Raw genomic sequence first — 230686 nt, 5'->3', positions numbered from 1 at the left:
ATCAAAGATCACAGCAGCTGTGATCCCTTCAATGGCTGCGAGCATTTTGATCTGGTCACCTTTCAACAAACAAGCAAGGATGATTATACCGCAACGCTTTATTTCAGTAATGATGGAAACAACATCACCGTCCAGTCGTTTTCCTTCATTTGTGCTGCAAACGAATTTCATTTTAAAAATCAGGAAGATAAAACGGTCCATTTGAAATGTGATGAGTATAACAATTGCTATATGGTCGTAGATACACCATTATTTACAGTTGAACTGGTTAAACAATAACTAGATTGATTACTGCACTGGAGAACATGAATGAAGAAAGCATTAGCTTCCCTCTCTCTCTGCTTTTTTATAAACCCGGCTCTGTGGGCTCAGGAAATTACTACCACCGTGTATACCACGGATCAAAATAAACCATTAGGTCAGGTTAGCTTTAAAGATACTGAATATGGTTTATTAATTATTCCCCAGTTAAACAATCTTCCCGCTGGAGCACACGGTTTTCATTTGCATCAAAACGCTGACTGCAGTGAGGCGGGCATGGCAGCAGGCGGTCATTTTGATCCGCAGAAGACCAATCAGCATAAAGGGCCTTATGCCAATGGCCATTTAGGTGATTTGCCAGTCCTGTTTGTAATGGACGATGGAAAGGCAAATACGCCTTTATTAGCCCCCCGTTTAAAAACCAGCGATCTTAAAAATCTCGCTTTGATGATTCATGCCGGCAGTGATAACTACAGCGATAATCCGCCTCTGGGTGGAGGCGGCTCACGCCTGGGATGCGGCGTTATTAAATAGCCGCTGACAACTATAGTCTAAGACTTACATGAGCAGCATGAGTGACTGCGGCAATGCGCCCTATTCTTGCCAGAGCCGTTGCCGGCACTCCGTGCTGTACTAACTGACGGCTATGCGCACTCATGCAAGCACCACAGCCATTTAATATTGAAACGGCAAGACACATCATTTCAAAACTTAGCTTGTCCACTCCAGGATTGGCCATCCCCTGCATCCGCAAACCGGCAGGAATCTGAGTTAACTCTGGCTGTTCGCTTAAATGAGTAAAACGATAATAAATATTACTTATCGCCATCAGGCTGGCAGCGAGCTTTGCTGCATTGACCAATGCGGGATCATTGTTTAATGTTTCAAACTCTTCAATCAGTAACTGATCGCCTAAATGATAGGCAACAGCCAATGCACAACCAGCCACCTGCGGCGCGGTTAAGCCATCGGTTTGATCCAAATCCAATACTTTACCCAAATTGAGTCTGACATCTTTTGCAACTTCCGGTAAACGTTCAGTTATAGCTGTCAGCATGATATCACTCCTGAATATGGATAGTTTCTTCGCCTTTCTTCCAGTTACAAGGACAAAGTTCATCTGTCTGCAAAGCATCAAGAACACGTAGTACTTCCTGAGGATTACGTCCAACATTTAAATCAGTAACCATTACAAAGCGGGTTATCCCCTGCGGATCTACAATGAAAGTAGCTCGCTGCGCAACACCTTCCTGCTCGTCAAGTATGCCGAGGCTGCCGCTTAATTCGCGCTTGATATCTGCAAGCATTGGAAAAGGCAGGTCATGTAAATCCGGGTGCTGTTTTCTCCAGGCCAGATGAACAAATTCACTGTCAATACTTACACCCAGAACTTGCGCATCGCGATCTGCAAATTCAGCTTGCAGTTTTCCAAATGCAGAAATTTCCGTGGGGCATACAAAGGTAAAATCTTTAGGCCAAAAGAAAACTACCAGCCATTTACCGCCAAAACTTTCATTATTAATGGTGGTAAACGCCTCTTTAATTTCATTGCTGACAGTCGCTTTTAACTGGAATGGGGGAAATCGGTTGCCTACAGTAATCATTTTTCTCTCCTTCTGTTGTCTATCCTAAATGTAGTTGAGTTCAATCGATTAGTAAAATAAAACGTTTTTATCGCTTCGATAGATAAAATCAATCGATAAGACTGGTTGATTTATGGCTAATTTGATGTTCAAATTACCTAAGACGAGTTTTATCTTAAAGCCACCTCATTAAGAGATAGGAGATAAATGATGACAAAACAAGAAAAAATCTGCCGGATTGTCACCGCAATCACTAACAATAAGGATTGGCGAAAAAGCTGCTGTCGTTTTCGATGAGTTCCCTTTTACCGTTACGCATAGTGCTTGGCGCTTACAATGAGCGCATTCTCAGGCATTATGCTTCAAACAATCCCAGCTTATCATTTCAGCAATGTCAGCAATTATGGAAGGATTTACTCGGCTGGATGTGGCTTACCCAGTATCGCAAAAGCCTGGATAAAGCGACTTATCTTTTTGGCCCATTGTTGCAATTGGACGATCTCTGGCATTTTTTCATCCTGAATACGCGAGATTATTGCGAATTTTGTGAACGCTATTGGGGGGAATATTTTCATCATGACATGGAGACTCCTCATGAAGCGCATCAGCTTACAGCAGACGAGCTGGCTGATTTTCTTGAAGATGCTATTGAATTTCTCGGTGAAGACTGGATTGACAGATATTTTCATCATCTGTTTACCGAAGAAAATTAATCTTTTATGTATTATCGACAAGGTACCCGAGATCACGTATTATCGATACACTTTCTGTATTAAGCAGATAGCTCAGGTGTATCACGCTGCTTGATTAATTTTATCCTCATTAACTTGAGAAGTAAGTTGGAGTCAGAATATGACAGCTGAGTCAATTTCGGCCTCACTTGTCAGCAATTTATCGATGATGGGCAAACCTTTACCTGCTCATGGCTATTATCGCTCCAAATTATTTATTGCCCCCTTCACTACTAACCCTTTAGTGGCTGCAGCAGGACCAGTATTGTCTTTATTAGAGCGATTATGTATAAGCCCATCACTTCCTCCTATTGCTGATCTTCGTGAAAATGTTGAGCATGAACTGCTTGCTTTTGATAGCCGTCTGCATGGGAAAGCCTACTCTGATGAATTAAATGCCATTGCTCATTATTTACTTTGTGCAACCATCGATGAAATCCTGGGAAAAAGTTATCTCAGATTATATGGAGTTCCTGCTGAATTTCAGGCGTTCACCCCGCTGTCTCATAACGGAATTGGGCCAGAGGAGCGCTTTTTCGACATTGTTAGTCATATTAAGGAAAGGCCCAATCAATACCTCGATCTGATTGAACTGGCCTATTACTGTCTGATAACCGGATTTGAAGGAAAACAACACTGCCGTACCGATGGCCGGCAAGTCCTGGATAATCTGATTGAGGAATTATTCCAACTCATTAAACAATACCGGGTCAATAAGCCTTACCGTTTGTTTAAAGAACATAAAAAGCCGGAACGCAGCGTAAATAATAATAAACCATTTATAGTCGTTGCCATTATCTCCTTATGTATTTTAGTAGCTGGTTATGGACTCAGTTATCTGCTAGTCGAAAATAAAGCCAGATTGGTTCAATTTGGTCATACCGCTACAGCGAAACTGGAAAACTAATGGACAGATCTTTGCAAGCGTTATGTGACGCACTTAAAAAAATTATTAACCTCTTAAAACCTCAATCCACTCCTTTATCCTTTTTACTGGTTATTGGAAAAAGCCATCAGGGTAAAACCACCCTGCTCAAGCAGGCTCAACTAAATCATCACCCAGTGGATGAGTTAAACGGTGCCAATTTTTTCTACAATAATAACGGCATTATTTTAGAATTGGGTGAAACCTGGCTTCATGAGACCGACAATCTTCTTCACCACAACTTAAAACAACTCAACCGCTGCCATCGCGGCCTCCGTATCAGCGGCATTCTATTGTGTGTAGATAGTCGTGATCTGCTGATGGCTGAACCGGTTCAAATTGCCAATCAATGTAAATCGCATGCCCATCTTCTTGAACGCTTTAGCAAAGCATTAGGCTATCAGACTGAACTGGCTGTTATTTTTACCAAATTAGATACACTAGCCGGTTTTTGTGAGTTCTTCCAATCAGAACACGTTCAGGATTTAAATAAACCCTTAGGCTTTTCTCTCGATCACAGCATGCAGTCGAAAAAGCTTATTGAACAATACCGTCTTCAGTTCGATCGCATGATTGAGGTTTTAAGTCAGGAAACCATTAACAAACTGCATCCTGCCCGCTCAAGTGTCAAACGAACTTTAATCCGCGAATTTCCCTTGCAGTTAGCCAGTTTGCGTATTCCAGTGCAAACCTTAATTCAGCAATTGATAGCAAAAGAATTTCGAGTCCAGGCCGTTTATTTTACCAGTGCTGAACAAGGAGGCCTGTCTGTCGATCGCTTAAACCAGCGAATTCAGCATGAATATGCCCTGACCATTCCTGATAAATATCCGCAATCTACCAATTATCGAGCTTACTTTATTGAAGGTCCAATCAGGGCATTCCAGGATCAAACGAAAAAGCTGAACCCAAGCTTAACCAGAAGTCATAAAATTGCAGCCCTTGGGACCACTGCGCTAGTCACCGTATTCCTGACAGGTCTATGGTATCAATATAGCCAGACATCCCAGCTGCTTGATGATGCCAGTAAAGAGCTTCTGGCCTATGAAACACTAAGCAGTCAAAATAAAGATCTTGCTACAGCCTTATATCATTTATCGCAAGCGGAAACCAAGCTGAACCTGATTCCTTCAAGCTTTGTTTCTCACCCTGTTCTCGAGCAGCTTAAAGTTCAATTGCATAGCAGTACACTCAACAAGCTGCATAACAACTTTTTACCCGATGTGCTAGCCGCTCTGGAAGATGTGATATCCAATCCATCTCAAACGCAACTGGCTCGCTATCAGGCCTTGAAAATTTATTTAATGCTGGGTGAGCCGGAGCATTTCTCCGAAGCCGAAGTAACAGACTGGTTTAGTAATTATTGGAAAGCTACCAATGCCGCTTTTTATAATGATAAGCAGCTTCTCTTGCTGCATAATGCTTTAAAACAGCCCAGACAGGCTCTTGCAATCAATCAGCAGATTGTCAGCGATGCGCGCAATTATCTCAACGCCCTGCCCGCAGCCTATCTTTATTACTCATTAGCCAAAGCCCAGTTTCCACAAGGAAAAACATCAATTAACGTGGAAGGCTTTGATTTGGCGGCCAAAGAAGTACCCGATTACTTCACCAAAACCGGGTTTGGCGAAGTAAGCAATTTGCTGCCGCAGATTACTGCGACCCTGCAAAAAGAAAACTGGGTACTTGCACGTCAGGATCTGGATAACCTGCAAGCTCAGCTTGAACAGGCTTATTGCTTTGACTACAGCAATTGGTGGCTAAACTTTACAAGGCGTACACGTCCACAGCACTATCAAGGTTATCAGCAAGCCAGACAATTGACGCAGACATTGCAACAGTCTGATTCCATTCGACGTTTGGTTCAATTAATTCAGCAACAAACCAGTCCGGAAGCTGCGGAAAATTCCAGTCTCTTCAATCAGAAGATTGCGAGCCAGTTTACTGGCTTAAACCTGATGACCAGCTCTGCAGCGCAAGAATTAACCGTGAATGTCAGCGAACTGGAAAAATTTCTGACCACGCTGTCATTAGTCAATGATCAGGGACAAACCGTTTTCGATCTCACCCAGGCTCGTTTTCGCGGAGATACACTGACTGATCCGCTCAGTTCGCTGTATAACCGTTCGCGTCAGCTGCCAGAACCGATTGCCAGCTGGGCTAAACAAATTGCAGACGATACCTGGTTCATTTTTATTAACGAAAGTCGAGACTTCCTGAATAAACAATGGAACAAGCGAGTTTATAACGTCTATAAAAACTCTATTGCCAAACGCTATCCACTGGATCCAGCTGAGAAGGAAGAAATTGGACTGGAAGATTTTGACCACTTCTTCTCACCGCATGGCACTTTAAATAGTTTCGTCACCCATTATTTGAAGCCATTTCTTGATACCAGCCATGCCCAATGGCAACCCAAGGAATTAAATGGTTATATGATGCCTGTTTCAACGGATCTGATTAATGAATTAATCAGGGCAAACGTTATTAGCAACATGTTCTTTCCGGACGATTCAGAAACCAGTCGAATTGATTTTTCCCTGCAAAAAATAAATCTTGATCCTGTAGTATCCAATTTCCAGCTAACCATTGGTGAAACCTCCTTATCTGACAATCAGAACAGTGAATCAGATACCGAGTTTACCTGGCCTCAACGCGGCGCCAAGCTTAGCTTGAACTCTATTGAAGGGAATCATTACGAATTGGAAGAATCTGGCACCTGGGCCTTTTTTAAAATGTTGCAGAAAGTGAATGTTCTCGTTGACAGCAATGACAGCAGCAGCCTGCAGATTCTTTTTGAAGTCAATGGCAATTCAGGACGTTACCTGTTAAAAACTCAAAATCAGATTAACCCCTTCAGTCCAGGCATTTTAACTGGATTCAGTCTGAAAAAGGATATTGCAAAGGGATGATTCCAAATACTGCGAGGAGCGCCTTTAAGGCGCAGCATTGTCGCATATTGTAGGTTGGGCCCTTGGCCCAACAAGCACTACGAGCCACCTCAGACTCAATGTCGGCCAAGGGCCCATAGCCGTCAGGCTAAGAAGTAATGTTATCCCCTCTCCACCGCGCGCAGCGTGGGGGAGAGGGTAGGGTGAGGGGGTTAAAAAATTTATCACCTTAGTGATTCCATTTTGTTGTGGACAATAAACCATAACCACAGAAATATGATTGAATCGCTACGCGACCTTGTTTACAGCCCCCTCTCCCTAACCCTTGTATGTTAAGCCTCTTGCAAAAAACTACCTAATCGGTAGTTTTAGCAAGGGGGAAGTTGTCTGCTTATGGCAATAAGTAGACAAGCGTACAGTAGACCGAAAACCCTTAGATTAAAAAATCGTGGGAGAGCATGGCTCACTGTACGTATTCCCATTATCTCGAACAGTTGCCTGGAGCCTAGACTCCGAATCTACAAGGCAGAGACATGAGGAATGATAATTATGCCGCAAAGAGACTATAAATTCTATATAGGTATTGACGTATCGAAAGCCCACTTGGACATTGCTTTAGATGCCAAAGGAAAGGTAATTCGCTGTTCAAATAATGAGTTAGCGATAGAAGCGCTTAGTCACTTGCCCCCTGCATCAGATAGTTTAATTGTATTAGAAGCCAGTGGTGGTTATGAACGTGTTGCAGCGCGAGTATTTAAAAAGCTAGGATATGATGTCGCCGTAGTGAATGCAAAACGGGTAAGAGACTTTGCTAAGGCACAAGGAACGCTTGCCAAAACAGATACGATTGATGCTCGCGTCATTTGGCTATTTGCAAAAACATTTAATCCAATAGCACAGCCATTAGAATCAAATGCGACGCTAAAGCGAGAGGCCTATCTCAACCGAAGAGCCCAAATAATCCGTATACTTACTTTGGAAAAACAACATCTGGAACATGCTTCGAGTGAGATGCGAAATATGATTCATGAGCATATCAATGCACTCAATCAAACATTAAAAGAATTAGAGGCTCATTTAGAAGAGCTCATTGATGAAGATAAGGTATTAAAGCAGCATGTAGAACAACTCAATGACATTAAAGGTGTTGGGTTTATCACTGCAATTAATGTATTAATTCACTTACCAGAACTAGGCCGCTTATCTAATAAAGAAATTACCGCGCTCGCAGGCCTTGCTCCATTTAACCAGGATAGTGGCAAAACTCAAGGTCAACGTAAGATTAAGGGAGGAAGAGCACAAGTACGAGCAGCACTTTATATGGCAGTCCTTTCCGCAAAAAGACATAATCCCAAAATCAAACAATTCTATGAGCGGCTTCTCGCTAAAGGAAAACTTAAAAAAGTCGCTCTTACCGCATGCATGCGCAAACTGCTGGTTATCATGAATGCCATGATGAGAGATAAATCCAAATGGGATGCTTTTTGTTAACCAAAAAATCTTAAATTGAGGGAATTCTAATTCCATCAACTTAAGATTGGACAAGCTCATGCAATGAGCGCGTCAGCAAAAAACATTGACATTTAACACAGTTGCTCTCCCCCGCTGCGCGGTGGAGAGGGGATCAAATATTCTTAGCCTGACGGCTATGGCCAAGGGCCCAACCTACAGTAATTCTCATAACTTACTGAGCTGATTTATGCGACTTTCCCTGGAAGGCTCTTCATATTCGGATCTTTAGCATAGGCATTCAGCAAATCATTAACCAACTGCTCAATGACACTCTCTTTCGCATCTTCCTCAATGAGACCTACCTCAGATTTCATCATGATCAGGCGATTTTCTACTTCTTTTGCAACCGAACCATTGGGGAACAAGGCAGCAAGAAAACGCCTGGCCTCCGAAGGGCCTATATGGCGATACAATTGATTACGGACTGCCGCATCTTCGGCAGTAGTACTAAATGCCCAAAGCTCTATCGGACCAAGAGTCAGTGTTAACAATTGAACGTTAACCCCGGTTTTAGTCGCATATTGCACCAGAAAAGTAGCTCCACCCTGTCTGGGTCCATGAACTCGGGTACGCAAGGCAATTTTGGCCGTATTAGTTAAACCGAAAATCTGGCTGGTTTTTTCAACAGCTTGCGAAGGTCCTGCATCCATAATATAAATTGCAGTAGCGAAATCAATCATCACTGGGTCAAAGTCATCAACGGATTGAGAAAGTAATGAAATCTGAACCTTCCACTTTCTTCCTTCCCGCATATCGACAATCACCTGATCACGCACGGCAGAAGATTTCGCGGTACGATGGAACTCGTCATAGACAATTCGCTTGGGATCTTCGCGAATTTCCAATACACGCTCTTTATGATATTCCTTGTATTGATCAGGCACTGTTCCCATGCTTTCTTCTGTCAGATAATAGTGCCGGGCCAACACATAACGAGCGAGCATATACATAACCGATGTTTGTCGATCGGCAGCATCTCCCCCGCTTTTCGCCACTTCATCGAGGTCGAGGGAAACCACGCGGGCATCACCGATATCGAAACTGGTAACTCGCGACAGAATAGAATATTCACGTACAGCGGCCGAGATCATACGGGAAAATGCACTAATTAATGATTCCCCGGTAGGTGCGACAACCCGCTCATACAAATCTTCAATAGACGGAGTTCGACAAATTGAAGCTGCATCAGCAAGGAGAGGCATCGCGTACCGCTGCGCCAGCATCGCTTCATGTACGAAGCCTGCCGAATACAGGGCATCCGTGACCTCCCACCAGGTTGATTTGGAATCCCGGACAAAGCCGATTTCCTCTAAAATGGAGTCAATAAATTCTTCAACTCCAGGCGCATAAGGAGTTGGATTAAACTCATCTGCAAAGCTTTTATAAAGCTCATCAACAACCATACCCGCCAAATCTGGCATGGCATCATAAGGTTTGGTTGCTCCCAAAGGAGTAGTCAATAAGGTTAAAAAGTTAACCAGGAACGAGCGCTCCAGAGCTGTGGGATAACGACAGCCTAATTGAGTATCAAAGGGATTAATCGAATACTCAGGAGTCATACGAAGGCGATGATAAGCTACCAAATGTCTCTGCGAGGCAGGTAATGCCTCTCTCAAAAGAGAAATCAGACCGCTGCTGGATGGCCCAATATCAATAATCGCAATTCGTGGCAGACGGGTTAATCCACCTGAAAGACAAAGGGCAAGGTTTAGCGCATTCGATAAAACTGACTTACCTGAACCAGGACGTGCATAGACAAGGTCAATCCAGGTCGTTTGCTGGGTTGAACCCGGTTGAAATGGCCAGGGCTTGCCATCAGGTGAACGAAACAATAATGCCCCGGTGCTCCAGGGTGATGCAGGCCGGGTTATCGGCAGCATACTAATGACATCAGTCAATGGCGCAACTGAAGGAACGGCAGTGCTTCGCGTGGTCGCTGCCAGCATACTGGAAACAAAACCAGCAAAGGCATCACCGCATACCTCAGAAACCTCTGTAGAACCCCAACCCTGAATCGCTTTGACCAATTCAGAACTTCGGCGTCTAAGAAGAGCCATCTCGTTTTCTTTTGCCCAGGTCGTTGCAACTACCCTTAATCTGACGATGGCATCATCGGTGTTCAACTGCAAATATTTCAACAGGTTTACCGAGTCACTGATCAATCGGTTCTGTGCAGATGAAAAGCTTAGGATCGATGCCAGCAAACCCTTTAATTTTATAGTATCCAGGCCCTCACTTTCGATCAGAAAAGAGATTCGCCAGGGAATATGAGCAGGTAATATGCGGGCAAATAAAGTAATAAATGGCCGAATTTCCTTGGGGAACAAATCAATGAACACGGAAGAATAAATCTTATCGCCAACTTGTACAGTACGTAAATCCAGAATTTCCGCATCTCGGGGTAGAACCTGCTTAGACAATGGCGGCCATAGCAAATCCGAAGCGTCGCCCTCGAAGTCATTGATTTCCTTAGGAAAAATCTTATCGCCTGGCAGGGTTGCACGCCAGTCATCGCTGGTAAAATCAGGATCACCTGTCATGCGGATAGCATGCACCGCATCATGCGCTTTAAGCAATGTGGCAAAAACGTGTAAGCTGTCCAGATCATTCATGACCGAACGCACGTAAGCGTCATGTGTATCACGTAACTCCGGAATAGCGGCATAAACTGTTTGAGAATTCTTAAAAGGCGGCGCTTTGGAATCCCGAAGCATTTTCAGTTTGGTTTTATTTGCTGTTTTCAACTGATCTGAAGGCAGATTGAATGGCCGGGTGAGCAACACGAAATAGACGCGTTCCTCTGCGCAATAAAGCGACAGGTAGTCAATTCTTTCTTTAAATAAGTCATCAAGGTTTAATTTTAAGCGTTGTGCTGTTCCCTCTGCAGGACCATAAATATCTTTGATAACCTTACGAATATTTTGCTTATCATGGCTAAACAAAACCTGAAGGGCATGTCCTGGGCGTCCCATAGCACCCTGAAACGCATTACTCAAACCTTCTACCAAGTGCTCAAACTCTTCTGCGCCAGCCAGAGCGGTAACGCCCTCGATCTTTAAAATCGATAACAGTGTACCGTCATGATTAACCAAAACCGTAGGACTATCTGCGGTTTCTAATTCCAGATACGATTCGGTAGTCTGTTTCAGGGAAGTGCTTAGCCAAGCAAAAAAAGTATCAACCCCTTCAAAAAATGAATCTGCCCAATTCGCCATAGCTTTTCCTAGTAACCTGCCTGTTAAATAATGCTTATGCTGATGTGATAAATCAAGACTGGCTAAGTATTTTCAGCCATTTCCTCCAAGGCGCTGGCTGCCCATTGTTCTATTTGCCTTCTAAATTTAGCCCTTGATGGAAGTAATCGTATGTTATTAAATAACTTGTCTGAGATTTCTGGAGAGGTGGCACCAGAATCAATAATTAGTTGCCCCAAAATGGAGGGGTCACTGGTTCCCTCGCCAAATTTTTCCTCAACGGCCTGGGATCTGAATTTGAAACTTCTATATATGTTCTGTGCGCTGCCTTTATAGCCAGTATCGTTGGTAATCGCGCAAAAAAGGACATGACACAAACTATTTAACTCGGATTGCTGAAGTTCTGGAAGATAAATAAGCGTACCACCACCATAGCCGCCGACACCCACTGACTCAATGAAAAAGCACTGAGCACAAAAACAGCAGGCAGTGACCATGTTGGAAATTTTGTTGTTCGTATAATTGCCATCAATATTGATGACTTCTTGAAAAAGTTTGGCCTGAAATCCGCAGAACTGGCAGGTATAGCGATCGCGTAGAAGCACTTTTTGTTCATACGCTTTAAAGCGTTCATCCGCCTTTCTGGCAGAATATAAACGCCATGCACCAGGGCTCGCTACAAGCCTTAATTTATTGCGTTCCTGATTGGCAGCCATAAAGTTTTTATTACCTTCAATTTCTATGAACAGCGGGTATTACTTTCAGTGATTAACCGCTGAAAATAATACCCTTCGTCTTCTTATGAGCCTGAACCACTGGTGAACACAGATCCACCTGGGCCTGCAGTCTGTCCACCGCTGCCGCCAAACATGGTAGCTCCGGCAATTCCCAATATTGTTGGGAGGAATAGCAGAGCTGCCGCAATCAGAACTAGCGCAATCGGTGTACCAATAGGGATTTGGGTTGGATTATCTTTGTGCTGCTTGAACTTCATGATAGCGCCAATAGAAAATCCCAAACCCGCAAGATACGATCCTGCAGTTATTAAACGTGTCAGGCTGGCAAAGGAGCCTGTGATACTTGAAGCCATTCCCCCTAAAGTAAGAGAGGATGATGCAAAGGCTTCCCCCGCCATAACCATTAACCCTAAACAAGCAAACCAAACGAATAGCCGCTTATTTAGAGTATTTTTTTCAGCCAGCGTTTTCACAGTGATTCTCCTTTAATTTCAATTAAGTTTAACTCGTACCATATAATGTATTATTAATCATTTCCAGCGTTGCTACAATGTTCATGGCTAAGATTCCACCAAAAACATGCATTAATCCCTTTCCCGTTCCTCCTGGAGGTTGCCCCTGCGAGGCGGATCGGGCAATCAACACCCAGCCTCTGACAAATGCAATAACCCCAATCACCTGAATCAGCAGGGAAAGTGATTGTCCTACGGCACTACCTGTACCAAATAATGAATCCAACGCCTGGTTCTGACTATCCATAGGGGCATATTGCAAAATATTGGAAGAACCAAATGTCGTATTGAGCATTATGTCCAAACCAGTTGGAAAATAGATCAAAATGGCAGCAACCATTATATAAACAGCTGGTTCCTTGATACTCGTATTGCTAGACATCATCGTTCTTGCTTCGCCATAAACCTTTAAACTGTAAATTGCTTTAAACGCAAAGGCGATGCCTATAAGATAGGCCGCCCCAGTCACCAACCGCTCAACCGGGAGCAGATTTGCTGCGAGATTATTTAAAATACTTGCGTTACTTGTTATCCAAGAGACTAAACCACCACTGCCATCATCACCCATATCTGCCTCAACTGTCTTGGGGACTAAACCTTATAACCTGACCTGAACTTGTAACGATGCGTCCCTGATGCGGGTCGATTAACCTGACAACCCCATATCCTGCGATATTTGTCCCTTCTCTAACGGTAAGTGTAGACCCATTTGTACCAATTAACCAAGCTCGTCCAGGAATTACAGCCTGTATATAATAAATATTTCTTGGAACGGCTTGCCTTACAACCTGCTTAACAACCTTCTTTGGCTGAGTACGCACGGTTAATACTGTAATTTGATTCGATTGATCTTCGACTTTCTGAGCCATTGAGGTGATCATCTGATTTAAGGAGTTAATTTTATTCGTTAATTCAGTAATACTGGTATTAACACCACCTAACTGCTCACTTAAAGAATTCACTTCGCTTCGAAGATTCTGCTGGCTTAATTCAAGAGCAGAAAGCTTCTGATTGACCTGCGGATCAGTCGCAGAAGAGCTGTCACTGGAGGCGGGGGTCACCTCTGTCGTGCTGGTCGTAGTGGTTGTCGTCGTATCCGGTGTTGTCGTCGTAGTTGTTGGAATTGATGGCTCCTGATCAACCACCACTGGCTGCTGTTGCACGGGCGTAGTATTCGTATTTACGGCTGGTGCCGTGCTTACCTGAGGTTCGCCACTGTCTACAGCTTTGGGCTTACTGGTAAAAAAAGAACCCAAAAATTTATAGCCCAGCATAGCAACGACAATCACGGCAATAGCAATCAGCGCATTTCGCTTCACATTGGCCTGCCCGATATCAGAAGGTTTCTTCTTCGTTGCAGTTGACGATTGCTGTGATTCATCACTGTCAATAGTCTCTGGCTCCAGAGCATCCAGATCAGTGAATTCATACTCATCATTACCTTGATAATTATCGGCCATTTCCTACCCTGCTTAGCTTGTTAAAGTGACATCTTGAGTAAAGAGTATACCCACTGCAGTGCCTGAACATACCTCAACGGTTGTCGGACGATTAAACTGCTGCTGGGCAACCTGCCCCCAGGATTTTCCTACTGTTGCCAGACCAATCACCGCATTCTCCAGTGCTGATCGTCCAATACCATTCTGTACAGTAATATTATCGCCGCCACCGGTACCGCCCACTGTTACAGTTGTATTTGCTGACTGAAACGCATTACCAAAACCTTCAAGGAAAGATGAAGCAAACAGAGAACCATATCGTTGCAGATAATGATGGTTAGTTCTGCTTGAAAGAGCCGTACGTGCAGTATTCGGATCAATCGCAAAGGCATTGATTGAAATAGTATGTGACACCCCTGGCATTGATAAGGTATTGAAGCTAATTACCATTTTATCGGAATTGCTGGGCAGGGTAAAACTTCCAATCAGCTTGGATCCTTTTAATTTTCCAGACACCACAGTCGCCAGAATAGGTCCGGGCTCATCACTGTTAACCGCAGTATCCAATACAGCAAATATAATATCTCCTGTTTTGATTACAGGTCTTTGTGCTGTCTGGACTACTGTAGTTGTTGTCTCGGAACTGCTTACGGCAATTGTCTGAGTGCCAGGGATAAGTGCCGTACCTGGTTTAGGCTCATCTTCAGGAATGCTGCTGGCTGTATAAGCCTGTACCGACACTCTGGACCAGCTCTGAATTGAGGTTGTTGCCGCACTCATCATATCAGACGTTCTTTGCTGTATGCGTTGCTGATAACGTTGATCTGCCATTTGCTGATTTTGTCGATTCAATATTTCCTGTAACTGTTTGGAGTTTGCTGCTTCTGCTGTGGCAGCATTGGTACTACCGGTCAATCCAGGCACTCCAGGCACGCCCGAAGTAGCCCCAGGAATTTGATTATCGCCAAGACCTGCAACCGCTGACCCAGGTTGTATTCCTGCTGCCTGAAGTTCTGCGTCGCTAAATCCTGCTTTTCTTAAATCATCCGCCGAGAAACCGGCATCTTTAAGTGCAGCAGCGGAATAACCAGCATTTCTAAGTTCTTCGGCAGTGAAACCAGCGTCTTTCAGATCTTTGGCAGAGAAGCCTGCTGCTCGTAATGCACTGGCACTAAACCCTGCATCTTTTAACTCTTTGGCACTAAATCCAGCGGCCTTCAATTCGGAAGCGCTGAAACCAGCATCTTTCAATTGTTTGGCACTATATCCAGCGTCTTTCAATTGTTTCGCTGTAAAGCCAGCGGCCTTTAGCTCGGCAGCTGAGTAGCCAGCCTCTTTCAGTTGACCCGCAGTAAATCCGGCAGCCTTTAATTCCTCAGCTGAGAAACCTGCATCTCGAAGTTCTTTTGCGGTAAAACCGGCGGCTTTCAACTCTGCAGCACTAAACCCTGCATTTTTGAGCTCAGCAGCAGTAAAACCTGCTGCTCGAAGGTCAGCCGCGCTGTAGCCGGCAGCCTTTAAAGCGGATGCACTGCATCCAAGCGTCTGTTTAATTACAGTCGCCGAAACACCTGAGGCATGGGCTGCCTGGAGGGATGCAAGGCTGCAATCGGCCACTCGTCCTGCAGCAATAATATCGGCTGCACTCACGCCCGCTTGTCTCAATTGATCCGGTGTAAAGCCTGCTTGTAATAACTGCTGTGGTGTCAGACCTGCATCCAGTAGTTGTTTTGCTGTGAATCCGGCATTTTTCAAATCCTGAGGTGTAAATCCAGCATCTAAAAGTGATCGGGCATCAAATCCTGCATCTTTTAAAACCGCCGCACTACAGCCATTCAGATCGTGAATACGTTTCGCTGTAACACCTGCCTGGCGAAGCTCACTCAACTTATTAATGTCACAGCCTGCCGCTCTGATTGCAGCATCAGTTGCTAATTGGGCCTGCCTTATTTCTTCCGGAGTGAATCCAGCGGCGAGCAAGTCCTGTGGAGTGAATCCTGCTTCGAGAAGTGATTTGGCATCATAACCTGCCGCTTTGAGCGCTGCCGCAGAGCATCCATTCAAGTCATGAATACGTTTGGCTGAAACGCCTGCTGCATAAAGTGCTTTCAATTTTTCAGGATCACATCCTGCAGCTTTAATTGCTGCATCAGATGCTTGTTGTGCAGCCCGGATTTCATCGGGTGAAAATCCGGCGGCAGTGAGCTCTTGTGGAGTATAGCCTGCGTCCAATAAGGCCTGTGCGCCATAACCAGCCGCTTTCAGAGCGGAGGCCGAACAGCCGTTGAGTTCTTTTATTTTACGAGCTGAAACTCCCGCAGCATAGAGAGACTTTAACTTATCAGGATCACATCCTGCCGCTTTGATTGCATCATCTGATAAAGCACCAGCTGCCCGAATCTGATCCGGTGTAAATCCTGCATTCGCCAAATCATCATTGGTAAAGCCTGCAGCTTTCAGAGCCTGCGCACTGCAGTTGGCATATTGCCTGATTAATTTGGCACTCACACCAGCCAAACGCTCTTTAGTCAAGGCAGAACTATTACAGCCTGCAGTCTTGATATCTTCTGGAGTAATTCCTGGAGGAAGTTCTGATTCAGCCGCTACGATTTCAGCCGGGGTATATCCTGCTTTAAGCAATTGATCAGGAGTATATCCTGCATTTAAGAGATCGCGGGCGCTGTAGCCTGCCTGTCTTAACTGCTGGGGAGTAAAGCCGGCATTTTTCAAATCAGCGGCCGAAAAACCTGCATTTCTCAAATCCTGGGCGGTGAATCCAGCCGCCTTTAATTGTGAGGCACTACAACCATTAGTTCGACGAATAGCCGATGCCGAGACTCCTGCTGCCCTCAGACGCTCCAGAGCATTCACATCACAACCCGCTTTGCGTATATCCGACTCCGTCACACCGTCTGGCAAACCGCTGGCTTTATTAATGTCGGCATCAGAAAAACCAGCGCCTTTTAGCTCGCCATCTGTAAATCCGCCATCTTTCATTTGCTGGGCAGTAAAACCTGCATTGCGCAATTCGCAGGCATCAAAGCCACAAATGCGCAGTTGGCCTGCAGTATAGCCGTTATCTTTTAACTGGCGGGCATTAAAGCCTGCCGCTTTCAATTCCTTACAGGAGCAAGATTGTTGTAAATCAGCTAACTGGTACCCATCCGCCTTTAACTGAATACAGGAGCATGCCTGCTTGAGAACAGAGATATTGGCCCCTTCACTGACAACTTTCTGTACTACGGACTTATTACAGTTTCCTTTTTTTAGCTCATCAAGCCATAAGTCGCGCTGGGCTCCGGCCTCATCTTCCATCGCCAGAGTTGAAAATCCAACGCCGCCTTGCCCATTACCAGCCAGACCCACTCCCCCTACACCACTGCCAATTTGCTGTGAGCGTATTAAGGTTGGAATAGCACTTCCACCAGTCTTTAAAGCATTCTGGGCCTGAGTGACATTCTGAGATTCCTGCAGCTTTGCATATTGGGCGGTAGGATTTAAAGCCCCGGGTATGGATTGTATGGCCGGTGTTCCTGGAACATCTGCAGAAGCTCCCGGACCACCGGAACCCGCACCCATGAACTTGATAACACCAATCACTACGGCAATACCCAGCAGTATCGTTGTGAAAACAATAATGACCCGCGAGCGAGTATTTGTAAAAAGTGCCTTAAGGTTTTCTTTTCTGCCTGCCATTTGCTTATAACCCTTCTACCTTGAGCTGCATGACTTTACCATGCCAGGAAACCAATAAAACAGGCGATCTCTGCATTTCATATGCATGCATACCATCCGCGCTGGTCATACTGCCAATCCATCCAGGCGACAGGATGGTCAGATTGGTCCGAACGTACATTTTATCGTTCAGTAACCATGCTCTTGCATCGCCGCCACTTACTACCAATCTCGTGCTGCCATCCGGCGGAACCCCATCCAGAACATGCAATAAAATATCACTGACTGCCGGAGGAATACCTTCTTCCATTGGCATACTTTTAGCGTTTGGACCATAACCTTGAATTCTTAAATCGACTCGATAGTCGACTGCTTTTTGTCCGGGAATCAACGTCAGCATCACCGGCGTATTCAAGCCTCTTAATCTCACAGCCAGGTTGCCGTAATTATACAGTCTTAAGGCCTGGATCATTAGTGTATTACTGGTTTTATCCCACTGTATGTTGAACGAGGCAGGATCACCCAAATCGTAGGCGCTTATAGGCCAGGGCGCTCCGGTTGAATCCAGAAACACAAGTGAAGAAACAAAGCCTTGTGATAAACGGATAACAGGCGGCGTAGATCCAGGCGACAAATTTACAAACTGAGAGGTCGCTGTCGGTTTGGGCGGTGTTCCCGCTGTGGAGGTTTCAGCAAAGTCGTTAGCCTGGTAAGCATGCCTCAGGCGTATGATTTGTTCAGGAGTTAAAGGAAACTTTTGCTTTAAGACGCCATCAAATGCCTGTTTGTCGATGACATCATTATCATTTGCAGTCAAGACCTGTTGATCAGGAGCGCCGGGAGTTTTAGGCGGACCTGAAATTTGCTGCCCGGTTGTTGCATTCACTACCGTAGTCGTTTGCTGTGTTTGTGTAGTGCTCTGAGCCGTAGTTCCTGCAGCATTTCCCAGCGGAAGATTCAACTGCGGGCTGGGGCTGGAATTCCCCCCCTGCTGTGCAGACAATTTTTGCTGCAGCATACGTAACTGCTGTAAAGCCTGCTGCGCCGAGTCGGATTGCTCGGCTGCATAGGAAGCAGTAATGACCGAGTTAAATGCGAAGACAGCAGTCAAACCATATTTTAATAATTTATGCGATCCGGTTTTTTGCATCAGGTTACTCCACCACTAGCTGGTCCCACGACAAATTGGGAAATTCCTATTCCTCGAGGCGAATTCAAAGTAGACACCCGAGTAATCAACATTGTAACAATGTTATTTTGCTGTGAAAACTCACTGGCACTCTGATAAGTAACCAGAATCGGCATTTGGATTCGCCAGGAATATCGGCCGTTCAGTAATCCTTTCTGCAAAATAATCGGAGCGCGTGTGGCCACAGCGGAAACAATTAACTTCTTGGCCTTCACAGCATCCAGGTTATTGGATTGTTGTAAAGCCGTGAGAAACTGCTGCCAGCCTTCGGCAGTAAAGAATCCGGATGAAGCCTGCAACTCATCTCGATAGTTTACGAAGTTATAGGTAAACGCAGCAATTGCAGCCTGATTCGCCCATTGCAACACCGATGAGTCGGATTGGTTAGGCTCGTTTAAAGGAAACAATGGCGTTATTCGCCCGCTAATACTGGTTGCGAAATATTTAGGTGCCGGTGGATGGGTCAGTACATATACGAGCAAACCTGCCATCATAAAATTAACAATGAATGACAAGATCAGGGCAACCATTAATTTTCTTTGTCCATCGCGGTAAAACTCATTACGGAGTGTTACCACTGCTAAAGCATCATCAACCATTTTTTCCTCTTTTATTCTGGAATGGGTTTCTCATTGTCATCATTTACCGGATCCGGTGGCAATAAAGCTTCGTTTGAATAGTTAGGTGTATCCATTGGTGTTAATACAACTGGCGGCGTAATTCCATTGGTTGCATAAAAATCCGGCTGTGGCTGATGGAACCGGCTATATGCAATTGCAATAAACAGCAATACATTGATGCCCAGCATGATTAATATCCAAGTCCCAATCCTGCGATAGGTTGAAACATAAAATGATTTGGATTCTTTAATTAAATTCCAAGCCACCCGGCTCATTTTAACCTCTGCTATACAATAGCGTCTCTAAACGTTATTTCAATTCTGGAATTAGGTGACTGATCACCACCCTGCATTATTCCTACAATAGGCTTATCACTTCCTGCGCCCTCTACAAATATAAAACGGCTATCTATACACTGAGACCATAAATAATCCGCAACGGAGCGCGCACGAGTTAATGTTAGAGCCTGCTCGCGCTTGCAAGACAAATATTTGTTGCTATAAGCAGTAACTGTTACCGACACTTTTCTAAACATTTTCATAAATTGCGCTACATCATTTAATATCGCGTAGGATTGCCAGGTCAGTCGAGGGGACTGATCAGCAAATAGTGCAGCAGATGGAATACTTATCAGATAATCTGACCCGATGGTGATTACTTTGACACCCATATTTTTGAATTTGCTCTGCATGGACATCACTGCTGAATCAGAGCTGTTTTGGACCTTTCCAGGTAATTTAACACCCTCATCAATAGGATAGGAACCGCCCTTGCTGCTACACCCTGGCAAAACAGAGGTTGCCAGCAAGCTGACAGGCAGAACTATTGATTTAAGCAGGTCAAAAAACGTTCGTCTCACTTATACCCTCTTGTCAAAATTATTCACAGCTTATCGCGATGATAAACGCTGGCGTGACCTTCGGTAATTTCATTATCAAATAAAAACATACAAATCATTACGTTACAAGCAGTTCATGAAAATTCAATTCATAAAAGACAGTGAATGACCAAGTATTAAGCAAAATAGATTTTAAATCATCAGCACTGGAAACAAGTTGTGCTGAGAAAATATTTTCCAAAATTTTACAATGGGAGAATGAGCAGCCTTCGAGACCGTTGTGTTTTCCGTAAAATAGCTGCTTTTTGAAGATTTTGAATGACGTTGGCCTACACACTGCAACACATCGCCCCTATGGCTTGTGAGCAGAGTCCAGTGTTTCTCTATGAGTCTTCCTGATTCCTCGGCGAGCCGAGGGACATAGGTTTACACAAGGCGAGTCAGGTAAGAGGATAAAACCATCAGGTTTCTTCTGAAGCTTTCTCATTAGCCTTATGCCGCTCTTCGACAATCCTTCCAGTCAGGGTTCTTACAATTTCCGTTAACTCATAAGATTCAATGACGTCCCTCTCCTGTGGCGGATAGGTGGTCGCCATCTGGAAGTCTTTTATCAATTCATTAGCAACAGAACCTGAATATTTATCCTTGGCCCCACTATTCCTTTCAATCGAAGCCAGATAATTTCTGGTTTCGTTAATTGCGAGAATAGGCATGGAGAACTGTTCAGTATCCTTAACCAGTAAGGGAATTGTATAATGAGATGCTCGCAGTTTGCTGAAGATAGTAAGAACGCCCTCTTCTTCCTCTTCGATAATTTCTTCAACCGGTTCTGGCTCGTTATGGCCGTGGTAAGCCAGCAAAGCAGCCACGCCGCGTTCGATGGGTTCAACCACTGTCGATTCACGCAACACCTTGGTAATGAGGCTTATCTCTTCGCTCTCAGTAACTTTATCGATACTAAGATCACCGCTTTCGAGAACCTTCTGGAAACCCGACAGTTGTTTTTGCAGTTTTGCCAGATACTCATCCGATGGAGCTTCAACCTTCAGGAACTGATTGAGCTTTAATTGTTTAACCGGTTTGGGGTTGGCGTAAAACATACGCGCACGGACAATTTTTGACTTGAAGAAAATGTGCGCCTCGCCTTCTGTTTGTTCCTTTAAATCCAGCAGGTCAATCCGGGCTCTTTTTTCAAAGGAAGAACTTTTAGTATCAAGATAGCTGTTAGTCATACTGCTGTCTTTCGTCTGGAAAGAATCAACCTTGGTTACATAGGCCTCACCTGCGGTTTTGGTAAAGAAATCCCAGGTTTCGATGGGGTCTTCCAGCTTCATACAGATTTTTATGTTGGTATTCGCACCGATTGACGCAGCTTCCTCCTTGGATGCTTTCTGGAACGCTGGTAAATCCTGACCAGCAAAAATAGCAGAGAATCCTAAAGATCTGGCCTGTGCAGGCACTACCGCAAAACCTTGAACGGCATAATAACCATACTCGTCCAGAATACACATATAGGGTGTAGGTGAATTTGTAGGCTTTCGCTCGATCACATCCCGATAATCACCCTCAACCTCTTCACCCAAGCCCGCTGCCATCATTGCTTTTAGTGAAGATACAATAACTTTTCCTAGATTGGATAACTCATCCGGAGATTTCTCAAGGGCAGGTAATAAGACAACCAGAATGCGGCGGTTAAGCACTACGTCTTTGAAATCCACCTCGGCCAGGTTGGTTCTGATAATGTGCCCATAGGTATCAGCCAGGGATGAAAATACCCGCACCAACTGCATAGTAATAAACCCGTGCTGTTCCAGGACCTGGGAAACCTGTTTGCCCTTCTTCTCTTTATTATATCCTGGAAGGTTAAACACATAGTTTCTTAAAGGGTCAGTCACAAGCTTGGGAACTGATTCTATATTTATACTTTCCTGCTCATCCCGCGGAAATACTTTATCAATAACAATTGCTTCCAGACGGGTTAAGTCGAAATAGTTACGAATGGAGTTCGCATCCAGCAAAATAGCACCATCATCGCGCATATACACAAGCAGCTTCATTAATGCTTCCACGAAGCTGATAGCCCTTCCCTTCCACATATCACCGTCCGAGGATTGTCCTGAGGATCCCATCAGACTAACTACCAACTGGGTCAGCATACTGGAAGAACCCTGGCAAAAAGGGTTTAGTGTATTGGAGAGACGTTTTTCCTGGGGACCCACAATATCGCGGGCGCCGGTCATGAAGTTAATGAGCAGTAAGTCATCTTCTCGCCCCATGCTTCTGACCATTGAGAAAACTTTTGCATAGAGGGAGTTATCCCCTTTCCCATCAACATAGATGAAGCCGCTTCCCTGTACCAGGGCATTAAATGCCAGCGAGACCAGCGCTTCGGTTTTACCACTACCGGTAGAGCCGAAAATTAAGGCATGGGTTCTTAAATCTTCATTGGCGAACCATAATTCTTCATTGCTTTTGCGGTCGTTTCCAAAAAACGCGATACCGCGAGCGGTGTAGGGTGTTTTAATACCGGGTTTCAAATCATTATAATCTTTTACACGGGCAATTTTAGGTAAACGAAAGGGTAAGACCTGTTTGCGGGTATAAGTATATATAAAAAAGAAAAATCCCAGAATTAATAGCAAAGTCGCTATTTCAGAAACGTAATAAGCAATACCGGCCAGTGAAACCAGAATAATCGATACATTGGTAGGGTCGGAAAAGAAATCCGCCAAACGCTGACCAACCGTTCGAGTATCTCTAAGTAACTGGCTTGGATCTATTTCATGACGTGAATCAATACCGCGCATCATGGCTGCAACTCCTGAAGTTCGCGTGGGGATAATTTCACTTCTTTAATAGCCATTTCCAGGGCTTTAATAGCTTCATCGATCATCGGCACCAGCGAACGTCTTTTCATGGCTCTTTCTGCTTTCCAGTGAGCAAACGGTCCTGCAACTTCCGCATAGGGTGTTTGCCTACCTACACAATTAAGCATATACCATAATCGTCTGTCTGTGGGTTTTAACCAGAGAAATTCTGAGCTGGCCACCACACCATCATCTCTCGACGCCTGCAATAAGGAAGCCATTACTGTCAGCAAATAGGCATGCTGTACCAGAATTTCCTGAACATTCTCTGCATTCTGGTATTTCTTGATAATCGGTAAGGCCACCGAATAATCCGGTTTGCCTTCACTGAACGTTTTGTCGATTGTTTCCATGATCAGATTAGCAGAGCCTCTGTCTCTGTTCATCCGCGCCATGAATATTGCCGCCAAAGCCCTGGCATGAGGCGGACATCGCTCGAAGCTATCCCAGTAAGGTCCCAGTTGCAAAGTAAACACACGCTTGGCATCTCCCCGCCGAATACCGGCAGTCATTTCCATACCAGGCAGCGGATTGTCCAAAATTGCATCATCTTTTCGCAGCAGATGATATTTGCGAGCAAATTCAAGCGGCGTCATAGCCATTGCCCAGGGGCCCTTATTAATATCCTGACTCACCAGATCTTCCTTGACGACAGGCATGATAGCGGGCCAATTGTATTGCTCCTGTGCTCTTAAGCTTTTCATATCATGCGCACGCTTAAATTTTAAGACGACATTAGACTGATAAAGATAAAAGGCTAATCCTACCAGGATCACTATGACAGGATAACGAACGTAATCACCTACTGTACGAGTCAGATCAAGAAACTGGGTCCAACTGATCGTAGCAGGATCAATGGTCTGCATTAGATAAACATCGTTCTCTAACTTGGAACTGCTTATAAAAAGACTTACCAGCTTTGCCTGCATTACATTGATTTTAAAAACAAAAGCAACGATATACTGATGCCCGGCATACCAGATAATCCAGCCGATCAGAAACACCAGTACCATAATCCATACTGGGGCCATTGAATTATCGCCGCCGCCCTGCTGTTGTGGTTGTTGAGCCATCCCATCAAATCAAAGAGATTTACATAACAGCAAGTATATACCTGCCCCTAAGGATTTTGCGAGATTAGTTCGTTTATTTTTTAAATAAAGCCAGGAAAAACAAAAAGGGCGGGAAAATTATTGACTATCATTGGGTTGGTTTTTTATCAAGCGGCCTTTTACATACTTATAAGTGCCTGAATAATGAACAAAGCGATTAATATTTTCAAGGTTAATTGAACGGTCCTTTAAAGTTAATAAAGGCTTGCCAAACTTATCTTGCGGAATTTTGTCGGAAGATAGCGGCAAAATATCACTTTGATTGATGAAAATGCTGATGTAAGACTCATTCATTTTATTTTCTTTCGATTTAATTATAAATTTTACATTCTCTTCATCGGCATAAATGGGACGCGAAATAACCTGACGAGGCAAATTGGCGAGAATCCTCTCCCAGCTCTGCATGTTATTTCCCTCTGAAGAATAAAGGGCTATGAAAACTTCCTGCTGTCCACTGCGCAAGGCCACCCGATTAAGTAAGGTAGCATTGGAATTATTTTTAGGTTTTCCATTTTCCAGTGAGCGATTATAACTGTCTCTAATCTCACGCAGATTTTTTCCGATAACACGCAAGAAATTAGACTCTTCCCAGGGGCCTGTTTCAATAGCCTCATCAAGAGCCTTTAAAATATCTGCAGATTGTTGATCGTCTACACTGTCTTTCATGCGTGAGAAAATTCTTGAAAATTAAAATGAAAGAGCTTGATAGCTCTATCATTCAGGGATAAGTGGAGTATAACAGTATTATGTAATCTATGCAGAGTATCAAGATAAATTATTAGGGCTTGTTTTTAAAGTTTTTCAGGACAATAACTTTTAAAAGCACTACCCTTAAACTAGAACAATCCGTAATCTCGTCGAGTTTCAACTTCTTCCTTAACAACCTCTGTCTCAATGGACTTAACTGGTTTATGAGAAGAAAGTGCAGCCTTGAAATCATTGTCACACTTGCCCAATACTTCCACACCTCTTGCATTGGCTGGATCAGGTTTAAAGCTATTCAATCGCTTCAGGGTGGAAAAATTTTTCTGAAACTCTTTGTATGCTTCTTCAGCGGTTAATACCTTACTGGCCTGACTAACTTGTGCTTGCGCCAATGGGGACGAATAATTTGCTACATCAGAGACAGGCTTTTCACTTCTTGGAGACGAGCCAGGCCTTAATGAGCTTTGCATTATCTGAGTACTATCGGATTTTAATTCTTCTGCCATTCCTTACACCCCAACTCGGTCAATTACAACTATAAGTTTAGCAGTTTATCCTTAAGCTAAACTTAAGGCTTACTATTATTTTTATAACAGGAAGTAAACAAATAGCACATCCTGAAATTTAGCCAAACAACATGCTTTCTTATTCATTTAAACCTGAAGTGCCCAACTAATCAAGAGTTTATATTAAATAAATGTGATTAATCATACATCAGTTCGTCCAAAGGAGTATAATCACGACTGGGCCCTCCCTGAATGAGCTCGTTAATGACATCAGTCATACATAATAAACGCAGAGCGTTGGGAGTCACTTCATCAAAAACCACGCGAATTCCTAACAAAGACCCTTCTGCTTCATCAAAAGTTGCCCCCAAGCCGTAACCCAGACAGAGAGAACATAGCTGATCTGCTCTTCTGGCAATAGCTGGAAGAAGACCGGTATCGGAAAACACTTCGTCAAAACTTACAAAACGATCATTCAAATAAAACTTGGCATTCATGCTCGCCGCAATTAAGGCCATACTTTTTTTTATATCTACTTCCATTAGCGCCACCAGGGTTGAGAGGATCGGACTCGCCCAGCCAGAAAACTCCTGAGCCAGCGTAAAAAAACGGGCACGGTGAACCCATAGTGTTCAATGATGCCGAAAAAGAAAGCAGAGACGAGGACCAGTACGCCTGTCCATATTCGTATGTGCATAAGAAAGAGAAATATGGGAAACGCAGCTCGCGCATCCACCATAAAAAAGCGAGCACTCCTGGCCGAATCCCTCCAGTGGGTACTCTCGGAAAATGTACCAGCCATCACAAACCCCGGAATCGTTAATTATGATCAATTATATATAACATATTTAATTGCGCGAGATTTATTGTCAACTATTGAAGTGAGAATTTTGAGAATGAAACTGTGGATGTGCAAAAACAGTCTGGTTTTAACAGTGAGTTTAAAAAAGAAACCGAATATCAGCTCCAACCAGGAGTATTCTGAGGTCCTTCTTTTCTTGTCAGAATATCTTTTAGTATATCAGCTTCAGATTGTGCAAGACCTTGTGCCTTGGTCGAAACAGGCTGAATTGATGCTGAAAGAGTGTTATTGCCTACTCCCAGCTTTTTCAATATTGCTGCTGTACTATTTGATTTTTCGTCAATGGCCATAAAAGACTCCCGCACTAAACCTATACCAATAATATCAATTGAAGATTAAGGTTTTCTTAAGAAACATTAATATTCAATTTTTTTAATTTTTTTCAGCTCCGTAATCTCCTTATCTTCATTTAAACTCGCTCTGTACCGCAGCTTGTTCGCGGTATCCAGATCAAGTACATATTATTTATATAGCCTTAAATTTAAGTTAACACAATGATGCAAAGCCTTACAATAACTTAACAGTACAATTTTTTAAATCAAGTTATGATAATTGAATAATATTTAATCTTAAGAAGATTATCATGCGTCAGTACAGCCTCGATGAAAAAAAATTGTTCCTTTGGAAAGAAAAACTGCATCAGAACAAAACGAAAAAATATCAGGGAGTAAAACGTAAATTATTAGAGATACTCGATTCAGAGGAGACATTATCGATTAGAAAAAATCGATTTGAAGAATATCGAAAACAGCTTATAAGCGACAATCACGGACAAGGCTGGACCTGGACTCCTCATTTTACCTGGTTTTGGAGATTCCTCTCTTTTTTCTACCCGATTAACTATCCTCAAGGCTCTTCTCTGAGAAAAGCGCTTCTGGAGGACATTGAAATTTCTGAAACAACAAAGCTGACACTAAAAGACTATCATCAAGCCCTCTGTTCGGCAGATCTTAAGGACCATGAATTTGAGCAGGCCCTTTTTATCGACCCCAAGTCAGCTCTGGATGATCTGAAAAATCGTATCGAACAATTATCAGCAGATACATGCCCAACCGATATTGAAGTCATATTAAACCGACTGGATGCTATAAAAAACGAACTGGAAAGCAATCTCTATCATTTGATGCTGCAAAAAATTTGTAAGGCCTCCCCCCGAATAGCCTGCTCCAGGCTTTATAAATTAAGCCAGGAAGCGTTTGAATATCCCAGCAGCAATGAATATATTGAAATCAATTGGCTGGCAAACACCTTGCTTTCCCATTTTGTAACAGGATTCAGGCAAGCTGCCAGCCATCTCAATTTAGGATTTGAGCTGCTGATTTTGCTTTGTCTTTCAGATGACAAATATCGCCGAAAGCTTAACATCACTGGAATTTCTCGCTATGGTCTTGCTTTAAAAACAGAAAATCCGCAGCTAAATCCTCATACCATTTATCTTGAATTGCTCAGCAATGGGCAGCTTCATTATGGCTCTGGAGATGGCCTTCTCACAGGAACTCTAAGCAGAGAGTTTTTAGCCGCCACACTTTCCCCTCGAGCAATAAATACTTTATTTGAATCGCTGGAAACTCAAGAACCGATTCATCTCGGCATATATCAGCGCAAAATTCTGGAGGCGATTACTCAACACAACAGAGCTAAATTATCTGACCCACTGGCAGAGTTAATTGCTGATATGGGCAAAACGGACTCTCAGATTTTTCCTGAAAACAGTCTGCGTCGCGTAATGAGAGATGAAATGGCAGACAAACTTTATGAAGCACTTGACTCTCAGGGAAAGGCAAGTCGACAGGCTCGAGCAATGTTGTCAGGCCAGGCTCTCAATCATTGTAATCATCTGCAAATGCTTCAGGATATTTTCACTTTGCATCATAAAACGCATACACCGCCTCAAAATCCTCTGCTCTATTTAGTAGCTAAATCCTTATGCGAACAGCTTTTTATTGATTACCGCAAAAATAACGCAGACGGACTATGGAAAGAACATGAAATAGGTTCTGAAATGATAAAACTGCTGCAAATTGCATTTATCAATACTGTACAGCCTGTCAGTACATTTTATAAGCCTGCTGAGCAAGAGGCTATATTGAGTCCTTATAATTACCCCTCGATTATTCCTGATGCCTTCAGGGAAGCAGAGGCCGATGCTATAAGGTTTGTATTAAATAGCGGCTATTCGGAAACCCGCTTGCTGGACAGCATTAATGAGACTCGAAGTGAGCGCAGAAAGACTGTCCCGCAAATTTCATGCGAATGGATTATTTCACGTATTCAGCAGATTTCCCCTGCCCTTACTCAAGCGGTCGAACACCGTCTGGTTCATACCCGATTTTATGATGTCGATGATTGGCTGATTATGAAAAAACAAATGAAAGGAACACAGCAGCCAGCGGAACTTCTAATGGAGTCGCTCAAAGAACAACTCGCGCTTTCCAGGCTCGCAAGAGAGAACATTCATTATGAAAACGAGAATAATGCGGTGAGTAAAGCACTGAGTCTGCTCTTACAATTACTGGGAAGTGATTCTGTCACCTCACAGCAACTGGAGGAAATATACAATTATCAGCTGGATAAACTGCATTTTTACATCACTCACACATTAACGACGGTCCTGAAAAACGAATTAAAAGAGAGACAAGCCAGGCTGCTTCGATGCGATGAACAATCACTTAAAGATTTTCAGCTAATTGAAGAAGCGTCTGTAAGTATGCCATTGCATCGCAGTCTTGAGCATTTGGATAATGCAAATAGCTGTATCCAGTCTGAAGTTCGCAAAGATTTTGCCAGGCAATATACTGAATCACGAATGGCCGTTTATCATTTTTCTATCTATATGAAGCAATCCGAATACCAGGATAGGGAGGCTGCCAAAGAAGTATTGACTGGCTTAAAACCTTATCTTTGTGAGGAGCAATATAAGTTGTGGATGATGAAATTGAGCAAACAATTAAGTAAACCACTCATTCAGGAAGTGACAGTATTTAAAGAGGCAACCCTGTGTAAACAGGAGGACCAGCCTCCTGTCCCTGCACAGAAAATGTTTGCCTGAAACTCAGGTTGCTGGTGTCATTTATAATGAAAAAGCAAATTCATCCATTTCTTTTGCCAGCAATGCGGATAATCGGATAAACAGGGGATGGGCGCTATTCTTGTCAAGATGGTCTATCCGGGAAACCGCTTTTATTCCCTGCAGCACATTGCTGGTAAATAATGCCTCGGCATCCTGAATCATTGCTCTGGTAACAGGACTTTCCCGGCAATCTATCTGGTTATTCTGACAAATAGACAATATACGCTCACGCAATATGCCGGATATTAAGCCCTCAGCAGGAGGAGAGGTTCCTATCCTGTTTTGATGGATTATAAAAAAGTTGGCTATGCTGGTTTCGGTCGCCCTGTTTTCTGTATTAAAAAACAAAACATCGTCTGCATTCTGATTAGCGGCCCAGCGGCGTGCCAGAATCTCTTCAAAATAGCTGACAGATTTATACTGGTAAACAGGATTCATGCAATCCCTTTGCCAGGGGCAGCTGATTAATTTAAGGGGAGACTCAAGGGGCTGATAATTAAAGCACTCCAGAACAAGATGCGGGCTATTGCCGCTTTGCGTCAAACCACGAGCGGCTGTGCCAGGTGTTAATATGATTTTCAATCCACCCTCAGTGAAATTCTGCTCTGCCAGATATTGCCCGATCACTCGTTGCCATTCTTCTAAAGCCAAAGTAAAAGAAATACCCAATAATGCGGCGGTATTACCTAAACGCTTCCAGTGAAGGCTACTATATAATGCTTTGCCCCTTCTAACTTTGAGCGTTTCAAATACTGCTTCACCAAGAAATAGCCTATCAGCCGAGGAAAGGCACAAGTTAGCGCCAGGCGGATGGAAGTGAATGCGAATCACCTGCTAATAATCCATAAAATCATCAAGCTCCTCACGCAAGCGCTTTTCCTCCAGCATATTCTCCAAACGACGACGTGCATCTAAAACGGCAGATTCGCCGGCATCCATATCCACATCATCATCCTCAGGATTGACAAATCCATCTTCGTCCAGTATTTCATCCTCATCAAACAGATCAGTCATATACTCACCTCTTGCAAATTTTATTGAATACGACAATAAAAAAATTGCTATATACCTTATTTTTTAAATTATGCCTAGGATCTTTTGACAAAATTTTCTGACAGAATCACTTTAATATTCGAAAGGATTTCCTGTCTTTAAACACTGGATTCGATTTAACATGGATTTTCAGTGATTTTTGTTCCAAAATAACTGATAAATGTTTCTTTTTTTGTGGAATTATCATGGCCGATCGTCTAAAACGAAGCATGAGAGAAGTTTACAGGGGCATAAGAGAACGGCTTCCCCTGGAATATCGCCGGACAAACTCCAGGCGAATCTGCAATCGGATTAAACAGCTGGCCGTGTTTCGCAACGCCAGACATATTGCGCTTTATCATGCAGCAAACGGCGAAGTGGATTTACACGATATATGGCGCTCTGTTCCCTTACAAGGAAAATATTGTTATTTTCCTGTTATTCGACCCGACAGAAACATGCATTTTATGCCGGCGACGCCTGCCACTTTATTTGAAAGAAATAAACATAACATCCACGAGCCGCAGGTTGAATCCGGCAAAGAGATTAGTATCCACCAATTGGATCTTATCCTTTTGCCTCTGGTTGCCTTTGATGATTATGGTACTCGTTTAGGCATGGGGGGAGGCTATTATGACAAATGCCTGGACACAATTGATCGCCCCCTCACAATTGGCGTCGCCTATGAATTACAACACACCAGTTTTATCAAACCTGATGACTGGGATGTGAAAATGTCTATGGTAGTGACCGAAGAGAAAACTTACTGGATTAAATAAAAAAATGAACTATTGGTTAATGAAGTCAGAACCTTCCTGTTTCAGTATTGATGATTTACAAAAAGCACCGAATCAGACAACCCATTGGGACGGTGTCAGAAATTATCAGGCCAGGAATTTTATAAAAGAAATGTCAACGGGTGATCAGATATTGTTTTACCATTCCAATTGCACCCCGCCTGGTATTATTGGCATTGCCGAAATAACCAGTAAAGCCTATCCCGATTTCACCGCATTTGATCCAGACAGCGAACATCCTGATCCTAAAAGCACACCTGAAAACCCACGCTGGTTTATGGTCGATGTGCGGTTTAAAGAGAAATTCAAACGTTTGATTTCGCTTGAGGAACTAAAAAACTATCCTGAGCTAGGCAGCATGCCCTTGTTAAGAAAAGGAAATCGCTTGTCAGTGATGCCTGTAAGCGCCGGCGAATGGCATTTTATTCAGGAATTAAAGTGAGCTCTTTAAATTGCGTCCTCACCCATTTCCCCGGTGCGGATGCGAATTACCTGCTGCAAATCATAGACGAAAATTTTACCGTCACCTATTTTACCAGTGTAGGCTGATTTGCAGATTGCATCGATAGCAGGTTCAACCATATTATCAGGAAGCAGCAGTTCAATTTTAATTTTCGGCAGGAAATCCACTACATATTCCGCACCGCGATATAATTCGGTATGCCCTTTCTGACGGCCAAAACCCCGCATTTCAGAGATAGTTATGCCAGGAACATTAATCTCCATTAATGCTTCATGCACATCATCCAGTTTAAAAGGTTTAATAATTGCCGTGACCATTTTCATTTTTTATTCCTGGAGAAGCTTTCATTTAAAAATAATATTCTAGCTGATCATTTCTATAATCAGGAAAAAGTTTTTTCCAGAAAACCTGTTTTTAATAGCTAATAATATAAATCAGTTATCAGACTTTCCGCATTGAGTTATACTGAGGCCGTTAAATAGTTTCAGATTTAATACTCTACCTGATAAGGAGTTTCATAATGTTTGACCCCAAATATTTCGATGACCTGGCCAAAAAATTATTTGCCAGCCTCCCCTCCAGCATCCAGAACATTGAAAAAGATGTTGAAGACAAATTTAAGGAAATTTTGCAGATTGCATTCAATCGTATGGATCTAATCACCCGTGAAGAATTCGATGTACAAGCCAAAGTTTTAGGCCGCACCAGGGAAAAACTGGAAGCGCTGGAAGCTCAGGTTAATTTAATGATTAAACTTCAATCAACAGAAAAAAAAGACCAGGATAACGTCTAAACTGTTTTTTGATTTGCTACAAGTCTACCTAAAGGAATAAAAATGAATCTCGCACTTAGCAAAACACGCAGTGCTATTGGTATTTATGCCAAGCCTGTTTCTGTCGAAGTCCATCTGGCCTATGGCCTGCCCAATTTTACTATAGTAGGCCTGCCAGAAACTGCAGTGAAGGAGAGTAAAGATCGGGTAAGAAGCGCCATCGTAAATAGCCAATTTGAATTCCCATGTCGTAAAATCACAGTGAATCTGGCCCCTGCGGAACTTCCGAAATCAGGCAGTGGTTTTGACTTACCCATTGCCATAGGTATTCTGGCGGCTTCAGGGCAAATTCCACCCGCCAAACTGGCCAATCATGAGTTTATCGGTGAACTGGCACTGGATGGAGGTTTACGTGGCATTAATGCTATTATTCCCGTTATTTTATCCAGCCGTCGTGATAATCGGTTGATTATTATACCGGCGGATAATGCAGAAGAGGCGTCACTAATTAGTTATGAGGGCGTATTGGCATCTAACAGCCTGAGAGAAATCTGCAGTTATTTAAGCCTGGATACCCCGCTTCAAAATCTGCCGCCACCCCGCCCTACGGCTATCAGCCCTACCATGGACTGGTCGGATATCAAGGGACAGGAACATGCCAAACAAGCCATGCTCATCGCTGCAGCAGGAGGTCATAGTGTATTATTATGCGGCTCTCCAGGCAGCGGCAAAACCATGTTGGCAAAACGATTCCATACCCTGGTTCCAGAACTCGGTGATGAACAGGCATTTGAATGCATTGCTATACATTCCATCAGCAAAAAAGCGATCGATTATCAGAGCTGGCGCTCTCCCCCTTTTCGCTCCCCTCACCATACCGCATCGACGGTGGCACTGGTCGGCGGCAGCAATCCCCCCAAGCCGGGTGAAATTTCACTGGCGCATAATGGTGTATTATTTTTAGACGAGCTGCCCGAATTTAGCAGGCACGTGCTGGAAACTCTGCGTGAACCTCTTGAATCAGGCGTTATTCATATTTCCAGAGCCGCTGTTCAAACGGAATATCCTGCCAGATTTCAATTGATCGCAGCAATGAACCCATGCCCCTGCGGGCAATGGGGTAATCCCACAGCCAATTGCCTGTGCAGCCCGGAACGAATTCATCGCTATCTTGGCAAATTATCCGCCCCCTTTCTGGACCGCATTGACATGCAAATTACTGTACAACCACTGTCCAAAGAGGAATTGCTTAGTCCTGTCAATAACGAATCAAAACAAAGTGAATATCTGAGAAATGAGGTGCAAAGCTGTCGAGAACTGCAATTGGCAAGACAGGGTTGTCTCAATGCGCACTTGAGCGCCAAAGAATGCGAAGTATTCTGCGAGCTGCAGCAGGAAGAACAGCAATTTTTATCTGAAGTATTATCACGACTTAATTTATCGGCACGTGCCTATCATCGCCTACTGAAAGTAGCGCGCACCATTGCTGATATGAAGAATAAAAGCCGGGTGGATAACAGTTCATTGAAACAGGCATTGTCGTTCAGACAAATGCTGCAGGCTCCAAAATAATGTCCATCCAGAACAAACTGCAGGCTGGCGAAAAGCCAGGCCTGCCATTCAGTTATTTGGAGTTCATTACCGCGTCCAGCACCGCCATGCGCATAAACACGCCATTTCGTACTTGCTGCAAAATGACTGATTGCGGTCCATCAACGATGTCGCTGTCAATCTCAACACCACGATTCACCGGCCCGGGATGCATCACAATGGCGTCAGGTTTTGCCCATTTAACATGCTCAGAGGTCAGGGCAAAATAACGGCGAAATGTGCTCAGATCGAGGTTTTCATTATCCAGCAATCGTTCACGCTGTACGCGAAGACATATCACCACATCCGCATTGCTTAATCCCTCCCGCAGCGATTCTGTAGCTTGACCAAAATGCAGCGTTTGCGGTTGCCATAGTTCTGGCGCTATTAAATGAAGTTCTTTAACTCCAACGAGAGCAAATAACTTCTGCAGGGAATTCGCTACCCGAGAATGCCGCAGATTTCCGATTAAAGCGATTTTCAGCGATTGCAGATCAGGTTTATGTTCAAGGATCGTCATTAAATCCAGCATTGCCTGAGTAGGATGCTCATTCGTGCCATCGCCGGCATTAATTAAATGAACGCCTTTGTCTAATATCTGAGATAACTCCTGAGGCAAAAAATTCTGGCTGTGACGAATGGTAAATAAATTAATCCCCATTGCCGCAAGATTTCTTATAGTGTCCTCAATCACTTCCCCTTTGCTTTCTGAGGAGCGATCCAAATCAAGGTTGATTACCTGCATGGATAAATTAGCAGCAGCCACTTCAAAACTGACTCTGGTTCGAGTGCTGTTTTCATAAAATAAATTGGCCAGGCGCTGTTCAGAATGCACAGGGTAAGGGATTTTATTCTCTTTGAATGCCTTGGCACGCTCCAGCAAACGATGGATTTCAGCCGAGTTTAACTGATCGATATTGAGAAAATGATTCATATTAGTTATCCGGATATTGCAACCATTGTTCAAGAATCACACAGGCAGCAAAACTGTCAATAGGGCTGCTCTTTAGTTTACGGTATCCGCCCTGCGCAAACAACTCTGCTCTGGCTTCTACAGTTGATAGTCGTTCATCTACCAGGTGAACCGGCAGGGCAAAACGATTGGACAATTGATCCGCAAATTCGCGGGCTAAGGCGGTGGTGTACTGTTCACTGTTATCGATACAGGTGGGCAAACCGACAATCAGGGCTTCTGGTTTCCATTCTTTAATCGATTTCTCGACCAGACGCCAGTCAGGGATCCCTGCTTCTGCACTGAAGGTTGTCAGGGGGCGGGCTGTCAGAGTTATTTTCTGTCCTACCGCTAATCCAATGCGTTTTAAACCAAAATCAAATCCCAAATAAATACCGCTGGGCATAAAAAAAATCCAAGTAGTGCTGTCTTATTAATTATACCCGGGATTCATCAGGCATGACCAGCGTCAGAAGTGAGTTGGCTCATATTGATGCCAAGGATCTTCCCGGCATATTCCCATCGTTGAGAAAAAGGAACTTCATACATAATTTCGGCCTTATAAGGACATACCAGCCATACATTAGTTATCACTTCCTTCTCAAGCTGCTGCTCACCCCATCCCGTATATCCGAGGGTAATTAAAACATCTTTGGGACCCGTATCATCAGCGATTGCGCGGATAATATCATTGGAGGTGGTCACGGTAACATCATCGCGCAGGGATAAACTGGAGCGCCAGCCGCCGGTTGGCCGATGGATTACAAAACCTCTTTCCGGCTGTACAGGGCCTCCATATAACAAAGGCTGATAGTTTTGCTCATTGCGAAGGGGGTGGATATTCATTTGTTCAAAAACGAGCCCAAGCGGGTATTGCATGGGACGGTTAATAATTAATCCGACTGTACCGTGTTCATTATGCTCGCATACATAAATCACGGCGTGCTGAAAGTTAGGATCCGTTAACGAAGGCATGGCAATTAATAGTTGATTGGCGAATGAATTATCAATTGCCATAAACCCTCCTAAAAAAATATAGTTCTTAATCTCAGTATATACCATTGAGTAAAACTTGTTTTTATTTAGGAAATGAGGGTAGACAGGCGGGCCTGGAAAGACTGGTCATCTGTTCTTTTAATCGCTCGATAAAAATTTCCAGGGTTTGCGGCTCATAGGAGCAGCTATCCAGTAGAGGCTGCCACACGCTATGAGGCCAGGCAATATCGGTTTTAAATCGCGCAACGATATGAATATGGAGCTGGCTAACCATATTCCCGAGAGCACCGATGTTTAATTTATCCGGTTCACGAGACGCCTGTAAAACGCGGGAAAACAAATCGATCTCCTCCATAAGGAGGAGTTGTTGTTTTGGAGATAACTGGGTGATTTCCTGTACGCCCTCCACTCTGGGCACTAAAAGAAGCCAGGGGAAACGGCTGTCATTTTTTACCAGTACGGTAGATAAACGGCTCTCACAAACAAATACACTGGAATTTAGTATGCGCTCGTCGATTGAAAACATAGTCTCAGGCTATTTTGGTTAGTTTATGCATTCTAAAGGATGGTGTATTAAAAGTTAATCCAAGCTTGCTGAATATGAACATTTTTTAAAAACAGTAATTTTTTTTAGAGCAGACTCCTTATAATATCAGGAAAATAATAAATTTTTTCATAAAAAATATTTGACAAGCATGAATTTTGAGTTATGTTGAAAAGTACCTATATTATTTATGGGTTTTCACAATTGTCATTTAAGGACGAAGGCAATTACGCTATTGGTTATGTTGTATAAATCGATATGCAGCTGCCAGTTTAAGGAGGATTTATGGCTACAGGCGAAGTTAAATGGTTTAATAATGCCAAAGGATGGGGATTTATTATGCCTGAAGGTGGTGGCGAAGATATTTTTGTACATTTTTCTGCCATTCATGGTTCAGGGTACAAAACCCTGGCTCCCGGGCAACAGGTTTCTTACGATTTGGAAAAAGGCGAGCGTGGTCTGCATGCGTCTAATGTCATTGCATTAAGTGAACCAGTTGAAGAAATGGCTTAGGCTGATATAGCTTACCGCCCTTCATTACCATGTACCGCTTTAAATATCTGGATTAACGCGAATACATCATTTAAAAAGCGTTGCTCCTGAACCGATTCGAGTTGAGGGATATCCTCAGCCCGAACGGCTCAAATGTCCAATCATCACTAGCGGCTGCGCACTCAGTTAAAGCGGTTCTACCAGTAAAACCGTATTATCCTGAACAGCAATGATTTTAACACGAGCTCCTGCGGCTAACTCAGGCCCGGTTACAAACCAGTAGGCGTCATTTAAATAGATTTTACCTCGACCATTTTCAATAGCCTGACTCAGAATAGCAGTTCGTCCTATTAGTGCGTCCAGAGGGCGATTAATCAGTGGCGGTGGTGAAACCTGTGAGCGGTATTTAAGCACTCTCCACCATCCTATGGTGAATAAAATGCAGAACAGGGAGAACCAAGTCAGTTGCCATTGCCAGTACAAGCCCGCTACTAAAGTGAGGATCCCCGTTAGCGCAGCAGCCATTCCAAGTGCAACCAGTAATCCTGCAGCCCCCAGGGTTTCAGCAATCATTAAGATCAGGGCCAATGCGAACCAATGCCAATAAACTAACCAACTCATTATCATTATCTCACTAATTCGATTTAGTCTTAACGGTATTCATCAATTCGCTGATTCCGCCAAGCGCTCCTATTATTCCAGTTGCTTCAACGGGTAATAATACCATCTTACTGTTTTGAGCATTTCCTATCGATTTAAGCGCATCGACATATTTCTCTGCGATAAAATAATTAATCGCATTGATATCACCTTGAGCTATCGCTTCAGACACCATACGCGTGGCATTGGCATCAGCCTGCGCGGTGCGTTCACGCGCCTCAGCTTCCAGGAATGCTTCCTGACGAGCCGCTTCTGCCCGCAAAATCTGCCCCTGCTTATCCCCTTCAGCGCGCAGTATTTCTGCTTGTCTATCCCCTTCCGCAGCAAGAATTGAAGCCCTTTTTTCACGCTCGGCTTTCATTTGATTCGCCATTGCATCCACCAGATCCTGTGGCGGGCGAATATCACGAATTTCAATTCGGGTCACCTTTACACCCCAGGGAGTAGTTGCCTGATCAACCACATGCATTAGCCGGCTATTGATTTCATCCCGATGGCTAAGCATCCCGTCCAATTCCAGAGATCCCAGAACGGTACGTATATTGGTCATCGTTAAATTGCGGATGGCATGTTCCAGATTATCGACCTGATAAGCTGACTTTGCCGTATCCACCACCTGAAAAAAACAGACTGCGTCGATAGTCACCATCGCATTATCAGAAGAAATGATTTCCTGCGGAGGAATCTCAAGGACTCGTTCCCTCATATTTACTTTATAGGTAACCCGATCAATAAATGGAACAATTAATCCCAACCCTGGTGACAGCGTGTGGGTGTAGCGTCCAAACCGCTCCACAGTCCACTCTTCTGATTGAGGAACCACTTTCACACCAGAAAGAACAAAAGCAACTGCAAAAATAACCAGCAAACCCAATGTAATTAAGGATTCCACGATATGCTCCAAATAATGAGAACTAAGGGTCTTATTCCATTCACATTTTAATGATACACCAGAATATTGCAAAAGTGGTTTTTTATGCTATAGAAGAATCTATACAATACTGTTTAGGAGCAGGGAATGAGCAATAAACGATTTGCTGAACGCCTGAATAAAGAACTGGATGGTATCGGAGTTCCTCCTCGAGACGATGAGCGAATTGAAGTATTCTCCAGGCTCTTGAAAATTCCCAGATATCAGGCAGAAGCCTTTTTAAACGGAATAGTGATTCCTACATCTCGAATACTGGATCGATTAGCCGATGAACTTGAGGTTAACCCGGATTGGCTCATCGGTAAAAGTGATAACCGAAAGAGAGAAACCCGGGCCTCTTAACCTGTGTGCAGAGATTAGAGACTCGCCTGTCTCTGCAAACCAGCAGATTGCTCTTTCACCACATCACACATGGCGGAACATTGTGCCAGGCGTACAGCGAGGCTAACGCTATGCGCTGAAGCAGTCAATAATTGATTATCGAAAGCTTTACCTGCAAGTGCCTTTATTTCCTCAACCGACTCTGCATTATGAATATTATGCATGAGCAGTTTGGTATACTCAGCTTTTGTCGCCGTCAGCTCGGAATTTCTAAAGAAACGAGTAATCAGAGACGCCGAAAATTCACCCTCTTTCAAAGAGCCTCTCGAAAGCAGATAACGGGTTAACTCTCTAATACAGCTTTCTTTAAGATTATCGAGACTTAATTCTCTTTCGACTAATAAAATATTTTTCGCTTTATTAACTGCTTCGGATAATCTGTCTTTGGTTTTTACAGAAATTGCTGGTAAGCGCCCGGAGGGATGAGTCGAGATGCTGGCTCGATAATCGATTATCTCCGCCGCCAATTCAACCCGTGAGTTAACGCCCACATTGCGTTGAGCATCATAACCAGCAGCCAATGCCTTTATCAAATTGGGTTTGTTTTTTAAAAATCTGGCGTCAAAAATGTCCGGTCGATTGTTCTTGATAAATAATAAAGCTTTGACTGTTTCTACCGTTCGCGGGAAGACAAAACTTGCTCTCCGAAACCAATTGTCATGGCCAGCCTCAGCTTCATACCAATAGTTCTGACTTGCTATACTGTTTCGTCTTGTTTTCTTCCCGATGCTTACTTCATTCCTTTTTTCAAGCTCCAGGCTAAGACCGACATCCACACAAACGACGTGCCCACTTTTAGTTGTCAAAAAATTTTTAATTCCAGCCGCATCGATGACAATTCGACCTGTGCGCGTAAAAATATCGATTAAAGCACCCACCATTTCTTCATCAGTGGACTGTCTGCCTTGAATATAGGGGCAAATCCATCCAAGACCATGTTTTTTTGAGCGAACAGCATAGGCCGCGGGCTTGATATGAGCATTTATCTCATTCCATACCCTGACTGCACGTTGCGGCATGTCTGTCTCATAGGATTCTTTTGGAATTTTTAAGATCTGTGTTCTGTCGGCATTCACATAAGTAGTATTAAAACTACCACTACCTAGTTTCTTCCAAGGCATTTGACACCTGTTAGCGAAAACGATTTGTTCTATTTTACGTCATTTTACATTTTAAATAAACACTTCATTGCTTTTTCTCAAGAGCTGGGTAGTCCATTCGGTGTATTCCAGTTCAAAACAAATTTCGCTACTACTTGAACCTGAGAGACTTAGACTTGTTTACGTACCGCGCTTTATGCGCGGAATCCAGTAACTACCCCTGAAATCGCTGATTCAAGCCTTTTGGTCTGGCATTTTTTTCTATGTACTGAATGATCTTCCCCGCAATATTAATATGGGTCGCCTTTTCAACCCCCTCCAATCCGGGGGACGAGTTGATTTCAAGTACCAGCGGGCCATGATTGGAACGGATTAAATCGACACCGGCGACTTTGAGTCCCATTGCTTTGGCCGCTCCAATCGCAATGGCACGCTCCTGTGGAGATAAAGCAACTTTTTGCGCTTTACCGCCCTGGTGAACATTGGCACGAAACTCACCCTCTTTCGCCTGTCGTTTAACCGCAGCAACTACTTTATCTCCAATGACAAAGCAACGGATGTCTGTTCCTTTGGACTCCTGAATAAACTCTTGCACAAGAATATTGGCCGACATTTCCTTAAATGCATTAATAATGCTAACCGCTGATTGATGGCTATCTGCGAGAATAACGCCTTTGCCCTGTGTTCCCTCCAGCAATTTAATTACCAACGGGGCTCCTCCGACCATACGAATTAAATCTTCAGTATCATCCGGTGACTGTGCAAAACTGGTCAATGGCATCGGGATCCCTTTTCGAGCCAATATCTGCAGAGAACGGAATTTATCGCGGGATCGCGAAATCGCAATCGACTCGTTTAAGGTATACATCCCCATAGTTTCCATATGCCGCAGGACTGCAGTGCCGTAGTAAGTAATTGACGCACCAATACGTGGTATCACCGCATCATACTTGGGCAAGGGTTCACCGCCGCGATAATGCACTTTAGGGCTGGAAGCCGCAACATTCATATAGCAGTACAGTGGATTGATAATATTGACTTCATGTCCAGCAGCTTCACCGGCTTCCTTTAATCGTTGGTGAGAATATAAATGGGGATTGGTCGCCAAGATCGCAATTTTCATGAAGATAATTATTCCCAATTGTTTTTATTGTATCCAAAAATCTATCTCTTCTCTGAGCCAATCACAGGACCTGAGTCTGCTTTGTCTCATGAGAAAAGTATAGACGACAAGTAAGGGCTTGTTGGCTCGTTATTCATACGAAATTACTGTGATTCGGTACACCATCTCTCAAAGACAATGTCATAGAGAGCTGGATGCCTGATATGCATACAGGCTCAGGCTTCACAGAGTATACAATCTATTTCAGATATGACAGGAAAACGAGTAGTTAAGCAACACCCTAAAATTTTTAACCAACCAGAAGCTGATAATCTTTTGCCAGTAAATCAGCTCGATGAGGAGTGGTGAAAAATGCACTCAATTCCCCCCGGGGATTGAATAGCATGACAGCACCGCTGTGCTGTACATCATAGTTCTCTGAATTTGTTGAGATTTTTTTCTCATAGGCAATACCCATTTCCATTGCCATTTTTTTAACAGTCGCCTGCTCCCCTCTTGCGCCATAAAAATGAGGATTGAAAGCGATCACATAATTTTTCAGTTTTTCAAGATCATCTCTTTCCGGATCGACAGAAATCATAACAACATGCGGTAAAGGTTTCACCCGCTGTTCTTCAAGGATACTGTACATTTTAGCCAACTCAGCCATCGTAGTAGGACAAACGTATCCGCAGTTAGTAAAACCGAAAAATATCATTGTCCATTGTCCCTGCAGACTCTTATTGTCAAAGGATTTCTCATCAACCCCTGTCAGACTGAACTGCTCGATATCACGAGGTTTCTGTAATAAGGTGCCATGAAATTGCGAAGGGTCAATTTCTTTATTCCAATGCATATGTTGCGCGACGAACAAACCGGTAAACATGGCTGCTATAGCTAAAAGCAACGTGACCGTCAGGGTAATTTTTTTATTTTGATTTGCCATTTTTTCCTCTTACACGTAATGGTCAATTAACAAAAAGACAAACAGTAACATTAAATACACAATAGAGAATCGAAAGGTACGCAAGGCAATAACCGGCTCATCACTTCGATACAAGCGCCAGGTCCAGTGTAAAAACCGCAGTCCCAAAATAACCGCACCAGCCAGATAAATCAAACCGCTCATCCCTACAAGGACTGGAAGCATGGTGACCACCAGCAGCAGAATAGTATACAGAACAATATTGAGCTTGGTAAAAGCAATACCATGGGTTACCGGCAGCATTGGAATTTCTGCATGACGATAATCTTCAAATCGATAAATAGCCAGCGCCCAGAAATGAGGCGGGGTCCAGGTAAAAATAATTAATACCAGCAAAAGAGCATTGGGATCAAGGTGATTGGTAATTGCCGTCCATCCCAATAAAGGCGGTGATGCACCCGCAAGGCCGCCTATCACAATATTTTGCGGGGTAGCCCGTTTCAGATAACCAGTGTAAATCCCGGCATAACCAATAAGCGTCACAAAGGTTAGCACGGCAGTAAGCGTATTGATCCATAGAGAAAGCAAGGTCAGACCTGTAACACCCAAAAACAAGGCAAAGCTAATCGCCTGTTTAATCGAAATGCGGCCCCGAGCCACCGGACGTTTTTTGGTTCTTGCCATTAAGGCGTCAATACGTTTATCAACCAGATGGTTGATTGCGGCGGCACTACTGGCGGCACAGCCGACTCCTATGAGTGTAATGCACAAGGTAGATAAGGGTATCCAACCCGGCGCTGCCAGATACATGCCCACCATAACGGTTAACAGCATTAACAACACCACGCGCGGCTTGCAAAGCTCCAGATAATCTCGCCAGGATGCTGACGTCAGGCAGGCCTCATTTTGCATCACAGCGCTCCTCCCGAGAGAAATAAAACATTGTAAACAGGCTGGCCAATAGCATGGCAGCCATGCCATTGTGGGCAACTGCAGACCATAATGGAAGCAGATACAATACATTGATAATACCAAGGCATAGCTGGACGCCAAGCAGGATAAGCACAAAAACCGCCATTCCACGCAAGGATTTGCTGGCAGATCTCAGCAATATAAGTCCAGAAAGGCCCAATAAATAAAGAGTGGTAATTAAAGCGCCCAGGCGATGAATCCCTTGAATAGATGCTCTGACTTCGCTTTCGAGAAGGCCGCCCTGGTAATTTTCGCCAACGGGTGAAAACAGATTAAACCCCTGGGAAAGCTTTATTGCCGGTAACCATTCGCCATTACACTGGGGAAAACCAATACAGGCAATCCCTGCATAGTTGGCACTTACCCAGCCGCCCAGAGCAATCTGGAAAAATACGATGAATGCCCCCAGGGCAATCCAGAAACTCCATGAAGGTTTTGAAGCCTCTCTTCTCGCTGTCATCTGCAAGCGAAGACGAACAAGACAGGAAAAAATTAATATACCTCCCAGTAAATGGGCCATCACCACCACAGGAAGTAACTTAAGCGTCACTGTCCACATACCTAGCGCGGCCTGAAACAAGACCAGCAGCATGAGTAGAAGAGGCAAACGGGCAAAAGGTCTCCGTTCTTTCAATGTCCGAAATACCGAAACTCCTCCTACAGCAAAGATTAGCAAGGCCAGCGTACCCGCTGCATAGCGGTGCGCCATCTCCGTCCAGGCTTTACGGGATTCGATAGGATTATCCGGGTAGGTCTTTTGTGCTTTGCCCAAAGCCTTGGTATCTGACGGCAGAACCATATGTCCATAACATCCAGGCCAGTCGGGGCAGCCAAGACCTGCATTAGTCAGACGGGTATAAGCGCCCAGCATCACGACCAGCAAGGACAATATGACAGCAATACTCACAGCCCAACGCATCCAGTTTGTATAAATAGTATCAAGCACTCTGTTTACCCGCATTTAATAAATGTTTTAAATCTTTATAAATATCTGCCGGCTTGGCGGCTGGTGAATAGGATAAAATCAGGAATTTGTCAGGATTGGCAATATACACCTGTGCTGACGACGGAAGCTTGCTGGCTGACAAGTTTTGATAATGCATATCCTGCTCCTGCAATAGCTGAGCAACCTCTGGAGATAATTTAACACCAGGAGGAAGGATAAGCACCTCTTCCACTTCATATAAATGCCTTCCAAGCGCTAAACGAATACGTCCTAATTTATCAAGCTGTGACAAACAGGCTTGTTCACAAACACCGGGATTCCAGAATACCAGCTGCCATTTGCTTTTTGGATTAGCAAGCTCCACAGAAACAGCAGGCACCAGCAAATTGCCCTTATTGGTCGCCTGCGCGCGAAGCCATTGCGGATGAGTAAAGAAAAGATAGGCCGCAACGCCAGGAGCGATGAATAGAAGCGCTAAAAGATACAGAACCAGATTTTTCGATTTAACAGTATTAGTCATTGATTTTTTTCAAATTCGAGCCAATAAAAACCACCAGGGCAATAAAAGCCAGGGCAAACCATTGCAAGGCATAGGCATGGTGACGTTGCGGCGACATTGTAACAGTAGGCCACTCTCGGGTAAAACCATTGGCTTCTTCTTTATTGAGGCGAATAATAAACGGATAGACGGATTTATGCAAAAGATTACTGATTAATTTCATGTCAATGCGTTCAACTATGGTAATACTATCGCTTTTTATTTCAGCTTCCTGTCCTAAAACCCATGATTTAGCGGAAGGAAAATAGGCTCGACCGCTTAAACGAGGTGATGACTGCAGAGGAGGCAATACCGGAATATGGCTGCGATCACCTGCGATCCAGCCTCTGTCAATTAATAGCAAATGACCGTCAGCAAGCAAATAGGGGGAAAGCACATTATATCCCGGCTGGTGCTCGAAAAACTGATTATCCAGAAGAAAAACGGATGACAAATACCGGCCTTTTACCTGAATCGATTGATACTGCTTGGGATAGGGCATTCCGGCAACCCATTCAACGGGAGGTAATTGAGTCTCCCTGGCTTCGGCAGTAAGGATCAACTGTTTTTCTTCTGCGCGATGCAGCTGCCAGAACCCCAAAGCGATAAGCAGGATAATAGCCAATACAGCCAGCACAAGGATACGTCCTCCGGACGTGAAACGATGATTAAAACAAGTTACACTCAGCATTTTTTGGAATCATGAAAAAGCACTGAGGAGATTATACCAAATGTTCACCAAAGCAATCATCCTAATTGTGATGCTAATTATTCTATTCGCACTGGGAAGCGGTTTGATTTTTCTGATTAAGGATAAAGGTTCAACTAATCGCACAGTCAAAGCCTTAAGCTGGCGAATAGGCTTGTCACTCGCGCTGTTTCTCTTTCTTTTGCTCGCCTTTAGTATGGGCTGGATTCAGCCGCATGCAGTGTGATACATTCTAGTGGAATAGCCGGCAAGGAGACGCCCGTGTTTTGGAATCAGGATGAAGAAAGACTCATCAGGGATTATCAGGAAGAAGGGGTAGTCTGTATCCGGCAATTATTAAATCCAAAGCAGATAGCTCTCCTGACTGAAGGTATTGAACATAATTTGCAGCAATTGAGCCATCGCGCCAAAGTAGCCAGCCGCCCGGATGATCCAGGCTGCTTTGTTGAGGATTTCTGCACCTGGCAAACCAATCCCTTTTATCAGGAACTTATTTTTGATTCCTGTTTGGGGGAGATAGCTGCTAAATTAACTGATAGCCGCCACATACGCTTGTACCATGATCACTTACTGGTCAAAGAAGCGGACACTCTCCAATCAACACCCTGGCATCAGGATCAGCCTTATTACAATATTGAAGGCTTACAGAACTGCAGCATGTGGATACCGGTTGACCCTGTCAGCCAGCATGCAGCCTTGCGTTTTGTATCGCATTCACACCGCGGGCCCTGGCTAATGCCCCGTTCATTTATGGATAAGCAGGCCAAATGGTTTCCTGAGGGATCGCTTGGTGAGCTGCCTGATATCGAGCAGAATCCACAGCATTACGAGATTAAATCCTGGTCTATGCAGCCTGGCGATGTAATTTGCTTTCATATGCTAAGTCTGCACTCCTCACGAGGTGCTGACACTGGGCAAAGACGCAGAGCATTCTCTCTTCGCTTTTTAGGCGATGACATTATCCATGCCCCACGCCCCTGGATTACTTCACCTGATTTCCCTGGGCTGACAGAAGAACTGGCAGCCGGAGCGCCTATGTGCCATCCTTTATTTCCAGTGATCTGGAAAGCTGATTGACCAGCAGATATTTAGTCCTATTATTCAAAAGGAAAGGAATTTAACATGTATACTTTATATTCAGCCCGTACGCCAAATGGCATAAAACCAACCATTATGCTTGAAGAGCTGGAAGTGCCCTACTCTGTTAAAATGATTGATATTATGAGCGGTGAACAGTTCAAACCGGAATTTTTAATCATTTCGCCGAATAATAAAATTCCCGTCATATATGATAGTGAACAGGATTTTTTTCTTTTTGAAAGCGTTGCTATTCTTCAATATCTGGCTGAAAAAAATGAACGATTTTTACCAACTCATCTCAAAGCCAAATTTCAGGTCATGCAGTGGTGCTATTTTCAGGCAGCCCACATTGGTCCCATGTTTGGACAATACGGTCATTTCCACCGCTATGCTCCAGAGCAAGTCCTTTATGCGCAAGAGCGCTATGCCAATGAAGTATTACGATTGATGGGCGTTATGGAAAAGCAGCTGGCCAGCAATCCCTTTATTAGCGGAAACGAGTATACCATCGCTGATATGGCAATATGGCCCTGGCTTTATTGTTATGAAGAATTTTATCAGGCACATATTGATGAAACACAATTTCCAGCACTAATTCGCTGGTATCGTCAGATTGCTGAGCGTCCTGCGGTGATGAGAGCACTTGACTCATATGAGTAATCAAAAAAATTGACAGGCAAAGCAGAGAATAGAAGCCAGAGAATTTTATCTGGCAGAATATACTATAATTAAGTGTCTCAACCTCAAGGATAAGCAACGTGCTTTGGATATATATTATTGTTGCTTTTGTCGCTGCCCTTTTAATGGTATTCCTTTGCATTTTTGCCATTAAAAGGCCTTCAAACAGTGTCGCTTTGTGGGTAGCCATTCTCACTATTTCCCTTCTGATAGCCGCCCTTTTTGTTTATGGAATTCCTTATTACCGAGCCTCTGAATTTGAAAATTACATGAGACAGACTTATCCGGTAATGAGCCTGATTGAACAGCAATCGCCTACGGAATTTCGTGCCTATATGGATGAGGCTCAGCATGCCATCCGGCATTCAAGAGGACAAAAAGTAGTTGCAGTGTATACGGGTGAATTCATCAATTCCCAGTTATCGAAATACATCGGAAGAGCAAGTAATCTGTCTATCTATGAGTATACGGTAACGACATTGAATTGTTACCATAGTCTATATAAAACAAATCCGCCGCTGGTTATCGATATGGAATTTGCCAGTTTTTTTCCCAATCGTATCAATTTTGATAACCTGGAAAAAGGCACTGAAGTTTGCGGTGATACGATTACAATCGCCAAACTCAATATCATAGAATCTGCGATAAGAAATCCCTCCCCTCCAATCACACAGGAGGAAATTGTTGCTGCGCAATTGAATCTGAGAGAAATTTTTGCGCAGTTAGCAGCTAAATATGGTGAAGCAGCAATAGAACAGACATTTACCAAACCCTACGACGCTCTGGATAAACCTCAAATTGCTAACATTATTATTGAATTTTATGAGAAAGTCATTTTGAAAGGACAGGACAATACCGGCATCCTTTTAAAATATTTGCTGACTCAAAAAATTACTAATGAATAGTAAGATTTTTCGCTGATGAGCACAATTCTATATGCCCTTCTGCGCTTTAATTGCCGATCTTAGCCTTTTAGCATCCTGAGGAGCACATGCTTTTTCATCATTATCAAAATAACAATAGACAGGCTTATTTTCCTTTCCCCATTCCAGTATTTTCCGAGCACATCCCTGGATTGCGTCTTCTGAGTAAGCACCAGTATAAGGGGTTATCTCCGGTCCGTGCATACGAATATAAATAAAATCACCGGTGACGATACTCGGAGTTTGATATTGTTTATGATCATAAAAACAAAGGCTCATACGCTGAGACGCCAAAAGCTCATAAAGGGAGTCACAAAACCAGCTTTTTGAGCGGAATTCAAAGGTATAGCGTAAATCTTTTGGCAAATAATCAATAAATTTCTTAAGCCGAGGCATATCAATATGCCAATAAGGGGGAAATTGAAATAGAATGGGCCCCAGTTTATGTTCAAAATAACGAAATGCAGTTAATAAGCGATCAACACTATCTTCGGCATCTTCCAGCTTTTTCATATGGGTAATATAACGATTCGCCTTGCAGGAAAAGACGAACTCCTCTGGCGTTTGCTCCACCCATTTTTTTACATTATTCTCTTTGGGAAGCTGATAAAAACTATTATTTAGTTCCACTGAATCGAAGATTTTGGTGTAGTAAGGCAAGACATCTGGTGATTTGATTTTGTCAGGATAAAAATTGCCAATCCAGCCTTCATAACTCCAGCCGGAGGTACCAATATAACAGCCATTTTGCTTATCCATAGCAGCCTTTAATTAAAGGAATCCTTATAAATTATGGCAAAATTATGCTGGCTCTGCATAAACTTCTTCCAGGCCCAGGATGTCTTGGCTTCAGCAGTATCACTTGAACCCTTTGATCAATTTTTAACAAGCTTCTTAAAAGTCCAAAAATTAACTGACTCACTGATTCCCAGTATGCCCAAATTAATTACTGTTAATTGATAGAGGGCTTGTAAGTAAACTTCACAGTTCTCTAATTCATCGGTAGAAAATGCCTCCCCCTGCTCAACTAATTTATGCATGAGTAATTTTAATTGAGTCTGTGTTTCTGAGACTTTAGATGAATTAACTTCCTCATAAAGACCACCTACTGTCTCTGCAAGTTGCTTCAGATCAAAGCTTAGTTGACTTGCAGTAGAGATAGCTTGCTGTTGGTTCACTGTTTCCTGAATATGACTCAAAGTGGCCTGCATCATCACTAATTTATCGTATTCATCATGAATCGCCTGCAACTGAGGCAGCTTTTTCTCGTTGGTCTGACCTTCAACCTCCAGGGTTTCAAGTACACCTCTTGTTAACCAAAATTGATTAACCAGATCATAGGGGCGTTTCATCTTATATTCAGACATCAGTATCTGCTTGCAATTATGAATCAAGTGGCGCTTCAATTTGGCAATTTGTCTGAGCAGGATATGCCAGAGATCGGTTCGCCACAGCACATTTGCGACTAAAAAGCTGGCAGCAATACCTATAAAAATTCCACCAAGGCGCTCTAGTGGCGGTGTTAAACTGGTCGGCGGCCCGCCTTCCTGGGCGATGGTAATTACCAAAGCCAGATTGGCCTGTAAACCGATATAAGCATCAGCAGGCCATTTGAATGAAAAATAACTGAATGCCCACACCCCCGCAAGAATCAAAATAATAAAATTATAAAGATTAAACGAAAAACAGGCTAAACTGCCTAAAGCAAGTCCGCCGCCTAACAGGCAACCTAATACCCGATGCAGACTGACACTTTTCATTTCAAACAGGCTTTTACGCACTGATATAACAATACTGCTGATAATTCCATTTAAACCGCCTGGCCAATTGCTGATTAACCAGAAGATCAAAGCCAGAGTTGCAGATAATCCTGCTTTAATTGAATGCAAAATAACATCCGGATCGTTTTTTAACTGCTCCTGATGAGAAATAAAATTCGGCTTTGTTTTCCCCTTTTTTTCTTTCCCAAGCAAAACAGACTGGATATTATCCAGCATGGTATTTAGCTGTCTGAAATAATGGGCAATTGCAAGATAATTTTGATACTGATCGGGGTGCTGGGAAGTTAAGCGGCTTATTGTCTTTCTGAAATTATTGACAAGGGCCGTGGTCTCAAGGTCGGATTTGGCCTCTGGATCTTTTTTATCACCAAGGATAGTCTTTATCTTTTTTAAATCGTTTCGTATAGCATCAAAAATTCCTTCCAAAGCCAGTTGATCAGCAAAAACGCTATTTTCACTGGTAATAAAAAAATGGTTTCTCACATAATAACTGTTCATCCGAATAAACGATTGGAACGACTCCAGCAATAAACGGTATTGATCCAGCTTTACTCGCTCAAAACCAATCTCGCGGCGCATAAAACCCAGCATCTCCATGCCTTGCCGCAATTTCTTTTTGACAAGAAGATTATTTTTCTGGATTTCCGAAACCATATCCATATTCTGATCCTGCAGTGCTGAAGCAATTTCTGCAATGAGGCTATCCATACTGGTGAAAATAGTATTCACACTTTTATTCATTGCATCCTGGATAGTGTTTGGGAAAAGAAAAAAAGCAGCGATCGCGGATACCAGTACGCCCAACCCAATTTCGGCCGGACGCCAGATGGCCACCTGAAACGCTTCTCCCGGAGAAAAGGCCAGTTCGGAAATAACTATAAAAGCACTGATCGCCAGCAACAGAAAGGCATAGGCATAGCGGCTCAGGTTATAATAATAAACGGCAATGGCGATGAGAAAAAATCCAGCCAGCAAATAGAGAAAAAAACTGTTCGCAATAAAGCCTGACATGAAATAACCAAGCCATGCACCAATTATAGTCCCAGCGATCCGCATAATCGCTTTATCAATAATATTTCCAGTGTACACATTGGCCAGAATTACAACAGTCATGCCTGCCCAGTAAGGCTTATCCAGATGCAGGGCAAAAGCAATTAAAATAGCAATCAGAGTCGATATTGCAGTCCTTATTGCCGCACGATTTTCAAGGGTTTTCGGAAGGAAGGGAGAGATCACTTCTTCTCCGGATAGGTGATCGTTGTCGCACTGGCGCCAATACGTAAAGGATACTCTTTACTCACGTCATCGATAACGATACGTACTGGAAAACGTTGGGCAATTTTAATCCAGTCTTCGGTCGCTTCCAGATATGCGAGTGTGGATGGAGCCACTTGTCCTGACTGTACGCGATTAATTCCCCAGCCGATACTCTCCACATGGCCGTGAAAGGTCTTTCCAGGATACATATCAAGATAAATTTTTGCCTTGTCACCTGGTTTAATCAGGCGGATTGCTGTTTCGCGGTAACGGGTTACAATCCACCAGTAACTGGTGTCAACCAGTGCAAATAAGCCCTCACCGGTATGAATGTATTGCCCTCGGCGCAAATTGAAATTGGTAATATAACCATCAGTAGGCGCAACGATCGTGGTGTGATCATAAAGGTATTGCGCTTTGTGCACTTCAGCCAGTGCGGCTTTGATTTCACTATTATCAAAATTTTGCTGGGCAATTCTGAGTTTCTGCATGGCAGCCAGCACAATAGCCTGCTGCTCGCTTATCTTGGCCTCCGTATTAATCAGCTGTATTTCAGCCAAATCGCCCTGCTTTTGCAGTTTTTGATAACGACTTAAATGATCCTGACTGAGAGCAAGCATGGATTTGCTTTGCCGTAATTCTTCTTCTGCAACCTGAATGCCCAGTTTTTCATTCGCGTATCTGATTTTGGCCATATTATATTGGGCTTTGGCTTTATTTAATGCATACAGATAGGGCCTGGGGTCGATAGTAATCAGCTTGTCTCCTTTTTTTACCTGCTGATTTTCCACGACATAGATTTCGCTGATTGGACCTGAAACCAAAGCAGCCATATTAATAACATTAGCTGAGACATAAGCATCATTTGAGCGTGTGTCATAATAGGCAAAGTAACGATAGCCGGTAACAGCCAGAACGATTAGGCTGATGGTGATCACATGAGGCCAGTATTGAAATGCCGACAATCGCTCGCGGAAGGTCAAAGCTATTTTCCCTAATAACAAAACATATAATATACTGAAATTCCGAGACTTTGTTAACAAGCTCAGGGCTTGCGAACCACAATATCGGGTGCATCTTCCGCTTTTTGAGGAACCGATTTAGTCAGCGGAGAATCCGAATAAACCTGCGGGAATAAATTATAAATACTTTCCATTGAGGATCGATCAAGACTCGCTGTGTTATTGGGATTCAGACAGGAATAGCAAAGCCAGTTCTTTTCAATTTTAAAGTAAGTACTGGGATCATGAAACATCCCCCAATCAGCTTTATGATCCCTGGAAATCAGGATGGGTAAGTCACTGGCCAGATAGCAGGCATCGAGAGCTGGATCGCAGATCACCTCATTATTAATTTTTACGATAAAATGCTTGAGTAATGAAAGTAATTCCAGAGGCATAGTCTTGTTAATATCGGCTACGCGGCTACTGATTAATCGGTTTAGAATATACTGAAAAGCGCAAAGCGCCTGATGCTTGCTGTTGCAAGCACCTGTTTGTTTCATTGCAATATAAGAGGCCTTAATTTTATCCAGCGTCGATCCGTTGCCATTGAGAATAGTCTCTATCTGCTCCTCACTCATTTTTGCTTCATCACTCTCTGGAGCATGGGTTGGCAGTGATTTAACGTATTGAAGTGCTTCCATTGCTAATGTTTTAGGAAAAGAACTGGGAACAGGATTTATTTCTGGGGATTTTATGAACTCAGAGATCGGCGATAAAGGAGGCATGGCATCTCAATACAGTCCTTGATAATTTTAATATAGCTCAGATTCGGGAATAAAATTCTGAAGAAAAAAAATTTTTATATCGCTGCTTAATAACTGGACTAATGAGCTGGATAGACTAAAATGACAAATTCGCTGCCATTAAATTGAAAATCACCGATCACTTCCATTCCCAGTTTTTTATGTGCATTCACCGAGCGAGGATTACTTTTAGAAACCAGAACAGTCAGCATGTCTATCTCGGGATGCGCTTGTTTTAAATACTGGCTCATGTGTTCAAATAATCCGGACATCACATTTTTGCCTCGATGCGTTTTGGCAATACAAACAGGTCCGTACACACAAGTCTGGTAATCTGCAAGCGATTTTCCCTGATATTTCAAGCGATTGAATTGATCGATCATTGCCTGCACCAAAGGAACATTTTTATTATAATTCAGAGTGCTGGCACACTGATAAGCACAAACCGCTTTATCCTCAACTCCCACAATAATGCCTAAATCAGCATCCATTTCCTTAAACTGTTCAGCTGTAAATCCTGCTGACAGGAATCCATCCTGCAAATCAGAAGCCAGATTAACAGCCAGATTCTCATTTTGCAGTTCGACCATTTTTTCGAAATCAGCAGTTTCAGGATTGCGATATTCCATAAGCATTATCCGCTGGATATTTTTTTTAGCTTAGCAGAAAAATATCCAGGCGTTGCCAGATAAAGGTTAAAATTCTATTGTTTATGCAAATTGGCTTGCAGAAGATCTCTAATCTCGACTAATAACTTTTCTTCGTTACTGATTTTCTCAGGTTCTGCCTCTTTTTTTTCCTGCAGTAAATTGATGAATTTAACCGCCACAAAAATGGCAAAAGCAATGATTGTAAAATCGATAATGGTTTGTAAAAAAGCGCCCCATTTAACTACAGCAGCACCGATTTTAAAAGATTTGGCAGTAATGTTAACACCCCCCAGAAGCAAGCCGATTAAGGGCATCACAATGCCATCCACCAGGGAGGAAACAATCTTGCCAAACGCAGCCCCAATGATCACTGCCACTGCCAGGTCCACCACATTACCGCGCATGGCAAACTGTTTGAATTCACTTAAAAAGCTCATCATCAAATCCTTATGATTATTTCCAGCCGCTATAAATCTTTATGGCAAATTGCATCCCGAAGCTTAATCTGATGCAATTTGCTACTCATTTATATTTTATGTATTTGGATCACTTACTCTGGATTTTCCCCAATCCTCCAGCAAAACGGCTATCTCTGCGAGGCGGCTATCCAAATCGTCAGGAGCAGGGCCTCCGCCCTGTGCCATATCCTCGCGGCCACCGCCTTTACCACAGAGCATTTTCACCAGAACGGCTGCAGAAGGCGCCTGACCGACTAATGATTTTGTAATCCCGGCAATGACATTTATTTTCGCATTATCAACGGTGTACAATACAATAATCGCTCGTTCATTTGATGATTTCAATTGATCGAGTGTTGTCCGCATTGATTGATTATCTGCTCCATTCAATTGCTTAATCAGCACCGCAGTGTCCGCGATAGTCTGCATTTCTTTCTGCAAATCGCCTCCGGACTTGGCTGCCAGTTTAGTCTGCATTCGACTCAGCTCTTTTTCCTGCAGTTTAAAATCGTTCAGGAACTGAGTTAATTTTTCAGCCGCAGTGCCGGCACTGGTCTTTAATTTCGCAGCCATTTCATCCAGCAGAGCAAGCTGTTGATTTATCCAAGCCAGTGCGTAAGCGCCAGTTACCATTTCAATGCGTCGAACCCCACTGGCAATGCCATATTCAGCCACTATTTTAAATACACCAATATCACCTGTGCGCTCTGCGTGCGTGCCACCGCAAAGCTCCATAGAGAAATCCCCTACAGATAATACTCTTACTTCATCGCTGTATTTTTCACCAAACAAGGCGACAGCCCCGCTTTTTTTAGCCTCGTCCAGATTCATTATGCGAGTCAGTACTTCTTCATTCGCACGGATACGATCATTTACCAGTTCTTCCAGTGAACGCAGTTGCTGCGAACTTAATGCCTCAAAATGAGAGAAGTCAAAGCGCGCGCGCTCTGCATCAACCAGGGAGCCTTTCTGTTGTACATGAGGCCCGATTAATTGTTTTAATGCGGCATGCAACAAGTGAGTCGCTGTATGATTAAGCCGAATGGCTGCGCGGCGGCTGGCATCAATCTGGGCGGCAGCTGTCTGTCCCAGCTTAATTTCACCTTCCAGCACTTCACCATAGTGGACTATGGCCTGGCCAGTGCGCTGGGTATCCTCAACCTGAAAAACTCCATGGCTGGTAACTAACTGCCCTTTATCACCAACCTGTCCGCCGCTTTCAGCATAAAACGGGGTATGCTCAAGAATAATGGCTCCCTTCTCGCCCTGTGCCAGCTCATTGACTCGTTTATTATCCATTAATAAAACGGTAATGGCACTCGACATGCTATCCATCTCATAACCATGAAAATGGCTTGTTTCCTCAACCTGGCAGGATGAAGAATAATCAGCGGAAAATTGACTGGCTGATTGCGATAATTCACGCTGTTGCTGCATGCACTGGTTAAACCCATCAAGATCAACCGTTAAATTTTGCTCGCGAGCGATATCCTGAGTTAAATCGAGGGGAAACCCATAGGTATCATAGAGTTTAAACACGATTTCGCCTGGAATTATTGCAGAATCCAAAGTCTGAATTTGTTCCTGTAAAAGTTTTAAACCTTGTTCCAGAGTACGAATAAACTGATTTTCTTCCTGTGTCAGAATCCGCTCAATCTGCAGCCTTGCCTCCAACAGTTCCGGATAGGCATCGCCCATTACGTGACCTAAGGGCTCAACCAGACGGCTGAAGAAAGGCGATGGCAAACCTAATTTATTGCCATGCCGAATAGCTCGCCGGATAATGCGCCTTAGCACATAGCCTCGTCCTTCATTACTGGGAGAGACGCCATCGGCTATTAAAAAAGCACAGGCGCGGATATGATCTGCAATTACCCGCAAAGACGGATGCTTCGGATCGATTCCGGGAGACATTTCCAATATAGAGCGAATCAGGAGTTGAAAACTGTCAATATCATAATTGTTATGAACGCCTTGCACCACAGCGGCAATCCGCTCCAATCCCATTCCCGTATCCACTGAAGGCTGAGGTAAGGGATGCAACTTGCCTTCCTTATCCCGATTGTACTGCATGAATACCAGGTTCCAGATCTCAATATAGCGATCGCCATCCGCATCAGGACTTCCTGGAGGCCCCCCGGCTATCTCCGGGCCATGATCATAAAAAATTTCGGTGCAGGGACCACAGGGTCCTGTATCGCCCATCGACCAGAAGTTATCTTTGTCGCCGCAGCGAGAAAAGCGCTCGGCAGAAACCTTCATTTCCTTTAGCCAGATATCAGCCGCTTCATCATCCTGTTCGTAGACAGTGACCCATAATTTTTCGGGCGGTAAACGCAGGACGTCTGTTAAAAATCCCCAGGCAAAGCGAATCGCCTCACGCTTGAAATAATCGCCGAAACTAAAATTACCCAGCATTTCAAAAAAAGTATGATGTCTGGCAGTATATCCTACATTTTCCAAATCATTATGCTTCCCGCCGGCGCGCACACAACGTTGGGCGCTTACTGCACGGCTGTAGGCTCGCGGCTCAATTCCCAAAAAAGTTTCTTTAAACTGAACCATCCCGGCATTGGTAAATAATAAGGTAGGGTCATTTCCGGGAATCAGCGGGCTTGATTCCACAAATTGATGGCCATTGTCGATAAAATAATCAAAAAATGCTTGTCTAATTTCTGAACTTTTCATAATTCACAACTTCTTGTTAAGATTATCAGAATAGATTGAGTCTCACAGCGAAACGAAGTAACCCAATCTCGTAGTCTCCGATCTATTGTTTAAATAGTTTATTAATTATCTCAAAAGAAAAACCACGATTTTGCAAAAAACGCTGTTGTTTCTGCCGAGCAACAAAATCCTGCTCCTCTATTTGCCTGAATTTCTTTTGTATCACTTCCCTGGCGAGAGTTTCCCAGGACAGATTCTGCTCATTGATTATTTCCAGTATAAGATCTTTCGCCAGACCTTTAAGCTGCAGTTCCTGTATAATTCGCTGCGGACCATACCCTTGCCCGATGCGCTGACGACAGAATGAAGCAATGAACCGTTCATCACTTTGATAATTAAGCTGCTGGCATTTGTCCACAGCATTTTCAATATCAAGCCTTTCAAATCCCTTGTGAGCCAATTTTTGAGCCAATTCATTTGCCCCGTGCTCTCGCCTGGCCAGCAAGCGAAGAGCACTGTCAAAGGCTTTACTCATCCATCATCTCAATATCTTCTTCCTTCACCGCCGCTGGCATTTTTTTCTCAAGCAGCTCGGCGCGAATTAACCGCTCCAGCTCCGCTGCCACTTCAGGATGCTCTTTGAGATAAACGCGGACATTATCTTTACCCTGTCCAATTTTTTCCTGCTTGTAGCTATACCAGGCTCCTGCTTTTTCAATCAGTCCGAGCTGTGTTCCCAGATTAATGACTTCGCTCTCGCGAGAAATTCCTTCATTATAAAGAATATCAAAATCAGTGGTTCTAAATGGCGGCGCGACCTTGTTTTTAACCACTTTAACACGGGTTTCGCTACCCATTACTTCTTCGCCTTTTTTAATGGAGCCGGTACGGCGAATATCCAAACGAACTGAAGCATAAAACTTGAGTGCATTACCGCCTGTGGTCGTTTCAGGATTACCAAACATCACCCCAATTTTCATACGGATCTGATTAATGAAGATCACCAGTGTATTGGATCGCTTGATATTGGCCGTTAATTTACGTAATGCCTGCGACATGAGTCGAGCCTGCAAACCTACATGAGTATCACCCATTTCCCCTTCAATTTCCGCTTTGGGAGTCAAAGCAGCGACAGAATCCACCACAATAACATCAACTGCAGCAGAACGAACCAGCATATCCGTAATTTCAAGTGCCTGCTCACCAGTATCCGGTTGCGAAACCAGCAGGTCATCTACATTGACGCCGAGCTTAGCCGCATAACCAGGATCCAGCGCATGTTCCGCGTCCACAAATGCTGCAGTTCCCCCCGCTTTCTGGCATTCAGCGATAACCTGCAGAGTTAATGTGGTTTTACCAGAGGATTCAGGTCCGTAGATTTCTACAATTCGCCCCTTGGGCAAACCGCCAATGCCTAAGGCGATGTCCAATCCCAGAGAGCCGGTTGAGATCGCCTCGATATCACGCTCGGCAGGGTTATCTCCCATGCGCATGACTGAACCTTTCCCAAATTGTCTTTCTATTTGTGCCAGAGCAGCACTTAGTGCTTTTTGCTTGTTGTTATCCATCGTATTATCCAAAGTATGCAAAGCGCAAATTATCACATAGATATGGATAGGCAGCAAAATTTTTATGAGCTTGAGCGTAATTATCGGGCTGATAAAGACACTTTATTGAGTAGAAAGCAATGTCAGTATTCCTGCCAGGGCTTTTCTGCAGGCGCGCGTTCTTATCTGATGTCGGGAACAGTTACTGAAATGACAATGTTCGGTACGCACAATATTCCGGGTTCGGGATGCATATCCAAACCAGACTGTACCAACAGGTTTTTCAATACTTCCTCCCTCGGGTCCGGCAATACCGGTAATTGAAAGCGAAATGCTTGCCTTGCTATGTTGCAAAGCGCCCAGCGCCATGGCTTCGGCAACCTGTTGACTAACAGCCCCATATTGCTCAATAAGCAGGGCATCAACACCCAGCATCTCTTGCTTGGAAAGATTACTGTAGCAAACAAAACCGCGCTCAAACCACTGCGAACTGCCTGGAATTTCCGTGAGCTCGCTGGCGACCAGGCCTCCAGTGCAGGATTCTGCAGTGGCAATACAATGGCCTTTTGCTAAAAATAATTCTTTTAATTGATAGAGTAGTGCTTCCATAGGTCACAAATAAAAAAAGCCCCTTTTCAGGGGCTTTGAAATTATTAATTGTCGTTAGTTTTAGTTGTTTCAGTAGTCGTTGTAGTTGTTGCAGAACCTTGATCTGCTTTACCATCATTGTTTTGATCAGTGCCTTGTTGCTCAACAGTAGTAGTAGACTCTACCTTTTTCTCAGCGTTGTCACCGCAAGCAGATAACACTAACGCAGTACAAGCTGCTAAAACTAACAGAACCATTCTTCTCATTTTATTCTCCCTGGTTTAAATTCAAAGTCAATCCCACCTCTAGTTTAACAAAAATTTATCTTAAGTGAAGGAGTTAACTCAATTCCCTGTTAACTTTAGACCAAAAACCTGAAATCATCAATCTATTGATTAATTGGAATTATTAACTGGATATTTTCTATCCACCCCCTGGAGATCAATTTCAAGAAAATGGGTGATGCGAATGGTTGTCGGACTTGCTGCAGGAGTAAATTTAACTTCAATATTCCGCTCGCTTCCACTCACCAGCTCGGATGTACGAGTCACTGTCATTACTTCCGTCAACTCAAGAGGATTTTTTTCTGCATCCGTCTTTTCCGAGGTTAGAAAATAAATCATGGCCTGTAAGCTTCGTTGAGCATTCAAGCTTTCAAACATTCTTAAATAAAGATAAATTCCCTGCAAAAATCCATCCGCATGATGTCCAATATGCCCGTGGGAAAAAATCGCCGGATTTGTCAGGTTGATTGGAAAATTCATGGTAATTTTTTTTATTGTTTTTCCGGCGACAACAGAAGTTGTAGTGGCCTCGGAAAACATGCGCTGATAAAAATAAAACAGCTTGCCATTCGCGGCATGAATAGATTTCCATATCCCCAAATCTTCAGGCAAAGCGTCTTTAATCAGGCTGTTATCACTCAGTAAAATAATTAAATGCCGCAGATTTTCAAATTTAACAGGCTTGCAATATTTAACTGACGCCATACCATCATTAACAGTAAGAATGTTTCGTCCATTAATCTGATGCGTTTGCAAAGCGCTTTTATTAATTAAACTGGTCTCAGGAATTTTTAACTCGAAAAATTCACTGGCCGTTGAATCTGAAAACTCAAGCGGAATGAATTGCACATTCTTACTAATCACCGGATCACGAATAGGGATTTTATTACTCTCAACGTAGATGCCTTTTACACTGTCCTTCAGACCAAAATTGGAACGCGTTCTTGGCAACTCGTCTCTTGCCTGTCCGGTAACGGGGTCTTTCACTTGCTTCCAGATATCAAACGGCGCATTCACAAACTCAATTCCAATGGCTCGGCTATTGGTGATTTCCCCATGCGGTACATTGGCGGCAATATCCGCCATCTGATAAATCGTTCCTTTATTGTCCTTGACATTGGCCACGCAAAAATGAGCGGGCACATTGAAGACCGCAGTACTGTCCATTTCCATGCCGGCTGTTTCATGAAGAAGAATCTGCGAGGGCCTGCCCACACTTCGGGAAGAAATGGATTGCAAACTCGCTGCCTTCCAGTTTTTGAAAAGAATGTCATTATTGGAAATTGCATATTCTTCTGTAAAAGCGACCAACCGATTTTCGTTTCCAGGAATATGGGATGCGTATTTTCTCTGAGTTACACCATTGGTACGACTGTCCCAAACCAGAGCGGACTCACTTTGAATTGAGATAACAGAGTCGGCATCGGTTTTCATGCGCCGGTCATTATCAATGGGAAAATTACTGATATTGGGAAGATTTCGGTGCCACTCAATATAACTGCGGGCAATCGTTCCATGACACTCAAACACTTCTGCTTTTCCGGTTGCCTCATAATTTTTCTTGTTAAAAAAGAACACCACATAATGAATATCCACAGGCGTATATTCATAAATATCCACTTTAAAGTACCCGGTATTGGAAATCAGATTAATCACCTCATCCTTCCGGTAAGGCTTTCCAGAAGCAAAAAACTGATCTTCAGCTTTTTTGAATGCGTCCTGTACATCAGAGCCATAATTATCCATTTGCCGGGTTGCCGGCCTGGTAACTCCATTCATTGCTTTATCCTTAAACCGGCGGCTCCTGTCTTCCCGTTAAAGGATTATAGGTTACCTTTACTGGAACGACCTGATCCGTGGGTAAAATTTCCACCCATTGATCGAAAACCTGGAAATTTTTGTCCGGATTATTGGGATCAGGATCAGCTGGATCATAGCGAAAACTACCCTGCAGGGGATAAAACCCATACTCATACACCTTGTCAATTGGAGTAGCGGATACCTTGTCATCATCATGAATTTCAGCGCCTTTAGGATAATGATCAGTCTTATTGGATTCAGCATGCTTTTGCGAAACCTGAGTACATAGAAAACGAATGGCGTCATTGATAGTTACCTGGGCGTGACCAGCGACCTCATCTGCAGGATCGAGGGCTAAAAGTTTCGTTTTTATCTCATCCAGTTCCGACTGTGGAGCCATATAGGCGGCATCCAGCCCCTCCGATCCCTCAACATTTACATTTTTTAACCAATTAATTGCTGCCCTCTCCTTTCCAGGCCGAATTGGGATAACAGCCTTAACCCAGGGGGCATTCAGAAAAGCGTTGCGCATATTGTCGCCATCGAGCTGCAAAAGCCAGCCCAATGAACTGCCCATAGGTGCCGGCTGGCTTTTATCGGTTATTAAATAATTATCCTCCCGAGGTACATTATCTGACCAGTTCACCGCATCGGCATTAATGCTCTGAAAATCCCCTACGCCTAAAAACTGGCTGGATTTCTTCCGTGGTTTCCACCATTCCGGTGCTACAAAATACAGCATTTTATTGACATCAAAAATGGAGTTAATCAACTCCGACAACACATGCAAGGTGCGCGGCTCAGTATCCACTTTATAATGCATATTCGTCATGAGCGAACGAATTAGTCGGCGGTACACAATAATGCGTTCCTCTTCTCTTAATTCCTCATATTTTCGCTTTTGGATATTGCTGGCCATCTCAATACGTTCTTTGGCGGCATTCAAAAACGCCTGGCGGGTCGCCTCAGCATTTTGTTGTTCGATTTGGGTAACTGCTGCCTTCTTTGCATCGTTTCCTGCCTTAATTTCAGCAAGCTTTGCAGCAGCGACTGTATAATGCAAGGTACCGCCTACAACGAAATCAATGCGCTCATCCCACTCTAATCCACCCGGAGCGGTAATCACACCAATTTCGATTTGTGAAAAATCAGGCGTAAATTTCCCATGAAAAGCATAAATTTGATTTTCCGAATCCTCACCGCTATGGGAAATATATTTGATGCTAATATAACCATCTGGGTAGTTTGCTTTTAACAACTCAAAGCCATCTGGAGGTGGAGGCACCTGAAAAGTGGTTAAGGGAACAAACCCCAATCCCGGCACATTCCACTTCCGGTTGTCGCCAAAATCCCAGACCGCCGGTACCGTAAAATTAACCGAGCTATCCGGTGGCGGCATGGTTTCTGAAATCACTGGTTTTGGAATTAAATCGGCAGGCTTGGCAATATGAACCAGATTAGCTAATCCCAAGGCTTCTCCTGGCTCATCCACGAAGGTTTCCCAGCACAGAAAACTGCCAATATCCTGCACCTGCACACCCACTTGTCGCATTTTACGGCGCAATTCATAATTAATTAAATCCGGAGTGTTATTGGCTAATACATAGCGCTTACTGGATGTGCTGGATTCTTCAGTAATAGTTTTGAACGTTGACTTAAAGTTTTCGCGGATCTCTGACGAAAGTTTCTGCGTTTGTTCACGCATTTTTTTATGAGTATTTTCTCGTGCAGTCTGCTGTGTTCTGTCCATATTTAAACTGGCAGTAGCCGATGCATTTCCTGTGCCCCAGGATTGATTAACTGTGGTGGTGAATCCTAATTTCAAGTCGCTCTTATTATCTTCTTTTACAGCGGTGCTGATTTCATCTTGTTCAGTTGTTGATTTTTCTGTCTTGGTAATGGATTCATAACCAGTTTCATAGTATTTTTCGGTGATGGTTTTTCGCGTACTGATTTCAATCAGTTCAACAGTTGATCCTGGTGCAAGCCAGACGTGACCTGTTGGACTTCCGAGAAAGGTATCAAATTCAAAAAAATATTGTCTGAATAAGTGAACAATCCCCAGTGGCGAAAGGCTAACATTATCGACATCTTTTTTTGGATCGAATGTCAAATAAGGGTCCTTATAATCATCCGTAAAATTTTTAACCAAGTTCCAGAAAGCAGTCTTACTGTTATAATGAATGTCTGTGTAAAAGATCTGGTTAAGCGGCTTAATGACCCGATTGCTTGCCAGCTCAGTAATTACACGGGCAATTGCCGATTCATTTTGCATGGTATTGAGTAAATTATTGTATAAATCCTGTTTGAGCAAGTTAACCCGTTCGAACATTGATTCAGTATTCTCACCGCGAAGCGATCTGCTTTCGCTATATTGCTGACATTGCTGTCTGAATACTTCTTTATAGGCAGGATAAACTGTGTCATGCAGGATTTTTTTCAAATCATAATTATTAATAAAATCCCGCCACTCATCTTCGGTTTTCGCCGGTTTTTTTTGAAGTATTTTTTTAATTTCCTGCAGAATTCCAGATGATTGCACACCGAGTTGACCGGACGTTGAAAAATCGCCTAAATCAATAATTATGTCACTGAGCTCACAACTTCTCAAGCTGTAATCTCTAATCATTGTCTGATTAGAAAAATGCTTAATTAACTGCTGAACAAGAAAAGAATTTTGCTTTTGAATATCCTGTTCAATTCGTTTTAACTGTCGTTTGGATTTCCATCCCAGCAACGGCTGATATACGCCAAACATTTCACTGGAATAAGGAAGAATATTTTTAAATTGATCATAGTCCTTAATGGTTTTCATGCTATTTTTTCCTCCGTGAATAGCATTCTTAATAGTATATCAGTTTATTTAATTTTTGGATAATTTGACTAATTTTTGCAATATTTCCAATGCTGCTCGCAGCAGAGGTGATGCATATTTCTAACCTGCGTACTAAAGCTTTGTGAAAGATGGCGGCTTAACTTTTGTTTATGCACTTAAATACTGACTTGGCCCTCCCAGTTTGCTAAAATCGGGAGTTTTATTTATGTTGAATTTTGCTCATGTCTGTAACACACACTCCAATGATGCAGCAGTATTTACGCATTAAAGCTGATTATCCTGACATGCTGTTGTTCTACCGCATGGGTGATTTTTACGAATTATTTTTTGACGATGCCAGACGAGCGGCCCAGTTGCTCGATCTTACTCTGACCCATCGCGGGCAATCGGCGGATAAGCCAATTCCAATGGCCGGCGTGCCCTATCATGCTGTAGAAAATTATCTGGCACGTCTGGTGAAGAAAGGCGAATCGGTTGCCATTTGCGAACAGACTGGCGATCCGGCAACAAGCAAAGGTCCAGTTGAACGTCAGGTAACGCGGATCATTACGCCAGGCACTCTAACCGATGAAGCACTGCTGGATGCCAAATCCGACAATCTGCTTCTGGCTATCTATGAAAAGGCAAAACGCTATGGACTTGCCTGGGTTGACTTAAGCGGCGGGCGCTTTCACTTGCTGGAAGCAGAGGATGACGAGCAGCTGTATGCTGCGGTTAGCCGCCTGCAAGCCGCAGAACATTTGCTACAGGAATCTACTTCGCTTTCATTCCCGGGAAATTACTGTGTTAAACCACGACCGCACTGGGACTTTGATTTAAATAAAGCTAAAGAGCTCTTTGCTGAACAGTTTGAAGTCGCCAGTCTTCATGCTTTTGGCGAAAAAAATTACCAATTGGCTTTGGTTGCAGCCGGTTGCCTCTTGAGTTATCTCAAAACAACTCAACGTCAGGCACTGCCTCATTTAAAACAAATCACTCTGGAAAATAATGAAGATTATTTACATGTGGATGCTGCGACCCAAAAACATCTGGAGCTTTTTGAAAATTATCAGGGAGGCCGGGAGAACAGTTTATTGGCCGTTTTGGATCACACAGTTAATCCAATGGGAAGCCGTCTTCTCAAAAGATGGCTGGGGCGGCCCTTAAGAAATCTCTCTACAATTACCCAAAGACAGGACTGTATCCGTGAATTAAGCGAAAAACAGCAGATTACCTCGCTTCAGTCACTACTTAAGCAAATTTGCGATGTAGAGCGTATCGTATCTCGAATAGCCCTAGGCTCGGCCAGACCTCGCGATTTAGTCCACCTGAGACAAAGCCTGAGCCATCTACCTGAATTTGGCCGCAATTTACAAAATAATACCTCTACCCTGCTTCAGCGGATTGCCCAGGGATTGACGCCGCAAGCTGAGCTGTTAAACCTGTTAATGCAGGCCATTATTGATAATCCCCCCATGCTGATTCGAGACGGCGGGGTAATTGCCCCTGGATTTGATGATGAGCTTGATGAATTAAGGGCTCTGAGTGAGAACGCAAATGGAAAGTTAAACGAGTTTGAGCTGGCTGAAAAACAACGAACCGGCTTATCCACTCTGAAATTCGGCTATAATCGCGTCCAGGGCTATTATATTGAATTGTCCAGAAATCAATCGGATAAAGCTCCTGATTACTATCAAAGAAAGCAAACTCTGAAAGGAGTGGAGCGCTATATAACCCCGGAGTTGAAAATCTTTGAAGAAAAAGTACTCAGCGCACAGGTTAAAGCCTTAGCCCGGGAAAAATGGCTTTATGAGAATCTTCTGGCACTCCTGCTCGATCATATTAAACCCTTAAGTCAGTTCGCTGACGCGATTAGTCAGTTGGATGTTCTGGTCAATCTCGCGGATCGAGCCAGCCTCTATAACTGGACTTGCCCTGGGTTTATCGATCAACAAGGCATTCACATTGTTGCGGGACGCCATCCAGTGATTGAACTCATCCGCCAGGAGCAATTTATCGCCAATGATCTGACCCTTGAGCCGCAAAAGAATATGCTGCTGATTACCGGTCCGAACATGGGAGGTAAATCCACTTATATGCGGCAAACCGCCTTAATTGTGCTACTCGCCCATATAGGGAGCTATGTACCGGCAGCTCGAGTTCATTTAAGCCTGATTGATAAAATTTTTACTCGAATTGGCGCCAGTGATGACTTGGCTTCAGGACGCTCAACTTTCATGGTCGAGATGACGGAGACTGCTCATATTCTGAGACAGGCAACAGCGAACAGCCTGGTGCTGATTGATGAAATTGGCCGCGGCACCAGTACTTATGACGGAATGGCGCTTGCTTATGCCGTGTGTGTTCATTTGGCCCATACTATTAAGGCTTTTACCCTTTTCTCGACCCACTACTTTGAATTAACCAGCCTGCCTGATCAATATCCCTGTATTATTAATAAGCATTTGCAGGTAAAACTAATCGAAGGAAAAATTGTGTTCCTCTATCACATTGAGGATGGTTGTACTGATCGAAGTTATGGATTGGAGGTTGCTCAGTTGGCGGGACTACCTGTTGAAGTGCTGGCACTCGCTAAAATGCATTTGCATGAAATTCAGCAGGCAACACCTCCATCAGTGTTCACAGAAATCAGTAAACCAGCGCCAATGCCTGAATATGTGCATTCCATTTTAAACAGGCTATCGCGAATTGAACCGGATAATCTGACCGCGAAACAGGCTTTGGAGCTGATTTATCAATTAAAAGATGATTATGCCCTCTCCTCAGAAGAAAGGGTTAATCCATGATACAGTTCCATTATGAATAAAAGGCTTCTATTACTTTTCCTGTCGCTGCCGCTTTTGATGGCAGCAGAAAATGCCGAGCACTTTGTGATTTCAGGTGTTAAAGGTAAAGTATTGGCCAATATTCAATCACGACTGCAGGAAATTTCGGAAAATAAGTCACTTGAATTTCAAACTGATGAGGAATTAACTACTCAAATTGCTCAGGCGGTTTCTCCTTACGGCTATTTCAGTCCTCAGATTTCGATTACGCGTAGAAAAAATAATTTGCAAATCAAAGTAAACCCTGGGCCGCGCTTGTTAATTTCCAGGGTTTCCATTAGTGTCATCGGTGAAGGAAATAATAATTACCTGATTAATCGCAGTCTGAAAAAACTGGGGCTTGAAACGGGCAAACCATTTATTAGTGAAAACTATGAAAAAGCCAAACAAGCTCTGATGAACGCCGCCGAGAATCAGGGTTATCTGCATGCCTCCTTTGATAAAGCAGAGGTGCTGGTAGACAATGAACAGAATACTGCGGATATTCAATTGATTTTTAATACCGGGCCGCAATACTATTTTGGCCAGGTCCAATTCAGTCCAAGCTATATTTCTCCAGAAGTATTGCGTCGATATATTCCTTTCAGCCAAGGGCAATCTTATTCCACAGAGCAAATACTCGCTTTAAATAACGCACTGTCCGGAAGCGGCTACTTTAGCAATGTGATCGTCAAACCCGTTTTAAATGAAAATGGACAAGTGATTCCTGTCAATGTTCATCTTCAGCCAGCTCCGCGAGTCAATTATTCAGTGGGGCTTGGCTTTGGTACCGATACGGGTGTCCGCGGACGCCTGGGCTATCATGTCACTCCGGTCAATTCATCCGGCCACAAATTCAATGCGATTGCAATGGGTTCAGTCAATGAGAACCGCCTGCAGGCGCAGTACATTATTCCCGGTCAGAAACCACTCATTGATGAATACGACATTTTCGGCAGTGTCGCCAATCTCAATTACAGTGCAGGCTATAGTAATTCCGCTCAGGTATCTTTAGCCCAAAGGCATACACTTAGCCATTTCCAGAGAGTTTTGTCTCTTAATGGTCTTTATGAGCGCTACAGCTATGATGACACCCCCAAGTTTGAAAAATTGATTCTCTACCCTAAGGCAAGCCTGAGCTGGATGAATAAAAAAGATCAGCTGTTTTCGCCAACAGGTTATAATGTGACAGTTAATGTTCTGGGAGCCAGTCAACTGGCTTTGTCAGAAATTAGTTTTGCACAGACCTCTCTGGATGCCAAAGCCGCTGTAACCATTGAAAAAATGCGTACGCGCTTTTACTTCCATACTATTCAGGGAGTCACTTTGATTGATGATATCAACGAATTACCCTTGTCTCTCTCCATGCTGCTCGGGGGGGCGGATAATTTAAAAGCCTATACCTATAATTCCATCGGTCCCGGTAAAATTATGTCTTACGGCGGCCTGGAAATTCAGAAAGAAACGTTTGAACATTGGTATTTGACCGGATTTTTTGATACGGGCGATGTGTATAAACCCAGCTCTAAAGACTGGCAAAACGATGTGGGGATTGGTTTGATGTGGGTTTCCCCTGTTGGCCCGATTAAGATTGGAGTTGCTCAGGCTATTGACGGACATTTTAATCGCAAGAATAAAAAGCCTCGTCTGGTAATCAATATGGGGCCGGATTTATGATGTTCAGACTAATTTTTAGAAAACTGTTTTATAGCACTCTCTGGATCCTGGTGATATTGAGCAGCCTTCTGCTTTTCCTGCTTACCACAACTCCTGGATTATATCTTCTTGTAAAAACGGCAAGCCATTTTGCTCCTGGAACCTTAGAGTTTGAAGGTTTAAAAGGCGAAGCCGCAGGTCGTATTCATATTGACAAGCTTCATTATACCGATAAGAGCCAGGAGATTAATCTGACGGGATTTCAATTACACTGGCGGCTTAAGGATGTGCTGCATCGGCGTATTAATGTTCGCTCTTTGCAAGTTGAAGGGCTGGATTATAAGCAAGTATCTTGCAGCCAGCCAGTGAACTGTCAAAATCCGCCGTCTGAACACGCGGGCTTTAGCTTACCCTCGCTTCCTGTGGAGCTGCTCATCAATAAACTCACAGTTCAACGCTTAATGGTTTCACTAAACAATGAAATCCATCAAGTTGATGGATTGAAACTGCGTGTGCAGCTTAAAAAAGACTTGTGGCTACTCGATGAGCTGCATTTAGGTTTTCAACAGCAGCAGCTTGGATTGCAAGCCTGGATGCAAACCAAACCTCCCTATCAGGCAGCGGCTAGTTTGAGTCTGAATTCTATTTCACCAGAAGGTGCAAAGGGTGAGCTTCTGTTTGCAGGTGATCAATCTCTGTATAGCTGGAGAGGAAAGCTTAATCAGCCAGGTTCATTGAGGGGACATGGAACCATAGAGCATTTTTCAGAGGTCAATGCCCAGTTTCAATGGGCTGATTTAAAATGGCCTCTTGAAAAACCTGAACTGGAAATTTCTAAAGGCCAGTTACATATAACAGGCAAGCTTTCCAATCTGCTCCTGCAAATGCAGGCGCAATTTACGCAGCCTCTTAAGGGGCAATTGACGCTTAATGCTATTGCAAATCAGGACAAAATTAGCAGTACAACGGACTTTAACTCTCGAGAGGGCAAATTACATTTGCAAACCCTATATTCTCTGAATGGAAAACCAGGATTACAGGGATCACTGAATGCCAGTTTTTCCGAGCATTTTTTACCTGATTCCCCTCTGAAAGAATTACAGACTAATCTGAAATTTTCTGGCGAAAATTTAGAGAATTTATTATTAAACGGCCAAATCAATGCTCTCTACTATCAGCAGGCGTTAAAAGCAGTCATTAAATCACAGGAACAAACCCAATCAGCACAAATTAATCTGGGAAATAATCAGATTCTCATAAAACATCTTCCCAATAAACCCTGGCAACTGAATGCGTCGTTAAGTGAACCGGTGCTATTACATCCCTCACTGGCTGGCTTAAAAACCCGGATCACTGCCAAGGGAAACTTTGAAACAGAACATAAAGGCAAACTGCTAGTCGAGATTGCCCAGGGCAGTTACCAAATCCCCGAGAAGGAGTTGCTTGTCTTTAAAGGCGGGAAATTTGAAGCTAATCTGGCGAAAAGCGGGCTAAGAACAAGCGGAAACTTTAATATTGATTCGGACAAATCGATTCGCCTTGCTATCGATTTGCCAAAATTTAATTTCCTCCAAACGGATATCAACCAGCAAGCGATCAAAGGTTCCGTTCGTCTGGTGATTAACTCTCTGGATTTCCTTGCCAATATGAGCCCTGAAATTTCCAGAACCAGCGGCCAGCTTTTGGCTAATCTGGATATCAAAGGAAGCATTGGCAAACCGGACTTAAGTGGGATCATTGATCTTAAAAATGGAAGCCTGGTTGCTAAACGAAATGGTTTAACGCTAAGCCCTGTTGATATCAAACTAAAGAGCCAGGATAACCACTGGCTGGTAACCGGCAACCTCTATGCCGGTGAAAAGCCGCTTAAGATCGCAGGTAACGGCGATTTCTTCCCCGAGGTTAAAGGTCAGTTGTCTTTAGATGGCGAGAATCTGCTGGTGATGAACACAGCGGAATATGTCATTTATTTATCCCCCCATTTAAAATTTGTATTTACCCCCTCCTCACTGGCCTTAAATGGGCGGCTCGTCATTCCCAAAGCCTCACTGAAGCCGCAGTCGTTTAATAACACCGTCACCTTAAGCAGCGATGTGGTTTTTAAAGACAAAAAACCGGCTGATAATCCCCTGCATATTGATGCGAATGTCAATGTCGAAATGGGGGACGAAGTCGAGTTAGCCGTCAAAGGCTTAAATGGATTTTTACGGGGTTCAATCAATCTCAGGCAATTGCCGGATGGACCTTTGAATGCCGGTGGAGAATTAACTATTACTAATGGTAAATATCAGGCTTATGGACAGGATTTAACTATTGAACAGGGCGAACTTCTATTTACCGGTGGCTTAATAGATAACCCGGGCTTAAATATCAGAGCGGTTAGAAAATTTTCCAACACTACCGCAACGTTTGCAGGTTCTGATCAATTATTTGATTTTAATCCCAGCAATATACAAACCCTCGATTTTGGCAATAAGCTTACGGTGGGCATTGAAGTGAGCGGGCGGCTGCTCTCGCCGCAGGTCAAATTATTTTCAAATCCTGCAACACTTTCGCAAGCGGACATTTTGTCGATGCTATTGCTTGGCCGCCCTGCCAATCAGGCTAATAAATCGGGCGGGCAATTGCTTTTGACTGCAATCACCTCTATGAATCTGGATTCAGGAAGCAATGGCCTGCAACTGGTGAATCAGTTAAAACAGAAACTGGGTGTCGATTTTAATTTAGCCAATAACAGTACTTATAATAAACAAACCAATCAGGTCAATGACACAACCTCGCTCGTGGTAGGTAAAGCGATTTCCAAGCGGCTGTATCTTAGTTATAACGTTGGTCTTTCCCAGGCAGACAGCAATGTGCTGACCCTGAAATATCTGCTGAACAAATTTTTTAGTATACAGGTTGATGCAAGCACTACAGGAAGCGGTATCGATCTTTTATACACTCATCAAAAGGAGTAAATGACTATGGCTTATAATCTGCCGTTGCGATTGAGACGTATGCGACAAACCCCGGCAAGCCGAGCACTTTTAAGGGAAACTCGACTAAACATTGAACAGTTTATTTATCCCTTATTTATCAGTGAAACACTAAATGCAGCGCGTGAAATTCCCAGCATGCCCGGCCAATACCAACTGCCGCTTAATGCGCTGGCCAAAGAAATTGAAGAGATCTCATCTCTGGGTATTCCGGCAGTATTACTATTTGGCTTGCCTGCCCATAAGGATGAGCGAGGCAGTTCATCATGGCAGCCGGAGGGAATTATTCAAAAAGCTATACAGATTATCCGCCAGACTAATCCCGAAATGCTCATTATTACTGACCTGTGTTTCTGCGAATACACTGATCATGGCCATTGCGGTGTGCTGAGAGATAGCATTGTCGATAATGACCGAACGCTTGCGCTTTTGGCGCAACAGGCCGTTAGTCATGCGCAGGCGGGAGCTGACTGGATAGCACCGAGCGGGATGATGGATGGTATGGTGATGGCAATTAGAAGCGCACTCGACGCCGCCGGGTTTCAGGATAAAGCGATATTGAGCTATGCGGTAAAATATTGCTCCAGCTTTTATGGCCCATTTCGGGAAGCCGCTCAAGGTGCTCCGCAATTCGGCGATCGTAAATCCTATCAAATGGATCCAGCCAACAGCAAAGAGTCGCTGCGAGAAGCTGAGCTTGATTTGGCGGAAGGTGCAGACATGCTGATGGTTAAACCGGCAATGAATTATCTGGATATTATCTATAAGTTAAAACAGGCCATTCCCGCGGTTCCCCTGTGTGCCTATCAGGTAAGCGGAGAATATTCCATGCTTAAATGCGCAGCAAGCCAGGGATTGATCAATGAAGAACAGGCCATGCTGGAAAGCCTGATTGCAATTAAAAGAGCTGGCGCCGATATGATTATTTCTTATTTTGCCAAAGATTTGGCTAAAATGATGAGATAAGAGAACCTATCGTCTTTGCAAACGCAGTGAAGCAATTCCTGGAAAGCCAGGGCTGAAATTGCTTCGCAACGGGCGAGGGGGCTTAATCTGGAGTAAAGGAATACTTAATGCTAATTGGAAGACAAGGCCTGCGCGGAAATGACAGAGGCTTTTTTCTGCCCCCTACCTCCCCTGCTTATGGATATTCCTGCAACAAAAAAGCCACCTGTGAGGTGGCTTTTTTTAGAGCTTAACTCAATTATTTTGTAGGTACAGGAGCTACTTGGTCCATTGTCCAGGTTGCTTGCACCCCAACCAGATCCGCTCTTACTTTCGCAGTGGCATTCACATTGGTAGTAAAGCTTGAAGTGGTCTGATTCTTGTTAAGCGTTGGATCGCCAGCAGCAAACAAGTGAGTCCAGCCTGCATCAAATCCAATGTCAGAACGCCATTGGTAGTGACCGCCCACTGAAAGTGCCCAGCGATCAGCATCAGGCAGACGAACAGTACGATTTTCATCAGTGGTTGGAGTTTGATCATATCCACCGCCCACACGCAGCATCCATTGGTCAGTGAACTTGTAGTTCGCGCCGATAGCAGCACGCCATGCATTGTCATAGTATTCGTTGGATATTGAATTCGCTTTTACCTGACCGATGCCCTGAGAAAACGCAGCAACGTTTCTTAGTTCAATCGTTCTGATTGAATGCCAACCGGTATAAACAACCGAGCCTAATAATGCCAGCTTGTCATTGACATCATGGTATCCACTCAGGGTTACAATTTCAGGGAAGTCCAGGTTGTTACTTGACAGGTTATGGCTTGTAAACGTGCACGTGTTGCAAGCGAAGATAACACTGCGAGGGTTTGTCAAATTAAGTCCTGGAGTAGCCAGTGGTCCGCTTAAACGGCTGTAGCCATGAAATGTATGATTCATTTTGGACTGATAGTTCAAACCAAGTCGCGAATGATTGTCATTAAACATATACATCGCACCAGCATGGAATCCAACACCGGTCGAATTTCCTTTATTATAGGAAGGAGAGTCCAGTCCGTACGAATTTCGAGTGATCGCGAATGCTACTGTAGGAACCCCCAGAACGCTGTTAAATTTAACTCGTGCGTATTGCAGGTCGATACCGGCACCCAGAGAGAGGTTATCAGTAATCATACCGCCAATTTCAGGAGAAATAGTGGTGGTAATCAATTCACTGAATGTTCCCTGATAACGCATTGGCTCATTTCGGGCCCATTCGGTAGAGAGACCAAAAGGAGATACAATGCTCAAACCAAAGGTAGCGCGATCAGTCAATGGCAGCGCGTAATGGAAAGAAGGTACGAATGCACTTTTCGCACCCTGTAAATCATTGAACGTCTGAATATTGAGATTGGAGGGGAATGGAAGGCCTGAAAACGATCTGAAAGTAGACGTACCAGATAATTTACTGCTTGGGAAAACGCCCACACCGCCCGTTACAATTTGTTGATTATGTAACAGAGCCAGTCCGGCAGGGTTATACCAGCCTGTTGAGGCATCTGCAGCTTCAGCAGCAGCTCCTGCAGCATAGTTACCAATTACATATCCCGCACTTTCAGTATACAGAGAAAACGCCCCTGCATTAGCAGCACTTACAGCCATCATTGACACAACAGCAGCACTGACCATCGTTCTTATGGGTTTTTGCATGCTCTTCACTCCACGCTCCTTAACTATTAATGCGTCCCAAAAATTTAAACAACATTGTCAAACAATATTATCAATCGTTCAGCCAAAGCAAAGATAATAAATGAATTACAATAGTTTTCAATTAAATCAATTAAAATAATCATAAAAAAACCATTGATAAGTAAATAAAAAATCAAAGTGGAATATATAAAATCACATTGGCTTTTTATTTCCAAAGCAACTGCTTCCCACTTGTCTTCTCTCACAACTCCGTGGTAATGTGGTCTTTTTTTGTGCGAGTATATTATGCAGCAAATAGTAACCAAATTTGGAGGCACCAGCGTCTCCTCTTTACAAACCTGGGAAAATATTGGCTTTATCACTCAGAAGCACATAAAAAATGGCTTGCAGCCTGTCATAGTCTGCTCGGCAATGACCCAGATTTCCAATAAGCTTGAGCAAGCGATTGAAGCCGCTCTAGTTGATCAGCACAATAGTATTTATGATGATATCGAGCAGAGCCATTACCAGTTGATAGAAGAACTGGGCTTATCCCCTTCGCTGATTCAGAAAGAACTGGAACAGCTTGAAAAATGGCTGACAGGGATTGCTCTTTTGCGAGAAGCCCCCGCAAAAACACGCGCGCAGGTCCTGTCTCTCGGTGAAATTATGATGACCCGGCTTGGCCACGCCTTTCTCGAAGCCAGGGGTATTCATTGTCTCTGGTATGATGTTCGAAAAGCATTGGTCTCCACCCCGATTCCAGGAGGCGACTCCGTTAATTATCTGTCCGCACGTTGTCACAGTGACCCGCAACCCGAACTTGCCAGCGAACTGCTAAGCTCCGGCTATCAGGCAATTATTACCCAGGGCTTTTTTGCAGCAAATCCGCAAGGTGACACTGTATTGCTTGGACGTGGCGGCTCTGACACCTCAGCGGCTCTGCTGGCTGCCAAGTTACAGGCGAGTCTCTGTGAAATCTGGACGGATGTACCAGGAATTTATACTGCCAATCCGCATCAAATGCCGCATGCCAGACTTTTAAAACAGCTCAACTACGACGAAGCCCAGGAAATTGCATCGATGGGTGCCAAGGTATTGCATCCCAATTGTTTGCCGCCTGTGCGCAATGCCGGTATTCCGATGGTCGTCAAATTCACACGCATGCCTGAGCATTCTGGAACCATGATTTCCAAGGATAGTGATGAACTGGCGCCACCTATTAAATCCATTCAGGTAAAACACAGTATTATCCTTATCTCAATTGACACCTTAAATATGTGGCAGCAGGTTGGCTTTCTCGCGGATGTTTTCACCGCCTTTAAGCACCACGGTTTTTCAGTTGATCTGCTTTCATCCTCTGAATTTAACGTGACCCTGTCATTAGACAGCAGCGTCAAGCTAAGAGATCGTGAAGTATTAAACGCACTGATAACTGACCTCAACCGTTTCGGCCGTGCCAAAGTAATTGAACCCTGCAGCGCTGTGAGTCTGGTGGGCCATCACATTCGCACCGTATTGCCGCAATTGGGCCCGACACTTGAAGTATTTGAAGCCAAGCAAATCTATCTGATGTCGCTCGCATCAAACGATCTTAATATGACCTTTGTTGTGGATGAATCGCATGCAGAAAAACTTTGCCAGAAACTTCATCAATTATTGATCGAAAATAATCCGCAAAGTTTCTATTATTCAAAAAGCTGGCATGAGGAATTCGGCAAGCCCGAAATCCAAAAAGCCCCCTGGTGGGAAAACAAGCGTGAACAACTCCTGGATCTGGCCCAGCAATATTCGCCCTGCTATGCGTATGATCGCGAAACTCAGCAGCAAAAGGCCGATGAGCTAATCAATCTCGAATCCATTGATGAATTATTTTATTCGGTTAAAGCCAATCCCCACCCTGAAATTCTCAAGACTTTACATGAGAAGGGCATCGGATTTGAGTGCGTTTCCATCAATGAACTAAAACATGTTCTAGCTCTCTTTCCTGCTATTTCTCGCGAAAGGATATTATTCACTCCCAATTTTGCACCACGGGTCGAATATGAATTTGCACTGGATCTGGAGTGTCATCTGACTATTGATAATCTCTATCCTTTACAGACATGGCCAGAAATTTTTAAAAACCGAAAACTCTTTTTAAGAGTAGATCCCGGCACTGGCGCAGGCCATCACAAGTTTGTAAGCACAGCAGGCAACGAGTCGAAATTCGGAATTCCGCAAAATGACTTAAGCCTTGCAGCAGAGTTGATTTCCGAGTTGAAAATTCAGGTTGTCGGCTTACACTCTCACTCAGGCAGCGGCATTCTGACTCCTGAATTATGGCAGGACACTGCCAGAATGCTGGCCAATTTTACCAAACTGTTTCCGGAAATCAGCATCATTAATCTGGGAGGCGGCTTGGGAATTGCAGAGAAACCGGGTCAACGCGCCCTGGACCTGGCTGCATTCGACAGCTCGCTGATGGCGATTAAATCCCAGTTTCCGCAATTGTCTTTCTGGTTGGAGCCAGGCCGATATTTTGTAGCCAACAGTGGTGTGATCCTTGCCAGAGTAACGCAATGCAAGGATAAAGGCAGAGTGCGCTTTATTGGTATAGAAACGGGCATGAACTCTCTGGTTCGCCCCTCGCTCTACGGCGCTTATCATGAGATAGTTAATCTTAGCCGGCTGCACGAGGAAAAAGTTGGATTTGCCCATATTGTAGGGCCAATATGTGAATCCGGAGACACTCTGGGTTACAACCGTCTGATGCCAGACACCAGTGAAAATGACATTATGCTGATTGCCAATACCGGTGCTTATGGTCATTGCATGGGCTCCAACTACAATTTACGCCCCCCTGCGCAGGAAATCGTTGTTGACTAATATGCTTAAGGACGCATTCGAGCGCAGAGAGGCCACTGATCCTCGGCGCTCCTTCATTGTGCAGGCACCTGCCGGTTCAGGAAAAACGGAATTACTTACTCAGCGTTTTTTGCGGCTGCTGAGCCAGGTCAGTGCGCCAGAACAAATCATCGCGTTAACCTTTACCCGTAAGGCTGCGAGTGAAATGAAGGAGCGGATTTTGCTGGCCTTGGAAAAGGCAGAACAAAATCAGACTCCTGTCAACGCTCACCAGCAACTTACCTTTAGTTATGCGCAGTCTGCACTGGAGCATAGCAAGCGAATGGGCTGGCAACTATTGCAGCAGCCCGGCCGTTTAAAAGTAATGACCATTGACTCCTTATGCCAATATCTGGCGCAGTCAATCCCTTTGCTGGAACAGGAAAGCAATTTTGCTGCAATCACGGAAAATCAGGCTGAGCTGTATCGACTCGCAGCTCGTCAATGCCTGCATAACTGCCTTGAGACCCAGGAACTACAGCCTCCAATTCAGGCTCTGCTTGAACACCTTGATAATCGCCAGGATAAATTACTGGACCTGTTTTCCAGTTTACTGGCAACCAGGGAACAATGGTTAGGGCTTATCTACTCCGTGCGTGCCCAAACAAAGAGTTCATTTGAACAGGCTTTACGCTGGATAGAGAACCATGAAATCAAGCGCTTTCAGGAAAGTGTTCCGGTATCCCTGCGTGAAACCCTGCGCAAGTTATGCCAGCATGTGGCTTCAATCGAAAATGACCCAGGCTCTTTACGCTATACGCTGAAATCCTGGAATAAGTTTGAGGAACTAACTAAGGAATTGGGTCTTGGTCTGGCTTCACTGCTACTAACGAAAGCGGACAAACTGCGCAACGGCTTTGATCATCATGTCGGTCTGAAGGCTAATAGTTGTCCGAAAGCGGAATACCAGGCTTTAAAAAACGACAGTAAAGAATTGCTGGCAGCACTTGAATTATTCCCTGACTTTACCAACAGGCTAATTAAAATTAAACAATTGCCTGAACCGGTCTACGATGGATATCAATGGCATGTTCTGCAATCCTTACTGGCCCTGCTGCCTATGCTGGCAGCCCATTTACAGATGGTATTTACCGAGAAAAATCAGGTGGATTTTGCAGCCGTTTCCCAACAGGCACTGCATGCTTTAGGCGAGGAAGACAATCCCACCGACTTAAGTCTTTATCTTGATTACAGTATCCATCACCTGCTTATCGATGAATTTCAGGATACCTCGATTCAGCAATATCAGTTGCTGGAAAAACTGGTTCAGGGGTGGTTGCCCTCTGAAAATAAAACCTTGTTTGTTGTCGGGGATCCGATGCAATCCATTTATCGCTTCCGACAGGCGGAAGTGGGATTGTTTTTAAAAGCGAAAGAGGAAGGCATTGGCCCTGTTCTTCTGCACTCTCTGGAATTATGCAGTAATTTTCGTTCAACAGCGCCAGTGATTGAATGGATTAATCAGGAGTTTAAAAGCATTTTTCCTGCGCGAGATGATATCGAATCGGGAGCCATATCTTTTTCTCCCTCAGTTAATGTAATACAAACTCGGGAGAATAGTCACATCGTTGCCCGACAATTCTGCAGCAAGGAATCAGAAGCGCAGGCAGTTGCAAGCCTTATTAAAACCCAGCAAGCTCAATATCCTGACGATAGTGTGGCCATTCTTGTGCGCTCAAGATCGCAATTGCAGGCCATTACAGCCGTTTTACGCAGTGAAGGCATTGCGTTTCAGGGAGTCGATATTGAGCGATTAGCTAACCTGCCCCATCTGCAGGACATCTGGTCTTTAACAAAGGCGCTGTTAATGCCGGCTGACCGTAGCTCCTGGATGGCATTTCTCAGAAGTCCTTCAGTGGGCTTATCCTTAACTGACTTATACCACCTCGCCGATGCAGATAAAAAAGCGACGTTGCTTGAGTTGATGAGCACAGAATATCTTGTTCAATCACTAAGCCCGGACAGCCAGATTCGCGTGCAATTTGCCAGCTCCCTTTTCAGGCAGGCTTTTAAAGAGCGGAATCGGCAATCACTGGCCAGTTGGGTAAAAATCACTGCGGAACGCTTTCACTTCAACTCTATTTTAGAAGCTGCGCAAGAGCAGGATATTGAGCAATTCCTAAGTCTTCTGGAAAAATACGATGACAATGGCTTATTAAATAATTTGCCGCAGTTTGAGCGCCAGTTTAACGAGCTCTATGCCCGGGAAGCAGCCTCTTCCCGTTTACAGATTATGACTATCCATAAATCAAAGGGCCTGGAATTTGACACAGTGATCCTTCCCGGCCTGGGCAGCAAATCAGCACAATCAGACAAGCCGCTTTTCCGATGGTTAAAAATGCCCCGTCAGGCACAAAACGCGCTTTTTCTCATGTCGCCAGTAAGAGCAGCACATGAGCAGAACTGTCAGTTATACGATTACATCGGCGAAATACATTCTGAAAAAGAAAGCTACGAACAACAGCGTTTATTATATGTTGCTATTACCCGGGCTAAAAAACGCCTCTATCTTTTTGACCATCAGGAAAAAGCCCGTGAGGGGAGCTTTAGAAGCTTAATCCGGGAAGAGTTTATCGCTGAGAATGAAGCTGTCCGGGAATCTGAGCAGGCTTTTCCTGTTCTTTACCGTTTGCCGATTGAATTTTATTCCAGAGTGAATGCCTATGAGTCCGCTAATCCCTTTTCCCTTCCTATTCAATGGATAGACGATAATATCGCACGTCATCTGGGTAGTGCCATCCATCTTTTATTGCAATGGATTGGCGAGCATCATCCGCTTTCTGTATCAGAAATTCCCTGGCATCTAGCCTCTGACTATTTAAAAAGTCAGGGTTGTTCTTTGCAAGAGCAAATTAATGGTATGGCGACTATAAAAGACTATCTTTGCAATTTTTGCTCTAATCCGGTCGGGCAATGGATTTGTCAGCAGCATGAAGAGGAGTTCTCTGAGTACCCTATCCTGGTAGAGGAAAATAATCAGATCGTCACACGGATCATCGACAGGATGTTTGTTGAGAATGGTATTCTCTGGATCATTGATTTTAAAACAGGCGATGAAAATAGCCAGGCCAGAGAGGAACATCGTCTGCAGGTTGAGAGTTATGCCCGCTATATCTCACAAAGAGATCAGCGGCCTGTGCATTGCGGTGTATATTATCTGGCCACTGGTCTTTGGATTCATTGGGCCTATGCCGAAACTTCACATGTGGTGGACGCATCTCAAATAGTGTAAGCTACCCTGTTTCCTGTCAGCCTGTGACCACATTATGAATCAAGTCGATCAACTTCTTTACCAGATTGCCTCAATGCAGGTTCCTTTTCTTAATAAAACCATTGAAGAGTTAGGACTGAAATATAGCATCGAAACTGATGAGATACTAAAGATTCGGTTTACGGCCGGCTTTCCTGTCCTCGGGATAAAAGAAGCTTTGCTCGATTTATTAAATAAAAAGGCCCGCGCTGCAAGCCCGGGAATGGCAGTTGAAATTGATTTACAAAGCAAAATTCAGACTCATCGCACACAAATGAGCGGTAAGGGCTTACGCGGTGTTAAAAACATTATTGCAGTTGCCTCCGGCAAAGGAGGTGTCGGCAAATCAACTGTGACCATCAATTTAGCGACAGCCCTTGCCCGAGCAGGTGCACGGGTTGGGATTCTGGATGCCGACATTTATGGTCCAAGTATTCCCCTTATGCTGGGAAGCTCTTCTCCGGTAAAAGTTGAAAATGATCATTATTTACCCGTTGAAGTGCATGGGATTCAGGCGATGTCAATTGCCTATCTGACGGAGGATAGCGATCAGGCCTTGGTCTGGAGAGGCCCGATGCTGGCAAAAGCCCTGCTTCAAATGCTTGATATAACCCTCTGGCAGGAACTGGATTATTTGTTTATTGATTTGCCCCCGGGAACCGGCGATATTCAATTAAGTCTGGTACAAAAAATTCCTCTGACTGGAGCCGTTATCGTCACCACACCGCAGCCAGTTGCGACTCTCGACGCTCAAAAAGCCATTATGATGTTTGAAAAGACGCACATCGATGTGCTGGGTATTATCGAAAATATGGCCTGGCACAACTGCAGTGCCTGCGGTCACCAGGATGCAATTTTTGGTACAGGCGGGGCTAAAAATTTAAGCGAAAAATATAATGTTCCTCTCCTGGGGCAATGGCCATTAGAAACTGCTATCCGTAATCATTGCGATGAGGGCCAGCCTGCCGCTCTTGCAAAAGATGCGGCATTAGCAGATATTTTTCATAAAACCGCTTTGGAATTCGCGATTCAATTAGCGCAAAAGCCTTTGAATTATGCGGATCGCTTCCCGGATATTGTGGTGGAGTAAAACTCCCACGTCATCCCGAGCGATCCCCTGCTGTGCTCGGGATGACGTGGGGAGTTACAACAAGGAAGATGTCAATTTATTACCATATTGTGCTAATATTTACTCAATAATAAATTATTGGATTAACCTGTATGCCCAATGATGACAGAAAGTTTAATGGTAAAGGCTTTCCCTTTGATTATACCCCTTCCAATCGCGCCTATATTCCAATGAATGTTACCAACGCGCCCAATGGCGCTTCCGTGTATCAGAATCGGGCAATGGCGGAAAACAGTGCCCATCACTATTATAAATTTATCGACAAGAACCTGCCTGAATTAGAAGATCGCTTTATTTTCCTGAAAGCCATTCTTTCCAGTGATGCGTATAGAAGACATGATGAGGACTTCCCCATTCTATTTTTAGATACACTTCCGCCCCAGCCATTTCCAGGTTACGGGTTTAAGATCAGCTCAAATCAAAGGGTTACTCTGCCGGAAACGATGTCGATTAATCCTGTGGCCCTGGCACGGGATTTTCTTCGCCAATTTCCGGAACTAAATCAGAAATACGGTGATGCTTTAAGGGCCAGCACATCGGATCCGACAATAAAAAAATTTTTTTCAGACGACTATGTGAAAGACATGCTTCTCTCCAGGGATGCCAGGGAATTAATTACTGCGTTCAACAGCCTGCCTCAGCCAAACGACTTGTTTTATGATATGCGGTTAAAAGAGGTTGCTGCGAAAATTATCTATATGGTGCAGAGTCAAGACATCAACTCATTCTGGCTGCTAGAAAAGTATTTAAAGGAAAAACCAGAAATATTGGATGGATTTTTCAAGGATCATCCCTATTCGATAGAAGGGCCTTTAAACACCCTATCCCTCTTAGGTCAGCAGGGGCAGCCACTGTTCGATTTATTTTATGAAGATATATGGCGAGTATTATCAGCAATCGACTTCACTGATTACGACCGCCTGAAGGAAGACAAAGACCTGATTCTATCCAAAATTAGTCCTGCCGGTCTATCAGAGGCCCTCAGACAGGGGCGCGTGAACGGCAACACCTTGGTAGCACTTAAGCAATTAGGTATTGCACCGGATGAGGCATTCGTTAGACAGTGGATGCAAGAGACAGAGTATTCAAAAAATTGGGTGGCAGTGGGAATGGCCCTGCAAGAGCACTTTCCTCAACTATTGCAGAATATCAGTTCTCAGGGATTAACGGGTGAGAAAATGATTTTTGTGGAGAAAGTTTTAACCTCTCCTCCCTCTAAGGAAAGAAGTGCGGAACATATTTATGCAAACTTGCCGAGACAAGAACAGCTAACTCAGTCACTTGAATCCATTCGACAGGAACTGGAACAAACGGGAGTGGGTTATGATAGCTTTGCACTTTACCGGGAAAATATAGATAAATTCACTGGCGACGGTCTGTTGGATCCTGACATAATAGAAGAGCTGCAAGCGCTGAAAAATACCTTGCCCCAATTGAATACTCTGGTCCTGGAAGTTGACAGCTTACTTCGGCAAAATGGCCCAAGAGAGCGCCAGGCCGCGCTAAACGAATTAAAAACAGAGCTGCTTAATGAAAAATCGCTGGATACGTTCTCTTTTTCCCTGGCATCCAGGGCAACTCAAATAATTGAAGACATTAGAACAGTTGATAATTTAATTCAACGCCTTAATGACTTGAAAACCGGTCTGAGTCCACAAAACCAAAAGATTACTGAACAGGTTATTCAGGATATAACTGGCGAATACTATGCGCCTGCACAGGTCAGCGCCTATTGTCAACGGCTGGAAGAAGCGGAGCTGTTCACAAGGCTTCAGGAATTTTACCGTACCTCTGACTTAATCCTATCGGAAGAATTTAAACAAAACATAAAAAATACAGCGGAGTACGATGTACTGCAGAAATTGGCACTTGATCCATTTGAAAGTCTTGCCGCATTTGACACCGAAGAATTATTAAATAAGCTTCCAAAGTTAACGAAATTCATTGGCATTCATCAGTTAGCGGCCAACGAGTGCAATCAAGCGATTTTAGACTCGATTAAAGACAGTGCATTGGACTTACTGGATAAGGATTCTCCTGATAGCCTTGCTGCAATGGAAAAGCTATTAACGCAGGCAGAGCAGATTACCCGGGACTTTAGATTAACTGAACCTTCGCATTTGACCGAGGGGCAGAAAAAAATCCATGCAGAAATAGTTTCAGGCCTGGCGTCTGCCTTTTCAGATGCCGACAGCTGTCTGGATTTTATCACCCGAAATAACAACGGTTTTCAGCAGTTTCAGGCAGAGCTAACGGAGCGGATCACTAATATTCAATCTATTGATGCAGAGCTTGATAAGCCCGATGTGAAAAATGAATGGGAAAAGGGTTATCTCGAGCTGAGAAACAAATTGCTGGCCTCGACGCATTCTACTAGTGAAACATTCAAGCAGGACTTTGACAATTTAAAGAATATGCGGGAATTAAAAAAGGAAATGACCACATTTTCAGGCCGCAATAATGTTTTAAAACAAGAGGTTGATACTTTGTTTTCGACAGACCTTGTATCTTCTGATAAATCACGTGTCACTGAGGCCTCTATAAAAATTCTTGATGACTTCCTGAATGCCGAGCTGCATACTTACAACGAAGCAAAGCATAGTGGTGTTTTCTTTAAGCAAAGCCAGAAGCGTGTAAACACCATTGAAAAGTTACATGAGCAAATTAAAACTATCATTAATACTCCAAGCGATGAATCCTATGCCTATCGTATAGCAAAGGCATTGCGTCAGGCTGAGCGAGAAACCGTTCAGGATCATTACAAAAATACAATTAAAATTTTTGGTATAGCCCTTACCAAAAGCCGTCTGGCGGATACCTTGCATAAGGCAATTGACCACATGGCTTCCAGTGGGCAGATTAATAAAGAAGAACTGAAATCGCTAGAGCAGGAGGACAGTTCCAGAAAAATGACATCACCCTAAATGAAGAGTTTACTGGTAGACCGATTGCAGGCAACTGGGCCGAATGAAACCTGTCAGCTCCAACAGTTTTCTTAATTAATGGCAATATCCATCGGTGTCCCCCGGTGTTATTTGTGGTAGACTAAATTCAATTAAATAATGAAGTGATATAAGCAATGTCTGATAACTATACCGCCGAAGCTATTGAGGTACTCAATGGCCTTGAACCGGTACAACGCCGGCCGGGAATGTATACCGATACCACCCGCCCTAACCATCTGGCCCAGGAAGTCATTGACAATAGCGTCGATGAAGTTATTGCCGGCCATGCCAGCAAAATCATCGTAACCCTGCATGAAGACGGCTCTATTGAAGTCGAAGATAATGGCCGGGGGATGCCAGTCGATTTACACCCGCAGCTCGGCCTCAGCGGCGTGGAAGTCATTATGACCCGCCTGCATGCCGGGGGGAAATTTTCAGACAAAAATTACAGTTTCTCCGGCGGCTTACATGGCGTTGGCGTTTCCGTAGTTAATGCCTTATCTGAACGGGTGGATGTGCAGATAAAACGAAACGGCATCATTTATCAAATGGCCTTTGCCAATGGCGATAAAGTACAGGAATTAAATGAAGTGGGCGTGACTCGTAAACGCGATACCGGAACCTGTATTCGTTTTTGGCCTAATGAAAAATATTTTGACTCCATTCGCTTTTCCATCAAGCCGCTCATCCATGTATTACGAGCCAAAGCGGTGCTTTGTCCTGGCTTATCAATGACGTTTATTAACAAGGTCAGTGGAGAGCAGACACACTGGTGTTATGAGAGAGGCCTGACCGATTATCTGCGTCAATCGCTCCCTGAAGACTTTTTACCGGAAGAACCTTTTAGCGGCGAATACAGCAGTGAGGAAGGAACGGTTGATTGGGCTCTCGCCTGGTCGTTAGGCACTCAGGCCAGTGGTTCAAGCGAAAGTTATGTCAATTTAATCCCGACTCCGCAAGGAGGAACACATGTCAATGGGTTGAGAGCAGGTTTGTATGATGCACTCTCTACCTTTTGCGAATTACGCAATCTTTTGCCGCGTGCGGTTAAACTGACCGCAGATGACCTGTGGGAACCATGCCAGTATATTTTGTCTGTAAAAATGAAAGAGCCGCAGTTTGCAGGGCAGACCAAGGAACGGTTAAGTTCAAGACAGACCGCAGCCTTTGTCAGCAATGTGATAAAAGATGCATTCGCATTGTGGTTAAATCAGCATCGCAGCCAGGGAGAGATTATCGCAGCCCTCGCTATCGAACGTGCGCAAAAGCGCTTGCGTCAGGCGAAACAGGTTGCCCGTAAACGCATTCATCAGGGTCCAGCACTTCCCGGCAAGCTGGCTGACTGCCTACAGCAGGATTTATCGATGGCTGAACTTTTCCTGGTGGAAGGAGACTCTGCAGGCGGTTCAGCCAAGCAGGCACGTAACAAAGACTTCCAGGCAATCTTACCTTTACGCGGCAAGATTCTGAATTCATGGGAAGTCGAATCAAGCCAGGTTCTGGCCTCGCAGGAAATTCATGATATTTCAGTGGCAATAGGAGTTGATCCGGGTTCGGATGATCTCTCAGGCCTTCGCTATGGCAAATTATGTATACTTGCGGATGCTGACTCAGATGGTGCCCATATCGCCACCCTCATCTGTGCGCTGTTTCTAAGACATTTTCGTCCTTTGGTATCTGCCGGTCATGTATTTGTGGCGATGCCTCCCTTATATCGTATTGATATGGGAAAAACAGTGCAATATGCCCTGGATGATGCTGAAAAGATTAAAATTGTGGAACAATTCCTCAAAGCCAATAAAGGAAAAGTCAATGTGCAGCGGTTCAAAGGACTGGGTGAGATGAATCCTATTCAACTGCGCGAAACGACAATGGATCCCAATACCCGACGCCTGGTTCAGTTAACGCTGGACAATGAACAGGAAACAATGGCACTGATGGACATGTTACTGGCGAAAAAACGAGCAGCTGATCGTAAAACCTGGCTGGAGACCAAAGGAAATCTGGCAGAAGTTTAATTTTTACGTTTTGGAAAAAACTGGTTTCCAAATCTATCTATATTCATTTCTGTCCAACATTGTTACAATTGCTTCATAAATTATCCGGGCTGGAGTTAAAATGAAGCAGAGTATTGAAGTAAGCAGGCTCATACAGAAACAAAAAGACAATGATAAAGTACGATTAGCTCAGAAGTTATGGGAAAAAGGCGAACCTATTGAAGGCACAGCAGCCGAATTGTATTTAACCGTTACCAGAAAAATTCCGGCTGAAACTGTAAAGCACTTAGAATTCAGATACTTGAAAGGCCCTCTCAATATTGCGAGTTTTGATAATAATCAACATGATGACTACCTGATTGCTCCTGTTTATAATCTGGACGATCAGTTGGTCGGACTGCAGATTATTCAACTTGACCCTCACGGCAATAAAGCCCAGGCCATTCATGTTGATGAAAAAGACTATTATTGCAAGAGGTATCTCGGAGCGGGCCATCCTTCGCGTCCTGGAAAAGCCGCCCTGGTCAATAAGGGAAGAAATCCTGATTTTGTTTTTATCGCGGAAGGAGTAGAAACGGCTGCCAGTATCGCTGCAATTCCTGCAATTAGAGATAATTTTAGCATCTTGGCTTCAATGGGCGTCAACGAACTGCCTGCAACCCTGGGCTATGTCAAAACGCATTTCCCGCCAAATACCCAAGTGGTTCTCTTAAAAGATCATGATAAACCCGAAGGAGATGCAGATATAGCCTTCCGGAAGGCGCATGAATTATTTGAATCAGCTGGCTACCAGGTGATTATCAAAGAGGCTGTACCAAAGAGTCCTGACACAGACGGTTATGACTGGAATGACCTCTTAATCGATGGCGGCGTGGACGCTTTGGAATCGCAGTTCGACTGGGCAGTAAACACTTATGATGAAAAAGAAGAGCGCAGCGTCAACGATTCCTTTAGAAAACTATATACACAATTGCTGGTCAGTGAGAATATCAGCGAAGAACAGCAGTTAGTACAATTGCTGGCTGTGGTGATTAATCAACAGATAAGTATTATTAAAGGCCGGCCATTCGGCGAGTACTTTTCCTCTGATCCCGCTTTAAACAGAAACCTGCTCTCAGAAATGGACAAAAAAATTGATGAGATCATGCTGGCTTTGAAATATGTACAAAAGCTTTCTTCACCCAACACTTTACCGAGACTTCCTGACGTCGTGACTCGTTTCGTAAACGCATTAATACAATTAAAACACGAACGAGCCCAACTCCAGTCTGAAGCAAAAGAAGATAATCCGAAAGCTGAGCGTTCACGACAGCAAACGCTGGATGACGCTTATAACTTTGTCCTCGTCCAATACAATCATTATCTGACAGATAAATCAGATTTTCCCGCCGCAATAGTTCCAGAGGAAAGCGAAGATTTTAACTATTATTATGCAAATTTTCTTCGCATTCTCCCGCCCTCCAGTGAGAAAAAACCTTCGTTTGAAGCGAGCAGACAATTGCTGAGGCTGGAGTGCGCCCGATTGGAAAAAGAAATTAAATCGCGCTGCCTTGAACAGACTCAGCGCCATTTGGAAGTCTGCTTTCAATTGAAAAACGATGCAGTCATCGGTTTGATTATCTATTTAAAATCCATCGGATCCATGCTAAATCTGAAAAAGCATGAACTGGATGGCGAGATGGATTCAGAAACCTATCGTGCCTATCAGAAAGAATATCTTGCCCTATACGAAAAAGCAGAATCCATTAATGATCTGGAAGTCATACAACAGTGGTTGAATAATCTGGAACATTTCAACACCCTCCCCCCTTTGAAATACCAACCGCCTCATGCAGAGGACGCTCACGAAGTTGAGTTTCTATATGAAGAAGAGAATCAGAAAGAGAGTCTGGAAGCTCTGATTCAGGAATTATTCGATAATATTCCCCTGGAGGAGGTGGAGGATAAGGAAAAAGGTAAAGAAATAGAAAAAGAAGCTGATCCCTTTGAGCAGGCAGTGAATGATTATGTGATGGAGTTAGCCGCTAATCTCTATAAATCCTTTGAAGTATACTCTCCTTGCAAACAGTTTCAGCAAGAATTCGATGGTCTGGCACTCAGAGATGGCCGCTTGACAATCATTGAACGAAAAACCAATGATGGTACAGGACCTGGCGTGTTACAGCGAAACTTTTGCCAGCAAAAAATCCTTTCCAAAGAGCAATTTGTTGGAAAAAACTGGCTTCCTGAAATTTTTAGCAACGCACAACCAGAGTCCTTCATTGATATCGAAATCCCCGCCAGGAAAGACTGGTATTGTCCTGAATTTACCAAAGAAATTCAGGATATGCTGATACTGTCGGCCAAATTAACTGTCATTAAAGCATTAAAGGATATGCGCCTGGAGTTTAATTTAAATCGACCCCAGCATTACACAGAGAAAGGATATCAGGGAGTATTCTTCAACAGCAGACTTTTAGGCGATGTCAAAGTCCGCTTCTCGGAACATGGCCTTGGCAATGAAGAAAGAGCTCATCGCCAGCTGGATGAGCTGAAAAGCTCAATGTCTCAACACATCGGCCGTAGTCAATAAGCTGCAATATCCCTATTGGGCTGGTTATCTAGCCCAATAACCCTTTCCCTTTTCTCAAATATTTGCAATTGGCGTACACTATTTAAATAAGCCTCATTTAAAAGAGACGATATGAATCTCATAGAATGCCTGAAAAGTTTTACTACCGTTGTTGAAAATAACAGCTTTTCGGCAGCTTCAAGATTGTTGAATGTTTCCCCCTCCAAAGTCAGTAAGCAAATTAACTGGCTTGAGGACGAATTAAAAATGAAGCTTTTTATTCGCTCAACCAAACAATTGATTTTAACTGACGCTGGGAAAACTTTATATGAAAAAGCGGGAAATCTATTTGAGGAAATAGGCGATATTCAATCTATTTCTCAGAACAAAAAAAGTCATTTACAGGGGAAAATCAGCCTTTACCTCACCGTTTCACCCGCCATTACTTTTTTTACGTCTTTAGGCATAGAATTTATAAAACTCAACCCGGGTGTCTCATTGGAAATAATAGCCGGTTCAGATCATGCCAGTTTTTTTCAGCATTCATTCGATTTAAGCATAAGTTTCGAGCCCATTCGCTACCCCAATCTTGTGTGTAAGAAATTGTTTTCCGTGCAGCGTAATGTCTACGGTTCAGAGGCTTACCTCAACCGCAATGGCAACCCGGAAACCGCTGAAGATCTTAATCAGCATAATTGTCTGATTAACACCTTGTATGGACTACAGAATAAATGGATTTTGAATAATAAAATTATCCATGTACAAGGTAATTTTCAGAGTAATAATGCCTGTATTCTAAAACAGGCTGCCGCAGCGGGTATTGGCTTAATCTGGGCCCCTCATTTCACTGTAATGGAAGAGGTTGAGAAGGGATTGCTAGTGCCAGTTCTTGGCAATGAAACCTCACCAGAAATAATGCTTTATGCAATTTATAAAAACCATAAACATAAACTGAATTTAATTAACGAGCTGCTCGCTTTCTTCTGTAATAAAGTCAGCGAGCTTGGCATCATTGACTTGTAAGTTTGCTTAACAGGACCAATACTTAATAAGTAGGGTACAAATCCAAGTTACCTGAGTACCCCTGATGAACTCAACGTTAACGAGGAGAATAGAATGAAAAGGAATTTACCAATTATTATTAGCGGATTATTGTTATCCTTCGCATCTGTTTCAATGGCAGATAACACGACCCCCACTTCGCTGGATAAAAACTGGACTTGCTCAACGAATGCCAGCAGTAGTGATGTGGCAGCCGATCAGGATGCGGATAAACAAATGGACAATACTCCAAAATCAGCTGCTGATGCTTTTGCATTCGCTGCTAAAAATTGCAGAGATTGTACAAAAATCACCTGCGAATCTGATAACGACTAAGGCAACAGAAAGTCCGTGGCTGCTGCCACGGACTCTCTATTGAACAGGAGTCCATATTATGAATGCCATTGATTTTCTCATCAGAGAACATGAAAGGGTAAAACAACGCTTCATTGATATTAGTGATGAAAGTCACCGCGAAGAAACTCGTAAAAAGATGTTTAACGAATTGTGTATGGAATTAATACGCCATGAAAAAATGGAACATAAAGTCTGGTATCCACACTTTAAAAATGATGATCGACTTGATGATACAGTCAGACATTTATTAACTGAAGAAAAGCATGCAGAACAAGCTATTCGTCAATTCGATGACATTAAAACTGAGGCCGCCTGGGAAAGAAAATTTAACAAACTTATGGATGATGTCATCCACCATGCTGAAGAAGAGGAACAAAAACTTTTTCCCAAAGTGCGAAAACTTCTAAGCGAAGAGGAATTAGAGCAGATTGGTAAAGACATGAGTCAATTCAAAAGACAGTACTCTAAAGATCTTCATTAAAAGCCCTGACAGAAATTTGCCCTGCTAACTCCCGCCTGCGCGGGAGTTAGGGGAAACTGCTTTATAAGCCACCACGCGTCAGCAGCAATATTATCAATATAATCAAGATTAATCCTACCGCACCACTGGGATAATAACCCCATCCACTACTATACGGCCAGGTGGGCAAAACTGCCAATAAAATAATAATTAGTAAAATTAGTCCAAGTAAGCTCATGATTCAATTCCTTTTAACATGACCCCATAAACGCAATAAGCTGAACAACAGCTCATTGCCCCGATTACTATCTCAACACTTATGCCTACTCAGGCATTTACAATAACACCTCCATTGGGATGAAGCACCTGCCCCGTCATATAGGAAGAATCCGAAGAGGCAAGGTACACATAGGCAGGAGCCATTTCGGCTGGCTGCCCTACTCTTTTCATCGGAACCTGCTGACCAAATTCAGCAACTTGCTCAGCGGAAAAACTTGCAGGAATCAATGGGGTCCATATCGGGCCCGGTGCTACGGCGTTAACGCGGATTCCTTTTTTCACAAGATTTTGCGACAGGGAACGCGTTAAGCCGACAATAGCTCCTTTTGTAGAGGAATAATCAATCAAGTGATCGTTGCCTTTATAAGCAGTGACGGAGGTAGTGTTAATAATCACTGCGTTTTCTTTCAAATAAGGCAACAGCGCTTTAATCATATAAAAATAGGAAAAAAAATTGGTTTTGAACGTAGCTTCAAGTTGTTCACAACTAATATCTTCGATGCTTTCCTGGGGATGTTGCTCAGCGATATTGTTAACCAGGATATCTATCTGTGAAACTTCCTGTATCGCCTTCTGCACCAGCTCTTCACAAGCATTGTATGATTGTAGATTTTTCGCAAACAACCAGCACTTTCTTCCACAGTTTTTTATAAAGTCGGCTGTTTCCCGGGCATCCGATTCTTCATCCAGATAATGCACAATGACGTCAGCCCCTTCCAGAGCAAATGCACAGGCCACTGCTCGACCTATACCACTATCTCCACCGGTAATCAAAGCAACCTTACCTGTCAGTTTCTGACCTGGTTTATAATCAGGAGAAACATAGACAGGCGCAGGTTGCATGACACTTTCTATCCCAGGTTGCCTTGATTGCTTTTGGGGAGGTAACTGATTTGGATAATCCATCACTTATCTCCTTATATATCCATTATACCTCTGAATGCAGGCAATGCTTTCTGTGGCAATGAATACCCCCACAGGCTCCAAGACAACTGGATAAAGCACCTATTGCAAACAAAACAAATACTATCCATCCACTCCATGCCAATGTCTCAGGTGAGGCCGCTTTAGTCGCTTCAGTAGCCGGACTTTGAACGGTGACCTGATTTCCCTGGGCAGTGGTATTTCCTGTGTCTACCTTTACTGTGGGGGCCAGGGCAGCCGTATAGGTGCTGACATAACTACTAAGGGGCATCGCCAGAATAGCAGTTAATAATAACGCCAGACTCCAGGTGGCAAAGCCATATAATATCCCAACACCAGGACTAACCACATGCGCCAGAAAACCGGCAGTAAATCCGGCCAGTCCCATTGCCACAATAGTACCGATTAATAAGCCAATCAACCCGCCTATGGTAACGGTCGTGGCTTCGTTATCAGACACAAAAGCGGTTAATCCAATAGCAATGCTATAAAGATGTAATAAAAAACCCAAACCAAGCCCTACCAAAGCCCCAATAATAATAGCCGACCAGCAAAACCAATTATGGTGTGGAGCGCATAGTTTCTGATCAACTACAACGGTTTCGTGATTCATGATGACTCCTTATTGTATATTTATTATTATTTTTATAAGTGTGAAACAAGCCAAATCAGCAGCAAAATGCTGATAGGAATTCCTAACAACCAGCCAATAACATACATCATGATCGCTTCCTCCATCCTTAGTGGTTTACAAAACGTCTCTCCCGCTATGGGGAGAGAATTTAATTATAAAGACTGATGCGGATTTTCTTTATTATCCATATCGAGTCCTTCATCTTGATCGGACATGTTCCGCATGCCTTTTTTCTCTTTCAGCGGGTCAAAATTTTGCTTTTCCTGCTTTTGATTCTGCGGCATGTTCTGCTTGCCTAAATTTTGATTTTGACCCTGATTGGGTATATTTCTATCCATGATAAAATCCTCCAATGATAATAATTCTACGCGACATGAAATCTACGCTACTTACTTTTGTGACTACTACTGGAAGCATTCTTTTTTGTTTGTGAGGATCTTTGATTTCGTTTTCGAGTTTCGGCAGCTTTTTTACCGCCAATTGAGGTACCAGTCATGATTTTTCTCCTTAAAAAATAATCTCCTTATTAAGAACAAGCGTTTATTGTTAACATCAATTTTTACATGTCCTATTTTAAACTTAGACCCATACAGTCATATGTCAAATAGACGACTTCCCACGTGATTGGGTTATACTGTAAGTATCAACTTATCAGCATACTTCAAAATATGAAATCAGGGCAGATGGCTATTGACTTTTTAAAAGAAAGGGATTTAGTTCTGGTCACAGCGGAATCATGTACGGCTGGACAAATTTTAGCTATTCTTGGAAAAATTGAAGGCTGCGGTGAATGCCTTGAGTTGGGGTATGTCGTATATTCTGAAGATGCAAAGAAAAATGTACTTCATGTACGCGATGAAACCATTAAAACTTATACGTTAACAAGTGAACAGGTTGCTCGTGAAATGGCCCTGGGAGCTTTGCAAAAAAGCAAAGCCAATGTTGTAATTGCCACCACCGGATTAACTGGCTCGGAACCGATGGACGGTGTGGAACCAGGCACTATTTGTTTTGCCTGGGGATTAAAGAACAATCAGGGTTGGCGGCTCTATTCGGAAACAAAAAAATTTAAGGGAACACGATCTGAAGTTCAAGTGGATGCAGCAAATTATGCACTGGAATCTCTTCCAAAGATTTATCATCATTTAAATTCCTGTCCCTAGCCCATCTATCACCAGAAAAACGACTATAATAGAGAGAATGCTCTTGCTGAGGGTTACATCTTCTAAACTTTCCTATCGCCAATTTCTCTATGGATCAATAGAATGGATTCTATTCCTTAACCAACCGCCTTTGGGAGCATTGGTTTAGCCTACTTTTTTGACATACTGAATATTGTTTACTATATTTAAAGTGTAGGATGATTCAACTGCGAAGTTGCAGAGGAACCATTCACTGCAAAAGCCACCGCGTGTGGCTTTTGTCATTAATGAAGTTTATGAATTGATTTACTTAACTGCCATTTAATCTTGCCATAAACATAATTTAGGAGAAGTCATCATGGAACGACCTCATGAAGTGGTTAAAGCCAGTGAAGTGACTGGAGTCAAAGTTAAAAATCTAAATAATGATAATCTCGGTGAAATCAATGAAATAGTTTTGGATAAAATTTCAGGTGCTGTCAATTACCTGGTATTGGATTCCGGTGGAATGCTTGGGTTTGGAAATAAATTCTTTGCCATGCCCTGGAAACTATTTTCATATGATGAAGAGGATGATTGTTTCGTACTTAATCTCGATAAAGAAATCCTCGAAAATGCGCCCGGTTTTGACAAAGATCACTGGCCAAATTTCGCAACTCCAGAATTTTCTTCAACTGTAGAAAATTATTATAAACCGCATGTTTCAAAGGCAGCATCAGCTCCTATGACCACAGAGCTCTTTCATGATAGGGATTCCGCGGAAAAAGCTTATTTGCGTGCAATTGATCAAGGATACAAACCCGAAGAAATCAGTGTGTTAATGTCAGATGACACCCGTGAAAAATATTATGATTCATTTCTCACGACTGAAGAAACCGGTTCCAAAGCAGTTGAAGGAATGGGAGTCGGAGGACTTATCGGAGGCACAGTAGGTGCTACCCTGGGTGCAATTGCAGCAATCGGAACCAATCTGATTTTCCCAGGTCTTGGACTCATTGTTGCAGGTCCAATAGCAGCAGGATTAGCCGGTGCTGGTGCAGGCAGTATCTCCGGTGGATTAATTGGTGCCTTAATTGGATGGGGCATCCCCGAAGAACGAGCCAAGGTGTATGAAAAAGGATTGGAATCCGGAGGCATCGTATTGGGAGTGGAAAATCGTAAAGATACAACTTTGGAAGATGATTGGCGCAATTATTCAAGTAACAAAATTCACTAGAATAATTCCCAGCCCTGTCTGAAATGCCGCTTTAAAAGCGGCATTTTTTTATCCTTATTCTTTGGAAGCATTCAACATCCAGTGCGCTTTTTCATGCGCTGCGATTCGATCGCTCAGAAGATTGGCCGTTCCTTCATCATGACTTTCCTGAGCGAGTGTGAGCGCCTGATTCAGATCTTTTACCAGGGTCGCATTATCCTCTGCTAACTCAATCACCATCTGATTGGCGGAAAGACCTGAATTGCCGTCCTTGATGCGCTTCAAACGCTCAAACTCCTTAAACGTAGCAGGCGCTTTATGCCCGGTGATTAAGATGCGTTCTGCCACCTGATCTACTGCTTCAGCCAGTTCCTGATATTGCATTTCAAAAAGCTCGTGCAAGGTTTTGAACTGTGGCCCCTTGACATGCCAGTGGTAGTTTTGTGTTTTAAGGTATAAGGCATAGGTATCTGCCAGAATGACTGATAATTTCTCTACTACTTGTGACATTTCCCTCTCCTTTTTAATTGGTTTTGAAATAAATATCCGTAAAATTTGGGGAATCAGGATAAGTATTGATAGAATTGCTCCATTAAATCGATTGTTTTGAGGCGATAATGGACGAACCACTCTATATATTAAACTCTAATAGTTTAGACAAGATTAATGAAGTACAAAAGGATTTAGCGCTGAATTTACTTGAATCAGGGCAAGTTCTTTATTTCCCGGAATATTTTTACGCCCACAATGCCCAACAAGAACATTATTTGCTCACGGACAAGATTCTGGATGGTCAGCACAAAAACATCAGTTATGACTATTTAAAAGATCGTCTGGGCGGCTATAACACCCATAACCAGGCCCTTCCCTCCATTTTGAAATCTTTTATGCGTCAATATGCCGAATTTGCAAAACATTTGCTGGATACCGTATGTCCTCTATACGCTGAGCATTTGATCTGGGGCCGTACCAGCTACCGCCCTGCAGAAATCCGCGGCAGGGCAAGTTCAAAGCGAAAGGATGATACCCGTGTTCATGTCGACTCATTTCCTGCATCGCCTGTCAATGGTCGTCGTATCCTGCGGGTTTTTTGTAACATTAATCCCTATGGTGAACCACGAGTGTGGCAACTGGGCGAAGCGTTTAATCAGGTACTGGAACGCTTTTCTCCATCCATCCCCAAATACAACCCCTCTGTTGCCAAACTGTTAAAATGGTTAAAGGTGACTAAAACCATGCGTTCCGCTTATGATCATTATCAGCTGCAACTGCACGATCGCATGAAGCTTGATGACCATTATCAACAGACAGTTTCCAAAAACACCATTAATTTTCAGGCGCAAAGTACCTGGATTGTCTTTACAGATCATGTTTCTCACGCGGCTTTAAGCGGGCAGTTTCTGCTCGAACAAACATTCTATCTGCCAGTTGCTGCGATGAGAAACCCCGAGCACTCTCCTTTACGCTGTTGGGAGAAGAATAAAATGAAAGGATTAGTTCAGGCTTAAAAACTAAATGCCAATACGAAACAGATGAGCTTTGCCATTAATATTAAAAACTAAGGACTGAAAATGCAAGGAAGAACACGGTATCAACAATTGCTGAAATGGCTCTGCTGTCTACTGACAGCACCCAGCTTGTATGCGGCTACTCCTTTATGGGTATTTGTTCCTCAAACTCCAGTGACATTAACCGTCGCGCCCGGAGAGACAGCTCAGGTGCAATATGCTGTGTATAATCAGTCCGCACGTGCAAAAGTGCTGATAATGCAGCCAATTCAAGGAATCACACAAACCAGTCTTTGCCAGTTGCCCGCTAAAGGCTATTGCATCCTGACGTTACAGATCAACGGATCAGCACTGGCCGGCAACGTCATGGGCGGGCCTGTTTTATGCCAACAAGGCAATCCGAACCAATGTTATCAACCCTCACCTCTTAACAGCCTCGCAATTACCAAAGGCCAGGCCGCCACTGCCTCGATTAGCGCCTCTCCAGCAAACCTTGTGTTAATTATCAATCAAAACGCACAAGTGCTAACGATTACTAATCACTCCACCCAAATCACCGCGTATAATATTCGGGCGATACTGCCCGCAAGCTGGACCGATGTCATTCAGGACGCCAGCAGTTGCACGGTATTAGCGCCTGGCGCTTCCTGTCAGATCTCCTTTACCCCAGGATCCGTTATCCATTCTTTGCAGCTAATCCCTATTGAGGGCGACAATACCTCCAGAGTCTCTATTAGTATTGAAGTGAAGCCAGTCCCGATAGCTATTGCCGCAGGACAATACACAAGTGTTGGCGCTATTCGCCCGCTTCTGGCGCTAAGCTCGGATATGGGTACAAGCTGGACTTTTCCTTCAGCTGTAAATTCACCGGTTTTTGTACCTGATAATACTAATTCCTACAATAATAGCGCCGGCTTCTTTGAGTCAAGTTGCGATGCACAAACCTGTATTGCTGTAGGCCAATACCGGGATGCAGGATTGGTGCAACGCCCCTTGTTGGCAGTTAGTCAGGACTCAGGCTTAAATTGGATCTTTCCGTCTTCTATCAATGCAGCCGTTTTCTCACCAGTTAATACAAACCCCTTTAGTAGCGCAGGAGAATTTGTCGGTGCAACTTGCCATGGAAGCACTTGTATCGCTGCCGGCAACTACTTTAGTGCAGGAACGCGACGTCCCATCCTGGCAATTAGCCATGATTCAGGCACGAGCTGGAACTTTCCTGCAGTTATCAATGCCCCTGTTTTTACTCCAGATAATACAAATGCTTTTGTCGGTAACGGCAGATTTTTTGCTGTAAACTGCCATGGCGCTATTTGTATAGCCGGTGGTTTATACAGCAGTGGTGGAATTGACAGACCACTTCTGGCGGTTAGCCAGGATCTGGGCCAAAACTGGACTTATCCTTCCGCTATCAATGCCCCCGTTTTTACCCCTGATAATACCAATGCCTTCTCGAATAATGGTTCGTTCAACGGAGTCGCCTGCCAGGATAGTGTTTGTATTGCCGCCGGCAGTTACCGTAGCGGTGGTATTGAAAGGCCATTGCTGGCATTAAGCCAAAACGCCACAGTAACCTGGACTTATCCTTCTGCTGTCAACTCCCCAGTGTTCACACCGGACAATAGCAACGCATTTACAGCTAATGGCAGTTTTGCTGACGTCAACTGTCAGGGAACAACTTGCATAGCAGTAGGGCGTTATTTTGGAGGTGGAACTCAACGCCCGCTCGTGGCAGTCAGCCATGACGCAGGCTCTAGCTGGACTTTCCCATCCTCTGTCACTGCACCTGTTTTTACCCCTGACAATACCAATGCCTTCACGGGCAGCGCCAACCTTTTGAGCATCAGTTGCCAGGGTCCTGATTGCGTCACGGGAGGGTTTTATTTTGGCGGGGGCGGATTTAGGCCGCTCCTGGCAGTCAGTCATGACGCAGGGTCTAGCTGGACTTTCCCCTCCTCGGTCACAGCACCTGTCTTTACACCGGATAATACCAATGTCTTTACCAACGATGGCCAGTTTAATGATGTCCATTGTGCAGGAGGGCTTTGTATCGCAGCAGGATTTTATATTACTGGTGGAGTCCAACGCCCCCTTCTCGCTGTTAGTCAGGATTTGGGCCAGACCTGGACCTTTCCATCTGCTGCCAATTCCCCGATTTTTACACCGGATAATAGCAATACATTCTTTGGAGGGCGGCTCGATACTGCAAGTTCTAATGGCCTATGGCTACCCAGATCACTGTCTTTACTAGAGACGCAATAAGACCGTTAAGTTCTTAGCTTCTCGCCTTGCGATGCATCGCAAGGCGAGAAGCCTGATTACAGAGTTGGAGAGGAATTGCTCAGTAAAGGCGTATGGCAGAGTTTCTCTTCCTGTCTTGAATAAACCGGACTTCCTCCTGCCTTTGCAATGAGAGCAGCGGTTGACTCCTTAACCAGCGTATCGATTCGCCCCTCAACCTGCTTTTTTAAGGTGGGCAGCCAAAGAGGCTGTATGCCCGTTCTTTTACTAATTTCTTCTCTAAGCTGATATAGAGTTGGTAAATTAAAGCGGTCCACCCAATGTTGCAGACAGCTCCGATCCCGTATATATCGTGCATTCAATAGTTTATCGAGGTTGGTTATTTCCACCTCTTCCAGCAATAAGCGATGCTGCACTATGTGATATGAAAGTGTGTCCTCGTTCAGTTTCAATTGTTGATTTAAATCCGCCACTTTATCGACATCGAATTTATTTTGATGCTCATTGAGCTGCTTTGTTAAAGCCTCTCGTTTCTTTTTTAAGCCATCAATTTTCCCTTGTTGAAATGCCATATCGTCTTGCCATTTTTTTTCTTTGACAAAATCCTCCACTCGCTTCACATAAGAAGCGATAGTAGATACACCTGGAGCGTCAAAATAATACTTTTGATCCGGAGTGGGTACCCAATCATTCAAACCTGAGTCGTATAAGGTTTCATAGGTACAAAGTCCTTTTGAAAATTTCGCCTTCAATGCATCCGGTAAGGAATAATAAAACTGTCTGAATAACAGAATATACATCTGATCTTCTGTTTTGAATCCAATTTCTTCCATTGAACAAGGAAGTTTCAGCAAGCTGAGAAAATTTCCTTCCCTTGCATTTTCCAAAATAAAAATCATTTGATCCGCTTTTTTCTTAAATTCATCCGAGAATACAGGCATAGAATTATCCTTAATTTTATTGATTCAATTTAATCCACTAAGATGGTTTATTTGTAATCTCTAGCCGGTCTGACTATCTCATCTGGGTTCAATGCAAGAGGATCTGGTCTCCTTGAGAATATAGGGCTCTTGCCGGCTTGATTGAGAAGGGAGCTCATTGACCACTCTGCCTTTAACTCGCTTCTGCGAATTTCTATTAATTCATTGCGTTTTGTCTGCCATTCATTTTGCTCGGCAGATCGCTTGCTGATTCTGGCCTGAGCCACGGAAAGTGTTCCTAAATTGCATTTATTGATTAATGACAGTAAAGCTCTGTGGCTAGATGAGTACATGGGATCTAGTAATCCATTGACCTGTTTTTCCTCAACTTGTAATTGTTCTTTTTGCAAATGGTGGTATTTTAGAGTTTCTTCAGTGAGTTCTAACTGTCTAATCAGATCTTCTTGCATCTCTTCCTGCAGGTTATTTTCCTTCAATTGTCCGCTTAATAGTTCTCTCCTCTCACTCAGAGCCCCTATTTTCTTCACATGATATTCCAGCCAGTTTTCACATATTTGTTTATCATTATACTTATCTATTCTTTGCACGCAGGCTGTCATAATTGGTATTCCAGGATTAAAAAAATAGGCCCTTGCCCAATCTGTCGGTTCCCAATTCTCCAGGCCCAGATAATATAATTTTTCCGCTGTATCAAATTGCTCTGTTTTTCTTGCTGTTAAATGAGCGCGAAGGTTTTCAGGCAATGAATCAAAAAATTTTTTAAACGACTTCATATACAAGATTTCCTCTTTGTTGAATTGCAAGCCAGGGGCTGGATTAGAGGACAATAAGAGCATGTAATTTTCTTTTGCCGCTGCCTTTAAAATAAAAAGCAACTGCTCTGCTTTTGCTTTGAATTCCTGAGTTAATCTGGTCATAGTAAACTTCCTGTTTTGGATATCAATTTATACAACAAGAGAGTTAAAGAAAAAAGAAATAGTTTTTCCAAAAAAAAACCCGCCACAAGGCGGGTTTTTTCAGGAAGCAAAGGCTTACATCATGCCCATGCCGCCCATACCGCCCATGCCGCCCATATCGCCAGCACCAGCAGCTTCATCTTTCTTTGGCAGTTCAGCAACCATACACTCAGTAGTTAACATGAGGCTGGCAACTGAAGCAGCGTTTTGCAGCGCTGTACGGGTAACTTTAGTTGGATCCAGGATACCCATTTCAACCATATCGCCAAATTCACCGCTTGCAGCGTTAAAGCCGAAGTTGTCTTTTTGTTCAGCAACACGGTTAACGATAACAGATGCTTCGTAACCAGCATTAGCAACGATTTGACGCAATGGAGACTCAATAGCACGACGCAGGATGTTGATACCCATATCCTGATCAGCATTGTCGCCTTTCAAACCATTCAGAGCGGATTGAGCACGGATTAAAGCAACACCACCACCCGCTACAATACCTTCTTCAACAGCGGCACGAGTAGCATGCAGAGCGTCTTCAACGCGAGCTTTCTTCTCTTTCATTTCAACTTCAGTCGCAGCACCGACTTTGATAACCGCAACACCGCCGGCCAGTTTGGCAACACGCTCTTGCAGTTTCTCACGATCGTAATCAGAAGTAGTTTCTTCCATTTGAGCGCGGATTTGGCTGATACGAGCATTGATTTCAGTTGCTTTACCTTCGCCGTCAATAATAGTTGTAGTTTCTTTAGTCACAACAACTCGTTTGGCAGTACCCAGGTCTTCCATAGAAGCACCTTCAAGGCTCTTGCCCACTTCTTCAGAAATAACCTGACCGTTAGTCAGAATAGCAATATCCTGCAACATTGCTTTACGGCGATCGCCAAAGCCAGGCGCTTTAACTGCGCAAACTTTAACAATACCACGCATGTTGTTAACAACCAGAGTAGCCAGCGCTTCGCCTTCAACGTCTTCAGCAACGATCAGTAAAGGACGGCCAGATTTGGCAACCGCTTCCAGAACAGACAACATGTCACGGATGCTGGAAATTTTCTTGTCAACTAACAGAATAAATGGATGCTCAAGTTCAGAGCTCATGTTTTGCTGGTTGTTGATGAAGTATGGAGAAATGTAACCACGATCAAATTGCATCCCTTCAACAACAGACAGCTCATTCTCAAGACCATTACCATCTTCAACAGTGATAACGCCTTCCTTTCCAACTTTTTCCATCGCTTCAGCAATGATTGCGCCGATAGCTTCGTCAGAGTTAGCAGAAATAGTACCTACTTGGGCAATCGCTTTGCCATCTTTGCAAGGCTTGGACATGCTTTGCAGGTGTTTGGTAACAGCGATAACTGCTTTGTCAATTCCGCGTTTTAAATCCATTGGATTCATGCCGGCAGCAACTGCTTTGTGGCCTTCAACCAGGATTGAACGAGCCAATACAGTAGCAGTAGTAGTACCATCACCAGCTGCATCAGAAGTTTTGGAAGCCACTTCTTTAACCATTTGAGCGCCCATGTTCATGAAGCGTTGCTCAAACTCGATTTCTTTAGCAACAGACACACCGTCTTTAGTTACAGTGGGAGCGCCGAAGGATTTCTCCAGGACCACATTACGACCGCGTGGGCCCATTGTTACTTGTACAGCGTCAGCCAAGCCATTTACACCGGCCAACATTTCCTGGCGCGCATTGTTACCAAAACGTAATTCTTTAGCCATTCTTAAAGTCTCCTAATAATCTGTTGTATGATTAGCCTTCAATAACACCCATGATGTCATCTTCACGCATGACAACCATCTCCTGACCGTCAATTTTGACTTCTGTGCCAGAGTATTTGCCAAATAAAACGACATCGCCTATTTTAACGGCCAATGCACGCACATCACCATTGTCAAGGTTTTTGCCTGGGCCAACAGCCAGTACTTTACCACGAATGGGTTTTTCAGTAGCACTGTCTGGAATTACAATTCCGCCAGCAGTAGTTCGTTCTTCTTCCATGCGCTGAACAACAACACGATCGTGTAAAGGACGAATTTTCATACTTGTTTTCTCCTGGTTTAATTAATCACCTTGTTTTTTCAGAGTGAACTCTGAGCTGAAAGTACTGACTGATACTTCAGTCACTACCGATGACAACCATATGGGGGCATTCATTTCAGATTCAAGGGCAGCAATGCAAATTTTTTAAATTTTTTGATACTAACAGCTATGGAGTTCGATAACTGCTTAATTTTTACTTAATATTGCCAAACTATAATATAGAGCATAGAAAATTATACGATCACTATGGCTAAAAATGACTCCACTATTCCCAAGAGACGGCCAACCCCTCACCCTAAGTCAAGGCAAAACAGGAGACTGCTATTTAATCGCATCCATCGACTGTATTTATAATGCCAGTAAAGAAGGCAGAGAACGTTTAAAGTCAATGTTTAAAGAACTTGACAATGGTGATGTGGAACTTCGCGTTAAACGTACAAAGCAAAGTGAAAATCTTGATCCCGACAAGATCGGGATTAATTATCGACATCGTATCGATCCAGACACTAATGAGGATGTCATTACCATTCCTCACGCCTACCTTGCTGAAATTGATGCCTCCAGAGAAGGGGTTCGAAGCAATTCACTGGCGGTCAAAATTTTAGAACGTATAAGCTCCTACTACTATAAAAATGCCTGGAAATATCAGCAGAATGTCCTTACCAGCATAAGTGCTCATGATTTAAATAACCGACACGAAGGGACTTCTACTGCCTTTGTCGGGCATCTACTCGAAGTTCATAGTCATGATACAGAAGATATTCAGAAGATCATTAGTTTAAAAAACCGCTGGCCAGAAGCCCCTGTTTACATCAGCCTTGCCTATGGAAAAAAAGATATCCACGGTAAATATCATGGACGACACGGTCTGAGACTGAAGGAAATCATACGGGATGACAATGCTCCCGGAGGATACAAATTTGTTCTGGTGAACCCCTGGAATAACACAAAAGAGGAAACCATTAACCTTGCTGATATCAGAACACGGAATACTCGTTTTTGTTATTTCAGCGAAAATAAGGCCAGTGATAGATTAACCTGGGATATTGTCAATTGTACAAATGAACGGACTGGTCGTGCCATCTTTGAAAATTATCAATTATTTCAAGGCTTATTGAGCCTGCAAAAGCAGAATGTCCAACTCAATGGGAATATAGCAAATAACGCAGTTAAATTATATGAACTTGCCCCTGCTATTTTCGATGAACCCGAATTATTAGGCAAATCTCCTATTCGAGAAGCCTTCCTGGCGTGTCTTGAAAGTGCGCCCTATGCTTTTGACAGAAACTTCCACACTCTGAGAACAAGATTTCCCGATTTATTTGAAAAAAAAGATGTCATATCAGCAAGACCCACTCTCCCATCTGCTCCAGAAAAGCCTGAGAATCTGTTTGAAAATGCATTGGAACATGCGATAAGCGAGAAAGCAAAACAAGCCGGCTTTGCCCATAACGCGCGGGAAACAGTCGAAGAAGGTCTCCTCAATTTTTATTTTGAGGGCCAACCCTACAATTTAACCCAGGCCGGCGATCTTCGTTTTCGATTTACTCGCAAAGAGTTCAATGCGCAAACGATTGCCGACAGCCGGGTAAAAGAACAATTACTTCCCCACGGCTTATCTTTAGCGATGGCAGGTGCTAACTCCGAGCTTACTTCCCATGGTAAAAAGTTGCTGCAAGGTGACTTGCATTTAACAAGAGAGCTCTATCAGCAAGTTATTTCCCGGCAAAAAAACAAGAATACAGCACATCTTCTCAACGCTTTATATAATCTGAGTTTGGTGAATCCTCGCGCAGCTGAACAGTTTTTGAAGTTTGCTAAAGAGGATTTATCAGCAAGAGTGAATCTAAACGACATCATTGCGCAGGAGAATGACGCTCCTGTTAGAGACTGGCTTGCCAGACACCTGGCTGATTCTCCACAACCCATTGAACGCCTGCGTCGATTCGAAGAATTCAAAGAGCAACTTGGAAAATTTTCAAGTAAATTCAGCGCCTTGAATTATCAGAAATACGAGGAGCGCCTTGCTGAACTGGACAAATTCCTGGCCGATTTTAAGAATAATCATTCGCAGGAATTATATACCGTTCACCTCGACCAACTCGATGCCCTGGTAGATGAGAAAAAGAATGCATTGAAAAGATCAGTACAACCCTATTTGCTTGCTGAGGACGCCCTCAATAGAGTAGCAGAGCAAATAAGATCGCTTCCCGTAGCATTTACAAATTGCCATAAAGTAGTGGCCGTCATTCTGCAAAAGGAACAACGGGAAGAGCAGATGTATCGTTTAGTCAGACAGGACATAGTGGCCCAGGCAGAACGTCTTCTTGGTTATTCGTCCGGATATCCTGCCATTCTGAAAGCGAAAGGCGACTATGAACGAAACCTAAATCAGCAGGCTAGCGGACAAATACAAAATTTAAGAAAGCAGGCGAATGATCTAGTAGCACCTATGGTTACCAGGATTAATGACTTTAATTTTCATTTCAATCATTGCACTGATCTTGTGCAAGTGCGACTGCATCAAAAGGCACTACAAGATCAGCTGAAAGGCTTAACTGAAACTACTGACGCATCCAGAAAGGCAGCCTCTATTGAAGGCAGTTCAGGATTACCAGGTCTTGTTAAATCAGCCTATCAGGCAAAACTTAATAGTATAATCTCTACTGCTCAGGCTGCTGAGAACAGAATAATAAATCATAGCCAACAGCAACTTGCTAAAATCGCATCTGATATCAATCGTTTTCGCATTCAGTTTCCACAGTGTAATTCTGAGGTAAAGGCTAATGAGCGTCGGGAAGAACTGAAACAGCAACTGCTGGCACAAGTGGATGGATCTGGTTATCAAAAGGCGCTGGCTAACAGCGGAATCAGTCGCACGTTATGTGTTGATGGCTATCCCCCTCAGATTGCACGGGCTTTAAAGCGAAAACGAGAAGATATCGATCGGCGTGCCGATGAACTTATTGTCGGTTATAGAAAAGCCGCCGCACCTGGCATTCTTAACAGCATTAACCTGCAAAAACATTTGGACAAGCTCAAACATAAAGTTGAGGAATTGGAAAAAGAAGCCCTTACTAAACCCGATTATGTGATACCCGCAACAAAAGCGAGAACAATGTATACCCGCCTGACCAGAAATCAAGAGCGCTTTTTAAATGGTGAATTGTCAGTTCCCGACTTTCAAGCAGCCTGTAAAGGCGCTATCGATACCGCTCTACCGGATTTGGCAAATCACAGGGGTTATAAAGTCAAAAAAATCGCACTCCATGTGTTGAGCGCTGTGCTTTATCTCGGCACAGGCGGCCTTGCCTTTGGTATTAACTATGCATGGACAGGCCGCTATAGCCTGTTTCAACCCAAAACAGAATCCGAAAATGTCACTCTTAAGGTGGATGAAGCGATAAAAGGAATCAAAACAAGATGAGATAGCTTTTTGCCTGGCCGAACACTCAAATAATGCCCCATACTTTTTAAAATCGGACAATAATTGTATTATAAGCTGCTACGCTATATAGATTAAGTTCAATTTATTGAACCATAACCTGGATTAAGCATGTATAAGTGGTTATTCTTGCTGTCTCTCGCGATTTTTAATGGTTTCGGTTACGCAGCGCCTCTTTCCGCTGAAGAAGTCTTTACAGTCAAGGTAAAACCGGTTGATCCCAATACTTTTTCAATCGATTGGCAAATCAGGCCAGGCTATTTTCTTTATCGCGATCGCATCTCATTGAGTGCGCCTGCTGATCCTGTTCTTCAATTGGGCTCCATTATTTTTCCGCAGGCAACTGAAAAGAAGGATCGCCAAGGTCATAGTTATCTGGTGTACCGTGATGCATTATCACTATTAATCCCGGTGCTCGGTGAGCAATCAGGAGAAACCTCTGTAAGCCTGCATTATCAGGGATGTTCGGATGATGGTTTCTGTTATCCGCCTGAAACCAAACAGGTTAAATTAGCCATTAATGAGCAGTTAGCTTTAGTTTCGGCGTCCACTGGTACCCCAGTTAAGGCACCACCGGTGGTGCAGACCAGTGATCAGGAAAGTGATGCGATAGCTGATATTTATGAAAACTCACACTGGTTTATGGTTATTCTCAGTTTCTTCGGCTTTGGCCTGCTTTTAGCGTTTACACCCTGTGTCTTGCCGATGGTTCCGGTCTTGTCAGGTATTATTGTCGGGCATGGCCATGACATTTCCACGCGCAAGGCGTTTCTGCTGTCTTTCAGTTATGTGCTTAGCATGTCACTGACTTATGCGATTGCAGGCGCCATCGTTGCCACACTCGGCAGCAATCTGCAAATTATAATGCAGGCGCCCTGGGCTATTGGATTGTTTAGCCTGATATTTATATTACTCGCCCTCTCCATGTTTGGTTTTTTTGAGTTAAAACTGCCTGTTTCCTGGCAGGCTAAATTAGCTAAAGCCAGCCGCAGTCAGCATGGCGGTCATTATCTTGGGGCGGCGATTATGGGCTGCTTGTCAACACTTATTCTTTCTCCCTGCGTAACCGCGCCTTTAATCGGTGCACTGGGATACATTGCGCATTCAGGCAATGTACTGTTTGGCAGCCTGACTCTGTTTTTCCTGGGGCTGGGTATGGGAACCCCCCTTCTGCTGATTGGCACCTCCGCTGGTAAATGGCTGCCCCGGGCTGGAACCTGGATGAATTCGGTAAAAAACTTTTTTGGCTTCCTGTTGCTGGCTGTTGCCATTTATTTAATGGGTCGTCTGTTGCCCCCTCCGGTCACCATGATTTTATGGGCAGCGCTTCTCGTTTTCTCCGGTATTTTTGCCGGGGCTCTAAACCCTGCACAAAACAATTCTGAAAAAATGCATCAGAGCACTGGTATTTTACTTCTTGTTTATGGCTTACTGATTCTGGCAGGCGCCAGCATGGGCAGTAAAGATCCCCTGCTGCCTTTAGCAGGTATATTCAGTAAAGCCACCGCAGCCAGTATGGAACGCGAAGAACTGATTATTAAAACCCCTGCAGAATTAAAAGAGGCGCTGCAAACGGCAGAAGGCCGACCGGTAATGCTTGATTTTTATGCCGACTGGTGCGCGTCTTGTAAAGTCATCGCCTCATCCACATTGAATGATTCTGAAATTAAAAGAACACTGGGTAATTTTCTGGTTTTGAAAATTGATGTCACTGCCAATGACGCAGCAGCTCAGGCGCTCATGAAACAATACCAGGTAGTAGCCCCTCCCACCTTTCTTTTCTTTAATTCCGCCGGAAAAGAGTTTAGCGGACTGCGTTTAGTGGGTGATGTGTCTACTCGTGAGTTTTTAGATCGCCTGCAAAAAGTGGAAACTCTGGCAAGAAATTGACAATTTCTCACCCATTATATCAAATCGTAGGTCGGGCGCTTCGCCCGACATTTCATTTTTCACCAAATCATTATGCTGACTGTTGATAAGCATGGCCTGAACCGAAATGTCGGGCGAAGCGCCCGACCTACGATCTCTGAAATCCCAAGCCCTGCCAGTTATCCTGCTTGTCCGTCTTTTAATTGGACAGTCGCTACTTCAAAAGGTTATAATAGTCACCTTTTGCATTCGGGGGATATCAATGAATCATCGCGTGGGCTTTGTCAGTTTGGGTTGTCCCAAAGCACTGGTTGATTCAGAGAGGATTATTACCCAATTACGCGCCCAGGGTTATGAGCTTGTTTCCAGTTATGAGAGTGCCGGCTTAGTCGTCGTCAATACCTGTGGTTTTATCGATTCAGCGGTCACTGAATCCCTGGATACTATTAAAGAAGCAATGGCCGAAAACGGACGGGTTATTGTAACCGGCTGCCTTGGCGCTAAAGCCGACGTGATTCGTGAAGCTTGCCCGGATGTCCTGCATATCAGTGGTGCTCATGCCTATGAAGAGGTGCTTCGTGCGGTTCACCGCCATCTTCCCCCACCCACCGATCCCTTCACGCAATTAGTGCCTCCTCAGGGAATTAAATTAACACCCCGCCATTACGCTTATTTAAAAATCTCCGAAGGATGTAATCAGAAATGTACTTTCTGCATCATACCCAGCATGCGTGGGAAACTGCAAAGCTATCCTTTAAGCCAGGTTCTCACTGAAGCAAGAAAGCTGAAAGAGGCAGGCGTACAGGAGTTGCTGGTTATTTCTCAGGATACCAGCGCTTACGGCGTAGATACCCGTTATCAGCCTGTTGAGTGGCAAGGCCGTACAGTGAATACCCGTTTTCTTGATCTATGCCAGGAGCTCGGGGAGTTGGGAATGTGGGTTCGGCTTCATTATGTTTATCCTTATCCTCATGTTGATGAGATCATTCCTTTAATGCGAGACGGCTTAATCCTCCCCTATCTGGACATTCCCCTGCAACATGCGAGCACAAGGGTTTTAAAAGCTATGAAGCGTCCGGCCAGCAGTGAAAACACGCTGCAACGTATCGCTTCCTGGCGCGAAGTTTGCCCCGAGATTACTATTCGTTCGACTTTTATTGTGGGTTTCCCCGGTGAGACTGAAGAAGAATTTGAGGAGTTACTCGACTTTCTCGAGGAAGCCCAGCTCGACAGAGTAGGCTGTTTTCAATATTCTCCAGTTGAAGGAGCCAAGGCCAATGAACTGGCAGATCCTGTTCCAGATGCAGTCAAAGAGGAACGTTACCACCGCTTTATGCAGCTGCAGGCTGAAATTAGCCGTAATAAATTAGCTGAAAAAGTGGGCAGTATTCAAACCGTTCTGGTAGATTCTGTCGATGATGAACAAATTATTGCCCGCAGTAAAAGCGATGCGCCTGAGATTGATGGGTTGGTTTATCTGCCTCCTGATAGCCAGGTCACAGCCGGTCAGTTGCTGGATGTAGAAATTATTGACAGCGATGACTATGATTTATACGCAGCCTATACAACTCCTGCTTAATAAGATCTGTACCTGATCCATATTCCATGCGTATACTCATAGGATATTAATAATTAACAGGTTTGCTTTGAATGAAGTGGGCTTCTTATCATTATCTATCCAGTTTACTGAGACGTTGTCTTCTGGTGTCTCCGCTGCTATTGATAACTGCTTGCGGAGAAAAGCCTGCCCAGCAATCCTGGGGAGAGCCAGAAGTTGGCGTGGTTGAGCTGCAATATCAATCCTTTCCGATCACGGTTGAACTACCAGGGCGCGTACGCGCTCATCGTATTGCTGAAGTACGCCCGCAAGTGAACGGTATTATTTTAAAACGACTGTTTACAGAAGGCAGCGATGTCAAGGAAGGACAGTCATTATACCAGATTGATCCCGCCCCTTATCAGGCTGCGGTAGATACCGCCAAGGGCGAACTCAGTAAAGCAGAAGCCAATCTCGAAATTGCTAATCTGACCGTGCAGCGCTATAAGCCATTGCTAGGCAATAAATTTGTGAGTAAGCAAGACTATGATACCGCGGTAGCCAATGCCAAACAGGCAGAAGCCAGTGTCGAATCCGCCAAGGCCTCGCTTGAAACAGCCAGGATCAATTTACAATATACCAAGGTTCTCTCACCTATTAATGGCCGAATTGGACGCTCCAGTGTGACCGAGGGCGCATTAGTGGCAGCCAATCAGCAAACCGCGATGGCCGTTATCCATCAGCTTAACCCCATTTTTGTTGATATTACCCAGTCAAGTAATGATTATTTCAAGCTCCAAAAAGAACTGGAGAAAGGCAAACCTGAAGGAAAGTCACAGGATATTTCCGTTCAGTTATTTTTAGATGACGGCAGCCTCTACGATCAGAAAGGCAAACTGGAGTTCTCAGAAGTTCAGGTTGATGAAACCACAGGCTCCATTACTTTAAGAGCAATTTTTCCAAATCCTGATAGCAAGCTTTTGCCGGGAATGTTTGTTCGCGCACAGCTGAATATGGGCATTAATCCCAAAGCCCTGCTGGTACCTCAGCAGGGAATCACCCGCGATAACACCGGAAAGGCCACTGCTCTGATTGTTGATAGTGAAAACAAGGTTGAACAACGCAATATTACGGTCACGCAGGCTGTCAAGGATAAATGGCTGGTGACCAAAGGGCTAAGCGCCGGCGATAAAATTATTGTCAGTGGACAACTGAAGGTTAAACCAGGTTCAAAAGTTAAAATACTCAAGCCAGATGAGAAAAAGCCTGAGCAGACCAAGGTGGATGGCTGATTATGTCAGATTTTTTTATAAATCGTCCTATCTTTGCCTGGGTAATCGCCATCATGATTATGGTGGCTGGCTGTATTGCCTTATTTCAACTGCCCATTTCGCAATATCCAACAGTAGCACCGCCGTCAATTGCAGTAACCACTATTTATCCAGGAGCTGATGCTCAGACCGTGCAGGATACAGTGACTCAGGTTATTGAGCAAAACATGACAGGGCTTGACAACCTGCTTTATATGTCCTCTCAGAGCGACTCCTCAGGCAGCATGACAATCACACTGACCTTTGATCCTAAAGCCGATCCGGATATCGCACAGGTACAGGTACAGAACAAACTCCAGCTTGCCATGCCTCTTTTGCCAATCGAGGTTCAGCAACAGGGTATTGTAGTTCAAAAGGCAAGCAGCAGTTATCTTTTGGTTGTGGGCGTTTACTCTGAGAATGACCACTTAAACCAGTATGACCTGGGAGACTATCTGTCCTCTTATCTTAAAGATCCGATTGGCCGTATCAATGGTGTAGGTAATGTGGAGCTTTTTGGCGCCCAATATGCAATGCGCGTCTGGATGGATGCCAACAAGCTAAATAATTATCAGCTAACGCCCATTGACGTGATCTTAGCCATTCGCGCACAAAATAATCAGATCGCAGCAGGCCAGTTGGGTGGACTGCCAGCTACATCTAATCAGCAGCTTAATGCATCGATTATTGCCCAGACGCGTCTGAAATCGCCTGAAGAATTCTCAAAAATTCTCTTGAAGGTGAATAAAGATGGTTCTCAGGTGCGCCTGAAGGATGTCGCAAAAGTTGAACTGGGCGGTGAAAACTATGACCTGATTGCCCAGTATAATGGCCGGCCTGCAGCAGGGCTCGGAATCAGACTGACAACAGGTGCCAATGCACTCGATACAGCGGCTGCCATTAAAACTGAATTGAAACGGATGGAGCCCTATTTTCCCCCGGGATTAAAGGTGGTGTACCCCTATGACACTACCCCCTTCGTCAAAATTTCGATCCACAAGGTCGTAGAAACCCTTATTGAGGCATTTGTACTGGTGTTTCTGGTTATGTATCTGTTTTTACAGAACTTCAGAGCTACGCTGATTCCAACTATTGCCATCCCGGTAGTCATACTGGGTACCTTTGCTGTGCTTTCCCTTTTTGGCATGTCGATTAATACCCTGACTATGTTCGGTCTGATTCTGGCAATTGGTCTGCTGGTTGACGATGCCATTGTAGTGGTAGAAAACGTTGAAAGGGTGATGGCTGAAGAGAATTTACCACCCAAAGAAGCAACTCACCGTTCCATGAAGCAGATTCAGGGAGCCTTAGTAGGTATCGCCATGGTCTTATCGGCAGTTTTCATCCCGATGGCTTTCTTTGGCGGCTCAACAGGCGCTATTTATCGTCAGTTTTCCATTACCATTGTCTCTGCAATGGTACTGTCAATCCTAATCGCTTTGATCCTGACACCTGCCCTTTGCGCCAATCTTTTGAAACCCTATGGCGAAGAGCGGCATGACAAATGGCTTTTCAAATGGTTTAACCGTTTTCTGCATGCTGCAACTCATGGGTACCATGATGCAGTCGCCAGTATATTGAAGAGAACAGGCCGCTATCTTTTAATTTATCTGATTATCATTATTTCTATGGTTTATCTGTTTCTGCGTCTGCCTGGCTCCTTCCTGCCGGAAGAAGACCAGGGTATGTTGCTAACGATGATACAGCTGCCTGCGGGAGCGACTCAGGAACGTACGCAAAAAGTAGCCGAGCAGATCTATGAGTATTTCGCAACCAAAGAGAAGCACAATGTCATTTCCGTGTTCTCCGTGGTCGGATTCGGTTTCAACGGTAAAGGACAAAATAACGGGATCGCCTTCCTCACTTTGAAAGACTGGTCAGAGCGAAGCGGAAAAGAAAACAGTGTGCAGGAAATTATTAATCGGGCTGGCGGGGAATTTGCCAAAATAATTAATGATGGAATGGTATTCCCTTTTAATTTACCGGCCATTATTGAACTGGGTACTGCCACCGGATTTGATTTTGAGTTAATTGATCGCGGCGGCCTCGGCCATGAGAAACTCACAGAAGCACGCAATAAACTGATGGAAATGGTGGGAGAGCATTCCAATGTGCTGGTCAGAGTAAGACCGAATGGGCTGGAGGATACACCGCAATATAAATTAATCGTTGATCAGGAGAAAGCAGAAGCGCTTGGAGTATCTATTACCGATATCAATCAGACTATTTCCGCCGCCTTGGGCAGTGTGTATGTCAATGATTTTATTGATAGAGGACGTGTTAAAAAAGTATACGTTCAAGGAGCACCCCGTTTTCGGATGCTGCCACAGGATATCAATGAATGGTATGTGCGCAGCGGCAATGGGCAAATGGTACCTTTTTCCGCATTCACCAGTGCCAAATGGGAGAAGGGTTCGCCGCGTCTTGAGCGATACAATGGCTTACCTTCAATGGAAATCCTGGGTGAAGCGGCAGAAGGCCAGAGTACCGGTACGGCCATGGCTTTGATGGAAAAATTAACCTCTGAATTACCCACCGGCATTGGTTTTGACTGGACAGGAATGTCGTATCAGGAAAGACTCTCAGGTAATCAGGCACCGGCTCTTTATGCGATATCTCTTTTAGTGGTATTCCTTTCTCTTGCAGCTCTATATGAAAGCTGGTCAGTTCCCTTTTCAGTCATGCTGGTGGTTCCGCTGGGGATTATCGGCGCATTAATTGCGGCGAAACTATTCAATATGTATAACGACATTTATTTCAAGGTCGGATTACTGACGACTATGGGCCTTTCAGCGAAAAATGCCATCCTTATCGTTGAATTTGCCAAGGATCTAATAGAAAAAGAGCATAAGCCGCTCATTGAGGCAACGCTCGAAGCCACAAGAATGCGTTTACGCCCTATTCTGATGACCTCTCTTGCCTTTATTTTTGGGGTATTACCGCTGGCATTAAGCACTGGCGCCGGTTCTGGTGCTCAGAACGCGGTGGGAATTGGCGTAGTCGGCGGTATGTTTACTGCTACTTTCCTGGCAATATTCTTTGTTCCAATATTCTTTGTATTGGTCAGACAGCATTTTGGAAAAAAACTGGTGGAAGATGGCTCCAGTAAAACGCAGAATGATCAGAAAAATCCTCTATAAATTCCCCTTAACTCCTCTCTCTCTGGGGAGAGAGCTTAAGAGGGAGGGTTTTCGAGAGTCTTCATCAAACTGTGTCAGGCCATGTCATCTCGAACGTAGTGAGAGATCTCCGAATGCTGGCACAAACCAAGATTCAGGAGATCTCTCACTACGTTCGAGATGACGGCGTGCCTGTGAGTAAGGACACAGTTTAATGAACGCTCCCGGCTTTTCTAACTGGTTTTTATCTGCTTATAGATTGCCTCACTAATCGCAAAAACCTGCTGCAATTCCTTTTCACAGGACGGTTCATAATCTTCCAAAAGCCCCAGATGTAAAACCTGATGGTATTTTTGATAGGCCTCTTTCAAGTAGTTAAATTGTTCCTTACTCAGGATATCGTCTTTTGCCAATTGCCGTAAAAGACTTAAGGTATGCGTATATCGGCTGTAATTTTTTCTGGCATGAATCAGAATCAGGCATTGAACCAGAAATTCCAAATCGACCAATCCACCCGGCCGCTCTTTAATAGAATGTCCCAGTTGAAACTTCAGCATTTTCTCCCGCATTGACAATACTTCGTCCAGCACATCCCGGGCATTGCTCTGCTCAGCGTATATTGATGCTTTCAGTTTCGAGAAAACGGCTCTCACACGCGGCCCCCCCAATAATACGCGCGATCGAATGAGTGCCTGGTGTTCCCAGGTCCAGGCTTCCGTTTGCTGATAGGTTACGAAAGAAGACAAACTGCTTACCAATAAACCTGATGACCCTGATGGGCGTAAACGTGTATCGACCTGGTATAAAATACCGGATTGAAAACGAGTGGTTAGCATGTGTAAAATCTTTTGCGTCAGGCGGGTGATCAAAGAACTATGCTCAGCATCTGATGTGTAAATGAATACTAAATCCAAATCTGAATTATAATTCATTTCACGGCTTCCCAGTTTACCATAAGCCAGAACCGCAAATCCTTGAAATACGGTATCCATAACAGGATATCTTAAAGCCAGCTGCCTGGAAGCGATCTCAACAACCCGAACAACAATAGCCTCCGCTAAATCAGCAAGGAAACGTCCGGCGCGTATTGCATTTAATCGGCCATGAAGTTCGGCTCTTGCAGCCAATAGCCAATGGCTTAGTTTGAATTGTCTTAAATATTCCTCTTCGTCCTCCTGGTCTTTGCAGTGAGCCATTTTATTTTCAAGCTGCTGCTTCAATTGCAGGCGAGAAGGAGGGGTCCAATTGGGCATAGGCTCAAGTAAGGTTTCAAGCAGGAAAGGATGCGCTACCAGCAACTGCGAGATAAAGGGACTGCGGGAAAACCAGTATAATAATTCGTTCAATGTCTGCGGATTCTCGGTCAGTAATGCAAGATAAGCGCTTCGCCCGACCACGCTTTCCAGAAGCTGCATGACCTGAAGTAAAACAGCTTCTGTATTTTTGACCTGTGCCAGCTCCTTCAATAATAGCGGCATAAATCGGTCCAGTATCATGCGCGCAGCCTGGCTAAGACGAAGACAACGAGGAGAATGTCTGAATGAATGTATCAGCTGATAGCAACGCTTTGCATGCTGGTAGTTGATGCTGGCGAGTAAGTTAGTTGCCATTTCCGACTCGATGTGTCCCTGCCATACACTGGCTAATTGATGTTCCAAAAGTCTCGAATTATCCTCAAGTTGTCCGCTGCTTTTTTTATAAGCAAGCATCGAACTGAATAAATTGCTGACTATTCGCTGATATTGTTTCAGCTTAAAATAAACTGACTGCCAGTCAGCATAATTCATTGCCTGACTAATCTGGAATTGTCGAAGTTCATCTTCAGGCAATACATGGGTTTGCTGATCGTTAAGTGACTGTAACGCATTCTCGAGTTTCCGATAAAATAAATAGGCTTCTTGTAAAACCTGAGCGCGCGTCAGCAATTTTTCTTGCTTTATAGTAGCCAGGGCTTCCAATAAACTGGTTTTTTGTAATTGAGGTAATCGACCGCCCCTGATTAATTGTATATTCTGAACAATAAACTCAATTTCCCGAATTCCCCCTGATCCGCGTTTAATATCATTCAGGCGAGGATTAAGCTGAACTTCTCTAATAATCATGGACTTCATACTGCGAAGTGATTCGATGACGCTGAAATCAACATAACGGCGATAGACAAAAGGTGTAATCAGTTGATAGAACCAGTGATCGGCAGAAACTGTCAGATCCAGCGGCCTTGCCTTGACCATTGCGTACCGCTCCCAATCTCTCCCCTGCTCCTGATAATAATTCTCTATAGTGGCCAGATTAACCACTAAAGCACCGCTGTCTCCATTCGGTCTTAATCGCAGGTCGACACGAAATACGAAGCCTTCAGCAGTGATCTGCTGCAATAACTGTATAAAACGCTGGACTACTTTAATATAGAACTGTTGATTGCTGATGGATTCCTCACCATCGGTCCATCCATCTTTGGAATACGCAAGGATGAGATCGATATCCGAAGAATAATTTAACTCTCTTCCACCCAGTTTTCCCATAGCCAATACATACAGTCGGGCCGGGGCACCGCTTTCTTCCAGGGGAATACCATGTCTTTGGCTGACATCCTGCTCGCAATAGCTCAATGCGCTGCGGATGGCTTCATCCGCAAAATCAGACCAGGAGCGCATTGTTTCTGCGGTGTCAGCCAGGCCCGATGCCTCTCTCAATAGTAATCGCAGGAAACTGTAATGCCGACATTGTCGAATTTCTTTGGCAAAGGAGGGAAAGGGTGAATTCGGTATAGCCTGGAATCGCTCTCGGTACTCTTTGGCAAAAACCGGAGCCAGGCAATCATCTTCTGCTACTAATCTTGAAAAAATTTCAATATGACGCAGTGCATAATCGCTGCTTAGCAAAACCTTTTTTATCCCCTTTCGCAAATGAGGGGCGGCATGGCTAAAATGCTTATCCAAAAGCTGGAATCGTGAGTCAATAAACACCTCTCTATCAGTCATTTATAAAGTTCCTGAATAACATTTATCATAAGCAATGGTTTATTAACAATAAAAAGGTACTATATATTAATTAAATAACTATAAATTGGTAGGACCATGAAACTTATCCGCTATTTTTTATTAGGCCTGCTCTCATTTTCAACTGCTGGCTTTGCACAGGGAGAGCCTCTGCTCATCGCGGTGGATAATTTTTCTCCTCCCTTTGTGATGCGGGCAGGAAATAATGTATTTCACGGATTTGATGTGGAAATGATGGAGCATCTTTGTAAAATTATGAACAGGACCTGCCAGTACAAACCAGTCCACTTCCACTCCCTCTTGGGTGAAGTTGAAAATAAGACGAGTGAAGTGGCGCTCGGTGCCATTACCATAACGCCTGACCGCGCGACACGCGTCAATTTTACCGCACCTTATATGTTGAGTCAGTTTCGGTTCATGGGAAAACAAGCCTTAAGCCAGCAACCCTTTAGTCTCGACCTTCTCTCTAATAAAAAAATTGGCGTTGAGGAAGGCACTTTGTTTCCGCAACTCATCCAAACCCTGGGTATCAAAAATCCACAAATAGAGCTCTATGATACAGAGGACAACATTTTAGTTGCTCTACAGAATGGAGATATTGATCTGGCCTTGCTGGATAATGCAACTGCCATTTACTGGGCCAATCATTCTTCCGGTGTACTGGCTGTACTAGGGGAAAAAGAGACTTATGGTTTTGGGTATGGCATTGCAGTGAATAAAGATAATCTTGAATTACTGCAACAGTTAAACAACGCGATCAGCCAATATCACGCCAGTGATATTTTTAAGCAGGATTATGACAGGTATTTCGGCGATTTTAAGCCTTAATAACTTGAACCGGGGGAATAATGAATCATTTAACTCCTTTAAGCTCAGCAAAAATATTGCACCCGCTGATTGGGCCGGACAGGTATTTTCCGAATAATTCAATTTACCCGTTATTGATTTATAAGAACGTATTTGATTTGGACGGACGATCAGTCGAGGATGTTCAGCAATTTCTAAAAGAAAACCAATGGATCAACTCCTGGCTGGATGTTGTTTATGATTACCAGCATTATCATAGCAATACCCATGAGACCCTGGTAATTTATACCGGCCATTGCCAAGTACAATTTGGCGGCGATAATGGAATTATTTATGAAGTGAGCCGTGGCGATGTCGTTATAATTCCTGCAGGGGTTGCTCATAAAAATACAGGCAGTTCGGACGATTTTAAATGCATAGGCTCCTATCCTTTCGAGCGGGACTACGATGTTTGCTACGGACTTTTGGAAGAACATCCAAGGGTCGATGAAAACATCGCAGGAACAGTCCTGCCGGCCTGCGATCCGGTCTTTGGAACAAAGGGCGGGCTATTTGATTATTGGAAATCCTGAAACTCAAAAGTCTACCTTGTTTCAAGACTCGATATCCAACAGATTATTAATAATAGACTGAATCTTATTCAAGGACTGATTCTTTGCTTTCAACGATAAACAAGTTTCAGCTTCATTTGACAACACATTGATTTTACTTCGGATTGTTTCATACAAATGAAGCTCTATATGTCTAACAGCTTCCAGATTGCTATCAATATTCTCTAAAAGACTCTGATATTTCCTTTTTCTTGCAGAGAACAGGCGCTGCTCGAGCCGGTCCATTAATTCTTTTAAATCCCTTTCACTCGCGCTGCAAGTGATTCGCATAAATGGACAGTCTTTTTCCAGCCCATAATAGGACAAAGGAGCTATCATTATTTTGTCTTCAAACAACAAATAATAGGCAAGTTCCTCACCGCTGTTGACTTTTCCTGTTCTTTGCAGTGCACGAGCCGCCTGTGCTGGAAGGTCTAAACCGAATAAATCAGAAAAATCACCCAGGGCATAAAAAGTTGCCTCGACCTGATAATCAGGATCGGGCATCTCAGCGCCCATTTCTTTTAGTCGCATTAAAACATAGTCCACTTTCTTTTTGTAAAACAAAACCAGATCCTCTCTTTCCTTTTCATCAAAATGAGCCATGGTTTCAGCATATGCCAATTGCGCAGAGCGAGGCGCGTGCAAGAAGTAGTTAATATTTTTATTCAACATTTCATTCATCACGAATTCGTCAAATACCAGAATCACCGCCATACGTTCGCCCGCCGCGGATAAGGCTTTTGTTGCGGAGCGCATGATCATAATGCGTTTTTTCAAATCCGGAGCGATTTTTAAAAAGGAAGGAATTTTAACAAAGCTCATTTCTGTATAAGCTTCATCAAAAATAATAAACAAGTCAGGATAACGGCGAAGTACCTCTGCGATTTTGGCAAGCTCTTCCTCGGGAATCATTGTTCCCAGTGGGTTCGACGGATTACAGAATAATACGGCTTTGGGCCAGCCATGATCATCCTCCGCAAGGAAAAGCGCCTCTTGAATAGAGTCTTCCAAAGCCTGAGCGTTAATATGATAGCCTTTTTCTTTCATCACATGGATGGGATGCAAACGATGCAGCTCGTTGCTGGCATACGCTGAATAATGCGGAAAAGGCGTAATAATGCGATAACCTGGATATTCTTCATAATGCGTATTCAATGTTTCAAACATAATACGCAAAGCGCCAATACCCCCCACTGTAAACAGGACATTATCCGGGCTGATGTCGGCTTCATACCAGGCAGACATAGTCTGCGCCATTAATTCACGAGGTCCTTTGTCCCCCCTGGGATCTCCATAATCAATCGCATGCTCGCCGTCAGTGTTATCGATATCAAAGCGTTCATTTTCGGCCAGATTTTCAAGCTTTTGCCAATATCCCAGAAAAGAACGAATAGTCTGCACATTAATGGGATATGTCGGTTTGCCTACGCCTGCGAAAATAACTCTGCTCTTTTGCTCTTCCTCTGCCAGTGTATTGGCCCAAAGAGCCAACAGCATGACTCTGTCAATTTTATTCGCGTGTAATCCATTTGGGGTAAGCATAACTGCATCCATTCATTATTTTGATTAAATCATAGACCACTTTTGTGGAATTGTTTCAATATCTTATCGAGATTCCATCGGAATCTGGAAATGAAAGCAGCCATGGTTAGGGGAAAGTCTCATTCTGCCAAACCTAAGCGTTCCGCCTATCCTTCATTTATTAATGCAGTTCATTACAAAAATATTCTAAAGCAATTTTGCAGGCTATTAAATTTAAGTCCCATTAAGGTTTGCGGACAAATTTCTGCCGGACTGAATCGCTACGCACTTCAGCAGCTTTTATTTTTGGATCCGCTGCAGGCCCGGTGACTGATCCCACATTGGCACGTGCGGTCAGCGCTGCGTCCATAGCTTTACCCTTGAGATCATTGAGTACATTGATTCTATCTCTGATAGAAGACATTCCTCCGCCAGAGAGTTCTTCTAAATGGCTATCACTGAGATATTGTTTTTTCTTTGGCTGATGCTTGGGATGTTTAGTACGTTTTCTCATGGCACTTCTCATAAAACAACAAAGATTGTTAAATTATAGTAGAAGTTCACCAGAATTGTTCGATATTTAATCACTTTTAGAGCGGCAATCCCGAAGCTTGAAAATGGGATTGCCTTAAGTCATTCAAATATATTAGTGAATTGTTTCGCCCTTCGTAAGGCAGTGGCTAATCACTTGTCGAGTGACGAAGTCACCCTGATTTGCACCATAGACTGATTTGAAATACTCGGCCAGTGTTCGCACCCAGCCAGAAATACGAAAATTCATTCGTTTTTCTTCTTTATCGACCACCAGTTCAAACAATCCAAGCGCCTCGCTTTTATTTTTGTTGGCATATTCTTCCATGATCACTTGTGCTGTGTACATGTCTTTATCTCTGGTCGGCCAGTTTTTATTCATAATCACCCCTTTACTTCGATAGTATGGCAACTCTTGGCGCAGCTTACTCTATGGTTAATTCCCATTGCAAGTTCAGCGGCTAGAGATATAGAATGCCATACTTTTTGTACAAAATCAATACAAATTTATCTTGTTTTTTACTGCTATGATGTTTGTAAGGGTATCCCCTGCTGCTCTTGCCATAAGGTCACGAATAATACCATCACAATCGGGCCTACAAACAAACCAAGCAATCCTAAAGTTTCAACTCCACCCAATATGCCAAAAAGCACGGCTAAAAAAGGAAGCTCAATTGCCCCGCCAATCAGCACAGGCTTGATAAAATGATCGGCAATAAACATCACCACCGTACCCCATACTACTACCACAATGGCTGCCGCCAGGCTGCCGCTTGAAATCAATATTAATGCGACGAAGGTAAAGACGATTGGCACAATAAATGGGATCATTGCAGCAAAAGCAGTGATAAAACCAACCAGAGTAGGCGCAGGTACGCCGACAATGACATAACACAAACCCATTAAGATACCCACTCCAAGTCCAACCAGAATGGTACCGTTTACGGTGCCGCGAAGAGCCGATGGCAGACGGTCTGCATAGCGAAACCAGCGTTTCCCAAGGCAAATCTCTCCTACCCGATTAATTTCCTGAAATAATTTATCTCCATCACGATAGAAGAAAAATAAGGTCAGAATGGTAAACCCAAGTTGAAAACCGCGGTGGGCCAGATTAACCCCTACTTGCTTAATGTAATAACTCGCCGGCGTCAGTGAAATATGCAGGTTCGATAGAAAATTTCTGAGATTACCAGGCTGGCCAATATTATTTTGCCAGTAGTTCGTTAAATCTTTACCAAGCACTGGAATTTGCTGAATAATTCCTGGCGCATCTCCGCCCTCTTTATTAATTAATTGCAGATAATTAATAAAAACCTGCAATTCCTTTACCAGTAAGGTGACCAGCCAGCTTAAAGGCAGTAGAAAAATCAAAGCCAGAATCGCTGTAAATAACAATGCGGCCCAATTACGGTGCCTGCCAAAAAACTGCTTCCAGCGCTTGTACAGCGGGTAGGTCGCAATGGCAATAATCGCTGCCCAGATCATGGAAGGAATAAATCGATGAACAATGAAAAGTGCGAGTAATACGATGCCGACAGTCAGGGCAATATTAATTAGTTCTTTATGGCTCTCATTCATCAGGAGAAACTCCAGATTAATAATTGTAAAATTATCCAGGCAGGAACAGCTGCAAGCACATCGTCAAACATAATTCCAAACCCGCCTTTAATTTTTTCATCAGCAATCGTAATAGGCCAGGGCTTCCAGATATCGAAAAGCCGAAATAGTAAAAATCCGATAATCATCCACGTCAGCCTGGGAGGCACTAAGGCCATTGTTAATAGAAACCCGACGACCTCATCCCAGACAATCCCGGAATAATCATGTTCGCCAAGATCAGCGGATACTCGATCGCTGACATACACGCCAAGAATAAAAAACAGCAGAGTTATTAACAAATAGAGAGGCAGGGTGAGTGAGGACATCAGTAAGTAAATGGGAAAGGCGGCAAGCGTTCCCCAAGTGCCAGGTGCAACAGGGGCCAATCCGGCTCCAAAACCAAAGGCAATAAAATAAGCAGGATCCTGCCAGACTTTACTAGATAGGTTCATTGAATTCAACCTTTAAAAATGAGCAAACCCTTTGGGTATTAAAGGAGAAACTCTGCCTGTTTCTTGTAAAAATCGCAAGCCTTTTTCTTCTTCGATTACGCCTATTGGGTAGCAGGTCATTCCACTACGAGTTATTTCTTCAAAAAAAGTCTGCTGATGAATCTCGGGAATGGTAAAGCATAATTCATAATCATCACCGCCAGCAATGGCAAATTCTGTCGCATTCTGACGGTACTTACTGACTAAGGGATGAACAGGAACTTTTGACCAGGCGATGCAGGCACCTACGCCGCTTTGCTCACAGATGTGATTAAGATCTGCTGACAAGCCATCTGAAATATCAATGCATGCACTGGCCCACTGCTGTAAATAGCCAGTTAAATCAATACGCGGTACAGGATGAAGAAGCTTATCCATAAGAATGGCTTTATCTTCAGCAAGAATAGTATCGTCTTGTAAATAGGCGACCGCTAAAGCCGCAGCACCAAGCTCTCCGCTCACCCAAACGGTATCGCCAGGCTTTGCATTACAGCGTCTGACTGCTTTTCCTCTTGGAATAAGTCCGTGAATGGTCAGACTTAAGCTAAGGGGGCCTCGCGTTGTATCTCCCCCTATCAAGGCGATATTATAACGTTTCAATGCAGCCTGAAAGCCTTGAGAAAACCGACTAAGCCAGTTTTCGCAGGCAGTAGGCATGGTCAATGCTAAACTTATCCAGCAAGGTGTGGCAGCCATTGCCGCCATATCACTGACATTCACCATAACCGCCTTCCAGGCGATATCATAAGGATCCCAAGCACTTAGAAAATGCACTTCAGCAACCAGAGTGTCAGTGCTTACTAACAAATGCCTGTCTGAAGGAACCTCCAGGCAGGCTGCATCATCACCGATTCCAAAAACTACATCAGAGCGCTCGATTGCTCCTGACTTGAAAAAGGTATCGATAAGGGAGAACTCATTTAGGCTCAAGACTAACTTCCAGTGAACGAACTTTTCTTGAAAGATTATTGAGAACACCATTCACATAGCGATGGCCATCCTGTGAGCCAAATTCGCGGGCCAGACTAACCGCTTCATCCAGAACTACTTTGTAAGGTATTTCCAGACAATACACGAGTTCATAGGCACCTATTCTTAATACAGTATGCTCGATTGGATTTAATTCCTGAAGCGATCGGTCCTGGAGAAACAATTCAAAACCGCTTTCCAGTTCCTGCAAATGCTTTGGAACGCCGTAAAGCAAATTGCAAAAATAGTCGGCATCGACTTTATCCATGTTATTAGCTACTCTGAACTGTGCTTCTATTTCGTGTAAGTCATGGCCAGACATTAACCATTGGTACAGCGCTTGTAATGCTAATCGCCGCGCTCGTCTTTTTCCTCGTATTGCTTCTTTTTCCACTATTACCTCAGGACGTTTTGTCGTTTTTCATTTGATCAATAGTTTGTCTGAAATCACTCACATCCTTAAATCGTTTATATACAGACGCAAACCTTACATAAGCTACATGATCCAATTTAAGTAATTGTTCCATAACCAGCTCACCTACCTGACGAGATTGTATTTCTCGCTCGCCACTACGTCGAATGTCCTGCGTAATGGCAACTATCGCTTCCTCCAGCAAATCCGTGCTAACCGGTCTCTTTTCAAGAGCCTTTTTCATTCCAAGGCGTAAATTTTCCAGATTAAAAGGAACCCTTGCCCCGTCACGCTTGATGATATCCGGCATAATTAATTCCGCAGTTTCAAAGGTTGTAAACCGCTCATTGCATATTACGCACTGACGCCGCCTGCGTACCTGGGCTCCTTCGGCAACCAGGCGGGAATCGATGACTTTGGTTTCTTCTGCATGACAAAAGGGACAATACATGATTAACGATATACCGGAAATTCACGACACAATTGCAGTACTTGCGATCTTATGCGATCGATCACACTATCGTCGCCCATATGATCCAATACATCGCAAATCCATCCAGTCAGCAATTCTATCTCTTTTTCCTTAAATCCACGAGTAGTGACTGCCGGCGTACCAAGACGCAAGCCGCTGGTTACAAAGGGTGAACGGGGATCATTAGGCACTGTATTTTTATTTACAGTAATATTAGCCCGTCCCAAAGCGGCATCCGCATCTTTACCCGTGTATTCCCTGCCAATTAGATTGACCAGCAGTAAATGGTTTTTAGTGCTGCCGGAAACAATGGGGTAGCCCCTTTCGATGAGGGTTTGAGCCATGGTCTTTGCATTAGTCAGCACTTGCTGCTGATACATTTTAAATTCGGGCTGCAGAGCTTCAGCAAAGGCAACCGCTTTTGCAGCGATAACATGCATTAAAGGCCCGCCCTGATTGCCTGGAAAAACAGCTGAATTCAATTTCTTTTCAATGACTTCATTAGCACGCGCAAGAATCATCCCGCCACGGGGGCCACGCAGGGTTTTATGCGTGGTTGTCGTTACCACATCTGCATAAGGCACTGGAGATGGGTATAATCCTGTTACAATCAAGCCGGCGACATGCGCCACATCCGCCATCAGATAAGCACCTACTGAATCAGCAATCGCACGAAATCTTGCCCAATCCAGTTCCTGAGAATAGGCTGAAAATCCTGCAATAATCATTTTAGGCTGATGCAGTCTGGCCTTTTCTTCCACTTCATCATAATTGATAAGGCCGCTATGCGGGTCTACACCATATTCATGAGAATTATAAATTTTTCCAGAAAAATTTACCTTTGAACCATGCGTCAAATGCCCGCCATGAGGAAGCGCCATGCCAAGTACCGAATCACCTGGTGACAGTAAAGCCATCATCGCCGCTGCATTTGCCTGAGAACCTGAGTGCGGCTGAACATTGACATAATCGGCGGCGAATAACTGCTTTGCACGCTCAATGGCCAGGTTTTCAGCGATATCCACGTATTCACAACCACCGTAATATCGCTTACCAGGATATCCTTCGGCATACTTATTGGTTAAGACACTGCCTTGCGCAGCCAGCACACGCGGACTGGCATAATTTTCAGACGCGATGAGTTCAATATGCTCTTCCTGACGTTTATTTTCAGCCTCAATGGCTTGCCAGAGTTGTTCATCAAACCCGGCTATCGTGTACTGGCTATCAAACATAACTTTCCTTACTTGCTTACGATTGAATAATTGTAGTTTAACGAGTGTTTAACAGCAAAAATATTATCTTTAGCTTAAAAAAGCTCTACTTTAAAAATCCTCTCTCCCTCAGGGAGAGAGTTAGAGAGAGGGGTTTAAAATCACCCCTACCTTATTTCACAATCAAATCATTTCGCACGCGTCTTACATCTGGAATACTTCTTACTATTAGCGCCGCTCTGTTTTTGATGATCGGGCTGTTGACAAAGCCACTCAGCTGGACTTCATCCTTAAAGGTTTTAACCTGAATGGAAAGGCTCTCTGGGCCAAGCTCATCAACAAGCTTTGCCTTTGCTCTGGCAGTGATTGAAGTACTGTCCAGATATTGTCCGGTACTTTCACGAGTGGGAGTAGCGGAACAGGCAAGCAAAGCAAATGCAGCGAACGCAATCAACAGGCTTTTAGTAAATGACAACATTTCACAAAACTCCTTCATAGAAAATTCAGGAGGGCAAGAGTATCATATCCTGACCTTATAGTCATGATCTCTGTTTAGCCTCCCTTTCTGATTAAAATTTGCAATTATTTGAATAAAGTGGTTGATTATGCATCTATCGATAGGTAGAATAGGCTTTATGAATATTACGACGATGCAAGAAAAAATTCTGAATACCGCTGAAACATTGATCCAGAAAATGGGTTACAACGCTTTTAGTTATAAAGATATTGCGCAGGTAGTAGGGATTAAAACCTCCAGTATACATTATTACTATCCCGCAAAAGAGGACCTGGCTATTGCTGTAATTGACTGGCAACTGCACCGACTGTCGTTGTATTTAAACGAATTGGAATTAAACTCCTCTTTGAATTTACAACAAAAGTTAATCAGCCTGGTCGATAAACTCATGCTTTTGACTGTTCATGATGAAATGAAAATGTGTTTGGGCGGCATGCTGGCATCGGATGTAATTTCATTACCGGAAAGGCTTAGAATCAAAGTTCGTTCATTTTTTAATATTTTGGAGAAATGGCTGACTGACGTGATCAGTGAGGGATCCTCTGATAAAGAACAATGGGACGCTTTACAATCCAGGGAACTTTCAAGAAATTTGCTGGTTCAATTGGAAGGCGGATTGCTACTGTCCAGATTATACGAGGATATATCCTATGTGGAACCTGTGAAATCGTTTATAAAGAGAGTATTTTAATTTTTTTTATCGAAACTATCTATCTACTGGTAGATGCATTGGAGGTGAACATGAAGAAAAAATGGTTAAGTTTATGCGCCCTTACCTGCGGTTTGATAACTTCTACTTATGCGAGTGTGACAATGAAAGCAATTAATGAAAAAACTATTAAGGACACTACCTATATTTCTATGATCAGCAATCAGGGTGTTGAGGAAAGATTTGAACAATTTTTGCGAAAAGGCGCTCAGATGGTTAACAAAACCGAGCCCAATACGGCACTTTGGTTTGCTTTAAAACAAGATAATCACTTTGCTATATTTGATGTTTTTTTCAATAAGCAAGGAAGAGAGGAGCATTTTGCAGGCCTTGTCGCCAATGCCCTGAAGGAGAATTCCTCGCAATTAGTATCAGGTGGATGGGAGCAAGGCGTATTAGCAAATATCAATAATTATGATCTTATCGCCTCCAGTCACTTTGATAAGGACAAGGTCTTAACAGCAAAGGAAGCATCTTATATCTATTTCAAGGCAAAATCGGGTAAAAGTCATGAGTTGGAGAACTTCCTGAAAGAAGGAGCCAAACTTATCAATGCAACAGAGCCAGGAACGCATTTTTGGCTCGCCTTAAAAACTGATAACAACACCTATGCCATTTTCGATGCCTTTAAGGATAAGAATGCTCAAAAAGCGCATTTTTCTGGTAAGGTGGCTGCTGCGCTGCAAAAAAATGCGGATGAACTGATTGACGGAGGATGGGAGCAAGGAGTTCTGGCTCATGTTTCTAATTTTCAGATTATAGCGGTGGCTTAACTATAAGTACATTGATGATGGAGCATAACTAGAAGCTATCGTCTTTGCGAACGAAGTGAAGCAATCCAGATCGAATCCTGAACAAAGTTAAGATCTGGATTGCTTCGCTGACGCTCGCAAAGACAGTTTTTGTGCACTTCAGTCTTAACAGTTCCCTGCTTGTGTTTTATTAGCAGGGACGAATTAAGAAAACTTAACCGTGCCCGTGCGATTTACTATCAGGAGCACTTTGATGCCCGTGGTTATTCGCGGCATATTTTTTGTGATGACGTGTATCAGGTGCCGGCTCGCGAGCCACATGAGTCGGGCGGTGTCCATGATAACTACGTTCCAAAGGCTTTTTTCGTACCGGTGTAACAGTATGTCCATGTGTGTTAACTGCAGCTACATAATGCTGAGCCATAATCTGAACCTGAGCAGAAGGCAGAGGATGTGAATGGTTCTCAACAATAACAGCAGTAGAATTTCCAATTGCCGGCAGCAGCGCTAATATTCCAAAAAAACGTTTCATATTAACTCCAGACCATTAATTTTGCAGGGAAATGGCACGAGGGTTCTCGTGCCATGGGATGTAAACTATTTAGATTCTAATTTGAATTTTGGTTGCTTATTCAGATATGGAACAATGCGGACTGTGCTGTTAACCCGGGTATATCCAGAGTAAATGTGATAACCACTGAAAGTCACAACGTCCAGATACATTGTCTTATGGCAGTAGCCATAGTAGAACAAATCAATGTAGTGTGGGCTTTCAAAAGTGTAAACATCAAAAGGAGTCAGCGTAGTACCATCATCAAAAGTGCCATAAACAGTTACGTTATCGAAACTGCTGTTAATAATTTCAATTTCACAATAACCAGGAAGCATAGCTCCTTTTTGAGTGCTAGCTTGAGCTTGAACAGCGTCAGCTTTTGGATAAACATGGTGGTTTTCCGCGTAGGAAGAACCTAACAAACCGAAACAGCTAACAAACAACAAGGCTTTTAATTTCATAACTAGTCCAAGTGATAAATGGAAATCGAATGTTAACAAAGTGTTGTATTTAGTCAACAGGTTTTTTTTGTGTCCATAGTTTTACCTCTTTTTTGATTGAATTTAATAATAATTTTCTTCTCTGGAACTAGCGCTTAATTATGATATATTACTCAGCCATTCATACTCTTGAAACAAACAGTTCTCATAGGAAGCAGCATGAAAAAACGCATGGCAATTATGATTTCCGCTTTAATAGTTGTTTTTGGTGGATTAATTGCTTTTAACTTATTCAAAAGCATTATGATGAAGCGTTTTTTTGCAAGCTATGAAGCGCCGGCAGTGACCGTATCCAGTGTAACAGCGATTCAAAAAAGCTGGGAACCTCACCTGCCCGCAGTCGGTAATTTTGTTGCGATCAATGGGGTCGATGTGAATTCCCAAGCTGCAGGAAACGTGGTCAAAATTCATTTTGAATCAGGTCAATACGTTGAAAAAGATCAGCTATTAATTGATATTGATGACACTGTGGATCAGGCTACATTAAAGTTTAATCAGGCACAGCTTGCTCTCAGGGATATCAGTTATAAAAGACAGGCTGACCTTTTCAAGCGTGGAGCTACCCCAATATCCAACGTGGATGAAGCGAAGGCCAGTCTTGAACAGGCACAGGCAAATGTTGAAAAAACCCAGGCAGAAATCTATCAGAAACACATACGCTCTCCCTTCTCAGGTCAGTTAGGAATTCGACAGGTTAATCTGGGACAGTATATAAGTCCCGGACAGACAGCAATCGTTAGCCTGCAATCCCTGGATCCTTTATATCTTGAATTTTATTTACCTGAGCAGCTTCTGAAAAAACTGCATCTCAATCAACAAATTCAGTTCACTATTGAATCCTATCCCAACATGGTTTTTGAAGGAAAAATCAGCGCATTAAACTCCAAAGTCGATACGAATACACACAATATTCTTGTGCAGGCGACGCTGCCTAACTGCCCTTTGGAAGCACTGAAAGCACCCGAGCAATCTACGCTGGTTAAAGCAGCAAAGCAGGAAGGCAGCTCAAAAATAACGGTGTCCTGTAACAGTGAGCTTAATGCGAAGAATCACGTAAGCCAATTCGCGTTTATTCCCGGAATGTTCAGCGCCATTTCGGTCGAACAACCTGCTATTCCGAATGTGGTTGTTCTGCCATCCACAGCCATTTCCTACAGTCTATATGGCAACTCGGTTTTTATCATTGAGAAAGATAAAGAAGGAAAAAAAGATCAGGACGGCAATGATCTGTTATATGTCAAACGGGTTTTTGTCAGTACTGGCGAACAGGAAGGCAATTTAACCGTCATTACTAAAGGCGTTGAGGCAGGACAGCAGGTTGTCAGCTCTGGAGAATTGAAACTACAGAATGGAACACGAGTGATAATCAACAATAGTATCCCCATGAACACCGTGAATAATCCCGACAGCTTAGGGCAGTAGAGGATATGCCGGACTGTTGTCCGGCATTGTACATTACAGGATTTTTTTATGAATTTTACTGATCTGTTTATCAAGCGGCCCGTGCTGGCTACTGTGGTGAGTTTATTGATTTTTCTATTCGGGCTGAACTCGATTAGCACCATGCAAATTCGCCAATATCCGCGGATGGATAATACCATCATTACAGTCACTACAGCCTATCCCGGGGCTGATGCTAATCTGATTGCCGGATTTATAACCACTCCACTTGAGGCAGCTGTAGCCAGCGCCGAAGGGATCGATTATATGACATCGACCAGTACTCAGGGTTTGAGCACAATTACTCTCAATATTAAACTGAACTTTAATCCGCAGGTCGCTTTTACTGATGTGATGAGTAAAGTCCAGCAAACCTTAAATCAGCTGCCTCCGGAATCGCAGCAGCCAGTAATCATAAAAAGCTCCGATACCTCTACTCCCCTGATGTATATCAGTCTCGACAGCGATTCGATGACGCCCCAGCAAATTACGGATTACGCGGTTCGTGTGGTTCAACCACAGTTACAGACAGTAGACGGAGTGGCGCAGGCTCAGATTCTGGGGGGAGCTACTTATTCAATGCGTATCTTTCTCGATCCGATAAAAATGGCTGCTTTGAATGTCTCCCCATCCGAGGTTTCCAGTGTACTGGCCAAGAATAACTTTCTTACAGCGGCTGGCAGCACTAAAGGAGAATACGTCGCAGTCAATATGACCGCGAAAACGGATTTGAATGATGCCCAGGAATTCGGCCGATTGATTATTCGCAGCGATAGAAACTCGATTATTCGATTGAAGGACGTGGGTGAGGTGATTCTGGGCTCCCAGGACTACAATACCACAGTCACTTTTAACGGTAAAAAAGCGGTTTTTCTTGCGATTACACCGACGCCCACCGCAAATCCCCTAACGGTCATTAAAGATGCCCGCAAGCTGTTTCCCGGAATCGTGCGAGACTTCCCTCCCTCTTTGACCGGAACAATTGTTTATGACGCGACCGATTTTATCCGTGCATCAATCAAAGAAGTAATATTAACAATTGCGGAAGCAGCTCTCATTGTGGTGGTAGTGATTTTCCTGTTCCTTGGTTCCCTGCGATCCGTGATCATTCCGGTAATCACTATTCCGCTGTCACTGGTCGGTGTTTGTACGCTGATGCTGTTCCTGGGATATTCAGTTAACCTGTTAACCTTGCTTGCCTTTGTACTCGCGATTGGTCTGGTTGTGGATGACGCCATTGTGGTTGTGGAAAATGTTCACCGCCATATTGAAGAAGGCTTAACTCCCTTCCAGGCGGCATTAACAGGTGCTCGTGAAATCGCCGTCCCGGTCATCGCGATGACGATTACCCTGGCTGCCGTCTATGCTCCAATTGGTTTTATGGGCGGATTAACAGGCGCTCTTTTCAAAGAGTTTGCCTTTACACTGGCCTGTGCGGTAATTATTTCAGGGATTATTGCGCTGACACTGACACCTATGATGTGCTCCAGGTTACTCACTGCGGAAATGAGCAGCGGCCGTTTTGTCCAATTCCTTGATAAACGTTTTCATAATTTAAAAATACGCTATCAGCGTATGCTGCACAGTTTACTGGACACACGAGCCATTATGCTGGTGTTTGCAGCCGTCGTTTTGCTGATGCTTCCCTATTTATATAACAGCATCCCCACCGAGACCGCTCCTGAAGAAGATCAGGGCTTTTTTATTGTTGTACCTACCGCCCCCCAATATGCCACGATTAATTACATCGAAACATTTACCAAAGCATTCGATGAAATTTATAAAACCTTTCCTGAAACAGCTCATTTTTTTAATTTGAATTCGGTGTCAACGCAATCAATTTCCGGCATGGTTTTAAAACCCTGGGATGAGCGCAAACGAACTGAGTTTGAAATGAAAGAGCCCTTGCAGGCCAAGCTTGATCAGGTAGCAGGTTTAAAAGCGTTTGCGGTGATTCCCCCTCCATTACCTGGTGGTGGTTCCGGAACACCAGTCCAGTTTGTGATTAAGACGACTAATGATTTCCAAACCTTATTCGAAGTATCCAATCAGCTGATTGCCAAGGCGCAGGCCAGCGGCTTATTTATCTATCTGGATAACAGCCTTAAATTTAACCAGCCTGAAATCGAGTTTGAAATTAACCGCTCAAAAGCCTCTGATCTGGGTCTGGATATGCAGGCGGTTGGCAGCAGCCTGACCAGCGCCCTCTCCGGCAATTATGTCAATTATTTCAATCTGCAGGGCCGAAGTTATGAAGTTATACCCCAGCTCGATCGCCGTTATCGCCTGACCACAGAGCAACTGGGATGGATTTATGTAAAAACAGCTAGCGGAACAATGGTTCCCTTATCCACTGTGGTCACACCAAAGGCCAAAACGCAGCCTAATGCAGTTTCACATTTCCAGCAATTAAACTCAGCCACTATCCAGGCGGTCATGATGCCTGGAACCACCCTGGGGGAAGCCTTGAACTTTTTGGAGGCAGAGGCAAAAAATACTTTACCAAAAGGATATACTTACGACTTTGGCGGGCAGTCAAGGCAATTTATACAGGAAGGAAACGCCTTAATCTTTGCATTTTTTATGGCGATTATTGTGATTTTTCTGGTGCTGTCTGCCCAGTATGAAAGTTTTCGCGATCCGTTAATCGTTCTTATCAGCGTACCCATGTCCATTTGCGGAGCATTGATTCCACTGAGCTTTGGAGCGGCCAGTATTAATATTTATACACAGGTTGGATTAATTACCCTGATTGGCTTAATCAGTAAACACGGAATTTTAATCGTTGACTTTGCCAACCAGCTTCAAAAGGAAAGAGGACTTGATCGTCGCCAGGCTGTAGAGGAAGCCGCAGGCATTCGATTAAGACCAATTCTTATGACCACAGCTGCAATGGTCTTCGGCGTTATTCCCTTATTAATGGCTACAGGAGCTGGAGCAGTAAGCCGCTTCGATATTGGTCTTGTAATTGCCGCAGGACTGCTGGTAGGAACTGGCTTCACCTTGTTTGTAGTACCCACAATGTATTCCTACATTGCAGAAGATCATCGCGAACAGAAAAACCCTGATGCACTTAGTCCATAAGACTATCCTGAATGCCGGGCTGTAAAGCCCGGCAATCTGGCTCAGCTCAACTCCATCAACATCAGTAATCACCTATAATATAAAGATTTTACGCTGCGAGATTAAAAAATCTTGTGCTAAAATTGCAGCTTTCATCATTACAGGCTAGACAATGGATAAGACGTATTCACCTAAAGCAATTGAACAAGCGTGTTATGACAATTGGGAATATCATAACTTTTTCAAACCGCATGGTGAAGGAAAACCATACTGCATTATGTTGCCCCCTCCAAATGTGACTGGCAGCCTGCATATGGGGCATGGTTTTCAACACACGCTAATGGATGCATTAACCCGCTACCATCGCATGCTGGGTGAGCGTACGCTTTGGCAACCCGGAACCGATCATGCCGGAATCTCGACTCAGTTGGTCGTAGAACGTCAGTTAGAAAAGAAAGGCTTAGTCCGAAAAGACATGACCCGCGATGAGTTTTTAGAGCATGTATGGGCATGGAAAGAAGAATCGGGTAACAATATCACCCGACAAATGCGGCGAATTGGTTCTTCTGTTGACTGGTCGCGTGAGCGATTCACAATGGATGACGGGTTATCTGCTGCTGTACAAAAAGTGTTTGTACAGCTCTATGACGAAGGTCTTATTTATCGAGGAACCCGCCTGGTTAACTGGGATCCCAAGCTGGGAACCGCAGTATCTGATCTCGAAGTGCTTTCTGAAGAAGAAGATGGCCAGATGTGGCATATACGCTACCCATTGGCAAACTCTGAAGATAGCCTGGTAATTGCCACCACTCGTCCTGAAACCATGCTCGGTGATGTGGCGGTTGCAGTTCATCCTGAAGATGAACGCTACAAGCATTTTATTGGAAAAATGATAAGCCTCCCCCTGTGCGATCGTGAAATTCCAGTTATTGCCGATGATTATGTGGATATGGAGTTCGGCAGCGGTTGTGTAAAAATTACCCCAGCTCATGACTTTAACGATCATGAAATTGGTAAACGCCATAAGCTTGAATCAATTAATATCCTCACTAAAAAAGCGACCATTAATAAAAATGCTCCGGTCAAATACCAGGGTATGGACCGCTTTATTGCCCGTGAGCAGATTTTGAAAGATCTGACCGATGCTGGCTTGCTGGTTAAAGCTGAGCCGCACCGTTTGAAAGTGCCTCGTGGCGAAAAGTCAGGTGTCATTATCGAGCCTTTGCTGACTGATCAATGGTATGTGAAAACAAAACCCCTGGCTGAACCTGCTATTGAAGCGGTCAAGCGCGGGGATATCCAGTTCGTTCCTGAGAACTGGAATAAAACCTATTTTCAGTGGATGGAAAATATCGAGGACTGGTGTATCAGTCGTCAATTATGGTGGGGACACCGAATTCCGGCCTGGTATGATAATCAGGGACATGTTTATGTCGGCTACAGTGAAAACGATGTTCGTTTCAAGTATAAACTGGATGATTCTATTCCTTTAAAACAGGATGAAGACGTTCTGGACACCTGGTTTTCCTCAGCCCTGTGGCCCTTTTCGACTTTGGGTTGGCCCGAGAAAACGCCTGAATTGGAAACATTTTACCCCACATCTGTCCTGCTGACCGGTTTTGACATTATTTTCTTCTGGGTAGCCCGCATGATTATGATGGGGCTTAAATTCACTGGCAAAGTGCCTTTCAAGCATATCGTTATCACCGGCTTGATTCGTGACAGTGAAGGCCAGAAAATGTCGAAATCCAAGGGAAATGTGCTTGATCCTATCGATATCATCGATGGAATCGATATTGAGTCTCTGGTTGATAAACGTACAGACAGTCTCATGCTGGGTTCAGCCCGAGATAAAATTATTAAGGCAACCCGCAAGGAATTTCCTGAGGGTATACCCGCATATGGCACTGATGCCCTTCGCTTTACCTTCTGTTCGCTGGCATCCACCGGCCGGAATGTTCGCTTCGATTTGGGGCGTGTGGAAGGCTATCGGAATTTCTGTAATAAACTATGGAATGCAGCACGCTATGTTCTTTTAAACACCGAAGAAGAACGTGCTGATTTGGGAGACGGCGCATTCCAGTACAGTCCTGCGGATCAATGGATCATATCGAGACTCCAACAAACAATTGCTCTCTGTCATCAATATTTCAACAACTTCCGTTTTGATTTACTGGCAAATACCCTGTATGACTTTATCTGGCACGAATATTGTGACTGGTATCTGGAGTTATCCAAGCCTATTCTTTACGCTGAGCAAGCATTAGGAGCAATGAAACGCGGTACTCGCAGGACTTTACTGAATGTTCTTGATCAGATCCTTAAGCTTTTACATCCAATCATGCCTTTTATTACTGAGGAAATCTGGCAAAGAACTAATAATCTCACTAGCTTAAACGGCGAAAGCATCATGCTTTGCCCTTATCCAAAGGTTATTGAAGAATTCATCAATGAAGACCTGGAAAAAGAAGTGATATGGCTTAAAGAAGTGATCCAATCCCTGCGAACCATTCGCAGCGAAATGGCAATTTCGCCTGCCAAACTGATCCCCCTACAGGTTAAAAACGCTTCTCCAGCGGTAAGAGAGCTACTGAAAAAATATCATGCCATTCTAATTGCGCTTTGCAAGCTGACTCACGTTCATTTTATCGAAGCTAATGAACCTGTTCCACCATCCGCCTCTGCAATTGTGGGCGAAGCCGAGTTTTTGATTCCTATGGCAGGTTTGATTGACAAGCAAGCGGAGTTGCTGCGACTCGATCGAGAGTTGTCAAAATTGAACAAGGATATTTCACTGGCCGAAGGCAAGTTGAATAATCCGAAGTTTACTGATAAAGCACCGGCGGATATTATTGCCAAGGAAAAGGAAAAATTATCGCAGGCCCTTCTGACGAAGGAAAAGTTACTGTCGCATAAGAAAACCGTGGAGGATTTGGAGTAGCCAGCAATGGTAGGTGGGGCGCTTCGCCCGGCGTTGGATTTTCATCAAAATCAAACAGATGAGATGGTATTATTCCAAAGAAGGATGGAACCTCTATTGATAAAGTTACTGCATGCTTGAATATGCAACGAAAAAGAAATGTCGGGCGAAGCGCCCGACCTACGATTTCAGGTATAGATTCGCTTCAAGGATAATAAATGTCTCGCATAGTTTTTGGTGTTATTTTAGCGGCTATTCTTCTGACGGCCGCTTATCAATGGAATTCAAAGCATATGGCGAATAGTACTGCTCAGGAAAGCTATTTATATCCTGCTATCAAACCCTTTCATGAAGACTATCTTGCTACTGGCGGCCTGCATAAACTATGGTATGCCGAGTATGGCAATCCCAATGGGAAGCCCGTTATAGTATTACACGGGGGGCCTGGTGCCGGATGCGGTGAAAATGACATGCGTTATTTCGATCCCGCTTACTGGCGTATTATTTTGCTGGATCAGCGAGGCGCCAAACGCTCAAGACCTTTTGGAGAAATGCGTGAAAATACCACCCAGGACTTAATCGCAGATCTTGAGCGCTTACGAACTCACCTGAATATTAATCAATGGCTGGTATTTGGCGGCTCCTGGGGCAGTGCACTGGCGCTGGCTTATGGCGAAGCGCATCCTGATAAGGTAACAGGTTTTGTCTTGCGGGGGATTTTTCTCGCGCGTCAGCGTGAAAGTGAACAATTATTGTATGGAATGCGTGATACTTTTCCTGATGCCTGGCAGGAGTTTAATGATTTCATCCCCAGGGACCAACAACATAATTTAGGAAATGCCTATTACCAGCTGGTGATGGATTCTGATGCCAGTGTCGCTTTACCAGCGGCGAAAGCACTGATGAAATATGATTTGATTTGTTCGTTTATCAAGCTGGGTAAAAAGCAATTAGATGCGTTTCTAAGCGATGATCAACTTGTGCTAGGGATTGCCAGAACCTTCATTTATTATAACGAACATCATTTTTTCCTGGAAGAGAATCAGCTCCTGGATAACATCGACAAAATCAATCATTTACCCCTGATTATCGTACATGGACGCTATGACACGGTCACCCGGGCACGCACCGCATTTGAATTGCATCAGGCCTGGCCGAACTCTCAATTGATTTTTGCTGACAGCTCAGGCCACTCGGCTATGGAAATTAATGTAACCAGGGAGTTGATTAAAGCAACTGAGGCGATGAAAAAGCGCTCCTCATGACTATAACTAACCTATCGTCTTTGCGAACAAAGTGAAGCAATCCAAATCGAATCTTAATGGATGCTTCGCTAAGGCTCGCAAAGACGGTTTTGGTGTACTTATCTTCATCTATTAACAACGCCGATTTGCTCACGGATGATTGGGAGATCCTCACCCTACAATAAAGTACAAGCTGCATTCGCACAGTGGTATTCTATTTCAGCTGGCTGCATTCTGCCCTGCGGTATCTGGGGTGCTGCACCAAAAAAACCAATCACCGTATCAGCAAATGATTTCCCATCCATCAGGCTACATTTAAAATCCTCGGCAGAAACAAAATAACTATCAGACTTTGCAGCTTCAGGTTTATACCAAAAACCAGCGAAGTTTCCAGGGGAAAAGATCTCATTTATCCTGGACTTACCAGCCCAGAACTCATTGGATAAACCACATCTGCGTGGATTAATATCATGATCACGATAGATAACATCTTCAGTGACGGCTTGCTGCAGATCTTCAGGAAGATTAAACTGCAAAAGTATCGCGGGCTTATTGAGATATTTAAACGTGTCAGTGGATGTATAAAACTCGCCACCGCCTCGATTTTTATGGATGGTCAATGCGAATCGATACAAAATCTCCTTATTCTCACCATTGACAAGACTGTCGATGGAATACGTATTTAATACCTCGCGTTTGCGGTCCCATAATTGTAAATCAGCTTCGATTAAATCATATACTACCGTTTTCACTTTCACACTCCTTGTTAAAGCTAATACGATTAATACTTCCTGTTCACTTCCCAATGCACTTATCGAAACTACTTTCTATTGAACTTTCCCCCGCATATCAATTTCCCAGACATCTATTACAACATCATTCTCAATAATATAAAAATAATCATGCAGATTGATAGTGGGGTCGCAATGTGGAACAATTAATTCCAGAACCTCGCCATTTTTCGGCAGCGGCGCATTGCCTGAAGAAGAAACACGACCATGCTCATCACCGAAACCTGCCCAGTCGTATTCCAAATTTGAGCGATTGATGATGACAGGTTTGCAGCGATCGACATACAGGGCTTTAGTACCCGCATCAACAGTCACATGCGAGTTTTGATTACTGCTGATAACTGTGGTGAGCAGAGTCATCGCCGGCAAAAAACGGTTGCCAGCAGAGGAGCCGATTTCACTATACTGAACATCCATGACTGTATAAGACCCCGGTTGAATCTCTGTGACCTCAGAAGCCTGGCAATCAATGTCGAAAGTGCCAGTTCCCGTACCGGTCAAAATCTGACAAGGCAATCCCGCTTTTCTAAATTGATGAACCAGTTCACTAGCCATTTCCATGACCGCCAGCGACTTGTTTTTACGTTCCTCATAAACTGCTATATGTTGTAAATTTCCCGCGTAACATTGGATTCCAGCTAAGCGCAGCCAAGGCATTCGTTGTACAAACTGACCTAATGACAAAGCATCACTGGCATTCACTCCCGTTCGACCAATGCCGGAATTGATATCAATCAGAACTGATAACACTTTACCGCAGGTTTGAGCAGCCGCATTGAGTTGCTCGATATTCTCTTTATTATCCACCACAATGCGCAAATCAGAGCAAAGCTGATGGCATTCCATTAAGCACTGAATCTTATGCCTGGTAACCACCGGCGATGTAATCAGAATATTAGAAAGACCTTTAGATGCGAGCACCAGGGCTTCACTCACCTTGGCCACGCAAACACCAATAGCGCCATAGTCCATTTGCATCTGTGCCAGCGAAGACGATTTATGTGTTTTACAATGTGGTCTTAAATGAATGCCCTGTTGTATACAATGGTCACGCATCGTCAAGAGATTAAACTTAAGCTTTTGCTTATCGATAAGCAAGCACGGGGTATCCAGCTGAAATTTGTTCAAACCCAGGAGCGTCGAGTTATCCATAGTTAATCACTTTTTTCCGAGCGGCAAACCCGGCGTTCAATCCATAAAGCCAACAGGATTGTCGAGATAACTCCCAAGGCGACACCATAATTATGCCAGTCGTCGCCCACCACTTTTAAGGCATCCGGGGAGTGTAATAAAGAGAATGGCACCGCCAGCAATACATCGACAATGGCCGAACCTGCTACAAGTCCGCAGGCCAGAAGAATTCCGATTTGTTTACGTTCTTTCTTTTCTTCCTCATTTATCTTTCTGCGCTTTAAGGACCATTGAACCAGCATGTAAATCAGGCCGCCTAAAAACAGAGGAAATGAAGAAGCAATAGGAAGGTACATCCCGATAGCTATACCCAGAATTGATAGTCGAATTATGCGATGAATTTTAAACAATTTGTCAATAATGATAATCGCCACAATGATGGCAGAACCTATTAGCATCATCGCCCAGGGCAACGTATTTCTGAAAACTGCTTCAGTAATGGCAGCCATTAATGCGGCAGTCGGTGCGGGTAAGGATTGTGCCGGGTCCATTCCTTCATGGGGCATTACACCGGCAATTCCATATACATCAAACAACAGCTGCATTACAGGAGGGATAACTAACGCGGAAACGATAACGCCTAAAAGCAACATCACCTGCTGGCGCCATGGGGTTGCGCCAACCAGCTGGCCCACTTTCAAATCCTGAGTGTTATCATTGGCAATCGCGGCAATACCCGTCACAATGGAGCCGATAATGATAGTTATCGCTTCCGCCGCTTTAATCTGATCCTCGGTAAAAGGCAAGGGCAGCATTTTATTAATAAATGTCAATAATACCCAGGCAGCAAATAACATTCCGGCAATCACAACAGAGCTTCCGGGACTGGCAGTTACACCTACCATACCTGAAAAATAACCAGTCATTACCGAAAATAAAAATCCAACGATGAGAACGTATAAAACCGCTGCGAATGCCAGACCGGGAGCCGAATCCTCTGAAAACCCGACTGCTTCAGTAGGAAAAATATACTGAAAAAAGAAAAACAGGATGCCCGACATCAGCATGATCCCGATTAATAAAAACGGCAAGGGAATATCGCGATCCGTTCGGGGAAGGAAGTTATCCTTACGGTTCTTGGTGACAAAGGCATCAAAGGAAACAGCAATACTTTTGGCCAATGGCTTAATAAGCTTCAGGAAAGTCCATACACCGGCGAAAAGCATAGCACCAATTCCCAAATAGCGCATTTCGCTATCCCAGAGAAAAGCCGCTGCCTGCTCAACCGGATATTGGTGTAGAAACTCGGGATAAAATCGACTCACAATTGGCAGAGCAATTAACCAGGATACCACCGAGCCGATAAAAATACTGATAGCCATTTCAAAGCCGACCAGATATCCGGCACCAATCATAGTAGCAGAAAATCCGGCACCGAAACCAAAAAGGGAACGTCTGGCAACAAACCAGACACTCCAACTGCTGGCAATCAGTTTAAAGCCAACCTGCAATAATTCAATTAAGCCGCCAATAGCCCCGCCTAAAAAGATATCGCGGATACCGGAGCTTCTCGAAGATTTTAACACCTCGGCAATTGCCCGACCTTCCGGGAATTTCAAAACCGGTTCATTAACCAGTACCCGGCGTAAGGGGATTGAAAAAAGTACTCCCAAAATACCGCCGCAGGCTGCAATCATGAAGTTATTAATGTAATCAAAATGATGCCAGTAATGGATAATAACTAATGCGGGAATGGTGTATACGATACCTCCTGCAACCGCCTCACCTGCCGAAGCAGCCGTCTGCACCGCATTATTTTCGAGAATGGTCGCATTTTTAAAAAATCGTAAAATACCCATTGAAATTATAGCGGCAGGAATGGATGCCGAGGTCAATATCCCCAGCTTCAATGCCAGATAGGCATTGGACATGGCCAGTAATACAGTCAGTAATACCGCCAGCAAAATACTGCGGAGTGTTAACTCAGCTATATAGGGCTCTTTTATTTCTTTCACAACAGACTTGGTCATGCATTACCCCAGGCAGCCTTGGCAATTTCCGGTTTAATCCAGGACTTAAGCATTGAAAAGGGAATCAGGACTTTTTGCGGTCCATAGACATAGGCTGCAACCTGATAGGTATCAAACACGATCATTACTCCAGACCTGGTGAAATACCAGCTTTTATAATTTTCAGCTGTAGGTTTCGTTCCTTCATTAATCCAGTTTTCATCTGCCTTTCCTTGCTTGACGAAATGATCATGACAGAATTTTGCGATTTGATTGAGTGCGTCACTCTCCGGTTTAAACAGTGAATCCAGACTAATCTCTTGCCCATTAAAAAAGTTGAATGTCTTGATGCTTTGGGAAGGATGAGCTGCTCCTCTCATATTGCTTGAGACATTAAATAAAAGACTCAGAATACTGGCATTGGAAAACTTGGTTTGATAATTAATGTATAATCCATTTTTGCCAGGGATATCGGCAGATAAATTATCCTGTTTGTTTATCTCTAAAATGGCTTCCTTTTGCTTACTAATAAAATCCTGAACAGGTTTGTTTATTGTGTTGCTGGCATAGCCCTGAGGGTAGTTAATATCCAAAACCAGCTTTTCATCTTCCTGCTTGATGGTGACTGTTTTTATCGATGCCAGTGCGTTAAAAACGCCGCCAGTCATTAGAGTTAATAACATCAGTATTTGTACTATTTTTTTCATAACGACTCCTCTACTGCTTTAACCATTTTCCGCCAATCATTGTGCTGTGAGGAAGAGGGTAAGCAAAATAATAACACAGGGAAGCACTCTCTTTTACTGACCAGCGGACAAGGTCCGCGGCAAAACCAGCGGCAAGTATGCCAGTTTCCTGATGAATACCCAAGGCTTTTGCTGCATTTACTGTAACGGCTTTGAGTACTTCCGGAATGCTTAAGGAAAAGAAACGGCAAGCCATACTCATCATGAGCAATAAAGACGTTGTTGGTGATGAGCCTGGATTACAATCCGTTGCAATAGCAATATCCACCCCATGCTGACGCAGAAGCTCTACCGGCGGCTTTCTTTTCTCTGCAAGGAAATAATAAGCACCCGGCAACAGAACTGCGACAGTACCGTTTTCGCCTAAAGCTCTTGCCCCCTCCTCCTCCAGATATTCCAGATGATCGCAGGATAAAGCCTTCATGCTCGCGGCCAGTCTGCTTGCACCCAGGTTGGAAAGCTGTTCAGCATGGCATCTGAGCGGAATCTTATAGTGGTGCGCAGCATTGAATATTTGCTCTGTTTGAGCAAGATTAAAACCAATTGATTCACAAAATACATCGACCGCATCAGCCAACCCCTGGTCGGCCACAGCAGGCAGTACCTCTGCACATAAATAATCCACATAAGCCTGTGCATTGTGTTTATATTCGACAGGCACTGCATGCGCACCCAGAAAGCTGGTTTTAATCCGCATTCCGCTGAAAGTCTGCAGCTGCCTTGCCGCTTTCAGCATTTTAATTTCATTGTCCAGATCAAGGCCATAGCCCGATTTGATTTCAACGCTGGTAACGCCTTCTGAGCGCAAGGCAAGCAGGCGAGGCAAGGACTGTTCAATCAGTTCGTCCAACGTGGCCTTTCTAGTCTGCATCACCGTGGAGACAATGCCTCCGCCTTCTCTGGCAATATCCTCATAACTGGCACCTTCGAGTTTTCGCTGAAACTCTCTGGAGCGATCGCCGGCATATACAAGATGCGTATGGCAATCAATAAGACCGGGAGTAATCAGCTGCCCCTGACAATCCTCAATCAAGGCATCGATGCGCTGAAATTCCACAGGAAGCAGTTCATCTTTTCCACACCAGGCAATTTTATCCTGCAAAATAACAATTGACTGTCCGCCCTTTTCCGATCCATCCGAATCCAGGGTCAAAGCATTTTTTAAAATGGTGAGACTCATATTATTCCCAGTGAGGTACGACATGAGGAGATTTTAACCAGGCAGAGTGATGACTTGTGTCATAAATATCCCACTCCTGCGCAATATATTCCTCTTTAGGAACATTGATTAGCAGCCATGTCAAAAACAGAGCCACTGTAGAGGGCTCAAGCAGTCGCTGTTCAGCCTTCAGGGATTTAAAAAAACTTTGCTTTTCATTTTCCATGTGACTGGCTTCACGAATAATTTCCTGCATAGGCGTGTCAATAATACCCGGCATTACACTGGCAAAAGCAACCCCTTTCTCTTCCAATTGCCAGCAGCGCGTCAGCATCGCCAATGCTGCTTTAGATACGCAATAGCCTGCCCATCCGGCAACTGGAAAATAGGCGGCGCCTGAACCGATATGCAGTACTCGCCCCTGGATCAATTTATGATGGAGTAATTGAGATAAAAAAAGTGGTGCATTTAAATTAGTCTTAATAAAGCGGTTCCAGTCAACTTCACTGACAGTTTGAACTGGCTGAATCGGTGTAATCACTCCAGCATTGTGTACCAGACCTTCCAGATTGCCCTTGGTCTCTAAATGATCCGCGAGACGCTGACGATCCCGGGCCTTGGAGACATCACATTGAAAAAATGAAATTCGCTCTGACAGGCTGGCTGTTGATTCAAGCACATCGATTCGCCGCCCCACAATCAGGACTTCTTTTTGTCGTTCAGTCAGTGCAATAGCCAAGGCACGTCCAATACCAGTGCCGCCTCCGGTAATTAAAAACATAGTTATCCTTACTGCCAGGCCGCTACTATTCAGGGATTGACAAATTAAACCGCAGCAGCCTCTGTCAATTTTAAATAGAGGAAATGATAACAGGTCTCTGGTTTTGTTAATACTATCTTGGCAGTTTGAAAGCATTAATTTTATTCAGGATCATCTGCGCTGGTTGCGTAAATTCATGAATTGTAAGATAGTAATCTAACCTGTTGATTAAACGTCTGTTGATATTGAAAAGATGGATTAATTGAAATCAGATCGAACAATTAATGGTCTTTAAGTTGTGAATTTTATTGCAAGGAGTCAATCAATGAATAAATTAGTGTTGTGTGGTAGTGTGTTATCTATAATGTGTGCGACTGCGCATGCCGATAACAAACCTGCTGCTATTTTAACTCAGCCTGTAGCCGCACAAACAACTCAACCGGATACAACTACTCAAAATCAAGGCAGTCAAACCAGTCAGCCCGCCGCAGCAACCCAAAATCAGAATGGGCAAGCTGGCCAGTCTGGGGCCGCCACGCAGACTCAAAGTGGTCAGACCGGCAGTACAACCCAGACAAAACAGGCAACAACTCCTGCCACAATCAAAACTCAAACCACCACGACCACTACTCAAACACCCAGCCAGACAACGACCCAGACAACTCCTGCAGCGAACACAGCGAATCCGGCCAATACTTCCGTGCAACCCACAGTCGTTCCCGCTGGACAAACAACCCAGACGACAACAGTTCCTGCAACTGCTCAGCCTCAGGTCATTGATTGCAATTACCGCATACCTGCAGAAACCACCCAAATTGAGCAATCGCTTGTGATTAAATGGGCAGCAAAAGCATTACAACAATCGTTTGATCTGGATTTTAATACCGTTGATCAGCAACTTGCATCACTGAAAAATTGCTATACGGATCAGGGTTGGCAAAGTTTCAATGATGCATTGACCAAATCAGGCAACCTGGAAGCCATCAAAGCCCAAAAATTAATGGTCAGCAGTATGATCGATGGCCAGGAACAAGTGGTAGAGAGTAAAGATAACCAATGGAAAATCACCTTTCCATTGCAGGTAGTCTACCAGAATGACAAAGAAAAGCTGACTCAGCCTCTCTCTGTTTACTTAGTCATTGGACGTAAAATTACAGGTGATCTGGGTATCATGCAGATGATCGCCTCACCCCGGCAAATAGGTTCTGGACAACAAAGCGCGCCTTCCACCAATCAAACCACAACTAACAGTGGAAATAAAACCTCACAATAATTAAACCAGATTCCCGCATAGCGGGAATCCCTCTCTCAATTTCTTCTCCCAAATGATGTTATCTTCATAACGGAATTCTTTACAGATTTGTCACGATTTATTACTGCCTATTAATCAGACACTAGTTGATAGAAACCTCATATCTGTGTTATTTTTATAACATATGTTTAAATTTAGAAAAGAAAATGGCCTATCCAAAAATTTCTGCCTTACTGAATAACTGTCCAATGCATTTTCTAACCCCTGAAATTGTTCAGGAGTGCTTGAAACGGGGCAGTGACGGCAGTTATAGCCGTCCTCAGGATGATGTGAACTATGAGCGTTTGAAACAGACGTTTGCGGCTACCTACCTTGAAGGAAAAGAAATATCCTGGCCAGAATTCGCGGAACTTCTACGGCAATATAATCCTTTCGACCAGCAAATCATCTTAGGACCCGTATTACGTCAATTTATGGCTGATTCAATGAAAGTTGATTTGGCATTACCTGACTTTTTTGAAGATAAAACCGGACTGGAAGCTTATATACGGCAGATGTCTGAACCAGTACCAGAATTACAAAATCGTTTTCACTCCGCCAGCCCCGATGAAATTTCAGCCTTTGTTGCTGCCCCTTTGGGAATTATGTTTACTTATCACAGAGCCAAGGAACCCCCCAAAACCCTTCCGCATATTGCATTGCAGGATCCGGTTGGATTAATTGACGTTTATCATGAAGGGGATATTGGAGGAGCAGGCAATGGCGGGCATTGGGAAAGAACCGATAATAAGCTTGACCGTGTGGATTATGAAAAAGACGCTGATTCAAGGCTAGGCTCTGTGGTTCGGCTTTTGAAAGATAACCCCAGTGTGACCCGAATGGGTTTGGATTTACTCAAACAACACGTCCGGAGGATGTACGAGTCAGTGTCAACAGGGCTTGACAGGAAAAATGAAATTGAATTCCTCGATGTACTCGCTCTGCAACTATCAAAATATGCAACGCTAATCAATGCGGTTCCTAAAGAAATGGCTATTCAGATTATCAATCCGGAACCTGACTCATTATTATTAGAACTAATCACTCAGGTGCCTGATTTTATTGGTGAATACTCCCCGGAAATAATCGCTTCTGTAAAAAACTGCCTAAGACTGCGGGAACAGGGTAAGCCCTATATTTTGCAGGGCATCTCCCAATTGAATGAAATTGTCAATTCACTCATGGAGCCTGTGCAGATAAATATACCTGGGACTCAACCAGTCCAAAAAGCAGAAGAGGAGGAGGAGTTAATCAGAGTAATGCCGTCCTCCCCTCCCTTGCCACGGGCTTCTTTTTTTAATAGCAATCCTTCATCTCAACCAGCTCGTTCACAAGATCTCAGTATGCCAGCGCCTCTTCCTGAGTTAACAGTGATTGATTCACCTTTGCTTCCGCCAGAAGAAAACATTCCGTCCAATAGTGGAGAACAGGATAAACTCTTAACGGCTCCTGTTTTTGATTTGGAACTTATCAGCCCGGCTCCTGAATCTGAAAAAGAAGAAACTACAACCCCCGGTATGCCAGGTCCATTGAGCGATAAATTGGTTCTCGATGAATTTGAAGATTTAATCACAGCGATTAACGCTGCCCTAAGCTTGCCTATTACAGCACAAGCCATATGTCAGGTTATTAATCTGGCTAATGAGCTTCAAGATAAAATTGTTGAGACAATTCAAAAGAGAAAACCCTCTGTGGCTGTAAATCGGGAGAGCGTTGAGGAAGTGCTTACCCAACTCAAATCAATTTATCCAGCCAAACTCCATTTTCAAAATCGGGAGCAGGCGCAAATGTGGCGAGCCTGTGTGCTTGAATTGACAAAGGAATTTGCCCCTAAATTATTTCGTTCTGCCACCCAGGCAAGCACTTTTGGTAATAACCTTGTAAGCCTGCTTGATCTGACCACTGATGTCTATGTGGAAGTCGAATCACTCACCATGAAATACAGGCATGTGACCGAGGACCTCGAAGATCTTGATTATTTTAGTAGTGAATACCAGGCACATTTGGACCTCATTGTACGGGAACTACCCAAATATCAGAAGGAACTTGATGACTTATCCAAATGTCCTAAAAATTATAAACCGATCGTTACATCAGCAGTAAAATCGGTTATGAACTATATCGAATTACCCCCTCTTGCCCGCTTAAGGAAACTTCATGAAAATCTAATGGAAGCCATAAATAGCCTGGAACAATTTAAAAATTCAATTGACCCAGAGAATTCCGATCCGCTGAAGCAACAGCAACTAAAAGACATCGATGATGCGCTTCTTAAATTTAATGCCTCACAAACTGAATTGGATGATAGCATTAAGTTCATTCTGGAAACGGGCAATACGCATAATGCAGGCTTGTTGCTGGTTAAATATAGCGATGATTTAAAGAAAACGGTACAAGATACAGTCTTGGACAAACCCTCTTTATCCTCACTGCACAGTACTTTTGAAAAATTTACCCGATTAATACTTAAAATCCTGAGCTTTGGAATCTATGAATATAAATCCAAACCAAGACAGGCGATTGAGGTACTGGATAGCGATCAGCTGGTGGATATCAGCAGCGGGATAAATGGCCCCTCAGCATCCTGATAGTCATCGTTTACAGTATTCTTAAACTTTGGACTCCTTCCTCTATCACCCTGAATTGATTTTCCAGGCATTGTTGAGGGCGCACTGCTTCAGCGTAGCGAATCTGTATGATTAAGGGCCGTAATGCATTATCGCTTAGTGTAATTCGCCACTGATGACTCAGGTACTTATTCTTGATCCGAAGACAGGGAAACTCACCTAAATCTTCAAGCAAATAACAGTATTTTTTTTCCTCATGCATGATACAGCATGCTGATCTGGATTGCAGCTGATGAAGAATTTCATTAGCTCCCTGAGCAAATACTATACATGTATTGTTTTTCTGTTTTAGCAATCGAATGGCCTCCTCTTCCAGGAGCTGGATTTCGCTTTGAATATGAATCATCTGTCCTAAATTTTTGTAAAATAAAAATAAGGATTCGCTTTGAGCCATAACCAGTAAAGCAATAAAACTTAAAATTAATGAAAAAACGATTAAAATCATTCCCTGCGAGCTTTTCATACAGCACGGACTCGCGTCAATAATTCAACTGGCTTGCTTTTTTTTAAAAATAGCATTGTTTTTAGAAAGCAATAGGCGCCTTTTCTAATCAGTTCAGTCTTCATTCCATCAATGATGCTGCTCAGTTCTTCTTTTTTATTAAAAGTGTAAAAGAGTGCAGGAGAAGTTAGGGTATGGTTTTCTACAGAAAATTGCTCCTGAATCCAGAGCCCTGCATAGACAGGATCAAGATATTGATAAATGAGTGCGCGATCCAGTTTCAGCAACTGGCCAAAATGATTAAACCTGGTCATTTTTACCAGGCGAGTTTCCGCATGAAAGCAATCAGCAATGACAATTGTCTGTCCCGCTTTTATCGTTTCATTTTTTTCAAGCAGAATGATTTTTCCATTCTCCTCCAACAGGCGTGAAAAGGCTTCATTCATCCTCGATAAACGCAATTCCATTTTACGGTTATCAATGTGTATCGTTTCCAAACCAGGATTAATTAAACTTGCGATATTTGCGCAGGGACTAAAACCTGCACGCCGCGAACTATCCCTCAGCAACTGAACGAGCATCAGCAGATCATTTTCTTTCTCAAGCAGATTTTGACTGTGACTGTATTGTTGCCGGGTGTTTATGTATTGCTGGTTGAGAACCATCAATAACAGACTTGATAAAAATAAGCTGACGAGCAACTCAACGAGACTTATTCCCTGCTGAAAGCGCATAAAAGGCCACCTTCTTCCTGCTGGTTGACACGGATAATGAATTGAGAGAATTGGTCAAGCGACTCATTGAGCCGATGTGAACTCTGCCAAAGTACTGAGATAAGACCCAGCGCTCCTGTTCCAACCAAAAAAAGGGCAATAAGCACTTCAATCAAAGAAAATCCCTTGTATATTTCCATTTTCATTCCCGAGGTCAAACTTGCAGGGAGAGATTATCTCTTTCAGCCCTCTTGTTCAATATATTTTATAAGAAGACTTAATATTTCTCAGATCCTCTTTGCACTGTATTAAACTTATAAATAAGTAGGACATATAATTTCAATATGTTTTTATTTTATCAGGAGAGTATATTTTGCTGACAGTACTATCTGGGCAGGCTGCGTATACGAGTTGCAATTCAGGCTAACTTGGGTAAATATATTTTCTTGGCATGAAAAAGGAGAGTCTTTTGGCCTGTGATTTTTTCTCACTTCCTCATCCAGGAATCAAAACGCTTAATCCCTATGTGCCGGGTAAGTCTATTGAGGAGCTTGCTCGCGAACTAGGGGTTGATAATATCATCAAACTAGCCAGTAATGAAAACCCATTGGGTTGCAGCCCGCATGTCATGGATGTACTTGAAAAGCTGAGCAGTACGACTATCGCGACCTACCCTGGTCCCGGTATCCATCCATTAAGAAAACAACTGGCGAATCATCTCGGTGTTGAAGAAGCCATGCTGACCTTGTCTAATGGTTCCGATTTGCTTTTTAATACCGTGATGACTGCATTTGCCCTCCACAGCGGGAAGGAGATTTTAACGCATCAGCACGCCTTTATTTCTTATCAGATTCAGGCTCAAACTCTGGGGATTCCGACCTCTATATGTCCGGCGCTCAATGAGTGGGAAGTCAATATTGATGAATTAATCAAACGCACATCGCTCAATACTGCCCTGATCTTTATTGCGAATCCGAATAATCCTACCGGTTTACTGCTTGATTTGCAGGAAATCGGACGCTTAATGGCTTCAATTCCAAGCTCTACCATAGTTGTTCTTGATGAAGCCTATTATGAGTTTGCCTATCCAGCCAGCCAGCCCGGTGCACTTCAATTTTTAAATCGTTATCCCAATTTAATTATTACCCGTACGTTTTCAAAAGCCTATGGGCTGGCAGGGCTTCGTCTTGGTTATGCGATAGCCCATCCTGATATTATTCAGTTGCTATTGCGAGTTCAACTACCCTTTGCAGTTAATCAGGTCGCAATGCAGGCAGGCATGGAGGCGCTTGCTGATCAGAACTTCGTTGCAGAAACCTTAAGTGTGAATACGCAGGGTATGGAGCAACTGGCTGCGGGATTTAGTAATTTGGGTTTGTCCTGTCTTCCCTCTGCCTGTAATTTTTTAACCATTGATTGTAAGCAAAATGCATTACCAGTTTACCAATCCCTGCTTCAGCATGGTATCATCGTAAGGCCGCTTGTTCCTTATGCATTACCCAATCATCTAAGAATAAGTATTGGCACAAAAGAACAGAATGCACGCCTGCTTGCTACATTACCGACATGTTTATCAGCCAATAAGGAGACTGTATGACTAATGATTTGCGTCAAAAACACTGTGAGTCCTGTGAAGGAATTGGGCAAACCCTCAATGCGGAACAAATCCTGAATTTACTTTCCCAATTGCATGAAAGATGGCAGGTTGTTAATGAGCATCAGGCGATTAAACGTTCTTTCTCTTTCGATAATTTCTATGAAACAATGGCCTTTGTTAATGCCGTTGCCTGGATAGCGAATGTAGAAAACCACCATCCGGATCTTGAGGTCGGTTATAATTATTGCCATATAACCTTTATGACCCATGCTTTAAATGGCTTAACTGCCAATGATTTTATCTGTGCCGCCAAAATAGATGGTCTTCTGGCTGAATAACTTGCTTTAACACGCAGCTCCTCTACGCTGGTTCAATGACAACGGTGAGTGAGCATTGCGCAATCTATACGCAATGCTTCTACTCTTAAGCCCCTGTTCCAGCGCTTGAAAAACAAGGAATATCTTCTTCATCCGGTGGAAAAGGCTCGTCTTTCAAGTGCGAAGTAAGCGATAAAACCAGTGGTAAGAGTAAAATCAACATCCCTATTCTTTTCATAAAAAATTCCCGTAAATTGTTCAGGCAAATCCCCTTTTATCTGAAGAGAAAGTGACTGAACTGATGTAACCATGAATTAGCCAGCCGCTCATGTACAATTGCGTTATTCCTGCGCGGCTTTTTGCATACCAGAAACGAATCAACTAACTTGTCGTCTTTGCGAGCGTTAGTGTTAGAATCGTTCGCAAGCGCGCTACTGTGGACTCATAGAGACTGATGCGCTTTCCTCCTGATTTAAAACTGGTGCAGCCAGCAATGCTTCCTCCATCAGCTTAAAAAAGCTTAGCTTTCTTCTGGCATGCATTTGCTCGCATGAGGATTCTCTTTCACTGTCTGGGTCCCAGGCATTTATGTCGTCCTCAGGCATATTCATCTTGTTTTGTCGCTGCCATTTTTGTTTCTCTGCAGCAATCAGCTTTGACAGCTTCTTGTCTTTTGCCCCCGGAAAACTATCTCTCCCGCATAATGTCTGAGCAAGTCCATGAGCGGCAGCAGGTTTACTGAAAATATGAGTAAAATTATCCGGAGTAAGCTTTTGGGCAGCCTCTAAATACAGACATCCCTGCAGAATCGATTTCACATTGCTCGACTCCCTGATAATACGTTCCAGATTTTCTGGATTTAATAAACTCTCCTTTTTCTCCGTCGATGGCGCATTTTCACTCCCGGATAATCTTTCTAAAAGCCTCGCAAGATAAGGGAGATCTTTTTTAAATGTTCCAAACTCTGGAATGTATTTTTCGGTTAATAGATTATTGCCATTGAGCGTCTCTGCAATCTTCATTACCGCCCCACTATGCTCTGGATGAGCAAACATGAGGTCCAAAAGAGGTTTTCGCAGGGTATCTTCACTGCACAGAGTAAAAAGCCCTGGCAGTACTTTATTTAGCTCAGCACTGTGCTGCCCACTCTTGCAAGCCAATGCCAGATAAGGTTTGATATCCCATTTTTCGCTGTTGGAAAGCTCAATCATTTTTGTAATTAAGGATTCAACATCCTCAATTGCCGGTCTCTCAATCTCAAATAGAATAGCTGTATCAAGCTCAAGTTGAGCTTTGCTCAAAGTTGCCTGCAGATTTAAATATTTTGCGAATAGAACATCCGGAGTCACATGATTAAGAAATGCTTCTAATCTTGAAATGTATATTTCAGTTAATAAATCACTGCTCTTAAGCCTCTCGGCAATCTTCACCACCGCCGCACTGTGCTCTGGGTGAGCGAACATGAGGTCTAAAAGGGGTTTTCGGAGACTATCTTCAATGCTCAGTGCAAAAAGATCTGCCAGAGCTTTATGTAATTCAGCACTATGCTTCCCACTCTTGCTAGCGAATGTCAGATACGGTTTGATATCCCATTTTTCGCCATTAGAAAGCTCAATCATCTTTTTAATTAAGGCGTCCACCTCCACTATTTCCGATCGGTCAATTCCAAATAGAATAGCTGGATCAAGCTCAAGCTCCGCTTCGCTCAAAATGATTTGAAGTTCCATATATTTTGCAAAGAGGACATCGGGAACCGCATTCTTAAACGCATAATCATAAAATTGCAATAATTTCTCAGGATTGGGAATCGCTTTAGCAATTTTACCTGCTAATAATATAAAAGCGGTAGGACAAGCTTTATTATTAAGATCAATGAGCTTATCAGCTAATTTTGAGGCCATTGTTGGATATGTTGCGCACAGAAGCGTAACATCTTCTGTTAATGTCCCTTTTTTTTCCAGTTTGGTAAGAACTGTAAAGTGTCCAAAAGCCAGATTGGCCATTTCCCAAAAAGCAACAAGGCTGCTGTTATAATCCGCTTTTGGATCGGGAAATTTCTTTCCTGACACCTTCTTCTGATGATCAACGGCAGCCAGTTTGGCCTCCAGTTCTATCAGCTCAACTTCATGAGGCTTCAGTTTGGTAAGCAGTAATTCGGCCAGTTTGTGTATTTGTTGAGAGGTCAAATCCACATTGTCCTTAATTGAGTTAACAAACTCACTAAGGGCTGCCATCTTTTTTTCGCTCTTGAATAAGTATCTTACAACACCTACATTGTCGTAATAGTTTTTGGTATATTGTTCCAAATCAGCTTTTTTCATCTGAGGTCCCATCCTAGGTTATTAAGAATAATATACTCCTCCAGCGATTGAGATCACCCATTTTTATGGGCGATCATCGAGCTCTTTCCGCTGAGAAGGCAGGAAGTCTTTTCTGTCAAGGCCCATCATAACTGCCAGGGCGCCTGCTACATAAATGGAAGAATAAGTACCCACTAAAATACCGATAATCAATGCCAGAGCGAAACCATGAATGGTTTCTCCACCGTAAACAAAAAGAGCAACCACAACGAATAAAGTCAACAAAGAGGTCATGATTGTTCTGGATAATGTCTGATTGATGGAGGTATTCATAATTTCCAGCGGGGTGGCTCTGCGTATTTTAATAAAGTTCTCGCGGACCCTGTCAAATACGACAATCGTATCATTGAGTGAGTAGCCAATTACAGCCAATAAGCCAGCCAGGGCTTTGAGGTCAAACTCAATGCCAAACAGAGCGAACACACCGAGAATTAACACCGGGTCGTGAATCAGGGCAACCGCTGAGCTCACTGCCAGACGGTATTCAAATCGCATTGCAATATAAATCATGGTCGCTAACAGGGAGACCAAAATCGCCAGTGCACCTTTGGTAGCCAGCTCCTCTCCAACCTGCGGCCCGACAAAGTCCACACGCTGTTTGGTGGCTCCAGGCAATTGCGACATGACCTTATCAACCAGCACGGATTGTTCCATATCGGCTCTAGGAGCAATGCTAATCAATACATCTTTGGATGTGCCATAGCTGACCACCTGCGCTTCTTTAAATCCTTCTTTATAAAGATTATCGCGGATTTGATTTAAATCCGCCGCTTGCGCATAAGAGACCTCAATTTGCGTTCCACCGGTGAAATCAAGCCCCCATTTCAAACCATTAACAATCAGGGCACCTATAGATATTATGAAAATGAGAGCCGAGAAGATCGCTGTCCATTTCCTGGCTCCCATGAAATCGACATTTGAATTTGGATTAAAAAATTCCATCTCTGCCTCGCCTTAAATACCAATAGATAATTTTTTCACATTACGACCACCATAATACCAATTCACGATAGCACGCGTATAAGTAATACTGGTCAGCATGGAAGTCAAAAGCCCGAGCGATAAAATTACCGCAAAGCCTCGAATAGGCCCGGTGCCAATCGCAAACAGGATGATCCCAACAATCAGAGTTGTCAGGTTGGCATCCATAATTGTTGAAAACGCCCGGTCATAACCGGCATACACAGCAGCCTGTGGCGACATACCGTTTCGCAGTTCTTCCCGGATTCGCTCGTAGATTAATACGTTGGCATCGACAGCCATACCCACTGTCAGTACGAAAGCGGCAATACCCGGCAGGGTCAAAGTGGTGCCTATCAATGATAACAAGGCGCTTAAAAGGATGAGATTCAGAAACAGTGCGATATTGGCTACCAATCCGAAGAAATGGTAGTACACCAGCATCAGTATGAGAATCAATCCCATTCCCACTTCCAGGGAAACCAGGCCGCGTTTAATGTTTTCTTTGCCCAATGAAGGTCCTACAGTACGTTCTTCAACGGGATAAATTACCGCGGGTAAAGCGCCTGCTCTTAGTAAAAGGGCTAAATTACTGGCCTCTTTACTGTCTGTCAAACCAGTGATCTGGAAATTGTTACCCAAGGCATTCTGAATAACCGGCGCACTGATTACCCTCTCTTCGCGGCGGTTAATTCGTTTGACGACACCATCTACTGTCTGAGTGGATGTTTTGGTTTCGACATAAACAATCGCCATGCGTTTGCCAATATTTTCACGGGTAATCTTAGTGAACAGACTTTCGCCGCCACCTCCCAACTGGATCTGCACAGAAGGGCTAGCCGTTTGCTGATCAAAGCTTGAAACCGCAGAAGTAATTGAATCACCGCTTAAAACCACCTGGCGTTTCAGAAGAATGGGCTGCCCATCCATCATATAGAGTTTACTATTAACCGGTATAGCACCAGTTTGCTTGGCGACCTGCGCATCATGCTCCTGATCGACCAAATAGAATTGCAAAGTCGCAGTACCGCCAAGAATTTGTTTGGCTCTGGCTGCATCCTGAATTCCGGGAAGATCTACGGCCACCCGAGTAGCGCCCTGCTGCTGAACTACCGCTTCGCCTACTCCCAATTCATTGACGCGATTTCGCAAAATACCCATTGTCTGTTCAATGGTATTCTGGCGGATGCTGTTCAATTCTGTTGGAGATAAAGCGACGGTTAAACCAAAACCTTCTTTTAATTTGCTAACGACAATTCCTGGTAACTTGTCCTTTATTTCAGCCGCTGCACTCTCCACCACATCAGCAGAACGAAAACGTATGGTAACTCCAGTATCTGGCTGATAGCGTATTCCGTTATAGCGAATGCCGGCTTCACGCAAATTCTGGCCGATATTTTTCATCAGCCCTTCATAACGGCGTGCTATAACGCTATCAACATCCACTTCCAGTAAAAAATGAACCCCGCCTCTTAAATCCAGCCCTTGCTTCATTGGCTCTGCACCAATTTTGCGAAGCCATTCCGGAGTGGCTGCTGCCAGGTTTAAAGCAACAGTATAATCCGAACCAAGACTGCTTTTAATTGCATCGCGAGCAAGTAATTGAGTATCGGTTGTTTTAAAACGTAGCTCTATGCTATCTGTACCTATATTCATTGATCTATAGGGTAGGTTGGCGTCCTTTAATATAGTTTCAACCTGCTCAGCCAGTTGTTGTTCATCGACGGGCGATTGAGAAGTGATTTGAACCGCTGGATCTTCACTATATAAATTAGGAATGGCATAGATTAGCCCTAGCACCGCCAACACAACTAACGCAATATTTTTCCACAGTGGATATTTGTTCTGCATTTCCGTTACCAGTTACCAAACTTATAGAGATTTAATTGTGCCTTTTGGCAAAATTGCATTCACTGCAGCTCGTTGCATCATGATTTCAACGCCATCTGCCAGACTCACCTTGATATATTGCTCATCAAGATTGACGATTTTTCCAACCAGGCCACCTGCACTAATGATTTCATCACCTTTTTTCAGGTTATTGATTAATTCACGTTGTTCTTTGGCCCGTTTATTCTGTGGACGTATCAGCATAAAATAAAAAAGGACAAAAATAGCAAGAATCATCACCAGAGAAAATGTGCCATCCTGCTGCCCGGCCTGCGTCTGTGCAGCCATCGCATCACTGATAAAAAAACTCATAAGCCTCTCCTCCAATTGACTTCATTTACAAACTCCGGCAGAAAGTGCCAGCAAATTAGCGTGACATCATATAGCGAATTGCTGCTAAGGTAAATGATGGAGACAATAATGGATGTTATGTTCAATCAAAAATCGCTGGCAAAGCAAGGGAGTATGCTGCAGCAAGTGATGGAAATATGCCCGGGTGAGGCCTTGCTGGCAGGCCGAACAGCTGCAATGCTCATCAATTGGCTGATGATCCATGCGCCATATTTCATCCTGCAGATTGAGCACCTCCATCCTCATATAGACCATCCCGGATAAGGCATCAGCAGCAGGTTGATCACTTTCCACAACATGAAGAGGCAAGCCTGCCAGCCGCTGAAATTGCTCCCAGCTAAACTGGCCAATGAGATATAATGGCTGCTGGCTGTCCTGCGCCATACTATAAAAACTGTTAAAACATTCTCCAGGAGAATAAGGACGAAGACCAAACACCGGACAGGGAGACGAATTGGAAATTACTTTAATACTGGCAGGTAAATCACGCCATAGAATGTCCAGCGAATCAGCAACTATGGGCAAGACCAGAAAATCGGGATTTAATCTTAAAATCAGTGCTGCCAATTCGGGCAATTCGATTGATATTAATTGCCCATCGTAGCGGGAACGAATCTGGCAGCGCCTGTTTTGTATTCGTAGACTACCAAGATTCAAAACTAATTCGCCCAACCAACCGCAATAGGATCTTAAATTAAGACTATTGTCTTTAAAAAAAGCCAATCCGGGTTTCATCAGGAGCTCGTCCAGATAAAAAGAGAGTTGTCCTGCCCCTGCGGACTTCCAGTTTGACATGCTCAGACAATTGCCGGCAGTTGTGGTTACGACAGGTGTAAATTGTCCTGACATTTTAATTCCTCATGCATTACTATAATAACAAAGTCGCATCGCCATAACTGTAAAACCGATAGCGCCTTGCAATCGCTTCTTCATATAGAGCCATTGTCTGTTCTCGGCCAAGAAACGCTGAAACCAGCATGAGTAAGGTGGACTCCGGCAGGTGAAAATTAGTGATTAACCCGTCGCACACTTTAAATTGATATCCCGGATAAATAAAGATGTCTGTTTCGCCCTTACAAGCTTTTAAATATCCATCGCGGGCAGCACTTTCCAGAGTACGCATGGCCGTGGTTCCTACGGCAATTACACGCCCGCCTCGCTGGCGAGTTTCGCTGACCGCTTCGCAGACTGCCTCGCTCACTTCAAATTGTTCACGGTGCATTTTGTGATCGCGAATATCGTCACAACGCACGGGTCTGAAAGTTCCAGCCCCGACATGCAGGGTGACATCCATCAGACGAATCCCTTTCTCCTGCAACTGGCTGATTACAAACTCATCAAAATGCAAACCCGCCGTTGGCGCTGCAACAGAGCCCTCATGTTTCGCATAAACGGTCTGATAACGTTCTTCGTCGGCCTGTTCATCTTCACGGGTAATGTAAAGCGGCAGCGGAATATGGCCTACCTCTTGCAAAAGGCAGTCTAAATCGCCCAGCGAACGACAAAGATAAAGATCATCAAGCTTATCCAGGACCTCTACCTGCCAGGCTTTTTCAAGCTGAATGAGCGATCCGTTTTTTGGGGTTTTACTCGCTTTAATATGAGCCAGAAATTGATTATCAGCCATGCGGCGCTCTATTAAAAACTCCACCTTGCCGCCAGTCGATTTTGTCCCAAAAAAACGAGCAGGAATTACCTTGGTATTATTGAGGACTAATAAATCATCGGGCTCTAATAGTTCAGACAGATTTTTAAACTGCTGATGCTGATAAGCGGCCTGCTTTCGATTGTAATAAAGCAAGCGGGAATCACTTCGATTAGGTAGGGGATATTGAGCGATTAACTCCTGGGGTAATTCAAAATAAAAATCCTGCTTTTTCATTATACAACCTGAGAACTATATTGCCTGCATTATATCAATAAACAGACAGTATTATAAAGGCTAATTGGAGACCAGGCACCTGTTAAATTGCATTTTTCCCCCGCCTTGATTATTAATCGATAATCCGGCATTTTTTTTCCATGCAAGTGTGTTAATATCCTACAAATTTTCGCTGTTTTGTAAAACTATGCTAAGTTTGCGTCAGATTTCACTATCGCGTGGCAATAAAGTGCTCATTGAGGATAGCTCAATCAGCTTGTTTGAAAAACAAAAGGTTGGCTTTATTGGCCATAATGGCTGTGGAAAATCCACTCTCTTCGCCTTAATTCTTGGACAACTTCAAGCTGATCAGGGCGATTGTATAATCAGTAATAATCTGCGTATCAGTCATCTTTCCCAACAGCTGCCAGATACTGATGAACCTGCACTGCAGTTTGTTCTAAGCGGTGATGTTGATTACATGAACCTGTTGGAAAAGTTGCAGCGGGCAGAACAAGAGGACAATCATGAAGAGGTTTTAAGCTGTCATGAAACGCTGACTCAAACAGGCGGATACAGTAAACCGGCGCTGGCGGCCAGCATTATGAATGGTCTGGGTTTTAGTGCTGAGGAGCAGTCAAAACCAGTAAACAGTTTTTCCGGTGGCTGGCGCATGCGCCTCAGTCTGGCGCGCTGTTTGATGAAACCTGCTGATTTGTTACTTCTTGATGAGCCCACGAACCATCTGGATATGGAGGCCATTTTCTGGCTTGAGCGCTGGTTGAAGCAGACACCAGGCAGTATTTTATTAATTTCCCATGATCGTGAATTTCTCGATGCGCTGAGTACGCATATTCTTCATATCGAACAGCGTAAAATGACACTATATACGGGTAATTACAGCAGCTTCGAGAAAACACGGGCTATGCAACTCAGCCTTTTGCAGCAAATGTATGAAAAGCAGCAACAGAAAATAAATCACATGATGGATTTTGTGAACCGATTCAAAGCCAAAGCCACCAAAGCAAAACAGGCGCAAAGCAGGCTTAACGCGATTTCAAAAATGGAGGTTATCGCACAAGCCCATGCCGACTCGCCTTTTTCTTTTAATTTTCTGCCAAGCCCTCGCGCTGGAAACCCTTTAATTCATTGCGAACAGGTGACTGCGGGCTATGACATCAACCAGCCTATTCTGAAAAAATTCAATCTGATACTAAATCCTGGTGATCGCATTGCACTGATTGGTCCTAACGGGCAGGGTAAATCGACGCTGATTAAAACATTAACAGGAACTATTGCCCCACTGAGCGGTCAGATTAATCGCTCTGCGCATCTGAAAATCGGCTATTATGCACAGCATCAACTTGAAGATCTTGATATTCGTCTCTCCCCTTTAGAAACTATTCAGCAGCTTTCTCCGGAAGTTCGCGAACAGGCTATTCGGGATTACCTGGGTGGATTCAATTTCATCGGAGATATGGCAACGAACCCAATTACCCATTTTTCCGGTGGTGAAAAAGCAAGACTGGCTTTGGCCAAACTGGTTTGGCAAAAGCCCAACTTATTGCTCCTGGATGAGCCGACAAACCATTTGGATCTTGGCATGCGAACAGCCATTGAAATTGCCCTGCAAAGTTATGAAGGTGCTTTAATACTGATTTCGCACGACCGTCATTTATTAAAAACGACCGTGAATGATTTTTATCTCGTTTATCAGCAAAAACTCCGTGTTTTCCAGGGAGACCTAGAGGATTACCATAATTGGCTGCTTAATCCCGAACCGTTAAAATCAAATGCTGCTGATAACTCGGGAAATAATCAGTATCGGGAACGAAAATCCCTGCAAAATCGTCTGAAAAAACTGGAACAGTATATTGATGATTATCATGAGCAGATGAAAGCACTTGAACTGGAGTTAGGTGACTCATCACTTTATGACGCCACTCAGCAAGAAAAACTGCAGCAGCTTCTGAAGAAGCAGGAAAAAGCTTCCAAAGAATTAAAAAAAGCCGAAGAAGAATGGCTTGAGATATCTGAACTCCTGGAGCAATTTTAAGGCTTCTGATATCCCCTTTTGCAATAATGCAGGACTGAGGTGGAGAGAATATGAAAGACAAGGTACTTTTATCAGGTAAACTTCAATCACTGGCAGCACCCCGCTCCGAAGAACAGTTGAGGGGTGCCATTCTGGCTATTCATGGCGATAATAAGCGATTTGAGTTCGCCGAATTTGAAAAGACCAGGCTAGCCTTATTTCATACCCTGCACAATATTGCGCCGCTCGCCCCTGTAGTCAGCGATATGAAACAATATCTCAAAAAAATAAAAGAGCTCTATGCTCTTCTTTTTGATAATAATGCTTCAAATACCAAGTTTCTGCAGGTTAAGCCTTCCACCAGCAACTTTCTTGCTAAGAAAAGTCAATCCGAGCGCTCGTTTGCATCCGATATTAAATCTCTGCTACACCCTTTTCCTTCCAAAACCAAGATACCCATTCTGGTAACTCAGCCGGCAAAAGAAGATCTCTGCAGATTAATGGAAATAATCAGGACCCATCTTCTCCCGCTTCTGGTTTCGCCCAGCCACCTGGCATTGATTCAGGAGGATGAGATCAAAAAACAACTGCAATTTAAGGAACCAGCTGCGGATAAAGGTAAAGCAACTATTCATCACCCTTGTGTGATGATGTGTACTATTCTTGACCGTCTTATTTTATCTCTGGGTGCCTATTGCTCGAATTTAGCCCCGATATCACCCCGCTCAAAGCCAGGGGCAAGACGGTCGCAGGAAGAATGTATACCGCTTCTTTTCAGCCTGCTGCAACGACTGGCAAAGTTTTATAATTCTCCGCAGTCAAACGAATTTTCAGCCACAATCAATGGATTGGAAATACCAGCTCGAAGTATCCCCCAGGAAACAGCATATCGCCTCCTGGGAATTGATGCCAATGGCCGAGGACAGCCTTGGATATTCACTAACGCGACACACTTTGTAGTACGTCTGGGTGAGGTCTATTTCAAAACAGATCGCCCGGTTCCTCCTTTGGGATTTGGCAGAGAAGCCTTGATTCAAAAGATTTTCCATTCCCTCTTCCCCCAGGAGGCACCCTCATTTCTAACTCCTTCGACACTTCTGCGGCTTGAAAATGTGTTTATTCAGAAAAATGCAAACGGCCAGTCTGAAATACTTCCTCCACGCTATATCCAGGCGAGCTCTGCGGTAGAGGGTATTTCCTTAACGCACTGGCTCTTAATCAAGGAAATCACCGATGTATTAAGAGCTCGCCACGGTATAGATATTTTAAAGAAGGCGATGTATCACTGGATTACAGGTGCCTATATACGCGAAACAAAAATCACTGAGCTATTTGCACGATTAATTGATAATCAGCGTAATATGGCCCCTGATGAGAGAATTTTACAATTTAAAAAGCTTCCGGGGCGCGACAAGCTGGAGTCATTGCAAAGTTTATTATCAGATCTTCCCGATACAATTAAAAATTTATCAGAACGGCTGGTAAAAGACGAAGGAGAAGCGACTGTAATCAAAGCTTATTCTTTTATCCTTAAATGGCCGACACTAACCGCTGGCCGCAGTCTTGATGAGATTGTTCGATGGGTATCTCTTCTCGCCAGATTGCCTGAGTTATTTCTGGATATAGACGACAAAGCATTATCTGTATTAAAAAGCAATCCGCAGGAATTAGAGTATAAAATATTACAAATAGAGCAACAGTTATTCGGTCTTTGGAATTCACTCGATTTACAAAGCGCTTTGGCACTGGCAGCCGGCAGCCTTATTCTTGGTGCCGAGGATGGCAAAGCGGATAACTATCAGGTGTGTCTGCACCGGGATAATAAAGGTCAATTAATTAACTGGTCTATTGTATTTATTGACATTGGTGCACAGATGCTCGAACGAGGAGTGGTCGCTGAAAAATCCACCACTACTTTACAGGGCAATGTTAACTCGACTATCAAACACCGCGCAGGAATTAAATCCATTCTGTTTATGATTCCACCGATACAGTCAGCGATTGTCAGTAAATTAGTCTTTAAAGACACAGCAGAAAATCTGTTTCTGGAAGCCATGGTTACAGCCAGGGAGGCCAATAGGGTCTGCACAAATTTCATTAATCAGCAGCTCTATACTGAAAGCGGGGAATTAATCACTGACCAGATGATCCCTTTCCGTTTTACCGCAGAAGATCTTCCTTCTATTTATGAAGGCTTAAAAACCCTCATTCATTTTATCAAGTTCTATCCTCATGAAAGTTTTGAAAAGTTCTTTTATTTCTTTGATCCCTTGCTGGCCACCTATTATTCAAAAATATATAAGGAAAATTGCCTAAGTCCTCTGCGAGCCTATTATCAAATGTATACCATGTGCATGGAAGACATTATTTCTGCCAGCGAAATGTTAACAAATACAAATCCGGATTTTGCCAATGGCAATGAGGTGGAGAGCAATAGTTCCAGCTTCTTTACGAGACGTCGCAAAAACTCGACAACCACTGCGCCCCGTCTCATCAAACAGCCAAGCGGCTCCAAGCTGGAGGCAAATACGACTCATAGCACACCGTCTCTGATACAGCAGTCGAACAGCTCTACATCGCCAAAAACACTTGGTCAATTAATGACTTCAGAGCAAAGCTCTCGTATTGATGATCCCAAAAGTTTGACTTTGGATGAGGCCTTCAGAGCGGTGATTAAATTATTTCCCTGGCGAGAAGTGATGCAAGATCGAAAAACTCTTACTCACTGGCTTGGTATGATAGAAAAGATTCTTCCCGAGCCTATGAATCTTGAGAATATTGTTGGCAATCCTGAACTTGCGGCAAAAATAGTGAAAGAAATACAGAAGGAAAATGATGCGAGCTTTTCCCAAGGGCCCTCTGTTTAGTCAAGAAATGCTTATGCCTGGAGTAAGACGATAATCTAAACCTGTCATTTCCGCGCAGGCGGAAATGACAAGAGCGGGTGTGTATACACCTATTTGTGGAGAAATGTACCCAATTAGCAATTCATGAGGATACAGGCCGAGGCTCTAATCAAGCCTTTTCCGCTTTTATAAGCGCTAGAAACTGCTTGGCCGCCTCCTGCTCTGCTTTCCGCCGGCTTGGGCCAAAACCTTCAGTATGTATTTTATAACCTTTAACTACACAGGATACATAGAAAAGCTGCTCATGCTCTTCGCCCTTTATATGCAGCAAATTATATTCTGGCAAAGATTGCCTGCTTGCTTGCAGAAATTCCTGTAACTGAGTTTTGGAATCCTTAAGATTATCCTGTAATTCACTTGAATCAAGACGGCTGGCGAATAACTTAAGAATTAACTGCTTGCTGGCCTCGATGCCGCTGTCCAGATAAACTGCAGCAATGATTGCTTCTAATGCATCGGCAAGAATAGATGCTCTTCGGAATCCGCCGCTTTTGAGTTCACCCTGACCGAGAATTAAAAAATCACCCAGCTCAAGCTCTACTGCAATTTCTGCCAGCATGTCACCCTTTACCAGGTAAGCGCGCAGCCGGCTAAGCTGGCCTTCACTTTGCTGCGGGAATTTTTCAAAAAGCGCATCAGCGATTATAAAACTGAGAATAGAGTCGCCAAGAAACTCAAAACGCTCATTATTAGTCTCATTGCTTACACTGCAATGAGTTAATGCCTGCTTAAGTAAGGCCGGTTTGGCAAATTGATAGCCAAGGCGCCTGCACAATCGTTCTAAATCAATGCGAACCAACTTTTACCTCTTCTGATTCTTCAAAATCAAACATTAAACTGACATTGGCAATTAAAGGTTTGATCACCGTATATTTAAGTTTAACCAGATAATTCCCATTACTCGGTGTAATGTTTATTTGTTCTGGTTTGATAAATCCAATGCTTTCCAAATCCAGCTGGTTAACAAGCCTGGTTTTCAATACACTGACATTGGCCATAGGATCTGAACTAAATTGCGATGGGTCCAAATTATTTAATGAAGCCAGTGACCGTTTTATTTCATAATTTTGTATATAGACTGGCACCACACGCATAACTAATATCCCCAGGAATACAATAATTACAACGGTCAATAGTAAACCAATAAGCGTCATTCCTTTCTGATTGTACATGTCTATCCTTAGTCTATGAAAATTACTAATGGGATTAAGGGCTCCAGTTCGTGGAGCACTGCCATTAATCTGCAATTACCTGTAGGTTGGGCCCTTGGCCCAACATTGAGTTCTGGAGTAGTGGTGAAACCCTTTGTTGGGCCAAGGGCCCAACCTACAATAATTCCTTAACCTAATGCATATTATAATTCTAATTAACAAATCGTCCTATTTTAGACCATCGCAAACTGTCTGTTTTGCCATTCCAGCTCATCCACACCAAAAAGGCTTTGCCACGCAAATACTCATCAGACACAAACCCCCAGAAACGACTATCGGCGCTGTCGTCCCGATTGTCGCCCATCATAAAATATTGGCCTGCGGGTACGGTTACTTCAAAATCAGTTGCCGCCACATCAGGGCGAACAAAAATATCGTGGCTTACACCATTCAGGTTTTCCTGGTATTTCGCTACAGCTTTTCCTGAACTCTCATCGGTAGTGTATTCAACAAAGGATTGTTTCATTACCTTGCCGTTTATCGTTAACACTTTGTTATGGTAGCTGATTGTATCGCCCGGAACACCAATCACGCGCTTGATGTAGTCAAAGCCAGGATTAGGTGGCCAGCGAAAAACAGCAATTTCACCGGTTTTCGGATTTGAAACAGGGATGACTTTCTTTTCCCACACGGGTATACGAAGCCCATAAGCAAACTTGTTTACGGCAAGAAAGTCGCCCACCAGCAACGTGGGCTCCAAAGAACCGGAGGGAATGCGAAATGGCTCGACTAAAAATGAGCGCAGTAACAGAACAATAAAAAAAACAGGAAAAAAAGAGCGGGAATACTCAATTATCTTATTGGGCTTTTCTCCTGGCGTACGTTTTTTTTGCCAAAACACAACATCCAGCAAATAAATCAAGCCACTGATGAGAGAAAGTACAACCAGCAACAATGCAAAATTCATAGTTCAGTTCCTGCGAGATAGCTACATTTAAGGAATTATTTTTTCCTGTCCGTTTGAAATACTGCCATGAATGCTTCCTGGGGAATTTCCACATGACCGACCTGTTTCATACGCTTTTTACCTGCCTTTTGCTTTTCCAGCAGTTTGCGCTTACGAGATACGTCCCCACCATAACATTTAGCAGTCACATTCTTTCTCAACGCCTTGACTGTCTGGCGGGCAATAATATGATTACCCAGAGCAGCCTGAATTGCCACATCAAACATTTGTCTTGGAATCAACTCCCGCATTTTTTCAGCCAGGGCTTTTCCACGGCTGTAAGCAGCACTGCGATGCACAATAACTGCCAGGGCATCCACCCGCTCGCCATTAATCATAACATCCATTTTAACCAGGTCCGCTGGCTCGAATCTGAGGAAATTATAATCCAGCGAAGCATAACCACGGCTAACTGACTTCAAGCGGTCAAAAAAGTCGGAAACTACTTCACTCATTGGTATGTCATAAGTTACAGAAACCTGACGGCCGCTATACATCATGGTAACCTGGACACCGCGACGTTCGACACAAAGTGTTATCACTTGCCCCAGATAATCCTGAGGAACCAGAATGTTTGCTCTGACGATGGGTTCATACATCTGCTTGACCTGGGGAGAAGCTGGCAACTGTGATGGGTTATCAATCATCACCGTTTCACCCTTGGTCGTTTCTACCTTATAAACCACGGTCGGGGCTGTGGAAATTAAATCGAGATTATATTCACGCTCCAGACGCTCCTGAATAATCTCCATATGAAGCATGCCCAGAAACCCACAACGAAATCCAAAGCCAAGCGCTTCAGATGACTCAGGTTCATAAAAGAGGGAAGCATCATTCAGACTCAGTTTGGCGAGTGCTTCGCGAAAGGCCTCAAAATCATCGGCACTGATCGGGAAAAGCCCCGCATAAACCTGCGGCTTCACGCGCTGGAAACCAGGCAAAGGTTCTATCGCCGCATTCTTTTCCAAAGTTAAGGTATCCCCTACAGGCGCGCCTTGAATTTCTTTGATGCCAGCGACTACATAACCTACCTCACCTGCCTGCAAAACATCCACCTTGGTGCGTTTCGGTGTGAAAATACCTACCTGATCAACTTCATAGCTGCGCCCGGTTGACATGATTTTCAGCTTATCGCCCTTGCGTAAGCTTCCATTGACGATTCGCACCAAAGACACCACGCCAAGATAACTGTCAAACCAGGAGTCAATGATCAAGGCTTGCAGAGGCGCATCGATCTCGCCAGTGGGAGGCGGTATATGATTGACAAGCGCTTCCAGAACTTCTTCAACGCCCAGGCCGCTTTTGGCACTGGCATGAATGGCATGATGAGCCTCCAGACCAATAATATCTTCAATTTCAGCAATGACACGTTCCGGCTCAGCCTGAGGCAAGTCGATTTTATTCAAAACCGGCAAAACTTCGAGTTCCTGATCAATAGCGGTATAACAGACGGCAACCGTCTGAGCCTCAACACCCTGTGCGGCATCGACCACCAGGATAGCGCCCTCACAGGCAGCCAGGGATCGTGATACCTCATAACTGAAGTCGACATGGCCCGGCGTGTCAATAAAATTAAGAAGATAGGTTTTGCCGTCACGCGCCTTGTAATTCAGGGATACGCTCTGCGCCTTGATAGTAATGCCGCGCTCACGCTCGATATCCATCGAGTCAAGCACCTGCTCTGCCATTTCACGGTCGCTAAGTCCGCCGCAAATTTGAATAAATCGATCAGCCAGGGTTGATTTACCATGATCGATGTGGGCAATAATTGAGAAATTACGAATTCGGGATAGGTCGCTCAACTCTAAAAACCTGTTGCTAAAAGCGCTTATTCTAGCTTAATAATCACTGAGCAGAAAGCTTTTAATGTAATGACCTGTAAAAACTATCTTGTCTAAGTCTGGCAAGCACCTGAGATAACCGCACCAGTCCTCTTCACAATAGTCGTTTACTTGACTACAATGGGTCATTTTGTTCAACCGACAGGACATCCGATGCGACGACTCATTGCAATTGGTTTTGCTTTTTTCACCATTCTTTATTCTTCTTTCGGTCTCGCCGACGCCAGTTTCACCCAGAGAAAAGACGTCAAAGCGTTTATTGATACGATGGTAAAAAAACATAATTTTGACAAAATTGAATTACTCGCGGTAATGAGTGATGTCAAACTACAGCCTCAGATTATCGAATCAATGGAAAAACCTTATGAAAAGAAAACCTGGGATGTGTATAAACAATTGTTTTTGACGCCACAGCGTGTTGAAGGCGGTATTGATTTCTGGAGAAAAAACCAGAAAGCCTTGAATAAGGCTGAGGCAAAATATCATGTGCCGGCCAATATTATCGTTGCAATCATCGGTATTGAGACTTTATACGGTAAAAATCAGGGCAATTACCGCGTTCTCGATGCACTATCAACCCTGGCTTTTGATTATCCAAAACGCTCTGAGTTTTTTACCAAAGAGCTTGGCGAATATCTGTTACTCTGCCGTGAACACCACGTTTCACCTACTCAATACATGGGCTCTTATGCCGGTGCGATGGGTAAACCACAGTTTATGCCCAGCAGCTACCGTTATTACGCCGCAGACTTCACTGGCAATCCCAAAAAAGATCTGATGAATGATGATGATGCTGTAATTGCAAGCGTTGCTAATTATTTTCACAAACATGGATGGACCTTTAATCAGGGAATCGCTCAGCCGGCCCAAATTACCGGTTCAGCTTATAAACGCATTAACACCTCTTATAAGACAGCTGCCTACAAAACCAGCCAATTACGCGCGGCGGGAATTAAGCCGGTAACTGCTTCATTCCATGTGCCGAAAAAAGCAGGCCTGATTGAGCTGACTACCCAGGAAGGTCCGGAATACTGGCTAGCTTATCCAAATTTTTATGTGATAACCCGTTATAATAGCAGCCCACAGTATGCGCTGGCCGTTTATTTGTTAGCCCAGCAATTGAAAAATCAGTGGGCTGAAGCAAATGTTACCAAACAATATGCCTACGCATAAAGCTAATTCAGTAGAAGGATTTACATTTGGCAACCTGTTTTGTTTTTATCAAGTCTCTGACTGACGACAGCTTCTTATCAGTAAGCCTGGATCAGAACCAACAGGTTGTTCAGCCTTTAGCAAAACGAAAGGCTGAAGAACTCAGACAGATTCAAATCAATCATCGTACCTGCATTGTGGTTTCTGGCGAACACTTTGCCTTTCACCGCCTTGAATTGCCCTGGCTGGGAGAAAAAAAAGCCCGTATTGCTATCCCCTACGCACTTGAAGACAAGTTCGCAGAAAATGTGGACGAACTTCATTTCGCGTTTAATCGCCAATATTACCAACAGGGTCATTATCTTGTAGCAGCCTGCAAAAAAGAGTTTTTGCAGCAACTGCTTCTACTTCTCAAAGACAATGACATTCACCTGGATATTCTTACTGTCGATTGGTTCGCTCTCGAGAATAAAGAGATTTGTGTCGCAGAAGATAGTTTGCTTATTCATGATGAGACATTCTGCGGAGTATTAAACCCGCCGCTTACTGATTTATTCTTGAAAAAAGCAAGCCCGGAACATCGGCTCTTTGTTTTTAAGGAAAGCATGGTGCTTCCAGAGCATTTAGTGGCCCAAGTAATTCATGAAGATAATTTATATCTCTGGCTGGCAAAACGTCTTCTGGTTGGTCATCCTATGAATATGGCACAGGGTCAATTTCTGGCAAGCAGCGAAACTGCGGGAAAGAAACGCTGGATAGTCGCAGCAGTTGCAATGGCGGCTTTGTGGCTGGTTAGCAATCTTTCGAGCACAATATGGCAAAATTATCGGCTCAATCAGCAAATAGAAGAAACGGACAAGCAAATTGCAGTCATTTACAAGCAGTTTTTCCCTCAGGCGCAACAGGTTATCAGCCCGAGATTTCGTATTGAGCAATTGTTAAAAACGAAAGGGAATGACAGCGAGAACCCCTTCTGGGTATTGCTAAATCAACTCTCAAAAACACTGGATACAAGCGATGTGACTGTTGAACAACTTCGTTATCAGAATCATGTTTTGCAGGTGACTGTGATTGGTAAGGATTTCGCAAGCGTTGAAAAATTGGAGAATCAGTTACAAAAACTGAATGTCAAAGTAAAGCAAACGCAGGCATCAACAAGAGAGCAGCAAGTCGCCAGTACCCTGGAGCTTAGCTTATGATGAATTTCTGGCAAAATTTAAGTGAACGGGATCGTCTGACTCTAAGTATTGGTCTCGTGTTCACCGTTGCTTACCTCTTTTATTTACTGATTTACTCCCCGCTTAATACCTCTGTAGTCAGTAAAACCAATCAACTAGAAGATAAACAGAAAACACTTGTGTGGATGAAGCAAATTAATCAGCGTCCTCGTAACAGTAAAGAACCGGAAATGATTAATAACGGGCGATTATTGTCGATCATCTCAACGCAATTAAGTAATACCCCTTTCAAAACATTCGCTTATCAACTGCAGCAAACAGGTCCCGGGGATATACAGATTAGTTATGACAAAGTGCCTTATACGCAATTTTTACAGTGGCTATGGCAATTGAATAGTGATTATGCGGTCGTTTTAAAGCAACTTTCAATGGATAAAACAGAGACGGCAGGGGTGGTGAAGCTGACAATCACTCTCTCGGCAAAATAAATTGCTACTGAAATTTTCTTTACAATCAACCCTCCCTGCCATTAAGTTAAGGAAACTCTATAATGCATGTAGGTTGGGCCCTTGGCCCAACATGGAGTTCTGGAGTGGTTCAACCCCTTTGTTGGGCCAAGGGCCCAACCTACAATAATTCCTTAACTTAATGGCTAACCCTCTCCCAACTCGATAGAGGGGATTTTCTCTATTCTGCGGTACCCTGAACACTTCCCCAGTTCCTGACCCCCGCCCCTTGTTTCACATTCTCAGGCAGTGCGTTTAAAGCTTTCTCGGCTTCTTCCTGGGTATTATAGGTTCCATAGACCCCTTTATAGTAAGTTTTTCCATCTCGATAATATTTGATTTGAGCAGTCCGATCGGTTTTAGGCGTCTTATACAATTTACCAGCCACCTGAGAGGCTTTTTCACCATCAGCAATTTCTATAGTGTAACCCTGGGGATTTTGATTATTAACCCAGTTTCTATCCTGATCTTTATGAGACACGGGCCGGTTATTGCCTCCAGTATAATAAGAATCAGGAACGGTAGCCTGGCTTGGTGGATAATAACCCTGATTATTGCCATAGTTTCCATAATCAACCGATCCAACCCCGTGCCCGTAGTATTGCATGTTTTCGTAGGTATACGTTTCATAGGTGGAATAACTGGTGCTAGGACTCGTTGCACAAGAAGACAAGTGGACTACCACTATCGCTATTGAAGCTATTTTTAAGGTATTCATGCAGGCTCCTTTTTTATTCTTATTGGAGTTTCATACCCTTGTTAGCTGCAGTTTTAAAAAAAACTTTAGTTATTTCTGTTACCATGATGAAATAATATCCATATCAGTATCGAGGTTATTACCCATGTGGACTCACAGACGCTCCGGCCTAAATCACCAACGCGGTGTTCAGGATCATCGCAGCCCCTATGAACGCGACCAAACGCGTGTCATTCATTGCCCCGCTTTTCGACGTTTACAGCGAAAAACACAGATTCTGGGAACTGATGAAGGCGATTTCCATCGCACTCGTCTCACCCATTCACTTGAAGTGGCGTCCATTGGCAGAAGCATTGCGCGTAATCTTATTGTGAATCATCAGGAGAGTATTCTCTCTGGCTTGCTTCCCAGTGAAGATTTAATCAGCAGCATCTGTTTACTACATGATATCGGCCACCCTCCTTTCGGTCATGGAGGAGAGGTCGCCTTAAATTATATGATGCGTGAACATGGTGGTTTTGAGGGCAATGGCCAGACGCTGCGGCTTTTAACTAAACTGGAAAACAGTTATGGCGCCTATGGACTTGATTTAACGCGGCGCACATTGCTAGGGATTCTGAAGTATCCTGTTCCCAGAAGCCGAGTGATCTGCCTGGGCAAACTGGAAGCAGTCAACACCTTGCACAAAACAATCCGCATCAATGACTGGCTTCCTCCCAAGGCTTATTTTAACTGTGAACAGGCAGAAGTCGACTGGTTACTTGCGCCGTTTAGTGAAGGCGATCGATTACTTTTTCAATCGCTTCGTAAACCTCCAGCACAAAACGAACATGGAAAGTCCGCCTTTCATAGCTTCGATTGTTCCATTATGGATGTCGCTGATGATATCGGCTATGGAGTACATGATCTGGAAGATGCAATTCACTTACGCCTGATTACTCGTGACAAGATTGATAATGCCGGCTTTCATAGCCTTATCGACAACACCCCGCTTGGCCAGCAGCGCGGCGCTCTGCTCAATCATTTATTTTCAAGTCAGCTTTTCGAGCGCAAACAGGCCATCGGTGAAATGGTTAATTATCTGATTACAGCCACTCAGATTGAAACCACTGACGCCAATTTTGAAAACCCCTTACTAAAATATAATATTAATCTCTTACCTGAAGCAGGCCGTCTGCTTGACTATCTGAAAAATTGCGTTTATCAGCACGTCATTGATTCCCAGGAAGCAAGAACCTTTGAATACGGCGGGCAAACCGTGGTTCTGCGACTGTTTGAGGCGATCAGCTCAAACCCGACCAGTTTACTGGACACCAAAAATCGACAGCTTTATAACGAGGCCTCTTCAGACGATGAAGCGATGCGTGTAGTCTGTGATTATATTGCCAATATGACTGATGAATATGCCTACCGCATGCATGAGCGTTTATTCGGATTTAATACACGCACAATCTTTGAACGGCTTTAGGTGCGCTATCCCGAAAGTCAATTAAGATCAAGCTGTTGCTTAATTCTCCCTTAAGAAACCTGTCATAAATCCTTAATAATTAACGATTACAATAATAATTAATACCAACACTTGAGATAATAAATGACTAAAAAAGTGGCTTTAGTGGATATTGACGGTTGTCTAATACAGGACGGCAAGCTGAATCTTGCCCTGGCAGAAAAATTAAAAGCTTATGATGAAGTCATCCTGTTTACTCAGAGAAGTAAGTATATCCAGACAATACAGGCTAATATATGGCGTGGTGGGGATCCCGTCACTGAGAATGATATTTTAGTAACGCCTGATGCTGTTGACAAATTAAGTGCTTTATTAGGTAAACAGGTCAAGGTGTCCACCTCCGTGGATCGTTTTTTTAACAGTCCGTTATCCTATTATGAAACTGAACTTAAGCCTTTCGAGCAAAACCTTAAAAAAGCATTAATCGAACAGGGTGAAGACTTGAATTTAGCCCCTTTCAGAGAAGTGGTCACTCAGGAAGAGGTTGTTGTAAGGCAATTACTGGCTCAGGCTCCTGAGGTGAATGCTGCAGATTTTTATCCAAAAGGAAAAGTCGAACAATTCGTCACTTTAACAGGTGCATTACCTACGATTTTGAAGACTGACGAAGAAATCGAAGTGGATTTCTTTGATGATCATCCCGATAATCTTCAGGAAATCATAGACCATCCACACCTTCCGATTAAGCCCAATTGCTTTGTTGTCGCAAATCATCATGTAAGCACTCTCTCCAGTTTCAATAAGCATCAATCAAACAATATAAGCCGTACAGAAGCTGTGATCAGAGGAGAATTTTCGGACATCATCAATAATCTTCAAAGTTATAAACAGGCTCGAGCTGATGAATGGAAAAAATCAGGCTCAGAGTACGGTTCCAACTGGGCGAGAATCTTCAAGCATGAAGTAGGCAGCGCTCGCAACAAAATCAGTGCTGTAGACAAGGCAATCCAGATACTTAGCGGTGTAGAGGGTGTTGAAGTCTCAGCCGGCGAATTGAAAGCCCTGAAAGATGGGCGGGTAAAAGAATACCTTGGTGACAAAATTAATTTGATTGAAAGCTATATCAATGAGCAGCAAAACGCTAATACCCGTGGCTTAAGCCAATAATTTTTCCCGTCCAACTCTTAGGCCGGCCTGTAACGGCTTGTTGATAGATAAGGACTGATTTTCCGGAGGTTCCGAGGTCTCCGGAAACCTTAGATATCTGCGACTCGTGGACTAAGAGTTGGTTTTTTATACATTTTTCCAATTCAGACTATACTACTATAAAAACATAATGGGATTTATCGAACGATTCCGTTTCGTGCTATCTCGCTTTCAATAAGGACCATAACGTGTTAAATCATTGGAAAGATGAATTAAATCAACAGGTTCTCAAACAATTTGGACATAAAAAAGGTGAGTTGATTTCTAAAAAATATTATAACGCCTTTCCCCTGACTTATTCAGCACAAAATCAAATTTCCGCAGCCTTGCAGGACATTGATTATATAGAAAAGTTGTCGGATGAACATCGCTTGCAGATCAACCTCTATGAACAGGAAGGCGATGTATTCCCTTTGCATCTGAAGCTATACCAGTATCAAGCCTTTATTCCATTATCTGACATCCTTCCTATGCTGGAAAACATGGGTTTGCATACCCAGCGAGAAAACCCTTATCAGCTTATGCTGGATGGCAAACACTCGGTGTGGATTAATGATTTTGTCATCAATTACACCAATCCTCAGTGTCTGGACATTCATGAAGTGGAAAGCAATTTTGAGGAAGCCTTCATCAAAATCTGCAATGGCGAATGCGAGAATGATGGATTTAACAAACTGGTGCTGACTGCCGGGCTTAACTGGCGGGAAATTACCATTATTCGCAGCTATGCCAAATATATGCAGCAAATGGGTATTCGATTTAGCCCTGCTTATATTGAAAAGACTGTAGAAAATAATGCACTGCTGGCCAGAGATCTGGTGAATCTTTTTAAATTAAAATTTGCTCTTAAACAAAACTCATCAACAAAAAAACAGCTGAAAGAGTTAAAAAACAAGATTAAAGCTGAGCTCGAAGCAATTACAAGCCTCGATGAAGACCGCATCATGCGTCTGTATTGGCATTTAATAAAAGCAAGTTTAAGGACTAATTATTTCCAGACCACTTCAGACGGGAAAGCAAAAGAGTATCTCTCTATCAAATTACATTCCACAGAAATTCCTGACTTGCCATTACCCAAACCTCTTTATGAAATTTTTGTATATTCTCCCCGTTTTGAAGGCATCCATTTACGCAGTGCCAAAGTAGCACGCGGGGGATTGCGCTGGTCAGATCGACGGGAAGATTTCAGAACCGAGATCCTGGGATTGATGAAAGCTCAGGTGGTAAAGAATTCAGTAATTATCCCCTCTGGTGCCAAAGGCGGTTTTGTTTTAAAAATGCTGCCGCCAGGAGTCAGCCGTGAAATCCTGTTGAAGGAAGTCATATTCTGTTACCAGTCTTTCATTCGCGGGCTTTTGGATTTAACTGATAACCTGGTGAATGATCAATGTGTATCTCCAGCAAATACCATCTGTTATGACGATAATGATCCTTATCTGGTAGTCGCTGCTGACAAAGGTACTGCCAGTTTTTCCGATATAGCCAATGGAATTTCAGCCGAATATGGTTTCTGGCTGGGAGATGCTTTTGCTTCAGGTGGTTCCTCTGGTTATGACCATAAAAAAATCGGGATTACTGCACGGGGTGCCTGGGAATCAGTTAAGCGTCATTTTAGAGAGTTAGACATCAACATTGAGAACCAGGACTTCACTGTTGTCGGAGTTGGTGATATGAGCGGTGATGTATTCGGGAATGGTATGATTTATACCCCCCATATTCGGCTGATCGCCGCTTTTGATCATCGCCATATTTTTCTAGATCCCAATCCAGATGCCATTATTTCCTATGAGGAGCGGGTACGGCTTTTCAACTTACCTTTATCCAGCTGGGAAGATTATAATCCCCAACTCATCTCTACCGGCGGCGGAGTATTCAGACGGTCTGTCAAATCGATAGTACTAAGCCCTGAGGTAAAAGAAGCCCTGGGTACACAAAAAAATGCCATGACGCCGAATGAACTGATTCAAGCCATTTTACGTGCTCCAGTTGATTTATTGTTTAACGGCGGAATCGGAACCTATGTCAAGGCAAGCAGCGAATCGCATGCAGACGTTGGTGATAAAACCAATGAATTTTGCCGTGTCAATGGCAATGAATTACGCTGCCGGGTAGTCGGTGAAGGCGGTAATCTAGGTTGTACCCAATTAGGGCGCATTGAATATGCGCTTCAGGGGGGATTAATCAATACTGACTTTATTGACAATGCTGCCGGGGTGAATTGCTCTGACCATGAAGTAAATATAAAAATTTTACTGGACAAGGAAATACAAAAAGGCCATCTGACTGAGAAAAAACGGAATCAGCTATTAGTTAAAATGACTGATGAGGTAGCAGAACTGGTACTAAATGATAATTATAATCAGGCTTTAATTATGAGTATTTCGTCTCTAAGTGCTCAGCGATACGGCAGTCTTTATCAGGCCTATATTAAAGAATTGGAAAGCTCAGGTTTGTTGAATCGATCTAATGAGTATTTACCTGATGATAAAAAAATGGTTGAACGTAAAGCCGCAGGACAGTGTTTGACAAGGCCAGAGCTGGCGGTTCTATTGGCCTATTCTAAAATCCATTTGACCCAGGAATTGCTTAAATCAGAAATATCCGATGATCCCTATTTTATTCATTGCCTGGAATCAGCCTTCCCTGCCCGTCTGGCTAAATTATACCCGGAGTCAATGTGCGAACATCGTCTGCGACGGGAGATTGTGGCCACTCAGCTCAGTAATCAAATTGTCAATGTTGCCGGTATGACCTTTATATACCGCATGTCCGTTGAAACAGGGGCTTCTATTCCTAATATTGCCCGAGCCTATTCTGTTTCTGCAAGTATTTATGACACTCACAATCTGCAATATTTGATTGATTCAACCAATTTCAAAATACCTGTGCAAACTCAGTACGATTTAATGCACCAAATCAGGCAATTGCTCAATCTTTCAACCCACTGGTTTTTAAGAAATAACCGGCTCAATGGAGACATACACCAAATTATTGAGCACTATGGTAATGCTATTAAAAAACTCGAATCATTAATCCCTACACTGATAGTCGGCGTCACCAAAGACTATATGCAAAAAATCGTGAATCAATTTGTTGAAGCCGGGCTTGCCGCCGATATGGCACAAAAAATTGCGATTGCCAGACCACTGTATACCGCATTAAACGTTATTGAAGTCTCTACTCAAAATAAACTCAACCTGACCAAAACAGCCGAAGTCTATTTCCAGATTGGGGGACGATTTAATCTGGTCTGGTTCAGGGATCAGATTGCCAGTGATGGGCGAGAGGGGCACTGGAACACAATGGCCAGGCTTTCTTTGCGCGATGAACTGGATTCCCTGCAACGCAGTCTGGCGATTGCTATCTTACAAAGTAATATCAAGGAAAATAATGCGAGTAAACTGATTGATAGCTGGCTGGAAGCAAACACAGATATTCAAAAGCGTTGGGATATGTTGCTGGGAATGCTTCATGGAAGCACCAGTCTTGATTACACAATGTTTTTCATTGCATTAAGAGAACTATCTGATTTGTTACGAACTAGTTAAATCCACCATTTAGGTGGCGTCCCCAGGGGGATTCGAACCCCCGTTACCGCCGTGAAAGGGCGATGTCCTAGGCCTCTAGACGATGGGGACCTGGAACTTTAATCTACTACATTGTACATCCTGGAGCCATCTCCAGTTAAGGAGGATGGCGTCCCCAGGGGGATTCGAACCCCCGTTACCGCCGTGAAAGGGCGATGTCCTGGGCCTCTAGACGATGGGGACCCTGTTCTTCTAACCATCTCTCGAGAGAGAGATGGTGGAGCTAGGCGGGATCGAACCGCCGACCTCTTGCATGCCATGCAAGCGCTCTCCCAGCTGAGCTATAGCCCCGAAAGAGATTGGCAGTTTAATAATCTCGCCCTTGACTGTCAAGCAATTTTTAAAATTAAATGCAAATCAGAGACTTTCACCTTTTATCGTATACGCTATTGCTACTGAACAACCAACTGTAACCCCGTCGCGCCATCCATATTAAAACCAGTTACCGAACAATTAGTAAAATTTCCATTGATGTCAATCTCACATTTTGTAACATTATCATTTGATGCATTCGTTACATAAGCTATTGTCTGATCCGCGTTTAGAGCAATAAATCGAGAAGTAGTACCGGAAGTACCTGCTACAGCTGGATTACTAAGATCACCATTGGCATCCACATCAAACCGATCTATCTCGCCTGTAAGAAAATTCGGACCACTCACAGTGTATAGCCGGGTTCCGCTAGCATTAAATGTAATTCCTACAGGTACAATAAGTCCGAATCCAACCAGGGTACAATTAACCAGATCGCCGTTAAACCCCACATCACAGCGTGTCACGTTAGTATTATTCGTTACATACACTTTTGTGCCTGCAGGATTAAAGATAATGCCTCTGGGAAAATTGATTAGGGCCGTAATTGTACAATTAATCAAATTACCATTAGTGTCCAAATCGCATAGGGAAATATTACCCGTAAGATTATTAGTTACATAGATTTTTGTGCCCTGTGGATTGATTGCAACACCAACCGGGTTATTGAATATTGCAGCTGAATTAATGCAATTTTGCAAAATACCATTTGTACCTATATCACACTTCCTAACTGTATTGGCAATTCCAAAATTGGCCACATAGATCCGTGTTCCTTCCCGATTGAATACCAGGCCCAAAGGATTTGTAAATCCCGAGCCAACTATAGTACAGTCGATAAAATTACCGCCGACATCCAATCTGCAGCGAGTGACATTATCTGCACCTGAGTCAAAGTCATTCGTGACATAGGCAAAATACTGGCCGAAAACCACTTCAATGCGATGATTGGCGTCAATGTTATTTAACTGGAAACTGGTACCGCCATTCTGAACAACCATCCCATCCAGCAGCCATTGCTTCACTGCAAATCCAGCAATAGGGGTCGCCATGAATACCAGATTACTACCAGAATTAACCACCTGAGGTGTAGAAGGTGTGATGCTGCCATTAGGTCCGGCAGACGGCGTGACAGTAAATTGCTGTACTGGCGGCTGGTTTACGAAATGGATTCTGAGTGAATACCCCAGAGCCGGCTGATAGCACTGATTAGGATCGCCTTGCTGGCATAATATTGGCCCACCTAAAACATCACCCTGTAATGCATTACCCTGAATACTCAACCTTAAAGTACAACTGCCCTTCCCCGGCAACTGGCAAACACCGTTTTGCGTTACACCGGCTATTGGCATCATCACCAGGCTTTTCGGGCGAACAGACTGATTTTGCACTGTATAAATCACTTCAGCGCTAGCGCTGTTAGTCAGTGTCAGCTCAACTGGTGTTTGTGGAATAAATGTCCATAGAGGCGTTGCAGCAGCCTGCACGGATGAAATGAAAAGCAGCGATAACAATCCCAATAAGGCATGGATGAATAAATGTACCTTGTGTCCCGACATTTTGTTTCCTTACGCAGTGTCACAATCAAAAGATATTTTTAAAAAATCAGAAAGGCAAGAGCAGAGCAGTATGAAGAAAGGCTTAAATGCATGTTCAAGGTGCTTTATCAAAAGCACCTTGGACATTAAAAAATTATTCAGAAACTGATTCAGCGCGTTTTTTTGCCGCTTTTTTGTGTTGTTTCCATTCACGGTCTTTAGCGAAAACAAAGCTGGCTGCTTCTTCTATAAAAAAACCAACATCATCAATATCCGCCCATGCGCAATATTCCATAATTTTCTCATAGGTTTCACTGTTGATGTCTGCTTTAATTTTTTCTTTTTTCTGGAAGCGTGTTCCATTAATAATAGGCATTTCAATCCCCAAGTGTTAATAAGACGAAAGAAGCTTAACAAATAAAGTGAATATTGCAAACCCTATCGGCAAATTTTTATGCTATTTTTTTAACAAAACTATAATTTTGACGAAGACGCCAAATAAAAAACAACTCAAACTATCAAACAGTTAGGGATAAACCACCCAATGCTTGCGTTTTCAGACAAGGCGAAAGGGCTGCTTTAATTCCGGGTAGAAACTCTGCCACATTCTATCGCAAAAATGCAGAATATTTTGATGTTTTTGGACGATGATTTTCAAAGGATCATCATAAGGCATCCAAACTATATTTGCCAAAAATGCAAAGGCACTTGCATCAATTGTCGAAACTTCATTTCCCATGAAATAGGGTTTATCACCCAGCGTGTCTGCTATCGCTCGAATAGTGGTTTGAGCCAATTGCAAGGCGTCTTCGCGATTATGTCTGCCTGTACCTTGCATATGGAGGGTTTTAATGGTTTTCTTACGGATCAGATTGGGCAAAAAAAGATTTAAAATCCAGGGAAGTCCTGCAAAAAAACTGGGTTTAACATGCTTCCAGCCCTGCTCATCCTGCCAGCGGAAATAAACCATCAGCCAATAAAGGCGCTCGGAAAAAACATTATCGAGAAGGACTGCCAGCGCTTTCTGCTCAATACTTAAATGTTTATCCAGGAGATCTCCAAATTGCTGCTTCAAGCCTGCAATAATAAACTCACTGTCAGCAATGATCGCATTTTCACATTTAACAAAAGGCAGCTTTCCTTTCGGGGCTTTTCGCGGATCTCTCACAAAGCGATTTTCATAAGGCAGCTCGGTCATCCGCAGATAAGTCTCTATTTTAAGACAAAATGGGCTAGCATTGGGCAAACCCCATACTTCGGGAAATTGATACAGCGTTATCATAACGATGGCCTTTGGGTTCTAATAGAATAATAGTACTGAAAAATAGACAAAAAATCATTATTCAGTAAACTCTGTTGCTTAATCAGCTTATTTACTGCTGAGAGCAAGTGAAAATTTGTGATTTTTGGCCTAAACCGCTAAACTTGTGAAAATTACCCAACTAACAAGTATATGAATTTCTGCCCCTGCGGTTCGCAACTTGACTATACTGTCTGCTGCGGTATTTTAATTGACCAAGGCGGCAAACCTGCCACTCCAGAAGCCCTGATGCGTTCACGTTACACTGCCTATACCAAGGCCAATATCCCCTATATTGTTAAAACCATGAAAGGCAAACCACTAGCGCATTTCAACGAGTCCGATGCAAAAGAATGGGCTGAGCAAGCAGACTGGCTTGGTTTGGAAGTATTAGAAGCTCTCTTCCCTTGTGAAAAGGCCAATCAGGGATTTGTGGAATTTGTAGCAAGATATCATCAGTCAGGTCTGATTAAGTCGATTCATGAACGAAGTGAATTTTTGCTTGATGAGGGCCAATGGTATTACATTGATGGTCATCCTCCCCACCACACGCGCCCAACAAAAACGCAGCGCATGTCCCAAAATACTGCCTGTTTTTGTGGCAGTCTAAAAAAATACAAAAACTGTCATGGAAGAAAGCTTGTAGGAAAATAGTACTCTAAAAGCACTATTTAAAATCTTTGTAACTCCTCACGTCATCCCATAGCCGTCAGGCTATGCCACGTCATCCCGAGCACAGCGAGGGATCTCCCTGCAGACGAGGAGTTATAAATCTTTATAAAAAGAACAATTTCTCTTGCTTCCCTAAATTCTTTTTGCTTTAATTCCCGTTCACTGCGAATGAGTAATGGAAATCCCACTCAGAGGCAGGAAGTTAACCTATAATGGAATGGATAAGGAAAATGTCCGAGGATCTCGCGGTCTATCTTTCAAAACAATTACTTTGGCAGGCTCTCTGCATATGCTCCCCTGTAGTGTTTGTTGCAGTAATTTGCGGCTTGCTCATTTCAATTCTTCAGGCAGTAACCCAAATCCAGGATTCAACTTTAAGCACTGTTACCAAAATTCTGGCTGTTGCACTCATGCTCATGTTCTGTGGTCACTGGATGTTAGGCTCAGTAGTCAGTTTTGCTGAAAATATGATTAGTAATATCCCGGAGCGCTTGAAATGACTGACCTGCTCCCTCTTCCCACTTTCTTTTTAATTGCTACGCGCATTGGCATGATTATACTTTTTTCACCACTTGAGGTGATCAGACGGCTTCCTGTACAAATCAGGCTAATACTGATTCTCCTGTTCAGCTTTTTTATAATTTCAAACCTGAATTCCACCGCTCGGATATCTGGTTCTCTGTTAGCCGCATTCTCAGCCGAGTTCATCAATGCCCAACTGATTTATCTGGCTCTTATCACCTGTTTCGGCTGTTTTCAGGTTGCCGGTCAGTTAATTGATTTCCAAAATGGCTTAAACGGTATCTCTGTTTTTAAACCGGGTGAAGGCTTTGATTCTATTTCAGCTCATTTACTGGGAATGCTTGCTGGCTTATTCTTTTTTGCGAGCCAGGGCCATCATCGCGTCATAAAATTGTTACTCCTCTCATTTATTGCTTTTCCGCCTGGTGAATTGATTGGAGAATCAAGCATGCTTCAGTTTATCAGGCAGTTTACGCTGGTATGGTCACTAGGCATGTTAATTGCGGCGCCACTGGTTTTCTGTTTATGGCTTACCGAATTTTGCAGTGGTGTATTAAGTCGAAACATGCCGCAAATAAGCCCTTACTTTCTGATTTTGCCCTTAAAAGTTCTTCTGGGGTTCTTCATCTTCTATTTACTAATAGACAATATGAATCCCCTGTTTGAAAAAACCTTTGAATTAGGCTTTCAAGCCTGGCAGGAGTATCTGTTATGAGTGAAAAAACAGAAACTGCAACAGCCTACAAGCTAAAAAAGGCGAAGGAAAAAGGGCAGGTCAGTAAGAGCAGCGAGCTAATCAATACCACGCAACTCACGGTTATTTTGCTGCTTCTATGGGTATATGGAACAAAGGCCTGGCAGCAAATGCTGGCTGTTAGCCAGGAGCAGCTACATCTGACTGGCCATTTGCATTTTTCTTTAAAAACTATCACTTATATATTCAAGTTGTTAACTACCAATCTACTGTATCTATGGCTGCCCTTTGCTTTGATATTAGTGGCCACAACAATATTATGCAGCCTGGTACAAACCGGTTTTGTATGGTCGGCGGCTCCCTTATCCCCCCGATTTGAAAGAATTGGTCTGGTTGCAGGTTTTAAACGATTATTCTCGACCAAAATAGTATTTGATTTACTAAAAAATCTGCTAAAAATTGCTTTAACAGGCCTGATCAGCTTTTATAGCCTGAGGCAAATGCAGGCTTCCTTTCTAAAACTGTCGAGTGTCATGCCGGCGCAACTGCCAATGGCCATTCTGCAATTGATGCTTCGAATGCTTTGTCCTTTAGTGGTTGTTCTTCTCGCAATAAGTCTCATTGATAAACTCTATACTCGCAGAAAATTTGCCAAAGAGCAGCGTATGAGTAAACAGGAAGTGAAAGAAGAATATCGGCAGCGTGAAGGTGATCCCAAAATTAAAAGCCGAATCAGGCAATTACAATCTGAGTTAAGAAAACGCAGTGCCTCTTTTGAGCAAGTTAAAACCGCAGATTTGGTAATCACTAATCCTACACATTATGCAATTGCATTAAAATATGACCGTCTGACCATGCCGGCTCCGAAACTAATATGTAAAGGCCGTAATGAACAGGCAAGGATTATCAAACAACTTGCTTTGAGGCATCAGGTTCCGCTTGTTGAGAATAAGGCATTTGCTCGACGGTTATACGCTTCAGTGGATTTGAATCAATGGATTCGTCGAGAGCATTTTCCAGCTGCCGCCGCAATTTATAAACAACTGGGGTTGGGTAGGAGATGACATAAGTAATTATAGCCAATTGCAGCACCTCGTAATCAATGGAATTCAATGGATTAGTGTATGGAAAACAAGAAAACAAATCTTTCCAGTATGGGAAGCGAACTCGGTACCATTCTTTTTGTCACAGGTATTTTGCTCATCCTGTTTATTCCAATCCCCTCTGCATTGCTTGATTTGCTTCTGATTATCAATTTCAGCTGGGCACTGGTTATCCTGCTGCTCTGCTTTTATACGGATAAGCCCTTAAGCTTTTCCACGTTCCCCGCCCTGCTCCTGGTATCCACTTTATTCCGCCTGGCTTTAAATATTTCCGCAACCCGACTGATACTGTCTGAGGGCGATGCCGGCCGGGTTATTAACGCTGTGGGTCAATATGTCATTCATGGCAATTATGTCATGGGAATGGTCGTTTTTCTGATCTTAATCATTGTGCAGTTTATTGTAGTCACCAATGGTGCGCAGCGGGTCGCTGAGGTCGCAGCCCGTTTCACTCTTGACAGTATGCCCGGTAAACAGATGAGTATTGATGCTGATTTGAATATGGGATTAATCAGTCAGGAAACAGCGCGTGAAAGACGTTCCCAAATTGAGAAAGAAGCTAATTTTTACGGTGCCATGGATGGGGCCAGTAAATTTGTTAAAGGCGATGCCATTGCCGGAATTCTAATCATGCTTGTAGATATTATCGGTGGTCTGGCGATTGGTGTACTCCAGAAAAGCCTGACGTTTAGCGAGGCGATTCAAAACTATTCTCTGCTTACTGTAGGCGATGGTCTGGTGACCCAAATCCCTGCGCTCATCATTTCTACAGCAACCGGCATTATTGTGACGAGGGCCGCGACCGATACCCATTTGGGGAGTGAAATAGTTCGTCAAATCAGTACCTATCCTAAAAGCCTGGTGATCGTCAGCTGCAGTCTTGCTTTACTGCTGTTCATTAAAGGGATTCCGGGAATACCGGTATTCCTGGTTCTGGCATTTTTTATAGTCTGTACCTGGTTTGCCATGAAACGCCAGCAGCAGACTCCTGATGAGAGTCTGCTTCAGGAAGAAACGCTTTATCAGAAAATTCATATCCATCCGATTGAGATACAGCTTAATCCCAGTCTCTATGAAAATTTATTATCCCAACAGGATGAGTTTCTGTCGCTTGTTCAGCAAATACGTGAACGCCTGGCCTTCGATCTGGGCCTGGTTATCCCTGAAGTAAAACTTCGATCCGAGGCCAAATTAAATTATCCCTTCTATCGAATTATCGTTCAGGGAATTCATTATGACAAACACCCCCTGTATCTGGATAAGTTTCTGGCAATAGCCGCTTCGTCTCAAAAAGCGATTGAAAATAAAGTATCAGGTATAGAAGTGAGCGATCCCAGCTATGGTTTAGCAGCTCAATGGATTGAGAGAGCCGAAAAAGAACAGGCGGAGCATCAGGGATTTACCGTATGCGAACCCCTGTCCATATTGGCGACTCATTTACAAGAAGTGATTCAATCCTCATTGGCTGAACTATTAAGCCGTAATGAAGTGGAGACCTTACTGGATCAGTCTGATGTCTGCAAATTGCGTGACGAATTGATACCCGCCATGCTGCAATTAGGTCAGGTTCAAAAAATTCTGCAGAATTTATTATCAGAAAAAGTGTCTGTTCGCCATACATCACTGATACTGGAAGTCTTGCTTGAACACGCCAAAGTCATTCAGGATGTCAATCAGCTTACCGAACTCGTACGCATTCGCCTCTCTTCCCAGATATGCCAGAGATTAATAAACAATCAGGGCCTTCTGCCAGTTCTAACCTTAGCACCAGTTATGGAGCAGACGCTTGCGCAAAACCTGACAAACAATCATCTCCACCTTGACCCTTCACAGACCGAAAAACTGATTAAATCCCTTTCCTTACACGTGGAAAAGATGCTTGGTGAGCGAAAGAAACCGGTATTACTCTGCTCTCCAATGCTAAGAAGGCAATTAAAACTGTTTACCCAACGCATTATTCCCCACTTGACGATTCTATCGTTAAGCGAAATACCAATTCATATCCAGATTGAACCATTTGGTGTCATTCAGTAAGGAGCATGGCATGTTATCCGCTATAAAAACCACACAGATAGCCCTTTTGCAGGATCAATTTCGTCTGCAGGTACTTAGCCAGAATGTCAGTAATCTGCATACAACCGGCTATAAACGTCAAATCATGGAAAGTCAGGATTTCCCGGCACTGGACGCGCCTGATTTTGAAACTGTAGTTCAGCAAATGACATCACTCAGTAACTTTCAGCAAGGCTCAATCTCTCATTCCAATCAGGGATCGGAACTGGCACTTGCCGGGAAAGGCTTTTTTGAGATCCAGAACAATGAAGGCGTTTTTTACACACGCAGTGGCGAGTTTCACATTAGCCAGGATGGAGAGCTGATTAGCGAACGGGGCGGAAAATTAATGGGAAAAAATGGACCTGTTCGTGTCAGTGATAAAGAGTTTTCAATCAATACCAAGGGAGAAATTTTTATAGATAAACAACTCAGCGATCAGATTCGCATTGTTGATTTTCCCCAGCCTTCATCACTTCACTATCAGGGGGAAGGGCTTTATTTCAGTAAAGATCTGCCGGAAGAGGCCTCTTCTGAAACCCGGGTTCTGCAGTTTTCCCTGGAACAATCCAATGTCAAATCGGTCGATGAAATGACCGAAATGCTGAAGATTTCACGCCATTTTGAAGCGATCCAACGAATTATGAAAACAAGCAACAATCTGCTTTCAACAGCAATTAGTCAATTAGGGGAAGGAAATGTCTGACGCGCTTTCTATAGCTGCCAGTGGCTTAAAATCTGAAGAATATTTTATTGACAAGATCGCCAATGATATTGCCAATCTGAATACGCCCAATTACAAGGCCAGCAAACTAAGCTTCGCCGATGTCTTATACCAGAACGTAGACAGCAATCACTCGGTGCAGCAGTCCGGTATCAAAATAGGCTTAGGAACAGCCATTATCAAATCAACTAAAGATTTCAGCCAGGGACCGCTAAAAGCAGGCACGAACTGGAATGAATTAGCCATTGATGGCGAGGGATTTTTTCAGGTACTGCAAACTGACGGCAGCCTGGCTTACACGCGAAGCTCCAGCTTTTCAATCGACAGTGAGCGCTACCTCTGCACGGCGGATGGCTTGCGGCTGGCCGACAGCATCCAGATACCTGAAGATTCTCAGTCCATTGTCATTCAAAAAAACGGCGATGTTGAAATTATGTCATCAGAGGATGCCGAGCCTCAGTTAGTCGGCACTATCAGTTTAGCGAGATTTATGGACCCTGGCCGCCTGGACCCTTCCGGCGCCGGACTATTTCATGCCACTGCTGACAGTGGTGATCCCATTATTGATAATCCCGGCAATAGCGGTATGGGGCAAGTGCTGCAGAAACAGATTGAAGCATCCAATGTCGATATGGTCACCTCATTGATGCAGCTTACTATGGCCCAGCGCGTTTACCAATTGAATGCCAAAACAGTGCAGATAGCAGATGAATTGGAAAAAATGATTAATGAACTTCGCGACTAGAGATTTACTCATGATAAAGCCAATTTTATTACTTACAAGTCTGGTAATTCTCATGTATAACCCCTCTGCGAAAGCAGCCAATTTATACAATGATCTCTATTATCGCCCACTTATTGCGGATCGGCGCGCGTCTATACCAGGCGATTTACTCACTGTCATTGTACTGGAAACCTCTAATGCGCAAACCAGTGCCGATTTAGGTTCCAGTAAAGAAATCAAAACAGCCCTCGAGGCCAGCTATAATCAAAAACGCTATGATTTGCGTCTGGGATTAACCGGCAAAGGAAATAGCAAGGCACAAACCGGTAGAAACGGCAAAATTAAAGCCTCATTAACCGTTAGAATTAAAGCAATCTGCCCTAATGGAAGCTATGAAGTGGAGGGATATCAGCTCATCCAGATTAATGGGGAACAACAACGAATTTTGTTAAGCGGTATCGTCAGGCCAGAGGATATAAGTCCGCAAAATACCGTATTGTCGACTCGCATTGCCAATGCCCAGATTACCTACACTGGCGATGGCTCTGTCTCAAACTCGCAACGTTACAACACTATTTATAAAATTATGTCATTCATGGGGCTAGTATGATGTTTAGTTTTAGAAAACTATTGCTCTGCGCTTGTCTGCAACTGCTGGTATTCAGCAGTTTTGCCAGTGTTAGACTTAAATCTCTGGCGCATTTATCCGGACTGCAGGAAAATCCGATTACTGGTTATGGTTTGGTTATCGGCCTGGCAGGATCAGGTGACTCGCATCGCAATAAAGATACCACTCAGGCAATTTCCAACCTGCTGCAGAATTTTGGCCTTAATATTAACGCCCGGGACATCACCAGCCGCAACAGTGCCGCAGTTATTATAACCGCCAATCTGCCTGCCAATGTCCATCAGGGCGACAAGCTTGACATCAATGTATCATCTCTCGGGGATGCGAAAAGCTTGTTAGGAGGCACCTTATTAATAACCCCTCTCAAAGGACCCGATAACCAAATTTACGCCCTGGCCCAAGGTCCGATTTCTCTCGGCGGGTTTAAATATGATTTATTTGGCAATGTGGTGCAAAAAAACCATCCTACTTCCGGAATGATTTCAGGGGGAGCCATTGTTGAAAAAACGCTCTACAATGAATTGACCGATAAAAGCGGCGAATTGCATCTGATTCTGAATCATCCTGATTTTACAACGGCAGATAATGTAGAAACTGCTGTCAATAAACGCTTCGGTGAAAATACCGCGATCGCACGCAGTGCCCAGGATATTGAAATTCATCCTTCGGTAAGCGCAAAACAGCATTATGTTCGTTTTATCAGCCAGCTGGAAAATATCATAATTATTCCGGATAACCTGCCCACCGTGGTCGTCAACGAAAGAACCGGGGTGGTGGTTGCCGGCTCCGATGTGAAACTTGATGCAGTAACTATTTCCCAGGGTAATCTCCAGATTGCCATTGCCAGCGACTATAAAGTTTCACAGCCAGCTATGCTTTTCAATGCATCCGCCTCTGTCAGAACTGCGATAACTCCATCAACCAATATTGAGGTTAAAGAAAGTGCAGGACAATCCATTGTTCTGGAACAGGGAGCCACCATTGCTGACCTAATCAGCGCTCTGAATAAGGCCAAAATCACCACGCGGGACATGATCGCCATTTTAGAGAGCTTAAAACGCGCTGGTGCTTTACACGCAGAATTAATTGTTCAATAGGAGTACCGAATACATGTTTGAGGATAACACAATCAGGCTCGTAAAACTGGGGCTTGATGCAGCGCTCATGCGGCAAACAGCGATCGCTGCCAACATAGCCAATGTCAATACCCCCAACTATCAGGCTGTTGAGGTGATTTTTGAGCAGCAACTTGCAAATTATGACCAGAATACCAATCAAGGCTCGGTTAATTTTCTGGAATTACAACCTGCTATCCATACTAGCGATACCGCACCAGCACTGGATGAACAAGTTGCGCTTGGTATTAAAAATGCCACCCAATTTCGCGCACTCATCAAAGGACTTAATCATAAACTGGCCATCATGAAGATGGCCCTTCATGGAAATAATCAGGCATGAATTACAATCTCACTTATTCAATTGCTGCCCAGGGAATGCAAGTCGAAAAATTACGTATTGATACGGTCGCCTACAACATCGCTAATCAGCATACCTTGCTGAAAAGTGATGGCAGCGGTTTTCAGCCAATGCAGGTCATCACAGGCAGTCGAAATTTCAATGATTACATCACAGATGAAACGCAATGGAGTGCAGCGGTTCTAAGCCCGAAAACTCTACCGCCTAATAAAGTGTATCAACCAGAGCATCCGGCAGCTGATGAAAAAGGCTATATCCATTATCCCGGGATAAATACAGTCGATGAGATGACCACTTTATTAAATGCTTCGCGTGCCTACGAAGCCAATATCAAAATTTTTAACACAGCACACAGCCTGTTCATGCAAACCCTGACCATAGGAGATGAACGATGACCATAGAACCCGTTAACCATTTCAAAATCGACTTTAACCTTAATAATTCAAACATTCAGAAACCGGACCAGTTCAGTCATTGGCTGGCCGCTCCCATTCAGCAGGTGAATGATAAATTGATTGAAGCAGATCATTCGCTGCAACAACTGGTCAGCGGTCAGACGGCCAACCTGCACCAGGTGATGTGGAATCTGGAAGAAGCCAAAATGTCTTTTCAATTACTGGAGCAGGTGCGTAATCGCTTAATGACTGCTTATCAGGAAATTATCAGGGAGCAAATTTAATATGAATTTTTATTTCAATTCCATCTATCTCTGGTTTGGCAGACAAGAAAAGCCAAAGCAAATCATGATCCTGCTTGCCGGGGGCTTTCTCATTTTAAGCAGTTTATTTATCTCCATTTTTTTGCTGAAGCCTGATTATGGAACCCTATTTAATAATCTTGATTCACAGGATGCTAATGAAATAATTCGTCAACTGGATCAGGACAATATCCATTATCAGTTACAGAATGCCGGACGTGATATTTTAATTGATAAACACCTGGTGGATAAAACCAGAATTCGATTAATGAGCAGCAATTTAAATGGCCATGTGGGCTTTGAATTGTTTGATAAAACTGATTTTGGTTTGACCGAATTTTCACAGAAAATTAACTACCAACGAGCTCTGCAAGGCGAACTTGAGCGAACCATTAGCAGTCTTGAGGAAGTCAGGCAGGCAAGAGTGCATCTGGTAATCCCTGAACAGCATTTCCTGCAGAAAGAAACGCACCCTACCAAGGCGTCTGTTACACTTCAACTAAAAAAACCAATAGGAAAACAACAGGTAAATAGTATTCAGAAACTGCTGACCGCCAGCATAGCAAATCTTGCTGCAGAAAATGTGGTGATCATCGATCAAAATGGTAACAATCTGAGTATACCCAAAGAAATTAATGGTGAGGGTCATTTTGCGGCCAAGCGAAGAATAGAGGATTATTTAAATAGTAAAATAACCGATATGCTAAGGCACATATTTCCCCAGGATAATGTCTATGTAAAAATAGATGTGACGCTTAATTATGATGAATTGCGGCGGGAATTGATTAGGCCGCAGTCTCAGGGCTTAATCACTCATGAAAAAGAGATTCAACATACAGCCTCTGCAGAACTCACAAAGAAAACAAATCCAGTTCAGGATCTCACCCGCGAACGAAGTTATGAGTTTGGTCATGAAAAAGAGCAATTCCTCCGTGCCAATGGCAGGATTGAGCGGCTAACTGTCTCTGTCACAGTGCCTAAACAAACCGAATCCTCGACCCTCTTACAAATTGAACGCATGGTAAAAACCACCATAGGTTTTGATTCCAGACGAGGGGATTCCATTTCAGTGGAAGCACTCCTGCCACCACCCGTCCAGTCAGACATTTTTTTAAACGAGACTCCTTCCACCCCGGCAGTAGAAACTCTTTCTATAAAATATGGGTTAGCAGCGCTGCTTATGATTGGCGCAATAAGTTATGGAGTTCAGAGAAGAAATAATTTGAGAAGACGTCAACATCTCCTGGAGTCTCTTAATCAATGGATTAGTCATCATGAATAATTTACAGGATATCGTATCGGCTATTGGCAAATTGGCCCTCAAAGATCAGCGATGGATTCTGAGCAAGTTACCAGAAGCCAAAAGAAAGCAGTTGGATAATATGAGCGAGAATCAAAAAGCGGCCGTTTCCAATACTATGATTGAAGATGACTTACCTGGTTTTTGCCGCAGTCTTGCCACTAAAGACCCTCTGTATATCGCCATTATCCTTGAGGAAGGTCAGTTCATTTGGAAAGAGCAATTTTTAAATGAATTTAATCTTTTAGAACGCATTGATTCGACTGAAACTTCCCTTGCCAATATTAGCCAGACCAGCAAAAGTCTGGTGTATGCGGAGTGGGAAAATTTACATCAAAAATCTGATATCGGCATGAATACAGACTAGTGGAATAACTATGGCAGAACTATTAAAAAATATCAGGGTAAGTGGTGAAAAAGTGATTTTGATAACTAATTGCAGTTCTTCCCCTGATAATGAGAAAAACAATCCTGATTCCGCAATGGAACAACTTGCAAAAAGCGATGATTTCCTGGATGAAATAAGGCAGCAGGCGTTTGCAGCGGGCTTTCAGGAAGCAGAAGCAAAATATACGGAGGAGAATCAATGCAAGATGCAGGAATCAGAGATGCAAGCCACCTTGTTAAAACAGCTTTTGACCCAGATACCTGTGGCATTGCAAACTTATCAGGAAACACTTCGTGACCAGATTGCAGACATCGTCTTATTAATTTGCAGGCAATTTTTTTCTAATCAGATTTCGAGCAAAGAAGCGATTTCTTTTCAGATTGAGCAGGCAATTAATCATTTAAATCATAAAGAAAATATAGAGATTTTTCTTCATCCCCAGGATCTTGCGCTTGTGCAGCATAGCAAATTGAAAATTGATTTCAGTGAGTGCCGGCATTTGAAGTTTATTCCTGATGAGACATTAATGCTGGGAGGATGTCGTATCCGTAATGATCATGGGTTGATTGATGCCAGCATTGAACAGCAAATTGACAAACTCAAACGAATGCTTGTTCAACTACGACAGAGGGTGCCGCAATGAAAAACTGGTCTGAATTATTACAACCAATTGAACGTATCGGTGAAATTGAACAATCGATTGGCTTACAACTGGTTGCTAAAGGTCCTCCTCAAGTCTTTGTGGGAGAAATCTGCGATATTCTTGACAGCGATCAGCATATCATCACCCAGGCAGAAGTCATTGGTTTTAATCAGGGAAAAGTCTATTTACTGCCATTTTCCCATACTGGCATCAGTATGGGCTTTAAAGTACGTGCCTCAGGTCATGCCAGCAGGATTCAGGTGGGTGAACATCTTCTCGGCAAAGTCGTAAATGCATTAGCACAACCGCTAGAATCGAGCATCAGCCCTTCTTCTGAGTCATTGGAGATTTCAGGTCATGCGATTAATCCCATGGATCGCGAAGCGGTGACCGAAAATATGATCACCGGAATCCATGCTCTGGATTGCCTGATTCCTCTCGGCAAGGGACAACGCATGGGCATTTTCGCCGGTAGCGGTGTGGGAAAATCCGTATTGATGGGAATGATGTGCAGGCAATTGCAAAGCGATATTAACGTCATTGCTCTGGTAGGTGAACGTGGCCGTGAAGTGAATGATTTTATTACAGAGCATTTTGATGAACACAGCCGCCAAAAATCCGTACTGGTCGTCGCTTGCAGCGATGAATCAGCCATCATGCGCCGTCAAGCCGTGTTTACCGCCACAGCAATAGCTGAATATTTTTGCCGCAAAGGGAAACAGGTGATGCTATTTGTCGACTCCATAACTCGTTTGGCAATGGCGCAACGCGAAATCGGCTTAAGTCTGGGAGAACCGCCTACCAGCCGCGGATACACGCCCAGTGTATTTGCCCTCCTTCCAGGTCTGGTCGAAAGAGCGGGTAATTTTATTGGGAAAGGTAGTATTACCGGGCTTTACACCGTATTGGTGGAAGGAGATGATTTCAACGAGCCCATTGCAGATACCATGCGTTCACTGCTTGATGGTCATATTATCCTGACTCGTGAGCTGGCGCAACGCGGCCACTTTCCCGCCATTGATATTCTCCAAAGCGTCTCGCGTCTGAAAGATCATTTACTTCCTTCGTCACAAAATGATCTGGTTAAAAAAGTAATTCGGTTATTTGCACTGCATGAGCAATATAAGGATTTACTCGAACTGGGCGGCTATAAAACCGGTTCCAATCAGGAGCTGGATTATGCCATTGCCCGCATTGATCCTTTGAAGAAATTATTCGCTCAACAAAAACAGGAGTCACTCCCTTTATCAGCCCTACTGACGCGCATTCAGGAGATTTTAGTATGAATCATGCATTAACCAGTCTAATGGCTCGATTAAAAAGTCAGCTTGAAGAGCTCAACACTGAGCAGCTGGCTCTCAAGGAAAAAATACGGACGCTGGATAAAGCAGCTCTTTTAATCAAATCAAGGCTCTTGGACGCACTGAAAATTCCTGCCTGTATTCTTCCAGAGCAGGAAATATCCCGGCTTCATTTTATTATCTCCGAACAGCAAAAGCATGACGATTTGCAGAATCAAAAAATGGATTATGAAAAACTTCTCTTCAGCTATAAGGAAAGCCATCTGCGCCTGAGTACAGAGCTTAAACTGCTAAGGAAATACCAGGACAGACGTGATCAAAATGAAAAAAAGACCCTTCAATTAGTACTTGAGAAAGAAATGGATGATTGGGCATTGCAAAAGACTCTGCGAAATTGTCGTCCAGGTGATCGCTAAATAAAAATTTGATAGACAGTCCAATAGAAAATTGATAATAATACGCTGAACAAGGAAGATGATATGAAAATAACAAACCAACCTGCAGCTTTTGACGCATTTCCGAGGCATTCCTCTGCCGCTAAACCCTTTTCATTGTGGCTTAATCAACATTCGCCCCAGGCCGACTCTTACTATACTGAGCATTTGGAGCAACTTCAGAAGAATGACCTTCATTTTAAGAGTAATTTTTCAAAAAAAGAATATCAGTGCTCAGTCTCTGGCCATGAAGTGAACTTGGAAGCTCCCGGCGAATTAGTCTTGTCAGAACCTAAAGCTCCAGCCAGACAGATACTGGCAGCGACACCAACTGAAAAGACGCCTTTTAGTAGAATAATTTATCTGGAAAATGATTTACGTGAACTGATAGACCACTATTTTGAACAGGAATGTCCGGGGTTCGCTTTTATTTCCTTTCGTTTTGACAGCAGTACAAGGAAAGAAAGCCTGGCCCCTTCTTTATCACCCCCCTCAATTCCTAAACGTTCTTTGGACCAGTTTCAACTGTTCATCGAGGATGGTGAAGTGCAGCTGGCTATTGGACTACCCGATGAGTTCCTTTCACAAGCTAAGGAAATCAGCCGTCAGATTCGTCAGCTTATTAGTTCCAAAGGATTTTTATTAAAAAAGTTAGTCATTAATGGAGTAATACAATGAGCAGCCCGGTTCAACCCGCACAGGAAAATAATATCAGTCAAACCGATTACTTACAGCTTTTCACAAAGGAGTTAACCTATCAGGATCCTCTAAAGCCTATTGATAACCGCGAGTTTATGGCACAGATGGCCCAGTTTTCCTCACTGCAGGAAGCGCGTAGTACCAATGAAAATCTGCGGAGACTGCTTGAGTTGACGAGCAGTAGTCAAAGCCTGATGCTTTTACAAAAATCAGTCAAACTGCGAGACAGCAATCAGCTGGGCAAAGTAATCGACATCGAATTTCCTGATGGTTCTCCTCCCCTTCTCAATATCAGCGTCAATGGGGGCTATGTTAAGAAGACACTGCTCGATGTGAGTGAAGTAAGCTAGGGAGATACAAATGAGCAATACTTATTACACCAGCATGAGCGGCATGATGGCAGCAAGTTATGGCTTGCAAAATACCTCCCATAATGTCTCCAATATGCAAAGCCCGGGATTTAAGCGCAGCGATGTCTTTTATTCCTCCCTGGGAGGTGATCACAGTCAGCAAGGTACAGGGCTGGGGGTTTCGATTAAGGGCCAGCAAACCAATTTTAAAGCAGGCACTTACGTTAATACAGGCAATGCCGGTGATCTGGCTATTGATGGCAATGGCTTTTTCATCGTGCGCCTTCAAAGCGGAGAACTGCTGTACACGCGAGACGGTGAGTTTGGTTTCAATCAGGAGGGCCTTTTGTTTGACCAGCATAGCGAGGGATTGGTTATGGGCTATGATAAAAACCACCAACTCGTACCTATCCAGGAAAAAGGCCCACTTAAATGTCCTGGAAAAGCCACCTCAGTCGTCAATCTGAAAGGAAATCTGGTCAGTAAACCAATCAAGGAAGATGCTACAGTGCCAGTACCAGTGCCTGAGCCTGATAAAAATGACAGTAAGAAAGATAAGTATGAGCCTATTCAATTCAATGTAGGCAGCATTTATGATGCAAACGGCAAAGTTCATCAAGTGACTATTGAGTTAGAACGCAGTGAAGATTCCCAGGTAAAATTCAATGATGGAGAAACCTGGACCCTAAAAAATATTCGCTGCTACGATGGCGATGTTACATTCAATCCCCAGGAACTGGTATTCGACAGTAATTCAGGCGGCAAAGGTAAAGAAGGCAGCAATTGCATTCGTTTCCTGCTAAACGGTACACAGTCAGTCTGCCTGCAACTGGGCGATCGCGACAGTAATGCCGAAAGCTCGGTGCAACTGGATAAATTTACATCAAACAACCCGTTCACTAATATCGAAGTGTATAAACAGGACGGTTATGGGGAAGGCCGGCAAATCGATTTCGGGTTTGATTTCAACGGTCAAATCACCTACTCCTACGATAACGGTCAGAAACTGGAAGGTTCTCATCTTGCATTGGCCACATTTGATGATATGGAACATACGCTGGTACAAACGGAAAACAACCTTTTTCGTGTTAAAAATGACAAGTTTCGCCATATTGGTCTTGCCAACAAAGAAGGAAAAGGCAAGATTCAGCCCAAAACGCTGGAACAATCCAATGTCGACCCTACCACCGAATTTGCTCAAATTGTGGTGCTGCAAAGAATGTTTCAGGCCTGCTCGCAAATTATGGATATTGATAAACAATTATTGGAAGAGCTGTATAGAAAATGAATCAAACACTTAAACCTTATCGATTGATTAACCCAAGTGAAATTAACAGGCTTAGCCAGCATTTCCATAGGGTTTTGCAGGCCTGGAATGAAGTCTATACCCTGTCGGCGGCATCAGTTTATTTGCAAAAAGCTCGCCCTGTCGAGGCAAACCGAATGTTGTACCTGTATAATCAGAAAGGGGAATTAGTCGGATTTATCCCACCTGCTTTTTTTGAAAATTTACAGCACGTTATTTTTGGAAGCAGCAGTTCGTGCTTTCGTGGTGTAAACGAACAAATCATCCATGAATTGTTATCTGCATTATTTAAGGACAAGCATCTCTCCACACAGGAAGAACAGCTGGACAGTCAGGAATGGTTTTACTGGGGTTCACCCTGTCTGGAATTAGAGCTGACGTTTGGACAGACTACTATAAGTCTTTTTCTTCATCCCCGCTGGGTTGTCGAGCAATTACCAGTGCTTTCCGGCAACGCTCCCTTGTCACCGCTTGAGAATAATCTGTCAGGCGAACCACTCGAACTGGAGATCAAACTGCTTTCTTTTACCATGAATCTTGCTGATTTACTGACACTAAAACCCGGGGAAGTGATCAAAACAGATCATCCGCAAAATGAGGATCTGCTTTTAAAGCATCAGCAGCTCACTTTGTGTACTGTGCACAAGGGGATCAATGATGGCTATAAATCCATTCAAATAGCGAGTAATTAATATGACAACTCTGGTTAAAAAAATTCATTTCCCTGAACTGCAGGCCAAAGATACCACTGACACTGTTAAGGCCGATTACCTGGGACTACTGGGAAATGTTGAGGTGGAATGTCAAATCCGCATAGGCAGCCTTAAACTCACTATTGCTGAATTAAAGCAATTGACCCGAGGCAAAGTGCTTAATCTCTTACAGAAAACAAATGAGCCGGTTGATCTGCTGCTAAACAATCAAGTGTTTGCAAGAGGCGAGTTAATGAGCTGCGATGATTATTTTGCAGTGCAGATTCTCGAGGTTGCCCAATGAAAGTGCCATTGTTTTCTATGATTATTTTAAACTTTTTTAGCAAAGAAGCGTTTTCAAACTCGGCCTTAGCCTTTAAAACACCTGTAAACAGTGGAATGGGATGGCTCAATTATGGGCTTCCATTTTTTATTTTAAGCCTGGCTGTGCTGTTTTTACATCTTAAAAAACATAAAAAACCATCCACCGGCTGCCGGTTGCTTGAAAAGACCTATCTCAATAATAAAACCGTTATTTATCTTCTTGAATACCAGGAGCAGCGTTTTTTGCTGGCGGAAAACCAGAAAGGCCTCTGCTTTCATTCCCTGACTGAGAGCCAGAAATGAAATACCTGTGCTGGATTGCGTTATTAAGCTATTCTCATTTCGCTGCTTCTGCGGACACCAGTTTCCTCGGCGCTATGTCTTTTAATCAGGAAACGATTGCTCCTGCACTTAAAGTTTTTGGCTTGCTGACCGTTTTAAGTCTTGCGCCCAGTATTTTGATTATGCTGACCTCTTTTACCCGCATCGTGGTTGTGCTGTCGATGCTGCGCACAGCGCTTGGTTTACAACAAACACCCCCGAACACGGTGCTTATGAGCCTGGCTCTTTTCCTGACATTTTATACCATGATGCCAGTCGGAAAGGTCCTTTACTCCGAAGCTTATCAACCGTTTATGGAGCAAAAAATTAATTTTGAATTAGCCATCGATAAAGCGAAAGAGCCAATAAAACAATTTCTTCTTCATCAGACCCGTGAAAAGGATTTACAACTATTATTGGAGCTTGCGAAAGAACCTCTACCTGATAACATTGACGAGATAAAACTGCTTCAACTAATCCCGGCATTTTTATTAAGCGAATTGCAAACCGCATTTCAAATTGGATTTATGATTTTTCTGCCGTTTTTACTAATCGATCTGATTGTATCAGGTTTGTTAATGACGATGGGAATGATGATGCTGCCTCCGGCTAGCTTGTCAGTACCAATAAAAATTCTGGTTTTTGTTCTTATTAATGGCTGGGATATCGTAATTCAATCTTTGGTGGAGACTATTAATTGAAACAATTAAATATCAAACAACTGCGTGAAGAAACGCCTGGTTCTGAACAAGTAATTCATTTTAATAACGCAGGTACCTCCCTGCCCCCCGCAGTGGTCACCAATACAGTCAAAAACTATCTTGATCTGGAGGCCAGTATCGGGGGCTATGAAGCTGAAGAGCTTAAGGCCGATGAGATTAAAGGTTTTTACCGCAATATCAGCGAACTGATTAACTGCCAGCCTCATGAGGTGGCTTTCACCGAAAATGCCACTCGAGCCTGGGATATGGCCTTCTATAGTCTGGATTTTAAACCCGGTGATCGCATACTCACAGCCATGAATGAATATGCCAGCAACTATCTTTCTTTTTTGCATGTTGCCCGGCAGAAGGGCGTAAAAATAGAAGTAATCCCTGATGACCGTGACGGGCAACTGGATTTAAATGCTTTGGAATCCATGCTTGACTCTTCGGTAAAATTGCTGGCAATTACTCATGTTCCCACTCAGGGAGGATTAATTAATCCAGCAATAGAAGCGGGACATCTTGCCAAAAAACAGGGCGTCACTTATTTATTGGATGCAACCCAGTCAGTGGGGCAAATGCCCATCGATGTTCAACAAATTGGCTGCGATTTTCTTTGCGGTACCGGGCGAAAATTCTTGCGAGGGCCAAGAGGTACTGGCTTTTTATATGCCAGCGAGCGCATCATCAACGATTGCAATCCACCTTTTATCGATTTACATGCTGCAAACTGGAGTTCGTTGGATGCTTATGAACTCATGCCTGATGCCAGACGTTTTGAAACATGGGAACAAAATTATGCCGGAAAGTTAGGCCTAAGCGCGGCAGTACGCTATGCGCTTGATATCGGAATGGAAAACATCTGGCAAAGAATCCAGCATTTATCCAGACTCTTTCGCAGTAAACTCGAGCAAATCCCCGGGCTTACCCTCCAGGATTTAGGAAAAGTTCAATGCGGGATTATCACGTTTTCTACCAAAAACAAAACCCCGGCTGAGATTAAACAGGCACTGCGTGAACAAGGGATCAATGTCACCGTATCGGTGATGGAATTTGCCCGCCTGGATCTTCAATCCAGAGGACTTGATGCCCTGGTCAGAGCGTCGCTCCATTATTATAACACTGAGGAAGAGATAGATATTGTTTGCAAGGCGGTGGCAGACTTCGTTTCCTAATCCAGTGACTTTGTTTTCTTGTAATTCCCCAGGCACGTCATCCTGAACGCAGTGAAGGATCTCCTGAATCTGGCTCAGTTCTAAGCAGTGAGATCCTTCGCTACGCTCAGGATGACGTGTTGGGGAGTTACGTTTTCTTAAAAGGTTTTACCATGCACGATAATATAGAAGAAATAAAACAAAAAATAAAAAAACTTGAGGAACAGCTTAAAAGAGCAAATTCAATATTATCGTTGCTTTCAGGGCCGGTGGATGAAGAGGAAATAAAAGAACAATTATTTAAAAATCGTATAAAACTCGCAACACTTTATAAAAATGGCCAGCACTATAATGAAGCATTCGATCTCCTAATCATTATTTATAAGGCTCGAAATCTGGACTCAGAGGCTGCAGTCTCCTATATCGAGGTATTAGAAGGCCTTGTTGAGTGTACTAAGGCACTGAATAAAAAAGAGGAATGCAAAAAATATCTTTCTGAATTATTAATCAGATTATCATCGACAACTCAGACAAAATATAAAGAGCAGATAATTAAGTATTTGGAGGAATATGAAAGCCAATTATCGGCTCAGGAGACGATAGATCTCATTGAGCTAATCCTGAAAAATCTCAATAGTGTTTCCTGGACTGGTTCGAAAGTATACAGCTATGCAATGAATCTTAAAATCAAGATTTTGAGTCAATTAAAGCGATTTGAAGAATGTTATACCTGCTTAAACCTTCTGGCAGAACATCAGTCTACCCGCAATAACCGAATTAATATTAACAACGATGCACTTATTGCTCATTTAAATGCGTATAGCCTGGCATGTATCAAAGGCTATTCAATAAAAGAGTTTAGTCAGAAACTGATAAATAGTTATTATCAAAAAATGTCGAGTGGCGAGGAGGTTTTTTTTGAGCCTGAAGTGGCTGAAAACAAACTGCATTTAATCAAAATCGCCTTCCTTTTTCATCATTTAAAGGTATTACCCCCATCATGGTTTCCTCCCTACAAAATACAAAAACCCCCGGCACAGTTTCTAATGGAACGTATAAGCGAAGTGAGTACGGACCAGACTCACTTGCAACCCTTATCTTATGCGCCTGAAGAAGAGGTTCAACCCATACAAGAGCCTGCGCCTGTACCTGAATATATGAAAATCAGAGAAAAAATAACGCTCGCCTGGGATAAGCACGGAGTAGCCGGTTATACTGATGAAACGCAATTCATTGTAGAGCAATTATTCATACCCCGATCACTTTCTCCAGAACAATTGGAAGCAACTGATCTTAAGTTACCACGCGGCGGCATATTATATGGTCCCCCCGGCACAGGTAAAACATTAATAGCCCGCACTATTGCTAATGACTTTATTGGGAAAGAGAATGTGACGGTTATTAATGGGCCTGCTTTAATCTCAAAATACGTAGGCCAGTCAGCTGAAAATCTTCGCCGCATTCTGGACGAAGCGAAAAAAAACCCCGCGGTAACCCATGTGGTCATTATCGATGAAATGGATGCACTGGTTTGCTCTCGTGATAGCTCTGGTGAGGATCTTAACAGGCAAATTAAAGCCGATTTAACTACGACACTTTTAACCTATCTTGATGGTGTAGATGCCATTGAGAATCTGATGATTATTGGTTTAACCAATTATTTTGAACGTTTGGATGAGGCATTAATACGCCCCGGGCGTCTTGATGTACATGTTAATATTGGATTACCAAATTATAAAGATCGCCTGGCTATTTTGCGCCTGTATTTGTGCCCTCTTCAGGAAAAAAATAAAGTTCAGGCCTCATTGGACATTGAAATGCTTGCAGAGAAATCCGAGGGATTAAGCGGTGCCGGCATAAAAGCTTTTATTGACAGCACTATGAAGCGATTTGGTGTCTCTCAGCTCGTCAGTTTTGATAATGGCAAGTATAAAATTGAAGACTCAAGCCAGATTATTCCGCTTAATGATACGCAGTTCCTATCCTGCCTTGATGATGCAATTAAAAAGAATCGACGGAAAAAAACGGAGCGGGAATTATTGCAATCACGCGTTTTCTGCCCCTGGAATGACTCTCTGAGAAAAAATCTGGCAGCTCTCCTTGATAAAGAAAGCAGTTTTGCTTACTTAAACCCGATGATTGTGAATGTTACCGGAAAACAGGGTACAGGAACCACAAGCTGCGCTTTGAACCTATTCCCGGAACAACCCGATAAAATCGTGTATATGAAAGCGGGAGAACTCGTTAATTTATCCCCTAAAGACCAGGAAAAATATATTGATGACTGTTTTTATAAGGCTATAAGCTACGAGCAGGGTATCTTAATAATTGACAATATGGAAGACATTACTTCCTGCCACTTTAATCCCCGCATTTATCTGCGCGATAAATTAAAAATGCCGCTTGATGAGGGCGAAACATTGAAAGTTGTAATGGTGAGCAAAAATGAGGAGTCTGTTCAACAGCTGTTTAATGGTCAAATTGCTTGCGATGAGACAATAAGAATGCCGGCTACAATAAAAAAAGCAGAGATTTCAACCTTAATTAAGGCATTGAAATTAGAAATAGACATTCGCGAAACCCCTGTGGAACTTACTGCCAGGCTGACTATCAAAGAATTAAAGAATTACTTGTTAGCTTTTTGCAATCGATATCAATCTGTTGAACGGACATTGGAAGGTTTTTTAAATTATGTGAACTCTCCTTTGTCTGCTCTAAAGAGTGCTTCAAACGTGCATAGAATATTTAATAAAAACCAGACGTCAAGGCCTGTCAGCCTCTCTGACAAAGATAATTCCAGTTCAGCTCCTTCAAATGGAATCGCAATCTCAAATGAATGATTAATTATTGACTTTTTTAAGCCTCTATGTTACGTTCGCGTGATTAATCCACACTATGTCCAATGGTGGCACATTAACTGGATAAGCGCTTGTAAAACACTTTTAACTGACCATGTAAAGCAGCAGCTAACCAGGATAAAGTTAACACAGGCCCTTTAATCAGAGGCAGCATTCAGGTAATTCTCAATGTCTAAAGATATCAAAATTCTCGTAATTGGTGCTGGAGTAGCGGGTCCAGCTATTTGTTATTGGCTGAAAAGATTTGGGTTTTCGCCATGTTTGATTGAGAAAGCTGCTTCCATTAGAACAGGAGGGCAAGCTCTGGATGTTCGCGGCATAGCCACTCATATCGCCAGAGATATGGGTATCTATGAGCAGATATGTGATATGCGCACGCGAATTGAATGCGGCCGCTATGTTGATTCAGAAGGTAAGGTTTTGCACGAAGTACAGGGTGAGGAATTTGGATTCAGGCAAGATGACGAAGTGGAAATTCTTCGCGGTGATTTGGTTGAAATTCTCATGAGCACAATCACTGATGTCCCTTGTGATTTTGATCAATCCGTCATACGCATGGAGCAAAGTGCTGATGGCGTGTTGGTTCATTACAATGATGGCCAAGTGATTAATTACGACCTGGTGATTGCCGCAGATGGCATACATTCCGCTACCAGACGCATGATTTTTAATAAAAATGAATATCAACTGGTTCACCTGGGTTCCTATCTTAGTACATTTACTATTCCGAATTATCTTGGATTGAGTCACATTGACCTGGAATGTGAAGCCAATTGCAAATTGGTATCAATCAATAGCGATAACAATCCTGAAGTCGCAAGAGCAGGGTTTATGTTCCGCTCAGAGCATGTGCTCAAAAACCCTCGCGATGAGCAGGAACAAAAACAATTTCTGTATGATACTTTTCGTGATTTTGGCTGGGAAACGCAAAATATTTTAAATCGAATGCCAGAAAGTGATGATTTTTATTTTGACGCGATTATGCAGGTCAAAATGAATAGTTGGACCAAAGGGCGAATTGCGCTGGTCGGTGATGCGGGCTATTGCCCTTCTCCCTTATCCGGGCAAGGTAATAATTTGGCTTTTGTGGGAGCTTATATCCTGGCGGGAGAATTAAAAGCTGCGAATGGAAATTATATGCAGGCGTTTACTCGTTATAATGAGCTGCTGCGTCCCCTTGTTGATGCCAATCAGGAATTTGGTGTCTGGGTGAGCAAATCTTTTCTGGTAGATGATGAAGTTTCCAAGGAGATTGCAGAAGAACGCTCGAACAAAGTCCTGGGGATGATAAAGTCAGTCTCAAATGCGATTAGTTTGCCTCAATATGAGTAACTCTGAACAACTCATTTAGTGGATCAAAAACCCTTCCCCTGTTTTTCTGACAACCATGAAAATCAGGGGAAAATATTTGATATTTCCAGCTACAAATACTAATTTAAAAAGAGAGATCTTTTTGAGTAAACTTATCATGTCAAGTCCCAAAAAACCTGCTCAGAAAAATTATAAAAAAATATCAGATGACCAACTCGATGATTTAGCGGGCGGCAGATATGCAGTCGATCCCGTTACGGGATACGAAATTCCGGGGGGAAGACCAAATGTTACAGCAGCGGCTGAGAAAAAATCAACGGCTGTGAATAAAAAGAAGAAGAAACCTTAGCGAGATAATTACAGCATCCATTTAAAGCGAGTGCGAAGACCAACTTCAAAAAACCAATATGCTCAACCATTGCGCAAAGTGAATAATTAACTTATCATAAAGCAACTCCTGTAATCACCAAGACTTACGAAAGAACACAATGGATAAAAAAGAGCAAATATTTTTCAATAGCATTGAGACCATTTTTCCGCAACTGATTGAAGATTTTGAGTCAGCAGATCAGGCCCCTACTCTTCATGAGAAGGCTATACATGCCTATACTATTCACAGCTTTAAACTGCTTCGCAGCGTTTTACAATCAGAGAATCCATTAGCTGCACTTGAAGACGCTTTGATTGAAAACTGGCGCATTATAACTGGCAACCTGCTTTGCTATACGGCTTTACCGAATCATCCAGTCACTAAAGTCTGGTGCGAAGCGGCCAAGGTGGTCGCCGTCAGCAAACCGCATTCAGAAAATGGAGAACCAGCAAATCCTCTGTTATTTCTGATTCCCAGCCTGCAGTGCGCTGAATCAGTGCATGACGATTATCCTTGTTTAATACCCGTACGTAACCATGCACAAGAATGGGACATGGATCTGGTTCATATTCTTTCTACTCATATTTTAAATGATGCTGGCACTCACTTACTTCCATTGCGTGCTATGCTGGTGCTTGATGAAAATGCTGGTATACCCACGATATATAACCCCTATATCGATGACAACACAGCCCCTGCTTCAGTGGAAATGAACGAAAATGAATTTTATCGATTGACTCAGCACTGCTTTGAATCCCAGGCAATTTATGAAGCCAAACAACGTTTTGATGCACTGACATTAGATAATGGCAATTTGCTAGGCCAGCTTAATCTCTTACGCCAGAAAATGCGGGAAAATAGCGTCCATGGCGTAGGTAAGGAATTCACCGCAGGTCAATTCTTTGATAAAAATATCTATGATTTCCTGGCTTGGTATGATCAACTGGATGATCACAGTAAAGTACCCGAAAAAGTCAGGAATTTTATCCAGAAAGTGCGTGGCTTTACTGCCCCTAGTGTTAAAGCTTTCGACAAAGAACTGATTGTTAAAATTATAAATGCAGCTGATAAATTGCCATCCGAAGTCAAGGAAATATTTCAGAATTATATCAATCCCCTAAAGGCCTTGGTGGAGATGGATCAAGCCAATCTGGATCAACTAGAGCAGGCACGTCAGGTTATTTATGAGGTTCTTTCAAAATTAGGGGTTATTCCAGGCAAAACATCCGATTCAGTCACAATCCCCCCAACACTTGCCGTATCACTTCTTAAACTTAAGAAATTTGCTTTTAAAAAAAGTAATCAGGAAGATCCAAGTACCTGTCTGAAAATTTTAGGGGATAAATTAGAGAGACTGATAAAAAACCATGCTCCCATATTGAGTAAAATCGGCATCAGTAATGAAAAGAAACAATTACTCATTGCTGAAGTCGTTCAATCTTTTAAGGATGCAAAAACCACCCTAAGAAATAAACTCAATAATCGGGAAACATTAAATGGCCAAGACAAGTTAAACTTAAGCCGCAAACTGCTATCGCATTTTTCTTTAAAACTCAGCTTTACTCATCCTCGGGATTTTGAAGTTCTTGAACGCTTAAGCGATGAAGAGATTGCATCCATTTGTGCTGATAAGGAAATCGCGAATGCCTTACTAAATCCAGAAAATACTGAGCCATTAATCCTTTTTGCATTGACCACATCCCCAGCTAAATTGAATGCGCTTTTAGGTACTTTAAGTCAGTCAGTTCTCGATGGTGAAAATAAAAAGCTGGCTCGTCTCATCCCTTTGCTTCGTCATCTTTTTAGTGTTTTGGACATTGAAAAATGTCAGGGTATCTGCGAGCAGATAAAACAGTATTTGAGTAAACTTTGCATTCAAATGCCAAGCAAATTTTCAGGATTGGTAGGACAACTTGTTTCAGATAAACGTCTTGCTGTTTTAGATTCGATCATAGAGGAACTGCCTAAATTAATAAATACCAGCTCATCTTTCTGTAAAATATATTCAATGGATATTTTGGAACATGCCCCGCAAAAAGAAGCTTTATTCAATGGTATGAAAGACAAGCTTGCTGGGTGGACGAAAAATATAGGTGAGTCGACCCATCTTTATAAAACGCTTTTACCTGCTCATCGAGAACTTCTATTCCCTCAGGGATTAAAGGAGAAAATAGATAAGATAAAAAGTCTTAATGCTTTTATTAAGATCTATGCATCACTCAGCTCTGATGAAGCAGCGAATTTGTTTTCAGCACATAAAGAGCGTTTCCCGTCCCGAGTCAAAACATCTCGTCATTTGTTAGAATTATGCAAAACCTTGACCCAGGAGCACTTTAATGAGTTGCTCGACATCATACCAATAGACAAGCTTGAGAACAAAGTTACTCCAGAGCAAGTATATTCTGTGTTCGATACAAAGTATTTTGGGGCAGTAATACCTCATAGAACCCTTTCCCTCCTGATTTCATTAATAGATCCCGACGCTATTCTCTCTTTCCAGTCTTTACTAAGGGCAATTGGACCTATTAGCGCTGAGCAATTACGGCTTGTCAATAAAGCGATTTCGCCTGCCAGGCTTAATGCAGTAGCAGAAATTACTTCCGATCATGAAGAAAAACTTGATGAGGGGGAGCGCTTCTTTTTGCGTAAGTCACGAGAGCAAATTGAAAAACTTTTTCTAAAAATTCAAAAGCGCTTACCAGAACTTAGCTGGGATACGGTTTCCACTCTTTCTGATGTTCTTCAAAATAGTAATTTTCAACAGAGAGAACTGATATTTCGTCAATTTATCTTGCCACAGTTAAGATCCCTTGTAGATTCAGCAGTCAAATGGAGTTCTTTATTAACTCATCTTTCCCCTGATCAGCGTGAAACAGTTAATAATTTCATCTTTAATAACCTTGTGCTTTCAGACTTATTCAGGGGAGATAAAGATTTTATCTGGGGCCCCTTAAAATTTTTGAATGAGGGGCAGCGTTCTCATATACTCACGACCCTTAAAAAGGATTTAACTTATTCGATTAGTTCTTTCTCTGATCTATCGAATTTTATAAGCCTTAATACCCTTTCAAACAAAGAATGCCGATTACTGTTTGACTTGTTTAAAAAGAAAATTACTGGATGGCCCGATAAAAATGCTTATAAAATTACCGTCCTTTTTGCTCATTTAGATAATGAGGGTCGCCAAGAAGCCTTCAAGCTATTAAAGGATTTTATCCCCAAAAATATTAAATCTTTAGTAGATTTAATTTCTATTTCTCCATATTTAAGCAAGGAACAGATTGAGCGCATTGCGCCCAAATTGAAAATAATCAACTCAACCAGGAACTGGACTCTCTCGAGACTAGGAACCATTAAGTTACATGAACGCGAGTCGGTTATAGATAAAATATTTGATTTTCTCCAGGCGGCAATTAAGTCACTGGAAGATTTTATATTGTTCAGCAACTATTTAAACCCTGCACAATGCTATAGATTGTTTGTGACAGTATTTTCCGAATTGTCACCGAGTTTAACCACAACAGATTCTTGTCTCGAATTTCTAGACAGACTTGGAATTGAACAGTCCTTCGTGATTGCACCTCTTCTGATCAAAACAAGGCCAAAGGAGACTGCCAGTGCTATTTTATTCACTATGCTTGGGTTTATTGGCGACGATCGCGTAAACTTCATAACTTTCTGCAATAACCAGCTGCAATCCTTACCGAATTTGCTCAGTTCTGTTGATGATGTCATTTTCTTTATGAAAAAACGTATGTTTTTTAATATTGGACTATTCCTCGAAGCCGCCAAACCTTTCTTGGCAGTCCTCAATCCATCTGCAAAGGAGTGTGACGAGTTAATATACCGTCTTGAAACTGGGGAACTTAAAATCCTGTCAAACTATTTACCCGCGCTTAAAGAGGTCATTCCAAATGATTCACCTGGGCTAAATCCTCAATCATTTTTTGGCAGTAAGAAACGCAAGGCAAACGAAGAGCTGGCTGCGCCTGGTAAACGACGTCGACAAGACGAACTCTCTGATATCGAAACAAGCTATCAGTTTCCATCTACAGAGAAAACACCGGATGATTTATCTTCCTCACAACCAACAATGCACGCATTGCTGGACGATTTGTTTCCTGGCATACCAATGGATACCGATGAAGAGTCAGACCTGGGTTTTTCGAGATAATAACGCAGTGTCGTATTAATACAGACTAGGTTATCGCTGCTCTCTAATTAGGGAGCAGCTGAGGTTAGACTGTATAGCTATCAACATATTCAATTCCGTCTAAATAACTTCCAGTTCATGTAAAAAATAATAGCTAAGATCATTATCACAGATTAATTTTAAAAACCAATGTGATTAACTATTGCTCAAAATGAATAATTAATTTATTATGCAGCAATACCAGAAATCACTTAGACTTACGAAAGAACAACATAATGGGTAATAAAGAGCAATTATTTTTTAATAGTATTGAGACAATTTTTCCACAACTGATTGACGACTTTGAAGCAGCAGGTCCTGCACATACTCTTCATGAAAAAGCTATACATGCCTATACTATTCACAGCTTCAAACTGCTTCGAAGCGTTTCACAAGCAGATAATCCATTAGCAGCGCTCGAAGAAGCGCTGATCGAAAACTGGAAGATCATAACCGGCAATCTGCTTTGCTATACTGCATTACCGAATCATTCAGTCACTAAAATCTGGTGCGAAGCGGCCAAAGTTGTCGCTTCCAACAAACCGCATTCAAAAAATGGAGAACCGGCAAATCCTCTGTTATTTCTAATTCCCAGCTTACAATGCGTTGAGTCTGTGCATGAAGATTATCCTTGTTTAATACCAGTCCGAAACCAGACAAATGAATGGGACATGGATCTGGTTCATATTCTTTCTACTCATATTTTAAATGATGCTGGCACTCACCTGCTTCCATTGCGCGCTTTGCTGGTGCTTGATGAAAATGCTGGTATACCCACGATATATAATCCCTATATCGATGATAAAACGGAACCCAGTTCAGTCGAAATGAACTGTAATGAAATTTATCGATTGGCTCAGCACTGCTTTGAATCCCAGACAATTTATGAATCCAAACAACGTCTTGATGCACTGACATTAGATAATGGCAATTTGCTAGGCCAGCTTAATCTTTTACGCCAGAAAATGCGGGAAAATAGCGTCCACGGCGTAGGTAAGGAATTAACCGCAGGTCAATTCTTTGATAAAAATATCTATGATTTCCTGGCCTGGTATGATCAAATGGATAATCACAGTAAGGAGCCCCAAGAAGTCAGGGATTTTATCGACAAAGTGCGTGGGTTTACTGCCCCTAGTGTTAAAGCTTTCGACAAAGACCTGATTGTTAAAATTATAAATTCAGCTGATAAATTGCCATCCGAAATCAGGGACTATATCAACCTCCTTAAGCCCTTAGTAAAGATGGACCAACCCAATCCAGATCAACTGGAACAGGCACGCCAGGTTATTTATGATGTTCTTTCAAAATTAGGGTTTATTTCCAAGCCAACATCTACCTTGGTTACTCCTATACCACCGACACTCGCGGGCTCCCTCACGAAATTAAGGAAATTTGCTTTTAAAAAAAATAACCAGGAAGATCCCAATACCTGCCTTAAAATTTTAGGGGATCAGCTAGAAAAACTGATAAAAAAACATGCTCCAATACTGAGCAAAATCGGCATCAGTAATGATAAAAAACAATTGTTAGTTGCTGAGGTAGTGCAATCTTTTAAAGATGCAAAAACCCTCTTTAAAAAGAAACTCATTAATCAGGAAGCATTTAATGGCCAGGACAAGCTAAATTTAAGCCGAAAACTGCTGTCGTATTTTTCATTAAAACTTAGCTTTACTCATCCCCAGGATTTTGAAGTGCTTGAACGCTTAAGCGAAGAAGAGATTGCCTCTATATGTTCTGACAAGGAAATAACAGATTCTTTACTCAATTCACAAAACACCGAGTCCCTGATTCTTTTTGCATTGACCACATCCCCTGCTAAATTGAATGCGCTTTTAGGCGCTTTAAGTCAATCACTACTTGATGGTGAAAACAAAAAGCTGGACCGTTTAACTCCTTTGCTTATTCATCTTTTTAGCGCTTTGGATATAGAAAAATGCAAGGGTATCAGCGAGCAGATAAAGCAATACTTCATTAAACTTTGCATTCAACAATCAAGCAGATTTTCAGGTTTCATGAGGAAGCTTAGCTCAGATAAACAAGTAGCTATTTTAGATTCGATCAGAGAGGAACTACCTAAATTCATAAATACTAGCTCCTCTTTCTGCAAAATATATTCATTGCGTATTTTAAAAGACACTCCGCAGAAACAGGCTTTATTCGATGATATGAAACAAAGACTTCCCAGGCTGCCAAAAAATATAGGAGAGTTTACTCAGCTTTATAATACGCTTTCACCCGCTCATCAAACACTCATTTTTCCTCAGGGATTAAAAGAAAAAATAGATAATATAAAAAATCTTAATAGTTTTATTAAGATCTATGCCTCACTCAATTCTGAGGAAGCCGCGAATTTGTTGTCAGTATATAAACAGAATTTTCCGATCTGGGTCAAAACATCCCAGAATTTGTTAGATTTATGCAAATCGCTGACTCTGGAACAATTTAATGAGTTGCTTGATATCATACCAATAGACAAGCTCACGAAAAATCGAACCCCGGAACAAATCTATACTGCTTTAAGAAAAACTTATTGGCATCCAATACCTCTTAGGCCCCTTTCCCTAATGATGTCATTAACAGATCCAGACAAGATCCTCTCTTTCGAATCATTACTACAGACTATTGAACCTATCGCTCTTGAACAATTGCGGCTTGTCAATAAAGCGATTTTGCCTGCTAAGCTTAGTTCAGTAGCAGAAATCACTTCCGAGCATGAAGAAAAGCTTTGTGAAGAGGAACGTCAATTTCTGCGTAAGTCACGAGAACAAACCGATTCTATTTTTTCAAGCATAGAAGCGCGTTTACCGAGCTTCCACTGGGACTCTGTGACCACCCTCTCCAATGTTATTCGCTTTAGTAGTTTTCAACAAAGAGAAAAAGTATTTCATCAGTTCATTTTTCCCCAGTTAAGAATCCTTGTAGATTCAGCAGCAAACTGGAATATTTTATTAACCAATCTTTCGCCTGCTCAGCGGGAAACTGTTAATGATTTTATCTATAGTAATCTTGTGCTTTCAGGGTTGTTCAAGGGAGCTAATGATTTCATCTGGGGACCATTAAAATTTTTGAATGAGGGGCAGCGTTCTCGCATTTTCAAAACCTTTGCAAAGGAATTAAGTTCATCGATTAGCTCTTTCTCTTACCTATCGAATTTTATAAGCAATAATGCGCTTTCAAACAAAGAATGTCGATTGGTATTTGACCTGTTTAAAAATAAAATGACTGGGTGGGCCGATAAAAATGCATATAAAATTACCATCCTTTTTACTCATTTAGATAATGAGGGTCGTAAAGAAGCATTTGAACTATTGAAGGATTTTTTCCCCCAGAATATTAAATATTTGTGGGAGCTAATTTCTATTTCCCGTTATTTAAGCAAAGAGCAGTTAGAACAGATTATCCCTAAACTGACAATAACCAATTCTTCCCAATCTACAACTCTCGCTGCTCTGTCCAGCATGAAGTTAGATGAATGCGAGCCGGTTATAGATAGGCTATTTAACTTTCTGCCGCAAGCAATTAACTCACCCGCAGATTTTATATCGTTCAGCAGTTATTTAACTCCTGCACAATGCTATAAATTGTTTATAATAGTCTTGCCTCGATTTTCAAGCCTTGAACAAGCCAGCTTGATTTTAACGGAGCTAACCCAAAAACTGCCCAAGCAAACTGCTCGAATCATTTTTTGCAGTATGCTTGAGCTTTTTAACGAGGATCAGGAAAAATTTATAACTTTTTGCAATAATCAGCAGCAATCCTTATCGAATATACTCAGCTCTGTTGATGATGTGATTTTCTTTATGAAAAGGCGTATGCATTTTGATATTGTACTATTCCTTGCGGCCGCCAAACCCATGTTAGCAGCCCTCAATCCATCCGCAGTGGAGTATGACGATTTAATATACCATCTTGAACCTGGGGAACTTAAAACCCTGTCAAACTATTTACCCGCACTTAAAGACGTCATTCCAATCGATTCGCCTGGGCGCAATTCTCAATCATTTTTTGGCAGTAAAAAGCGCAAAGCAGAGGGGGCTCAAGCAGCGCCTGATAAACGGCATCGTCAAGAGGAAAAATCTGAGATTGGAACAAGCTATCGGTTTCCACCCACAGAAGAAACACCGGATGGTTTGTACACATCGCAACCACCAATGCAGGCATTGCTAGATGATTTGTTTCCTGGCATACCCATGGAGACCGATGAGGAACCAAGTCTGAATTTTTGGAGACAATAATCCACTCCCGACGTCATCCCGAACGCAGCGATGGATCTCCCTTAAATACGTGCCTGGTGCCGGAGATCCCTCGCTGGCGCTCGAGATGACGTGGCATAGCCGTCAGGCTAAGGGATGACGTGAGGAACTCAAAGTAAGCGGGCTTTTTCCGGCATGGTTTCGTAGGCTTTTTGTATATATCCGTCCTGGGACAACATAATAGCCATTGGCCTTGTCTTGTCAAAATGCGCGAATATAATCATCATCATTACCGTAATAGGTACTGAAAGAAACATTCCCAGAATTCCCCACATCGCACCCCATAATGCCAAGGCAAATAAAATTACCAGAGGGCTTAAATTTAGTGATTTGCTCAAAAAACGCGGCTCAATGATATTGCCAATGATAAATTGGATAGTGGTTAATCCTATTGAGACGATAATAAAGGGTAACCAGTTATCGAACTGTATCAGCGCCAGTAAAGCCGGAAACAAAGTGGCAATAATTGCACCGATATTAGGAATAAAATTGAGAAAAAAGATGAGCAAGGCCCAGAATTCTGCAAAATCCAAACCCACTATTTTCATAATAATCCAACTGGTCAGCGCGGTGACCAGACTAATTAAGGTTTTTAAACCGAGATAGGTTTGAGTATCTTTAACAATATGCCCCAAAATGTTATTAACCAGCTGACGATTATTCGACTCTTTAATCATGGCATTTAATTTTTGCTCAAAATAATGCTGCTCTACAAATAAAAAAACGACATATAAAATAATTAATACAGCCGAACTGGTCACAGAGCTAAACACACCATATATATTAACCATGATCTCCTGAATGCTTAGGCTTTTTACGAAACTATCAAATTTGGCCATGATTTTTATATTAAAATAATCATCTATTTTATTAAAAATAGCCATCAGGTTTTCCTGATAACGCGATGAGGCCTGAATGACATCGCTGACATTATTTCCAATAATATCTACCAATACTTTAATCAATAAAGCGACAGCGAGAAATGCCAGGATCTTGCTTAACCAGTCAGGAACCCGCCCTTCAACACCTGGTATTTTTTTTACAAAAACATAAATTGTATTTAATAAGTGCCAGATAAAAATAGCGACAACCAGTGGAATAATGAGACTTCTGCCGACAATCAGTAAATACCCGATTATCCATACCATAATTAAACCTGCGGCGAACGACACAGTTCGATTCATTTATTGGTCACTCCCTTAATATTAGGCTCATTCTAATAGCTCCCGCAGGAAAGCAAAAGCTTTCTAAATCATAAAAAAATTGTAACTCTCAACGTCATCCTGAACGCAGTGAAGGATCTCCTGAATCTGGCTCAGTTCTAAGCAGTTTGAGATCCTTCACTGCGTTCAGGATGACGTAAGGAGTTACAAAAAATTTATAAAACTCAACTGTGAATAAATTCTTTAAAATTTCCTAACCATCGTGTGGCAATTTGCTCTGCTGTATCGACCGATTCCTGCAGCAATTGTCTGGCGGCTTCTGCAACCTGCGGCAGCAAAGCCGCATCGCGCTGTAGATTAGCGATTTTGAATTGCCGGTATCCGGTTTGCCGGGTTCCCAGAATTTCACCGCTGCCGCGGAGTTGTAAATCTTTCTCTGCGATAATAAATCCATCATTGGTGGACTTCATCACCCGCAAACGTTCGCTTCCTGACTGGGAAAGAGGTGACTGATAAATTAACAGGCAAAAGGATTGGCTATTACCCCGCCCTACCCGGCCTCGAAGCTGATGAAGCTGAGAAAGCCCCAGCCGCTCGGCGTTTTCAATGATCATCACACTGGCATTGGGAACGTCTACACCCACTTCAATCACCGTAGTCGCCACGAGCAAATCAATTTCACCCTGCTTAAAAGCGGCCATTGTGGCTTCTTTTTCCACGGCTTTCATTCGACCATGAACAAGACCCACACGCGCCGAAGGCAATTGGGCCTGCAAATTCTCAGCAGTCACCGTCGCTGCCATACACTGAAGTTTTTCTGATTCTTCAATTAAAGTACAAACCCAGTAAGCCTGTGCTCCACTGGCGAGGGCTGTCTTAAGCCTTTCAATGATAGAGTCACGCTTCTCCTGACTGATTACCACAGTTTGTATGGGCATGCGTCCAGGGGGTAATTCATCAATAACAGAAATATCAAGATGAGCAAACTGAGTCATCGCCAAGGTTCTTGGAATGGGGGTTGCCGTCATTAATAGCTGATGAGGGATAAGTGAATCAATCTGCCCTTTTTGCTGCAATGACAAGCGTTGTTCAACACCAAAACGATGCTGCTCATCAATAATGACCAGACCCAGCTTGGCAAACTCCACCTGCTCCTGAAACAGGGCATGCGTTCCAATCAGCAGATGGCCTTCATGAGAATGCAGCTTTTGCAAGGTTTCCCGGCGTTCTTTAAGCTTCATTTTTCCGCTAAGACGAAGGCATTGAACTCCCAAAGGCTCAAACCAGCGTTGAAAATTAAAAAAATGCTGCTCAGTAAGTAAGTCGGTCGGCGCCATAAAGGCGGCCTGATAGCCATTCTCAATTGCATGCAAACTGGCCAAAGCCGCTACAGTGGTTTTCCCGCAGCCTACATCCCCCTGCACCAGCCGAAGCATGGGTTTTTCCATTACAAGATCAGCGCTTATTTCTGAATCAACCCGTAACTGAGCAGACGTCAGCGGATAGGGAAGATTGGCAATAAACTGTGCTTTCAAATCCCTTTTATCCTTGAAACAGGGAGCCGATAAATGGTTGCGGTGCCGTCTGGCGAATTGCATGCTTAAGCGCTGCGCTAATAATTCCTCAAAAGCCAGTCTCTGCATGGCCGGATGCTTGCCTTCCTCCAGCAAGGAGAGGGCAATATCCGGAGGCGGCTGGTGTAAAAGCATCAAAGACTCGTGAATTGAAGAAAAGTTCAGACTCTTCAACTGCTGCGCAGTCATCCATTCCAGCTCCTGCAAAACTGGCTGACTGGCGGCAAGCGCTAATTTCACTAATTGGCGAAGACGGCTCTGGCTTAAACCTTCTGTGCCCGGGTAAATCGGCGTTAAGGTTTCCTCGACCCGCATATCCTGTTCATCTTCTAATAATCGATATTCGGGATGGATCATTTCCAGCTGATGAGAGAATTCCTTGACTTCACCAAAAGCACGCAGTAACTGGCCTGGCTGCAATGCCTTGACCTGGTTTTTGTTAAAATGAAAAAATCGAAGTTTGATGACTGCCGTTTTGTCTTCCACATAGCAATAAAGCATCATCCGTTTGCCGTATTTAACTTCTGTTTTGCAAACACGTCCCATAATAACTGCATGATCATCAGGTCTCAAATCACAAATAGCAGTCACCCGCGTTCTGTCCTGATAACGGAAAGGCAGGTGAAAGATTAAATCAGCGATGGTATTAATCCCGCAGCTTTGCAATTTGCCGGCCAGCGCGGGACCAACCCCGGCTAATATTTCGCAGGATTGTGATAGCACGTTTATAAATTAGATATAAATAAACATCATAACAGAAATCCTAGCTTGAAAACTCATTTTTTGGATTTTCGTCCAAAGCCGCGGTCTCCTGTTTATAATATCTTTTCGTTTCCTTTCCTCTGGAGAAGAAGGTTATCCAGTCGTTTTTCTTTTTACTTTGACTCATACAATCCTCCATAGCCCTGCGGGCATCTACATAAGAGATTTTTTTTGCCTTGGCATTACATGAGTACTCCCATAGCTTTCCAATTGTTTTAGGTACTCTCTTTTGAGTTTTATCGGGAAGAGTAATATCGACACCACCGCCCCCCATACCCAAAAAACCTACTTTAAATGGATTATTTATGATTATTTGACGTTGCTTTTTGACCCAGTTTTTTGCTTCTTTTTCCACATCATTAATAAGTCGCGTCCTAAACTCCTTACGGTGCTCAGGATGAATAAGAGATTTGATTGTTTTTCTTGCGCGCAGATCACCATAGCACTTGATTGTAGCCTGTACTTCCTCTTCCCCAAGAATATCAAACAGCAGGCTTTTCCTGTGAATATCTTTCACTGGATTAAGCAAAGTGGCTAACATGCAATAGTTTTGGCCGATCACGGTTCTTAATTGCTTTGGTCCTACGATATCTTTCAAATATTCCATATGACAATCCAGCGGGAGCGCGCTTAATTGCGCAGCCAGAGATGCGCTTGATTTTGCAAAAAGGCGTAATTTTTCAATACTAAATAGATTTTGTAGAAATGCGAGGTGAGGTATGTCCAAGGGCTTGAGAAATTTTAGCAGTTTATCATAGTGAAACTCTTGCGAAACCAGGGCATTTAACTTATCCTGGCCAACAATCGTTGAAAGGAAGTCTGGAATAAACTCAGGTTTTATGGATTTAAGATACATTTCCAATGTGTAAAAGCTATCAAGATAGACGCGCAGTTTTTCCGCAGAAGCAATAGTTACTATCTGCTGCTGAGCTTTTGCGCTTCCAAGAACATCAAACAATTTAAAAAATTCGTATTCTTTTTGAATGTTGCTAATTTTCGATTCAAAACGTTTCAGACATTTTATCTGGGCATCTTCTGTTTTCAGACTCTTCAACAGAAGTTCGATCGTAGCGATATTCAGGTTAGCAATGGGCGCAACTTCAATCATTTCGAGGAGCTGCTCTTCATTAAAATGGCCTAAGATATCTTTAAAACCCTGACGGCTATTCTCCTGATTTGCACTAATGCACAACTCATACACTGATTCCGGAACAAAGTGCTCAACACAAAACGCCGCAAATTCTGGATGCGCTGCCTGAGAAACATATCGCAATGCCTTTGCTGTAGTGCGCGCTTCGTCAATGTTTAAAGGAGGTCTGCCAAGCGCTTTCTCGATCACCGCAGCCAGATGAAACAATCGCCTGGTGGCTATAAAATCCTCAAAGAAAAGACGTTGCCAGTGCTCAATTTCAATGACGTCTGATTTCGGTGGGATATAATTTAAAAAAGACTGCCAGCTTCCCTGGGTTACACACTTCCTGTCCAGACAATCAAGCGTGGTTTCGATATGCCCGCCTAAACATAGTAATACATTGTAGGCATATCTGAATGAATCGACTTTGTCCTGAGACTTTTCATTGATCTGAAGCGTCTCAAAAAGAAAATAATAGCTTTTAAAGGCATTGAATAAACTATCCGAAATTTCTTTAAAGTAAGAGTGTTGCTGATTGAGCAAGCCAAACATAACCTGGAGATGAGAATCGCTGGCTACATGCGCATAGCCCCTATCCTGTGAATCCGGGTAAAGCGTTTTATATAAATCAACATTTAAAGCATAGATATAGCCTTTAAAACCTGAGTTTCTAGAATAAGAGGCAAAAAAACGGTCAGCTTCAAGTATTTCTTCTTTAGTTAAAGACTCCCAGCGGAATAAATAACGGTACAATTGTTTAAACATAGACATTCTTGTTTGAACGAAAGGCTTAATAAAAACAAATTTAGCAGTTAAAATCAATGAATCTGCTATTTTCTCTCTTTTAAACCAGTCGCAATCGGCGTTACACCGATATTCGGATTAATACCGCAGTCATCGAGTATTTTTAGCAGGTTATTGCCACGCCGGGTCAGACGGGTGATGCAATACTCTTCCAGATAGCTTCTTAAGATATAATAATAATCCGGGAGGGTTAGCAGGGTCAGAATTTTTTCAGCCCGCATCAAATGATGTGGATTGCTATAGTCGCAGGACTGATAAAGTACTGCCGCCAGCATGGAACAGATACTGGCCTGCCTTAGACTGTTTGCACGGTAAAAGCGGTGGATTGCATCATCTAATGCTCTGTCTTTATCCCATTCAACCCAGGTATCATATAAAGCCAGCGCTGTATCCACTGAAAAATGCTTATTTTCCTCCAGTTCCTGCAGTGCATAAGCCACAGGCACGATAGCCTGTATATTGGCCCAGGAGCAGTTACCGCTGATTTGGGAACTGATTGGCATTTGCAGAACAGGGCTCAATCCCAGTAGTTGATTAATAGTTTGATGAAAGAAACTGCGCGGTTGCTTTTTATAAAGAAATTCCCTTAAAAAAGGCAGATTGACCGCATCAGGCCGCCCTAAACGGTATATATTAACAGAGCCTTCCTTTAAACTGTTTTCACCCCGGTCAATTTTAGCCCACCAGTTTTTATAACGTATAAATCCCAGGGCATGTCCGCGGCTCGCAGCCGGAAGAATGAGAATGGGTGACTTAAGCAAGTTATTCAGATGCGCAAAATGCTGCTCGGTGAATACTGGTTGATGCTGTAGCTGCAACAGCTCAGCAGCGGCACTAAAGCCATCCATAATGGTGTACAGCAAAGGAAAATAGCCCCGTAAATGCCGGGTTGAATAGGAACTGATAAAGCGTCGCAGTGAATCCTTAAGAATAGCGACAGTGAATTCCAGAATGAAGCCTTCATAATCAAGCTCGACGAATTCATTATCGGCATTGACAATATCCACATCCCCCTGCAATTCAAAACGATGCCCCAGCAATTTACCCAAAATAAAATCAAGGGCAAAATCAAGTCTTGCGCCATGTTGATAAAGAATCTGCTTTAAACTGTCCTGACTGCGTAAAACCGGGTAAACCAGAATAGACAACCCGGCGTTAGTATAGGCGTTTGGATTGGCCCGATGTTCCAGCAATAGACGCGTCATATTCAAATCATTATTGTCTACCGCCCAATGCAAAGGAGTTCGTCCAGTGACGTCCGGTTTATTCACATTGGCTCCTCTGCCCAGCAGCTGAGCTGCAATTTCAGGCCGTTTGGCGACTGCGCATTCGATTAAAGGCGTAAACCCATACTCGTCTATATCATCAAGAGATTCGCCCTGTCGCAAATAGAACTCAAAGTCAGGCATGCGGCCGCTAATAATATCATTTGCAATTGTCATTAATTAGGACTCGGTCTTGGTGCGGTGAACTTGGGCATATTACCCAATCGCAATTGTTTTTCCTGTTCCTGTTTACGCTTTTCATTATCAAATTCCCGACGCGCCTCTGAATTCAGCGGCGGTTCAGGGTTAACATTTGGATCATAGCCATCATAGCGCTGATCAGCCAATAGCGGATGCTGCATGATCGAGTTCTGCAACTCACCTTCCGGGCTTCTGTTCACTTCCTCGTCATTGTGTTCGCGTGCATGAACTCTCGCCAGCCTGCGATGTCCATCCTGTTCGAGTAAACGCCGTTTACGCTCAGTGGAACGGTTTTCATCAACCAGATAAGAACTCTGATCTGAGCGATCAGGAATATCGACACCTGGCAATCCCCTTGCCCTGCCGCGGTTCAATACATCAATAACCGTCAATCGAGCAGCATCAGAGGCCAGTGTTAATTTTTTTCCGTCAGAAAAAACCGCACGATAAAGATTACCACTTGCAGTCGGGGTCAGCCGCTCTGTGGTATAGGTATTGTGATTGGCATTATGAATATTAAGCCAGCTTTTTCCCTGATCTCTGCTGATTTGCCATTGAACAAAAACAGCGGACGACTCCGATTGTGCCACAGCCGAAAACGTGGCTCTGTACCCGGCATTCATTGTTTGATCCCGGGGATGCTGGGTGATTACAAAATCTTTTGGTTGTTTTGTCCGCCTCTTGAGCAATGACATTTTCGTGCCTACATTAAGAAACTAATAAAAGTATAGATTATTCAAACCTGACTATTCAGATTTTTCAACCGGGTATAACACCTGCTGGTGCGCACCGGTTGCATGAAACACTGTTTGTTTATATTTGGGCCTTTTTTTTCAAATTTCAAGCCTTTGCGATTACAAATACTCTCTTTGTAAAATCTCAGCAATCTGAACCGCATTGCTGGCAGCACCTTTTCGGATATTATCGGCAACCACCCACATATTAAGCCCATTCGGATGGGTGATATCCTGTCTGATACGTCCTACAAACACTTCATCGCGACCGATCGCATGAGTTATCGGCGTTGGGTATTTCAGCTTTTCCGGATCATCGACCAAGACCACGCCCGGCGCTTTTTTCAGTAGTTCTCTTGCCTTTTCTACCGATAAGGGTGCTTTGAGTTCGAGATGTATTGCTTCTGAATGACCATATAAAACAGGAACTCGCACAGTTGTCGGGTTGACAAGAATACTATCATCTTCCATGATTTTCCTGGTTTCCCAAACCATTTTCATCTCTTCTCTGGTGTAGCCATTTTCCTGAAATTCATCGATATGCGGCAGCACATTAAAAGCGATTTGCTGGGGATAGACTGAACTTTTGGGCGGACGGCCGTTAAGCAGCTCTCCTACCTGCTCAATCAGTTCTGAGACCGCTTTTTTTCCGGTTCCAGAAACTGCCTGATACGTTGCCACGTTAATACGGGAAATTCCCACTGCATCATGTAAAGGTTTCAGGGCTACAACCATCTGAATGGTGGAGCAATTGGGGTTGGCGATAATATTTCGATTTTGGTAATCCCTGATGCGCCCTGGATTTACTTCAGGAACTACTAGAGGAATATCGTCTTCGTAACGAAAGCAGGAGGTGTTATCAATGACAATGCAGCCAGCTTCTGCGGCGATCGGCGCGTAATGTTTGGAAACACTGCCGCCCGCTGAGAATAACGCAATGTCCACATCATGAAAATTAAAATGTGCCAAATCAATCACATCGAGAGTTTGACCATTAAATTGAACCGTTTTTCCGACCGAGCGCTCGCTGGCTAAGGGATAAAGATTATCCACTGGAAAATCACGCTCTTCCAGTACAGCTAATAAGGTTTCTCCGACAGCCCCTGTGGCTCCTACTACCGCTATATTTAATCGCCTGCTCATACTTTACCCCGTTAATTGTATCGATTATTACTGACTGTTTTGAGCACGATGCCGTAAGAAATGGTCCATTAGCACCAACGCCATCATTGCTTCTGCGATTGGAACCGCACGAATCCCGACACAGGGATCATGGCGGCCTTTTGTCACCACAGTCACTTCTTCGCCATGTGTATTAATGGTTAGTCCGGGTTTGACAATACTGGAGGTAGGTTTTAAAGCCATACTGACTTTAAGCTCCTGTCCTGTGGAAATTCCTCCCAGTATGCCGCCGGCATTATTTGTTAAAAAACCCTCTTTGCTCATTTGGTCACGATGTTCGCTGCCTTGCTGAGTGACTGATTGAAATCCAGCGCCTATTTCTACGCCCTTGACCGCATTAATAGACATCATTGCAAAGGCAAGGGTGGCATCCAGTTTATCAAAAACAGGATCGCCAAGACCCACAGGAATATTCCTGCCAATAACTGTTACTCGAGCACCTACCGAATCGCCCTGCCGTCTTAAATCATCAATATAATTTGCCAGCTCTGCGGGCTGATGATGATTTGGGCAGAAAAAAGGATTTTGCCCGATAGCGCTTTCATCGACAAATTCCAATTCAATTTTACCCATTTGCTGCAAAAAACCGACGATATCAATGTTAGCAAACTGTTTCAGATATAATCGGGCGATTGCCCCTGCAGCAACACGCGCCACTGTTTCTCTCGCCGAAGAACGACCGCCTCCGCGATAGTCGCGATGCCCATATTTATGATGATAGGTGAAATCGGCATGACCTGGCCGAAACAAGTCCTTGATATCATTATAATCTCTTGAACGTTGGTCAGTATTGTGAATGACTAACGCGATGGGTGTGCCGGTAGTTTTTCCTTCAAACACACCCGACAAAATCTGTACCGTATCGCTTTCCCGACGCTGGGTGGTGTATTTTGACTGACCAGGTTTTCGCTTATCCAAAAAGGGCTGTATCAGCGCTTCCGACAACATTAAGCCTGGAGGGCAGCCGTCCACGATACAGCCCAGTGCCGGCCCGTGGCTTTCACCAAAAGTGGTCACCTTAAAAAGCGTTCCAAACGTATTGCCGCTCATTCGCCTTGTTTTCCAAAATATGATTTTAATTGCCGGGCAGTCAGCAGGAAAACACCATGCCCCCCATGCTCAAAATCGAGCCATATGAAATCCAAATCAGGATAGGCTTCAATTAAAGCCTCTTCGCTATTCCCCACTTCAACAACCAGAATACCATGCTCAGTCAGGTAATCATGGGCATTTGCCATAATTTTTTCAACAATGGCCAGCCCATTTTCTTCACATTCCAGCGCCATTTCCGGCTCATGGCGATATTCCTCAGGCAATGTGGCCATTTCCTGAGATCCAACATAGGGCGGATTGGAAACAATAATGTCATAGCGCACAGGCGGTACTTTTTCCCAGCAATCAGACTGTATCAGTTGCAGCTGCTCTTCCATTTCATGTTTCTGCCGATTTATTCTGGCAACTTCCAGAGCTTCAGAAGACAAATCGACTGCGTCAATCTGAGCATCAGGAAACACATAGCCACAGGCAATCGCAATGCAGGCGCTGCCAGTACACAGATCCAGTACTCGATGCACCTGATTCGCCTCTATCCAGGGCGAGAACTGATGATTGATTAATTCAGCAATTGGAGAACGTGGAATCAGAACCCTCTCATCTACAAAAAAAGGCAAACCGCAGAAAAGAGCTTCCTGGATTAAATAAGCAACCGGAATACGCTCAATAATACGTTTGGCTAAACGCTCAGCCAGCATTTCTTTCTCGGCTGAGGTCAGACGGGCAGACAGAAGCTGCCTGTCTACAGAAATCGGAAGGTGCAGGCTGGCGGTAACCAGCCAGAATATTTCGTCCCAGGCATTATCGGTTCCATGACCATAATAAAGCCCTGATTTGCTCGCCTCGCTGTAACCAAAACGCAGAAAGTCAGAAATGGTCTCAAAATGAGCGGTTGATTGAATATACGACATATAGAAAATTCCACGAATAGATTAGCTGAAATTGTACAAAAAAAATGGGTCTCTGGATATTATTCCGTGGGTATCAGTTGCGGGAATTCTGCAATTACCTGTAGGTTGGGCCCTTGGCCCAACATTGAGTTCTGGAGTGGTTCAACCCCTTTTGTTGGGCCAAGGGCCCAACCTACAATGATTCCTTAACTTAATGGCAGTGGCTCCACTGGATGCCCCGAATAAATCGGGGCACGTAGGCATCCGTGTGAATGTACTCAGCCAGGCTTTAAAACACAATCCGTATTAATCGCCCTCTCGGCCAAAGGAGTCACCGCAGAAAAGATCGGGCTTCCTTTGGCATTTTGGATGGACGTCAGCACTGAATCCGTGGGCATTTGAAAATGGGTTTCAAGCAGGCGACCTTTTTGCTTCAATTGCGCTCGATACAATAAATTATCCGGGGATAACTCCAAAGCCTGCTCCAGGACGAATATCTCATCGCGCAACAATTTAGTGTCTGCAAGCAATTGCTTGTAACGAACAATATATTCTGCCATCGCATTCAGATTGGGCTCTTCCAAATAAGTCATCACAATAACATTCGGCTGCCAGTTGATATCAAATAACTGTAAATCATCCAATGCGATGTTTTCGAGAAAGCCTTTCTGTGCTGCGTCCGGAAGCGATCTGATTAGCCGAATAAAGCCTTGGATATAATAATGCTCCTGCAGATTGAAAATACTGCCAAGTTTCAGCCGCATGAACAATGGGCTTAAAAAAAGCTTGAAATCATTTTCAATGCCAAAAGTCCATATATCGCTTAACTGCTGCAAATAAGTCTGCCAAAGAATTCTGGCTGCTGATTTTCCAGTCATAATGGGTCGCTTCCTTTTTCTCCTATTATCCTTTAATCACAGAAAAATGCTAATCCAAAGCAAAAGAACAGTCTTTAAGTTTTACCCATTTTGTTTTTCTAAACCATTTATGGATTAGCCACACAGCAATAAACAAAGGCAGGCCAATGTAGGAAATCAGCAAGCCATACCAGTCAATAGGTGAAGCAGAAAACGCTTTATAATTCTGGCCGCCAATAACAATAAGGCAAAGCATAAACGCCAGCAACGGCGCATAGGGGTAAGCCTTGGCCTTGTAGGGCAGGTTTTTAAGCTCATAGCCTTTTAGCAGATAAGCCTTGCGAAAACGATAATGGCTGACTGCAATTCCCATCCAGGCAATAAATCCAGCCAGACTGCCGGCATTCAGTAACCATAAATAAACGCGTCCATTACCAAAAAAAGAGGAAAAGAAAGCCAGCAATGCGACACCGGCTGTGGCGATTAGTGCCGCCATGGGCACTCCCCTGCGATTAACCCGGCTGAATACAGAAGGGATGTGCCCTTGTTTTGCCAAGAACCAGAACATACGACTTGCCACGTATATTCCTGAATTTGCTGTCGATAAAATGGCTATTAAAATGACAATATTCATGAAACTTGCAGCAAAGCCATAATGCTTGAATACCAGAGTGAAGGGGCTCATTAACACACTGCTTTCAATCAACTGAGGCGAAGTATAGGGAATTAATAAACTGATAATCAGAAGCGAGAGAACAAAAAACAGCAGAATACGCCAGAAAATCAATTGAATTGCTTTGGGAACATTTTTCTCGGGATTCTGACTTTCTCCTGCAGCAATGCCAATTAACTCCGTACCCTGAAAAGAAAATCCAGCCACCATAATGGCAGCAAAAACGCCAAAGACACCGCCATGAAAAGGCGCATCTCCAATATGCCAGTTTTTGAAACCCACAGGTTCATAGGCGGTTAATCCGGTGATCATGCCTAAACCTGCAACAATGAATAAAATGATCACTGCAATCTTGATAAAAGAAAACCAGTATTCCGCCTCACCAAATGCTTTGCTGGAAATCGCATTAAAACCAATCACCAGAGAGAGGAACAGTGAACACCATAATAAGGAGGAACTCTGTGGAAACCAGTATTGCATAATGATGGCGGAAGCAGCTATTTCAGAGGCAATAGAAACTGCCCAGCTATACCAGTAATTCCAACCGAGGGCATAACCCAGCGAAGGATCGACAAAGCGTGTTGCATACACATAAAACGAGCCGGAAGTGGGCATGAAAGCAGCCATTTCACCAAGGCTCGTCATCAGAAAATACACCATACAACCTATGAGAAGATAAGCAAACAGGGTTCCGCCTGGACCTGCAAGCGACAGGGCATTGCCGCTTCCCAGAAAAATTCCTGTTCCAATAGAGCCTCCCAGAGTAATCATACTGAGTACACGCGCATTCAGTTTACGGTGTAGACTATGACTCTCTTGTGTATTGTTCATTCCAAAATCCTTTTAGAACCATCAGCCACACTCATCCTAAATCATAATCAGCAAAAACTCTTCTATTCATTTAAAAACTGACAAAGTAATTGCTGGAAATGATGAGTACCCTGCTCCTTCGTCGGAGAAAACCGTCCGCTTTCGTAAAAGCGCGAGCGGATTCCTTTCTGTACTGATTCGACCACCGCCTCATCTTCTCGCTCCACTTTATCCAGTTCACCACCCGCACCCAGCCCTAATTTGGATTCATCCAGAACATAAGTTAGAAAAGAGACTTTACTCAAGCCGGGATTAATCGGCTTAACCACATTCACAGAGCATCCCCAGGGATAAAAGTTCAACATGGTGTTTGGAAAAATCCAGTAATAGTAAGCAGCGACTTCCTTGCCATAGTCGACAGCATTTTCAGGCAATTCAAAACTGATTTCCCCCTGCGAGGCCAAAGCCAGTTGCAAATTGCAATAGGGATAAATTTCGGTGGTATAAGTCGTACAATCTATTGCTTTTCTTAGTGAATGATGTACGAATGGTATATGTAAAGCTTCCAGATAATTTTCGCAATAAAGCGCCCAATTCGCTTTAACCAGATAATCACGCGAACGATTCACATCCAGACGCATTTTTTCCATGGGTAACCAGAATAATCGATCCCTGATTTCAGCGATAACGCTTTCAAATGGAATTAGTGGATTTAAAGAAGCAAAAATAAATGGATCAAAACAGGCAAAAGGAACCTGCGTTAAATCATCTTTTTCAGAAGGAAAATCCTGTGTCTGTTCAAACTCAGGCATGTGTAAAAATTTCCCACAGAGATTAAACCGCCGACCATGATAGGCGCATTTTATTTTCTGAGCGCTGCAGGGTTGCTCTATTAAAATTTTCCCTCGATGAGTGCAGACATTACTCAGGCAATTTAAGCGGCCCTGTTCATCTCTCGAGAATAGCAGCGGCTCATCAAGAAATCCCGGCAGCAGCGTAAACGGTACCAGCTGCTGCTCCAGATACAAATTCTCCATTCCCATGCAAAACTGCCAGCTGCGAGCAAAGATTTTTTCTTTGGCCAGTTCAAACCAGACAGGGGAAGTATAAAACTCGGAGGGAATTGTCTTTGCTTTTGCGATATCGGGATTAATCGTCAACATCTTTAGTTAGTCCTTTACTAATACTAATTCAATCAAATCGTCTCAACGTCATCCGCTGCGCTCAGGATGACGTACCTGGGGAGTTACAAAATATTGTATTTTTTCTGTTACTGTCAAATGTTTTTTTTATTAATGAGAAAATAAATTTTTTTTCTTCAGCTATACTCCAAATTGATCAGGGAAAGATTATATCGGCAAGGAATAATTCCAGTCCGGTTCAACAGAAAATGGAGCAGCCCTTACTGCAGTTTTTCCATTGCAGCACGCTGAAATTAACATGAAAATTACACTTCAATTGAAATCAAATGCCAACGAAATTCCGTGGCAGGATCTTATTTTACAGTCTTCCTATTTTATCAAAGCAGAATCCGGTAATTTTTTACCAAAGACTGAAAAATATTACCCATCCTCTTCAGCAGAGTTATCTCTTAAATTTACCAATGATTTGGTAATGGATAGAGATATATTTTTGATGCTATTTTCAAAATCAGGGAATATCCTGGCGCAGAACTCTATACCAGCTACTGAGCTTCGGGAAGAAAGACCCGTCACTCTGGACTTTGATTACAATCCTGCTAATTTTCCTGAGCCAAGCGCAATTATCCCGGAAAGAAAACCTTTGTTTGTTTATGGGCGTCTTCTGGAAAAACTGGGGCGAAAAAATATGGAGGATATTCAGATTATTTTCGAAGCATCCAGAGAAAATGACAGCCCTATTGAAGCAATAGCCACAGTTAGAACTGAAGCAGGCGGTTATTTTTTTATTGAATATCCTGAAGGTAATTTTTCCTATGCGGCAGCAAGAATTGGTTTAAATGTAAAAGAAAATCCCATTCCCATACATCTTGATAAAGTATTGGTTGATGGCGAGGCCTCTTTGCTGGAATTTCCACGGCACGTAATCCTGGTTGCCGAACTTGAAGATATCGAAGAAATAACTGAAAAAGACTGCGGTTGCCAGGAAATCGATATGCAGAACAATAAACGCGTTCTGGAGGAATATTCTTTTTTCAGTTTAATCCGCACTACTGAGCCAGAAATTCGTGGTTTTATTCTCGAGGAAGACGATGAGATTACACTGGAAGAAGTATTGAATAAACATCCAATAAAGATCTGGGAAATTATTGACCCTATTCTCAAACTGCCCGCATTTAATCATTTAGCCATGCGTGGCGGCTTTACTCCCTCAGAAATGAGTATATCACGAGCCAATCCAGGAACAGTCAATCCAGCACCCAGCAATGAAATGGCGGAATCACTGAAGAAAATAAAAATCAGCCGCAATGTGCTGCACAATTTTCTAAAAAATGAAGACGGTTTAAACAAGGATAACATCGTTTCCCTGATTGAATTGAATGAAGCTTTGCAATTTAAAAAACAAATAGCCCCTATTCCCCCCCAGCCTTTGGGCAGGGTTATTCTGGATGCTAACAATACCGTTCACTGGGATGTGGATGCGACACTTTATCAATCGGTTTCAGTCGCGCATGGCCATCTACTTAATTTTAAATCGGAATGGATTGCCGATGGTTATTCACTCGGCGATCTCTTATACAGCCTGCCTCTGGCTCCTGGCCAAAAGAAACAGATTGTGGTGTTTGACTGGGAACGTCGGGAGTCAGCCTCCAATGTTCAATCGATTGAATATGAAGAAAGCCTCTATAATTCACTGGGACGCGATCGGGATATTTTTGAAATCACCAAAGGAGTAATTCAGGAAAATGTCAGAGGCAACTCCAGCGCCACAACAGCCAGCGCCAGCGCCGGTATCGGCGGCTTTGTGGGCGGTCTTCTGTTTGGCGTATCCGGAGGGGCTGGTTACTCAAGCTCGAATGCCTCACAGGATAGTCTGAGACAGACATCAGCCAGCGATCTGCAGAAAATCAGAGATCGAATTGTGCAATCTGCAAATGCCGTACGCAGCCAGCGGTCTTCCGTTATCCAAACCGTTTCTCAGGGGGAACGTTTTGAAGTTTCTTCTGAAACAGTTGCCAATTACAATCACTGTCATGCCATCACAATTCAATATTTTGAGGTACTGCGTCACTTCAAAGTCAGACAACGCCTTGCTGATGCCAGGGAATGTCTGTTTGTACCCTTACCCATGACCAGTTTTGATTTGGATAAAGTACTGCGCTGGAAAGAGCATTTGGCCCTTGCTTTAATGAATCCCGGGCTTGCCAAAGGATTTGAAGCGGCAACGCGGGTTAAAAATAAATGGATAGACAGCAATTTTCCCTCCGGCACCTTCGCTTCCGAAAAAATAATCAATGCATCCGGCAGCTTTCAAATTCGATTTATTATCCGTCGCCCAGAAGACAAACTGGTGGAAACGGATGATTATTCCAAGCCCATCTATGGGCCGACCGGCATTATCGGCTATCAGAAAAAGATGGTTGAAGATATTAACGAGGCGAACTGGCAAAGTCTCATTCCCTTCATGGGAGCCGATACACCGCAAGGGTTTTATGAACATTACTTAAAAAATGCCCGCAATAAGGATGAAGTGTTCCATCGGGTGCTGGGAGAAAAGATTGCCACCGCCTTCGTAAGCACCCTGACCTTCCATGTCGCCGATGAAACCGGCAATGAAATCGCTTCGATGGCTTTCGATAGCAGCCTGACTTCCCGTTACCGCAAGGAAGGTATTCTCAATATTACCATCCGATTCATGGGCCCTTCACAGTTTAGCCGTGACAAATTGCACTACCTTAAAATTCGCTGCGGTACGACCAATGTATTACCTGATTATTCATCAATAATTATTGTTTCAGGATTTATTCGCTATAAAACAGCGCATTATGAAGGCTTTCTCTGCCGCTATCAAAGTATTCAGGATGATTTATCACCCAGTGATGGCGCGACTCTTTACGCGGGTCCAGGCGCTGATGAATTACGTGATCCGCGCAAAGATGATTTGGCGGTCTTAAACTCATTGCTAAGCCATTTGAATGATCATCTTGAGTATTACCATAAAGCACTTTGGTACCATATGTCACCGGAAAGACGGTTCATGCTGCTTGATGGCATTATTTTACCCGGCGAAAAAGGTCAGGGTCGAAGTCTTGCCTCCCTTGTTGAAAACGAGTTAATCGGTATTGTCGGCAACAGCCTGGTATTTCCAGTGGCTCAGGGTTTAAATCTTGATCCCAATTTTGGCTTGTCAGATTCGCTCTTTGATTATTATATGGTTTCAGCCACCGATCCTATTTCCATCAGTGTTCCGACCAAGGGGGTTTATGCGGAAGCCATGATGGGACGTTGTAATTCCTGTGAGGAAAAAGATGAAAGCCGATTCTGGCGCTGGGAAGAATCTCCCATTCCGGATAGTCCGACAGCGATTAGCCCAATCAGTACCGAAAGCCGCAGAGTGGATCCGGGTAATTTACAGCCTGTTCCATTGGCGAATCCGGTGGTCAATATTCAAAATGCTCCCAATGTGCCTGATCCAACAGGTATCGCCGGCACCTTATCACTTCTTGGAAAAGGGGATTCCTTCCGCGATATAACCGGCTTAAGCCAAAATCAAACGAATGCTTTGGAAGCGCTTAAAGCATCGTTTGATGCGACCAAAACATTTGGTCAGGAAGCAGCCAAACTTGAAATGCAAAAAATTATGGAGCGCCGTCTGGATAACGCGATTAAAGCGATTAACAGTAATCCGAATTTAGATGCCAAACAAAAAACTGAACTGACTGAAAAAGCGCTTAATGCTTATTTAGGTGCAGGCGCTAAATCGGATACACCGGCAAAAGATGAAAATGCTGATAAACTTCAGGAAGGTATTAATAAAAACCTTGATAAAGTCAGTAAAAGTAAAAGTGGTGAAGTGGCGGTTACCAAGCCCGATGGCACTAAGATTAATACTAAATTTAATGATGAAGCCGGCTCAGGCCCTGCCATTGAAACTAAAATCGGCAAGGGAGGAATTACTCCGATTAAACAGGAAAGCGCCAATACCTGTTGGGCTACTGTGGCGACGATGATGATGTGCTGGAAAGACGGCACAAATTATACCGTCGAGCAGGTAATGACCAAGGCAGGGCCACAGTATCTGAATTATTACAATCAGAAACAGGGCCTGCCCTATACCGAAAAACAGGATTTTATCACCGCCCTGAAAATGAAAGGCGAGCCGGTTGCTCCCTACGCCGCTGAAAATTATCATGCCTGGCTGATTGAATACGGCCCGCTCTGGGTTACTACGGATGCAGATGAGGGCAAGGGATTCTCAGCGCACGCCCGTATTATTACCGGCATAAGTAATGATAAGAAAACCCTCGAACTCATTGATCCCGCACAAGGTAAAAAGCTGACCCAGAGTTTTGAGGAGTTTTCCAATAGCTTCAATGAACTGGTAACCGACAGTCCGCTGGTCCCCTCCACTCAGGTTGTTCATTTTATTGATAAAATTGCTACACCCAGCGAAGGTAATGATCCCACAGAAGCCGATATTGTTAAGAATCTGAATGAGTATAACCCTTCCAGCAGTACTGCCATCGTCATTAACACAATCGAATTTAACAGCGGCATTTCCGGAATTAAAAATTATAAAGACTGGAAAACAGATAGCTCGGTCGTTCACAATCGCCGTAAAAACGCTTACCGTGATCCCTTCAGTATCAGGCATCTGGTGCTTCATGAATCCGCTGCGGATACCGGCGATGGATTTGACGACTCGGTCAATGAAACCTCACACATGGCGGTCAGGCGAGATGCCACTATTTTACAATTCAACGATCTGGTAGAACATGAAAATCACAGCTCGGCAATGAACCCAACCAGTATTGGCGTTGAATTTGTCAACCGCGGCTGGCTGTCATCCAAAACCGATAATGGTGGAGAAGGTATCCCAGCCAAGGAGTCGTCATTAAGTGCAGAGCAAAAAGAAACCTATAAAGAAGCCAATGGATATTTATGGGCGTTCTGGGGCTATGGGTTCGGAATCTATCGTGTTCCTCCTTCCCTGGATCAATTGGAGAAAGAAGTCGAACTGGTTAAATGGATTACAGTGGATTTACCTGCTCAGTTACAGGCCATCAGCGGTATTTCCATTTATAATCTTTTCCCATCCATTGACGACACCTGGCTGCAATTAGTGTCCTATGAGGATGTCAAAGATGTG

At 43.4% G+C, this 230686-nt stretch carries 196 protein-coding genes and 3 tRNA genes (2 of these 199 cut by a window edge); 90 read left to right on the top strand and 109 right to left on the bottom strand.

Annotated elements, in window-relative coordinates; all coding sequences use genetic code 11:
• Nucleotides 1-279 carry the 3' portion of a hypothetical protein gene (locus LXA66_RS05460; protein ID WP_133138519.1) on the top strand. 120 nt of this gene lie to the left of the window's left edge, so only the last 279 of its 399 coding nucleotides appear in the window; the start codon falls outside the window, past its left edge; the stop codon is at nucleotides 277-279.
• 30 nt (nucleotides 280-309) lie between these two features.
• On the top strand, nucleotides 310-795 hold the full coding sequence (locus tag LXA66_RS05455) for a superoxide dismutase family protein (protein WP_233012336.1): 486 nt from the start codon (nucleotides 310-312) through the stop codon (nucleotides 793-795).
• A 10-nt stretch (nucleotides 796-805) separates the two neighbouring features.
• Here LXA66_RS05455 and LXA66_RS05450 read toward each other — a convergent pair whose 3' ends face one another.
• Nucleotides 806-1318: a carboxymuconolactone decarboxylase family protein gene (locus tag LXA66_RS05450; protein WP_233012335.1), complete on the bottom strand. Its 513-nt coding sequence runs from the start codon at nucleotides 1316-1318 to the stop codon at nucleotides 806-808.
• Between the two features lie 4 nt (nucleotides 1319-1322).
• Nucleotides 1323-1865, bottom strand: coding sequence for a peroxiredoxin (locus LXA66_RS05445; RefSeq protein WP_233012334.1), 543 nt, complete (start codon nucleotides 1863-1865; stop codon nucleotides 1323-1325).
• A gap of 272 nt (nucleotides 1866-2137) precedes the next feature.
• On the opposite strand from LXA66_RS05445, the gene LXA66_RS05440 reads away from it, so the two are divergent.
• The 4 genes from LXA66_RS05440 to LXA66_RS05425 all read left to right on the top strand — a co-directional run bounded on the left by LXA66_RS05440 (nucleotide 2138) and on the right by LXA66_RS05425 (nucleotide 7882).
• Entirely contained in the window at nucleotides 2138-2557 is a 420-nt protein-coding gene (locus LXA66_RS05440; RefSeq protein ID WP_233012333.1) for a hypothetical protein, read from the top strand.
• A gap of 139 nt (nucleotides 2558-2696) precedes the next feature.
• A complete protein-coding gene (gene icmH, locus LXA66_RS05435; protein WP_233012332.1) occupies nucleotides 2697-3482 on the top strand; it encodes a type IVB secretion system protein IcmH/DotU in 786 nt (261 codons plus the stop codon).
• Complete coding sequence (gene icmF, locus LXA66_RS05430) at nucleotides 3482-6412, top strand: type IVB secretion system protein IcmF (RefSeq protein WP_112219880.1); 2931 nt, start codon at nucleotides 3482-3484, stop codon at nucleotides 6410-6412. The genes icmH and icmF overlap by 1 nt, the downstream gene beginning before the upstream one ends.
• A gap of 528 nt (nucleotides 6413-6940) precedes the next feature.
• Nucleotides 6941-7882 carry an IS110 family transposase gene (locus tag LXA66_RS05425; RefSeq protein ID WP_233012331.1) on the top strand — a complete coding sequence of 314 codons (942 nt, stop codon included), beginning with the start codon at nucleotides 6941-6943 and terminating at the stop codon, nucleotides 7880-7882.
• 206 nt (nucleotides 7883-8088) lie between these two features.
• Here LXA66_RS05425 and LXA66_RS05420 read toward each other — a convergent pair whose 3' ends face one another.
• From LXA66_RS05420 to LXA66_RS05340, 17 genes are all read right to left on the bottom strand, one after another.
• Nucleotides 8089-11118, bottom strand: a complete 3030-nt coding sequence (locus LXA66_RS05420) for a type IV secretion protein IcmB (RefSeq protein WP_233012330.1) — start codon at nucleotides 11116-11118, stop codon at nucleotides 8089-8091.
• Between the two features lie 62 nt (nucleotides 11119-11180).
• The gene (gene icmJ / locus LXA66_RS05415; RefSeq protein WP_233012329.1) at nucleotides 11181-11813 is read right to left on the bottom strand and encodes a type IVB secretion system protein IcmJDotN; all 633 of its coding nucleotides are present in this window, start codon (nucleotides 11811-11813) and stop codon (nucleotides 11181-11183) included.
• Between the two features lie 83 nt (nucleotides 11814-11896).
• Nucleotides 11897-12238: a type IV secretion protein IcmD gene (locus LXA66_RS05410; RefSeq protein WP_233013017.1), complete on the bottom strand. Its 342-nt coding sequence runs from the start codon at nucleotides 12236-12238 to the stop codon at nucleotides 11897-11899.
• A gap of 97 nt (nucleotides 12239-12335) precedes the next feature.
• Entirely contained in the window at nucleotides 12336-12914 is a 579-nt protein-coding gene (locus tag LXA66_RS05405; RefSeq protein ID WP_058508966.1) for a hypothetical protein, read from the bottom strand.
• Nucleotides 12915-12921: 7 nt separating this feature from the next.
• Nucleotides 12922-13806, bottom strand: coding sequence for a type IVB secretion system protein IcmG/DotF (gene icmG, locus LXA66_RS05400; RefSeq protein ID WP_233012328.1), 885 nt, complete (start codon nucleotides 13804-13806; stop codon nucleotides 12922-12924).
• A 12-nt stretch (nucleotides 13807-13818) separates the two neighbouring features.
• Nucleotides 13819-17481, bottom strand: a complete 3663-nt coding sequence (gene dotG / locus LXA66_RS05395) for a type IVB secretion system protein DotG/IcmE (RefSeq protein WP_233012327.1) — start codon at nucleotides 17479-17481, stop codon at nucleotides 13819-13821.
• Nucleotides 17482-17485: 4 nt separating this feature from the next.
• Nucleotides 17486-18571 carry a DotH/IcmK family type IV secretion protein gene (locus LXA66_RS05390; protein ID WP_370637229.1) on the bottom strand — a complete coding sequence of 362 codons (1086 nt, stop codon included), beginning with the start codon at nucleotides 18569-18571 and terminating at the stop codon, nucleotides 17486-17488.
• 38 nt (nucleotides 18572-18609) lie between these two features.
• A complete protein-coding gene (locus LXA66_RS05385) occupies nucleotides 18610-19248 on the bottom strand; it encodes a type IVB secretion system apparatus protein IcmL/DotI (protein WP_058508962.1) in 639 nt (212 codons plus the stop codon).
• A gap of 11 nt (nucleotides 19249-19259) precedes the next feature.
• On the bottom strand, nucleotides 19260-19544 hold the full coding sequence (icmM, locus tag LXA66_RS05380) for a type IVB secretion system protein IcmM/DotJ (RefSeq protein WP_112219872.1): 285 nt from the start codon (nucleotides 19542-19544) through the stop codon (nucleotides 19260-19262).
• A gap of 11 nt (nucleotides 19545-19555) precedes the next feature.
• Entirely contained in the window at nucleotides 19556-20128 is a 573-nt protein-coding gene (icmN, locus tag LXA66_RS05375; RefSeq protein WP_233012325.1) for a type IVB secretion system protein IcmN/DotK, read from the bottom strand.
• 440 nt (nucleotides 20129-20568) lie between these two features.
• Nucleotides 20569-22917 carry a TraM recognition domain-containing protein gene (locus tag LXA66_RS05370; protein WP_233012324.1) on the bottom strand — a complete coding sequence of 783 codons (2349 nt, stop codon included), beginning with the start codon at nucleotides 22915-22917 and terminating at the stop codon, nucleotides 20569-20571.
• On the bottom strand, nucleotides 22914-24047 hold the full coding sequence (gene icmP / locus LXA66_RS05365; protein ID WP_233012323.1) for a type IVB secretion system coupling complex protein DotM/IcmP: 1134 nt from the start codon (nucleotides 24045-24047) through the stop codon (nucleotides 22914-22916). Before icmP ends, LXA66_RS05370 begins: the two co-directional genes overlap by 4 nt.
• Nucleotides 24048-24164: 117 nt before the next feature.
• A complete protein-coding gene (icmQ, locus tag LXA66_RS05360) occupies nucleotides 24165-24752 on the bottom strand; it encodes a Dot/Icm secretion system protein IcmQ (RefSeq protein ID WP_233012322.1) in 588 nt (195 codons plus the stop codon).
• 170 nt (nucleotides 24753-24922) lie between these two features.
• Nucleotides 24923-25297, bottom strand: a complete 375-nt coding sequence (locus LXA66_RS05355; RefSeq protein ID WP_233012321.1) for a hypothetical protein — start codon at nucleotides 25295-25297, stop codon at nucleotides 24923-24925.
• 197 nt (nucleotides 25298-25494) lie between these two features.
• Nucleotides 25495-25839: a type IV secretion IcmS family protein gene (locus tag LXA66_RS05350; protein ID WP_058508956.1), complete on the bottom strand. Its 345-nt coding sequence runs from the start codon at nucleotides 25837-25839 to the stop codon at nucleotides 25495-25497.
• Nucleotides 25839-26099 (bottom strand): IcmT/TraK family protein, encoded by a 261-nt coding sequence (gene icmT, locus LXA66_RS05345; RefSeq protein ID WP_112219866.1) that lies wholly within the window; start codon nucleotides 26097-26099, stop codon nucleotides 25839-25841. The genes LXA66_RS05350 and icmT overlap by 1 nt, the downstream gene beginning before the upstream one ends.
• A 158-nt stretch (nucleotides 26100-26257) precedes the next feature.
• A complete protein-coding gene (locus LXA66_RS05340; protein ID WP_112219865.1) occupies nucleotides 26258-26449 on the bottom strand; it encodes a hypothetical protein in 192 nt (63 codons plus the stop codon).
• 293 nt (nucleotides 26450-26742) lie between these two features.
• Here LXA66_RS05340 and LXA66_RS05335 point away from each other — a divergent pair, with 293 nt between their 5' ends.
• Nucleotides 26743-29208, top strand: coding sequence for a hypothetical protein (locus tag LXA66_RS05335; RefSeq protein ID WP_233012320.1), 2466 nt, complete (start codon nucleotides 26743-26745; stop codon nucleotides 29206-29208).
• A 21-nt stretch (nucleotides 29209-29229) separates the two neighbouring features.
• Here LXA66_RS05335 and LXA66_RS05330 read toward each other — a convergent pair whose 3' ends face one another.
• Nucleotides 29230-30060, bottom strand: coding sequence for an aminotransferase class IV (locus LXA66_RS05330; protein WP_233012319.1), 831 nt, complete (start codon nucleotides 30058-30060; stop codon nucleotides 29230-29232).
• A gap of 3 nt (nucleotides 30061-30063) precedes the next feature.
• Nucleotides 30064-30243, bottom strand: a complete 180-nt coding sequence (locus LXA66_RS05325) for a PA3496 family putative envelope integrity protein (protein ID WP_112219862.1) — start codon at nucleotides 30241-30243, stop codon at nucleotides 30064-30066.
• 224 nt (nucleotides 30244-30467) lie between these two features.
• Here LXA66_RS05325 and LXA66_RS05320 point away from each other — a divergent pair, with 224 nt between their 5' ends.
• Nucleotides 30468-31040: a 5-formyltetrahydrofolate cyclo-ligase gene (locus LXA66_RS05320; RefSeq protein ID WP_233012318.1), complete on the top strand. Its 573-nt coding sequence runs from the start codon at nucleotides 30468-30470 to the stop codon at nucleotides 31038-31040.
• Nucleotides 31041-31044: 4 nt separating this feature from the next.
• Nucleotides 31045-31500 (top strand): EVE domain-containing protein, encoded by a 456-nt coding sequence (locus LXA66_RS05315; protein ID WP_112219860.1) that lies wholly within the window; start codon nucleotides 31045-31047, stop codon nucleotides 31498-31500.
• Nucleotides 31501-31505: 5 nt separating this feature from the next.
• Here the strand turns inward: LXA66_RS05315 and LXA66_RS05310 are convergent, their stop codons facing one another.
• On the bottom strand, nucleotides 31506-31844 hold the full coding sequence (locus LXA66_RS05310; protein ID WP_058508948.1) for a P-II family nitrogen regulator: 339 nt from the start codon (nucleotides 31842-31844) through the stop codon (nucleotides 31506-31508).
• A 197-nt stretch (nucleotides 31845-32041) separates the two neighbouring features.
• Here LXA66_RS05310 and LXA66_RS05305 point away from each other — a divergent pair, with 197 nt between their 5' ends.
• Nucleotides 32042-32314, top strand: coding sequence for an accessory factor UbiK family protein (locus LXA66_RS05305; protein ID WP_112219859.1), 273 nt, complete (start codon nucleotides 32042-32044; stop codon nucleotides 32312-32314).
• Between the two features lie 42 nt (nucleotides 32315-32356).
• The gene (locus LXA66_RS05300) at nucleotides 32357-33865 is read left to right on the top strand and encodes a YifB family Mg chelatase-like AAA ATPase (protein WP_233012317.1); all 1509 of its coding nucleotides are present in this window, start codon (nucleotides 32357-32359) and stop codon (nucleotides 33863-33865) included.
• A gap of 52 nt (nucleotides 33866-33917) precedes the next feature.
• Here the strand turns inward: LXA66_RS05300 and LXA66_RS05295 are convergent, their stop codons facing one another.
• The 4 genes from LXA66_RS05295 to LXA66_RS05280 form a co-directional block, all read right to left on the bottom strand.
• Nucleotides 33918-34817 carry an aspartate carbamoyltransferase catalytic subunit gene (locus LXA66_RS05295; RefSeq protein WP_233012316.1) on the bottom strand — a complete coding sequence of 300 codons (900 nt, stop codon included), beginning with the start codon at nucleotides 34815-34817 and terminating at the stop codon, nucleotides 33918-33920.
• 1 nt (nucleotide 34818) lies between these two features.
• Nucleotides 34819-35241 carry a Holliday junction resolvase RuvX gene (gene ruvX / locus LXA66_RS05290; RefSeq protein ID WP_233012315.1) on the bottom strand — a complete coding sequence of 141 codons (423 nt, stop codon included), beginning with the start codon at nucleotides 35239-35241 and terminating at the stop codon, nucleotides 34819-34821.
• Between the two features lie 47 nt (nucleotides 35242-35288).
• A complete protein-coding gene (locus LXA66_RS05285) occupies nucleotides 35289-35852 on the bottom strand; it encodes a YqgE/AlgH family protein (protein WP_233012314.1) in 564 nt (187 codons plus the stop codon).
• A 61-nt stretch (nucleotides 35853-35913) separates the two neighbouring features.
• Complete coding sequence (locus tag LXA66_RS05280; RefSeq protein WP_233012313.1) at nucleotides 35914-36357, bottom strand: HIT domain-containing protein; 444 nt, start codon at nucleotides 36355-36357, stop codon at nucleotides 35914-35916.
• A 303-nt stretch (nucleotides 36358-36660) separates the two neighbouring features.
• On the opposite strand from LXA66_RS05280, the gene LXA66_RS05275 reads away from it, so the two are divergent.
• Nucleotides 36661-36888, top strand: a complete 228-nt coding sequence (locus LXA66_RS05275) for a cold-shock protein (protein ID WP_058508941.1) — start codon at nucleotides 36661-36663, stop codon at nucleotides 36886-36888.
• Between the two features lie 165 nt (nucleotides 36889-37053).
• Here LXA66_RS05275 and LXA66_RS05270 read toward each other — a convergent pair whose 3' ends face one another.
• Entirely contained in the window at nucleotides 37054-37488 is a 435-nt protein-coding gene (locus LXA66_RS05270) for an NfeD family protein (protein ID WP_233012312.1), read from the bottom strand.
• 13 nt (nucleotides 37489-37501) lie between these two features.
• Nucleotides 37502-38419 (bottom strand): SPFH domain-containing protein, encoded by a 918-nt coding sequence (locus LXA66_RS05265; RefSeq protein WP_233012311.1) that lies wholly within the window; start codon nucleotides 38417-38419, stop codon nucleotides 37502-37504.
• 126 nt (nucleotides 38420-38545) lie between these two features.
• On the opposite strand from LXA66_RS05265, the gene LXA66_RS05260 reads away from it, so the two are divergent.
• On the top strand, nucleotides 38546-38800 hold the full coding sequence (locus LXA66_RS05260; protein WP_233012310.1) for a hypothetical protein: 255 nt from the start codon (nucleotides 38546-38548) through the stop codon (nucleotides 38798-38800).
• Between the two features lie 14 nt (nucleotides 38801-38814).
• Here LXA66_RS05260 and LXA66_RS05255 read toward each other — a convergent pair whose 3' ends face one another.
• The 7 genes from LXA66_RS05255 to LXA66_RS05225 form a co-directional block, all read right to left on the bottom strand.
• Entirely contained in the window at nucleotides 38815-39960 is a 1146-nt protein-coding gene (locus LXA66_RS05255; RefSeq protein WP_233012309.1) for a hypothetical protein, read from the bottom strand.
• Nucleotides 39961-40153: 193 nt separating this feature from the next.
• Nucleotides 40154-41062 carry a 30S ribosomal protein S6--L-glutamate ligase gene (gene rimK / locus LXA66_RS05250; RefSeq protein WP_133138496.1) on the bottom strand — a complete coding sequence of 303 codons (909 nt, stop codon included), beginning with the start codon at nucleotides 41060-41062 and terminating at the stop codon, nucleotides 40154-40156.
• 289 nt (nucleotides 41063-41351) lie between these two features.
• Nucleotides 41352-41987: an SCO family protein gene (locus LXA66_RS05245; protein ID WP_233012308.1), complete on the bottom strand. Its 636-nt coding sequence runs from the start codon at nucleotides 41985-41987 to the stop codon at nucleotides 41352-41354.
• A gap of 9 nt (nucleotides 41988-41996) precedes the next feature.
• Nucleotides 41997-42878 (bottom strand): heme o synthase, encoded by an 882-nt coding sequence (gene cyoE, locus LXA66_RS05240; RefSeq protein ID WP_058508934.1) that lies wholly within the window; start codon nucleotides 42876-42878, stop codon nucleotides 41997-41999.
• Complete coding sequence (locus LXA66_RS05235) at nucleotides 42868-43872, bottom strand: COX15/CtaA family protein (protein ID WP_233013016.1); 1005 nt, start codon at nucleotides 43870-43872, stop codon at nucleotides 42868-42870. Before LXA66_RS05235 ends, cyoE begins: the two co-directional genes overlap by 11 nt.
• Before the next feature lie 4 nt (nucleotides 43873-43876).
• Entirely contained in the window at nucleotides 43877-44404 is a 528-nt protein-coding gene (locus LXA66_RS05230) for a hypothetical protein (protein ID WP_233012307.1), read from the bottom strand.
• On the bottom strand, nucleotides 44397-45113 hold the full coding sequence (locus LXA66_RS05225; protein WP_233012306.1) for an SURF1 family protein: 717 nt from the start codon (nucleotides 45111-45113) through the stop codon (nucleotides 44397-44399). The genes LXA66_RS05230 and LXA66_RS05225 overlap by 8 nt, the downstream gene beginning before the upstream one ends.
• 40 nt (nucleotides 45114-45153) lie before the next feature.
• Between LXA66_RS05225 and LXA66_RS05220 the strand changes: the two genes are divergently transcribed.
• The 4 genes from LXA66_RS05220 (at nucleotide 45154) to LXA66_RS05205 (ending at nucleotide 47794) form a co-directional block, all read left to right on the top strand.
• Nucleotides 45154-45357, top strand: a complete 204-nt coding sequence (locus tag LXA66_RS05220) for a twin transmembrane helix small protein (RefSeq protein WP_112219847.1) — start codon at nucleotides 45154-45156, stop codon at nucleotides 45355-45357.
• A gap of 35 nt (nucleotides 45358-45392) precedes the next feature.
• On the top strand, nucleotides 45393-46208 hold the full coding sequence (locus LXA66_RS05215; RefSeq protein ID WP_233012305.1) for a phytanoyl-CoA dioxygenase family protein: 816 nt from the start codon (nucleotides 45393-45395) through the stop codon (nucleotides 46206-46208).
• 45 nt (nucleotides 46209-46253) lie between these two features.
• Nucleotides 46254-46871: a glutathione S-transferase C-terminal domain-containing protein gene (locus LXA66_RS05210; protein WP_112219846.1), complete on the top strand. Its 618-nt coding sequence runs from the start codon at nucleotides 46254-46256 to the stop codon at nucleotides 46869-46871.
• A gap of 98 nt (nucleotides 46872-46969) precedes the next feature.
• A complete protein-coding gene (locus tag LXA66_RS05205; protein ID WP_233012304.1) occupies nucleotides 46970-47794 on the top strand; it encodes a hypothetical protein in 825 nt (274 codons plus the stop codon).
• Nucleotides 47795-47821: 27 nt separating this feature from the next.
• Here LXA66_RS05205 and LXA66_RS05200 read toward each other — a convergent pair whose 3' ends face one another.
• The 13 genes from LXA66_RS05200 to LXA66_RS05140 form a co-directional block, all read right to left on the bottom strand.
• Complete coding sequence (locus LXA66_RS05200; RefSeq protein WP_233012303.1) at nucleotides 47822-48571, bottom strand: DUF72 domain-containing protein; 750 nt, start codon at nucleotides 48569-48571, stop codon at nucleotides 47822-47824.
• A gap of 116 nt (nucleotides 48572-48687) precedes the next feature.
• Complete coding sequence (locus tag LXA66_RS05195) at nucleotides 48688-50829, bottom strand: FUSC family protein (protein ID WP_233012302.1); 2142 nt, start codon at nucleotides 50827-50829, stop codon at nucleotides 48688-48690.
• A complete protein-coding gene (locus LXA66_RS05190) occupies nucleotides 50826-51833 on the bottom strand; it encodes an HlyD family secretion protein (protein WP_233012301.1) in 1008 nt (335 codons plus the stop codon). The genes LXA66_RS05195 and LXA66_RS05190 overlap by 4 nt, the downstream gene beginning before the upstream one ends.
• Before the next feature lie 62 nt (nucleotides 51834-51895).
• On the bottom strand, nucleotides 51896-52579 hold the full coding sequence (locus LXA66_RS05185; protein ID WP_233012300.1) for a hypothetical protein: 684 nt from the start codon (nucleotides 52577-52579) through the stop codon (nucleotides 51896-51898).
• Between the two features lie 98 nt (nucleotides 52580-52677).
• Complete coding sequence (locus tag LXA66_RS05180) at nucleotides 52678-53226, bottom strand: GNAT family N-acetyltransferase (protein WP_233012299.1); 549 nt, start codon at nucleotides 53224-53226, stop codon at nucleotides 52678-52680.
• Between the two features lie 74 nt (nucleotides 53227-53300).
• Complete coding sequence (gene mscL / locus LXA66_RS05175; protein ID WP_133138739.1) at nucleotides 53301-53684, bottom strand: large-conductance mechanosensitive channel protein MscL; 384 nt, start codon at nucleotides 53682-53684, stop codon at nucleotides 53301-53303.
• Between the two features lie 96 nt (nucleotides 53685-53780).
• Complete coding sequence (gene alaS, locus LXA66_RS05170; RefSeq protein ID WP_233012298.1) at nucleotides 53781-56393, bottom strand: alanine--tRNA ligase; 2613 nt, start codon at nucleotides 56391-56393, stop codon at nucleotides 53781-53783.
• A gap of 82 nt (nucleotides 56394-56475) precedes the next feature.
• Entirely contained in the window at nucleotides 56476-56907 is a 432-nt protein-coding gene (gene recX / locus LXA66_RS05165; RefSeq protein WP_112219839.1) for a recombination regulator RecX, read from the bottom strand.
• Nucleotides 56900-57940 carry a recombinase RecA gene (gene recA / locus LXA66_RS05160; RefSeq protein ID WP_233012297.1) on the bottom strand — a complete coding sequence of 347 codons (1041 nt, stop codon included), beginning with the start codon at nucleotides 57938-57940 and terminating at the stop codon, nucleotides 56900-56902. The genes recX and recA overlap by 8 nt, the downstream gene beginning before the upstream one ends.
• A gap of 102 nt (nucleotides 57941-58042) precedes the next feature.
• Entirely contained in the window at nucleotides 58043-58528 is a 486-nt protein-coding gene (locus LXA66_RS05155) for a CinA family protein (protein WP_233012296.1), read from the bottom strand.
• Nucleotides 58529-58572: 44 nt separating this feature from the next.
• Nucleotides 58573-58773 carry a hypothetical protein gene (locus LXA66_RS05150; protein WP_112219836.1) on the bottom strand — a complete coding sequence of 67 codons (201 nt, stop codon included), beginning with the start codon at nucleotides 58771-58773 and terminating at the stop codon, nucleotides 58573-58575.
• 129 nt (nucleotides 58774-58902) lie between these two features.
• A complete protein-coding gene (locus tag LXA66_RS05145) occupies nucleotides 58903-60570 on the bottom strand; it encodes an N-acetylmuramoyl-L-alanine amidase (protein WP_233012295.1) in 1668 nt (555 codons plus the stop codon).
• 10 nt (nucleotides 60571-60580) lie between these two features.
• The gene (locus LXA66_RS05140; protein WP_233012294.1) at nucleotides 60581-63406 is read right to left on the bottom strand and encodes a peptidoglycan-binding protein; all 2826 of its coding nucleotides are present in this window, start codon (nucleotides 63404-63406) and stop codon (nucleotides 60581-60583) included.
• Nucleotides 63407-63648: 242 nt separating this feature from the next.
• Here LXA66_RS05140 and mutS point away from each other — a divergent pair, with 242 nt between their 5' ends.
• Genes mutS through hemB form a run of 4 tightly spaced genes read left to right on the top strand, consistent with a single transcriptional unit; the run spans nucleotide 63649 to nucleotide 71831 of the window.
• Nucleotides 63649-66213 carry a DNA mismatch repair protein MutS gene (mutS, locus tag LXA66_RS05135; RefSeq protein WP_233012293.1) on the top strand — a complete coding sequence of 855 codons (2565 nt, stop codon included), beginning with the start codon at nucleotides 63649-63651 and terminating at the stop codon, nucleotides 66211-66213.
• A 12-nt stretch (nucleotides 66214-66225) separates the two neighbouring features.
• A complete protein-coding gene (locus LXA66_RS05130) occupies nucleotides 66226-67908 on the top strand; it encodes an autotransporter assembly complex family protein (RefSeq protein ID WP_233012292.1) in 1683 nt (560 codons plus the stop codon).
• Complete coding sequence (locus LXA66_RS05125) at nucleotides 67905-70847, top strand: translocation/assembly module TamB domain-containing protein (protein ID WP_233012291.1); 2943 nt, start codon at nucleotides 67905-67907, stop codon at nucleotides 70845-70847. The genes LXA66_RS05130 and LXA66_RS05125 overlap by 4 nt, the downstream gene beginning before the upstream one ends.
• A gap of 6 nt (nucleotides 70848-70853) precedes the next feature.
• Complete coding sequence (hemB, locus tag LXA66_RS05120) at nucleotides 70854-71831, top strand: porphobilinogen synthase (RefSeq protein ID WP_370637181.1); 978 nt, start codon at nucleotides 70854-70856, stop codon at nucleotides 71829-71831.
• Between the two features lie 238 nt (nucleotides 71832-72069).
• Here the strand turns inward: hemB and LXA66_RS05115 are convergent, their stop codons facing one another.
• Nucleotides 72070-73506: an outer membrane protein transport protein gene (locus LXA66_RS05115; protein WP_233012289.1), complete on the bottom strand. Its 1437-nt coding sequence runs from the start codon at nucleotides 73504-73506 to the stop codon at nucleotides 72070-72072.
• Between the two features lie 276 nt (nucleotides 73507-73782).
• On the opposite strand from LXA66_RS05115, the gene LXA66_RS05110 reads away from it, so the two are divergent.
• The 9 genes from LXA66_RS05110 (at nucleotide 73783) to LXA66_RS05070 (ending at nucleotide 90113) form a co-directional block, all read left to right on the top strand.
• On the top strand, nucleotides 73783-76344 hold the full coding sequence (locus tag LXA66_RS05110; protein ID WP_233012288.1) for a bifunctional aspartate kinase/diaminopimelate decarboxylase: 2562 nt from the start codon (nucleotides 73783-73785) through the stop codon (nucleotides 76342-76344).
• The gene (locus tag LXA66_RS05105) at nucleotides 76334-79594 is read left to right on the top strand and encodes an exodeoxyribonuclease V subunit beta (RefSeq protein ID WP_233012287.1); all 3261 of its coding nucleotides are present in this window, start codon (nucleotides 76334-76336) and stop codon (nucleotides 79592-79594) included. The genes LXA66_RS05110 and LXA66_RS05105 overlap by 11 nt, the downstream gene beginning before the upstream one ends.
• A 34-nt stretch (nucleotides 79595-79628) precedes the next feature.
• Entirely contained in the window at nucleotides 79629-80702 is a 1074-nt protein-coding gene (gene apbC, locus LXA66_RS05100) for an iron-sulfur cluster carrier protein ApbC (protein ID WP_233012286.1), read from the top strand.
• A 131-nt stretch (nucleotides 80703-80833) separates the two neighbouring features.
• Entirely contained in the window at nucleotides 80834-83665 is a 2832-nt protein-coding gene (locus LXA66_RS05095) for a hypothetical protein (RefSeq protein ID WP_233012285.1), read from the top strand.
• Between the two features lie 155 nt (nucleotides 83666-83820).
• Nucleotides 83821-85704 carry a DNA topoisomerase IV subunit B gene (gene parE, locus LXA66_RS05090; RefSeq protein ID WP_233012284.1) on the top strand — a complete coding sequence of 628 codons (1884 nt, stop codon included), beginning with the start codon at nucleotides 83821-83823 and terminating at the stop codon, nucleotides 85702-85704.
• 100 nt (nucleotides 85705-85804) lie between these two features.
• The gene (locus tag LXA66_RS05085) at nucleotides 85805-88255 is read left to right on the top strand and encodes a toprim domain-containing protein (protein ID WP_233012283.1); all 2451 of its coding nucleotides are present in this window, start codon (nucleotides 85805-85807) and stop codon (nucleotides 88253-88255) included.
• Between the two features lie 111 nt (nucleotides 88256-88366).
• Nucleotides 88367-89257, top strand: coding sequence for a LysR family transcriptional regulator (locus tag LXA66_RS05080; protein WP_233012282.1), 891 nt, complete (start codon nucleotides 88367-88369; stop codon nucleotides 89255-89257).
• A 93-nt stretch (nucleotides 89258-89350) separates the two neighbouring features.
• The gene (locus tag LXA66_RS05075; RefSeq protein WP_172458262.1) at nucleotides 89351-89611 is read left to right on the top strand and encodes a hypothetical protein; all 261 of its coding nucleotides are present in this window, start codon (nucleotides 89351-89353) and stop codon (nucleotides 89609-89611) included.
• A gap of 58 nt (nucleotides 89612-89669) precedes the next feature.
• Nucleotides 89670-90113 carry a hemerythrin domain-containing protein gene (locus LXA66_RS05070; RefSeq protein ID WP_112219821.1) on the top strand — a complete coding sequence of 148 codons (444 nt, stop codon included), beginning with the start codon at nucleotides 89670-89672 and terminating at the stop codon, nucleotides 90111-90113.
• Nucleotides 90114-90174: 61 nt separating this feature from the next.
• Here LXA66_RS05070 and LXA66_RS05065 read toward each other — a convergent pair whose 3' ends face one another.
• The 4 genes from LXA66_RS05065 to LXA66_RS05050 form a co-directional block, all read right to left on the bottom strand.
• Complete coding sequence (locus LXA66_RS05065) at nucleotides 90175-90330, bottom strand: DUF3309 family protein (protein WP_233012281.1); 156 nt, start codon at nucleotides 90328-90330, stop codon at nucleotides 90175-90177.
• 89 nt (nucleotides 90331-90419) lie between these two features.
• Nucleotides 90420-91277 (bottom strand): SDR family oxidoreductase, encoded by an 858-nt coding sequence (locus LXA66_RS05060; RefSeq protein ID WP_233012280.1) that lies wholly within the window; start codon nucleotides 91275-91277, stop codon nucleotides 90420-90422.
• 22 nt (nucleotides 91278-91299) lie between these two features.
• The gene (locus LXA66_RS05055; protein ID WP_233012279.1) at nucleotides 91300-91908 is read right to left on the bottom strand and encodes a hypothetical protein; all 609 of its coding nucleotides are present in this window, start codon (nucleotides 91906-91908) and stop codon (nucleotides 91300-91302) included.
• A 173-nt stretch (nucleotides 91909-92081) separates the two neighbouring features.
• Nucleotides 92082-92267: a hypothetical protein gene (locus LXA66_RS05050; protein WP_233012278.1), complete on the bottom strand. Its 186-nt coding sequence runs from the start codon at nucleotides 92265-92267 to the stop codon at nucleotides 92082-92084.
• Nucleotides 92268-92597: 330 nt separating this feature from the next.
• Between LXA66_RS05050 and LXA66_RS05045 the strand changes: the two genes are divergently transcribed.
• Nucleotides 92598-93092: a CinA family protein gene (locus LXA66_RS05045; protein ID WP_233012277.1), complete on the top strand. Its 495-nt coding sequence runs from the start codon at nucleotides 92598-92600 to the stop codon at nucleotides 93090-93092.
• 337 nt (nucleotides 93093-93429) lie between these two features.
• Nucleotides 93430-94287 (top strand): PRC-barrel domain-containing protein, encoded by an 858-nt coding sequence (locus LXA66_RS05040; RefSeq protein ID WP_233012276.1) that lies wholly within the window; start codon nucleotides 93430-93432, stop codon nucleotides 94285-94287.
• Nucleotides 94288-94341: 54 nt separating this feature from the next.
• Here LXA66_RS05040 and LXA66_RS05035 read toward each other — a convergent pair whose 3' ends face one another.
• Nucleotides 94342-94776: a Dps family protein gene (locus tag LXA66_RS05035; protein WP_233012275.1), complete on the bottom strand. Its 435-nt coding sequence runs from the start codon at nucleotides 94774-94776 to the stop codon at nucleotides 94342-94344.
• 107 nt (nucleotides 94777-94883) lie between these two features.
• Here LXA66_RS05035 and LXA66_RS05030 point away from each other — a divergent pair, with 107 nt between their 5' ends.
• Together LXA66_RS05030 and LXA66_RS05025 are read left to right on the top strand one after the other, a co-directional pair.
• Entirely contained in the window at nucleotides 94884-95774 is an 891-nt protein-coding gene (locus LXA66_RS05030) for a Kdo hydroxylase family protein (protein WP_233012274.1), read from the top strand.
• A gap of 63 nt (nucleotides 95775-95837) precedes the next feature.
• Nucleotides 95838-98036: a sialidase family protein gene (locus tag LXA66_RS05025; protein ID WP_233012273.1), complete on the top strand. Its 2199-nt coding sequence runs from the start codon at nucleotides 95838-95840 to the stop codon at nucleotides 98034-98036.
• 56 nt (nucleotides 98037-98092) lie between these two features.
• Here LXA66_RS05025 and LXA66_RS05020 read toward each other — a convergent pair whose 3' ends face one another.
• The 4 genes from LXA66_RS05020 to groES form a co-directional block, all read right to left on the bottom strand.
• Nucleotides 98093-98956: a hypothetical protein gene (locus tag LXA66_RS05020; protein WP_233012272.1), complete on the bottom strand. Its 864-nt coding sequence runs from the start codon at nucleotides 98954-98956 to the stop codon at nucleotides 98093-98095.
• A 47-nt stretch (nucleotides 98957-99003) separates the two neighbouring features.
• On the bottom strand, nucleotides 99004-99873 hold the full coding sequence (locus LXA66_RS05015; protein WP_233012271.1) for a hypothetical protein: 870 nt from the start codon (nucleotides 99871-99873) through the stop codon (nucleotides 99004-99006).
• 114 nt (nucleotides 99874-99987) lie between these two features.
• Nucleotides 99988-101631 (bottom strand): chaperonin GroEL, encoded by a 1644-nt coding sequence (gene groL / locus LXA66_RS05010; RefSeq protein WP_058506165.1) that lies wholly within the window; start codon nucleotides 101629-101631, stop codon nucleotides 99988-99990.
• 31 nt (nucleotides 101632-101662) lie between these two features.
• Nucleotides 101663-101953 carry a co-chaperone GroES gene (groES, locus tag LXA66_RS05005; RefSeq protein ID WP_112219812.1) on the bottom strand — a complete coding sequence of 97 codons (291 nt, stop codon included), beginning with the start codon at nucleotides 101951-101953 and terminating at the stop codon, nucleotides 101663-101665.
• A gap of 256 nt (nucleotides 101954-102209) precedes the next feature.
• Here groES and LXA66_RS05000 point away from each other — a divergent pair, with 256 nt between their 5' ends.
• The 5 genes from LXA66_RS05000 (at nucleotide 102210) to LXA66_RS04980 (ending at nucleotide 113254) form a co-directional block, all read left to right on the top strand.
• Nucleotides 102210-105380, top strand: a complete 3171-nt coding sequence (locus LXA66_RS05000) for a hypothetical protein (protein ID WP_233012270.1) — start codon at nucleotides 102210-102212, stop codon at nucleotides 105378-105380.
• A gap of 129 nt (nucleotides 105381-105509) precedes the next feature.
• Nucleotides 105510-107288, top strand: a complete 1779-nt coding sequence (dsbD, locus tag LXA66_RS04995; RefSeq protein WP_233012269.1) for a protein-disulfide reductase DsbD — start codon at nucleotides 105510-105512, stop codon at nucleotides 107286-107288.
• 241 nt (nucleotides 107289-107529) lie between these two features.
• A complete protein-coding gene (rimO, locus tag LXA66_RS04990; RefSeq protein ID WP_233012268.1) occupies nucleotides 107530-108846 on the top strand; it encodes a 30S ribosomal protein S12 methylthiotransferase RimO in 1317 nt (438 codons plus the stop codon).
• A gap of 71 nt (nucleotides 108847-108917) precedes the next feature.
• Nucleotides 108918-110096, top strand: a complete 1179-nt coding sequence (locus LXA66_RS04985) for an efflux RND transporter periplasmic adaptor subunit (protein WP_233012267.1) — start codon at nucleotides 108918-108920, stop codon at nucleotides 110094-110096.
• Nucleotides 110097-110098: 2 nt separating this feature from the next.
• Nucleotides 110099-113254, top strand: coding sequence for an efflux RND transporter permease subunit (locus tag LXA66_RS04980; protein WP_233012266.1), 3156 nt, complete (start codon nucleotides 110099-110101; stop codon nucleotides 113252-113254).
• A 212-nt stretch (nucleotides 113255-113466) separates the two neighbouring features.
• Here the strand turns inward: LXA66_RS04980 and glnE are convergent, their stop codons facing one another.
• Nucleotides 113467-116214 carry a bifunctional [glutamate--ammonia ligase]-adenylyl-L-tyrosine phosphorylase/[glutamate--ammonia-ligase] adenylyltransferase gene (gene glnE, locus LXA66_RS04975; protein WP_233012265.1) on the bottom strand — a complete coding sequence of 916 codons (2748 nt, stop codon included), beginning with the start codon at nucleotides 116212-116214 and terminating at the stop codon, nucleotides 113467-113469.
• A 96-nt stretch (nucleotides 116215-116310) separates the two neighbouring features.
• Here glnE and LXA66_RS04970 point away from each other — a divergent pair, with 96 nt between their 5' ends.
• Nucleotides 116311-117060, top strand: coding sequence for a transporter substrate-binding domain-containing protein (locus tag LXA66_RS04970; RefSeq protein ID WP_112220841.1), 750 nt, complete (start codon nucleotides 116311-116313; stop codon nucleotides 117058-117060).
• 20 nt (nucleotides 117061-117080) lie between these two features.
• Nucleotides 117081-117611 carry a cupin domain-containing protein gene (locus tag LXA66_RS04965; protein WP_233012264.1) on the top strand — a complete coding sequence of 177 codons (531 nt, stop codon included), beginning with the start codon at nucleotides 117081-117083 and terminating at the stop codon, nucleotides 117609-117611.
• Nucleotides 117612-117632: 21 nt separating this feature from the next.
• On the opposite strand, the gene LXA66_RS04960 is transcribed toward LXA66_RS04965, so the two are convergent.
• From LXA66_RS04960 to LXA66_RS04915, 10 genes are all read right to left on the bottom strand, one after another.
• Nucleotides 117633-119174, bottom strand: a complete 1542-nt coding sequence (locus LXA66_RS04960) for a pyridoxal phosphate-dependent aminotransferase (protein ID WP_233012263.1) — start codon at nucleotides 119172-119174, stop codon at nucleotides 117633-117635.
• A 223-nt stretch (nucleotides 119175-119397) separates the two neighbouring features.
• Entirely contained in the window at nucleotides 119398-119667 is a 270-nt protein-coding gene (locus LXA66_RS04955) for a hypothetical protein (protein ID WP_233012262.1), read from the bottom strand.
• 132 nt (nucleotides 119668-119799) lie between these two features.
• A complete protein-coding gene (locus LXA66_RS04950; protein ID WP_112220837.1) occupies nucleotides 119800-120066 on the bottom strand; it encodes a hypothetical protein in 267 nt (88 codons plus the stop codon).
• A gap of 143 nt (nucleotides 120067-120209) precedes the next feature.
• Complete coding sequence (locus LXA66_RS04945; RefSeq protein WP_112220836.1) at nucleotides 120210-121262, bottom strand: AI-2E family transporter; 1053 nt, start codon at nucleotides 121260-121262, stop codon at nucleotides 120210-120212.
• Nucleotides 121262-121744 carry a phosphatidylglycerophosphatase A gene (locus tag LXA66_RS04940; protein ID WP_233012261.1) on the bottom strand — a complete coding sequence of 161 codons (483 nt, stop codon included), beginning with the start codon at nucleotides 121742-121744 and terminating at the stop codon, nucleotides 121262-121264. The genes LXA66_RS04945 and LXA66_RS04940 overlap by 1 nt, the downstream gene beginning before the upstream one ends.
• Nucleotides 121745-121747: 3 nt before the next feature.
• A complete protein-coding gene (gene thiL / locus LXA66_RS04935; protein ID WP_233012260.1) occupies nucleotides 121748-122755 on the bottom strand; it encodes a thiamine-phosphate kinase in 1008 nt (335 codons plus the stop codon).
• Nucleotides 122691-123137, bottom strand: a complete 447-nt coding sequence (nusB, locus tag LXA66_RS04930; RefSeq protein ID WP_112220833.1) for a transcription antitermination factor NusB — start codon at nucleotides 123135-123137, stop codon at nucleotides 122691-122693. The genes thiL and nusB overlap by 65 nt, the downstream gene beginning before the upstream one ends.
• A 7-nt stretch (nucleotides 123138-123144) precedes the next feature.
• On the bottom strand, nucleotides 123145-123606 hold the full coding sequence (gene nrdR, locus LXA66_RS04925) for a transcriptional regulator NrdR (RefSeq protein ID WP_058506149.1): 462 nt from the start codon (nucleotides 123604-123606) through the stop codon (nucleotides 123145-123147).
• Nucleotides 123607-123608: 2 nt separating this feature from the next.
• The gene (gene glyA, locus LXA66_RS04920; protein WP_233012259.1) at nucleotides 123609-124862 is read right to left on the bottom strand and encodes a serine hydroxymethyltransferase; all 1254 of its coding nucleotides are present in this window, start codon (nucleotides 124860-124862) and stop codon (nucleotides 123609-123611) included.
• A 151-nt stretch (nucleotides 124863-125013) separates the two neighbouring features.
• Nucleotides 125014-125319: a BON domain-containing protein gene (locus LXA66_RS04915; RefSeq protein WP_133138447.1), complete on the bottom strand. Its 306-nt coding sequence runs from the start codon at nucleotides 125317-125319 to the stop codon at nucleotides 125014-125016.
• Nucleotides 125320-125446: 127 nt separating this feature from the next.
• On the opposite strand from LXA66_RS04915, the gene LXA66_RS04910 reads away from it, so the two are divergent.
• Complete coding sequence (locus LXA66_RS04910; RefSeq protein ID WP_233012258.1) at nucleotides 125447-126049, top strand: TetR/AcrR family transcriptional regulator; 603 nt, start codon at nucleotides 125447-125449, stop codon at nucleotides 126047-126049.
• 50 nt (nucleotides 126050-126099) lie between these two features.
• Entirely contained in the window at nucleotides 126100-126840 is a 741-nt protein-coding gene (locus LXA66_RS04905) for a putative quinol monooxygenase (RefSeq protein ID WP_233012257.1), read from the top strand.
• Nucleotides 126841-127033: 193 nt separating this feature from the next.
• On the opposite strand, the gene LXA66_RS04900 is transcribed toward LXA66_RS04905, so the two are convergent.
• Both LXA66_RS04900 and LXA66_RS04895 read right to left on the bottom strand, forming a co-directional pair.
• Nucleotides 127034-127351 carry a hypothetical protein gene (locus LXA66_RS04900; RefSeq protein ID WP_112220828.1) on the bottom strand — a complete coding sequence of 106 codons (318 nt, stop codon included), beginning with the start codon at nucleotides 127349-127351 and terminating at the stop codon, nucleotides 127034-127036.
• 65 nt (nucleotides 127352-127416) lie between these two features.
• Complete coding sequence (locus LXA66_RS04895) at nucleotides 127417-127833, bottom strand: hypothetical protein (RefSeq protein WP_112220827.1); 417 nt, start codon at nucleotides 127831-127833, stop codon at nucleotides 127417-127419.
• Nucleotides 127834-128031: 198 nt separating this feature from the next.
• Between LXA66_RS04895 and LXA66_RS04890 the strand changes: the two genes are divergently transcribed.
• From LXA66_RS04890 to pip, 4 genes are all read left to right on the top strand, one after another.
• Nucleotides 128032-129294 carry an efflux RND transporter periplasmic adaptor subunit gene (locus LXA66_RS04890; protein ID WP_233012256.1) on the top strand — a complete coding sequence of 421 codons (1263 nt, stop codon included), beginning with the start codon at nucleotides 128032-128034 and terminating at the stop codon, nucleotides 129292-129294.
• 48 nt (nucleotides 129295-129342) lie between these two features.
• A complete protein-coding gene (locus tag LXA66_RS04885) occupies nucleotides 129343-132396 on the top strand; it encodes an efflux RND transporter permease subunit (RefSeq protein ID WP_233012255.1) in 3054 nt (1017 codons plus the stop codon).
• 151 nt (nucleotides 132397-132547) lie between these two features.
• The gene (locus LXA66_RS04880) at nucleotides 132548-135316 is read left to right on the top strand and encodes a valine--tRNA ligase (RefSeq protein ID WP_233012254.1); all 2769 of its coding nucleotides are present in this window, start codon (nucleotides 132548-132550) and stop codon (nucleotides 135314-135316) included.
• Between the two features lie 197 nt (nucleotides 135317-135513).
• The gene (pip, locus tag LXA66_RS04875; protein WP_233012253.1) at nucleotides 135514-136560 is read left to right on the top strand and encodes a prolyl aminopeptidase; all 1047 of its coding nucleotides are present in this window, start codon (nucleotides 135514-135516) and stop codon (nucleotides 136558-136560) included.
• 155 nt (nucleotides 136561-136715) lie between these two features.
• Here pip and LXA66_RS04870 read toward each other — a convergent pair whose 3' ends face one another.
• From LXA66_RS04870 to LXA66_RS04845, 6 genes are all read right to left on the bottom strand, one after another.
• Nucleotides 136716-137291 carry a hypothetical protein gene (locus LXA66_RS04870; RefSeq protein WP_233012252.1) on the bottom strand — a complete coding sequence of 192 codons (576 nt, stop codon included), beginning with the start codon at nucleotides 137289-137291 and terminating at the stop codon, nucleotides 136716-136718.
• Between the two features lie 75 nt (nucleotides 137292-137366).
• A complete protein-coding gene (locus tag LXA66_RS04865; protein WP_233012251.1) occupies nucleotides 137367-138482 on the bottom strand; it encodes a DSD1 family PLP-dependent enzyme in 1116 nt (371 codons plus the stop codon).
• Nucleotides 138483-138484: 2 nt separating this feature from the next.
• Nucleotides 138485-140491, bottom strand: a complete 2007-nt coding sequence (locus LXA66_RS04860; protein WP_233012250.1) for an OPT family oligopeptide transporter — start codon at nucleotides 140489-140491, stop codon at nucleotides 138485-138487.
• Entirely contained in the window at nucleotides 140488-141177 is a 690-nt protein-coding gene (locus tag LXA66_RS04855) for a DUF3298 and DUF4163 domain-containing protein (protein WP_233012249.1), read from the bottom strand. The genes LXA66_RS04860 and LXA66_RS04855 overlap by 4 nt, the downstream gene beginning before the upstream one ends.
• A gap of 10 nt (nucleotides 141178-141187) precedes the next feature.
• The gene (gene hutI / locus LXA66_RS04850; RefSeq protein WP_233012248.1) at nucleotides 141188-142396 is read right to left on the bottom strand and encodes an imidazolonepropionase; all 1209 of its coding nucleotides are present in this window, start codon (nucleotides 142394-142396) and stop codon (nucleotides 141188-141190) included.
• 1 nt (nucleotide 142397) lies between these two features.
• Entirely contained in the window at nucleotides 142398-143156 is a 759-nt protein-coding gene (locus LXA66_RS04845) for an SDR family NAD(P)-dependent oxidoreductase (RefSeq protein ID WP_233012247.1), read from the bottom strand.
• 304 nt (nucleotides 143157-143460) lie between these two features.
• Here LXA66_RS04845 and LXA66_RS04840 point away from each other — a divergent pair, with 304 nt between their 5' ends.
• Both LXA66_RS04840 and LXA66_RS04835 read left to right on the top strand, forming a co-directional pair.
• Nucleotides 143461-144408, top strand: coding sequence for a DotI/IcmL family type IV secretion protein (locus LXA66_RS04840; protein ID WP_233012246.1), 948 nt, complete (start codon nucleotides 143461-143463; stop codon nucleotides 144406-144408).
• 185 nt (nucleotides 144409-144593) lie between these two features.
• Complete coding sequence (locus tag LXA66_RS04835) at nucleotides 144594-147014, top strand: hypothetical protein (RefSeq protein ID WP_233012245.1); 2421 nt, start codon at nucleotides 144594-144596, stop codon at nucleotides 147012-147014.
• Nucleotides 147015-147024: 10 nt separating this feature from the next.
• Here LXA66_RS04835 and LXA66_RS04830 read toward each other — a convergent pair whose 3' ends face one another.
• Genes LXA66_RS04830 through LXA66_RS04820 form a run of 3 tightly spaced genes read right to left on the bottom strand, consistent with a single transcriptional unit; the run spans nucleotide 147025 to nucleotide 148408 of the window.
• Nucleotides 147025-147516 (bottom strand): hypothetical protein, encoded by a 492-nt coding sequence (locus LXA66_RS04830; protein ID WP_233012244.1) that lies wholly within the window; start codon nucleotides 147514-147516, stop codon nucleotides 147025-147027.
• On the bottom strand, nucleotides 147513-148229 hold the full coding sequence (locus LXA66_RS04825) for a prepilin-type N-terminal cleavage/methylation domain-containing protein (protein ID WP_233012243.1): 717 nt from the start codon (nucleotides 148227-148229) through the stop codon (nucleotides 147513-147515). Before LXA66_RS04825 ends, LXA66_RS04830 begins: the two co-directional genes overlap by 4 nt.
• Nucleotides 148208-148408 carry a prepilin-type N-terminal cleavage/methylation domain-containing protein gene (locus tag LXA66_RS04820; protein ID WP_133138432.1) on the bottom strand — a complete coding sequence of 67 codons (201 nt, stop codon included), beginning with the start codon at nucleotides 148406-148408 and terminating at the stop codon, nucleotides 148208-148210. The genes LXA66_RS04825 and LXA66_RS04820 overlap by 22 nt, the downstream gene beginning before the upstream one ends.
• A gap of 269 nt (nucleotides 148409-148677) precedes the next feature.
• Here LXA66_RS04820 and hisC point away from each other — a divergent pair, with 269 nt between their 5' ends.
• Nucleotides 148678-149805: a histidinol-phosphate transaminase gene (gene hisC / locus LXA66_RS04815; protein ID WP_233012242.1), complete on the top strand. Its 1128-nt coding sequence runs from the start codon at nucleotides 148678-148680 to the stop codon at nucleotides 149803-149805.
• A complete protein-coding gene (locus LXA66_RS04810) occupies nucleotides 149802-150143 on the top strand; it encodes a 4a-hydroxytetrahydrobiopterin dehydratase (RefSeq protein ID WP_058508863.1) in 342 nt (113 codons plus the stop codon). Before hisC ends, LXA66_RS04810 begins: the two co-directional genes overlap by 4 nt.
• Before the next feature lie 85 nt (nucleotides 150144-150228).
• Here the strand turns inward: LXA66_RS04810 and LXA66_RS15815 are convergent, their stop codons facing one another.
• The 7 genes from LXA66_RS15815 to queA all read right to left on the bottom strand — a co-directional run bounded on the left by LXA66_RS15815 (nucleotide 150229) and on the right by queA (nucleotide 157565).
• On the bottom strand, nucleotides 150229-150360 hold the full coding sequence (locus LXA66_RS15815; protein ID WP_255665272.1) for a hypothetical protein: 132 nt from the start codon (nucleotides 150358-150360) through the stop codon (nucleotides 150229-150231).
• Nucleotides 150361-150553: 193 nt separating this feature from the next.
• Nucleotides 150554-152443 carry a hypothetical protein gene (locus LXA66_RS04805; protein WP_233012241.1) on the bottom strand — a complete coding sequence of 630 codons (1890 nt, stop codon included), beginning with the start codon at nucleotides 152441-152443 and terminating at the stop codon, nucleotides 150554-150556.
• A gap of 63 nt (nucleotides 152444-152506) precedes the next feature.
• A complete protein-coding gene (gene secF, locus LXA66_RS04800; protein ID WP_233012240.1) occupies nucleotides 152507-153424 on the bottom strand; it encodes a protein translocase subunit SecF in 918 nt (305 codons plus the stop codon).
• A gap of 12 nt (nucleotides 153425-153436) precedes the next feature.
• Nucleotides 153437-155293: a protein translocase subunit SecD gene (gene secD, locus LXA66_RS04795; protein WP_133138429.1), complete on the bottom strand. Its 1857-nt coding sequence runs from the start codon at nucleotides 155291-155293 to the stop codon at nucleotides 153437-153439.
• Between the two features lie 21 nt (nucleotides 155294-155314).
• A complete protein-coding gene (gene yajC / locus LXA66_RS04790; protein ID WP_233012239.1) occupies nucleotides 155315-155644 on the bottom strand; it encodes a preprotein translocase subunit YajC in 330 nt (109 codons plus the stop codon).
• Nucleotides 155645-155728: 84 nt separating this feature from the next.
• Nucleotides 155729-156532: a tRNA-guanine transglycosylase gene (locus LXA66_RS04785; RefSeq protein WP_233012237.1), complete on the bottom strand. Its 804-nt coding sequence runs from the start codon at nucleotides 156530-156532 to the stop codon at nucleotides 155729-155731.
• 19 nt (nucleotides 156533-156551) lie between these two features.
• Complete coding sequence (gene queA / locus LXA66_RS04780) at nucleotides 156552-157565, bottom strand: tRNA preQ1(34) S-adenosylmethionine ribosyltransferase-isomerase QueA (RefSeq protein WP_233012235.1); 1014 nt, start codon at nucleotides 157563-157565, stop codon at nucleotides 156552-156554.
• 187 nt (nucleotides 157566-157752) lie between these two features.
• Between queA and LXA66_RS04775 the strand changes: the two genes are divergently transcribed.
• Both LXA66_RS04775 and LXA66_RS04770 read left to right on the top strand, forming a co-directional pair.
• Nucleotides 157753-159600 (top strand): ABC-F family ATP-binding cassette domain-containing protein, encoded by a 1848-nt coding sequence (locus LXA66_RS04775; protein ID WP_233012233.1) that lies wholly within the window; start codon nucleotides 157753-157755, stop codon nucleotides 159598-159600.
• A 50-nt stretch (nucleotides 159601-159650) separates the two neighbouring features.
• Nucleotides 159651-162446, top strand: a complete 2796-nt coding sequence (locus tag LXA66_RS04770) for a hypothetical protein (RefSeq protein WP_233012231.1) — start codon at nucleotides 159651-159653, stop codon at nucleotides 162444-162446.
• Between the two features lie 148 nt (nucleotides 162447-162594).
• Here LXA66_RS04770 and rnc read toward each other — a convergent pair whose 3' ends face one another.
• The 4 genes from rnc to lepA form a co-directional block, all read right to left on the bottom strand.
• Entirely contained in the window at nucleotides 162595-163284 is a 690-nt protein-coding gene (gene rnc, locus LXA66_RS04765; RefSeq protein ID WP_233012229.1) for a ribonuclease III, read from the bottom strand.
• Nucleotides 163271-163657: a DUF4845 domain-containing protein gene (locus tag LXA66_RS04760; protein ID WP_233012227.1), complete on the bottom strand. Its 387-nt coding sequence runs from the start codon at nucleotides 163655-163657 to the stop codon at nucleotides 163271-163273. The genes rnc and LXA66_RS04760 overlap by 14 nt, the downstream gene beginning before the upstream one ends.
• Before the next feature lie 190 nt (nucleotides 163658-163847).
• Entirely contained in the window at nucleotides 163848-164603 is a 756-nt protein-coding gene (gene lepB / locus LXA66_RS04755; protein WP_233012225.1) for a signal peptidase I, read from the bottom strand.
• A gap of 35 nt (nucleotides 164604-164638) precedes the next feature.
• Entirely contained in the window at nucleotides 164639-166444 is a 1806-nt protein-coding gene (gene lepA / locus LXA66_RS04750; RefSeq protein ID WP_058508877.1) for a translation elongation factor 4, read from the bottom strand.
• 192 nt (nucleotides 166445-166636) lie between these two features.
• Here lepA and mltB point away from each other — a divergent pair, with 192 nt between their 5' ends.
• The 3 genes from mltB to gspM are packed head-to-tail and all read left to right on the top strand — an operon-like array spanning nucleotide 166637 to nucleotide 169301.
• On the top strand, nucleotides 166637-167656 hold the full coding sequence (gene mltB / locus LXA66_RS04745) for a lytic murein transglycosylase B (protein ID WP_233012223.1): 1020 nt from the start codon (nucleotides 166637-166639) through the stop codon (nucleotides 167654-167656).
• Nucleotides 167657-167682: 26 nt separating this feature from the next.
• A complete protein-coding gene (gene gspL / locus LXA66_RS04740; protein WP_233012221.1) occupies nucleotides 167683-168834 on the top strand; it encodes a type II secretion system protein GspL in 1152 nt (383 codons plus the stop codon).
• On the top strand, nucleotides 168831-169301 hold the full coding sequence (gene gspM / locus LXA66_RS04735) for a type II secretion system protein GspM (protein WP_233012219.1): 471 nt from the start codon (nucleotides 168831-168833) through the stop codon (nucleotides 169299-169301). The genes gspL and gspM overlap by 4 nt, the downstream gene beginning before the upstream one ends.
• Before the next feature lie 199 nt (nucleotides 169302-169500).
• Here the strand turns inward: gspM and LXA66_RS04730 are convergent, their stop codons facing one another.
• Nucleotides 169501-170037: an SPOR domain-containing protein gene (locus LXA66_RS04730; protein ID WP_233012217.1), complete on the bottom strand. Its 537-nt coding sequence runs from the start codon at nucleotides 170035-170037 to the stop codon at nucleotides 169501-169503.
• 124 nt (nucleotides 170038-170161) lie between these two features.
• On the opposite strand from LXA66_RS04730, the gene LXA66_RS04725 reads away from it, so the two are divergent.
• From LXA66_RS04725 to LXA66_RS04715, 3 genes are all read left to right on the top strand, one after another.
• The gene (locus LXA66_RS04725; protein WP_233012215.1) at nucleotides 170162-171484 is read left to right on the top strand and encodes an anti-phage deoxyguanosine triphosphatase; all 1323 of its coding nucleotides are present in this window, start codon (nucleotides 170162-170164) and stop codon (nucleotides 171482-171484) included.
• Between the two features lie 123 nt (nucleotides 171485-171607).
• The gene (locus LXA66_RS04720; RefSeq protein WP_233012214.1) at nucleotides 171608-172630 is read left to right on the top strand and encodes a hypothetical protein; all 1023 of its coding nucleotides are present in this window, start codon (nucleotides 171608-171610) and stop codon (nucleotides 172628-172630) included.
• 227 nt (nucleotides 172631-172857) lie between these two features.
• Complete coding sequence (locus tag LXA66_RS04715; protein ID WP_133138417.1) at nucleotides 172858-176217, top strand: NAD-glutamate dehydrogenase domain-containing protein; 3360 nt, start codon at nucleotides 172858-172860, stop codon at nucleotides 176215-176217.
• A gap of 14 nt (nucleotides 176218-176231) precedes the next feature.
• Here the strand turns inward: LXA66_RS04715 and LXA66_RS04710 are convergent.
• From LXA66_RS04710 to LXA66_RS04685, 6 genes are all read right to left on the bottom strand, one after another.
• A tRNA-Glu gene (locus LXA66_RS04710) sits at nucleotides 176232-176307 on the bottom strand.
• 56 nt (nucleotides 176308-176363) lie between these two features.
• Nucleotides 176364-176439 (bottom strand) — tRNA-Glu (locus tag LXA66_RS04705).
• Nucleotides 176440-176471: 32 nt separating this feature from the next.
• Nucleotides 176472-176547: transfer RNA gene (locus LXA66_RS04700), tRNA-Ala, on the bottom strand.
• Nucleotides 176548-176648: 101 nt separating this feature from the next.
• Nucleotides 176649-178127 (bottom strand): YncE family protein, encoded by a 1479-nt coding sequence (locus LXA66_RS04695; protein WP_233012212.1) that lies wholly within the window; start codon nucleotides 178125-178127, stop codon nucleotides 176649-176651.
• 133 nt (nucleotides 178128-178260) lie between these two features.
• Nucleotides 178261-178482, bottom strand: coding sequence for a hypothetical protein (locus LXA66_RS04690; protein WP_112219052.1), 222 nt, complete (start codon nucleotides 178480-178482; stop codon nucleotides 178261-178263).
• A 180-nt stretch (nucleotides 178483-178662) separates the two neighbouring features.
• Nucleotides 178663-179388 carry a glutathione S-transferase family protein gene (locus LXA66_RS04685; RefSeq protein WP_233012210.1) on the bottom strand — a complete coding sequence of 242 codons (726 nt, stop codon included), beginning with the start codon at nucleotides 179386-179388 and terminating at the stop codon, nucleotides 178663-178665.
• A gap of 171 nt (nucleotides 179389-179559) precedes the next feature.
• Between LXA66_RS04685 and LXA66_RS04680 the strand changes: the two genes are divergently transcribed.
• The 30 genes from LXA66_RS04680 to LXA66_RS04535 all read left to right on the top strand — a co-directional run bounded on the left by LXA66_RS04680 (nucleotide 179560) and on the right by LXA66_RS04535 (nucleotide 211280).
• Entirely contained in the window at nucleotides 179560-180060 is a 501-nt protein-coding gene (locus LXA66_RS04680) for a YchJ family protein (protein WP_233012208.1), read from the top strand.
• 248 nt (nucleotides 180061-180308) lie between these two features.
• Nucleotides 180309-180578, top strand: coding sequence for a flagellar biosynthesis protein FliQ (gene fliQ / locus LXA66_RS04675; RefSeq protein ID WP_058508889.1), 270 nt, complete (start codon nucleotides 180309-180311; stop codon nucleotides 180576-180578).
• Entirely contained in the window at nucleotides 180575-181315 is a 741-nt protein-coding gene (locus tag LXA66_RS04670) for a flagellar biosynthetic protein FliR (protein WP_233012206.1), read from the top strand. Before fliQ ends, LXA66_RS04670 begins: the two co-directional genes overlap by 4 nt.
• Nucleotides 181312-182358, top strand: coding sequence for a flagellar biosynthesis protein FlhB (locus LXA66_RS04665; protein WP_233012205.1), 1047 nt, complete (start codon nucleotides 181312-181314; stop codon nucleotides 182356-182358). The genes LXA66_RS04670 and LXA66_RS04665 overlap by 4 nt, the downstream gene beginning before the upstream one ends.
• A 60-nt stretch (nucleotides 182359-182418) precedes the next feature.
• Entirely contained in the window at nucleotides 182419-184431 is a 2013-nt protein-coding gene (locus LXA66_RS04660) for a flagellar biosynthesis protein FlhA (RefSeq protein WP_233012204.1), read from the top strand.
• Between the two features lie 10 nt (nucleotides 184432-184441).
• Complete coding sequence (locus LXA66_RS04655) at nucleotides 184442-185155, top strand: flagellar hook-basal body protein (protein ID WP_233012202.1); 714 nt, start codon at nucleotides 184442-184444, stop codon at nucleotides 185153-185155.
• Entirely contained in the window at nucleotides 185148-185918 is a 771-nt protein-coding gene (locus LXA66_RS04650) for a flagellar hook-basal body protein (RefSeq protein ID WP_233012201.1), read from the top strand. Before LXA66_RS04655 ends, LXA66_RS04650 begins: the two co-directional genes overlap by 8 nt.
• Nucleotides 185919-185928: 10 nt before the next feature.
• Nucleotides 185929-186507, top strand: coding sequence for a flagellar basal body L-ring protein FlgH (locus LXA66_RS04645; RefSeq protein ID WP_233012199.1), 579 nt, complete (start codon nucleotides 185929-185931; stop codon nucleotides 186505-186507).
• Complete coding sequence (locus LXA66_RS04640; RefSeq protein WP_233012198.1) at nucleotides 186504-187622, top strand: flagellar basal body P-ring protein FlgI; 1119 nt, start codon at nucleotides 186504-186506, stop codon at nucleotides 187620-187622. The genes LXA66_RS04645 and LXA66_RS04640 overlap by 4 nt, the downstream gene beginning before the upstream one ends.
• Nucleotides 187623-187635: 13 nt before the next feature.
• Nucleotides 187636-187983: a flagellar basal body protein gene (locus LXA66_RS04635; RefSeq protein WP_233012197.1), complete on the top strand. Its 348-nt coding sequence runs from the start codon at nucleotides 187636-187638 to the stop codon at nucleotides 187981-187983.
• On the top strand, nucleotides 187980-188396 hold the full coding sequence (gene flgC, locus LXA66_RS04630; RefSeq protein WP_233012196.1) for a flagellar basal body rod protein FlgC: 417 nt from the start codon (nucleotides 187980-187982) through the stop codon (nucleotides 188394-188396). Before LXA66_RS04635 ends, flgC begins: the two co-directional genes overlap by 4 nt.
• Nucleotides 188393-188680, top strand: a complete 288-nt coding sequence (gene fliE / locus LXA66_RS04625; protein WP_233012195.1) for a flagellar hook-basal body complex protein FliE — start codon at nucleotides 188393-188395, stop codon at nucleotides 188678-188680. The genes flgC and fliE overlap by 4 nt, the downstream gene beginning before the upstream one ends.
• A gap of 1 nt (nucleotide 188681) precedes the next feature.
• Nucleotides 188682-189980, top strand: coding sequence for a flagellar basal-body MS-ring/collar protein FliF (gene fliF / locus LXA66_RS04620; protein ID WP_233012193.1), 1299 nt, complete (start codon nucleotides 188682-188684; stop codon nucleotides 189978-189980).
• Nucleotides 189973-190365 (top strand): hypothetical protein, encoded by a 393-nt coding sequence (locus LXA66_RS04615; protein WP_233012192.1) that lies wholly within the window; start codon nucleotides 189973-189975, stop codon nucleotides 190363-190365. Before fliF ends, LXA66_RS04615 begins: the two co-directional genes overlap by 8 nt.
• Nucleotides 190366-190375: 10 nt before the next feature.
• Nucleotides 190376-191029: a FliH/SctL family protein gene (locus LXA66_RS04610; RefSeq protein WP_233012191.1), complete on the top strand. Its 654-nt coding sequence runs from the start codon at nucleotides 190376-190378 to the stop codon at nucleotides 191027-191029.
• On the top strand, nucleotides 191026-192315 hold the full coding sequence (locus LXA66_RS04605) for a FliI/YscN family ATPase (RefSeq protein ID WP_233012189.1): 1290 nt from the start codon (nucleotides 191026-191028) through the stop codon (nucleotides 192313-192315). The genes LXA66_RS04610 and LXA66_RS04605 overlap by 4 nt, the downstream gene beginning before the upstream one ends.
• Nucleotides 192312-192746, top strand: coding sequence for a hypothetical protein (locus LXA66_RS04600; protein ID WP_233012188.1), 435 nt, complete (start codon nucleotides 192312-192314; stop codon nucleotides 192744-192746). Before LXA66_RS04605 ends, LXA66_RS04600 begins: the two co-directional genes overlap by 4 nt.
• A 63-nt stretch (nucleotides 192747-192809) precedes the next feature.
• Nucleotides 192810-193442, top strand: a complete 633-nt coding sequence (locus tag LXA66_RS04595) for a hypothetical protein (protein ID WP_233012187.1) — start codon at nucleotides 192810-192812, stop codon at nucleotides 193440-193442.
• A complete protein-coding gene (locus LXA66_RS04590; RefSeq protein WP_233012186.1) occupies nucleotides 193439-193813 on the top strand; it encodes a flagellar hook assembly protein FlgD in 375 nt (124 codons plus the stop codon). Before LXA66_RS04595 ends, LXA66_RS04590 begins: the two co-directional genes overlap by 4 nt.
• A gap of 10 nt (nucleotides 193814-193823) precedes the next feature.
• The gene (locus LXA66_RS04585) at nucleotides 193824-195101 is read left to right on the top strand and encodes a flagellar hook-basal body complex protein (RefSeq protein WP_233012185.1); all 1278 of its coding nucleotides are present in this window, start codon (nucleotides 193824-193826) and stop codon (nucleotides 195099-195101) included.
• On the top strand, nucleotides 195098-195811 hold the full coding sequence (locus tag LXA66_RS04580; RefSeq protein ID WP_233012184.1) for a FliM/FliN family flagellar motor switch protein: 714 nt from the start codon (nucleotides 195098-195100) through the stop codon (nucleotides 195809-195811). The genes LXA66_RS04585 and LXA66_RS04580 overlap by 4 nt, the downstream gene beginning before the upstream one ends.
• 1 nt (nucleotide 195812) lies before the next feature.
• Nucleotides 195813-196115: a FliM/FliN family flagellar motor switch protein gene (locus tag LXA66_RS04575; RefSeq protein WP_233012182.1), complete on the top strand. Its 303-nt coding sequence runs from the start codon at nucleotides 195813-195815 to the stop codon at nucleotides 196113-196115.
• Nucleotides 196112-196438, top strand: a complete 327-nt coding sequence (locus LXA66_RS04570; protein WP_233012180.1) for a hypothetical protein — start codon at nucleotides 196112-196114, stop codon at nucleotides 196436-196438. The genes LXA66_RS04575 and LXA66_RS04570 overlap by 4 nt, the downstream gene beginning before the upstream one ends.
• Nucleotides 196435-197157, top strand: a complete 723-nt coding sequence (fliP, locus tag LXA66_RS04565) for a flagellar type III secretion system pore protein FliP (protein WP_233012179.1) — start codon at nucleotides 196435-196437, stop codon at nucleotides 197155-197157. Before LXA66_RS04570 ends, fliP begins: the two co-directional genes overlap by 4 nt.
• Entirely contained in the window at nucleotides 197154-198335 is a 1182-nt protein-coding gene (locus tag LXA66_RS04560; protein ID WP_233012177.1) for an aminotransferase class V-fold PLP-dependent enzyme, read from the top strand. The genes fliP and LXA66_RS04560 overlap by 4 nt, the downstream gene beginning before the upstream one ends.
• 152 nt (nucleotides 198336-198487) lie before the next feature.
• Nucleotides 198488-201154 (top strand): ATP-binding protein, encoded by a 2667-nt coding sequence (locus LXA66_RS04555; protein WP_233012175.1) that lies wholly within the window; start codon nucleotides 198488-198490, stop codon nucleotides 201152-201154.
• A 186-nt stretch (nucleotides 201155-201340) separates the two neighbouring features.
• On the top strand, nucleotides 201341-202504 hold the full coding sequence (locus tag LXA66_RS04550) for a tetracycline destructase (RefSeq protein ID WP_233012174.1): 1164 nt from the start codon (nucleotides 201341-201343) through the stop codon (nucleotides 202502-202504).
• Between the two features lie 121 nt (nucleotides 202505-202625).
• Nucleotides 202626-202832, top strand: a complete 207-nt coding sequence (locus LXA66_RS04545; protein ID WP_233012172.1) for a hypothetical protein — start codon at nucleotides 202626-202628, stop codon at nucleotides 202830-202832.
• A gap of 139 nt (nucleotides 202833-202971) precedes the next feature.
• Nucleotides 202972-207027 (top strand): hypothetical protein, encoded by a 4056-nt coding sequence (locus tag LXA66_RS04540; RefSeq protein WP_233012170.1) that lies wholly within the window; start codon nucleotides 202972-202974, stop codon nucleotides 207025-207027.
• Between the two features lie 254 nt (nucleotides 207028-207281).
• Nucleotides 207282-211280, top strand: a complete 3999-nt coding sequence (locus LXA66_RS04535) for a hypothetical protein (RefSeq protein WP_233012168.1) — start codon at nucleotides 207282-207284, stop codon at nucleotides 211278-211280.
• 128 nt (nucleotides 211281-211408) lie between these two features.
• Here LXA66_RS04535 and LXA66_RS04530 read toward each other — a convergent pair whose 3' ends face one another.
• The 11 genes from LXA66_RS04530 to LXA66_RS04480 form a co-directional block, all read right to left on the bottom strand.
• Nucleotides 211409-212482, bottom strand: coding sequence for an AI-2E family transporter (locus LXA66_RS04530; protein ID WP_112219083.1), 1074 nt, complete (start codon nucleotides 212480-212482; stop codon nucleotides 211409-211411).
• A gap of 203 nt (nucleotides 212483-212685) precedes the next feature.
• A complete protein-coding gene (gene recG / locus LXA66_RS04525; protein ID WP_233012166.1) occupies nucleotides 212686-214758 on the bottom strand; it encodes an ATP-dependent DNA helicase RecG in 2073 nt (690 codons plus the stop codon).
• 40 nt (nucleotides 214759-214798) lie between these two features.
• Nucleotides 214799-216694, bottom strand: coding sequence for a hypothetical protein (locus tag LXA66_RS04520; RefSeq protein WP_233012165.1), 1896 nt, complete (start codon nucleotides 216692-216694; stop codon nucleotides 214799-214801).
• Nucleotides 216695-216759: 65 nt separating this feature from the next.
• Complete coding sequence (gene ankH / locus LXA66_RS04515; RefSeq protein ID WP_233012163.1) at nucleotides 216760-218175, bottom strand: Dot/Icm T4SS effector AnkH/LegA3; 1416 nt, start codon at nucleotides 218173-218175, stop codon at nucleotides 216760-216762.
• On the bottom strand, nucleotides 218175-218822 hold the full coding sequence (locus LXA66_RS04510; RefSeq protein WP_133140894.1) for a hypothetical protein: 648 nt from the start codon (nucleotides 218820-218822) through the stop codon (nucleotides 218175-218177). The genes ankH and LXA66_RS04510 overlap by 1 nt, the downstream gene beginning before the upstream one ends.
• A gap of 231 nt (nucleotides 218823-219053) precedes the next feature.
• Nucleotides 219054-220076 (bottom strand): aspartate-semialdehyde dehydrogenase, encoded by a 1023-nt coding sequence (locus tag LXA66_RS04505; RefSeq protein WP_233012161.1) that lies wholly within the window; start codon nucleotides 220074-220076, stop codon nucleotides 219054-219056.
• A gap of 27 nt (nucleotides 220077-220103) precedes the next feature.
• Nucleotides 220104-221165 (bottom strand): chorismate synthase, encoded by a 1062-nt coding sequence (gene aroC / locus LXA66_RS04500; RefSeq protein ID WP_133140892.1) that lies wholly within the window; start codon nucleotides 221163-221165, stop codon nucleotides 220104-220106.
• A complete protein-coding gene (prmB, locus tag LXA66_RS04495; RefSeq protein WP_233012152.1) occupies nucleotides 221162-222079 on the bottom strand; it encodes a 50S ribosomal protein L3 N(5)-glutamine methyltransferase in 918 nt (305 codons plus the stop codon). Before prmB ends, aroC begins: the two co-directional genes overlap by 4 nt.
• A gap of 257 nt (nucleotides 222080-222336) precedes the next feature.
• The gene (locus LXA66_RS04490; protein ID WP_233012150.1) at nucleotides 222337-222936 is read right to left on the bottom strand and encodes a hypothetical protein; all 600 of its coding nucleotides are present in this window, start codon (nucleotides 222934-222936) and stop codon (nucleotides 222337-222339) included.
• A 49-nt stretch (nucleotides 222937-222985) separates the two neighbouring features.
• Complete coding sequence (locus LXA66_RS04485; protein WP_233012148.1) at nucleotides 222986-224419, bottom strand: amino acid permease; 1434 nt, start codon at nucleotides 224417-224419, stop codon at nucleotides 222986-222988.
• A 62-nt stretch (nucleotides 224420-224481) separates the two neighbouring features.
• A complete protein-coding gene (locus tag LXA66_RS04480; protein ID WP_233012147.1) occupies nucleotides 224482-225561 on the bottom strand; it encodes an SRPBCC family protein in 1080 nt (359 codons plus the stop codon).
• A gap of 277 nt (nucleotides 225562-225838) precedes the next feature.
• Between LXA66_RS04480 and LXA66_RS04475 the strand changes: the two genes are divergently transcribed.
• On the top strand, nucleotides 225839-230686 hold the 5' portion of the coding sequence (locus LXA66_RS04475) for a papain-like cysteine protease family protein (RefSeq protein ID WP_233012146.1). Its footprint extends 330 nt past the window's final position; the window shows 4848 of its 5178 coding nt (coding positions 1-4848); its start codon is at nucleotides 225839-225841; its stop codon lies beyond the right edge, outside the window.

Origin of the sequence: Legionella sp. 16cNR16C (assembly GCF_021297775.1) — a bacterium.
GTDB classification, from domain to species: Bacteria; Pseudomonadota; Gammaproteobacteria; order Legionellales; family Legionellaceae; genus Legionella_C; species Legionella_C quinlivanii_A.
This window is presented reverse-complemented; position numbering and strand designations above follow the sequence as displayed.

Coding starts and splice junctions, on each gene's coding strand:
- LXA66_RS05455 (WP_233012336.1), top strand. CDS start 310: ATGAAGAAAGCATTAGCTTCCCTCTCTCTCTGCTTTTTTATAAACCCG.
- LXA66_RS05450 (WP_233012335.1), bottom strand. CDS start 1,318: ATGCTGACAGCTATAACTGAACGTTTACCGGAAGTTGCAAAAGATGTC.
- LXA66_RS05445 (WP_233012334.1), bottom strand. CDS start 1,865: ATGATTACTGTAGGCAACCGATTTCCCCCATTCCAGTTAAAAGCGACT.
- LXA66_RS05440 (WP_233012333.1), top strand. CDS start 2,138: ATGAGTTCCCTTTTACCGTTACGCATAGTGCTTGGCGCTTACAATGAG.
- icmH (WP_233012332.1), top strand. CDS start 2,697: ATGACAGCTGAGTCAATTTCGGCCTCACTTGTCAGCAATTTATCGATG.
- icmF (WP_112219880.1), top strand. CDS start 3,482: ATGGACAGATCTTTGCAAGCGTTATGTGACGCACTTAAAAAAATTATT.
- LXA66_RS05425 (WP_233012331.1), top strand. CDS start 6,941: ATGCCGCAAAGAGACTATAAATTCTATATAGGTATTGACGTATCGAAA.
- LXA66_RS05420 (WP_233012330.1), bottom strand. CDS start 11,118: ATGGCGAATTGGGCAGATTCATTTTTTGAAGGGGTTGATACTTTTTTT.
- icmJ (WP_233012329.1), bottom strand. CDS start 11,813: ATGGCTGCCAATCAGGAACGCAATAAATTAAGGCTTGTAGCGAGCCCT.
- LXA66_RS05410 (WP_233013017.1), bottom strand. CDS start 12,238: ATGGTTATGGCGGGGGAAGCCTTTGCATCATCCTCTCTTACTTTAGGG.
- LXA66_RS05405 (WP_058508966.1), bottom strand. CDS start 12,914: ATGGGTGATGATGGCAGTGGTGGTTTAGTCTCTTGGATAACAAGTAAC.
- icmG (WP_233012328.1), bottom strand. CDS start 13,806: ATGGCCGATAATTATCAAGGTAATGATGAGTATGAATTCACTGATCTG.
- dotG (WP_233012327.1), bottom strand. CDS start 17,481: ATGGCAGGCAGAAAAGAAAACCTTAAGGCACTTTTTACAAATACTCGC.
- LXA66_RS05385 (WP_058508962.1), bottom strand. CDS start 19,248: ATGGTTGATGATGCTTTAGCAGTGGTAACACTCCGTAATGAGTTTTAC.
- icmM (WP_112219872.1), bottom strand. CDS start 19,544: ATGAGCCGGGTGGCTTGGAATTTAATTAAAGAATCCAAATCATTTTAT.
- LXA66_RS05370 (WP_233012324.1), bottom strand. CDS start 22,917: ATGATGCGCGGTATTGATTCACGTCATGAAATAGATCCAAGCCAGTTA.
- icmP (WP_233012323.1), bottom strand. CDS start 24,047: ATGGCTCAACAACCACAACAGCAGGGCGGCGGCGATAATTCAATGGCC.
- icmQ (WP_233012322.1), bottom strand. CDS start 24,752: ATGAAAGACAGTGTAGACGATCAACAATCTGCAGATATTTTAAAGGCT.
- LXA66_RS05355 (WP_233012321.1), bottom strand. CDS start 25,297: ATGGCAGAAGAATTAAAATCCGATAGTACTCAGATAATGCAAAGCTCA.
- LXA66_RS05350 (WP_058508956.1), bottom strand. CDS start 25,839: ATGGAAGTAGATATAAAAAAAAGTATGGCCTTAATTGCGGCGAGCATG.
- icmT (WP_112219866.1), bottom strand. CDS start 26,099: ATGGCTGGTACATTTTCCGAGAGTACCCACTGGAGGGATTCGGCCAGG.
- LXA66_RS05340 (WP_112219865.1), bottom strand. CDS start 26,449: ATGGCCATTGACGAAAAATCAAATAGTACAGCAGCAATATTGAAAAAG.
- LXA66_RS05335 (WP_233012320.1), top strand. CDS start 26,743: ATGCGTCAGTACAGCCTCGATGAAAAAAAATTGTTCCTTTGGAAAGAA.
- LXA66_RS05325 (WP_112219862.1), bottom strand. CDS start 30,243: ATGACTGATCTGTTTGATGAGGATGAAATACTGGACGAAGATGGATTT.
- LXA66_RS05320 (WP_233012318.1), top strand. CDS start 30,468: ATGGCCGATCGTCTAAAACGAAGCATGAGAGAAGTTTACAGGGGCATA.
- LXA66_RS05315 (WP_112219860.1), top strand. CDS start 31,045: ATGAACTATTGGTTAATGAAGTCAGAACCTTCCTGTTTCAGTATTGAT.
- LXA66_RS05310 (WP_058508948.1), bottom strand. CDS start 31,844: ATGAAAATGGTCACGGCAATTATTAAACCTTTTAAACTGGATGATGTG.
- LXA66_RS05305 (WP_112219859.1), top strand. CDS start 32,042: ATGTTTGACCCCAAATATTTCGATGACCTGGCCAAAAAATTATTTGCC.
- LXA66_RS05300 (WP_233012317.1), top strand. CDS start 32,357: ATGAATCTCGCACTTAGCAAAACACGCAGTGCTATTGGTATTTATGCC.
- LXA66_RS05295 (WP_233012316.1), bottom strand. CDS start 34,817: ATGAATCATTTTCTCAATATCGATCAGTTAAACTCGGCTGAAATCCAT.
- ruvX (WP_233012315.1), bottom strand. CDS start 35,241: ATGCCCAGCGGTATTTATTTGGGATTTGATTTTGGTTTAAAACGCATT.
- LXA66_RS05285 (WP_233012314.1), bottom strand. CDS start 35,852: ATGGCAATTGATAATTCATTCGCCAATCAACTATTAATTGCCATGCCT.
- LXA66_RS05280 (WP_233012313.1), bottom strand. CDS start 36,357: ATGTTTTCAATCGACGAGCGCATACTAAATTCCAGTGTATTTGTTTGT.
- LXA66_RS05275 (WP_058508941.1), top strand. CDS start 36,661: ATGGCTACAGGCGAAGTTAAATGGTTTAATAATGCCAAAGGATGGGGA.
- LXA66_RS05270 (WP_233012312.1), bottom strand. CDS start 37,488: ATGAGTTGGTTAGTTTATTGGCATTGGTTCGCATTGGCCCTGATCTTA.
- LXA66_RS05260 (WP_233012310.1), top strand. CDS start 38,546: ATGAGCAATAAACGATTTGCTGAACGCCTGAATAAAGAACTGGATGGT.
- LXA66_RS05255 (WP_233012309.1), bottom strand. CDS start 39,960: ATGCCTTGGAAGAAACTAGGTAGTGGTAGTTTTAATACTACTTATGTG.
- rimK (WP_133138496.1), bottom strand. CDS start 41,062: ATGAAAATTGCGATCTTGGCGACCAATCCCCATTTATATTCTCACCAA.
- LXA66_RS05245 (WP_233012308.1), bottom strand. CDS start 41,987: ATGGCAAATCAAAATAAAAAAATTACCCTGACGGTCACGTTGCTTTTA.
- cyoE (WP_058508934.1), bottom strand. CDS start 42,878: ATGCAAAATGAGGCCTGCCTGACGTCAGCATCCTGGCGAGATTATCTG.
- LXA66_RS05230 (WP_233012307.1), bottom strand. CDS start 44,404: ATGACTAATACTGTTAAATCGAAAAATCTGGTTCTGTATCTTTTAGCG.
- LXA66_RS05225 (WP_233012306.1), bottom strand. CDS start 45,113: ATGCTGAGTGTAACTTGTTTTAATCATCGTTTCACGTCCGGAGGACGT.
- LXA66_RS05220 (WP_112219847.1), top strand. CDS start 45,154: ATGTTCACCAAAGCAATCATCCTAATTGTGATGCTAATTATTCTATTC.
- LXA66_RS05210 (WP_112219846.1), top strand. CDS start 46,254: ATGTATACTTTATATTCAGCCCGTACGCCAAATGGCATAAAACCAACC.
- LXA66_RS05200 (WP_233012303.1), bottom strand. CDS start 48,571: ATGGATAAGCAAAATGGCTGTTATATTGGTACCTCCGGCTGGAGTTAT.
- LXA66_RS05185 (WP_233012300.1), bottom strand. CDS start 52,579: ATGCCTCCTTTATCGCCGATCTCTGAGTTCATAAAATCCCCAGAAATA.
- LXA66_RS05180 (WP_233012299.1), bottom strand. CDS start 53,226: ATGGAATATCGCAATCCTGAAACTGCTGATTTCGAAAAAATGGTCGAA.
- mscL (WP_133138739.1), bottom strand. CDS start 53,684: ATGAGCTTTTTAAGTGAATTCAAACAGTTTGCCATGCGCGGTAATGTG.
- alaS (WP_233012298.1), bottom strand. CDS start 56,393: ATGAAAAGTTCAGAAATTAGACAAGCATTTTTTGATTATTTTATCGAC.
- recX (WP_112219839.1), bottom strand. CDS start 56,907: ATGAGTAAAGCCTTTGACAGTGCTCTTCGCTTGCTGGCCAGGCGAGAG.
- recA (WP_233012297.1), bottom strand. CDS start 57,940: ATGGATAACAACAAGCAAAAAGCACTAAGTGCTGCTCTGGCACAAATA.
- LXA66_RS05155 (WP_233012296.1), bottom strand. CDS start 58,528: ATGGAAGCACTACTCTATCAATTAAAAGAATTATTTTTAGCAAAAGGC.
- LXA66_RS05150 (WP_112219836.1), bottom strand. CDS start 58,773: ATGAGAAGAATGGTTCTGTTAGTTTTAGCAGCTTGTACTGCGTTAGTG.
- LXA66_RS05145 (WP_233012295.1), bottom strand. CDS start 60,570: ATGAATGGAGTTACCAGGCCGGCAACCCGGCAAATGGATAATTATGGC.
- LXA66_RS05140 (WP_233012294.1), bottom strand. CDS start 63,406: ATGAAAACCATTAAGGACTATGATCAATTTAAAAATATTCTTCCTTAT.
- mutS (WP_233012293.1), top strand. CDS start 63,649: ATGTCTGTAACACACACTCCAATGATGCAGCAGTATTTACGCATTAAA.
- LXA66_RS05130 (WP_233012292.1), top strand. CDS start 66,226: ATGAATAAAAGGCTTCTATTACTTTTCCTGTCGCTGCCGCTTTTGATG.
- LXA66_RS05125 (WP_233012291.1), top strand. CDS start 67,905: ATGATGTTCAGACTAATTTTTAGAAAACTGTTTTATAGCACTCTCTGG.
- hemB (WP_370637181.1), top strand. CDS start 70,854: ATGGCTTATAATCTGCCGTTGCGATTGAGACGTATGCGACAAACCCCG.
- LXA66_RS05110 (WP_233012288.1), top strand. CDS start 73,783: ATGCAGCAAATAGTAACCAAATTTGGAGGCACCAGCGTCTCCTCTTTA.
- apbC (WP_233012286.1), top strand. CDS start 79,629: ATGAATCAAGTCGATCAACTTCTTTACCAGATTGCCTCAATGCAGGTT.
- LXA66_RS05095 (WP_233012285.1), top strand. CDS start 80,834: ATGCCCAATGATGACAGAAAGTTTAATGGTAAAGGCTTTCCCTTTGAT.
- parE (WP_233012284.1), top strand. CDS start 83,821: ATGTCTGATAACTATACCGCCGAAGCTATTGAGGTACTCAATGGCCTT.
- LXA66_RS05085 (WP_233012283.1), top strand. CDS start 85,805: ATGAAGCAGAGTATTGAAGTAAGCAGGCTCATACAGAAACAAAAAGAC.
- LXA66_RS05080 (WP_233012282.1), top strand. CDS start 88,367: ATGAATCTCATAGAATGCCTGAAAAGTTTTACTACCGTTGTTGAAAAT.
- LXA66_RS05075 (WP_172458262.1), top strand. CDS start 89,351: ATGAAAAGGAATTTACCAATTATTATTAGCGGATTATTGTTATCCTTC.
- LXA66_RS05070 (WP_112219821.1), top strand. CDS start 89,670: ATGAATGCCATTGATTTTCTCATCAGAGAACATGAAAGGGTAAAACAA.
- LXA66_RS05065 (WP_233012281.1), bottom strand. CDS start 90,330: ATGAGCTTACTTGGACTAATTTTACTAATTATTATTTTATTGGCAGTT.
- LXA66_RS05060 (WP_233012280.1), bottom strand. CDS start 91,277: ATGGATTATCCAAATCAGTTACCTCCCCAAAAGCAATCAAGGCAACCT.
- LXA66_RS05055 (WP_233012279.1), bottom strand. CDS start 91,908: ATGAATCACGAAACCGTTGTAGTTGATCAGAAACTATGCGCTCCACAC.
- LXA66_RS05050 (WP_233012278.1), bottom strand. CDS start 92,267: ATGGATAGAAATATACCCAATCAGGGTCAAAATCAAAATTTAGGCAAG.
- LXA66_RS05045 (WP_233012277.1), top strand. CDS start 92,598: ATGAAATCAGGGCAGATGGCTATTGACTTTTTAAAAGAAAGGGATTTA.
- LXA66_RS05040 (WP_233012276.1), top strand. CDS start 93,430: ATGGAACGACCTCATGAAGTGGTTAAAGCCAGTGAAGTGACTGGAGTC.
- LXA66_RS05035 (WP_233012275.1), bottom strand. CDS start 94,776: ATGTCACAAGTAGTAGAGAAATTATCAGTCATTCTGGCAGATACCTAT.
- LXA66_RS05030 (WP_233012274.1), top strand. CDS start 94,884: ATGGACGAACCACTCTATATATTAAACTCTAATAGTTTAGACAAGATT.
- LXA66_RS05025 (WP_233012273.1), top strand. CDS start 95,838: ATGCAAGGAAGAACACGGTATCAACAATTGCTGAAATGGCTCTGCTGT.
- LXA66_RS05020 (WP_233012272.1), bottom strand. CDS start 98,956: ATGCCTGTATTCTCGGATGAATTTAAGAAAAAAGCGGATCAAATGATT.
- LXA66_RS05015 (WP_233012271.1), bottom strand. CDS start 99,873: ATGACCAGATTAACTCAGGAATTCAAAGCAAAAGCAGAGCAGTTGCTT.
- groL (WP_058506165.1), bottom strand. CDS start 101,631: ATGGCTAAAGAATTACGTTTTGGTAACAATGCGCGCCAGGAAATGTTG.
- groES (WP_112219812.1), bottom strand. CDS start 101,953: ATGAAAATTCGTCCTTTACACGATCGTGTTGTTGTTCAGCGCATGGAA.
- LXA66_RS05000 (WP_233012270.1), top strand. CDS start 102,210: ATGACTCCACTATTCCCAAGAGACGGCCAACCCCTCACCCTAAGTCAA.
- dsbD (WP_233012269.1), top strand. CDS start 105,510: ATGTATAAGTGGTTATTCTTGCTGTCTCTCGCGATTTTTAATGGTTTC.
- rimO (WP_233012268.1), top strand. CDS start 107,530: ATGAATCATCGCGTGGGCTTTGTCAGTTTGGGTTGTCCCAAAGCACTG.
- LXA66_RS04985 (WP_233012267.1), top strand. CDS start 108,918: ATGAAGTGGGCTTCTTATCATTATCTATCCAGTTTACTGAGACGTTGT.
- LXA66_RS04980 (WP_233012266.1), top strand. CDS start 110,099: ATGTCAGATTTTTTTATAAATCGTCCTATCTTTGCCTGGGTAATCGCC.
- glnE (WP_233012265.1), bottom strand. CDS start 116,214: ATGACTGATAGAGAGGTGTTTATTGACTCACGATTCCAGCTTTTGGAT.
- LXA66_RS04970 (WP_112220841.1), top strand. CDS start 116,311: ATGAAACTTATCCGCTATTTTTTATTAGGCCTGCTCTCATTTTCAACT.
- LXA66_RS04965 (WP_233012264.1), top strand. CDS start 117,081: ATGAATCATTTAACTCCTTTAAGCTCAGCAAAAATATTGCACCCGCTG.
- LXA66_RS04960 (WP_233012263.1), bottom strand. CDS start 119,174: ATGCTTACCCCAAATGGATTACACGCGAATAAAATTGACAGAGTCATG.
- LXA66_RS04955 (WP_233012262.1), bottom strand. CDS start 119,667: ATGAGAAAACGTACTAAACATCCCAAGCATCAGCCAAAGAAAAAACAA.
- LXA66_RS04950 (WP_112220837.1), bottom strand. CDS start 120,066: ATGAATAAAAACTGGCCGACCAGAGATAAAGACATGTACACAGCACAA.
- LXA66_RS04945 (WP_112220836.1), bottom strand. CDS start 121,262: ATGAATGAGAGCCATAAAGAACTAATTAATATTGCCCTGACTGTCGGC.
- thiL (WP_233012260.1), bottom strand. CDS start 122,755: ATGGTGTTCTCAATAATCTTTCAAGAAAAGTTCGTTCACTGGAAGTTA.
- nrdR (WP_058506149.1), bottom strand. CDS start 123,606: ATGTATTGTCCCTTTTGTCATGCAGAAGAAACCAAAGTCATCGATTCC.
- glyA (WP_233012259.1), bottom strand. CDS start 124,862: ATGTTTGATAGCCAGTACACGATAGCCGGGTTTGATGAACAACTCTGG.
- LXA66_RS04915 (WP_133138447.1), bottom strand. CDS start 125,319: ATGTTGTCATTTACTAAAAGCCTGTTGATTGCGTTCGCTGCATTTGCT.
- LXA66_RS04910 (WP_233012258.1), top strand. CDS start 125,447: ATGCATCTATCGATAGGTAGAATAGGCTTTATGAATATTACGACGATG.
- LXA66_RS04905 (WP_233012257.1), top strand. CDS start 126,100: ATGAAGAAAAAATGGTTAAGTTTATGCGCCCTTACCTGCGGTTTGATA.
- LXA66_RS04900 (WP_112220828.1), bottom strand. CDS start 127,351: ATGAAACGTTTTTTTGGAATATTAGCGCTGCTGCCGGCAATTGGAAAT.
- LXA66_RS04895 (WP_112220827.1), bottom strand. CDS start 127,833: ATGAAATTAAAAGCCTTGTTGTTTGTTAGCTGTTTCGGTTTGTTAGGT.
- LXA66_RS04890 (WP_233012256.1), top strand. CDS start 128,032: ATGAAAAAACGCATGGCAATTATGATTTCCGCTTTAATAGTTGTTTTT.
- LXA66_RS04885 (WP_233012255.1), top strand. CDS start 129,343: ATGAATTTTACTGATCTGTTTATCAAGCGGCCCGTGCTGGCTACTGTG.
- LXA66_RS04880 (WP_233012254.1), top strand. CDS start 132,548: ATGGATAAGACGTATTCACCTAAAGCAATTGAACAAGCGTGTTATGAC.
- pip (WP_233012253.1), top strand. CDS start 135,514: ATGTCTCGCATAGTTTTTGGTGTTATTTTAGCGGCTATTCTTCTGACG.
- LXA66_RS04865 (WP_233012251.1), bottom strand. CDS start 138,482: ATGGATAACTCGACGCTCCTGGGTTTGAACAAATTTCAGCTGGATACC.
- LXA66_RS04860 (WP_233012250.1), bottom strand. CDS start 140,491: ATGACCAAGTCTGTTGTGAAAGAAATAAAAGAGCCCTATATAGCTGAG.
- LXA66_RS04855 (WP_233012249.1), bottom strand. CDS start 141,177: ATGAAAAAAATAGTACAAATACTGATGTTATTAACTCTAATGACTGGC.
- hutI (WP_233012248.1), bottom strand. CDS start 142,396: ATGAGTCTCACCATTTTAAAAAATGCTTTGACCCTGGATTCGGATGGA.
- LXA66_RS04845 (WP_233012247.1), bottom strand. CDS start 143,156: ATGTTTTTAATTACCGGAGGCGGCACTGGTATTGGACGTGCCTTGGCT.
- LXA66_RS04840 (WP_233012246.1), top strand. CDS start 143,461: ATGAATAAATTAGTGTTGTGTGGTAGTGTGTTATCTATAATGTGTGCG.
- LXA66_RS04835 (WP_233012245.1), top strand. CDS start 144,594: ATGGCCTATCCAAAAATTTCTGCCTTACTGAATAACTGTCCAATGCAT.
- LXA66_RS04830 (WP_233012244.1), bottom strand. CDS start 147,516: ATGAAAAGCTCGCAGGGAATGATTTTAATCGTTTTTTCATTAATTTTA.
- LXA66_RS04825 (WP_233012243.1), bottom strand. CDS start 148,229: ATGCGCTTTCAGCAGGGAATAAGTCTCGTTGAGTTGCTCGTCAGCTTA.
- LXA66_RS04820 (WP_133138432.1), bottom strand. CDS start 148,408: ATGGAAATATACAAGGGATTTTCTTTGATTGAAGTGCTTATTGCCCTT.
- LXA66_RS04810 (WP_058508863.1), top strand. CDS start 149,802: ATGACTAATGATTTGCGTCAAAAACACTGTGAGTCCTGTGAAGGAATT.
- LXA66_RS15815 (WP_255665272.1), bottom strand. CDS start 150,360: ATGAAAAGAATAGGGATGTTGATTTTACTCTTACCACTGGTTTTATCG.
- LXA66_RS04805 (WP_233012241.1), bottom strand. CDS start 152,443: ATGAAAAAAGCTGATTTGGAACAATATACCAAAAACTATTACGACAAT.
- secF (WP_233012240.1), bottom strand. CDS start 153,424: ATGGAATTTTTTAATCCAAATTCAAATGTCGATTTCATGGGAGCCAGG.
- secD (WP_133138429.1), bottom strand. CDS start 155,293: ATGCAGAACAAATATCCACTGTGGAAAAATATTGCGTTAGTTGTGTTG.
- yajC (WP_233012239.1), bottom strand. CDS start 155,644: ATGAGTTTTTTTATCAGTGATGCGATGGCTGCACAGACGCAGGCCGGG.
- LXA66_RS04785 (WP_233012237.1), bottom strand. CDS start 156,532: ATGTCAGGACAATTTACACCTGTCGTAACCACAACTGCCGGCAATTGT.
- queA (WP_233012235.1), bottom strand. CDS start 157,565: ATGAAAAAGCAGGATTTTTATTTTGAATTACCCCAGGAGTTAATCGCT.
- LXA66_RS04775 (WP_233012233.1), top strand. CDS start 157,753: ATGCTAAGTTTGCGTCAGATTTCACTATCGCGTGGCAATAAAGTGCTC.
- LXA66_RS04770 (WP_233012231.1), top strand. CDS start 159,651: ATGAAAGACAAGGTACTTTTATCAGGTAAACTTCAATCACTGGCAGCA.
- LXA66_RS04760 (WP_233012227.1), bottom strand. CDS start 163,657: ATGTACAATCAGAAAGGAATGACGCTTATTGGTTTACTATTGACCGTT.
- lepB (WP_233012225.1), bottom strand. CDS start 164,603: ATGAATTTTGCATTGTTGCTGGTTGTACTTTCTCTCATCAGTGGCTTG.
- mltB (WP_233012223.1), top strand. CDS start 166,637: ATGCGACGACTCATTGCAATTGGTTTTGCTTTTTTCACCATTCTTTAT.
- gspM (WP_233012219.1), top strand. CDS start 168,831: ATGATGAATTTCTGGCAAAATTTAAGTGAACGGGATCGTCTGACTCTA.
- LXA66_RS04730 (WP_233012217.1), bottom strand. CDS start 170,037: ATGAATACCTTAAAAATAGCTTCAATAGCGATAGTGGTAGTCCACTTG.
- LXA66_RS04725 (WP_233012215.1), top strand. CDS start 170,162: ATGTGGACTCACAGACGCTCCGGCCTAAATCACCAACGCGGTGTTCAG.
- LXA66_RS04720 (WP_233012214.1), top strand. CDS start 171,608: ATGACTAAAAAAGTGGCTTTAGTGGATATTGACGGTTGTCTAATACAG.
- LXA66_RS04695 (WP_233012212.1), bottom strand. CDS start 178,127: ATGTCGGGACACAAGGTACATTTATTCATCCATGCCTTATTGGGATTG.
- LXA66_RS04690 (WP_112219052.1), bottom strand. CDS start 178,482: ATGCCTATTATTAATGGAACACGCTTCCAGAAAAAAGAAAAAATTAAA.
- LXA66_RS04685 (WP_233012210.1), bottom strand. CDS start 179,388: ATGATAACGCTGTATCAATTTCCCGAAGTATGGGGTTTGCCCAATGCT.
- LXA66_RS04680 (WP_233012208.1), top strand. CDS start 179,560: ATGAATTTCTGCCCCTGCGGTTCGCAACTTGACTATACTGTCTGCTGC.
- fliQ (WP_058508889.1), top strand. CDS start 180,309: ATGTCCGAGGATCTCGCGGTCTATCTTTCAAAACAATTACTTTGGCAG.
- LXA66_RS04670 (WP_233012206.1), top strand. CDS start 180,575: ATGACTGACCTGCTCCCTCTTCCCACTTTCTTTTTAATTGCTACGCGC.
- LXA66_RS04665 (WP_233012205.1), top strand. CDS start 181,312: ATGAGTGAAAAAACAGAAACTGCAACAGCCTACAAGCTAAAAAAGGCG.
- LXA66_RS04660 (WP_233012204.1), top strand. CDS start 182,419: ATGGAAAACAAGAAAACAAATCTTTCCAGTATGGGAAGCGAACTCGGT.
- LXA66_RS04655 (WP_233012202.1), top strand. CDS start 184,442: ATGTTATCCGCTATAAAAACCACACAGATAGCCCTTTTGCAGGATCAA.
- LXA66_RS04650 (WP_233012201.1), top strand. CDS start 185,148: ATGTCTGACGCGCTTTCTATAGCTGCCAGTGGCTTAAAATCTGAAGAA.
- LXA66_RS04645 (WP_233012199.1), top strand. CDS start 185,929: ATGATAAAGCCAATTTTATTACTTACAAGTCTGGTAATTCTCATGTAT.
- LXA66_RS04640 (WP_233012198.1), top strand. CDS start 186,504: ATGATGTTTAGTTTTAGAAAACTATTGCTCTGCGCTTGTCTGCAACTG.
- LXA66_RS04635 (WP_233012197.1), top strand. CDS start 187,636: ATGTTTGAGGATAACACAATCAGGCTCGTAAAACTGGGGCTTGATGCA.
- flgC (WP_233012196.1), top strand. CDS start 187,980: ATGAATTACAATCTCACTTATTCAATTGCTGCCCAGGGAATGCAAGTC.
- fliE (WP_233012195.1), top strand. CDS start 188,393: ATGACCATAGAACCCGTTAACCATTTCAAAATCGACTTTAACCTTAAT.
- fliF (WP_233012193.1), top strand. CDS start 188,682: ATGAATTTTTATTTCAATTCCATCTATCTCTGGTTTGGCAGACAAGAA.
- LXA66_RS04615 (WP_233012192.1), top strand. CDS start 189,973: ATGAATAATTTACAGGATATCGTATCGGCTATTGGCAAATTGGCCCTC.
- LXA66_RS04610 (WP_233012191.1), top strand. CDS start 190,376: ATGGCAGAACTATTAAAAAATATCAGGGTAAGTGGTGAAAAAGTGATT.
- LXA66_RS04605 (WP_233012189.1), top strand. CDS start 191,026: ATGAAAAACTGGTCTGAATTATTACAACCAATTGAACGTATCGGTGAA.
- LXA66_RS04600 (WP_233012188.1), top strand. CDS start 192,312: ATGAATCATGCATTAACCAGTCTAATGGCTCGATTAAAAAGTCAGCTT.
- LXA66_RS04595 (WP_233012187.1), top strand. CDS start 192,810: ATGAAAATAACAAACCAACCTGCAGCTTTTGACGCATTTCCGAGGCAT.
- LXA66_RS04590 (WP_233012186.1), top strand. CDS start 193,439: ATGAGCAGCCCGGTTCAACCCGCACAGGAAAATAATATCAGTCAAACC.
- LXA66_RS04585 (WP_233012185.1), top strand. CDS start 193,824: ATGAGCAATACTTATTACACCAGCATGAGCGGCATGATGGCAGCAAGT.
- LXA66_RS04580 (WP_233012184.1), top strand. CDS start 195,098: ATGAATCAAACACTTAAACCTTATCGATTGATTAACCCAAGTGAAATT.
- LXA66_RS04575 (WP_233012182.1), top strand. CDS start 195,813: ATGACAACTCTGGTTAAAAAAATTCATTTCCCTGAACTGCAGGCCAAA.
- LXA66_RS04570 (WP_233012180.1), top strand. CDS start 196,112: ATGAAAGTGCCATTGTTTTCTATGATTATTTTAAACTTTTTTAGCAAA.
- fliP (WP_233012179.1), top strand. CDS start 196,435: ATGAAATACCTGTGCTGGATTGCGTTATTAAGCTATTCTCATTTCGCT.
- LXA66_RS04555 (WP_233012175.1), top strand. CDS start 198,488: ATGCACGATAATATAGAAGAAATAAAACAAAAAATAAAAAAACTTGAG.
- LXA66_RS04550 (WP_233012174.1), top strand. CDS start 201,341: ATGTCTAAAGATATCAAAATTCTCGTAATTGGTGCTGGAGTAGCGGGT.
- LXA66_RS04540 (WP_233012170.1), top strand. CDS start 202,972: ATGGATAAAAAAGAGCAAATATTTTTCAATAGCATTGAGACCATTTTT.
- LXA66_RS04535 (WP_233012168.1), top strand. CDS start 207,282: ATGGGTAATAAAGAGCAATTATTTTTTAATAGTATTGAGACAATTTTT.
- LXA66_RS04530 (WP_112219083.1), bottom strand. CDS start 212,482: ATGAATCGAACTGTGTCGTTCGCCGCAGGTTTAATTATGGTATGGATA.
- LXA66_RS04520 (WP_233012165.1), bottom strand. CDS start 216,694: ATGTTTAAACAATTGTACCGTTATTTATTCCGCTGGGAGTCTTTAACT.
- ankH (WP_233012163.1), bottom strand. CDS start 218,175: ATGACAATTGCAAATGATATTATTAGCGGCCGCATGCCTGACTTTGAG.
- LXA66_RS04510 (WP_133140894.1), bottom strand. CDS start 218,822: ATGAATGCCGGGTACAGAGCCACGTTTTCGGCTGTGGCACAATCGGAG.
- LXA66_RS04505 (WP_233012161.1), bottom strand. CDS start 220,076: ATGAGCAGGCGATTAAATATAGCGGTAGTAGGAGCCACAGGGGCTGTC.
- aroC (WP_133140892.1), bottom strand. CDS start 221,165: ATGAGCGGCAATACGTTTGGAACGCTTTTTAAGGTGACCACTTTTGGT.
- prmB (WP_233012152.1), bottom strand. CDS start 222,079: ATGTCGTATATTCAATCAACCGCTCATTTTGAGACCATTTCTGACTTT.
- LXA66_RS04490 (WP_233012150.1), bottom strand. CDS start 222,936: ATGACTGGAAAATCAGCAGCCAGAATTCTTTGGCAGACTTATTTGCAG.
- LXA66_RS04485 (WP_233012148.1), bottom strand. CDS start 224,419: ATGAACAATACACAAGAGAGTCATAGTCTACACCGTAAACTGAATGCG.
- LXA66_RS04480 (WP_233012147.1), bottom strand. CDS start 225,561: ATGTTGACGATTAATCCCGATATCGCAAAAGCAAAGACAATTCCCTCC.